Below are 222,700 nucleotides of genomic sequence, written 5' to 3' on the forward strand. Positions count from 1 at the left end.
CCTAGGTTCGGTCGCTTCAGCGCATTTGCGCACGGGCATTCGACCGCCCGGGGCGGCCGAGGGCCTTCACGCACTAAACGCGATTTTCCGATGAGAACTCACCAGAGGACCAAGCAAATTGACCAGCGCTCCTACAATTGAACGCATCGAGAGAGATTCGCTTGGGCAGGTATGCATTCCGGCGGCCGCCTATTATGGACCGCAAACGGCGCGAGGGATTGCCAACTTCCCGATCTCAGGAATTTCGATCAGTCAGTTTCCAAACTTCATTCGGGCTCTGGCTTACGTGAAGATGGCGGCAGCGCGAGCAAACGCTAAACTTGGCGACCTCGATTTCGCCAAAGCCGATGTGATATACGCGGTTTGCGAAGAAATTCTCGCGGGGCACCATATGGGCGAATTCCCTCTCGATGTCTTCCAGGGCGGGGCGGGCACATCGACCAACATGAACGTCAACGAGGTCATCGCAAACCGGGGCCTGGAAATCATGGGGCTGCCACGGGGACAGTATGCCGACCTACACCCAAACAACGATGTGAACCTCGCCCAATCGACTAACGACGTCTACCCCACGGCGATCCGGGTGGCGATCCTGCTCTCACAAGGAACGCTGCAGCGTGCTCTTGGCCAACTCGCGAGCGAGCTAGAAAGCAAGGCAGAGCAGTTTTCGGGCGTGATCAAGCTTGGCAGAACCCAGCTTCAGGACGCCGTCCCAATGACCTTGGGACAAGAATTCCAGGCGTTCGCAACGACGTTGCGTGAGGATGTTGCACGCCTCGGTGAAATCAGTGCGTTCTTCCACGAAGTGAACCTTGGCGGAACGGCAATCGGAACAGGAATAAACACGAGTCCTGAATATCAAGCCGAAGCTGTTGCTCAATTACGATTGGTATGTGGACTGCCAATCGTTGCCGCCGGCAATCTGATCGAGGCTTGTTGGGATACCGGCGCATTTGTCCTCTTCTCAGGAATGTTAAAGCGAACCGCGACCAAGCTCTCGAAGATCTGCAATGATCTGCGATTGCTTTCCAGCGGACCGCGGGGCGGCCTCAACGAGATTAACTTGCCCGCACTCCAGCCGGGCTCGTCAATCATGCCGGGCAAGGTCAATCCCGTCGTTCCGGAGGTCGTCAACCAAGTTGCCTTCCAGATCATCGGCTATGACCTCACTGTTACAATTGCTTCCGAAGCGGGGCAGTTGCAACTCAATGTGATGGAGCCGGTAATTGCGTATAATATCCTGCATTCACTTGAGCTTCTGACCAACGCCGTCGACGTGCTTCGAACAAAGTGTGTGACGGGAATCACCGCTAACATTGGGACATGCCGCAAGCACCTCGAAGCAAGTACTGCCGTTGCCACAGCACTCACGCCGGCGATCGGCTATGAGCGGGCTGCTGAACTGGCCAAGGAGGTGCTGGCTTCCGGGAAGACTATCCGCGAGGTCCTCGCCGGGCATCTGGACCTTTCGGAGGATCTGATAGCGCAAACGGCGGATCCGCACCTTCTCACCAGCCCACGCAGATCCACAGCATCGCGATAACTGGTCGGCTGTCGGACTGGCAGACGCCACATTCAGACACTCTTGAATCCGAAGGACCCTATCGATGAAGAGCAGAGCAGCTGTCGCGTGGGAGGCCAATAAACCTCTTTCCATCGAAACCATCGAGATCGGCGGTCCAAAGGCGGGGGAGGTTTTGGTCGAGGTGATGGCGACCGGCGTATGTCACACGGACGCCTACACGCTTTCCGGCCTTGATTCTGAGGAAAAATTTCCAGCCATTCTTGGTCATGAAGGTGCCGGCATTGTCCGTGAGATTGGCGCGGGGGTCACAACACTGAAGCCGGGTGACCACGTCATTCCGCTCTACACCCCAGAGTGCCGGCAATGCAAAACGTGTCTTTCCCAGCGGTCCAACCTCTGCACCGCAATCCGAGCCACTCAAGGTCAGGGGCTTATGCCTGACCAAACCACGCGTTTTTCCTGCGATAGCGGCGAGATCTTCCACTATATGGGTTGCTCGACCTTTTCGAACTTCACTGTTCTGCCCGAAATCGCGCTCGCGAAGGTTCGCGAAGATGCTCCTTTCGACAAGATTTGCTACATAGGCTGCGGCGTCACCACCGGCATCGGGGCAGTGATCTATACCGCCAAGGTGAGGGCCGGCTCAAATGTTGTCGTTTTCGGCCTGGGCGGCATCGGTCTAAATGTCATTCAAGGCGCGCGCATGGTCGGCGCCGACAAAATCATTGGGGTCGACCTGAATCCGGCGAAAGCCGAAATTGCCAGAAAGTTTGGAATGACGCACTTCGTCAATCCCAATGAGGTCGGCAAAGACAAGGTCGTACAAGCGATTCAAGATTTAACTGACGGCGGTTCAGACTATTCCTTTGACGCGACGGGCAACGTGAATGTCATGCGCCAGGCGCTGGAATGCTGTCATCGAGGATGGGGTGAATCTATTGTAATCGGCGTCGCGGAAGCCGGCAAGGAGATCTCAACCCGCCCCTTCCAGCTCGTGACCGGCCGAGTCTGGAAGGGCACTGCCTTTGGCGGAGCTCGCGGGAGAACAGACGTACCAAAGATCGTTGACTGGTACATGGAGGGCAAAATCAATATCGATGACCTCATCACGCACACAATGCCTCTGCCTGAGATCAACACGGCATTCGATCTGATGCATGAGGGTAAATCGATCCGGTCGGTAATCGTCTACTAAGCAGAACCAAGCCGCGCTCGCGGCAACCAGGAGGAAACTATGAACGTTCGGCTTCTTCATCCGTCTATCGAGAACGACATCCACAGGCATGATAGCGATAATCAGGGTGGCATTCTCGTCTGCAAGTGTTACGAGAGGCCAGTGAAGGTCAAAGTCGTGGGCGGTATTGCGCATAACCACGCCTGCGGATGCACGAAATGTTGGAAACCAGCGGGTGCCGCATTTTCAGTTGTCGCCGTGGCGCCGACCGAGAACGTCTCGGTTGTTGAGAATGGCGACAAACTTGCGGTCGTGGACAAAACGGCCCTGATCCAGCGGTACGCTTGCGATGCGTGCGGCACGCACATGCATGGTCCGGTTGAACGGGAGCACGCCTTTCAGGGATTGTCATTCCTTCACCCCGAACTATTTGAGAACGACAACTGGCCGCAGCCGACATTTGCCGCTTTCGTGTCCTCGGTTATCGAAGGCGGTGTCGACCCCTCGGAAATGAGCGGGATCCGAGGCAGGTTTAACGATCTCGGACTGGAACCGTACGACTGCCTCTCACCGGCGCTCATGGACTACGTTTCCACGTGGGCAGCGAAGAAGAGTGGCGCGTTGGGTCAGTGAACAGACGCAGGGCGATCGGACCTATTCGGGTCTCTCTCCCGCCATAGAAGCACAGTCGCGGCCTTGAATAAACTACTAACGCGGCGGCGCTTTAGATCAATAGTGGATCGACTGTGTCGCCTTGTTCCCGACTTTGGCGGCGTGGCAAGCTGTGCGCCGTGCCGGCTGGTTGAACGGGTATAATGACGACCTCAATGGCAGGGTTTTGCCTTGCTCGATGCCATAGATGGCCGCGTTCACGACCTGAAAGCGATCGGCGAGCGAGCCTAGATCAGGGCAGGGGAATGCCGATCGTGACGTTGAAAGCTATGCGTGTGGGGAAGGAATACGATGCCGGATCATGGACTTAGAGCGCCAATTGTAATCGAATCAGCCGAACTGCGGCTGATAGAACTTCCCTTGCTAAAGCCTTTCACAATTTCCTCTGGAACAATGGTGACGAGGGTGGCGCCCATTGTTGTACTGCGAGGCGGTGGATGTGAGGGTTACGCGGAGGGTGTGGCAGACGTGCTGCCTGATTATTTGCCCGAAACTATTGTCTCGTCGATGATGATGATGCGGGACGTGCTATTGCCGGCTATCGTGGGTAAGCACTTTGCCAACCCGCAAGAGATAGAACGATCGTTTCGTCCTTGGCGCGATCACCAGATGGCAAAGGCGACCGTCGAGTTGGCATTTTGGGATCTATGGTCCAAGGTGCAGGGTCTGCCGCTATGGCAGGTTCTTGGGGGTACGCGCTCCCAAATCGAGGTTGGCGTATCCCTTGGGATCAAAGAAATTTTTGAGACCCTGGAGGAGGTGGCTCTCCACGTGGAGCAAGGCTACCGCCGGATCAAGCTGAAGATCACTACCGGCCACGACTTGAAGCTTCTCGATTGCAGTGCGCGCCAGGTTCCCTGACATCCATCTGACCGTAGATGCGAATTGCTGCTATACGATCGCTGATTTAGCTCTATTGCGAAAGCTGGACAGTTATGGGCTGGACTATATCGAGCAACCGTTGGCATGGAACGATTTGCACGATCATGTGCGCTTGCAATCCATATTAAGCACTCCAATTTGCCTGGATGAGTCTATCCGCACTTTGGCTGATTGCCGTAAAGCGCTTCACTCAGATGCCGGACGGATTATCAACATTAAGGTTGGTCGTGTAGGCGGCCACACCGTAGCGAAGCAGATACATGACTTGTGCCTCGCCTATGATGCGCCGGTCTGGTGCGGAGGCATGACCGAAACCGGAATTGGCCGCGCACATAACATTCATCTCTGCACGCTCGAGCAGTTCTCACGGCCCGGTGACACTTCGTCGTCGTCGCGATACTTCAAACAAGACGTTATCGTCGAACGGCTTGAAACTTCCGACGGCCTGATGCCCATCCCGGCGAACGGCGCAGGAATTGGCTTAACCGTGGATTGGGATTTCCTCGACGCCATCTCCACTTCAGTCGAAACGATCAAAGCTTGAAGTCCACATTTACGGCGGGTCCTGGTTCAACCTTCTCCGAATGGAGGTTCTGATGGCTGACCTTTTTGCCGAGGGAGCATCCGATGGCGCGGCTATCGCCGCACTTTCCGCTTTCTCATTTCGGCCCACAATCAAATGTTTCTTCGCGGTATCACAGACGCGTATGTGTTCATCGCGGATAAATGGCTGTCCGCGCGTCGAAGTGCATCGAGAGCCGCCGCACGATCCTTCCTTGCCAACAAACCACAAAGAACCTCCGAAACAGCCAAGGCTGGTGTGAGGGTATGAAAAAAGGTATGGCTCTCCGTCGGGAAGAAGACAACATCTCCCGGTTCTCCCGCTCAAGAGCCTTCATCTTCTCGGCCATATCGCTCGGAACGCCTGCTCGTTTGCCGCTGTCGACTTCGGCCTTCTTGACCCATTCATGGAGCGTCTGCGCCGTGCAGCCGATCTTGGCGGCGATTGAGGACACTGCCGCCCATCGCGACGCATGCTCGCCTTCGTGATCCAGAACCATGCGCACCGCTCGGGCGCGAACTTCAGGTGAAAACTTGTTCGTTGTTTTGCTCATATCGGCTCCACTTTCTCAGAAGTTGGAGCCTCCGGCAAACCCGGCGCGGTTCATGCACGTCAGGTAAACCAAGCAGGAGCCGCGCCGACGATACCATGGAGGCACAACGATGGTTCGACCACCTCACAAAATACTTTGCCGGCGTCGTACTTCGCGCATGTCCTCTCGCCGGCCGACACCACCTTAAATCGCACCGCTGTTCTACCTGCAGAACACGATTGAAAAGGTGGAAGGCATGCGGCCGTATACGCCGCTCGAGCTGGCCGGCCGGAACATCTACATCCGCGAAGGCTGCTACCTCTGCCACAGCCAGATGATCAGGCCGTTCCGCGACGAGGTCGAACGCTACGGCCATTACTCGCTCGCGGCCGAGTCCATGTACGATCATCCTTTCCAGTGGGGATCCAAGCGAACCGGGCCGGATCTGGCCCGTGTCGGCGCACGCTACTCCAACGAATGGCATGTCCAGCATCTCGCGGATCCACGGGCAGTCGTGCCGGAGTCGATCATGCCGAGTTACGCCTTCCTCAAAGAACAGAGGGTGACGGTCAAGGACGTGGGAATGGACCTGAAGGCCAACGAGGATGTGGGCGTGCCTTATAACGACGACATGCTGGCGAATGCGGAAGCCGACATGAAGGCCCAAGCCGATCCGAACGCAGATACGATGGCCCTGCTTGCCCGCTATCCGAAGGCGAAGACCGGCGATTTCGACGGCGATCCTGCTGCGCTGACCGAAATGGATGCCTTGGTGTCCTACCTGCAGATGCTCGGAAAGTTGGTCGATTTCTCGACCTACGACGATGCGACCGGCTACCGATGAGGTGATCCATGGAAACCTACACTGCAATGAGACACTTCGCCGACAGCTGGGGCCTCCTGGCAATGGCGGCATTCTTCGTCGGCGTCGTTGTGTTCACCCTTCGCCCAGGCAGCAAGCAGACGGCGAAAGAGGCCGCCGATATTCCCCTGAAGGAAGATTGAGATGTCGGAAAAACATATCGACGAATTTAGCGGCGTCGAAACGACCGGACATGAATGGGACGGCATCCGCGAGCTCAACAATCCGATGCCCCGCTGGTGGGTGTGGACCTTCTATGCCACCATTGTCTGGGCTGCGGGCTATGCAATCGCATATCCGGCGATCCCGATGATTACCGACCCCACGAAGGGCATGCTGGGTTTCTCCAGCCGCGCCGAGCTGCAGCAGAACCTGGATCAGGCCAAGGCATCGCAGACGACGCTTCATGATCTGATCGCCGCCAAGACGGTGCACGAGATCGATTCCGATTCTGCCCTTCGCGAATTTGCGGTCGCCGGCGGCGCATCTGCATTCAAGGTGAACTGCGCGACATGCCATGGCTCGGGAGCAAGCGGCGGCCCGGGATTTCCGAACCTCAACGACGACGATTGGCTGTGGGGCGGAGACCTGGATGCCATCCAGGCGACGATCGCGCATGGGATTCGCTTCGACGGGGATACGGACACTCATGCTTCCGAGATGCCGCCCTTTGCCGATGTTCTGGATCCTCTCCAGACAAGGCAGGTCGCGGCTTACGTCTGGGGGCTGACCAATACGCCGTCGGACCCCGGTCTCGCAGAGGCCGGAAAACAGGTCTTCGTCGATAACTGTGCCGCATGTCACGGCGACGACGCCAAAGGAAAAGCCGAAATGGGCGCGCCGGATCTCGCCGATGCGATCTGGCTGAAGTCACGCGGCGAGGATGCGATCATCCGCCAGGTCGCCTCTCCCAAGCATGGCGTCATGCCTGCCTGGGCCGGGCGCCTGGGTGATACGACGGTCAAGGAACTTACCATTTTCGTCCATTCACTTGGCGGCGGGACGTGAGGAGAAAAGCCATGTCAGCTCATGACCACAATCCAATCCTCAGCCTCTACGGCACATCGCGCACCGCCATCCGATCGCGTATATCGGAACGCGCTAAGACGATGCCCCCATCACCCGAGCAGGACGTTCCGCCAAAGATCGCCAATTCGATCGTAAGTTTGACCGGTGTCAAGGACCACCAGCAGACGGGCCGTTAGTCCTTAGCTCGTCGAGGATGTGTCAGCCGTGCCTCTCCTCGGCGGCTCCTGCAGGCCGCGCCCTTCTGTCCAGGGCGTGGCCTGTTCCGGAAGATCACTTTCCGACGAGATTGCATCTGGGCGTTTCTTGATCTGCATCAAGGAACGGATGCGCCACAGGTGGGACAAGGTCGGGTGAAATCGGATAGGTCCCATGAACCTCTACACTGCACCAGATCCCGATAACATCGAGCGGCTCAATGTCGAGCCGGTCAATGCCCGTCGCAACCGGCAGCCTCTCTACGCACCTCGGAAGAAGGTTTTTCCCAAGCGTGCGGAGGGACGATTCCGTCGGTTCAAGTGGATCGTCATGCTGATTACGCTCGGCATCTACTATCTCGCGCCATGGTTTCGCTGGGATCGCGGTCCCTACGCGCCCGACCAGGCAATCCTCATCGACCTTTCTTCACGGCGTTTCTTCTTTTTCTTCATCGAAATCTGGCCTCAGGAATTTTATTATGTAGCGGGTCTCCTCGTCATGGCGGGGTTCGGCCTGTTTCTCGTCACTTCCGCGGTTGGCCGCGCATGGTGCGGCTATGCTTGTCCGCAGACCGTGTGGGTTGATCTTTTTCTCGTCGTCGAACGTGCGATCGAAGGCGATCGAAACGCGCGAATGAAGCTTGATGCTGGTCCCTTAAGCTTTGCCAAGCTGAGGAAGCGTGTCGTCAAACACTCGATCTGGTTGCTGATCGGCGTCGTCACGGGCGGAGCGTGGATCTTTTATTTTGCCGACGCGCCGAGCCTGTTTGCTTCGCTGTTCACCGGCCGCGCTCCTGCAGCCGCCTACACCACCGTCGCCATCCTTACCGCGACGACCTATGTGCTCGGCGGTCTCATGCGAGAGCAGGTGTGCACCTATATGTGCCCATGGCCACGCATCCAGGGTGCGATGCTCGACGAAAATTCTCTCGTCGTCACATACAATGACTGGCGGGGCGAGCAGCGGTCGCGTCACGCCAAGAAGGCTTTGGTCAATGGCCTATCGGTCGGGGATTGCGTGGATTGCAATGCCTGCGTGGCGGTGTGTCCGATGGGAATCGACATTCGCGACGGACAGCAGATGGAGTGCATCACATGCGCGCTCTGCATCGACGCCTGCGACGGTGTCATGGACAAGCTCGGAAAGCCCCGCGGCCTGATCGCCTACGCCACGCTGAGCGAATACTCGAGCAACATGTCGGTTGCCACGGATGAAGGACGAACGGCCGTCCAGCCGTCCAGGGTTCGAAACGAGGATGGGACCTTCGTTCCGGCGATCCGGCACTTCGACTGGCGTATCATCTATCGTCCGAGAACCGTGTTTTACGCAGTCGCCTGGGCGTCGGTCGGCGTGGCCATGCTCGTCCATCTCACCTTTCGGGAGCGCCTTGAACTCAACGTCGTTCACGACCGAAACCCCCAATATGTTCTGGAAAGCGACGGCTCTCTCAGGAATGGCTACACGCTTCGTGTCCTGAACATGGTGCCGACGCCGAGGGATGTGAACATAAGCCTGGTCGGGCTGGAGGGGGCGACGATGCGCATCCCCGAGTTCGGCAAGGAAGACGCTCGCAGCTTTACAGTCCATGCCGAACCCGACGCGGCCACGACGCTCAAGGTCTTCGTTACACGCAAGCCTACCGGAGCCGCGATCAGTGAATTTCTGTTCGTTATCGAAGATACCGATCATGCCGATCGGGCAACCTACCGCGCGGCGTTCAATGCACCGGGAGACATCAAATGAAGACCTCCGCTCAAGGTTTTACAGGCCTGCACATGCTGCTTGCGACCTCGGCATTCTTTGGCGTGGTGATCGCAGTGAACGTCACCATGGCCCTCTATGCCTCCTCCAGCTGGAGCGGTCTGGTCGTGAAAAACACCTATATCGCCAGTCAGGAGTTCAACCGCAAAGCGGCGGCGATGAAGGCAATGGCCGCTTCCGGCATCGAGGGCAACCTCTCCATAAAGGGGCACGAGATCCGCTACGACATTCACGACAAGAGCGGATCGCCTGCGATCGTCGACGACGTCGTTCTGAATTTCAAACGGCCCGTCGGAGACCACGAGGACTTCCTCCTTACGCTCAAGAAGGCAGCCGCGGGGCGGTTCGAAGCGGAACATGATCTAGCCGAAGGTGACTGGATCGTCGAGGCCATCTCGCGAAACAACGGCGTGGTCGTCATGCATGAGGCAAAACGCATCGATACCGCGGAGTTAGGCCAATGACCTGCTGTACCATGGACGCGGAAAGCGTGCTTGCCCTCAGCACGACATCATTCAGTGCCGAAGAGGTCCGCCTTGCCAGCCAGCCGCTCGGCGAAGGATTGCGCCAGTTGGACCTGAGCGTTTCCGACGTCCACTGCGGCGGCTGCATTTCGACCATCGAAAGGGCGTTGTTGACGCTTCCCTTCGTCAAGACAGCGCGAGTCAATCTCACGGCTCGAAGGGTCACCTGCGTCTACCAGGAGGAAATCGAGGCGGGCGCAACCGATCCGTCCAAGATCCTCGCAGCGATCAACTCGGCCGGATATCGCGCGCATCTCTTCACCCCCTCAGCTCCCGAGAACGACAAGACCAGAAATCAGCTTCTCCTCGCGATCGGCGTTTCCGGTTTTGCGGCTGCCAACATCATGTTGCTCTCGGTATCGGTCTAGTCGGGCGCAGATGCCGCGACGCGCGACATGTTTCATTGGATCTCGGCGATGATAGCAGCGCCCGCGCTGGTTTATGCGGGGCGCTTCTTCTTCAAATCGGCCTGGAATGCGCTGCGGCACGGGCGCACCAACATGGACGTTCCGATCTCGCTCGCCGTGTCGCTCTCCTATGCCGTTTCACTGTGGGAGACCGTCCATCACGGCGAGCATGCGTGGTTCGACGCTTCGGTCTCGCTGCTCTTCTTCCTGCTGATCGGCAGAACCCTCGATCATATCATGCGGGAAAAGGCTCGGGCAGCGATCAACGGACTGGCACGGCTGGCCCCGCGCGGAGCATTGCTGATCAATCCGGACGGGTCGCGACGCTACATTGCAGTAGAAGAGATCGCGGCGGGGGATGAAATCTCGATAGCCGCAGGCGAACGGGTTCCCGTCGATGGCATAGTCGTCAGCGGAGAAAGCGACCTGGACCTCTCCATCGTCACCGGCGAGAGCAGCCCCGTCGCCGTCGCCAGCGACAGCGAAGTGAGTTCCGGGGCGATGAATCTGACCGGCTCGCTCGTGTTGCGGGCGACGAGAATTGCCAAGAATTCACTTCTCTCGGAGATCATCGGTCTCATGGAAGCCGCCGAGGGCGGAAGAGCTCGCTATCGCAGGATCGCCGATCGCGCTGCGACACTCTATTCGCCGGTCGTGCATCTGCTGGCGCTGGTCTCCTTCCTTGCCTGGGGCTTCCTGGGCGGAGACTGGAAACAGGCCATGCTGGTCGCCGTAGCGGTCCTGATCATCACCTGCCCATGCGCATTGGGTCTTGCCGTGCCCGTGGTCCAGGTCGTCGCCGCGGGGGAGCTTTTCCGGAAGGGCATCATGGTGAAGGACGGCTCAGCACTCGAAAGACTGGCCGAGACCGACACCGTGGCCTTTGACAAGACGGGCACTTTGACGATGGGCAGTTCGCGCCTTGTCAGAGTGGACGCCATGGACGAGAGCGCCACTGCAATCGCCCGTGGATTGGCAGCGCATTCACGGCATCCTCTTTCTCGGGCTCTGGTGCGGGACACCGAAACTGCCCCCATCTCCTTCGACAGGGTCACGGAAATCCCCGGCGGGGGACTGGAAGCCAGGAACGGAGCGGATATCTATCGCTTGGGCAACGCGGCGTTTGCCTGCGGAACCAGCTTCGTGCCCCGCACCGCCGACAGTCCGTTCTCGGAAGTGGTCCTGTCGAAGAATGGCGTCGATCTTGCCCGCTTCTTCTTCGATGACACGCTTCGTCCGGGTGCGTGCGAGGCCATCGACCGGCTCGATGCAGCCGGCCTTGAAACGCTGATCTTGTCGGGCGACAGGCAGACCGTCGTCGACAATACGGCGCATGCCCTGGGTATCGACAGGGCTTTGGGCTCTCTGACGCCGAAACAGAAGGTCGAGGAATGCCAGAGGCTGAATGGCGAAGGTCGTCGCGTGCTCATGGTTGGCGACGGGATCAACGACGCCCCGGCGCTCGCTGCCGCGCATGTCTCGATGGCGCCCGCCACGGCCTCCGATATCGGCAGACAGGCGGCCGACCTCGTCTTCTTCAACGATCGCCTTGACGCTGTTCCGGAAGCGATCGCCGTTGCGCGACGATCCGCCAGCCTCATCCGGCAGAACTTCGCTCTCGCCATTGGTTACAACGTTCTGGCGGTGCCGATCGCCATCGCCGGATTGGCGACGCCGCTGATAGCGGCGGTGGCAATGTCGACATCTTCGATCATCGTCGTGACCAACGCACTGCGGCTGAACGCCCTCAGCAAGCGTCCGGATATGCACATTCGAGGAGGGATCGGCAGGAGTGCGGAGGTCAAAGCCGCATGAACATGTTGAACTATCTCATACCGATCGCGCTGCTGATGGGAGGAATAGGACTCCTGGCATTCCTTTGGTCGCTGAAGAGCGGCCAGTATGACGACCTTCAAGGCGCCGCCTGGCGAATCCTCGCCGAGGACGAAACCGATCAACGAGAACCCTGACCGCACACTGGGTCCAAACACGAAAGGAAGATGGATGCTTGCGAAAAATTCTGTACTTCTGCAGTCTGACCTGTTTGCTGGCCTGGATCAGGCGACTGTGGAGCAATTCACCGCAACGGCGGAGCTTCGAAGCTTCGCCGCTGACGAGAAGATCATAGCCGAGGGCCAGCAGGCATCGTTCGTCTACTGCGTCATGAACGGGTTTGTCCGACTTTCAAAATCGGAATCCGCCGGGCGCGAGGCGGATATCTGCGTGTGCGAGCCGGGCGACACCTTTGGAGAGTATCTACTCTCGGGAGGCGGCTCCTACGCTTACAGCGCGCGGTCCGCCGACGGGGCTGAGGTCGCGCTGTTTGCGCTTGCGGACTTGCAGGCGTTCGCCGACCAACACCCGGTCGTACACCGCAACGTCATGCGAATCTTGGTCAGGCACCTGCTCGGCGCGATGGAATGTATTGCGGGAGACCGCTTGCTCACAGCCGCGCAACGGGTGGCAAACTACCTTATGAGCCGCTGCCCCGCCTCGGCGGCCACCTCGCGGGTTACGTTCCGCCTTCCTTACCGCAAGCGAATCCTGGCCGGCAAACTGGGACTGGCGCCGGAAGCCCTTTCCCGCGCGTTTGCGGCGCTCGCCCCGTCGGGGGTCGAAGTCAGAGGCAAGGTCGTCCTCGTCGATCGCGTCGACCTGCTGCGGGAGGCATGCTAACCTTCACGTCACCGGCACGAGAGATCCGATATTGCGCGCAAGCAGTAGCGCCTCACGCAGTCGGAACGGCGTAATCTCCAACGTCGCGGTCGTGCTCTGATCGCACTCAGCCCGGCGAGGAGATGATGGCCGATAGTGGCCACAGGAACCCGCATCTGCCTTCGGTCGGCTGGAGCTTATTGTGAGGCGAATAGGGGCGGGGCCTCGTCAAAGGACTGTGAGAAGCAGCTCATGCAGAGATGTCCTCAACCGTCATAGGATCAGCCGCTTTGTTTCTTTTTCGAGCATTGCAGCGATCAAAACAGCTCCCCGCTGCTACTGCTTGCCCGAGTACGGCCCCCGAAAGTCGCCTCCGCTGAGGCATCGTCTTTGCAACAGGTCTTTAGAACGGACTCGTGCAGCGTCGAGTGGATTCGCCTTAGGGCCACAGGTTATGCGATATCACAAGATTCAAGCCGGCCGAGGGAAACCTGTTAATCCACGTTCGTTCACCTCTCGTACGACTCTCGGAACGGCACCCTGTTCTAAATCAAGATGGTGCATCAACTCAGACTCGATGTGGTCCGCTGCCGCGCCTACTTTAGACATCACGCCATCTAATCTCGCGAGGCTTTCAACGAACGCAGGGCGAAGTTCCGACGTAATTATCTCCATTCGCAGAGGATGAGTGCAAAAACAGAATCGGTGAACGATTTTGCAAGCCTCGCAATTCGATGCTTCTTCGGCGATGCTAGTAAATATTGATTCGGCACTCAAGGCGAGCTCGTCGGGGGACAACGTGTCGGTCACCCCGCAGCTCTCTCTTACGCGCGGCCGCATTCGTTTTAAAGCCGAGATCAGGGTCTCACGTCCAACAACATAAAAATCTAACAGCGTGCCCTCCGACATTGGCCTCGTGAAAAATCCTCTTTGAGGGATGTATTGGATCTTCCCTTCCGCTGCGAGCCGCTGAAGTGCTTCGCGAACTGGCGTTCGGCCAAGATCGAGCTTATATGCCAGATCCTGCTCTCTGAGATGTTGTTCCGGCACACGGCCGTAACTGCGGAGTAATCTTAGAATAGCGTCGTAGGCAATATCTGCCTTTGCAGGTTCTGGTTCAGTAGCAAAATTCAAGTCGTCCCCGCGACGTTGGGGCGCGTTCTTGCAACACCGCATTTGATAGTTTCCTCTGTCGATGTCCTTTAGGACCCTACAGCAGCTCATTCGTTCATATCGGGCATCGTTCCGATTTCAAGGTCGAAATTATCTGACCTCCTTATAACCGGCACGAGCTTGACCCGAGCGAGTTCGCTGGCCTGTATTACAGCTGCAGCCCCAGTTGTCTGCTATTGCAATCGTTCGCCGCTTAATTTCAATATTGATGATAAGAGGCCTAGGTCACGCTCCCCAATTAGGAGGGCAACCTTTATTATTGGCCTTTCAATTCTGGGACTGTCTGGGTGCATCTTGTCACATCGGTTCATCTAAGCCTCCCGTCGCTGACCGGGGTAGGCCCCCGTGCCGAGTGTTGACCAGATCTAGACGGGGCCTCGCCATAGATCAACTAAGACAATAATATATTTTTTAATATCTTTTGGTAATCGCGCCGCACTAAGCTTTTGTATTTTAGCTATCGGCAAACGACTGTGTATAACTTTAGCGTATCAGGTATTCGTAAGCGCTTCACGAATATTTCGACAAACATCTCGCAGTTGACCGGTCGCATAGCTTTAAGCGGTTCATTCGCATACGAATTGCTCTATCAGCATGATAAGCGCCCATTCTTGGCAGAGAATCCAACATCTTAGGTCGATGATGAGTTCCTCCACACGCACCCGATGGCCACGGATAGTCAATTCCAATCGAAGAACATGCAAACCGCGATGGAAGTGTATGATGCTGTTTGTTATGGCAGGGAATTAGGCACTCTCGAGCACATGGGTAACGAAGACTTTTATGAGCCTTTAGGTGTATTTACGCCCTAAATCACGAAGCTGGCTCTGGTGATGCTTGATCATTGGTTTCACAATAAACAGCAAGAGGCTCTATCGGGGGGAGAGGCAGGATCGTGAGCAAGCGCGGCGGGCTCGAGCGAGCGCTCGGCGTACGATGGTGAGTTCAAGCTGAACCGCGACCTGCGGGCTTTGAGAGGCTAACCGGTACGCCTGATTTGCGCGAGGAGTTTCTGGCGGAAGACTTCTGCCGGCGTTTTGTAGCCGAGGCATTTGCGTGGCGTTGCGTTCAGGCGGTTGCAGATCTCGGTGAGATCGCGGTCGCTGAGAGACAGTGGATCGACCTCTCTCGAAAGCCATTTCCTGGCCCGTCTATTGGTGTTCTCGACAGTGCCCTTCTGCCACGGGGATTGCGGATCGCAAAACCATGTCTGCGCTCCGATGCTGGCCTGCAGGTAAGGCCAGTCGGTGAACTCCGTGCCACGATCGAAGGTGATCGAGCGACAGGCGAGGTGGGGCAGGGATTGTAGCACCTGGATCAGGCCGTCCATCACCGGCCTCGATTGCCGGTCATTGTTGCGCAGCAAGACGACAAACCGGCTGACCCGTTCGACCAGCGACGTCACGTTGGCCTTTCCGAACTTCTTGCGAAACTGGATGAGATCGCATTCCCAATGCCCGAACTGTTTTCGCTCGGCGACGGCGTCTGGCCGGTAGAGAATGTTGACATCCGGGGTGAACCGCTTGCCATGGCGGCGTCTGGCGTGCCGCGGCCGGCGTCTGGCACGATGCTCCGGCAGGTGTCGCCACAGTTTGATGGCGTGACCGTCCGAGGAATAGGCGAACTTATAGATCGTCTCATGGCTGACGGAGATCGGATGGCGCTCAAGCTGCAATCGGCCGGCGATCTGTTGCGGCGACCAACCATGCATGATGCGCTCGATCACCGATTGGCGGAGCTGCGCGAACCGGGCAAGTTTGCGCAGCTTGGCACGCCGTTCTCGCGCCATGTCATTGGCCATCACGCAGTAGTAACCGTTGAGGTCCGGCATCTCACGATCCTCGAACGTATTGCGGCGCAGCTCACGGAAAATGGTTGAGCGATGTCGGTGCAGCTTCTCGGCGATCACATCAACGCTGACCCCAGCCGTGCGCCAGCGGGCAATCTTGCGGCGTTCATCGATATCGATCTGGGAGTAGGTGCGCTTCATGTCTCGTTCCTTGCAAGGATAAACCGTTGTTATCTATTGCAAGTCGCACTTCATCCTTGAACCCACCCCCCTTACATGTGAAAGTGGCGTAAGCATACTTATGGAACCATAATCAGCTGCCTCCGGTCCAGGCCGCAATGACTGGGCCTAAGATGCCGATGACCAGTTCGCGCCACCCGTTTTGGCTCTCCCGATTGGCGATCACTTTTGCGAATTGTAGCGGCCGACCGCACCGCTAATTATCTTCTTTGCGACATTGACGTCCTGCCAGCTGGCTATCCTCACGCACTTGCCGGCCTCCAGATCTTTGTAGTGCGAAAAGAAGTGCTCGATCTGCTTCGCCAAAATTTCCGGTAGGTCGGTGTAGTTCTCAACCTTGTCGTAGCAGCGCGTCAACTTCGCTACCGGCACGGCGATGATCTTCTCGTCCTTGCCGCCATCGTCTTCCATGACCAGAACACCTATCGGACGCACATTGATGACGCAGCCCGCAACGAGCGGCCAGGTGTTCACAATCAAGACCTTGATCGGGTCGCCATCTTCTGAGAGCGTGCGCGGCACGACGCCATAATTTCCCGGATACGTCATCGAAGTGGAGAGGAAGCGTTTGACTACGAGTGCGCGGGCTTCCTTGTCCATTTCGTACTTGATCGGCCGGCCGTCAACTGGCACCTCGACAATGACATTCACGTCGTCCGGCGGGTTCTTGCCAACGGAAATCGCATCGATAAGCATGGAGGCCCCTTTTGGTGAATGTAGGCAGACAAGCTACACAGGTAGTGATCGCGACGGCGGTCCAACCGTGATCAATCTCATCGTTTCCCACGTCCGTCTGGCGGCGGACTTCCTTCTCTGGCCCGACGTGGGTCCCAGTGCGGCAACGCGCCGGAACCCACCTGTTCATCTTGTGCTGTCGTCACCATCGTTCAGATTCAGTCGGTTGTCGATCAGGTGCTCGAGGACCGAAGGCTCGGTGAGCGTCGAGGTGTCGCCGAGTGCGGTCAACTCGTCCTTGGCGATCTTGCGCAGGAACCGGCGGATGATTTTCCCCGAGGTTGTCTTCGGCAGGCCGAGTGCAAACTGGATCTTGTCGGGCGTGGCGGTCGCGCCGATCTCCCTGCGCACCCAGGAAACGAGTTCCTTGCGCAGGTCGTCAGAGGCAGCCTGGCCGTCGATAAGGGTGACGTAAGCATAGATGCCCTGCCCCTTGATGTCGTGCGGATATCCGACCACCGCGGCCTCCAAAACTCTGGCATGGGCGACTAGGGAGGACTCGACTTCCGCCGTGCCGATGCGGTGGCCGGAGACGTTGATGACATCGTCGACACGGCCGGTGATCGAGTAATAGCCGTCTGCATCGCGCCGGGCGCCGTCGCCGGTAAAATATTTGCCGGAATAGAGGGAGAAATATGCCTGCTCGAAGTGGTCGTGGTCGCGGTACAGGGTGCGCATCTGGCCCGGCCAGCTGTCGGCGATCACCAGGTTTCCGTCTGCAACGCCGCCGAGCACGTCACCGGCCGCATTAACGATCTCAGGCTTGACGCCGAAGAAGGGTTTGCTGGCGGAGCCCGGCTTCAGGTCGGTGGCGCCGGGAAGCGGCGTGATCAGGATGCCGCCGGTCTCGGTCTGCCACCAGGTGTCTACGATCGGGCAGCGACCGTCGCCGACGACGCGGTGATACCATTCCCAGCTTTTCGGGTCGATGGGCTCGCCGACTGAACCAAGGAGGCGGAGCGAGGCACGCGAACACGATTTCACCGCGTCCTCGCCCGATCCCATCAGCGAGCGGATCACCGTTGGGGCGGTGTAGAACAGGCTGACTTTGTGCTTGTCGATAATGTCCCAGTAGCGCGACACGCTCGGATAGGTTGGGATCCCCTCGAAGATGAGGGTCGTCGCACCGTTGGCGAGCGGCCCGTAGACAATGTAGCTATGGCCGGTGATCCAGCTGATTTCGGCGGTGCACCAGTGGATATCGCCGTCGTGGTAGTCGAAGGCATATTGGTGCGTCATGGCGGCATAGACGAGATAGCCGCCTGTGGTATGCACCACGCCCTTCGGTTTGCCCGTCGACCCGGACGTAAAGAGGACGAACAGCGGGTCTTCTGCCTTCATCTCCTCTGGAGGGCATTGATCAGGGACGGTCTCGGAGAGTTCGTCATAATAGTGGTCGCGGCCTTTCAGCATGCCGACCGGCGCGCCGGTGCGCTTGACCACGATGACGCTTGTCACCACCTCGGGAAGCTTGTCCAGCGCAGCGTCCAATTCGACCTTCAGCTCCAACTTGCGCCCGCCGCGCTGGCCTTGGTCGGCGGTGACCACGACGGTGCTCGCCGCATCAGTGATGCGGCTTGCCAGGACTTTGGGCGGGCAACTGGTGGAGAGCGCCGAATGGATCGCGCCGATGCGCGAGCAGGCGAGCATCGCATAGACCGCCTCGGGGATCATCGGCAGGTAAATGGTGACGCTGTGGCCCTTACGAATGCCCTGCGACTTCAGGACGTTGGCCCATTTCATGACATGGGCGTGCAGTTCACGATAGGTGATTCGGGCGTCCTCCTGGTCGTCCCCTTCCCAGATGATGGCAACCCTGTCGCCCCTCTCGGGCAGATGCCGGTCGATGCAATTATAGGAGACGTTGGTGGTGCCGTCCTCGAACCACCTGATCGAGACCTTGCCCGGCTCGAACGAGGTGTTCTTGACGGTGCTGTAAGGCTTGTACCAGTGGATGCGTTTGCCGTGTTCGCCCCAGAACTCTTCGGGGTCGGCAATCGAGGCCGCGTACATCGCCTCGTAGCGCTGCGCATCGATAAACGCTCGTTCGGCCCATTCCTTCGAAACTGGGTAGACGCCTGCCGCCCGCTTGTTGCTGTTCATTGTCGTTATCCCTCCTAGTACGCTCTTCGCAGCTCCCCCATCGCCTCGACGGGTGGAGGATCGTCATGCACGAGTTATGCTTTCCGTTTGGACAGGCCGGCCTCACCTATCCTTTCGGAGTGTCGCGGCTTTGCGAAACTCCTCGAAATTCTCGGTCATCCGCTTGCGGGCGATGGCGAAAGCGTTCTCGCTGGCCGCGGCCGCCATGCTGGTGACCTCGCGCATTAGCGCCATCTCGTAAGCCTGTTTCGCCAGTTCGGCACGCTCCTTGGGGGTAAGGGCCGCATCAGCAAACATCATCAGGAGCAGTGAGGAAGCCGCGCGGAACAATTCCAGCTGCTTTTCGGCGACGTCGTAGGCGCCTTTGTTGGCAACCTGCGTGGCCTGCACGACGGCCTCGATATTCCTGGCCTGTTCCTCAACAAGTGCTGCCGGATCGACGCCTGGCATGTTGAACTTGGCGAGCATCTCATTGATCTGGTTGGTCAGCGTCTGGATATCCGGGGTCTGTGATGTGGACATGGCTGGTTTCTCCTCAGATGATAGGGTTACGAGGCGTCGGATGGAACTTGCTGAAACCCATCGGACTGTCGTTGAATATCGCCGCTGCCATCTGGCGCGGCTTGCGGATGATGGGCGGGAATTTCATATGGGCGAGGATGTCGCGTTCGATATCGATACCCGGCGCGACCTCGGTCAGCTCCAGCCCCTCGGGCGTTAGTGAGAAGACGCAGCGCTCGGTGACAAAGAGCACGGTCTGGTGCCTTTCGCGGGCATGTCTGCCCGAGAAGGTGATCTGGTCGACCTCTTCGACGAATTTCATGATCGAGCCTTCCTGCAGAATGGCGAGCTTGCCATCCTTAACCTCGGTGAGCAGGTCACCGGCGGTGAACATGCCGCAGAAGACGAGCCGGCGGGTGTTCTGTGAGATGTTGATGAAGCCGCCCGCGCCGGGGAAGCCGCCACCGAACTTGCTGGCATTGACGTTGCCATGCGCATCGATCTGCCCGAATCCTAGAAAGGCTACGTCCAGCCCACCGCCGTCGACGAGATCGAACATCTGGTTCTGGTCTAAGATCGATTCGGGATTAACGGCCGCGCCGAAATCCAGCCCGGCCTGCGGGATGCCGCCGATGCTACCGGCTTCAGTGGTGAGCGTGACGGACCTTATGATCTTCTCCTCCGCCGCGACCGCCGCAATCCCTGCCGGTATGCCGATGCCAAGATTGACGACATCGCCCGGCAGCAGTTCGATGGCGGCGCGCCGCGCGATGATCTTGCATGCATCCAGTTTCATGGAGGGGGCGCTGTCCAGTGTCGCCCGGAATTCGCCGCAGAAGGCGCCGTTGTAATGGGTCGCATAGGTCTGCATGTGATCTTCAGGTTGGGCCACGACGACGTAGTCGACCAAGTGGCCTGGGATTTTGACGTCGCGTGACTCAAGCGAGCCGGCGGGGACGATGCGCTCGACCTGCACGATGACGATACCCCCGCAGGCCTTGGCGGCCATGGCGAGCGACAGGTTGTCGAGCGTCGCGGCCTCCTTCTCCATCGTGACATTGCCGGATGGATCGGCAGTCGTGCCGCGCAGGATGACGACATCGATGGGAAACGTTTCGTAAAGGAGCCATTCCTCGCCGTCGATTTCCCTCAGCTTGACGAGGTCTTCCGTCGTGTTGGCATTCATTTTGCCGCCGCCGTTGCGCGGGTCGACGAAGGTCCCAAGCCCGACTTTCGACATCAGCCAGGGCTTGCCCCCGGCGATCTCGCGGTAGAGATGGGATATGACACCGAGCGGCAGATTATAGGCCTCGCACTTGCCGCTGAGCGCCAGTTGCGTCAGCTTCTGCACCAGCCCGAAATGCCCTCCGATGAGGCATTTCACCAGCCCATGATGCGCCAGCCGGTTGAGGCCCTTGTCTTTGCCGTCGCCCGGGGCGGCGGAAAAGACGAGGGTGAGATCGCGCGGTTCGCACCTTTCGAGGAAACGCTTCTCGAGGGCGGCGATCACCGCTTCCGGCGTGCCGTTGCCGACAAAGCCGGAGAAAACGACCGTATTGCCCAAGCGGATCATCGCGACGGCTTCGGCGGCGGACAAAATCTTGGTTTTCATAGCTATTACCTCCGCACGCCTTGGCGCATGATCGCGTTTGCAACCGGATGAACCCAGATCTGTGCGGAGTCAGGCACTTGCTTTATGCAGACCACGATATTCATGCTGTCTTTGGCTCCAACCGAATGTAGTTTTTGTATCTCGGTCGGTCCTAGCACTCGTCGTGCCAAGCCGATTGCAGGGTGATCAGCTCGCGAGTTTCGGGCGGGTCGGGTTGGCTAGTGGTCGACAGTGCGACAGCTTTGTCAGTTTTCCGACACGCGTGTCCGCATGCGTTCGCTAGGTTGCAGCACCGCTTCCGAGATTTTTTAACCGCCGCAAACAACCGAAGATATCCGCCGCAGCCCTGTTGGTTTCGGCGAGCGTGATGCACGATCGTGGTAAACGTCAACGCGAAAGAGTGCCTCTGGGTAAACCATGGCCATCCAATTTCGCTAAGGGACAGCGCGGCTTCTCATTGCCAGCATTTGCAACAAGTGCAGCTCATTCGGTCGACATGTGCTTGCGCCTTGGCGCCTACACTCTGCTGTCTCTTCGTGAACATCACGACATATATGCGACATTGTCGTCAATTTTGTCGGCTTCGTGACACTCCTTATATTTCTTAGGTCCGGTATTTTATCCCTCTAAGTGTTTGCGGCAGCACCAGCTTCCGTTTTGCCCCATCAATCAGCTGAATTGGCACGGCGCTTGAAAATTGTTCCCGGGCTGCGACGGAACCAGCCGCGTCCGATGTCGCGGCATCACCTCGGCCGGTTCGAACACGAAAAGGAAGTGATAATGGCTGCTCTGCGCCGGAAAGAAGCGTTCTTCGTCAAGCGGGTTAGAGGGAACAGGTGGAGGTTCGGGAAGGCCGATTTCGCCAAGTGGGGGGCCGCCTCCACGTCCAAGCGTAACCGTGCGTGCCACCGGTCAGCATCCGGCATTTATGTCTAACGAAAAGGAAAACAGCATGCCCTACTCGGAAAAACGCGCAATCAAGGCATCCGACTGCATCGCGGAGCTTGTGAAAATGGGGGTCCAGCGCATCTACTGCCCCCCCGGCGAGGACCTCCACCTGGGATTTCGTCGACGCCACGGACCAGAGCACTGAATTGGAGAGTGGATATGAAGCGCCAAACGAAAACACCCGGCCTTAAGTGCGGACTGCGCATGAAGGTAAGCGACCTCTCCGTCGCGGAGCTTGTGGAATGGGGGGTCGTGCGCGTCTACGGCGTCCCCGGCGAGGAAATCCTCGACTTTATGGACTCGTTGCGCAATTCGAACATCACGTTCGTGCCGACCCGCACCGAGTGGGGTGCGGCCCTCATGGCCGCCACCGAAGGCCGGCTCACAGGCCGTCCAGGCGTCTGCATCGCCACCTGCGGCCCGGGCGGGCTCAACTTCCCCAACGGCGCTGCGTATGCCTATCTCGGCGGATTTCCGATGGTGATGATCGCCGGCCAGAAGCCGATCAACAGCAGCCTCCATGGGCACTTTCAGAACACCGACCTCGTCTCCGTGATGACACCGCTGACCAAGCTCGCAGTACAAATCGAGTCGCTGCAAATGATCCGGCCAGTCCTCCGTGACGCATTCCGCATCGCGCAGGAGGAAAAGCCGGGGCCAGTGTTTGTTGTGATACCGGAAGACATTGCGGCCGAAGAAGGTGAGGAGAATTAATCATGATTGCGAAACCCCTCGATCGCGCGACGAAAATGATCCTTGCAGCCAAGTGTCCGCTGATCATGGTGGGTGGGGCGGCAAGCCGCCTCGACCAGCACTCGATCGCCCAAATCCGCGACATCGCACGTCGCCTCGGCATCCCCTATTTTGCCACGCAACTGGGCAAGGGCGTCATGGCCGAGGACTCCGACCTCTATATGGGCACGGCGGCGCTTTCCAAAGGTGACCATGTCCACGTCGCCGTCGACAAGGCCGACCTGATCATCGCGGTCGGCTACGACAAGTGCGAAAAGCCTCCGTTCATCATGCTTGAGGGCGGGCCGAAGGTCATTCACATCGCATATCAGCCTGCGTCCTTCACGCAGGCCTATCGGCCGCACCTCGAAGTCATCGGCGACATCGGCTCTTCAGTCACGGCGCTGGCGGATCGCCTCGAGGGCAAGCTGCCAAATGCCGGCGCATTGCTGCCGCTGCGCGAGGGGATCCTCGCCCTTAATTGCGACGGCGCCGATGAAGAAATGGGACTGGTCACGCTGGATGGGCTGGTGCACGCCGTGGAACTTGGGCAGAAAATCCTCACCGCCGACTGCGACCCAAAGACCGAGTTCACGCGATTGATCCTGTTTGCGAAAAAGAAAAAAGCGTCCTTCGCAAAGCTCAAGGACAAGAAATTTGCATTTGGAAAGGCGGATTACGGCAAGCAGAAGGACCGGCCGGATATCATCGTCAAGTCAAAGAAGAAGCCAAAAGGTAAGAAGCCAAAAGCCTAAATCGTATAGTTGGGAACCGCTCCACCGCGTCGCAGCATCAACCAAAAAAATGCCTGGAGGTCAAAATGGCGGCCGATAAAACCAAAATTGATGGCGTACAGCGTATGGTCAAGGGGTCCGACCTCTTGGTCCGGACGCTGGAGGAATTGGGTGTAAAATCGAGCTACGGCGTTCCCGGCGAAGAAAATCTCGACATGAGCCTGCGCCGTATACGCACCAGCGGCAACCAGTTTGTGCAGTCGAACGGCGCAGCTATTCGCCTCAAATCCATCAACTGGTTTGGGGCAGAAGGGGAAAACTATACCCCGCACGGCACGTGGGGGCGGTCATGGCGCGGCATCATCGATCAGATTAAACAATTGGGCTTTAACTGCATCCGTTTGCCGTTCTCCGGGTATATGGCCACCAGCAACCCGGTACCGCCGTCATCCGTCATCAGCGCATCGACTAACCCGGATTTATTGGGCCGGACAGCCCTGCAGATCTTCGATAAAATCATCGACTACTGCCTCGCGAGCGGAATCTATGTTGTCCTCGACCATCACCGGCGCACCGCAGGCGTGGGTGCGGACGGTTCACCAGCGGGTATCGGGTACACGCTGGCGAACTGGCAAGCGTCATGGGCAATCATGGCTAACCGCTATGGTGGCAAAATCAACGTTGTCGGCGCGGACGTGCATAACAAGCCGCATGACCTGAACTGGGCGACGTGGGCCGGGTACGTCGAGGAGTGCGGCAATCAAATCCACACCATCGCCCCTGACTGGATCATCTTCTGCGAAGGCGTTGGTAGTGATGCCAGCCGCGCTTTCTGGTGGGGTGGGGCACTTGGAGGTGTAGTGACACGCCCGGTTGTGCTCACCCGCTCCGGACGGCTGGCCTACAGCCCGCACGAATATGGCCAGAGCGTCGGCGTGCAGTCGTGGCTTGCCTACGATGGCCAGACAGCACCGGCAGGATGGCCAAACAATCTCTACGCCCTCTGGCGGGCTCACTGGGGCTTCACCTTCGAGCGGAATATCGCGCCTATCTGGGTGGGCGAGTTCGGCGGCAAGTACGGGTCGGACGGCACCGGCGCGGTTAATCCGACACTCTCGCCCCACGGCGACCTTGAAAAACAATGGACGGCAAACCTTTGCAAATACCTGAACGGCGATTTCACCGGGGATGGCAGCAATGACCTTTCTGCCGGTAAACTGGGAATCTCATTCGCGTACTGGGCACTCAACCCCAACAGCGGCGATACAGGCGGCATGTTGAAGGATGACTGGCAGACCGTGCAGACGGTCAAGCGCGATCTTCTCAACACGATACTGGCGGGCTAATTATGGCGACGCAGGCTTCAACCAGGAGGAGTAAGACATGTACCAGATCGTATCTATAGATATGCAAGACACGACTGTAAAAGAGGCTGTCGACGCGATTATGAATGGCCGCCAAAATTGCATAAGTAAGCCCACGGGCGAATTCGAACTAATCACCGAGAACAGCGCATCAAAGCAAGGAAACGGCGATTCGCAGAAATTCCTCGTCATCGTTGGGCATGGCGGTCCTGACGGTGTTAGCGGCACCACGACCTGGAAGAATTATTGCAAACAGCTCTCCAAGATGCCCGATGAGCCCGAGACCATATATGTCGTCGCCTGCTCGACCGCGAGCGAGGGGCGGCTTTTCCTCTACGGGAACTTTGCGCGAAGCGTGAAGGAAAGCTTTCAAAACGCAACCGTGTGGGCGTCGGAAGATTTCGTCGAGGTGCCGTCCTTAGATGGCAAGTGGATCGTACTGTAGCTTGATGCCCGGGCGGCGGATCGATGAGGCGGATGGGATGTTTTCCCGTTTTTTGCGGCTGGCGCTTGGGTCGTTGGGCGAAGATATAAGGAATTATCCCGAAGGTAAGCGCGTCGTTTAGTCTGAGACTAGAAGTACTCTAATTATCGAAGTCATGAATTGAGGAGAATGAAAGTGGGACATTCCCCATCTATCGCGGAACTTGCTGCAAAGCAAACTGCCTTCAACGACTACCTGAAGACGCTTGAATCTCAGCTCGATCAGAAAGCCGCCGGAACCGAAATGGAACTACAGAATTTAATCAATAATACCTATAAAACGGATGGGTGGCATCATCAGGTATACATCAAGGGCAAAAAGACTGAATTCATACGGTCTTCTGATTGGTCGTTGGACAATGTTAAGAAGATCATCGGTGCCGTCGGCAAGGCGATGTTTGGCAACTCCAAGGACATGCCCAATGGCATCAACATGGAAGCCGAAACCGAAAAGATGGGTGCGGCAATCAAGGGTATGGCGAACCTCGAACTCTACATGACCTCGAAAGTGTTCGATGTGCTGTCCGGTGTAATCGAAAGCTTCGGCTCATCGAGTTCGCTAACTTACAATACAGAACTAAAAACCGAGCCGCTTGGCAACGGTTTCCGGCTATTCGCAGCAGTTTCGGCAGACTCGTTCAAATCGACCGAATTTTTCAACAGCGATTCGATAAGCGAGTACATCTACACTTTTGAGGTGCATTTCTCCGAGCAGGAAGCTTCACAGCAGGGGTCAATTACGATTACGAAGCTCTATGAAGACCAGATTACGGCCTTCGTTCAGAAGAGCGAGGATTTGCTGAGCCAGCTCGAAAATGACAGGCTAGATCCTGTTCAGTACCAGTCACTTGCTGATGAATATCAGAAGATGATTGAGGCGGCGAGAGCAAAGCTCAAGGCGCTCGAAACATCGCCTCAGAGCCATGCAGTCGTCTCCATGTAAGGACGGTGAGACAATCGATGCATGAATAGCCCCTAGAATTTGAGGCAGGAGGCCTACCTGGGCAAAGGTAATTTCACCTCGTCAGAAAATCGCCGCGCACACATGAGGCCGCCGCTCGGGCTACGCCCTCCCGAAGGTCTCATGCGTGCGCCGCTAGTGACCTGGTTTTACTCCGCCGCCTGGCCGGATTTTACTCCGGTGTTGACACGCTCAGATCGGAAGCGAAGCGTTCAAAGTGAAGGGCCGTGGCTTCGTAGCCTGACACTATCAGGCGTGTGTGTCCCAGTTCAACAAGCGAATCGTGAACAGAGATGGTTCGGTTTGTCTGAACAGATTGCGGCGTTTCGCTAAGTGGATTTCCGCCTCGGTTATGCCGCCACCATCATTGGCGTCAGCGCGTTGAAGTAAGCCTGATCCGGCGTCTGCCGGTCAAGGGGTGAATGTAGGCGTCGAGTATAGCTGATATCCATTGCCCAGACCTGATTGGGTCTGGTGACCGCCAGCTTCCTAAGCAGATATGGATAGACGTTGTGACCAGGTGTCGGTTTAGAGGTGTTGGGACGACGGTAAATCGCCTCAATGCCCATCTTCTTCATCATTGTCACAACGTGAAGCCGCCCTGTCTGAAGCCCTTCTGCCTTCAAAAGCCCTTGCAACATCCGACCCGGCAAACGCGTAAGCGAGATGCAGTTCATCGATCCGCCGCATCGAGGCCAGATCGCCGTCTGACACAGGACGCGGCGAATAATAGAGGCTGCCACGACTGAAGCCGAGAAGCTTCGCCTGGCTGACAACGGACAGTTTGTGCGATTGTGCTCGCGGTTGATCATTTTCTTTCCGCTCAGCAGTCCGGCTTTGCCGAGCGCACTGGATAAAAATTATTCTCCAGCGTCAGCTCCCCAATCTTGGCGTGCAGGGTTTTGACATCGACGGTCGGAGCCGTCGGTTCCGCTTTGGCGTCATCGCCGAAAACGCCTGTCACCCCTTCAAGGAGCTGGTCTTTCCACTGCTTGATTTGATTGGCGTGCACGTCGAGCTGCTGGCATAATTCCACCAGCGTCTGTTCACCCCTGATGGCGGCAGGCGCAGCCTTCGCCTTGAAGGCCGGGCTATGGTTCCCGCGCGGTCGTCTCGTCATGGTATCTCCTGTTCCGGCATCTAAGCCGAAGTCAGGCAGAAATTCCACTTATCCGTGCTGTCCAAATTTCCCGAGCTAGCTCTCTAGGCGAAGGTCCGTTCGACCACCCATCGACGCGGCAGAACCTCGAAGCCTTTCGCCTTGTCTGAACGCTTGATGATCTCGACCGTCCAGCGCCCGATCTTCTTCAGTCGCCGCTTCAACTTACCGCCCGCATAGCCACCAAAGACATGCAGCAACCATGGCCACCTGTGGCGGATGGATTTCAGAAGATCGGGAGCATCGTCGCGATCCTGGATGTCGGCGCTGTGTACCATGAAACCGACCATCAGTCCGAGCTTGCGGCCCTTGGTCTTCTTGCCTGCATCATAGCCCCGGATGTCGCCGCTTTCGGTGGTCTTGAGGCTCTGGCTTGAATAGTCGAATAGGCGCCGCCAGCACCGACGGTCAGGATGGTACTTCCGTGTGTTGCAGTGTCTTCCGCTTGACAGCCGGCGAATCCGGAAACGGAGCCCAGCGCCTGTCACAGGGCGAGACAACACTATCACCCGCGGGCGCTGCGAGACCAGGAGGGCGGGGCACCGCGCCGCCCGGTCCAATGGCTAGATTCGCATACTCGACCTGCCATGTCACATCCGTGCCGAAGCGCACACCATCGAACTTTACGCCGAGCGCGTGCGCCTGGTCTTGGCCGCGAATGACGAGCGTTCCGCTCTCTCCCACGACGTCATGCAAGACGATGTCGCGATAGATGGGGATGCTGCGCCCCTGCGCCTTATCGTCATAGTGCGTATCGAAGTCGATCGGCTTTCGATTGCCGCGCAAACAGACATTTTCATAGCGCACATTGCTAACCGTTCCACCACGGCTGATGTCGCTCTTGATCCTGAGGCCCGAAGTCGTGCCGTCGAGCGTCACATCACGGACGAGAATGTCACTGACACCTGCGACCGTCTCGCTCCCGATCGTCAAGCCGTGTCCCCAATACAGATGAACGTCCACGATCGAAACATGGCTGGTCGGGCCATTCCTTGCCTTGAGCGCGATATTGTCGTCGCCGGTGCGGATGAAGCTGTGAGCGATGGTGATGTCCTGCGACGCGCCGGGATCAATGCCGTCGGTGTTGCGGCTATCTGCGGGCGTGTCGATCTGTACTCCCCAAAAAGTCGCACCTTCAACCCTATTAACACGACGTGAAAATTGGGCGAATCGCGCAGCTTCACCTTGTAGAAGCTGATCTCTTTCGCATGATCGACCTCGATCAGTCTGGGATTGTTCTGCTCGCCCCCTTCGCCTGAGCGCGACGGGCAAGCTGCCACCAAGTTTCACCATGGCCAGACATAGTCGCGCCGCCCTGGCCGTCGATCACTCCGTCGCCAACGATGCCGCCGCCCCGCGTTCCGGCAAATAGGATGAAGGGACGGCAACCATTGCCTTTGTCATCGATCGTCCCGCAACGCCCGTCGCGATCATCGGCACGCGGATCGGCAATCGCCGCGAGCACCACACCGTGCTCAAGCCAGAGGGTGATGCCGGACTTAATGGTCAGCGGTCCGCTGACAAAACGTCCACCCCGATCACCCGCGATCAAATGGACGGCTTCACCCACCGCGCAGTGATCGATAGCGGCCTGAAGACGGCGGGTCCCGGCTTGATCATCTCCGCCAAACGGGGCAATCATCGGCGACAGCGTGGAACACACATGTAATGGCAAGGCCGGTTCAGAGACAGTCCTGCGATCCTGCGCCCAAGCGGGAATGACATTTACCACCAAGAAGAAAAAGAGGACGAAACTTGTTAGAGGGGATGGAAAAAACGATATCAGTTCGTACCTGCGTTCAGTGGTCATCGACGTCCTCAAATTAGTGGCACATGCTGCTTTCGATCGTGTCCCATAGCGTGGTGCAGCTCGGCTGATTATTAGGCTTTTCGGCGGGGCCGGGAACGGATCAGCTTGCGCTAGGCAAGTTGATAAGCGGATCATCGCTCATTGTGGCAATCGTTTACGGCGTCATGGAGCGCGAGGTCGTTGTCACTTTGTCTGCGGCTTAACGGTTGGCGAGTTAGTTGCGGGGGACGAGCATCTCTACCATCAGTGAAAGAACCACTGCTTTCCACCGCAGATTATCGCCCCTTGCGACATCGCCATTCAAGAGCCTCCATGTCAGTTTTGCACTCGTCAGCGCCTCATCTGGCCGCGATGAACGCCAACGCGATAAGGCAGCGAGTACCCCAGTTCCGTACCGACTAACACTCTGAAAGCCACATTGCCACAGGCATGTGGGGAAGCAGCTCGCCGCCCGACCGAAGTTTTGATGTATGCGTCCGGTGAGGGCCGGCTTGCGAGGTTGAGACCGTAGCGACGATTTAACTTCTTGGGATTCCCAAGGGCAAGCAAATCAGATTCAACGCTGACTTTTGGAGGTCAGTGATGGATTGCGATGCCCTTCGGGATGATCAATGGGAACGGATCAGAGGCTTTGTACCGGGAGGGACCAGGGGCAAACGTGGTCCGCGCTCGAACAATCGATTGTTTCTGGACGCGCTATTGTGGATGGCCCGTTCCGGCGGCCGCTGGCGCGACCTGCCCGAGCGACTGGGCGACTACCGCTCGGTGAAACGACGTTACTACCGCTGGATCGAAATGGGTGTGCTCGATGAGATGCTGGCGATGCTTGCCCGAGAAGCAGACCTGGAATGGCTGATGATCGACAGCACCATCGTGCGGGCACACCAGCATGCGGCAGGGGCGCGTAAGGTTAAAGGGGGGCGGATGCCCAGGCCCTGGGCCGGTCTCGGGGCGGATTAAGCACCAAAATCCATGCGGCAACGGAGTCGCTCGGGCTTCCGGTTCGTCTGATCGCGTCTCCCGGACAGCGTAACGACATCGCCTTTGCTCACGATCTCGTCGAGGGCATCCAGGCTGCGGCTACGATTGCCGACAAGGGCTATGATGCCGATCATCTGTGCGACAAGATCACTGAAACCGGTGCTGACGTCGTCATTCCGCCGAAACGCAACCGCAAGCTCCAGCGCCACTATGATGCCGATCTCTACAAGGAGCGAAACCGTATCGAACGCTTCTTCAACAAGCTCAAACAGTTCAGACGCGTCGCAACCCGATACGACAAGCTGCTCGCAAACTTCATGGGCTTCGTTAAACTCGCCGCTATCGCTATTTGGCTCAAATAGTTAAATCGTCACTACGGCCTAGGTCAAAAACGCTAGAACATCCCAATACAGCATCCCAAGCCATAATGCCGGAAACCCGCAGCCCTCCCACATATTTCACCTTGCAATCGTTTGACACGCCAACTTCCGTTGATGTGGATCAAGGTATGCTTTTCGAGCCGGGTTATGGTTTCAGGCAACTTGCCGAGGGAGTCTAAGAGCTTTCCTGCGGCAGGTTTTCCTGGGAGATCAACCAGTCAGGAGATAAGATGATGTCATTAAAGCTGATCAGTGGAATGATGAAGTCTTCCGGCGACGAAGCGTTGCTTGCGATGGATGCGGGCGGCGCAAATCAGATGGTCGTCATTGAAAAAGGAGCCCTCCTCGAGGTCGCAGAGCCACGACGTTGCGACGAGAACCGGCTTCAGGAAAATATCGATCTGTTCAGCCGGATTGCGTCCGCGAAATATGATCGCGGCGACGTCGAACCGGATGGGCGCATCCGAATTGGCGCAGATGATCTCCTTGCATGGCGGCAACATGTCAAAAACAAGCCGGAAAACGTTGGACGGGTTTCGGAGTGAAAACTCTGCAGCTGGAGCGCCGCGACGGCAGCCTCGATAACACGTTCGTGAACGACGCCAGCGACCTAGCTGGCTTGAAAGGCCCATGCTTTGCGCCGGCTGGAAGGCAAGTGCCGGCCCGATGAGATTGGGCCTACAAGCCATCGATCAACGCCGTCGCCATTGAGAATGGGCGCCTGTGGCGAATATCAGGTCTCGCCTCTTTCCGTCTGGAGATTAGCATGAAGCAACACCTCTTCCGCTCCTCACGTATCCGGATGCGACTTCGAAATTCATGATTGCCAACGCCGTCGCAATTGCGCACCACATGCGCTTACGGTCTGTGCGGTGTGGAGGTTGCCATTCCTGACGTTGCCAATACACCGTCGTGGCTGATCATCGATGCGGCGACGTTGCGAGCAGACCTTCTTGTCATGGGCGGTTTCGGCCATTCGCGTCTGCGCGAATTCGCGCTCGGCGGTGCTACCCCAATATCATGCTGTCGCATTGGGCGTTGGCCGACGCTGTCCAAAGATCGAACTCGGAGCGGCCGGCTCCGAACACGCACCGTGAGAACAGCCGAAGGCAGGAAACATATGCATGCTGGGTATAGATTCTCCTGTCTAAGCCTAAAGCGCGTCGCGATCTTTCAGATTCGCTCGTCGCGCTTTCGGTCTTTGTTTTTACGGATGTCGTTATCGCAAAACCGCTGCACAGTTTTGCGCGATATGCTTTAGCGACCGGAAGGACCACGCATCGCCCTCAACCGACGAATCGTCTCGCAGCCGCCAGGCTTTGATGAGACAGTCGTCTTTCTGCCGGCCGCTTCGGCCGCAGCTTCCACCAGTTGAAAAGCATATTCCACCGCTGCTTCCGTATCATCGTGGCAGAGTTTTTCAGCTTGGCAGTGGGTCTCGAGCGACCGTCTGATCCGGCGTTTGATTGCAGGCATAATGGCGCCATCCGCGTGAGCGAAAAGCTGTCCAAGGCAGCTGGTGGCGACCACTTCGGAAACCAGAAGTTTTCCTTCGATTTCACCGAGCGTCGGCACGGCAAATCGGGCTCCTCCAGTCTGGCTGTCACGATCTGTAACCAACATCGTCGTTCTCCTGTTGCTTCGGCTTTCGATCATTCGTCATTGAGCGCTCTTTTCACGCAGCGCAGAACCACCGATCGTCCCTTATGCATCCTAGCCGGCGGGAACATCGCCCGCTTTGCGTTAGATCAACGAGTGGGAGAGCGAGAAAGGCTAGGGTTGCCTATCTCCAGCAAGAAAGGCGATCTGGTCGTGACCATCACTTCGATGAAGACCTGAAGGGTGCCATCGACTTTTGCGAAACTCACGGCGCCCATCTCACCGCAATGCTGATTTCGATGGGCGCAGCACCCCCTATCGGTTCCTACGAGGTCATCTCGACCGTCTGGATCGATGAACGACGGCGCGAAATCGATCGCTTGGCCGGTAAGGGACTTCCGATATCAAAGCGATGCTTGCAAGGAGTGGAACCTCCTTCGAGGTGCAGGAGATCTACACCGAATTCGCCTGGGCGGATGAAGATATCGCCGAGCGAGCACTCTATGCCGATCTCGTCCTGATCGGCTCGCAGGCCGCCCGGGACGAAGAACTTCGGCGCAGGATTATAGACGGTGGATTGTTCCGGTCGCCGACACCCATGCTGATCAACCCCAAAAAGACGAATGTCGGGCTTGCTCCAAAGGCGATCCTGCTAGCTTGGGACTCCAGCGACGAGGCTTCGCCCGCGGCAGATAACAATCGGGCATGCTGCCGGGTCATGCCCCGGCAGCATGTATGAAAGGACCGCCTGAGAAGTAACCGAGTTGGACGGCAATCCGGCACGAGCGCCTTTCCCGTTCTTGTGCATGCCTGCAGCATCCATGCGGTTAGCAACGTAAGTCTTCCGCTTGTAGGCTCGGCTCCTTCCAGCTCGTTCCAAAGCCGCCTTCAGATCCTCCACAGATACATCCGGCTGCATCGGAGCCAATCTCGCATTGTCTAACGGCATGCGCGTCCTCTCTCGCTGACCGTCCCGCGTAAGAGATAGGACGGGTTGGAGACAGGGCAATGACGTAGCGGGAGGTTGGAGAATCAGCGTGGCTGGGCAGGCGGCCAGCCGTTCACGCGGAAAAGCGCGAGGCGCTGATAGCTGACCTCGTTCTTTCCTTGGGTTCGCGTTCGGCGGTCATCCAGCCCCTTCCCCATGGTTAGAGTGCCTCGCTTTGAAAGGATTCGAACCGTTGGTAGTTCGTCTGATTATCTAAAACTTAATAAATCAACGTTCTTGCATCGATCGACGGGGTTTCCAAGGTGCTCACAAGAGGATTGACGAAATTGTTGATCCTGCGACGTCCAATCTTCGGAAGAGCATCCGGCCATTGCTGCGCCCCATGGAGGACTGTCGTCTTGGTCACCGAATAGGCGGCGCCATAAGGCGTACCGGAAACGACCAGTTGCCCGCCGCCGGTATAAATCGCCGGCTGCTGGAAGAAGTAGAAGTTTTGCGTTTGGGATTGGTAATTTTTCACGTTGATGGTCAGCAGTTGCGGCATGGTCGAATCCTCTCAGTTTGCCTCGGTCGGTCCTAGCATTCGTCGTGCCAAGCCGATTGCGCGGTGATTAACTAGCGGATTACGTGCGGGTCCGCGTCGCTGGTGGTCGACAGTGCGACAGCTTTGTGAGACTTGCGACTCGGCTGTCTGCATGTGCTCGGTAGATTGCAACACAGCCTTCCGAGGTTTGTTTATCCGCCATAAACGACCGAAGATCTACTTCGCAGCGCGGTTGGTTCCGGCGGCCGTGATGCACCATCGTCGCCCCCGGAAGCACCGCAGATTTGGGTACCTCTTCATCGTCTGATCCAACCACGGGACTACTCCATTTCAGAACATGGTTGAGAGCCCTTCGGGCACTCAGGAGCGTTCCTGGAACGTCCTTCGCGCTACATATTGGACTTCGAAGGCTAAGGAAAATTACAAATTGGTAGGGCGCTCCACCAGCGGTTCATCCTTGTTTGCTGACTTGCGTTGAGCCGCCGAATGGCTCCATTTAATATCGCCGGTGGCTGCATGCGCTCGGTAGGTCACAACGCTGCTTGCGAGATTTCTAACCGCAAACGATTTGCCAGAGCACCGCGCCGCTTTCTATTGCCCGCATTTGCAACAAGTGCGGCTCATGTCGATCGACATGTGCTTGCGCCTTGGCGCCTACACTTTGCTGTCTCTTCAGGAACATCACGACATATATGCGACATTGTCGTCAACTTTGTCGGCTTCGTGACACTCCTCATAATTCTTTGGTCCGGTATTTTATCCCTCTAAGTGTTTGCGGCAGCGCGAACTTCCGTTCTGCCCCATCAATCAGCTCAACTGGCACGGCGCTTGAAAATTGTTCCCGGGCTGCGACGGAACCAGCCGCGTCCGATGTCGCGGGATCCCTCGGTCGGTTCGAACACGAAAAGGAAGTAATTATGGCTGCTCCAAGTCTGAAGAAAGGCCGTCCAGGCGTCTGCATCGCCACCTGCGGCCCGGGCGGGCTCAACCTCCCCAACGGCGCTGCGTATGCCTATCTCGGCGGATTTCCGATGGTGATGATCGCCGGCCAGAAGCCGATCCTCAGTGACGCATTCCGCGTCGCGCAGGTGGAAATGTTTGTTGTGATACCGGAAGACATTGCGGCCGAAGAAGGTGAGGAGAATTAATCATGATTGCGAAAACCCTCGATCGCGCGACGAAAATGATTCTTGCAGCCAAGTGTCCGCTGATCATGGTGGGTGGGGCGGCAAGCCGCCTCGACCAGCACTCGATTGCCCAAATCCGCGACATCGCACGTCGCCTCGGCATCCCCTACTTTGCCTCGCAACTGGGCAAGGGCGTCATGGCCGAGGACTCCGACCTCTATATGGGCACGGCGGCGCTTTCCAAAGGTGACCATGTCCACGTCGCCGTCGACAAGGCCGACCTGATCATCGCGGTCGGCTACGACAAGTGCGAAAAGCCTCCGTTCATCATGCTTGAGGGCGGGCCGAAGGTCATTCACATCGCATATCAGCCTGCGTCCTTCACGCAGGCCTATCGGCCGCACCTCGAAGTCATCGGCGACATCGGCTCTTCAGTCACGGCGCTGGCGGATCGCCTCGAGCGTAAGCTGCCAAATGCCGGCGCATTGCTGCCGCTGCGCGAGGGGATCCTCGCCCTTAATTGCGACGGCGCCGATGAAGAAATGGGACTGGTCACGCTGGATGGGCTGGTGCACGCCGTGCGCAAGGTCATGGGGGAAAAAGACATCGTGGCGCTCGACAATGGCTTATACAAGATCCCGTTCGGCCGCGGATATCGGACCAATCACCCCAAGACACTGCTGCTCGACAACACGCTCGCGACCATGGGCGCCGGCCTGCCCTCGGCGATAGTGGCCGCGCTGCGCTATCCCCGGCGCCGCGTAATGGCGGTCTGCGGCGACGGCGGTATTCAGATGGCCGGTCAGGAACTGATGACGGCCATCGAACTCAAGCTCAACCTCGTCGTTGTCATCGTGGTCAACGACGGCTGGGGCATGATCGAAGCGAAGCAAAGGGGCAAAGGTTTCCCGAATTATGGCACTAGGTTTGAGAATCCGGATTTTGTGAAGTGGGCCGAAGCCTATGGCGCCAAGGGTACTCTCGTCGAAACGATGGCCGATCTGGTGCCGGCGCTGAAAACCGCTTTCGAGGGCGGTGGGGTGCACGTGGTCGCAGTGCGGGTCGATGATTCGAAGTACAAGCGACTGCTCGCCGGCGAGAGCGACCCGGAATGAACCTCCCGTGGGAGCCCCGGCGGACGGTCGACAGCAAGGATCGCTTCTCGAAGCGGCAGGCCCTGCCGCCCGAGAGAGCCAAACAGAAGGACTAAAGCCTTGAAGGAATTCGCTTTCCATACCCCCCTCAACATCCTTTTCGAGGCAGGCGCATCCAGCAGGATCGCCGGCCTCCTCAAGGACTACAAGGCCTCCCATGTCCTGCTCGTCACCGACAAGAACGTGCGGGCGTTGGGACTGACGCGCGATGCGGAAGCGGCGATTGCCGAAGCCGGCATTGCGCTCACCGTCTTCGACGGCATAGCCGCCGACCCGCCGTCGCATAGCATCGAAGCCGCAACAGAAATTTGCCGCGGACGCGGCTGCGACGCTGTCGTGTCGATCGGCGGCGGCAGCGCACTGGATACGGCAAAGCTCGTCGCCTATCTCGCCAAAACTTCAGACAAGCTCGAAGACATCTATGGTATCGGCTTTGCCACCGGCGAGCGGCTGCCACTGGTTCTGGTGCCAACTACGGCGGGTACCGGATCGGAAGTGACGCCGGTCGCCGTCGTCACGACGCCCACCAACGAGAAAAAGGCGGTAGTCTCACTACGCCTCATCCCCGACTGGGCAGTCCTCGATCCCGTACTGACGCTCGGCCTTCCGCCGGACGTCACCGCGCAGACGGGCATCGACGCAATGGTGCATGCGACCGAGGCCTATACCGGCAAGATCAAGAAGAACCCGATCTCCGACCAACTCGCGTTGAAGGCGCTGGCGCTGCTGGCGGCCAACATCAGGAAGGTGTACGCGGACGGCTCGGACCTCAAAGCGCGCTCGGAAATGCTGCTCGGCTCCATGCTGGCCGGCATGGCGTTTGCCAATTCGCCGGTTGCCGCAGTGCACGCGCTCGCCTATCCGATCGGCGCGCTCTTCCATGTGTCGCACGGCCTCTCTAACGCGCTGATCTTGCCTTATGTGTTGGAGTTCAACCGGCCGGCGGCCGAAGCGCTCTATGCCGAGCTTTCTGAGGTTATCCAGCCCGGCTATCGCCGCCAATCCAAGGACGCGGACGCTGCTGCCTTCATCGCTGAGATCAGGGCGCTCTGCCGCGATTGCGGAGTGCCAAGTTCGCTTTCGGCAGTCGGAATTGGCGAAGGCGATCTTTCCGGCCTGGCGGAGGATGCGATGAAGCAGACGCGCCTACTGGGGAACAATCCGCGTGATCTCGATTACGACCAGGCACGGGCGATCTATGCCAAGGCGCTTGCGGGCCGCGGCCCGGCCGCGGGCGAGTGAGCCGGCCACGGCCCCGAGTTCGGAGGACCGGCCGGAATTCTCTCATAACCTGCTGCGCATCACGGAAATGTGGCGCGGCAACATGGAGCAAGCAGGTGACGTTCGAAAGATTGTGGTTCAACTCAATGATGCCCTTCTTCACCACGCGCGCGGCCGACAGCAGCCTGTTTGCCGTCGCGCAGGGCGACAACCTTAACCGGCAGGTCTACGCGCTGATGGCGGCCTGGGTGGACGTATGCCAACGCACAGCGGCCTACTACGCCATCACCTCCGTGCCGTGGAGCAAGGCATATGAGCGCTACAGCGCGTCGCTCGCTGATCCGAAGGAAGAAGAAGCCAACGATTTCGACTGGCGCAAGGGCTTCAAGGCGTGGTGCGCTATCGCCGACGAGGAACTGATCAGCACCATGCGCTCGCCGGATTTCCTCGCCGTGCAGCGTGAATTGCTGCGCGCCGTGCTGGACCTGCACAATCGCCAGCAGGAAAAGGCCGACAGCGTCTGCAGGCTGTTCGGCGTTCCGACCCAGCACGATTTCGACGAGCTGGCGCGGCAGATCACGGAACTCAGGCGGGAGGTGCGCGCCGGCTGCAAGGCGACACAACGAGATCCGGTCGAAGATGCGGAGGTGGCGCCAGACAACCAGGAAAGGGATAAGTCATGACCGAACCCCGCGACACCACCTTCAAAAGCTTCCTGAAGGATCGCGCCGAGAATGTAGGCAGGTTCCACAAGGCGGCGGACTTGCTCGCCGGCATCCGCGACGAGGATATCGATGTCGGAGCGACGCCGAAGGCGCTCGTCATGCGTCGGGACAAGGTGGAGCTGTTCCGCTACGAGCCGACAGCCGAGCGCGCCGTCGAGACGCCGGTCCTCATCGTCTATGGCCTGATCGGCCGCTACACCATTGCGGACCTCCAGCCCGACCGCTCGCTGATTCGCGGCCTGCTCGGTAAGGGCATCGACCTCTATCTGATCGACTGGGGCCAGCCCGGCCGCGGCGAGCGCTGGCTGACAATGGACGATTATGTCGACGACTATATCCACGAGGCGGTGCAACGAATCTGCCGCGAGACGGGCCATGACAGAGTTACGCTACTCGGGATCTGTGAGGGCGGCGTCCTCGCCACCTGCTTTGCGGCGCTCCATCCGGCGAAGGTCAAGAACCTGGTTCTGATCGTCACGCCGATCGACTTCCACGCCGATATCGACGACGCGGCGGCCCATCCCGGATTGCTCAATACCTGGACGCGCTCGCTTGCGCCCGAGGATATCGACCATATCATCGATACGCTAGGCGTCATCCCCGGCGAATTCATGGGCGCAATCTTCTCGCTCATGGGGCCGATGGACTCGCTAACCAAGTACAATGGCGAACTTTTCGGCAAACTTGACGACAAGGACGGGCTGATGAACTTCCTGCGCATGGAGAAATGGCTGGCCGACCGGCCGGATCACCCTGGCGCAGCCGGCCGGCAATGGCTGAAGGAGCTCTATCAGGAGAACCGCCTGGCCGAGGGCAGGTTCGAGCTGTCGGGCCGCATCGTCGACCTCCGCGCGATCAACATGCCCGTGCTCAACATCTTCGCGCGGAACGACCATATCATTCCGCCGACCTGTTCCAAGGCGCTCGGCGGCAAAATCGGCAGCACCGACTACAAAGAGATTCAGTTTCCGGTCGGGCATATTGGCCTGCTCGTCTCGAGGAAGTCGCAAGGCAGGGTGGCCGAAAGCATAGTTGGATGGCTCCAAACACGCGACGGGTAGGTGATGGCTATGAAAAACAAGATTTTCTCCGCCGCGAAGCCGTCGCGGACGATCCGTTCGGCCGATAGGGATGCCTTTCCGGATATCCCGCTGATCGCGGACGGGGGAATCGGGCCACGGCCGAGGCGTTCAGAAGGCGATCGAGGCGGGAAGGCTCGATTATCTTTCCGGACTACCGGAGTCGCGCGAGATGGCAGTACCGTTTCACCCTGTTGTCGGAAAGGTCAGTGTAAGAGACATGATCTTCCACGCGCGCTGTTGGTATGCACGAAATTCACTGTCACTGATCGAAAGTGAAGGACGATTTCCGGGTTAACAACGCATGGAACGGTATTCCTCTAGAAAGAGGCAATTGGCGATGACCCTGCGCCTCCGTGTGGGATGCGCTATGGGCCAGGTTCTTCATGGGAGCTACCCTATCGGCTACTTCCACATTGACATTGCCGAGGTGCGCACCGAACAGGGCAAGCTGCACATGTTTGTCGCCATCGATCGCACCTCGAAGTTTGCCTTCGTCGAACTGCACGAGAAGGCTACCACTGCCGTCTCGCGCGAGTTCCTCCTACGCTTGATTGCGGGCGTCCCCTACAAGATCCACACCGTGCTCACCGACAACGGCATCCAGTTCACCACACCCGGCGCTGGCGGCTCGGCTGTCCCGCTGATCAAAGAAGCGATCGCCAATGGCGAACGCTTCCGGGCCCATGCCTTCGAATACACCTGCGCCACCAGCGATATCGAGCACCGCACGACCAAGCCGAAGCATCCGTGGACCAACGGTCAAGTCGAGAGGATGACCCGTACCATCAAGGATGCCACCGTCAGACGCTTCTACTGTGAAAGCCACGATCAACTTCGTCAGCACCTCGTCGACTTCGTCGCCGCTTATAACTTTGGCCGCAGGCTCAAGACCCTCAAGGGCCTCACACTCTACGAGTTCATCTGCAAGGCATCGGCTTCACAGCCCTAGCCCGAACGCTTTACCCTCGATCCGCTCCATCAAATGCCGGGACTAAACATCTGGCCTGCCTACAGCGTCAGCCAGCGGTTCGCGGCCTGCTTTCCTGCTGGTATCGAGCTGGGTTTTGCTGAAGGGCGCGGCACAGCCAAATTGTGCTCAATACGACAATAGAGATATCGATGATCCGGCGAGCCAGCTCAGGCAGCAGGATGATGTTGGGCTGACCGCCGAAGAGATAGAAGCAATTGAAGGATGACCATGCGGCGACAGCGAGACAGTGGTGAATACTCAGTTTTTCTGACCTGCTAGCGTCGCGTGAGCGCCACCGGCGGTACAGTTTCTCAAGTCCGCAGCCCAGGCCAAGTGACGATGTGCAGGCGATAGCGAGCGTGAGAGGCGCAGCGCAAATCTTTGGCATGCGCCAAGCCTGACCGAAAAGGTAAAAACCAGGTTGAAGCAGTTTTGACCATATACCCTCTTCATGCGTCCAAACACCAGAAAAGTAATAACCCCAGTTGCCGGCGTAGAGATAATAGTACCCATAAAATCCGATTATGAGACCGAAGAACATATAGTAGACATTCCGGAATTGTGGATCGAGCACGACGTTCCAATACGCTCGCTGCAGGTCGATGTCGCCGCAATTGGCCACACAGCCTACACACGCGCCTATGTCACCTTCCGCATTTGCATTCCGGCACATAGATTGAGGCAGCTTGGGGCGAAAATGATGGGGATGGCTTTCGAGGATACCTCCAGGTGCGGTGTAGATTTTCTGAACGATATTCGCCGGACAGAAATAATTGCACCAAGTCTTACCGCCCCACAGAAAACCGGTCAGCAGCGCAGCGCTGATAATCGACAGCGACGCGATGGCCATGGCCTTACGATCCGTATTAATGACGAGGATCCGGGCCACAATCCCGATGAATAGCAGCCCGAACTGCACATACAAACTGTTGCGGGCAAGCCAACTCTGCCGGCTGATCACTGGCGGCGTCTTGCGAATGTCGCCGGCGCGGCGCTCTACTTTCCTGCTATAAAGCTGCAGGCCAACGAGCCCCGGCATTTGGGAGGCGAGCGACAGGGGACACACGCGGCGCCATGCTTCGTGTCCAAATACCATAAGGAACAACGGCATGATCGGTATCACGATTGTCCAGAAGACCCAAGTGCCGAGTGCATACGGCTCAACACGAAGCTCCACGTCCTGCACGATGACAGCATGATGAGCTACGCTGAATGGGCTACTTCCATTGACACGCTCAGTCAGCCCAGCCGAATAAGGATCCCAAAAAAGAGACATGATCAGGGTGAGCCAAGCCAGGAGCAACAGGCTTCGCACATACAGCATTTTCCGCTCTGGCACTGAGGAGAGCATTGAACACCCCGCTTCTCTAAGATGACCTCTAGCTCGCGGGCGAGGGTATATTCGCGAGTATCGACGACAGTACCTATTCTCAGACTGTGCGCTTTGTAAGATGGGACGATGCAAGCGCGGATGGTTGGGGCACTAAGCGCCCAATTTGTCATTCCGCCTACGCTTCGATGGCGAGGAGGTCGCGATGTGCGTTGCTGAGGCTTGTCAGCGCCGAGCCGATGTCGTTGGGACGATCCGAGCAGAGGCGATTGACATGGCGCGTGCCTGATCGAGATGCTGGACCCATCTTCGCCGATCAGTGATTGTTTGCGGCAGTGGACCGAGCGAAGTTCCACAATCCATAGGCACGCCGGATCGAGACATCCAATCCCGGCACATGTTCCTCACCACACCCCGCTTCCGAGCAGGCGTTAGAGTTTTCGCCGAATGAAGTCCCGCAAGATTTGGTTTTCCATCGTCTGATCTGCGAGGTTCCGTTTCAACACGGCGTTTTCTTCTTCGCACTGGTTCAGCTTCCTGATTGACGGAAGGACATCGCCCGAGTCTCGAGGCGTGCCCGCGTCTGGTGAAGGTTTCACATTTTTGAGGAATTCGAGGATCGCCGCCGGGTTGAAACCTCTGTCTTTTCTGAGCGATGAGATAGTCTTTAACAGGGCAAAGTGGCCATCGTTGTACAGCCGGTGGCCCTTGTCCGAGCGATCCGGTGTGATGAGACCCTGCTTCTCCCAAAGCCGAATCGTCGATGGAGCAACCGCCGCGCGGCGTGCAGCTTCCTTAATGCGATAGCTTTGAATTTTGTGGTCCATCTCGGCACTTTCGTTAATGCGCAATTTGTGGGTACGAACAATTTTAGATCCAAGGTAGCGTCTTGACGGCTGGGGTCACACCGGCAATGGCAGCCGGCCGCTCCATGATCTCCAGGCCTGCCGCTGAGACGCCGCTTTCGGCACGTCGCTCGCAGTGTTTGCAGAGCGCGCAGGCCTCCAGGCTGGTGTCTTCAAGGTCGTGCTCTAAGGGAGAACGAGAAGGTGCGCAAGCTCGCCTTCGCCGGTGCGGACGTTGTCGGCGAGATCCTGATGTTTCAGGGCGCCAACGAGATCATGAAACGCTGCGCTGAGCTTGGCGGCAACGGAGTGTTCATCGTTTTCCATGATGTCTCGTGGCGGATGAGAGTAAAGCGGACCGTCTCGGCTAGCTTGGACTAGCCGGAGGCCACTGATTTCTGATTTATCACCCCGAGCACGGTGGCGTGGCCGAACAGCGTCACGAGGACGGCATCATCGCTGGCTCGCCTTAAGCAAAAGGGCTCTCCCGCCCCCTATTTGACTTCAAGGAATGCTCGAATTCGCTCTCCCGCCTGAGCAATGCTCAACAAGCCGTCCATGTGCCCTCGCGTACCTTCCAGTTCGACCAATTCGACCGGCGTACCGTCGGATCTGATAATCGTTCCTGTCTCTCGCACTGCGTTTCCAGGAAAAATCAGGTCTTCATCGGTATAGATCAGCATCACCGGTACATCGATATCCAGGAGCCCTTTGTACAAGCTGTCTTTGGGCTGTCCAGCGACGAACAACTGATTGGCCCGCGCCAGATAAAGGAAATGGTTCGCATCTGACTGGGCAACGCGTGCTGCGCCCGCCTCGTTCAGCTTCGTGACGACCTTGTAGTCGTTCGCCCAACTCTGCCCGGGATCTGCACCTTCTATGGCCCAGTCCCGCCCAAATGTACCGTCGGTCCATTCTGCCGAATTTGCCTGCAGTGTTAAAGTCTTCAGGGCTTGAGCCAGCCCTGCTTTTGGCGCCTGGCCTGTGTAATAATCTCCACCATTCCAGTTTGGATCCAGTTTGATAGGCGACGCCCAGACGTCCAGCCACGCGATTAGATTCGCATCCGCCCAGCCAGAGGAAATGACTGGAATCACTCGCTCCAGTTTGTCGGGATAGCGTGCCGCCCATTCATAGCTTTGCAGCCCTCCCATGGAGGCGCCCATGACAGCATGCCATTTTTCAATCCCCAGTCGCTCCATTAGCCCTTTCTGCGTATCAACGAAATCGCCGATCGTCATGATTGGAAAATCCATACCCCAAGGCTTCCCTGTTTTGGGATTGATCGTCGCCGGTCCGGTGGTGATGACGTTCGGATCGTTGGCACCGAGATTGACCGGTGTGTCGACCGACACGACAAAGTATTTGTCCGTATCGATGGGCTTGCCGGACCCGATGATCGCATCCCAATAGCCGGCGCTTACATCCGCCTCCCTGTATTTTCCCGCGGCGTGACTGTTTCCACTGAAATAATGCGGAATCAGGATGGCATTATCTTTGGCGTCGCTCAGCGTGCCATAAGTTTCGTACCCCAGCCGCATTTCGGGAACCGTCCTGCCGCCACGTGTCACGAAGTTCTTTAGGGTAAATTCCCGCTTCTCAACTAAAGGCTCGTACGCCAATGCCGGGCCGGCCATCATGGCGACAGTGATAAGTACTTTCAGGCGCATTTACTTCTCCTTGGTCGGGATTACCAACGAAACAAAGCGGTGGCCTCAGCCTTTCAAAGACGTATCCTGGTCACCGGATTTCACATTGATCCAGGTCAAAACTTTTCAGCTTCTAAGGGGCTTATTCGCCCCATTAGGATCATGTCGCGGCCAGACCGCAGCGACTTCTCAAGAGTAATACTCTGGTGCCTTCTTGAAGGTCGACCACGCATCCGGGTCGTGACCGGTGACGACGTTTGCCCCCGTTCTTTCCGCGATTGTGCGCAGCTTCTGTACAGAGCGAACAGTATCCACCGTCGATGCGAGGAAGCCCGGCAGCGCCTTTTCATCCCAATGGTCGAGTGTGTAGGCGGCATCGATCGTCAAAAGCAGCGGCTCACTATTGGGAAGGCGGACGAGAAAGGATTGATGGCCCATCGCATGGCCAGGACTGAAGATCGTCGTCAGCGTTCCGTCGCCATAAACATCATAAAAATCGTCTTGAGTGCCGTTCAAAAACTGCCATTTCAGACCCGGGCGATCGAAATCCTTGCGGATATAGCCGCCATCGGCAAACCAGTCGGGCGTGAAGGCATATTCATATTCGGCCCTCTGCACGATATGCGTGGCATTCGGAAAGCGGCCGATCGCGCCGGTATGGTCGAGATGCAGGTGGGACTGCACGACGTATTTAACATCCGCCGGATCGAAGCCGAGAGCTTTGACCTGATCGACGCAACCTTTGTCCTTGTCAAGCACCGGCCAGTACACATCGCAAATACCACCCCAGTGGCCGCGCGGGTCCGTCGCGACTTCAATGGCGTTTCCACCGTCGATGACGGTGTGGCCGTCGGGATGGGTGATCAGATAAAAAGGAACCGGGATTTCGTAATCCGCCCCATTTCCCTGATTCATTTTGATGTTGTGCACTTTGCATTTCAGGGTGCCGGACTGAAGCATGTAGAGTCGGATATCCGTCACGTTGGATCCTCCCGTAGTGATATGAACGGTGAATTTCTGCGGAATATTTAGAAGGCTTCCCGATACAGCGCCAATGCATCCTCTTCCCGAACCTCGACCGGATTGTTGACGAGCAGGCGCCCCTGGTTTTTTATCGCATCCGTGGCCAGCATGGCGAGGCTGTTGTCGGTTACACCGACATCGCGGAGCCGGCGCGGCGCGCCGCTTTTATCCATCAGCACCTGCATATGGGTAACGAAGTCCTCGGAACGGGCCGCAGTGTCGCCGCTTCCCTTGATTCCAAGCACATTGGCAAGCTCGGCGTAAAGCGGGGCTGCCGCCTGTGCGTTGTAACGAAGGACTGGGCCTAGCATCAGGGCGTTCGAAAGACCATGCGGAATATGATAATGTCCACCCAGCGGATAGGCCAGCGCGTGGACCGCAGCCACCGGAGAGTTGGAGAAAGCCTGGCCCGCAAGCATTGCACCGAGAAGCATGCCTTCGCGAGCATCCCGGTTTGTCGGCTCCTTGCAGGCAGCGATTAGATTGCTGCCGAGAAGCCGCAACGCCTCACGCGCAAGCGCGTCCGAAAGCGGGTTTTTTTTATGCTTACTTGTATAGGCTTCGATGGCATGCACCATCGCATCGATGCCGCTTGCTGCGGTGTGAACCTGCGGCAAACCAACGGTCAATTCCGCATCCAGGAGCACGAAATCCGCATAGAGTTGCGGCGACACGACTCCCATCTTGGTCGTCTCGCCGGTGGTTATGATGGAAATGTTGGTGACTTCGGAACCGGTGCCCGCAGTTGTCGGAACTAGAACCAGTGGAACACGCCCCCCCTGAACTTTGCCGATGCCATACATTTCGGCGAGCGGTTGTGCCGACGAGAGCAGCACCGCCGCGAGCTTTGCTATGTCCAGGGACGAGCCACCACCGAGACCAATGACAATATCGGCTGCGACTTGCCGCGCCTCCTCGACACAACCATACAAAACACTTTCCGGTGGATCTGGCACAACCCTATCGAAAATCGCCACACTGAAACCAACCGCCTCCAGACTGGCGGCAATGGGTGCAACCATGCCGGCCTTCGCAAGGCCACCATCGGTGACCAAAAGCACCTTGCGCGCACCAAAACGCGTAGCGATGATTTCACCTAATCGCTTAGCTCCGCCCCACGCCATTTCAATGGATGGAACAGTTCGAAACTCGAATCGATTGATCGTCATTAACTCCCCCCTTATCGTCGGCTGCTTAAGCGATTGCCGAGCACAGATATTTGATTTCCAGATAGTCATCGATTCCGTAACGGGAGCCTTCCCGTCCGAGGCCGGACTGCTTGACGCCGCCAAATGGCGCTACCTCGTTCGAGATCTGACCGGTGTTGTGACCCACCATGCCGTATTCCAGCGCTTCGGCCACTCGCCATGTCCGACGGACGTTTTCAGTATAGAAATAGGCAGCCAATCCGAATTCCGTATCGTTGGCCATAGCGACCGCCTCTTCCTCTGTCTCAAAGCTAAAGAGAGGCGCGACTGGCCCGAAGGTTTCCTCGCGTGCGATCGTCATCGCCTGTGTCGCTCCCGTCAGGACTGTCGGTTCGAAGAATGTTCCACCAAGGCTGTGTCGCTTGCCACCTGCGACCACTTTCGCTCCCTTCGCGACCGCATCGCTAATATGGTCCTCGATCTTGGCAATGGCGTCAGCATCAATCAGCGGCCCGATCGTTACGCCCATCTTCGTACCTTCACCGACTTTAAGCGCAGAAACCTTCGCGGCAAGCTTTTCAGCGAAGGCAGCGTAAAGACCGGACTGCACGTAGATACGGTTTGTGCAGACGCAGGTCTGACCAGCATTACGGAATTTCGAAGCGACGGCACCATCGACGGCGGCATCGAGGTCCGCGTCGTCAAAAACAATAAAGGGTGCGTTGCCGCCGAGCTCCATGGATAGTTTTTTTATCGTCGACGCCGACTGCGCCATCAGAATTCGCCCCACCTCGGTCGATCCGGTGAAAGAGAGTTTTTTGACTACGTCGCTTTCCGTCAGCACCTTGCCGATCTCGCGTGCTTTTCCTGTCACAACCTGGAAAACGCCGGCGGGAATACCTGCCTGATCGGCCAGAACGCCGAGAGCAAGCGCCGTGAGGGGTGTCTGCTCAGCCGGCTTAACCACCATTGTGCAACCGGCAGCCAGCGCAGGCGCCGCCTTGCGTGTAATCATTGCTGCCGGGAAGTTCCACGGCGTGATCGCAGCGCAGACACCGATCGGCTGCTTGAAAACCAGGATGCGCTTGTCGGTCGTGGGCGCGGGTATGATGTCCCCATAGACTCTCTTTGCCTCCTCGGCAAACCATTGAATGAAGGAGGCAGCATAGAGTATTTCCCCCCTGGCTTCGGAGAGGGGCTTGCCCTGTTCAGCCGTCAACAGCGCGGCGAGATCGTCTGCATTTTCTACTATCAGATCGAACCAGCGAAGCAGGACTGCCGCTCTTTCCTTGGCTGCAAGCGCGCGCCACGATCGGAACGCCATCTCGGCCGCTGCGACCGCCTGCTCAATATCTGCCGTCTCCAGCGCAGGGACGGTGCCGACAATCTCCCCCGTCGCGGGGTTCTTGACGGCTACGTAGTTCTGAGAGCTCGCAACCCACTTGCCATTTATCAGGCATCGATCGCGCAGCAGTTCCTTTTTTTTTAGATTGACCATGACCTCCCCCAAGCGTAGAGTTCAAGTTATTGAACCAATATCGGTGTATTGAACCAGCCTGGCAGGAGGTATCGAAAGTGTCAAGTGCAAGATTCGCCGCAGTGAAAGACACTGCGATCGGCAAATCCGTCGACTCTGTTCCGGCGCTCAGGCGCGCGGTCTCAATCCTCGATCTTATCACCAATTCCAGCGACGCAATGTCGGCCGCCGACATCACCCGGGCGATGTCGTTGCCAAAAAGTACGGCTCACGGTCTACTTGGCGTGATGGTAGAGCTTGGCCTTCTTGTTCGCAAACAGGACGGCACGTTCCGGCTCGGCCCGCATCCTATGCGTTGGGCGCACGGTTTTTTATCCGAGATGGACATGGTGTCAGTTTTCCGGAATTATTTCGCGTCCGAAACCACACTGTCTCCCTACACGGTCACACTGACGACTCTTGACCGTCACGAAGTCGTCTATATTGATTGCCGTAATTCCGACCAGCCCCTGGGGCATACTTTCCGGATTGGAATGCGCCTTCCTGCCACCTTTACCGCGACAGGCAAGATGCTGCTTTCCGAAATGCCGGAGGATAAGCTCGAGGCTCTCTTCAGAGCGAACTTTCCTTTGCCCCTCACCTCTAGAAGCGTCAAAAATCTTGCCGCGCTAAGGCAGGAGCTGGCTGACATACGTATGCGCGGTTTTTCGATCGATAACGGTCAGGTTCGCGAAGGGATGATCTGCATCGGCACCGCTCTGCGAGATCATACGAGATGCGCGGTTGCCGGCATTGCCATCAGCCTTCTGGAAAGCGAAACGACTCCGGCGCTTATCGAGTCACTCGGAGAGACGATGCGCAAATCAGCCGCCATTCTTTCCGAGCAATTGGGGCATAACAGCTCATCACGCATCAGTGTCGAAGGATAGCGTAGCGTTTGGAGAGAGCGGAAATTTACTGCCGACCAAAGGAGACCAGGTGGGGTTGGCTCAGCTTGAGCAACGTGGCTGCTCTTTGACCCTAACGCAGGCCGTCGCAGCGCGTCGAACCGAATGGCTGCGAAAATCGTGCATTTGGGCTCACCGTCAATCCGTTGCAAGTGTCAATGTCGCGGTTCGCTCTCCAGGAGAATGGCTACATAAGCAGCTGACGAAAATCCTCACCACGTCGACTTGTTGATGGAGTTTTGCCAAAAGCGAGCTTCTGGCGGAGTTCAGGAGAAGTCGTACTCGGTGATTCTTTATGAGGCTGACGGCGCCCGTTTCCCTTTTAGGAATAGTTCGCGCCGCTGATTGTACTCGCCTTCTGGCTGAACAGCCGCTCCTCCATCTTGACGTTGGTTGCAATACTCACTATACACAGTAATGAACTGAGTTCAACATAATGAACTAAGTTGCGTGACCGGAGCGTGAGAGGACGCTTCGGCCTACCACGCAAGCGTGTCATTGCACCGGAACAGGCAATTTGCCGTAGAGGAGGAATCTATGAAAAAGTCGTGGTCTCTGACCATTGCAGCCATCTTTCTGTCTGCCACCGCCCCCGATGGCCTCTGGGCTCAGGAGCCAAAGCCCTTCACGATCGGCGTTGTGACATTCCTGTCCGGTGCACCGGCTGGACCCTTCGGCATCCCCGCAAAGATTGCCGCCGAAGTCTTTGCCCAGCAGGTCAATGCCGGTGGCAAGCTGCCGGCGCCTTATGACAAGGTCGGCTTTGGCGGCCGTCCGATCGAACTCGTCATTATCGACGAGGCCGGTGGCACCACCAAGCAGGTGTCCGAACTACGCAATCTCGTAGAACAGCAGAGCGTAGACATGATCGTCGGCTACACGTCCTCGGGAGATTGTCTTGCGGTCGCGCCTGTTGCCGAAGAACTGAAAACGATGACACTTCTCTTCGATTGCGGCACGCCGCGCATCTTCGAGGAAGCTGACTACGAATATGTATTCCGCCCCGTTGCAACCGCGACGATGGACAACGTTGGTGCCGCGCTCTACGTCAACGAGACAGGCAAGAAATTCAATACCTACGCTGGCATCAACCAAAACTACGCCTGGGGTCAGGACGCTTGGAACGACTTCGAGGGCACACTGAAGAGCCTTCGCCCCGAAGTGACGCTGACGACCTCGCAGATGCCGAAGCTCGGTGCTGGCCAATACAATACCGAAATCTCCGCAATTCTCGGCAGCAAGCCCGACATCATTCATTCGAGTTTCTGGGGTGGCGATCTTGAGGGTCTCGTTCTTCAGGGAGCGCCGCGCGATCTGTTCAAGAACGCCACCGTCGTCTTGACGGCAGGTGAAACGGCGATCCATCGCCAGGCCAAACAAATCCCTGATGGCACGATCATCGGCGCCCGCGGTCCAAACGGCATCTTTGCACCGGAAAACGCCTATAACGACTGGTTCAAGACCGCCTACAAAGCCAAGTCCGACACGCCGCCCAGCTATCCCTCCTACCACATGGTGCAGACGCTTTTTGCCGCGAAGTTCGCTTATGAGAAGGCACAGGGAGGCGACACCGCCAAGACGCCGACTACCGAGGAGATCGCCGCTGCTCTCAAGGGCGCCACCTTCCAGAGTCCCTCGGGCGAAGTGAAGATGTCACTGGGCAAGGGCAACCAGGCTGTGCAGGAAATGGTCTATGGCCGCACCAAGATCGTCGATGGCAAGCTGACCTTCGTCGATGTGATTCGCTACGCTCCAGAAAAGGTGAACCCACCGGAAGGCATGACCAGCCACGAGTGGGTCAAGAATAAGTTGAAGTGATCGGGAAATATTCACCGCGGCATCGCTTGCGCGGGGTTTCCCGCGCGTTTGGCGCCGCAATCCCTTTGAAGCGGTTTTCACTCTTCGCGAGCCAACAGGCACCGAAAGATGGATCCGCCCCTCCTTTCGAAACGGTGTGTGGCATGAACGCGTTTCTAGGCGCCGTTATTGACGGCATTTTGTATTCCGCATGGCTCTTTATCATCGCGGTCGGCCTGACGCTGATCTACGGTGTGATGAAGATCCTCAACATGGCCCATGGCACGTTCTATGCCATCGGCGCCTACATGTCGGTTACTCTGCTGGGTTACTGGTTCGCCCAGGGGCTGCCGCCCGCGGGCAGCATTCCGGTCATGATTGTCGCGGCGCTGATCGCCGGTACGATTGTCGGCCTCATCGTCGAGCGGGGCGTCCTGCGCTTCTTCGCGGGCCGCGATCCCGTCGTGCTGCTGCTGGTAACCTACGCACTCTTCCTCATTCTGGAAGACGTGGTGAAGCTGATCTGGGGTGTCGATCCATGGATAGCCTCCGACCCGGTGTGGGCTTTTGGCAACGTCTATCTCGGCCCCCTTGTCTATCCGACCTACAATCTCATTATCGTCGCCGTGGCGATCGTCAGTGGTGGTCTCCTCACGTGGTTTCTGCAATTCACTGCCAAGGGCAAGATGCTGCGCGCCGTCATCCATGATCCGGAAGCATCGCTGGCGATGGGCATCAATGTCAGCCGCTGGAAAGTGTCGGCCTTTGTGGCCGGCTCGATCCTCGCCGCGCTCGGCGGCGCCTTCACAGCTCCGACCATTTCCGTGGCGCCTGGCATGGGCGTCGAAGTGGTCGTCATGATGTTCGCCGCGGTGGTGATCGGGGGGCTCGGATCGATTCCTGGCACCGTCGTCGGCGCACTGATCGTCGGCTTCGTCCGCTCGCTTGCGGTCCACTACTGGCCCGAAGTTGAAGTGTTCAGCATCTATGCAGTGATGGCTATCGTTCTCGCCCTGCGTCCGCAGGGGTTGTTTTCCGGTGTGGAGTTGCGCAAGATATGATGAACAAAGCCCAAACCTTTGTGCCTCTCGCCGTCAGCGCGGCCCTTTTCCTTATCGCCGCAGCCTGGGCGCTGCCCACCTGGAACTTCGTCATCTCGATCGGCCTTGCCAAGGGGCTCACGGTACTCGGCCTCGTGCTGATGATGCGGGCAGGGCTGGTCTCGTTCGGCCAAGGACTTTACTACGCAATCGGCGGCTATTCCGTCGGCCTGATGGTCAATCTTTGGAAAATCAACGAAGCGATCCTCCTGCTCATCGCCCCGGTCGTCATCGCAGCGGCGACTGCTGCAGTCGCCGCTCTCCTTCTGTCGCGTTACCGCGACATCTTCTTCGCTATGCTGACGCTCGCCCTTTCGATGCTTTTATACGGTCTTCTGGTCAAGTCGGTGGAACTTGGCGGCACGGACGGGTTCAACATCCGAGGTGTGACCTTGTTTGGCCTGCCGCTTAGCGGTCCTGCGCGTTTCAACGGCCTGGCTATCCTCATCCTGATCTGCTTTACAGCGGCGATAACCGTTTGGTACTTCGGCAAGACGTCTCTCGGTCGCCTGCTGCCGGGCATCAAGGATAACGAGATCCGCGTTGAGTATCTCGGTGCGTCCGCAAACAAGACGATCTATGTCTCCTACATCCTTGCCGCAGTTCTAGCGGCCCTGGGCGGCGCCATGAGCGGCATTCTCGTCGCGCATGTGGATCCGGAAATGGCGTTCTGGGCAACCTCGGGCGAATTCGTAGTGATTGCGGTCCTTGCCGGGACTGGCAACATCTTCACGCCTTTCATTGCCGCGCTCGCACTCGAATTTGTCCGGACGTTCGCCTATCAGCATGCCCCCAACACTTGGCAACTGGTACTTGGAGTCATCATCCTTTCGATGATCCTGCTCCTGCCGACAGGCCTTGGCGGCATCCGTTTCGGTAAGCGCAAGACAACCACCGTCGAGGCAGGAAAAAAAGCATGAAGCCAATCATCGAAGCAAAGAGCCTCGTCAAGCGGTTCGGCGCGGTAACTGCCGCAAACGACGTGAATGTCGACATCATGTCTGGGACGATCTCGGGCCTGATCGGCACCAACGGCGCCGGCAAAACGACGTTTATCAACATGATTACCGGCTATCTGGGCCCGGACTCCGGTTCGATCCTGCTCGACGGACGGGAAATCGTCGGGCTTTCGCCGCGTCAGATCACCCGCCGCGGCGTTGCCAGGTCATTTCAGATCCCGCAATTGTTCAACTCACTGACAGCAATTGAGAATCTGATGTTCGCCTACAGCGCCACCGACGGCGTTGGCGCTAAGGGCTTTTCGATCCTTGACGACGACGAGCTCACGACGCGTGCTGACGAGACGCTCAAGGTGTTCGGACTTGAAACGTTCGGTGACTCAATTGCCGGCACGATGCCCGAAGGCATCCGGAAGCTTCTCGACATCGCAATTGCCATGGTTGGCAAACCGAAGGTTCTTTTCCTGGATGAGCCGACGAGCGGCGTCGCAAGTGAAGAAAAATTCTCGGTCATGGACCGCGTTATTGACGCGACCCGTGTCGCAGGCGTCAGCGTGCTCTTCGTTGAGCACGACATGGAGATCGTTCGCCGCTACTCCGACCGCGTGCTCGCTTTTTTCGAAGGCCGGGTGTTGATCGACGGAGCTCCTGAAACAGTCCTGGACGACCGGCAAGTGCGCGAACTCATCATCGGTGAAGAACAGGGCACTCCCGCGGAGGACAACTATGCTTGAAGTGAAGTCAATCAACGTCTCCATTGGCGGGGTCTCTATCCTGCGTGACGTCTCCATGAAGGTCGAAGCCCGCTCGATGGTCGGCATCGTCGGCCGCAACGGAGCCGGCAAGACCACGTTGATGCGTGCAATAATGGGGCTCTTGCCACTCCGGGCAGGTTCGATCCATTATCAGAAGAAGGACATTTCCCGTGAACCGCCGCATCTGCGCGTGCATCACGAGATCGGCTTCGCGCCGGAAGACCGGCGCCTCATTCCCGAACTGACGGTTGAGGAAAACCTGCTTATTCCGGCATGGGCAGCCGGCGTTACAGATCCGCAGAGGCGCCTTGACGATGTCTATTCACTCATTCCGGAGGCAGCCGACTTCCGCCATCGCCGTGCCCTGCAGCTTTCAGGCGGCCAGCAAAAACTTGTCGCCATAGGTCGTGCACGCATGACGGGCACCAATCTATTGATGCTGGATGAGCCCTTCGAAGGCGTCGCGCCTGCGCTTTCCAAGCGAATTTCCGAGGTCGTCGCATCACTGCGGCCGCTTGGTCTTTCCATCCTTCTTTCCGGCGCCGATCTCCGTCACGCCGGAAAGGGGCTCGATATGGTTTATCGTATGGACCGTGGTCAGGTCACCTCTGATTGACTGTCACATTGCCGGTGCCTGCGCATCTCGAATGCGCAGGTCCAGCAGAATAGATAACAAATGCCAAAAGCAGTTTCATCTGCTATCCATTGGGATAGCTGTTGCAACCGGCGCCACCCTCGCAAGCGGCGTCGTTTGTCGGCCCGACTGCGATTGATCCGAGGCTTGCTCCCTTCACGAAGGCCGTCATCGAAGTATCATTTTCGACTCCAGTTCTTCGGAAAGAACGCCCGATGCCCCGCATCTAACGGGGGCATTGACCTCCAATGAGTATCTTCAGGCGTCGCCGCGGCTGACCGTCCACTTCGAAGCGGCAGGCCCTTTCTGTTGTTTTAATGTTGAGAGGCCCAAGCTCCCCCGAAGCCTCGATCAATCAGGTGTCAGGTCAGATTGCTCGCAGCACACTGCGAAGCGTATCCGATAACGCTGGAGCGGGAATGGTTCAAGCTGCTCCAGAGCGTCCAGGGCGTCGGCGCCAGGGTGGCGATCGCGGTGCTCTGCTTTGCGGCATTAAGCACCTTAGTGTTAGCCTGAGCTTAAATCAACTCGAGCGCTGTCGCCTTGGCCACCGCTTCACTCGTCGTGGCGACGGTCAACTTCCGTCGCGCCGATGCGAGATAGAGCTGCACCGCGCTCGTCGAAATGCACAAACGAGCACAAATCTGCTTTGCCATAAAGCCGTTGGCGGTCATCTGCAAACATTGCAGCTCGCGACGGGACAATTTCGGAAAGTCCGTATTTCGCGTGCCCGACAGAACCATAGCCCTGTCGTGGAGGTGGTGAGCGAGAAACTGCAGGTCGCGCATGCTCTCCATGCGGAACTGTTTCCAGTAGGCATCGGGATGGTTGGAGGTCACTGTAAACAACGATCGCTCCCCGTGGGGTCCCCGCACCGGCAAGGTAACGCCTTGCCGGCCAATACCGAAGGCCATCGCCTCCTTGAAGAAGCCATACGCCTGCCCCGAATCCCATTTTGACGCGGACCATTCCACGGGCAGGAAGCCGCGCCGGCCGAGGTGTATGACGGGATCGATACTGAAGTAATCCCGGGCAACATACTGCTTGACCCACTCGGGCGGATACGTGAGCATCAGCAATGGATTGATGGTCGCCGCGCCCGAGGAGCGGATCACATGCAGAACCATGTGCGATATCGCGTAGATGTGACGGACTTCGTCCAGCGTCGTCTCCAGGTCCCCCAATGTCGGCGATGCGGAGATACGGTCCAGACTGTAGAAAAAACGAGAACTGCTCAGCATGAGATGGACTCGCGGTGTGTGTTTCCCTGGCTGCCAGCATGGTAACATTTCGCGGGTTCCGAGAACAGCATATTCTGCAGCAACCAGGACGCGATATGAAGAACCGGTTAAAGAGTTTGGCGAGATTGGCCAAACAGCCACTGCAGTTATCGTATGCCGCCGTCGGCAAGGGCTCTGCCAGGACAGTGAGAGGCTTGCTCCAGAAGTCGGGACAGGTTGGTCCGAAGTGTCCGACTAATGTCTGCAGTCACCTCCCACAAGCCGACATACAGTTTGCCCATTTCAGGAAGTGATCGGGCAAGCGGCGTCGGCCTCCAGCCGATCCTGCGATACACCCCGACCATCGCGCCATCATAAACGCCGACGATACTTTCGATACCGGTTTCGAGCGCAAGATCGCAAAGCCCTGAGAGGAGCTCCGTGGCGACTGTGCGCGATTGTTCCATGTGTCCGGCAAACGGGTGAACGCAAAAGCGGGTACATTCCCAAGTTGTTGGACTGTCAACGTCGATAGGCTGATTGAAGAAATGCCGGAACTCGCTTTTGAGCATCGTCCCTCCCGTGGTCGGCAGCAGGCGCAGCGAACCTGTCAGTGTGCCGGAAGGTCGTTGCGTGACAAGATAAACGGGATCTTCCGCCTCATCGTATCGGTCCCTCTCCCACTGGTTCCGAACATCAACCCGCCACCCGAGCCGATCGCAAAAGACGGCGGCGCGTGCCCGAAACATTTCGTCGAAAGCACGTCCATCGGTCTCGAGCATGTCTTTGGTGAGTATCCGCAACATATCCATCCCTCCTGATGTGCTGACGTTTCACAACAGGAAGCCGACCGGGAGCAATCTGGATATTTCACCAGGTTGACCGGTGCTTCGCTTTGCCTTTCATTTTCGCTTAAATCTCCAAAGCTTGACCGATCCCAAGCTCTGTGGCTGCCAATTCAACGCACCCGAAGGAAGAATGGTCATGACCTACGACCCAGCGCGCGGCAAACGTATTCGAGAAGCGATTTCTCGGGGCAACTTTCGGAAAGTACACGCTCTCGCGGCAGAACTGAATGTATCCGTAGCGGCCGTCTCCCGCTGGCAGAATGGCGGCCACACGTCCCTGGAAAGCGCCTGCGCTCTCGCCCGCCTTCTGGACGTGTCCCTCGACTGGCTACTCCTTGGGCGAGGCGCCATAGATGGCCATAAGAACAGCACGATCTCCGCGGCGGAGTTGCTATGGGTCATGGCGCTGCGCGGCCGGTCCGCCGCGGCCCAATCCAATCTCATCGGGCTGCTCGAATCGATCCCTCGGGAGCACGCATTACGCTAAGCACAAATTCGCACGGCGTTTTTACGTTGCGCTCAACAGCGTTAGATTGCACAAGCCACGACCATAAACGATCTTTCTAGTTAGGGTTTCAACGACGGCACCGGTAGCAAAGCTAGCCCACCTGCCCTCGCCGCGGTGAAGACCCTCGTTTTCACTCTCAAACGCAGAAGGGTTGCCGACTATGTCTACGATGCTGACCATCAACGTGAAAAATTACGAATCCCAAACGCAAAACTTCTACTTCTTCCAGCAGCCGGCGATTTATACCGGCGGCGGGCAAGTCTATTCGAACAGCCTGTTCTCGCAATCGCTCGGCAACTACGACAACACCGGTGCGATCCTGACCTTCCAGGTCAACCTGCAATATTATGCCGGCATCCAGCAGGCAAACACACCGCCGCAAATCGGCGCTTCATCCGGCTACTCGTCAGCCAGTCGCGCCATCGATCTTGCTCCGAGTCCGGGTGGCGGTGGTAAACCGAACGACTGGACGACTGCGACGGTCAACCCTCTCGGTCTTTCCTCGCCGGTCTACGGGGAGGGTGTGCAGCCTGGCGCGTTTCGCATCACCACGCCGGTCTTCAACTCGCCGCCCTATTTCAATGTCGGCTCGGCGGTTGCCGTCAATGGCGGCATCGTGCTCTCCAACTTCGTGCAGGCAAACCCGGCCAGCAACACCGATTGCCAGCCGATCCTGAAATACTACGTCCAGACCGGGGCCTACACGCCAGGTGTCGTCATGAACTTCACGCAATCGAGCGTGAACGCGGCGCTTTCGGATTTCACCGGCGGCTATTCCGTCTGCAACGTGAGCCTGAAATCTGACGGGACCTGGACCACGCAGCTCCAGTAAACCCCGGCAGGCACGCAGGTGAGGAATCGCCCCTTCTTCACCTGCATGCGCACCATTCGTTCGGTCGCTACCGCCCGTTCCGGGCGACGGACAGGCTTGGTCTCAAAGGGAATTCTCACACGCCATGACCAGTTCGTCCTACCAGATCATCGTTCGGAACCTTTCGCAGACGACGCAATATTTCTATGTCTTCCAGAAGCAGGCCGCATTTCCGTTGCTGCCGAGCTCTGATCCCATCCTCAGCGGCAGTCTCGGCTGCCAAGGCGTCGGCAATTACGCGACTACGGGAGCGCAGATCAATTTCGGTTTGGACAGTCAGGTCTACGCAGGTGTCCTCAGCACCAAACAGGTGTCGCTCTCCCAGCTGATCGTGCTTCTCTCGCTCAATGCAGCCACGCTATCGGTGGTCGGCAGCACCTCGGCGTTCCGACCGGTTACGCTCACGACGGACTATGGTTCGCCAGACAATTGCACAACCTTGACGCTCGACCCGCTCGGACTTTCGGCGCCGGCCAACCAAGCCGGAATTGCGATCGGAGGGTTTGGCATCAACGTGCCTTCCTATACGCCGTTGCCGCATCCCGAACTCTATTGCGGCGTCGTCGCACTGAACAACAATCAGGCGGTCATACTCTCGAGCTTCGTCGCTCCTGTCCCCAATGCCGTCATGAACTGCATACCAAAGCAAATCTTTTTCGTGAAGATGGGCTACCAGCCGGTCGGAAGCACAGTGGCTTACGACGAGAGCAACGCCGCCTGCTGCGATTTCACTACCGGCTACGCAACGTACATCGTGACCTACAATGCCAACGGGACCTTTTCGGCGACAGGAGGACCATAGACCAAGAATTAGGATCATCACAGACGCTTGAGCAATCCCCTCAATCCCTGCAATTAGGAGAATAGCCATGTCACGAATAACAATGAAGTTCACTGGCCAAACACGTCGCTGCAATATCGCTGCCAAGCTTGCCATCGCCACGGTCACTATCCTCGCAACAGCGCTACCCGCCGCTGCACAACTCGTCTTCTCGTCCGATTGCCGGAACCATCAGCCTATCGCAGTCGCGCCACCACAGAATGCCATCCTGTTCACCAAGCAGCCGGTACCCCATCCGAATGGAACAGCCTCGGTCTTTGCGATCAACGGATTGGACACCTATGTCATTCCGGCGGGGGCAAACTCATGCGTCGTTGCAGCTCCCCATGCCAATGACAATTACTGCTTCATTGCCCGCAACGACAACACAATCGACGGCGTCGGTTTCGCCCCCATTCAAAATCCGGGCGGTCTGACTGCCTGCCAGTAAAGAGGCGAAGCGCCTCGGCCAAACGGTTCACTCCCCGCACTTACGCGACGGTCTAGGCGGGGGTGGACAATGACGCGTTGAGATGCCCGCGCCGCATCAAGAAACCGATTCCGCATGGATCTTTCATCGTTGACGCGAAATTGCGTTCAGGAAGTGCGGATCTATATAGTCTCGACTGCAATTATCCACCTGTTCGCGGCCGGTTAACCTGACGGCACCAATCAGCCGTCCCTGTAGTAATAGCTGTAGCCGTTGATTGCCGGGGCGCCGCCGAGATGGGCGTAGAGCACCTTAGAGCCCTCGGGGAAGAAGCCCTTTCGCGCAAGATCGATCATCCCCTGCATCGACTTTCCCTCATAAACAGGGTCATCATCGCCTCGGTGCGCGCCGCGAGTCGGATCGCCTCATTTGTCTCCTCTGAGGGCACTCCATAAGAGGGATAGGCATAGTCAGGGTTGATGACGATCTCGTCTTCACGCACCGACCGGCCAAGGTTCACGAGTTCTGAGGTCGTGTCGACGATTTTTCGCACCTGATCCCGGGTCTGCCGGAGTGTGCCCGAGGCATCAATGCCAATGACTCTGTCAGCCCTGTCCATTGCAGCGAAGCCGACGATCATTCCGCCCTGGGTCGAACCGGTGACAACGCAGACAATGATGTAGTCGAAGGTGAAGCCTAGGTCCTTCTCCTGTGCCGCGACTTCCTCGGCGAAGCCGACATAGCCGAGGGCTCCGAACTTATGTACCGAAGCGCCAGCCGGGATCGCATAGGGCTTGCCGCCCGCGTCCTCCACCGACTGAATCGCGTCCTCCCAGCTCTTGCGGATGCCGATGTCGAACCCAGCGTCGACTAGCCGGCTGTCGGCGCCCATCAGTCTCGTCATCAATATATTGCCGACACGGTCATAGATCGCATCGTAGTGCGGCACCCATTTCTCCTGGATGACGACACATTTCATGCCAATCTTCGCCGCAGTCGCAGCCACCATCCGCGTATGGTTCGACTGGACTCCGCCGATCGACACCAGCGTATCTGCGCCGGAGGCGATCGCGTCGGGCACGATATATTCGAGCTTCCTGAGCTTATTGCCGCCCATCGCGAGGCCAGAATTGCAGTCGTCGCGCTTGGCATAGATCTCGATTTTGCCGCCCAGCGCCGCAGTAAGCCGTGGCAAGTGCTCGATCGGAGTCGGGCCGAAGGTGAGCGGGTAACGTTCGAACTTTTCCAACAATGACATCAATCAGGGCCTCCGTACCGATTTGTGGCACAAGGCTAGCTGATATCTTTTGAAAGGTGCTCTCTAATTTTCCTGCAAGAACTTTCTCGATTGAGATCAATTTTCGGTATCGTACACCACTTCTTCAATTGTGAGATCCAATATGGAAGTTTCTTCCACAGTGGATTTTGACGGAATAGACCTCAAGATTTTACGCGCTCTTCAATCGGAGGCCGGCTCAGCAATGCCGATCTTGCCGAGCGCGTGAATGTCAGCGCTGCAACTTGCCATAGCTGAAGGAAGTGCTGGACTGCAGTCTGGTAGCCGGAGATTTCGATTACCTCCTGAAAATCCGCGTCGTAACCGCCCGATTGCTACCGCGGCGATTTTGCTTTGATGCGAGCGACGAGCAGCTCGTCGTCAACAAAGCTGTCGAGGAAGTCGTTCCATTCTTGGGATGTGCGGCGGGCATCTTTGAGCATCTGCTCCAATTCGTCCATGCCGTCGTCCGTCAGTGCGGTCACGGATTCGTCGTCTCCGGTGTACACGGAGATGATGCTGCCGTAGCTCAGATTATCATCGTTGGAGACGATTGCCTGAAGAAGTTCCGGGTCCTCTTCGAGAACTTCGGCAACAAATTTGATCGTACGGACGTAGGTGACTGTCGCCATCGGGCTGCCTTCGCGTCGATTGTGGTGATCGTCGACCAGTTCCACGGAAGGAGTTCGTCGAGTCGATTGATCTTGTGATCGTGGATGCGATCGAGCACGTCAGTCAGATAGGCTTGCGGGTCAAGACCATTCATCTTTGCCGTCTCGATGATCGTCATGGCGCGTGCCAAGGTCTCCGCTCCCGTATCGGCTCCCGCGAAGAGCCAGTTCCGTCTTCCCACGCCTATCGGACGCAGTGCCCGCTCGGCGGCATTGTTGTCGATCGCGACACGGCCGTCTTCGAGGAACAGACAGAGTGAAGACCATCGGCTCAAACCGGTGGACGTGCTCTTCTTTCCACTCAGGAGCAAAATAGTAGACTGCACCGGGCGGGGAACTGCCTGCCCATGGACGCTGATCGCGGACATACGTCCAGATCCTGCCCTTCTTCACACCCTTGCCCAACCCCTTGTCTCGCAGCGAGCGATCCAGCACCCTGATCGGGGTGTCGTCCGCATGAAGCAGGTCACTTGCCATGACCGCCGTTTCGATCCGCTCGATGAGAGGCTGCAGAACCTGCATGGCGCGACCACACCAATCAACCATCGTGCTGTCGGGAATGTCGGCGCCCATGCGGGCGAAGATCTCGTTCAGACGGTACAGTGGCAAATGGTCGTCGAACTTCGAGACCAGAATGTACGCCAAGAGGCCAGCGCCGGCCATGCTGCCCGGTATCGGGCGGCTGGGTGCTGCCACCTGAACCATTTTCTCGCAGCAGCGGCAGGACTTCTTCAGTCGAGCAACTTCGATGACTTTCATCTGCGCGGCGATCATGTCGAGGATTTCGCTGACGTCCTCACCGACAAGACGCAATTCACCTCCGCATTCCGGGCAGCAGGAGCCAGGATCGAGCTCTCGGCGCTCGCGAACCGCCTTGTCCGAGACGCGTGGGCGCCGGCGCATGATCTTTTCAGACGTATCCGCCAAGGGAACAACAGACCCCGCCTCATCAGGTTTATCGATTGGCGCCGTACTGCCTTCAGCGGCGGCGATCAACAGATCCTCAAGCGCCAGTTCCAACTGCTCGATTTCACGCTCAATCTTTTCAGACGACTTGCCGAAGACCTGTTTCTTCAGCTTGGCAATGCGCAGCCGCAGCGTTTGGATTAACTGATCATGCGCTTGCAATGTGGCCGACATCTTCGCGTTTTTCGCCTGCAAAGCGGCAATCATTGCCTTGAGAAAGGCTGGATCGTCCGGAAGATTTGTCGTCGCGCTAGACATGATCCTGACTACCACGAGCCAGGATAAATTTCCATAAAAACCAGTGGTTTCAGTGGGATAAAATCACCCGACACGGGCCGGTGGCGCACCCCAATCAGGACGACGCCAATCGATCCCTTCCCACAACATCGCCAGTTGGGCCGACGTCAGCCGGGCAGTCCCGTCGGATGCAGAAGGCCAAGGAAACCGCCCCTTCTGCAAGATCTTGTAATACAGGCAGAAGCCCTGTCCATCAAAATAGAGCAGCTTCAAACGATCGCCACGTTTACCGCGAAAGGCAAAGACCGCGCCGCCAGTCGGCTTCTGACGCAAAACATCCTGCGCGAGCGCGGCAAGGCCCTCCACCCCCTTGCGCATGTCCGTGATGCCGCACGCAAGATACACCCGAACGCCGGTCCCAGGTCCAGTCATGCTGCTTCCACCGCTCGGATAACCTGCGTCAGGATGTCGGGCGCCACCGAACTCTCGAAGCGAAGTGTGCGGCCGCAGCTCAATCGTAGCTCGATCATCCCGCAGCAGCTCTCCCTGAGTTCAGGGACATCGGTCTGCACGGCATTCATATCGACTGGAATGAACAATGCATTCGCAGATGCCGACAAAAGCCCCTCTCTTTGAGCTCGCTACGCCAGGCGTATATCTGCTGCCGCGTTAAATCGTGACGATGAGCAACCTCTGTGATCGTGGCTCCAGCAACCCCAACCGACATGACAATCGCAAGCTTGTCTTCTTCGCGCCACCGCCGTCGACGTTCCTGCCCAAGAATTTCAACACGCATCGCAATCTCGCCTAAGACACGTCGCTAACGACGTCGTTAAACACGTCTCTTAGGCCATCAAGACGTTAGGCGGCAGGCGGTGCCAATCGGGCGGTTACTCCGCGTCCGTGACATGGCCGATTTCAACAAGCTGCACGGCCAGAAGCTGATCGCCCTGCCGGGCGTGCGCCAGACGCGCACTTTCTTCGTGATGAAGGAAGTCAAGGAGAACGCGAGGTTGCCCTTCTAGGCGTCTTCGGCGGCGATCCGTTTGCCGCGCCGTTTTCGTCTGACCGGGATGCCTGGGCCGCGATCATTCCCTCCACGATCGGAGACTGAAGCGGCGCTCCATATCGTGCAGTTGATTGCTTCAGCCGTAGAGCGGTGGACGACAAAGTGGTCTTGACGGTTGCAGCCAAAGAAAGGAAGTGCAATATATGCAATAATATATGCGAACTTATATTCTTATAACCTACTGTTTTACCAGGAGTACGAATTATTGCATTCTATAATTGCGTTATAACAGAAAGTATATCCTATCGAGTACGTTGCTTTATGTATCAACTTCATCAAATGTCCCGCAACTCGGCTTCCGATATCACAACAGGACAGACTTTTTCCTATGAAGCTGAACCCTTGCAGGCGACATCATCGCCGGCAGGTTTACACAAGGAGCACGATGGCATGGAGCGCAACAAGAAATCAGACAAGTACCTTGCCGACTCGCGTTTGCGGGCAGCGACCGTCGACCACCGGCAGAAGGACTCTGCGTCGAAGAAGAAGACCCTTTTTCAACAATTGCTCTTGGATTGGGCTTACGGCTGCGACCTCTTTTATCCAATCCAACGACATGAACATTTCGCAAAGAGCGAGGAGGACGACAAAGGCGCTAAAATCCGTAGGTGAGGGTTACGAGTGTATAGAACTCGGAGAGTTCGGACGGGCCGCCACGTTCCCGATTTAAGAGTCAGTCTTGTTTCCAAATTCCAGGGTGAAATCGCCGACGCAGTCGCCATCGGTTTCAAACTCCAACAACAGCTCGGCGCGCGGGGGTGGAGGTTGTCATCGACGATATCGATGCGATGCAAGCGAAGGACAGCTTGGGCCTAGGCTTCACAGGTGCAGGCCAATAAGGCTAAGAACATCGAAAGGTGGTAAGCAGTCAATCGATAACCTGGCCCTTATCCGGTACACGCAAGGCGCAGTTCAAACCTTGCTGCAGGAAGCAATGCTCGCCTACCAAAATCACAAAATTTGACCCCCACAGTTCGCCCATCAAATCTGCCGCAGAAAAGGAGTTCATTTTCAGTGTTATTATCTTCTTTGAAATGCATTCGCATCGCCGGACTTGCAGCGGTCGGCATGGTGCTGGGCACGCAGATTGCTTTTTCACAAGGATCGTCCACGCGGTCTCAGTGGTTGAACACGCCGGGATCTCGAGTAGAAGCGCTTGCGGTCCTCCAGACCTTGAATGCCGCTCTCCTGAGCAACGCCAGTGCTACGTTGACCCTTGACCGCTGGTGCGCGGCGCATAAGCTCGCGCCGGAAGGTTCCAAGATCGTAGCACAGCGTGTCCGCGGGCAAGACAAGCCGGCCGACGAGCACGTCCGTGAACTTCTGACCGTCGGACCCGGTGAGCTGGTCGCTTATCGCCGCGTCCGCCTGGTCTGCGGCGACCGCGTCTTGTCGGAAGCCGACAATTGGTATGTACCCGCAAAATTAACTGCAGAGATGAATCAGGCTTTGAAGACCAGCGATATCGCGTTTGGCAGAGCCGTTCAGGCTCTTGATTTCACTCGCACAAACCTGTCTGCCACGTTGCTCTGGTCCCCCCTATCCGAAGGCTGGGACATGGACGGCTTAACAGCGCATGAAACAAGTTCCCCTAGCCTGCCGCCGTTCCTGCTCGAACATCGTGCCGTCCTTAAACTTCGAGACGGAACGCCGTTTAGCGCCGTGGTCGAAAGCTACACGGATAATGTGCTAGACTTTCCAGTTCCGCGGTTGCTTTCTCGATAGAGCTTGTGCGACGGCCATCCAATTCATTTTTCGAAAGAGAACGGGTGAACGCGAGTCATCTTGATCAGTGTCAAGCACTGCAACTCCGCGTCGGTGCACGGATCGTTAGCGATCTGAGTTGGGCTCGACGAAATCGCAACAGCCTTGTCTTTTAGCCGTGCCTGCCAAAATACGATTGCACCCGCCACCTTAACATCGAAAAGATGAATTCAGAGTGGCGAAGTGGCCCGAGCACGAAGTAGGACTTCATCGGCGTGACAGGATTATAGCACAGTCCGGTGCTGGAAGGACATGGCTATCCACGGCGGCTATCGAAAGGCTCCGCCCGTCCAGCCGAATACATCAAAGGAGCGCGTAGCTCATCTGACTTCGATTGCGAGAGTCACGCTCCTCAGCATTTTTTCCCCACAGCGCTTGCTGCAGATGAGGTGGAGCGGTTGGGTGGGGCAATGACGATCCGCACGGAGAATGAACGATGCATGCAATCTTATGGAATGGCCGCAGGACCAGTCACATGCTTCGCGACCGTGACCTAGCTGTCACAATGGCACGCGCGTGAGTGTAACCTGCATCCCAAGCCACCGCGGATCGTCGCTTGACAGTACCTCGGCAACCCTCTACCCATTTTCGCATTCACCAGGGGGGTCCCGGCAAGGGGCTGAGATACTGCTATCGCGCGCAGTGACCCGTTGAACCTGATCCAGTTCATACTGGCGTAGGGACGGTGCAAGCGCTCCAAGGCAGTGGATTCACGCGTGGAATCCGTGCCGGCGTCTTTTCATCATTCCGGCTGAGGACTGGGTCTCCAATCGAAAACTTGGAGCCTCAAACCATGAATATCGCAGGCACCCCAACCGTCACCACCGGCCCCTTGCCGGCATCCAAGAAAATCTACATTCGGGGAGAAGTCCATCCCGAAATTTGCGTACCGATGCGCGAAATTAGCCTGCATCCGACATTGGGCGAGCAGCCCGTCGTCGTCTACGACTCCTCCGGCCCCTATACGATCGAGGGCGCCGAGATCCGTATCGAACAGGGGCTGCCCTCACTGCGACGCGACTGGGTTCTCGCCCGCGGCGACGTCGTGGCGTATCAGGGCCGCCATGTCCGTCCCGAAGACAACGGCTTCGCCAGCGGCGAAAGGCTGACGCCCGAATTTCCCACGCTACGCCAGCCGCTGTGCGCGAAGGACGGCAAGGCCGTCACCCAGTTCGCCTATGCGAGGGCTGGTATCATCACGCCGGAAATGGAGTTCATCGCTATACGCGAAAACCTTGGCCGCAAGGTGCACGCGGATGCGATGGTCCGCGACGGCGAAAGCTTCGGCGCGCACATTCCGGACCATGTGACGGCGGATTTCGTCCGGCAGGAAGTGGCGGCGGGTCGGGCAATCATCCCCGCCAACATCAACCATCCCGAAGCCGAGCCGATGATCATCGGCCGGAATTTCCTGGTGAAGATCAACGCCAATATCGGCAACTCGGCTGTCACCTCGTCGATGGCGGAAGAAGTCGAGAAAATGGTCTGGGCGACCCGCTGGGGCGCTGACACGGTCATGGATCTCTCCACCGGCCGCAACATCCACAACATCCGCGAATGGATCATCCGCAATTCGCCGGTGCCGATCGGTACCGTGCCGCTCTATCAGGCGCTGGAGAAGGTCGAGGGCATTGCCGAGAACCTGACCTGGGAGGTCTATCGTGACACGCTGATCGAGCAGGCCGAGCAGGGTGTCGACTACTTCACCATCCACGCCGGCGTGCGGCTCGCCTATATCCCGCTGACTGTCAATCGTGTTACTGGCATCGTCTCGCGCGGCGGTTCGATCATGGCGAAGTGGTGTCTCCATCATCATCGCGAAAGCTTCCTATACGAACATTTCGAGGAGATCTGCGACATCTGCCGCGCCTATGACGTTTCCTTCTCGCTCGGCGACGGCCTGCGCCCTGGCTCCATCGCCGATGCCAACGACGCAGCGCAATTCGCCGAACTGGAAACACTGGGAGAGCTGACCAAGATCGCCTGGGCGAAAGACTGCCAGGTTATGATCGAGGGCCCCGGCCATGTGCCGATGCACAAGATCAAGGAGAACATGGACAAGCAGCTCGAGGTCTGCGGCGAGGCACCTTTCTATACGCTTGGGCCGCTGACGACCGATATCGCACCAGGCTACGATCACATCACCTCTGGAATAGGCGCAGCCATGATCGGCTGGTTCGGCACCGCGATGCTCTGCTACGTCACGCCGAAGGAGCATCTCGGTCTTCCCGATCGCAATGACGTCAAGACCGGCGTTATCACCTACAAGATAGCGGCTCACGCGGCTGATCTCGCCAAGGGGCATCCAGCAGCACAGCTGCGCGATGATGCGCTCTCGCGTGCCCGTTTCGAATTCCGCTGGGAGGATCAGTTCAACCTCTCGCTGGACCCCGAAACTGCCCGCAGCTTCCACGACGAGACGCTGCCGAAGGAAGCCCATAAGGTGGCGCATTTCTGCTCGATGTGCGGCCCGAAATTCTGTTCCATGCGAATTTCCCACGACATTCGTGCCGAAGCCCAGAAAGAAGGGCTGGAAGCCATGGCCGCGAGGTATCGCGATGGCGGCGATCTCTACATGCCGATCACCGAAGCGGCGAAAACGCCAACCGGAGAATGACGATGCACATTCTCGTCAAGGGAGCCGGCGTTGCCGGCCTCACCGTTGCCTGGCAGCTCTACCGGTACGGTCTCCGGGTCAGTGTCACTGAACATGCCGACAAGGTCGGAGCTGGCGCTTCCGGCTTTGCCGGCGGCATGCTGGCGCCATGGTGCGAACGGGAAAGCGCAGAGGAGCCGGTACTGGCGCTCGGCCGTCTTGCCGCCGATTGGTGGGAGGCGGCATTGCCCGGCCATGTCCATCGCCGGGGAACACTTGTCGTGGCGGCCGGGCGCGATGCCGGCGAACTCGACCGCTTTTCCCACCGGACAAGCGGATGGGAATGGCTGGACGAGCAGGCGATCGCGGCTCTTGAACCTGATCTCGCAGGCCGTTTCCGTAGGGCACTGTTCTTTCGACATGAAGCGCATCTCGATCCGCGACAGGCACTCTCGGGGCTGGCCTCCGGACTCGAGGAAGCCCGCATGCGTCTGACACTCGGCGCCACGCACAATGCTGACGTTGCCCATTATGATCGCGTGATCGACTGCACCGGGGCGGCCCAGATCGGCCAGCTGCCCGGATTGCGCGGTGTTCGCGGAGAGATGCTCTGCGTCGAAACGAGCGAGACAACGCTCTCTCGTCCCGTTCGCCTGCTGCATCCGCGCCACCCCATCTATATCGTGCCGCGCGAAAGACATCGCTTCATGATCGGGGCGACGATGATCGAAAATGACGATACCGGCCCGATTACCGCGCGTTCGCTAATGGAGTTGCTGAATGCCGCCTACACGCTCAATCCTGTGTTCGGCGAGGCACGGGTCACGGAAACCGGCGCGGGCGTGCGGCCAGCTTATCCCGACAATCTGCCGCGTGTGACGCAGCAGGGGCGCACCTTCCATGTCAATGGCCTCTACCGCCACGGTTTTCTGCTGGCGCCGGCCATAGCAGGCGAGGTGGCGCGGCTTCTTCTTGAAGAAGGCAAGCAACCGGATAGGAGGGCATCATGACCTATATCATCAATGGTGAGGAACAGGAGGTCGCGGCCACAACGCTCGCAGATCTTCTTCTCGCTCTGGACTGCGAAGGCGAATGGATGGCAACCGCAGTGAACGGCGAGCTGGTGCACCGCGAGGACCACGCCCAATTCAGGCTCGGCGAGCGCGACCGCATCGAAATACTCTCACCCATGCAAGGAGGCTGAGATGCTGAAACTTTATGATGTTGAAGTCCACTCCCGCCTGCTGCTCGGCACAGCCCGCTATCAGTCTCCAGCTGTCCTTGCAGAAGCGGTGAAGCGCTCAAAGACCGAGATTGTCACCGTTTCACTTCGCCGCGAAACTGCCGGCGGCAAAGCGGGCGGCGCCTTCTTCGAGCTGGTCCGCGGGCTTGGGGTGCGCGTGCTGCCGAATACGGCCGGATGTCACAGCGTGCAAGAGGCCGTGCTGACGGCGAAGATGGCGCGCGAAGTCTTCCATACCGATTGGATCAAGCTCGAAGTGATCGGTCATCACGATACGCTGCAGCCTGACGTTTTTGGCCTTGTCGAAGCGGCCCGCATCCTGAACGGCGAGGGCTTTCAGGTGTTCCCCTATACGACCGACGACCTTGTCGTGGCCGAAAGGCTGCTGGAAGCCGGCTGCCAAATCCTGATGCCGTGGTGTGCGCCAATCGGCTCTGCCATGGGACCGGTGAACCCGATGGCGCTGCGGGCATTCCGAGCGCATTTTCCGGATGTGCCGCTTATTGTTGATGCCGGCATTGGTCGCCCGTCTCATGCTGCTGCCGTCATGGAGTACGGTTATGATGCCGTTCTTCTCAACACCGCCGTTGCCGGTGCAGGTGATCCCGCCGCCATCGCCGAGGCCTTCGCGCTTGCGGTCGTTGCAGGTCATATCGCGCATCGCGGCGTGCCTCTCGAGCCTCGCGACATGGCCGTACCCTCCACGCCGGTGCTTGGAAAGGCGGTATTCACATGAAGCTCGATCCGTTTAACCTGATCGTTGACAAAGCCGAGTAGCTTGGCTTTGCCCCTCGGCATTAAGCTACTGCAATTGCGCGTCAAGGATCGCCCGGAGACGAAACCATGCGCCGAAATCCGTCGCACGTACCGAGTGTTTAGCCCCGGCATTTGACGGTCCTGCCAGCTCACAGGCCTAGAGAAACTCAATATGGACAAATACTGATGGGAGGCGATCTGACGAGCAATACAAAATAGTCTAGCAAGCCTGAAGGTTCTTGCGGAGCCGAATGGGATCGACCAGATGATCGTCGCCAAATGTGGAGCCTCAGCAGGTTGTCCCGGTTAAGGGCAAGGCGACTGATGGGCGTTTTTGAATTTAGACTGCCGTGAGGGCGATGCCAATTGTACATACGGGTCCAGTTGGGCAGATGCGATTTTCGGTGCAGGCGCAGGCGTAGGCCATTGGGGCAAGGCCGTCTGGATGAAGCGCTCTGCCTTGCCGTTGGTCTTCGGCGTGTAGGGTTTGGTGCGGATATGCATGAGATCGAGCACTTTGCAGGCTTGGCGAAATCCTTGGCCTTGTAGCAGGAGCCGTTGTCGCTCATCACCCGCGTGACGGTGATGCCGAGGCTGTTGTACTAGGCGACTGCAGCCTTGAGGAAGGCAACCGCGCTGACGGCTTTTTCGTCTGGGAAGATGTCGGTGAAGGCGATACGGGAGGCATCGTCGATGCAGACATGGACGTATTCCCAGCCGACGCCGCGCGAGTTGCTCTGGCCGGTCCTGTCGCCGGTGATGCGGTGGCCGACACGGTCGAAGCGGCCGAGGCGCTTGATGTCGAGGTGAATCAAGCCGCCGGGCTGGGCATATTCATAGCGCACGACCGGTTCTGCCGGCGCCAGGTCCTTTATCCGCGACAGGCCCGCGCGTTTGAGAACGCGGCTGACGGTGGCGGGCGACACGGCAGTTTCCACCGCGATATGCTTCCCGGTCCGGCGTTGCCGGCGCAGCGTGACGATCCGCTCTGCCAAGGCTTGATCCGTCTGTCTTGGGATGATGTTCGGCCGCGACGAGCGATCGACCATCGCACCACCGCCACCGGCCTTGTAACGCTCGACCAAGCGCAAACGATCTTCGACGAGACGCCGTAAACACGGGCGGCCTGGGCTTGGGACAACCGCCAATCGACAACCGCGCAGGCCATTTCCGCTCGACGCACAGGTGTCAGTCGGGCATTCTTGTGGATGTCCATTCGGAGCGATCCTGGAAAACTGTTGTGTGGTAACTCCAGTCTCCTAAATCCGCTCCGAATGGCAACCTCCTGAAAGCTCACATCTAGACTGTCATGGAAGCGTTCCTGTTAAATTCCAAACCGTGCCGCTATCCATGCTTTGATTGAGCACCGAGATGGTGCCGTTGGCCGCTCCCCTTTGATTGGCGGGATCCGTCGTCTGTTGCACGGAATTGAAGATCATTGCAGCAGCGACCGTACCTCCACACATCTGGACTTGGATGTTCGCATCACCCGCTGCGGTTCGTCCCTGCATGTCGACGCGGGCAACGCCCACGGTATGCAATGTGCCAGCCCCACGTCCTAGATCGGCGAAAGTGATTTGTGCAATGACAGCCTTACAGTCATTCCGCTGCCCACTGTTCGGGATAGTTCTTCGCCGGATTGCGTTGTTGGTGTTCGTCTTGGTCAACGGCATGATGAAACTCCTTCGTGCTTCACTGATGATGTATGCCTGAAGGGTGACGTCTTTCCCCAGATCGCCAACGAAACGCTTAGGTTCAGTTTTTGGACATCTTTAATCTCCAGATCGCCTCGAGCTCAGAAAGCCTTGGCCGTGCGTGAAGCATGATACGTCTTCGGCGCCGCTCCGACATCGACATCCTCGTCGCTGATGCCGGCGAGCACGTCCACTCCCTTTTGGAACTTGACGACATTCTCGGCGATTTGCCAGTTCCGCACTTTCCCGTCATAGATAATGTTCCTTCATGAGCTCGAAGCAATGCGGTTACCCCGCCTCCCGACCTGCAGCAGCGGATCGCGCTCGCGGACTTCAGGTGAAAACTTGCTCGTTGTCTTGCTCATGTCGGCTCGACTTTCCTAGAAGTCGGACCCCCGGCAAACCTCGGTCGGCCGGGGGCTCCGCTTGTGTAGGATTTCGGCATGGCTCCCTTGCAAGTACCGACGACTTTCCCATCCTTGAACATTGCAAGGGTCGGAATGGAGCGCACACAGAACTGTGCGGCAAGTTGCGGGTTCTCATCGATGTTCAGCTTGGCGACCTTGACCTTGCCTTCCATCTCGATAGCGATTTCTTCGAGGCTCGGAGCAATCATCTTGCACGGGCCGCACCATTCGGCCCAGAAATCGACGACGACGGGTTCTGCGGATTCCAGAACTTCCGACTGGAAGTTATTGATATCGACTTTCACGGTAGCCACGGCCTGCTCCTTTAGCGGAATTAAGTGTTGAACCAGATGTGATGCCACGCTTTAAACCGAGTCACGAACCGGTTCGGGTGTGGTAATGTTTCTTAGCGTGCGACCTCCTTTTTCTTCGATTCCGAGTGGCTGCTCACGGCCCGGTGACCCTCGATACGAGGATGGGTAAGCCTCGGATGAAAGGGTCCGGCGATATTCACCTCATTAGTACGGTTCTGGAGGTGCGCGAGCGGGAGGCAGATCATGGGTCCCTGGAATTATATTGGCGACTTCGAAGATCATATCGCGAGTTCCTCGATAAAGGATGTTCAGTTTATGCTGGCTGCCTATGCGGTCGAAGACAGGAAAACCAACTCGCATCAGAGGAACTGCGAGGCGTTCTGCGGCCTGTCGGCCGTGGGAGTGCGTGACGAGTAGATCAGCGTCTACGGCGAGTTCTTCCAAGTCACCAAGATCACCGACCTTGACCGTATCGGTTGGTACTATTTGCAGCGCCTTTGAGTGCCCGGTCGTGGTGACCGCAGCTGTAATGACCGCCCCCATGCCGATAAAGAATTGCGCGAACTGCAAGAGCTGGTCCGGTTCGGAGCCGATGGCGACCTTCTTCCCTGCAAAATGAAAATTCCCACTGAGCATCGCCTCCTGCAGCTGCATGCGGCCACGACGGACAGCCGTTGGCGCGTTGTCGCACAAAATCGCTGCAAGGAGCCAGGCGAAACGGTCGGCGTTGTTCAGGCCCGTGAGAGATCCGAACATCACGTATGGCAATCCAGTTAGACCCTGCAATGCTTCAGCCGGTCGGCGCATCTGTTCGCCGATGGCGATGCACAGTGTTGCCGCCCCGAGATCGCGGATAAGCTCTACCTTCGCGCCACCGCGTGCGATCGGAATCCATCGATCGCGGACAGCTTCTTCAGGCCCGCCGGACACGTCAGGCAAAATGAGGGGTGTTAAGCCGAAGCTCTCGACCGTTTCCCGCAAATGCTCTACATCGGCAACTGTGATGTTCGAGCCCGGCAGGATGACGACCTTCGCCGGATCGCGATCCTGTGTCCCGGGCCGGGTGATTGCCTCGATCGTAGCCGTAACGGCCTTCGACCACCCCTCCTCCACCGCCCCTGCAAAGTCGGGAGTGCGTGCGAGGACCACTTCAGTATCAATGAGCTTTCTCGGGCGCGCGCCTTTCGCGTTGATGATATCACCCGCGATATCTTCGTCGCGAGTTTCCGCCACGGCGGTGGTGCAGATCCCGATCAGCCGCGGCCACGTGCGAGCTTTTAGCTTAACGAGAGCTTTCTCGAGAAACTCGGCGCCGCCCACCACCGTCGCCATCTGGTCCATTGCAGTAGTCTGCAGCGGGACCATATGCTTGAAATGCCTCACGAGCAGCACAAGCGCGAAACTGGTACATCCCTGGCTGCCATGAAGGATTGGCAGTGCGCCATCGATGCCCAAAAAGGCCATGGCAGCGCCCATTGGTTGAGACGACTTTAGAGGGTTAACCGCTGTCGCTTTTGTTTGAGTTAGAATACGGGCCATAGTTGTTACCTCAATGGAAGCCACTTGCGGCCTCGGCGGCGGACCTCGATATAAATACCGATCCTTCCGCCGGTCTCGCAGTGGTAACGAATTGCTTCCACGGCGCTGGTTCGCGCAACTGCGCCCAGACGGGGTTGTGGATTGCCAAATCAATCTGGCGTGCCAGCTCCACCATGCCTTCGTAGCCGGCGTAAGCATGCTGGCGCTCCTGATTGACATCGAGCCAGGGAATCTTCGCTTCAAGCGCGACAAACTGAGTGCGTCCGCCCGACAGCATGATGTCAGGCTTGTGTTCACGTAACATCGCATAGAGCTCGCTCGCTGCCATCGATTGGTGAAGGTGGTTTTCGTCCTTAAGCATCTGCTTGATTCTCTCCTTGTCCCTGGCCGTCGATTTCCTGACGGATGTACCGACAATTTCCATGCCGATTTCGATCAGTGCGTGCACGATGGACCAGGATTTTACCCCGCCGGTGTTCAGATGAACGCGCTTCCCCTCAAGCCTGCGCCGATACACTTCCAGCTTTTTCCATGCCCTCTCCTCCTCTTCTGCTAAGAGAGCCTCGACGTGTTGGAGCAACGCGAAACCTGCGCCTTTCTTTACGAGCAGTTGGGCGATCCGCCGCAGCGATTCAGAGGTGCTGGAAATGCCGTAGAAGGAGCCTTCGAAGAATGGAATGTTCCAGCGTTCTTCCATTTTGCGAGCAAGATTGATGAGAGCAGTGGAGCAAACCATCATAGCTGCACGCGAGCGGTGGGCGGAAGCCACCTGCACGAAGCGCGCGTCGCCGGGAATGCAGGCGCGGACACGGATACCAAGTCGGTCCAAAAGCGGTTTCACCAACCAGAATTCCCCCGAGAGGTTGAATTCGCCGAGTATATTAATGTCGTATGGACCTGAATCATCGGCCTCCACCGTGCCTATGACGTGCTCGAGCAGAGCCTCGCCGGCGAGCCGGTTACCGAGGTTCTTCGAACCGCCGAAGCCTGGCGACTTCACCGGCACCACTGGTATTGCGAACTTCTGCGCTGCGTGCCTGCAGACCGCAGCGATGTCGTCACCGATCAGCTCCGTGCCACATGTTCCGTAGACGAAGATTGCCGCCGGCGCATACCCCTCCTTGATCTCCCGGATAGCCTTGAGAAGCTTTCGCTCACTATCTCCCGTCACTATCTCGAGTTCGGTAAGATCAGTGGTGAAACTTGTGCGCCAAAGAACTGGACCTGACGACGCGGCTCCCCGGTTGTCCCAGGAGTTGCCCTCGCACGCGAGCGGCGCGTGAACGAGATGCGCGACATCAGTGATCGGCTGCAGCACGACCTTAGCACCGTCAAAGGCACAGCCACCACCGGCTGCTGGTCCCTGCTGCGGCGCCTCGTGACATACCCGCTTGGTTTCCTTACTGCGGAATATCTCGTCGGTGGCATCTCGCATTTGTTTCTCGGTCGATGACATCGCGCAACCTTCCAATGCAGCGGCGGATGGCCGGCCTGCGCCGGCCAAGCATTTAGCGCGTGAGGTCGTACGAAACGCCCTCCCACATGGTCTCCTGATCAAGCTCGTCGAAGATCTTGTCGAGAATGACCGTCAGAAGACGCAATCCGCCTTGGTAGCCCATGAGAGGAAAGCGATGATGATGATGGCGGTCGAAAATCGGAAACGTAAGCCGAACCAGTGGCGTGTCGGTGTCACGCTCGAGATACTTGCCATAGGAATTGCCGATCAGCAGATCCACTGGTTCCGTCAAAAGAAGCGAGCGCATTGCCCAGAGGTCTTTGCCAGCCCACACCTGCGCACCTCCGCCGAAGGGAGAGGACGCGAGCAATTCCTTCATCTCCGCTTCCCAGGCTGCGGTGCCGTTGGTGGCAAGGCAATGTGTAGGATGGCCACCGGTTTCCATGACGAAGCGCGCCATTGAGTAGACGAAGTCCGGGTCGCCGTAGATTCCGTATTTCTTCCCATGCAACCAGGATTGACTATCGGCTACGGCATCGATCAATCGACCCCGATCACGTTCGATACATTCGGGAATTTCCCTCTTGGAAAGCTCGGATATCTTCATCACGAATTCGTCCGTGCCCCCAATGCCCAGCGGGTAGTGGAACGAGGCAGTCGTCTGACCAAGTTCGCGACAATAGTCCAACGTCTTGCGCGTATTGTAGTGCTGCAGCGATATTGTCGCCTCCGCATGTTTGGCTGCCTTCACGTCCTCGATCGTTGTCCCTCCGTCATACATGCGGTACTCGCCGTCGGAAGGTGTGTCGAACTGGTCCGAGGCGTCTTGGATGAAAACGTAGGTCACTCCCATCGTGTCGAGCAGGCGCTTGATTTCTCGATTATTGCCGACGCAGAAGCCATCGAAGCCTGGAATAATGTTGACGAGTGCTGGCGTCGGCACGCGTTCAGTGCTCTTCCAGAAATTTTCGAGAATGCCTTTGACCATGCTGTCGTAGCCATCGATATGGCTGCCGACGAAGGCTGGGGTATGGGCGAAGGGCACGTCGAAATCGACCGGAACGGAGCCTTCATTTTTGGCATTTTCAATGAAGCCGTGAAGATCATCCCCAATGACCTCGGCCATGCAAGTCGTCGAGACCGCAATCATCTTGGGATCGTAAAGCTTATAGGTGTTGGCGAGCCCGTCGATCATATTCTTCAAGCCGCCAAACACAGCCGCGTCCTCTGTCATCGAAGATGAAACTGCAGACGACGGTTCCTTGAAATGGCGGGACAGGTGCGAGCGGTAGTACGCGACGCAGCCTTGACTGCCGTGGACAAATGACATCGTCCGCTCGAAACCAGCCGCTGCGAAAACGGCGCCCAGCGGCTGGCAAGCCTTCGCGGGGTTTACCACAAGGGCTTCGCGGGCCAGGTTCTTTTCTCGATATTCCCATGTCTCGGTGAATTCGCTTTGAGCAGAGACGACCTTATCCGGATGCGGACATTCGAACTTCAACTTCTTACGGGCGAACATTTTCCTGTATTCCGGCTCGCAGAACAGAGGAGCATGATCGAGAACATTCTCGGCCGATTGCGGCATAGTTTTCATCCTTTTTTTGCCGCGAATGCGGCTGCGTGGACCTTGGGCGGCTTCTTACATCTTCGCTCCGCGAAGACTATTCGTCTTGTCCGCTGCAACTGCAGGCATGGCTGCAGTGCGTTTCTTTCCATGGCGCGTCGTAGAGGCCCCAGATCGGATTGTTGATGGCAAGATCCATGTCTCTGGCAAAGATGGCGAAGCCGTCATAACCGTGATACGGACCCGAATAATCCCAAGAATGCATCTGGCGGAACGGTATGCCCATTTTTTGAACCGGGTATTTTTCCTTAATGCCCGAGCCTACGAGGTCCGGACGAATTGCCTCGATGAAGTTCTCGAGCTCGTAGCCGGTCACATCATCGTAAATAAGCGTACCTTTTTTGACATAGTGGCCGGTGCGCTCGTAATCGTCGCCATGGCCAAACTCGTAGCCCGTACCAACGATCTCCATTCCAAGATCCTCATAGGCGGTGATGACATGGCGGGGACGCAATCCGCCGACGTAGAGCATCACAGTTTTGCCATCAAGGCGCGGACGGTACTTATCCGTCACCGCCTGGACGAGAGGTTGATATCTGGTGATGAGTGCTTCGGCTTTATCTTGGGTCTCCGGCCCGAAAAACGCGGCGATATTGCGTAAAGAGGCTTCGATCTGGGAAGGGCCAAAAAAGTTGTACTCCATCCAGGGAATGCCGTACTTTTCCTCCATATGCCGAGCGATGTAATTCATGGACCGGTAGCAGTGAATAAGGTTGAGCGTGGCTTTTGGCGCTCGCTCCACCTCCGCGAGTGTGGCATCTCCCGACCAGTTGCCGACCACCCGCAACCCCATCTCCTCCAGCAGAATGCGCGAAGCCCACGCATCGCCGCCGATATTGTAGTCACCTATGACGTTCACGTCGAAAAAGCTGGGTTCGAAGTAGGTGTCCTTCTTATCGAAAACCCAGTCGCGTATCGCGTCATTGGCGATATGATGGCCAAGCGATTGCGACACGCCACGAAACCCTTCGCATCGCACCGGCACGATCGTTTTGTTGTGCTCCTTGGCCTTCTTGCGCGCCACAGCTTCAATATCGTCTCCGATCAATCCGATTGGACACTCGGACTGCAAGCTGACACCGTTATTCAGTGGAAACAATTCCTCGACTTCATCGATGAGCTTCTCGAGCTTTTTGTCGCCACCAAAAACAATATCCTTTTCTTGAAAGTCAGACGTGAATTGCATGGTAACAAAGGCGTCGACACCCGTCAGACCGACGTAATAGTTGCGGCGTTGCGACCAGGAATAGTGCCCACAACCGACAGGCCCATGCGATATATGGACCATATCTTTGATCGGCCCCCACACGACACCCTTCGAGCCGGCATAAGCGCAGCCGCGTACGGTCATCACGCCCGGAATAGACTTGATGTTGGATTTCACCCCGGTCTCGCAAAGCCCATCGGACCCCCCCTCGGCCGCCTCTCTGCCCTTCGCGACGCCGAGGTGCTTTTTGCGGCGCTTGGCTGTCTTGTCCGGATATTGCGAGAGTACCGCATCTATAAGCCTTGCGTTGAAATCACCGTCGTTCTCGTAGTCGAGGCTCATAGGGCCTTTCCTCTCTCGAAGGTTCGCATGGAGCCCCGACAAGGAGGCATGGTTTGTCGATCAACGCGGTGCTTACAGCTCCGCCCGTCTTTAGGATGTCGCCTGCCCCTCCTTCGTGAGAAGTTCTTCGAGCATCTGCTCGTCCGACTTCATGATACCGAAGTCGAGCAGCATGTCCTCCAGTTCCTCCATGGTGATAGGAGTAGGGATAGTGCCCTTTCCCGAATTGGAGTGAATCTTCTCAGCCAACCATCGATATTCCGCCGCCTGTTTGGAGCGTGGCGCGTATTGGATCACGGTCATCTTTCTAAGCTCCGCGTGCTGGACAATGTTGTCGCGCGGCACGAAGTGAATAAGCTTCGAATTGAGTTTGGCGGCCAGCGCTTCAGCCAGGTCTAATTCTCGATCGGTCTGCCGCTCATTACAGATCAGGCCGCCCAGCCGCACGCTTCCGGCGCTGGCATATTTGAGGATGCCTCTCGCGATGTTGTTTGCAGCATACAGGGCCATCATCTCACCGGACATGACGATGTAAATTTCCTGAGCCTTGTTCTCGCGGATGGGCATAGCAAAGCCTCCGCACACCACGTCTCCGAGCACGTCATAGGAGACGTAGTCGACATCGTCATAGGCGCCGTTTTCTTCCAGGAAGTTTATCGATGTGATGACGCCTCGCCCGGCGCAGCCGACGCCGGGTTCAGGGCCGCCCGACTCCACACATTTGATGCCGCCGTAGCCAGTTTTGAGCACATCGCCGAGTTCCAGATCTTCGACAGAACCTTTCGTTGCGGCTAGATCGAGAACCGTGCCCTGCGCTTTGGAATTCAGGATCAATCGTGTCGAATCAGCCTTTGGGTCGCAGCCGACGATGAGGATTTTCTGCCCAAGTTCGACAAGGGCGGCGAGCGTATTCTGGGATGTAGTGGATTTGCCAATGCCTCCCTTTCCGTAAAACGCGATCTGACGCAGAGCAGCCATAATTACTTCCTTTTCGTGTTCGAACCGACCGAGGTGATGCCGCGACATCGGACGCGGCTGGTTCCGTCGCAGCCCGGGAACAATTTTCAAGCGCCGTGCCAATTCAGCTGATTGGTGGGGCAAAACGGAAGTTGGTGCTGCCGCAAGCACTTAGAGGGATAAAATACCGAACCAAAGAATTATAAGGAGTGTCACGAAGCCGACAAAGTTGACGACAATGTCGCACGTATGTCGTGATGTTCCTGAAGAGAGAGCAGAGTCTAAGCGCCAAGGCGCACGCACATCTTGGCCGAATGAGCCGCACTTGATGCAAATGCTGGTAATTGGACAGCGGCGCGGCGCTCAAATCTAGCAATTCGTTTGCGGTCAAAGACCCCTGCCAAGCGCATGCATCCACCCGTGTCGCAAACCTGACAAAGCTGTTGCACTGTGAACCACTAGCCAACCCGGCTCGCGCGAAACACGCAAGTTAAACGTCGATCAATGGGCCTGGCACGACGAGTGCTAGGACCGACCGAGATACAAAAGCTACATCCGGTTGGAGCCAAAGACAGCATGAATATCGTGGTCTGCATAAAGCAAGTGCCTGACTCCGCACAGATCCGGGTTCATCCGGTTACGAACACGATCATGCGCCAAGGCGTGCCGACAATCATCAATCCTTACGATCTTTTCGCCTTGGAAGAAGCTCTTGAACTGCGTGATCGGTACGGGGGTAAAGTCACTGTGCTTACCATGGGTCCGCCGATGGCAAAACAAGCGCTGGAGAAAGCTCTGGCATACGGCGCAGATCAAGCGGTACTCCTGAGCGACCGTCACTTTGCGGGGGCAGACACCTTGGCAACTTCATTTGCTATCTCGCGAGCTATAACGAACCTTGGTCTCCGCGATGCGCCTGAAATCGTGTTTACTGGCAAGCAGACGATCGATGGCGATACTGCGCAGGTTGGGCCGGGAATTGCCAGGCGTCTCGAACTGCAACAACTGACCTACGTAACGAAAATTGTTTCAGTCGATCTTCACGCCCGAGAGATCACGGTGGAGCGCCGTTCGGAAGGCGGCACACAAATGCTGAAGAGCCGACTGCCGTGCTTGATCAGTGTCCTTGACGGCGTCAACGCCATCCGTCGCGGCTCCGTCGCTGACGCGTTACGTGCCGCACGCACGAAAATACCGACATGGCGTGCCGCGGACGCCGGTATTGTGGAGATAGCTAACTGCGGCTTGAGAGGATCGCCGACTGTCGTCAAGCGCGTATTCGCCCCCACCCCACGGGCCGAAAAAGCAATCCAAATCGAAGTAAACGATGACGCGTGCGGTCCGCCGTCTGACGAAATAATCGCATCAATTTTCGAGCACCAGCCAGCATTGGAAGCGAGCTTTCGACCGAATGGGCTCACGTGAGAAACAAGGAGCATAAATGGAAGCCCACGAAGCTGAAAGTCAGCCTCCAATCCTCAGTCGCGCCAGCGCGAAGAAGGAATTGCCCAAACACTTCCGCGACAATCGGCACGTTTGGGTTTTCATCGAGCTGGAGCGAGGTCAAGTGCACCCCGTGTCTATTGAACTGCTCGGTGAAGGGCGCAAGCTTGCCGATAAGCTGAGCGTTCAACTGGCGGGAGTGGTCATTGGAACCGAAGGCCTGGGAAGTCGGTCTGCCATTGCAGAGGCGTTCGCTTACGGGGCCGATCTCGCCTATGTGGTCGAGTCACCGCTGCTATCGGACTACCGAAACGAGCCCTTCACCAAAGCTCTCTCAGACCTGGTCATCCTTCACAAGCCGGAAATTCTGCTGCTTGGCGCCACCTCGCTTGGGCGAGACCTCGCCGGTTCTGTGGCAACTACCTTGGAAACAGGGCTTACGGCCGACTGCACCGAATTGGATGTCGATGCAGACGGCTCGCTCGCAGCCACGCGGCCGACATTTGGCGGCTCGCTGCTCTGCACGATCTACACTCTCAACTGTCGCCCGCAAATGGCGACGGTGCGTCCCCGGGTCATGGCGACCCCCAATAGAGTGACCAATACGAGTGGACCTATCGTTCGCCATGACCTGATGATGATTGAGGAAGAGATTGTCACAAAGGTTCTCGGCTTCCTTCCGGATGGGCGATCAGAGAAAATCAACCTCGCCTATGCCGACATCGTGGTAGCCGGCGGGATTGGTATTGGCACCGCCGAGAATCTAGAGCATGTGATGGTTCTAGCGAGGACGATTGGCGGTGAATTCGGCTGCTCCCGACCTTTGGTTCAAAAAGGTTGGATGGAGGTTGATCGGCAGATTGGCCAAACGGGCCAGACTATCCGGCCCAAACTTTATCTTGCGGCTGGAATATCAGGGGCGGTCCAACATAGGGTTGGCGTCGAAGGGGCTGATTTGATCGTTGCCATCAACATCGACGGCAACGCCCCGATCTTCGATTTCGCCCATGTCGCGGTTGTGGCTGATGCGGTCGGTCTTCTGCCGGCACTGACCGCGGCGTTCACCAGGCGACTAGCGCCGCATAACCAATCGATGCAAGTAAACTGAGGTGCGGCTGATGAAGAACGAGAAATTCGATGCGATCGTCGTCGGGGCAGGCATGTCGGGTAACGCGGCTGCTTATGCGATGGCCATGCGTGGTCTGAAAGTTCTGCAGTTGGAACGCGGCGAGTACCCGGGTTCGAAGAACGTCCAAGGAGCGATACTGTACGCCGACGCGCTGGAGAAGATCATTCCGGACTTCCGCGAAGACGCGCCTCTTGAACGGCATCTGGTCGAGCAGCGCTTCTGGATCATGGACGGCGCGTCGCACACCGGAATTCACTATCGGTCGGATGAGTTTAACGAACGGCGGCCAAACAGATACACGATCATCCGTGCTCAATTCGATAGATGGTTCTCGGCCAAGGTGCGTGAGGCAGGATGCACCGTTCTCTGCGAGACATTGGCCACAGGACTTATGCAGGATTCGAGCGGCAACGTGACAGGCGTATGCACCGACCGCCCCGGCGGGTCCATTCTCGCCGACGTCGTGGTGCTTGCTGAGGGGGTGAACGGCTTCCTGGGAAAACGAGGACGTTTGCGCAAAACTCCCACGCCGGACAGCGTCGCACTTGCCGTGAAAGAGATGCATTTCCTACCGGAGGACGTTATCACAGAACGCTTTGGCCTGACTGCAGACGAAGGCTGTGTGATCGAGGCAGGTGGGACAGTTTCGCGGGGAGTCCCGGGGCTTGGTTTTCTGTATACGAACAAGGAGTCCATCTCGATTGGGATAGGCTGCCTCGTTTCCGGTTTGGCTGCAGCCATGGAAAGGCCATACGACATTCTTGAAGCCTTCAAGCACCATCCTTCGATCCGGCCGTTGATCGCCGGGTCTGAAGTGAAGGAATATGCTGCGCATCTCATTCCCGAAGGCGGTTTTACGGCTATCCCACAGCTCTTCGGCAATGGGTGGGTCGTTGTTGGAGACGCGGCCCAGTTGAACAATACCGCACATCGGGAGGGATCAAACCTCGCAATGACGTCAGGTTACCTGGCGGGTCAGGCGATCGCCGACGTAAAGCATCTCGGCGGCTCGATGGTGCAAAGCAACTTGGCTTTGTACAAGAGCATGCTCGACTCATCCTTTGTCATCAAAGATCTGATGAAGCATAAAGAGATGCCAAGGTTTCTCCATGCCAACAGCCAGAGTTTGTTTGTTTCATATCCAAAGTTAATATCTAAAGCTGCGCAAAATTTTGTCCGTGTCGATGGGACTTCAAAAATCGACAAAGGAAAGGCCATGTCTGCCGCCTTCTTGAAAGCACGATCCCGGTGGGGATTAATTTCAGATGCAGTCCGGCTCGCCCGCGCGTGGCGCTAAAAGGAGATCCAGATGAAGGCCATCGTTAAACGGCGAGTTGAGGACAAGCTTTACCAGAACCGATATCTGGTGGACCCGGGCCGCCCACACATATCGGTCAGGAAACACCTGTTTCCAACCCCAAACCTAATCGCCTTGACGCAAGTGTGTCCGGCGAAATGCTACCAGCTGAACGACAGACGTCAAGTGATCATCGTTTCCGATGGCTGCTTGGAATGCGGAACATGCAACGTATTATGCGGACCCGACGGCGACATTGAGTGGACGTATCCACGAGGTGGGTTCGGCGTTCTCTTCAAGTTTGGATGAACAGCTTCTTCTGTAAGTCGATTCGGCCGTTCTGAACCCCACCATAGGTAAGCAAACTATGACGAACTGGCTGGTGGAGCGCCCTACCAATTTGTAATTTTCCTTGGCCTTCGAAGTCCAATATGTAGCGCGGGGGCGTTCCAGGAACGGTCCCGAGCGCCCGAAGCGCTGAAATGGAGTAGTCTCGTGGCTGGATCAGATGATGAGAAGGTGCCCAAAACTGCAGTGCGGTCGGGTGCTGAAATTGTCGGCGAGAGTGCCGCACTCAAGGAGGTTTTTGAAATCGCCCAGATTGTCGCGAGGAGCAACTCGCCTGTGCTGTTGCGAGGTGAGAGCGGCACGGGCAAAGAATTCTTTGCAAAGCTGATACACGATTCCTCGTCGCGCCGCGAAAAGCCCTTCGTAAAGTTGAATTGCGCTGCGCTGTCGGCAGGCGTTTTGGAATCGGAACTGTTCGGTCACGAGAAAGGCGCCTTCACCGGCGCTACCTCTCAGAAAGAAGGTCGGTTCGAGCTGGCGCACGGTGGAACTTTACTGCTCGACGAAATAGGAGAAATCTCGGCCGAGTTTCAGGCCAAGTTGCTGCGCGTCTTGCAGGAAGGCGAACTTGAGCGTGTCGGTGGGACGAGAACATTGAAAGTCAACGTCAGGTTGGTATGCGCGACGAATAAGGATCTTGAAACGGCCGTGGCGGCGGGAGAATTCAGAGCCGACCTATATTACCGGATCAATGTCGTACCGATCACTTTGCCACCACTCAGGCAACGCGAGGGTGACATCCCGCGTTTGGCTCATGAATTCCTGCAGCGTTTCAACAGGGAGAACGGTTGTTCGTTGAGATTCGCACCCTCGGCGCTCGATATCCTGTCGAAATGCGAGTTCCCGGGCAATATTCGTGAGCTGCAAAACTGCGTACAGAGGACCGCAACTCTCGCCCGTTCGGACGTCATCGTTCATCAAGATCTCGCCTGTGAACAGGGCCGATGCTATTCCCCGCTCCTCAAAAAGGCGGTTGCCGAGCGAAGTGGCAAGAGCGCAGTTCATGGGCTCGCTCGAGGTGAAACCGTATCAATGGGACAGCCGCGTGATGCCGCCGTCTTCGCGGCCGAAGCGGTAATGGGACACTCAGGTCTGATCGGCAGAGAACTGTTGGAACAGGCGATGGCGACGGCCGGAGGGAATCAGGCTAAGGCTGCGCGGCTCCTTGGTCGTACGCCGCGACAGGTCGGTTACTCTCTGCGCCGGCACGGGATCGAACGAAAACTCTTTTAGCCAAGGAGAACGTTGGCGCAGACCTGGTCCGCCAGTTCGCGCCCCACAAACGCACAGTTTCCCCCAGCCGACAAGGTCTGCCAAGTGGCCATGTCGTGTCTCCAACGAAAGCCTGTAGCAAAGAGGTCTAAAACGGACAACGAAGAGCGTATCAGGCTGGCAGGGTGACCTTTCTCAGACTGGCATCGCTCTTGCTCGCGGAACTGAGCTTTCAAGTGTCATTGGAGTTCGTAATGTCCAGAGGGATGAGTAAGTGTAGGATCACCAACGCAGCACCTGCCGCACGCGTGTCGGAGGCAACAACGTTCGGTGACTATGCACCTTCGTCCCGTGGCAGTTCAGAGCCGGATGCTATGGATCCAGCGATCCGTGAAAAGATCAAAGACCACCCGTGCTTCTCGCGGGAGGCGCATCTTTATTTCGCGCGGATGCATCTCGCGGTCGCACCAGCCTGCAACATCCAATGCAATTACTGTAATCGAAAATACGACTGCGCAAACGAAAGCAGACCAGGAGTAGCATCACATAGGCTCACTCCCGACCAGGCGCTGCGCAGGACCATTGCGGTGGCAAACGAAGTGCCGCAGCTTTCAGTGGTCGGCATCGCCGGGCCAGGCGATGCCTGCTACGATTGGAGGAAAACAAAGGCGACGCTCATGCCGATCGCCCGGGAAATCCCTGACGTCAAGCTTTGCATCTCGACCAATGGTCTCGCACTTCCTGAACACGTCGACGAGCTTGTCGACATGAATGTCGGGCACGTGACGATCACCATCAACATGGTAGATCCGAAGATCGGGACCAAGATCTACCCCTGGATATTCTATGACGGCCGCCGCTACAACGGCATCGACGCGTCCAGAATCCTTCATGAGAGGCAAATGCTGGGGCTCGAAATGCTGACAGAACGGGGCATCCTCACCAAAGTCAATTCGGTGATGATCCCGGGCGTCAACGACGAGCATCTCATCGAGGTTAACAGGTGGGTCAAGGACAGGGGCGCGTTCATGCACAACGTGATGCCCCTGATCTCAGAGCCTTCACATGGTACTGTCTATGGTCTGAACGGTCAGCGTTGCCCTGCACCTTTCGAGGTAAATGCGCTTCGGGACCGGGTTGAAGGCAACACGAAGGTGATGCGCCATTGCCGCCAGTGCCGTGCGGATGCAGTCGGTTTGCTCAGTGATGATCGCGCACACGAATTCACGATTTCCCAACTCCCAGCTGAAGCGACCTACGACAGCGGCAAGCGCCAAGCCTATCGCAAGTTGATCGAGCGCGAGCGACGCGGCCAAACGTTGGATGCGAGGGACGAGGCCACACCGGTCTCAGCTCCATCTGACGAACTTCTCCTTATAGCTGTAACCACCAAAGGTGGAGGCCGGGTCAATGAACATTTCGGTCATGCGCAGGAAATGCAGATTTTCTCAGTCTGTCAAAAAGGCATCGGATTGATAGGTCACCTGAAGATCGACCCGTACTGCCTTGGTGGATGGTGGGAGAAGGCTACTCTCAACAGTATCATCAATGCGCTCGAAGGCTTAGATTTGCTGATCTGTTCTCAGATCGGCAATAGCCCTAAGAATACGCTTGCACGCCGAGGTATTCGAGCAACAGGCGCATATGGCGGCTCCTACATCGAGCAGGCAATCGACTCGCTCTATAGCGCGATGCTTCACGATGAAGCTTTAGCAGCTGCGACTTGAAACACACTTTAATTAAACCAGAGGAGCTGAATCATGGCCTTCAAAATCATCGCCTCACAATGCACCCAATGCGGCGCATGCGAATTTGAGTGCCCCTCAGGCGCAATCAGTTTCAAAACTGACAGGTTCGTGGTCGATCCAAAAGTATGCACCGAGTGCAGGATTGAGTTTGACGCGCCCAAATGCAGAGCCATTTGTCCCATGCCGAATACCTGCGTTCCTGCCTGAGTAGCCGTACTAAACGAAAGCAAAAAGGGCTCGCCTGCGAAAGCATTTTGGCGCAGGCGGGCATCCTCCCCGACAGCAACCCCTGCAACAATGAGGTGGTTGAGCGTTGTAGCATCGTCGGTTCCAACCGGTGCGAAATGGAGCAAATTTCACGTGTGTAAAACGAGGTACAGTAAATGAAAGCAATGATCCGGAGAAGTGGGGCCGGCTTGTCGATCTATATGTCCAAAAAGGATGTCGAGGAGCCCGTTGTCGCGGTGGAGAATGAAGACTTCTGGGGCGGGTTTGTGTTGGTGAGGAATGGATGGCTGCTCGCCCTCCCCGAATTAGCGCAGAGCACCCGTTTACCGATTACAGTCGAGGCAAAGAGACAATCCGATCAGGACTGACGCGGCACGCCGAACTTAGGGGTTTGCGCGACTGACTTGGTGACGAAATAGGCTGCGCCAAACGTTTAGGTCTGCTCCCCGGCTGGTCGTCGCTAACTCGCATACAGTTTGGAAGAATGAAGTTCCCCGTCGGCCGAGCAGGAGCTGGCATTTCCCGGTGTAACAAACCACTATTCGACATGGTTACACCCAATTTCACCAGCCGCCGACAATGAGCTTCTGAAGTCAAGCATTATGCAATCAGAGCTGGCTCGGGAAATCTGCAGCTAGGATAAGTGGAATTTCTGCCTGACTTCGGCTTAGATGCCGGGAACAGGAGAAATCATGACAAGACGACCGCGCCGGAACCATAGCCCGGCTTTCAAGGCGAAGGTGGCACTTGCCGCCATCCGAGGTGAGCAGACGCTGGTGGAGTTGTCCCAGCAGTTTGACGTGCACGCCAACCAGATCAAGCAATGGAAAGACCAGCTCCTTGAGGGGGCGACAGGCGTTTTTGGCGATGAAACCAAGGCCGAACCGGCCGGTCCAACCGTCGATGTCAAAACGCTTCATGCCAAGATCGGCGAACTGACACTGGAGAACGATTTTTTATCCGGTGCGCTCGGCAAGGCGGGATTGCTGGGCGGAAAGAAATGATCGACCGCGAGCACAAATCGTCGGTCGCACGCCAGGCGAAGCTTCTCGGCTTCAGCCGTGGAAGCGTCTATTATCTACCGCGTCCAGTGTCCGACGGCGATCTGGCCTTGATGCGGCGGATCGACGAGCTGCATCTGGATTACCCATTTGCCGGAAGTCGTATGTTGCAGGGGCTTTTGAGAGGAGAAGGGCTGGAAACCGGCGGCTGCACATCGCCACGCTGATGAAGAAGATGGGCATCGAAGCGATTTGCCGTCGGCCGAACACCTCCAAACCAGCGCCTGGGCACAAAATCTATCCCTATCTTCTGCGCAAGTTGGCGGTCACCCGATCCAACCAGGTGTGGGCAATGGACCTGACATATATTCCGATGGCACGCGGCTTTGTCTATCTCTGCGCCGTCGTCGATTGGTTCAGTCGCCGCGTGCTCTCATGGCGGCTGTCGATCACGATGGAAGCGGCATTCTGTATCGAAGCAGTCGAGGAAGCTCTGGCCCGTTATGGCAAACCCGACATCTTCAATACGGACCAGGGATCGCAGTTTACCTCTGTCGACTTCACGGCGGTGCTGAAGAAGGCGGAAATCGCCATCTCGATGGATGGCAAGGGTGCGTGGCGGGACAACGTGTTCGTCGAACGGCTCTGGCGGTCGATCAAATACGAGGAAGTCTACCTCCACGCCTACAAGACCGTGTCCGAGGCCCGCATCGGCATTGGCCGATATCTGACCTTTTACAATAGCCGACGCCCACATTCATCCCTTGACCGGCAGACCCCGGATCAGGCCTACTTCAACGCGCTGGAACCAATGATGGTGGCGGCATAATCGAGGCGGAAATCCACTTAGCGAAACGCCCCAAACTGTTCAGACAAACCGAGCCATCTCTATCGAACATATTTCTTAAAAGCGTGCCTTTGCTACAGGGCTGTATCCGCCCCCGATGGCACTATTGAGGGCGACATATTCTTTCGCCCACTGCTGTATGGCTGTGGCGAGACTGGCTTGTGCAATCGAGAGGGACCTCTGGTCTTCCAGCAAGTCGAGAAGCGAAGTCGCTCCATCCTTGTAAGACGAGGTTGATAGCTTCAAAGTTTCTTCCGCAGTTTCAACCGCTGCCTTCAAAGCTTGCACAGTACGCGCGTCACGATGCATAGCTACTAGCGCATTTTCAACTTGCTCGACGGCCTTGAGCACAGCGGATTTCCAGTTCAAGTAGGAAATCGTCACTTTGGATTTGGCTACTTCTACATTTGCACGCAGACCTCCCCCGTCTAGAATGGGAAGGTTCAAGCTAGGCCCAAATGACCATGGTGTGAGATTCCCATAGACCCCGCGTTCGTTCTTGCCGAAAGATGGCGAAATAGAGCCGGAAAGCGTAATAGATGGAAACAGTTTCGCTTCCGCCACCCCGATCTGCGCAGTGCTGTCAGCAAGATCGCGCTCGGCTTTTCGAATGTCCGGTCGATTTCGAATGATATCTGCAGGGATGCCAACATTTACATCCTCGCGAAACGCGGGCTGATTTGAACCTTTTGCAATCTCCTCGACCATGGAACCGGCGGGTTTACCAAGCAACGTCGCTATCCGATGGGCTGAGATGCGAAATTTAGCCTCAAGGCTAGGAATTTCAGCCAGCGTCGATTGCACCAGCCCCTCCGCGCGCACAACATCCATGCGAGCCACGGCTCCTGCGTCAAACTTAGACTTCGTGAGCTCAAAAGTCTCCCTTCTTGATTTAAGGTTAGCCTGCGAAAGCGCCAGACGCCGCTGGTAATAACGAGCGTCAACATAACTTGAGATAATATCGTTTATGAAGGCGAGTTTCGCCATATCTACTGACGCGTACTCCGCATCGAGGGCGGCCTCCGCGCTCTCAGTATTCCGCTTGTAGACGCCAAAGAGGTCGAGAAGCCATGATAGCGACAACTCACCAGTCGAGGTATTGCTAGTGTAAGTCTGCTTGCGGAGTTTACCCTTTTGCCCGCTTACCGTATTAGAGCCACTCAACGTGAGATCTGGAAGTGCGCTGGCTCCAGCTATCGTGAGATTAGCAGCCGCCGAATTAATCCTTTCGATCGCCTGCTGGACATCCAAATTTTGGCTTATGCCTTGTTCCACGTAAGAGGTGAGCATTGGATCATTGAATGCGGCCCACCAAGCGGCCACAGTGACGTCGCCGTTTGAGGTGACTCCACCCTCGCTGAATTTCGCAGGTAGCGGCATTTCAGGTGGCACATAATTGGGACCTACCACGCATCCCGAGAGCAGCAGCGAAAAAAATGGTGTCGTGTAGCGGATAAATTGCATCCCTAACCTTATCGAAACTTATCAGCCGTTGCCGGGAGCTACCGCGCCGAGTGAAAGCAAAGGCTTGTCTGACCATACAGACCAAAGCATTGATCTTCCGTCGGGATGCGCTCCACCAATGAGCGTCAGCGCAACAGGCGACGTCGCAGCAAGGCTGTCGATAAAAAGAATGGGATGACGATGTAGCTGCAAAGTGCGCCGACGTGCAGGCAGACATCCACCACGGGGTGACCGAGCATTATCGGACGTATGAGGTCGATCGAATGCGACAGAGGAAGAAATCGCGCCGCCGTCTGGAAGACAATGGGTAGTTGATCGACTGGAAAGACGGCACCTGAGAGGAACAATATAGGTGTGATAACAAGCGTCTGATAAAAGATGAAATAATCATAGCTCGGAGCAAGGGCGGTGACGACCATCCCAAGGCTTGCAAAGGCCAAACCCGTCAGCGCGATGACCGGAAGCGCATACAGCAGCGACAGCCACTGCGTGTATCCTAGAGCGGCGGCGACCACGCCTATGCCGGCACCCGCCAGAGCGGCCTTCGTCGCCGCCCAGGCCATCTCACCGAGAACGATATCGCCTAGCCTCAGCTGTGTGTAGAGCATCGCCTCCCAAGTGCGCTGACCCTCCATCCGGCCGAAAGCTGCGTAAATCGTCTCAAACGTTGCAGCCGTCATCGCACTTGTCGCGACCATTCCAGCTGCCAAGAAAGCAGTATAGGAAACGCCACCAACGCGGCCCACCATCACGCCCAAACCAGCGCCAAGGCCAAACAGGTAGATCAAGGGTTCGGCCAAATGACCCAGAAGCGACGCCAGCGCCGCCTTCTTCCATGCAAGATAATTTCGACGCCAGACAGCAATCCAGTTCAAGCTGCCGCCCGGCAATGCCGTTACGCTATCTCCACTCATTGGTACTTCCCCATCTCGCGTCCGGTTAACCGCAAGAAGACGTCCTCTAGGTTTGGCGGCCGCTCCAGGAGGCGCAGACCCCAGTGTCCGCGGAGTTGCGCCCGAACTTGTTCTGGGTCGGGGGTGTAACAGAACAGTGTCTCGCCGCTGATTTCGATGCGCCGTGCGTTTGGCTTGATCAAAAGGCTAAGCTCCTGCGGGTCTCCGCCATAGATCTCGATGACGGGGCAGCCGATCTGCTCCTTTATCAGGTCAAAGGGGCGGCCTTCGGCTATCTTAACTCCACCTTCGAGCACGCACAGCCGGTCACATAAGCGTTCTGCCTCTTCCATGATGTGGGTCGTCAAAAGGATCGTCTTGCCTTGCGCCAACAGCGATCGCAAGCGCTCCCAGATCAGGTGGCGTGCGTGCGGGTCGAGACCGGTGGTCGGTTCATCTAGTATGAGGATCTGCGGGTCATTGATCAGCGCGCGCGCCAATGATAGGCGCCGCTTCATGCCTCCAGAAAGATCGGCCACCCGAGTATCTGCCTTGCTCTCGAGGCGCGCAAATTCCAGCAGCGAGGGCACGATCGCTTCGATCTCCCTGGCTTTCATGCGGAAGTACCGGCCGTAGACAAACAGGTTTTCCCGAACCGTGAACTCCATGTCGAGATTATCGAACTGAGAAACGACACCGATACGGGCGCGCGCCGAGCGAGCCTGCCGGGGTACTTGCACTCCGAGCACCGAAATGTTGCCCGCATCTGGCGACGTCATTCCTAGAATCATACGGCTGATCGTGCTTTTTCCGGCGCCGTTTGGGCCTAATAGGCCAAAGCACTCTCCTGACCCAATGCTGAAAGACAATCCGTCAACTACGGCCTTCCCACGATATGATTTGCTAACGCCGACGAGCTCGATCGCAATAGAAGATATTGCTCCTACTTGGGGAGCGAGTGCTTCTGAAATCGAAATGCACGGTAGGTTGCTTCGGCGGCGGAGTGTCTCAGCCACAGCTGCCTGTAGATCCGATTGACCGTTCATGTGGTTCCTAAGGTTTGCAAGATGCGGCGACACAGCGATTATTCGCCGCTGAAATTAGCTTCGGGAGCCGCAAGCATTGGAGGTTCGGATGCCTTCTGCTTTCGAACGGCACCTGAAGCGTTGACTCCGGAGCCGCGCGACAGCCAATCACTGTTGGACAACGTACAGAGCGCATAAGCCTTCACCGGAAGTAATAGAAAGACGTTCACGAGCGTGTGCAGCGAGAAGCCAAGAAATCTAAGCTGCTTGGCACGATAAGCAGCTACGCCGCATCGTATCAGTGTCAACAATCCAATCGTTCCTATCGTCCACCAGGGCACTGAACCCGTCAGGACGAACTGTGCAAGACCCGCCAGTACGGATAATGCGAGCAGAAGAGGGCCGGCATTCTGCCCGACGACGTCCAAAGTCAAATACCAGTTCATGCCACGGAGGAGGTGAAGCCCAAGCAGGGTATCTCGGAATGTACTCCGTGCCCAACGCAGTTGCTGGCGCAGATAGGCAGCCAAACCGTCAGGAACGACGGTTGCGGCGATGGCGCTTGGGACATATTCGGTACGGAAGCCGGCGCTTAGCATTAGGATGGTCAGATGACGGTCCTCGCCAAAGTCACTCGGCTTTCCCCGATAAAGCTGCGTCTCGTATTGATCAAGAAGCAAGACGAAGGCGGACCGGCGGTACATGGCACAAGGTCCACAGCAACACATCACGGCACCGAAGCGGCCCTGCGCGGCGCGCTCCTCATTGCAGGCCAGCCAGTACTCCATGTCGATCAATCGGGTCAGCCACGAGTCGCTCTGATTGCTTGCTACAAGCTGCCCCATCACCGCACCGACCGTCGGATCGCGCATTTTCTGACTGAGTTTGGAAACAACATCGCTGGCGAGAGTGGTGTCTGAATCGACGTTCAGGATCAGGTCCCCGGATGATCGGGAAATGGCCGCGATTTGCGCTTTGCGCTTTCCGACATTCCTGGGAAGCATGATGAATTCGAATCTCGCGTCGCCCGCATAGGCAAGCTGCTCGGCCACCACGGCGTCGCGATTTCTGGAACCGTCGTCAACCACATAAACTCGCAACACCCCCGGATAGTCCTGGTTGGCGAGGGATGCCAGGCAATCGGACAGGACGCGCGGGCTCTCGTTAAACGAAGGCACAATGATGTCCACACTTGGCAAAGAGCTCTCTTCGAGGGTGTTTTCCGCTGTTTCCGACTTGAGACTTCGCCGAGCATGAAGGACCTGTACACTCCTATAGGCGGAGGAAAGCAGTCCATAAAGCGAGACGGCGGCGATGCTGGTTGTTTCAAGCAAGGTCATGGTTTCTCGTCGATTTAGTTTTACTGGGGAAGTGAGCGAAGGGAAAATCCACGGCTATGCAGTGCCGGGATAATCGCCAATAGTGCCGAAAGCGTTTGATCACGCAGTCCGGTGAGCTTGCAGTTCCCGACCTCATCAGGTGGGCAACCGTCGTGCAAAAGCACGATTGCACCTGGCCGAGCAGCAGCGAGTACCGCGTCCACGATAGAATCGACTCCAGGACGGGACCAATCTCTCGGATCTATCGACCAGTGAACGGGTCTAAGTCCGGCGTTCATCGATGTTGAAAGGACATCCGCGTTCCAGGCGCCGTATGGCGCTCGTAAATGTTGAACCGCAGCTTGGGGACACGTTGAGAGGATGGCTTTGTTTGCCTCATTTATCTCTCGTTCGATCGCCTCCGAGTCACAGGCCGTAAGATCAGGGTGGGTCATCGTGTGATTGGCGACCAAGTGACCTTCTGCTGCAACACGGCGGACGAGGTCGGGATGCTCTTTGACATAGGCCCCAAGGACGAAGAAGGTGGCTGGTACGCGGTGCTCGGCGAGCACATCCAGGATCTGGCCAGTGCAGTGCGGATTGGGACCGTCGTCGAACGTCAAGTAGATGCTACGATCGTCGCTCCCTGCCTCATCGAACGGCACTTCGCTTATATAAGCGCGCCGCTTCATAGCTCGCACCCGTTTCGTTCGATCAATGATCCAGAAGGCCACTCGCTCATTGGTCGTCCTATCGGAAATACCAGGACGAGCACGTCTTCGGTGCGCGTGGAGGGCATATCCGGCAGCGCATCTGGAAGGGTCGAGCGTACACGAACCCCCGTGACGATATTGGAGATACCGTCTCGGCAGAATCTCTCCACGTGGTTCCGCATAGCATGTCGGACGGTACCGAACGCGAAGGGCACCGCCAGTTCCTGCAAAGCCGGAGCCAAAGCGCGGATCGAGTGAGGGATGCCAAGCCCCTCCAGATCCGGCCGCACGCCGTACAAGCCAAGTTCGGCGACCAGCAAATCGGTATCACCAACTTTTATGAAACGACGCAGCAACCCCATGTGACTTGCTATGCCTTTTGAATCGTAAGCAATTGCCCGGCGTTCCGGCCTCGCACCCGCCCAACTGCGGCCAGTCTCGAAAGGTTTGGCATTGAATGCGCCAGTCGGACCATAGGTTGCTCGGAAAAATTCAGACAGTTCCGCATGATCCGACGGTTCGAGATCATTTTCCCAGGTTATTTTCCACCGCACTCCAGCAGACATGCAAAGCTCCAATTCGTTCCTCAGCCAACAAGCCCAAAGCAGCAGAGATTGGTTCAGGCGCACACGCTGATGGGACAGATGGGACCGCTCGTCGTCTATTTGCGACAGATACGATCCGCCTCCGCTCGCTAGTTTGCTTTGGCGCCTTGATAAGTTCCGGCCTTTCTAATAAGCACTCCGAAAGATTGGTAAAATTGATTGTTTGGATCACAATCATCTACATCATGGATCGAATATGCGTTTTAAAGGCCTGGATCTAAACCTTCTCGTGGCGCTCGATGCTTTGATGACCGAGCGGAAGCTCACCGCGGCAGCGCGCAGCATCAACCTCAGTCAACCGGCTATGAGCGCAGCCATCGGTAGGTTGCGCGCCTACTTCAATGACGAACTATTTGTGATGCAGCAGCGCAGACTTGTCCCGACACCGCGAGCCGAGGCGCTCGCCCCTGCAGTTCGCGAAGCTCTTCTGCACATTCAGCTCTCTGTCATTGCGTGGGATCCATTAGTCCCTGCGGAATCTGACCGGCGCTTCCGAATCGTACTGTCCGATTTCATGACGCTGGTATTCTTCGAAAAGGTGATAAAGCGCGTAGCGCGCGAGGCACCCGGAGTCAGTTTTGAATTGCTCCACGTCAATGATGATCCGGACGAGCGTCTGCGCAGTGGAGACTTGGATTTTTTGATCCTTCCAGATCAGTTCATGTCAGCCACTCATCCCAGTGCGAAGCTGTTTGAAGACAAGCTCGTATGTGTCGCCTGCCCTAACAATCAGCAGCTGCGCGCGAAGCTTTCCCTCGAGCGATTCATGTCGCTCGGACACGTCGCGGCCATGTTTGGACGTACTTTGAAACCATCCATTGAACAATGGCTATTGCTGGAGCACGGTTTTAAGCGGCGTGTCGAAATCGTGGTCCCCGGTTTCAACTCGATCCCAATGTTACTTCAGGGGACGAATCGGATAGCAACCCTTCCCTTGCTGCTTGTCAGACATTTCGAACCGACGATTCCCCTTCAGATCGTAGATCATCCCCTACCTCCTCTCTCGTTCACAGAAGCACTACAGTGGCCGTTGCTTCACAATTCTGACCCCGGGAACATCTGGATGCGTAACATAATACTGGAGGAGGCTTCGCGCATCGAGACATCCTTCGAAAGATGCTCTCAAGAGGCCAGAGCGACCGAATCCTGATAGAGCTGCAGTCGCTTACGGTATCTCACTGCAGGCGTTGGCGACCTGACTGCTTCGCGCGTTGACCAGTCGAACCCTTTTTAGTTTCGCGATTAGTTTTGATAAGGATAGCAAGTGACGCTGCGAAAGCTTCCATCCCTCGCATTCCGCGTTTACACCTAGACGAACTTGGATAAAAATCGTGTGTTTTTGGCCGGCAGCTACGCTCGGCTCCACCAGTCAAAGTAGCTACTCTACGCGAATCTCCGCGTGCCGGATTTCGGGCTTCATATGCGCGCCATATCAACAAAGGCACAAAGCAAATGGTGCGCGTGGATCATTCCATGATCCATACTGCGGATGCTTTCGATCCAATCAATCAATTTTACCAATCCTTCGGCATGTTCCATAGCACAAAACCAGACGTAGGACCGGCCCCTCCCATGGGAGCATCGAACGTGCTTAAGCAATTGCTTAGCCCCGATGTCCGCCGCGTTCATGACTCACTGGAATATGGAAAGGAACACGATGGCCGATCAGCTCACAGTAGAAATTATTGCTGCAATCAAAAATCTCGCCCAATCGGAAAATGGCGGGAGGATTCCTGCAGCAATCGGAGACATCACCGCTGATAGCGAATTGACCTCCCTTGGCATCGATTCACTGGCTTTGGCCGATGTGCTCTGGGACCTGGAGCAGGCCTACGGTATCAGGATCGAGATGAACACGGCCGATGCTTGGTCTAATCTGAAAAATATCGGCGATGTCGTCGAAGCCGTTCGCGGCTTGATCGCGAGGGAGGCGTGATGGACAGGCGCGTCGTAATCACGGGAATCGGCGGACTATGCGGATTAGGAACGAACGCTTCATCTATTTGGAAGGAAATGCGGGAAGGCCGCTCCGCAATCAGCCCGATCATCACCACAGATCTTTATGATATGGAAGGCACCGTTGGTGCCGAAATCAGGGCGATACCGGGACACGACATCCCGCGCAAACAGCTTGTCTCTATGGACCGCTTCAGCCTGCTAGCAGTGATTGCTGCAACCGAAGCCATGCGACATGCCGGGCTTTCCACCAATGAACAAAATGCCCACCGCTACGGCGCCGCGATGGGCGTCGGCGGGCCTGGCTGGGGAACGATTGAAGAAACATACCGCAGTATCCTTCTAGACGGAGTGACCCGCGCGCGCATTTTCACAGCACCGAAGGGAATGCCAAGCGCGGCGGCTGGCCAGGTCAGCATTTATCTCGGCCTGCGCGGCCCCGTCTTCGGCGTCACCTCCGCCTGCGCGGCGGGAAATCATGCAATCGCTTCCGCGGTAGATCAGATCAGGCTGGGCCGTGCAGACGTCATGCTTGCCGGTGGAAGCGATGCGCCGCTCACATGGGGAGTCCTGAAATCATGGGAAGCACTGCGCGTGCTTGCCCCTGATACCTGTCGCCCGTTCTCCGCTGACAGAAAAGGTGTTGTCCTTGGCGAGGGTGCCGGAATGGCTGTCCTGGAAAGCTACGAGCACGCCGCTGCCCGCGGTGCGACTATGCTTGCCGAGGTTGCCGGAATCGGACTCTCCGGCGATGCCTACGACATCGTCATGCCGTCCATCGAGGGACCGGAGGCCGCAATGCGCAGCTGCCTCGCCGATGCCGAGCTAAACCCGGACGATGTAGACTACCTGAACGCGCACGGCACCGGCACCGTTGCCAATGACGAGATGGAGACGGCAGCGATCAAGCGCGTCTTCGGAGACCACGCCTTTCAGATGTCCATCTCCTCCACCAAGTCCATGCACGCCCATTGCCTGGGTGCGGCCAGCGCACTTGAAATGATTGCCTGCGTCATGGCGATCCAAGAAGGTGTCATACCGCCCACCGCCAACTATCGTGAGCCTGACCCCCAGTGCGATCTCGACGTCACGCCCAATGTCCCGCGTGAGCGCAAGGTGCGCGTAGCGATGAGCAATGCGTTCGCCATGGGAGGCACCAACGCCGTCCTGGCATTCAGACAAGTGTGAAGAGGCGGACGATGTGGCCGGAATGGCTCCAGCTGCAACCGCGAGGATGGTACCGCTGGAGAGAAGCTAACTGGCGTGCCGTTACCAATGAGGTCAATTCGCACCAATGGCTAGCCCATAACGGCTCGCCGGGGATTGCTCACAAGGCGGGGTGAGGAAAATATGGTTGCGTTCCGTAGCTATGATCATTCAAGCAACCGGCTGGAAAGAGCGCCCGCTCCGGGTTTGGCACTCGGAGCGGCTCTTCAACTTCACTTGCTATCGATTCCGCTTGCCGGCCGGGCTGGTCACTGCCACTTTCAATCCACTGCTGTCGAACGAGCCTCTGGACCACGCAAACGCCGCGTTGTCGACCGTTTTCCTGCCGGGACTTCTCTTCTGCGCCATGCGATGTTGAGCGTCGAGAAGAGGAGCCTATCTGAACCTCGTTCAAGCCGGGCGTCAGAGGACTAACAACTTCATCGATGAACGCGAACTGAGAACAGACAATGACACGCACTCAAAAAGAAAAAATGCTGGCGGGCGAGATGTACAACCCGGCGGACGCGGAGCTTCAGACGGACCTGTTGGCCACGGGAGCTTGGCTGAAGAGATATAATGATACTCTGGGAAGTACGGCCGAGCATTGGAACGCACTTCTCCTGGAGCGACTAGGAGAGGTCGGAACTGGAGCCGTCATCCGTCCGCCATTTCATTGCGACTACGGCTTCAACATCAGGCTTGGTGCCTACGTTTACATCAATTTCAACTGCGTAATCCTTGACGTAGCAGAAGTGACGATCGGTGCTGGGACGGCAGTCGGACCGGCTGTGCAAATTTACACCGCCGACCATCCGCATGATCCCGAGCAGCGGCAGGCTGGTCTGCAGCTAGGTCGGCCTGTGCGGATTGGTAAAGACGTCTGGATTGGTGGTGGAGCAATTATCCTCCCAGGGGTGACGATCGGCGACAACGCCGTCATCGGCGCCGGAAGCGTAGTCACCCGCGATATACCCGCAGGGGAAAAGGCCATGGGAAATCCGGCTCGGTTGAAGCGCTGAGGCAAGCCGCTGAGAACGCCATAGTCAAGGCGGTGCTTGCGAACCAACACTCCCACTTGCCACCAAGCCGATGTGGTGTGGTTGATTCTTAAATCTTGGATATCAGACCGGCCAACGCGGCAACCACGACGGCTTTCTGACGCATGCACATATGTACGCTTTGCACGTCTCGTCGAACCAGTGGAAACTCAACTCGGCTGAGAAGGCGAGGTGTTTCACCATCAATTCAATGAAGGGTTGGTGCGGCATCTCCACCTGCATTGAGCGGATCTCGTAACGCGATGGGGCGAGTTGCATCCATAATTTGAATGTCCGCGATCACAACAATCGATTTTAAATATCTTACCGGATGCGATTAGAAGGTTCCGCAAATGGGTCGCGGTTCAAAGCATCGTGGCACCTGCGTCCTTTGGCACACCGAACGGAGACAAATCAATGTGTGGGATTGTTGGCATCGTCGGGAGGCACCCGGTGTCGCAGCGACTGCTCGACGCGCTAAAGCGCCTGGAGTACCGCGGATATGACTCCGCTGGCGTTGCCACGATCTCTGAGGGCAGTTTGGAGCGCTGCCGTGCGCAGGGCAAGCTCGTCAATCTTGAAATGAGGCTGGAGCAACAGCCCCTGAACGGAATGATCGGCATTGGCCACACCCGCTGGGCTACTCATGGGGCGCCGACAGAACGAAACGCTCACCCCCATATTGTCGACGGTATTGCTGTTGTTCATAATGGTATCATCGAAAACTTCGCGGAGCTGAAGGCCGAACTGGAGGCGACTGGTGCGGATTTCGCGACGAGCACCGATAGCGAGGTCGTCGCGCATCTCCTCGCAAAATCCTGTCGCGAGGGTATGAATGGCCAAGAGGCTATGCATGCGATGCTGAAGCGTCTGAAGGGGGCCTTCAGCCTTGCGGTACTTTTCCAAGATGACCCATCCATTATCATGGCGGCGCGCAATGGACCTCCGCTGGTGATTGGTCATGGCGATGGGGAAATGTTTCTTGGCTCCGACCCTATTACGCTTGCTCCCTTGACCAACGAAGTTACCTACCTGGTCGACGGCGACTGGGCCGTGATCGAGAAAACAGACTTCAGGATCTTCGACAGTGAGGGCAATGTCGTCACACGCCCTCGACACACCTCGATGGCTTCAGCCGACCGAGTGACCAAGGGTGATTATGACCACTTCATGCAGAAGGAGATCTACGAACAACCCGAGGTCATAGCCGGTGCTCTTGCCCGCTACATCGATATTGCTGGCCTTCGGGCAGTCCCAGTATCAAGGGGAATGGATTTTGCAAACGTCAGTAGCCTCGTGATCTCCGCATGCGGCACCGCCTATCTGGCAGGCCTGATCGGCAAGTACTGGTTTGAACGCTACGCACGCCTTTCAGTAGAAATCGATGTCGCTTCAGAGTTCCGCTATCGCGATACCCCCCTGTCTCCGCATATGGCGGCGCTTTTCATCTCGCAGTCCGGTGAAACCGCCGACACGCTAGCATCAATGCGATATTGCAAGGCACACGGCCTGAAGGTCGGCGCCGTCGTCAATACAAGCGAATCGACCATTGCCCGAGAAGCCGATGTCATCTTCCCGATCCTTGCAGGTCCTGAAATCGGGGTCGCCTCGACCAAGGCGTTCACTTGCCAGCTCGCAGTTCTTGCTGCTCTGGCGATCAGTGCAGGCAAGGCGCGCGGTACTATCACCGAGGACGAGGAGCGGCAACTGGTCATGAGTTTGATTGAACTGCCGCGCATCATGAGGCGGGTGCTGCGGAACATTCGGCCAAAGATTGAACTCCTGTCGAAGGAACTTTCGGGATACTCTCATGCGCTCTTTCTTGGCCGCGGCACTAGTTTCCCTTTGGCGATGGAAGGCGCGCTAAAGCTCAAGGAAATTTCTTATATCCACGCTGAAGGCTATGCCGCCGGCGAACTGAAACACGGCCCGATCGCGCTTGTCGATAAAAGAATGCCCGTCATCATTATCGCGCCACATGATCGATTCTTCGACAAGACCGTCTCCAACATGCAGGAGGTCGCCGCACGCGGCGGTCGCGTCATTTTTCTCACCGATGAGAGCGGAGCTGCGCGTTCGAAGCTCGCTACCATTCACACGCTCGTGCTGCCGGACGTCGAGGAAATAATCGCCCCCATCATCTTTTCTCTACCTCTACAGCTGCTTGCCTACTACGTGGCGGTCACCAAAGGAACCGATGTCGACCAGCCGCGCAATCTCGCAAAATCGGTCACTGTCGAATAATTGCATAGCTCCTGGAGCTAGCACGATGTCGGGCAAATACCGAAACCTTCCCATTGAAATTTAGAATAAGTGAGGTCGTATGAATGAAATTTCGCTCGCGGATGTGTCTGGGCGAGTTGGCCAGGAAGTTGGAAGATCCGAGTGGATCATGATCGATCAATCAACAGTCGATCTCTTCGCGGATGCGACGCATGACCATCAGTTCATTCATGTGAACCCCGAACGCGCTGCGGCGGAAAGCCCGTTCGGCGGAACGATCGCTCATGGTTTCCTGACACTCTCGCTGTTGTCGGTGATGAATTTCAGCGGAATGCCAAAAATTCGCGAGCAGTCAATGGGCCTCAACTACGGCTTCGACAACGTGCGCTTCATGTCGCCCGTTAAGACTGGCAGCCGCGTACGCGGCCGCTTCGTATTGTCTGACTGCCGTTTTCGGGGCTCAAGCATGCTGGTGACGACCTACGAGGTGACGGTCGAGATCGAAAACGAGAACCGGCCCGCACTCACTGCCAATTGGATCACGATTGTCCAGTTTGATCCAAAAGATCGGCCAAAGGCGTCTCATAGTTGATCCAAGTTATAGGTAGTACCCATTGATGTTGTTGACCAACGAGGGCAAACGATCTGACGGGGGATGCCAATGCCGCTCGGGTTTTTATCCGCAGGCGGCATTGGGGCGAAATCAGTCACCACGGCGCAAACCGCTCTCTCCCTCGACGACAGGCCGTCTGATCCTCGAGAAGCGGCAACTGCACCGTCTTGGCTGCAGACAACTAAGCCGTCCACCGCCACACCTGAGTTCTGTTCGCAATACAACGCCGAAAGGTTGCGCGGCATCTGCCGGCTAATGGACATTCATGGGACCATCCAATGAACACTCATCCGGCCACCGGAACAACTTTGACCTGTTAAGGCTCTTTGCCGCCTGCCAAGTGATGTTCAGCCACGCGTGGAATTGGCTTCACCTGGGCGATTCTTTGAACGGCACAGCGGCCTTCAATCTGTTGTTTTCGACACCGGGTGTTGCGATCTTCTTTGTAATCAGCGGCTTTCTAGTAACAGATTCTTATATTCGCTCATCGTCTGCGGCCTCCTTTTTTGTTAAGCGGTCGCTCCGGATCTTTCCTGCACTGTTCGTCAACATCGCCATGATGGAACTTGCCCTGCTGGCAACTGGGGGATTAAATGTCACTGGCATCTTGCAGTATCTGTCTTACTTCACGGTATACATCCTGACCGCTGCACGAATCTGGGCCGTCTACTTCACCTACGAGCCCTACACGATGAGCGGCTTTTACGGCGTCTCTGACCCAAGTGGGGTGCTGTGGACGCTGACGGTGGAACTGACATTCTACCTCACCCTGCCAACGCTGCTGGAATTTTGGCGGCGGTGGAAACGAGCAGGGGCGCTAGTCGTTGCCGTCGCCGCTCTCGGGTCTTGGGTCATGGCGCAGCACTTCAACATAACTGATAGGTACAATCCGTTCCTGTCGGTGACAGTAGGCCCGACTTTCTGGATTTTTTCGATGGGAGTTCTTGCTCGGCTTTACTGGCATCGCGTAAGCAGGATCTTTGCGGGGAAGCTCTTGTGGTGGCTGGCAACTCATCTCGCAATAACGTCGTGGGTAGCAGGGACGTCCGCTGCATTCATCTCTATCAACAATGCGGCGCCTGTCGATGCATTCCGAATCGCTATTCTTGCCGGTCTAGTCCTGTCGGCAGCGTACTCATTTCCGCGCCCTAACCTTTTGCGCGGGCAGGATCTTTCTTACGGGATCTACCTCTACCATATGCTCGTCATGCAAACGCTGATCGGCATCGGATGGGTCGGGCACTGGTGGCTTTGGATCGTCGAGCCCGTCGGGACCGTGGCATTAGCCGCTCTATCATGGGCGCTGATTGAAAAGCCGGCCATGAAGCTTCGCACATCGTTAGTCGCCAGAAGGCTTTCGGTCGCTTAAACGGAACGCTCCCGTAAAAGATCGGAACTCAATCGAAGCTGCCACACTGGACGCGCCCAGGTCGGGAAAATCGTCGTTCGTCCATGCGATTGGGCTGATAGCAATTTGACGGTCATTCGACTGTTCTTCATACCGATTTCCGGGCCGGGCTATTCCCGCTGAGTTGGTCGTAAGGGCGATGGAAGATCAGTTCGCCAGCCGTAAGCTTCAGACGCACCGAGTTGGTGGGGGTTCCCAGATCGGAACCTGGAGTCATGTTGCATGAGACCATCAGCGGATATGTTCAAGGCACCGGCTCCTGTCATTATCTTTGGTTCTGGAGGCTCGCCCGACGAAATGTTTACGATCGAGTCGCAAAGGATCCAAGCATTGCCGCAACGGCGGCTTTTTCCACCGTGATCACAACGACCCCTTCATTCCGCTGCCGAGGTATTCAACCAAGCACGTGATCAGTTGATCGCTCAACTTCCCCTGAAATGAGGGCATGCCTATTCCCGACTCACGCCCGGCCGAGCCTTCCTTGAGCTTTCTGGTCAATGTTTCCACGTCGAGGTTAAGGGCACGGTCCCCAGCAAGCGGAGGGATGGCTGCCTTAACACCTTCACCATGGGTGCCGTGGCAAGTCGAACAATTTAGCTCGTAGAGCAGTTCAGCCTCTGCGATCGGGCAGGAACTTTCATGCGTCGTTGCGCCGGCACCAACAACGATCGGCGGGCTGCAGGCCCGATAGTCCGCATGCCCGAGGGTAGCGACAAGGAGCAGAGCAGTGCTATAGAATTTTGCCATTGGTCAGTTCCTTTCCAACGAGCCAGGTTTGCCGGCATAGTCATTTCTTATGGCGTGCGCGGCCCGCAACGCTAGCGCACCGACGGTCCCTGTCGGGTTGTAACCGGCGTTGTTAGGAAATGCCGATGCGCCTACGATGAAAACGTTATGGCAGTCCCAACTCCGCAAACTGGAATTTACCGCCGAAGTTGTCCGATCTAATCCCATCACAGCGCCACCTGTCGTATGGTTTGACGCGCCAATGGCGGTGGTGAACGGTTTGTCGGCGAAGTTGAATGCTGAGAGATGCGAGGCCCCCATTCGCTTGCCGATTTCCATCGTCCGGCTCACGATGAACCTTGCCATTGCGCGGTCATTTCGCGCGTAGTCGTAAGTCACGCGCAACAGCGGAATTCCAATCGGGTCCTTGTAGGTTGGGTCGAGATCGAGGTATCCGCGCTTGGTTGGCATTGAAGTCCCTTGGTTGAACACTACGCCATAGTTCTGGTAGTATTTGGAATACCCTCTCTTGAAGCTTGAGCCCCATCGTGGGACTCCCGGAGGCAGCTTGTCGGCGTTGGCAATCGGTGGGCCTTCGCGCGAAAGGGCCAGGATTCCCGCACCGCCGATGAAATCGAGCGACGAATGGTCAAAATTGTCGCCGTTGTAATTGTCGATCTGAGAGCCCAGGCCACCCGCCCCAATGAATGGATTAATGTGATCATCCTCAAACCAGAGATCGACGCCAGATATGGTCTGAAAGCTGAAGTTGCGCCCGATGACACCCTCATTCGTGATCGGATCATACGGCCTTCCTATTCCCGACAGAAGCGATAAGCGAACGTTATCCAGCTGGGATGCTGTAAGACAAACGATATCTGCCGGTTGGAAAATTTCGTTACCATGCTCGTCAATATAGGTCACGCCGCGTGCGGACTTCCCGTCGGCAGTTTTGTCGACGTGCGTGACGCGGGCCTCGGAGATCAGCTTGAAATTCTGCCTTTTATTCAGAGCGGGATAAACACACCTCTGCGGGCTTGCCTTGGAATAATTGCCGCATCCGTAGTACTGACAAAAGCCACAATAACTACACGGTGCCATCGTCGCGCCCAGTGGATTCGTATAGGCCTTCGAAGCACTCGCACAAGGAATGGTAAAAGGGTCATAGCCCATTGCCGATGTCGCTTCATTGAAGATCTCCATCATCCGGAGGGTCTTCAGTTTGGGCGTCGGATAGTCCCGCGATCGCGGGCCTTCGAAGGGATTGCCCTTGCCCGTGAGGGTCCCCCCGAGATTTCCTGCCTGACCCGCCACGCCTGCTATCTGCTCCCATCGATCGTAATCGGACTCCAGTTCGTCGTAGGTGATGCCCCAGTCCTGCAACTGCAATTCGCCGTCTTCAGCCCGAGCCTTGCCATATCGCTCGATTGTCTCACTACGAACTTGAAAGTCCCAGCGAGGAAAGCGCCAGGCCATCCCCGCCCACTGAAAGCCCTGGCCTCCGACACCCGCACCGAGCTCGATTACGCCGAAATCTCGCTGCGGCACAGCCGTCTGGTCGAGTGTGTTGCGCATCGTCACAGTATTGTCGCGAGGCGGCGCGAGCAGTTTTTTACGCGATCTCCAGCGCAACTCGTCGGGATCAATGGTGATCGGCGTATGTGTCGACGAATCGCGCAAGGCACCGCGGTCAATGGCGACCACATTCATCTTCGCGCAAGAAAGTTCTTCCGCCATAAGCGATCCGGCCCAACCGAGGCCAACGATAACGACATCTGCTTTGGCGTTTTTAATGGACATCTTGGTTCATCCTTGATGGGTTCCGGAAGCGGGGAAAGCACCAATCCTTTGAAACAAGGCTAATGGGAAGTAGATCGAGCTCCTCTCCTGTCCGGTCGGCGTGAGCCCTGTAATCGTATCGGGCGCCGGGGAAGCCGATCATCTTCCAGCCCGCCATATCTTTGTTCCCGCCATAACAGGGATCGGCGAAATAGCCCTCCCGGACATTCATCAACATCAGTTCAAAAAACGCTTTCGTGTTGAAGTTTTCGTCCAGTTTGATGATGCCCTGCTCCATGCCAACGAGGATTTGATCCTGACGGTTCGACGGCAGTTTGGCGAAAGGCACGCCGTCCGTTATTAGAGCGTACGCGTTGAGCGCTTTTAACCCGCGGTGATATCGCGCACGCGGTGTTGAAATAAATTGGGCCCTCTGAAGCATTTGCTCTTCATGAGCCTGCTCAGGCTCCTGTCGATAGAGCGTCGAACCTTCTCCGTAAGCATCGGCAAGCTGTGCATCGAGGAAATCAACACAGCCGGCATTTGATGCTGAGGGGCCGGGTCCATCCTCCGGAATGAGGCGGTCGAATACGGCCGTTATAGTCGCCTCCTCGTCTTCCGTCAGAACCTTGCGAGAGCTTCCCCGCTCAATCATCTTTGGGAGGGTATTTCTATTGGCATCATTGGACGTGGGGTAAAGGCCAACCTCCTTGCCATAGGAGGCCCTCGAGGCATTCACACCAACGGCAAAAAGCGCCCCGAGGAAAGATAGCAGTTCTCGTCTCTTCATTCTGAGGGTTCCCATGGAAGTAAATCCTCTTTCAGAGCGGGCTCACGAGAAATCTCTTTGAGCTGGTGGGCATTTGCGCCCTCGAAATAAACCCGCCGCACAGATCAGCGTCACTCCGACCGCAGCGACGAGTAGCAAAGCTCGATCGAGTCCTAAGGCTTCGGCCGTAGCGCCAACGAGGGGTGGACCAGCGACAAATCCCGAATAACCACAGACAGAAACAAAAGCGGTGCCGATGCTGCCTGACACATTTTCCATCTGACCCGCATTGCAGAAGATGATGGGCACAAGATTTGCCATGGCTAAGCCAAGCAAGCCGAAACCAAGGAGCTTCGCCGCCAGATTCGGGCTGAACAAGGCAATTGCCATGCTCGCTGACATAAGGCTGCCACCGATTGCGATCATGGCGCGGTCCCCAATGACAGCTGCAACGCGGCCTCCCAAGATCCGGCCGGCGATCATAAAGATCGCAAAAGCCGAGTAGCCTAGGATTGCGGTCGGATGCGATACCGACAAAGACTCGAGATAGAGCGTGCTCCAATCAGCGATTATGCCGTCGGTCATCATTGTAAGGAACGAAAGAATTCCGAACATAAGGAGCCTGCCGTTGCACAATTCTCCTTTCGTGGGCCTGTTCTTGCGCCGATCGCTTGTATCAGCGTCCACAGCAAGGTGTGGAAACAAGCGCCAAGAACTCACGAGCGTAACTCCCAGCAAGGCATAGGCCAGGGTAGCCGGTGGATATTTCTGACCAATACACCAGAACGAAAGAGCTGCGCCTGCAAGGGAACCGATGCTGGAAAAGGCGTGCAGCAGCGACATGACGCTGCCCGATCCCCTCGCGCCGAGCAGCCTGCCCTGGTCATTCATCGACACGTCCATCGAGCCGTTGGCGGCGCCCAGTAGGCTGACGCTGACCAAAAGGACCAAATGGTTCTGGGCGGCAAACGCCAGGCATAAGGCGATCGGGAAGAGCAGACAGGACAGGATCGAGATCCCACGGCTGCCGAAAATGTGTACGAGATAACCTGTGAGCGACATAATGGAGACAGCCGCTACTCCCATTGTCAGCAACACGACGCTAAGCTGCCAATGCGAGAGATGGAACGCATGTGCAATAACCGGTATGTTGACCGCCCACGTCCCAAATACGATGCCGTTTGTGAAGAATAGGGAAGCCACTGCCATCTTACGCTTACGCGAAATAGTTTCAGGGGTGTACATTCGAGGTCCCACTTTCGATGTGAAGATGACCAGGATGCACCTGGCCATCGGGCTTGGATGGTGTCGAAGGATCGCGTGCTCATGCCAGGGCGGAGAAGTGATCGGTCCAGACCTGTCTAAGCTTCGACACAAGTGACGCCATGGTTGCGGGTTCTTGGGCAATCAGCGGATACTTCTCATCGAACACGATGAAAGAGTTTTCGATTGCAAGGTGCCCCGCGGATTTCGTCCAATCGAACGTCCCCGCATATGGCCTGAAAACCTTCTGAAGCGGGAGGATCGGTGCGGTCCAAAGCGTGCTAGCGATCCCCCTCTTGGCAAGACTGTTGCGCAGGCCTTGCCTGAGGTCCGCCATCGGCATTCCGTAATGATCGACTGCCTCGTAGCCGATCCCGACGCGTATCTTATGCCAGACATGCGTTTGATGGGGGGCGGGCTGGGTAATCTGGAGAAAGGGAATCTGTGCCGCAGTCGCAAGCAAAGGCGCCATTGCCGCCTGCAGACTCTCGATCCGCGGCTGGAGGTGCTCAAGTTGATCCTTCACTAATGCAGCCGAAAGCGGGTTCAGTCGATACATGCCGCCGATCTGCTCGCACTCACGATAAACGGCATAGCCATCACGCTGCCCTTCCTCGAAGCGGTAGTTTTGCTTCGGCGTGGGAAGACCGAAGTTGCAGATGTTGCGCGCCTGCTGGGCAAGGACAGGATCCCTCGTCACCAGAAAGCCGCCATCTCCGGCTGAGAAGTGCTTGCTCTTTTGCATGCTGAAGCAGCCCATGTCGGAGAGGAGCCCGACCTGCCTGTTCTTGTAGAGCGCGCCGTGGGCTTGGGCGCAGTCCTCGATGACGGGAACACCCCTTGATCGCGCAATGTCCATGATCGGATCCATGTCGCAGCTCATCCCATGAATATGCACGGCGATCACCGCCTTGACGTCGGGTGCCATCGCTTTTGTCAATGCCTCGGGGTCGATGTTGTAAGAGTTGCGGTCAATGTCCACGAAGCGAGGGGTAGCGCCGATTAGCAACGGCGCCATTGCGGTTGCGCCCCAAGTATAAGAAGGCACAAGAACAACATCGTGCGGCCTGATACCGAGAGCCAAAAGTGCAACCGTCAGCGCGTCAGTGCCGCTGCTTGTCGAGACGACGTGGCCTCCCCCGAACCAGTTCTCAGCGCGCCTTTCAAAAGCGTTTATGACGGCCAGACCCGAACCGGACAGCTCCCCCGACGACATACAAGTGATGACGTCTTTGAAATTTTCACTCGTTAGAAGCGGCCACGCGTTGAGCGTTTGATTTGCGGTTCCTGGAGTAGAAGATGATTGATTGGCAGTCATAGTTCTTTACCCTCGTTTGGCAGCCTGTGCACGCCACGGCGTTTAAAGTCGCCCGCATGACCGTGATCGCATGACAGCATTTCAGGCCTGTGGACGGAGAAGGATTCGCAAGCGTCGTGCCAGGCCGGAACACTTGAAGAATAAGGGAAAAATCGAACTGCGATGTGTCTGATGTTGGACATTGAACATTCATGTCTGGTTTGTGGTTTGGCATTTTTAGCCAGTGGCTCAGGCTCTACGCTCATACGGGGCACAATCCGTTTTTTCTTGAATCGCACTCAGTCTTGCACCCGTCGTGCCAAGTAGACTTCAGGGAAACAAGCGGTCTTGAGATCGTCCCGACGAGGAGACGGCTCGAGCGCTCCGTTTGCTGCAGCTCCCCTCCTTCGGCCGAGATCGATTTGCCCTCGCTGCTAGGGTTAAGCTTCTGCGGAGCAGGAGAAATTAATATCGTCTGGGGCTCACAAATGTGGACCTGAGAAATTGCCCAGAAATGGCTCTGTTGGTCGAACCAATATTATCTAAAGTTCTTTCACTCGCGACTGGACTGCACTCACTCGGGAGAAAAGGGGAACAACAATGAAATCTCTGAAAGCAATGCTTAACAGCATTGCGACAATAGCAGATCGTATCGGTCTTCCGGCCGCAAGCAGATTGCGATTTGCACTCATACTCATCTGCTTTTCAAACGTGGCACCTGCATCTGCGGGAGACGACATTACCATCTACTTCGTCGGCTGTGCTGCGCCGACTGGTTTCCATGGTTATCTGGCCCGGGGCGCTGAAGAAGCCGGAAAGAACCTCGGGGTCACGGTCAACTATATCTATCCCGACCAGCTGACCATTCCCAACCAGGTCCAAAAGATCGAGGAAGCCATGGCAGCTCAGGCAGACGGTATTGCGGTTTGCGCTTTCGCCGACGATTCCGCATATGCCGATGTGGGAGCACGAGCCAAAGAGGCCGGGATCGCGTTCGGGAGCGCTGCGGCACCTCCGCCCGGCTCGCACATTCGAAAGCCGGACGACATTTTTCTCTTCCGCGCCGGCTCTGATGAAGGCGCTGCGGGACAGCTGTCAGCCCGGCGTCTTCTCGACATGGGCGTAAAAGGACGCGTGGTTGTTGCCAATCAGCAGCCAGGCGACGCAACTTGCCAGCTGCGTGCAACCTCCGAGATAGAGGCGCTCAAAGCCGGGGGAGTCACGGCGGACTTCCTGGAAATGTCGATGGATCCAGGCCAGCAGGCTGAAACCCTATCCAACTATTTGCGTCGCAACCCCGACACAGCCGCCGCGACAAGCACCTGTGACGTCGTGGACGGTTTCCTGACGGCGAAAGCCGACAGCGGTCGCAACGACCTGATCTTAACAGGCTATGACATCAATGCTCAGTCGCTTGCAGCAATCAGTGATGGCCGCCAGGCGTTTACGATCGACCAGCAGCAATTCTGGCGCGGCTACATGCCAGTTCTGCTCCTCACCCACTACCTCAAATATGGCTTGATCGAAGGAAACTACTTCCTGACTGGTCCTTCGGTCGTTGACAAAGCCAATGCCGAGAAAGTTCAGGCGCTCGTGAACAAGGGCTATCGTTAAGATCTTGGCCCGCCAGCTTGGCGGGCCAGGTCATTCTTCCAATTAGATGGCGGGAGGCCACAATGTCTGACGAAGCCGCGCAATATCCTGCACGCAGGATCATCTATGCCGAAGCGATCCGCCGTTTCATGCTTCGTCCAGAAGCAACATCCATTGCCGCTGTGGTCATCCTTTTCGTTTTGTTTTCCCTAATGGCTCCACAGCTGTTCCCGACCAAGATCACCTATATCAGCATAATGGCGATCGCCGCCGAACTTGGCGTCGTTTCGATTGGCGCGACGCTCTTGATGATCTGTGGCCATTTCGACCTTTCCGTCGGTGCCGTGCTCGGCCTAACCTCCTATATCTGCGTTGTTCTGATGCGTGATTTCGGATTCAATCCAGTGTCGGCATCCCTCATCGCGGTCGCAGCCGGTGCGGCGCTCGGGGCGATCAATGGGTATATGGTCGTTCGCTTTCGGATCCACTCGTTCGTCGTTACACTCGGTACGATGCTGATCTGGCGTGGCGTGTTGATTGCGCTCACCGGCGGGTTTCCGATGACGGTCGATATCCCCCCAAGTTTTCGTGCGGCCATGGCCGGACCCTTGCTCAGCGGTTTCCGGATGTCGATGCTTTGGTTTCTCCTCATCGGGGTTGCTTGCACGTTTTTGCTCTCTCGCATGAAGCTCGGAAACTGGATCCAGGCGCGAGGCCAAAACGAGAACGCAGCCCGAAACCTTGGTGTTCCCGTGGATAAGGTGACGATCATCGTGTTCTCGATCTGCTCGGCGCTGGCTGCGGTTGCAGGCATCATCCAGGTCGCTCGCTTTGGATCAGTCGACGCGTTGCGGGGCGAAGGATTTGAACTTCAAGCGGTCGCCGTCAGCGTCATTGGCGGAACGCTTCTCTCCGGAGGTTACGGCAGCGTCGTCGGAACGATATTGGGTGCCATCACCTTCGGCATGATCCAGGTGGGTTTGGTTCTGGCGGGGGCTCCTGGCCATCTCTTCAAAACCCTCACCGGGATCATCGTCGTTGGCGCCGTTATTCTCAACACGTTGATCAGCAAGCGCATGTCAAAGTCGCGACCAATGTCTGGCTATCGCCGTGACAGTTCGTCAGCCGATGCAGCAATCAAAGCACAGGTCGTGACCACCGAGACTAGGAAGGGATAATGGAAATGAGCAACAACGTCATCATGAATGATAGCGAGATAGCTGCCGCTGCCCGCGTCCTGCCAGCAGGTAGCGGAACGGATGATATGCGCGGGCTGACACGCGGGATCGAGCCGATCAAGGCGACCGAGATTCCAGTCATTGAAGCAGTCGGATTGTCCAAGGGATTCGGTGCGACAACGGCACTGGTGGACGTGTCCCTCAAGGCATATTCAGGTCGAATTTTAGCTCTTCTCGGCGACAACGGCGCCGGTAAGTCAACCCTAATCAAGATCCTTTCTGGGGTGTTTCCACCGGATCGCGGCGAACTCCGCTTCAACGGAGAGCCTGTTATTTTCCGGAACCCGCGGGACGCGAGAGAAAGAGGCGTAGCGACCGTGTTTCAGGATCTCGCGGTTTGCGAACTTCTTTCTGTTACCCGCAACATTGTTCTAGGGCGGGAACCGCAGAAAGGCTTCGGCCCGATCAAGTGGCTTGATCTCAAACGCGCCAATGAGATGGCGCAATCGGCACTTCATCGGTTGGGCGTGCGCTGGGAACGTGGCTTGGACGAACGGGGGGCCAACATTTCAGGCGGTGAGCGCCAGTCGCTCGCGATCGCGCGGGCGATGCACTTTGGATCTTCTCTTCTCATCCTCGACGAGCCGACCTCCGCGCTTGCCGTTCGGCAAGCAGGCAAGGTTCTTGATCATATCGTCGCGGCGCGGGATCAGGGGCAGGCCGTGATTTTCATTACACATAACTTCCGGCATGCACTCGCGGTGGCCGACGATCTGGCGGTTCTCTCCCAAGGCAAGGTTGTGGGCACCTTCCGAAGGGACGAGGTCGAACTTGATGACCTGACAGACCTCGTGGCGCGTGTCGGCTAACTGATTAGGAGAAATCTATGAACGAAAATTACGCAAAGAAGCGCGTCGTCATTCACGAAGACGACGTCGGAATGAACCATGGCGCCAACCAGGCATATGTTAAGCTTTCGCGTTTCGGCACCTGCAGCTCGGGATCGGTCATGGTCCCCTGCCCTTGGTTCCCAGAGGCAGCCGAGCTCGCCCATCGCGATGGTTCGCTCGATCTGGGTGTTCATCTCACATTGACTAGCGAACAAAAGCCTTACCGTTGGCGGCCGCTAACCGCGCCGCCAAGGTCAGCCGGCCTGACAGACGAATTTGGCTACTTCTGGCCTGATGTGCCGACAGCACGAAAGGCGCATCCCGAAGCAGTCGAAGCCGAACTTCGGGCACAGCTAGACATAGCGAAGGCCGCCGGCTTCGATATCACCCACATCGATGCGCATATGGGCACTGCGCAGATGCCGGAATTCACCGCCATCTACCGGCAAGTTGCAAAGGACTACAACGTCCCGGCGATGTTGATCAAGGACCTCAGCCGCTATAATCCCGCGACTTATGCAGGAAATATAGACGTAGCACGGTACGACGCGGAAATCGCCAAGGCAGGTGAAGCTGGCGAGCTCTTGTTCGATGCCGTGCTTGAAACGCCGTGGTCTCGCTCCACCAACGCCGAAGCGGCATATCATGAGCTGTTTAAGGCGATCCCACGGGGTCTTACTTTCCTCTCAATGCACTTTAGTACCCCCGGCGATTTCGAAGCGATTAATCCTCCCGATGCGCACCATCGAACGGAGGAGTATGAATTGTTCATGACGCCGAAGGTCAAGGAATGGATCACGGAGTTTGATCTTGAAATTGTGGGTATGCGGCAACTTCGGGATGAACTCCGCGCCTAGCCCGTCTCGCCGAGCGGCATCATTGCCGCCGATGTTGGAAGCGAGCTCTGTTCTATAGGCATGGCAAACCGAAAGATAAAAGGTCGCGGAACGTGTTCCGCGACCTCGTACGTTAGAAGGTGTTGTTTGAACACTAGGCGCTAAAAATCGAACGCGTTGGGCTTGAGAAGCACGATAGGAATACGTCACGTCAGCGGCGTTTCCGGCTGCCTGCTAGTTGCCCTTGCGATCAGTTCTTTAGCTGCGCTTTGCAACGGCCTGTGCTGGTTGCACGGCCTGTAGGAGGGTCCTACGCGCCGCTGACTGCTGGCCACATTTCAACGTGTTCGCCATCAGCATGGCGATGGTCATAGGCCCCACGCCACCTGGAACAGGGCTGATCTCTCCGGCAACTTTTTCTGCTTCGTCGAACACGACATCTCCCACCAACCGCGTCTTGCCTTCGCCGATGTCTGGAGCCGGGACGCGGTTGATGCCGACGTCAATGACGGTAGCTCCCGGTTTCAACCAGTCGCCTCGAACTAACTTCGGGCGGCCGACAGCAGCAACTAGAATATCAGCACCGCGGCATAATGCCGGTAGATCATTTGAGCGAGAATGCGCGATTGTTACGGCAGCGTTGGCGTGGAGCAGCAATTGCGCCATGGGTTTTCCAAACAGGTTTGTGCGGCCGATCACAACGGCCTTGTGCCCCGATAAGTCATCGCCTCGCGCGTGCTGGATAAGCATCATTGCTCCTGCTGGCGTACAGGACACAAGACCGCTCGTGAAATCTCCCGTGGCGGCCTTTCCGGCATTGACGACATGGAGGCCGTCGACGTCTTTTCAGGAACAATCGCCTGAACAATTTCTTCCAGCCTTCACATAGGTATGGCTGGCAGGGTCATCGCCAACGATGATTACTGCCAGCCCTATTTCAATGCCGAACGTTCCTTGGAGCAAGGCAGTCCCTGCCCTGACTGTATCGATCACAGTTTCGGCGATTGGCTTCCCAAGCAGGAGGTGGGCCATGCTTCATCCCATCCTTTCCGAGGCAAAGCTCCCGGGGCTTGCCGGGAAGACCACGGTGCGGTTGCCGTTCAGGAAGGTACGGTGATGGATATGGGCATGGATGGCACGCGCCAGCACCTGGCTTTCGACGTCGCGGCCGATCGAGACGTAGTCGTCGGGCGACTGCGCATGGGTGATGCGCGCCGTGTCCTGCTCGATGATCGGGCCTTCGTCGAGATCGGCGGTGACATAATGCGCCGTCGCGCCAATCAGCTTCACGCCGCGTTGATAGGCTTGCTTGTAAGGGTTGGCACCCTTGAAGCTCGGCAGGAAGGAATGGTGGATGTTGATGATCTTCCCGGACATCTTCTGGCACATCGCATCCGAAAGCACCTGCATGTAACGCGCCAGCACGATCAGTTCGGTGCCCGTCTGTTCGACGATCTCCATGATCTGGCCTTCGGCCTGCAGCTTGTTCTCCTTCGTCACCTTGATGTGGTGGAAGGGGATGTCATGGTTGACCACGACCTTCTGGTAGTCGAAATGGTTGGAGACGACACCGACGATATCGATCGGCAGCGCGCCGATCTTCCAGCGGTAGAGCAGGTCGTTCAGACAATGGCCGAAGCGCGACACCATTAGCAGCACCTGCATGCGGGCATTGCCGTCGTGGATTTCAGCGTCCATCTCAAACTTCTCGGCGATCGGCTTGAAACCTTCAACGAGGGCGGGGAGCTTCACGCCCTCTTCGGAAATGAAAGACACGCGCGTGAAGAACTTGCCGGTGTCGAGGTCATCGAACTGCGAGCTGTCGACAATGTTGCAGCCCTTGTCGGCAAGGTAGTTGGAAATCGCCGCAACGATCCCGCGCGTCGATTTGCACGTCACCGTCAAAACATAGTTGGTCATTCTGGATCCCTAATTGACGATCCCACCGGGGCTAAGTCATCTTCCGGCGGAAGCGTCTATTCGCTTTCTATTTTGCTCAGAAAGTTTTCGAGCTCGTCCGGCGTGATGCTCACCAGGTGCCTCTTCTCCGGATAAGCTCCAGAGCGTACATCCTCCGCATACTCCTTGAACGCTCGCACGCGTTCCCCCTGTAGCCGCTCGAATTCAGCGGCGAAATCGCGGTAGACCTTGGCGTGGCGCGGATGATGACTGCGGTTCTGCCCAAGAACGTCCTCGGCAAACAGATATTGCGCATCGCATCCTGTTCCTGCACCCATAGAAAGCATCAGCAATGATGTGCGTTTGGATATGGCTGCGGCGATCTCGCCAGGGACGACTTCAATTTCAGCAGCAAAGGCGCCTGCCTCCTCGAGAGCTTTCACCTGACGCCAGACCTCGAGTGCACTGGCGGCAGTTTTACCGACTGCGCGAAAACCGCCCGTCCATGTTGCCTTGGATGGAATGAGCCCGACATGCCCGCAGACGGGAATACCTTCTTCCCGTAGCCGCCGCACGGTTGACAGTCCGGCGGCGCAGTAAACAGCGTCGCCACCTGCGCGGATCGCCTCAAAGGCTGCCCTAAGATAGTCATCTGCGGTGATCAGGTCATCCAGGCCGGGAAAAGCAAACACCGTGGGGGCCGCCTCGCGAAATGCGGGCCCAAGCAGTTCCGGAGGAACAGAGACGAGGTCAATGCCCGCCCTCTCGGCTGCTTCGGCTTCCTCAAGGGTGACGACCCGCAGCATGCTGAGCTGCCTTTGACCCCTCGTGGACAGTAAATCAGCAACGGTCGGGCGGCGATGTTTCATAGGGCTCTCCAGCTCGTATCAGAGTGAATAGAGGACCGCCTCAGGCGGCCAATAATTTCTTGAGATTGGTTTTAGAGCAGGCAAGTGCCGCTGGATCTAGCCGCCGTCTTGCAGCAATCAGCATCTCGGCGAGGCGAATGTCGCGTGCGACGGCGTTCCCGGGCCCGACGCCACTGGCAGCAATTAACCGGCCTTCGCCATCGAGATGAAAGAGGATGAACGCACGCTCATCAAGGTTGCGTCGAACAGTTGTAGCGGCATCGTCAAAAAGACCGGCGATCTGAAGCGTCAATTCATATTGATCCGACCAAAACCATGGCACGCCGGCGAAACCTTCGCCCCTCCCAAGCAGATTGGCCGCAGCTACCGTTCCCTGATCCTGCGCATTGCGCCACGCTTCAAGCCGGACCCGCCGGTTGCCATAGAGGGAAAGGGGAAAGGAGCAGCAGTCACCGGCGGCAAAGATGTCGGGATCTGATGTTCTGAGGGTGCCATCGACGGCGATGCCATTGTCGATCAACAGTCCTGCAGCCTCGGCGAGTTCCACGTTCGGGACTGCTCCGATACCGACGACAACCAGATCTGCACGTTCCGTCGCTCCGTTTGCGAGCAGAATTTGCGCTTCATCGCTACCGTCAACAACAGATGCGATTTGCTCTCCGCATATAATCTTCACGCCCCCTTGGCGGTGCCGTTCGGCGATGACTTCGGCGATTTCACCCGGTACACCCCGCGAAAGAACGCGCGGTGAACTTTCCAAGAGTATCACCTCAGCGCCGAGATTTCGTGCGGTGGCGGCGATTTCCAGGCCAATGAAGCCGCCGCCGATGACGGCAAGCCTCTTACCTGGCGCCAGCGCTTTTCGGATAGCGCCCGCATCTCCATGGCTGCGGAGCATGCGGATGCGCCCCGAACTCCGATCCGATAGACCGGGTAATGAACGCGGTCGTGCCCCGGTCGCAAGCAGAAGCTTATCGTAAAACAAGGTTCGGCCATCAGATAGCCTGACCTGTTTGGCTTGACGATCGATCGCTTCGGCAGGAACGCCGACAAGAATGTCGATATCTTCCTCCTCATAACGCTCCGGACTTGCCACGTATCGAGGCGGCCCGGCGAGACCCGACTTTGACAGCGGTGGCCGCTCATAGGGAAAATGCGGCTCGGCGCCGATCATGGTGATGACGCCGTCAAATCCCATGTCCCTCAAAGCGAAGGCAGCCCTGGCTCCGCATTCGCCGCCACCGACGATCACGATCTTATCCATTTTCTCCCCCTCTCGCGTTTAGCGCCGCGCGCCCGCTCATGGGATCGCGATGAAGACAATTCCGGCCTCCACCTTTGCCCGGTAGATTTTGAGGTTGACACAGACCGGCGCACCTATTGCCTCGCCAGTCTTGTAGTTGAAGCGGCCGTTGTGCTTTGGGCATTCGATGATGTCGTCCATGACAAGACCATCAGCCAGATGGATTTTTTCATGTGTGCAAAGGCCGTCGGTCGCAAAGAACTCACCGTTGAGGCTGCGGTAGACTGCGTACGTATGCCCGTTGTGGTCGAAGCGGATGACGTCCTCCTCATCGATTTTGTCCGCACCGCACACCTCAATCCAGTTCTTGCTCATGCTTTCCTCCGTCCGCTCGCGCTTTGATGTCGATGGTCAATCACTCGGCAGCTGACGCGCGTTGGGCGCCATGAAGATCTTCGTGGTATGGCTTTGCAGTCGGCGGCAGCTCACGCTTGAGGTAGTAATCCTCGTAACGCAGCTGTCGAATGAAGGCCGGGATCATCTCGCGGTAGCCCTCGATAATGGATGTGTTCGGCGCAGGCAGGTCATGCTTGATAAGCGCGTGGAGCTTCGGCAGTGCATGGTAGGGCACCATTGGAAACATGTGGTGCTCAACATGGTAGTTCATATTCCAATAGATGAAACGGCTGATGGGGTTCATGTAGACCGTGCGGCTGTTCAGGCGATGGTCGGTGACATTGTCTGCTAACCCGCCGTGCTGAAGCAGGCCGGTCATCGCTGCGTGCCAAGCGCCATACAATCGTGGCAAGCCAATCAGAAGGAGCGGCACGATCGAACCCAGCCAGACCGCAAGCGCGATCGTTGCGGCATAGATGGCGACCCAGATCCGTGCGACGCGCACGGCCCTCGGCTGCTCCGATTCCGGAATGAACGTTCTCTCCTCGACCGAGACAATACCGGCGGCATTGCGAAGCATGTCCACGGTCGCATGCCAGACATCGAGTATTCCAAAGAAGTCGAGGATCAGCCTTAAGAGTTCAGGCGGTCGCATTACGGCGATTTCGGGATCACGCCCAACGATCACTGTGTCAGTATGGTGTCGGGTATGGCTCCACCGCCAGGTCACGGGATTTCGCATGATCATGAAACAAGCGATCTGGTAGACGACGTCGTTCATCCAGCGCGTCTTGAAAGCGGTTCCGTGACCGCACTCGTGCCACCGGCTGTCAGAAGCCGAGCCGTAGAGCACGCCGTAGGAAAGGAAAAACGGCAACGCGATCCACGATCCCCAGAAATAAATGCCAAGACCTGCAAAAGCGATCATGCTGCCGAGCCAGATAAACGTGTCGCGGATCGCAGGAGCGTCAGAGCGCTGCATCAGCGCCTTCATTTCCTTACGTGGCACGTCCGTGTGATACCATTCTGCCGCCGCAAGCCCACTTTCGACTGCGGCGCGGGCATTGCGGCCAATCAGGCTGTAATCTCTTTTGCTCGGAACCACTGGATTCCCTCCGTGTTCAACGCTTGAACGTGAATCTAGAGGTTTAGTGGACCCTTCACGAGGGCCACTTCCGCGCCTTTAGTCGGCACCACTTTTGAGCAGGACGGGCGTGTGAGTGTTTCCCTCGACACATGCCTTTATCTAAGTGGGAGCTCGTTTGGCCTCAATTTCAATGAAAGCAGCTCTCAGGCAGGCGATCCCTTCGCGCATCGCCTTTAAGTCGATGCCTGCGTAACCGAGGATGGCGCCATGATCGGGCGGGTTTTTAAAAAATAGCCTCGATAGAGGCGAGAAGTTCACGCCCTGTCTCTGTGCAGCCCTCCAGAGCGTTTCGTCATCAATATCATCGAGGAAGCGCCCCACCAGCTGCATGCCAGCGTCATTTTCTTCGATGGAGAGCCACTCGCCAAGCTGACGCTGACACAAGCCGACAAACACCTTTTGGCGCTCACTGTAAAGACGGCGCATTCGTCGAAGATGGGTGGCAAAATAGCCTTCGCTGAGAAAATCGGCGAGTGCGGCCTGAAGCAGGAGCGATGGGTAATGTCCGGTGTTGCTGGCAACCCGCTTGAACCCTTCCGAAAGATGGGGTGGGACGACGATGAAGCCGATTCTCAGTGAAGGAAAAAGCGTCTTGGCGAAGGTGCCCATATAGATCACTCGTCCTGCCTTATCCAAGCCTTGCATTGCCGGTATTGGCCTGCCACGGAAGCGGTACTCGCTGTCGTAGTCATCCTCGACGATCCAGGCGTCATGATTTTCAGCGACCTGGAGAAGCCGCAGCCGATCTTCCATCCGCATGACGCACCCAAGCGGCCACTGGCAGGAGGGCGTGACGAAGATCAGGCGCGGCGCCAAAAGAGTATCGTCGTCGAGCGTCCACCCTGCCGGCCCGACCCGCAAAGGTTCTAGCCGGGCACCGGCACTGAGCAGCGCATTCTGAGCGCCGATGTAACCCGGCTCCTCCATCCAGCAGACGTCACCCTCATCGACCAGCACCCGCGCGAGAATATCAAGCGCGGCTTGTGTGCCATTGACGACGATTACCTGTTCTGCGTCGCAATCGACACCCCGCGACGCTTGAAGGTATTCCGCAATGGAAGCTTTCAGCCGGGGGTGTCCTGTAACCCAGTGATATCCATAAAGGTCTTCCTGGGAGTATCGCGTATGGCGTTTGAGCAGTCGCGCCCATGTTGAGAACGGAAACCCCTTGATTTCAGGATAGCCCGGATGAAATGGGATGTGGCCCGGGATTGTTCGGTCTCGTGGCTGGTTGACCATGCGGTTGCCGCGGGCTGAGAGAGATGGCGCGTCCGTCCTCCCGACTGCGTTGCGCGCCGTGACGGCGTCCGCGGGAAGCGTGGCGACCCATGTGCCTGAGCCTGACCGAGATTCCAAATACCCCTCGGCCAGAAGCGTGTCGTAAGTCGTGATCACAGTGTTTCGGCTAACACCCAAATCTTCAGCCATCAGGCGCGTCGGAGGCAGGCGTGTGTCAGCCTTCAGGTGACCGGCGAGTATGTCCGCTCGCAGTTTTTCATATAGCTGGCGATGCATGGGAACGCTTGCGTCTCGATCGAGAACAAGCATGTCCGAGGGAAATCGGGTACGTTGCTTGGCCAAATTGGTTCCCTCAAAATCATTAAAAGCTGCTCTTTCCGTTAGGCCAGTATTGTCTCAATCTGTGATCCGTTCAAGTGTTGATGCTTGGACTCAAATCGGGGGAGAGAAATTGAAGAAAGTTGTTTTGACTGGCGCGTTGGCTATCCTGATGGGCACGACCGCACGTGCTGAAACCATCGGAGCTTCGATGGCAGTGTTCGACGACAAATTCGGGACCGTACTGCGCATTGGCATGGACGATTATGCCAAATCTCTGAAGGACGTGGATTTACAGATCGAAGACGCGCTGAATGACGTGGCCAAACAGCAGAGCCAGATCCAGAATTTTATCGCAGCCGGCGTTGATGCCATCATCGTGCAGCCGGTCGACACGGATGCAACGGTCACCTTGTCAAAGCTGGCGGCAGATGCCGGGATTCCGCTGGTCTATGTCAATCGAGAACCAGTGAACATCAATACGCTACCGGTGTCGCAGGCTTTCGTGGCTTCAAACGAGCTCGATTCTGGAACACTACAAACCAAGGAGGTTTGCAGACTCCTAAACGGCAAAGGTAAAGCCGTCGTACTGATGGGTGAACTATCCAACCAGGCTGCCCGTGTACGGACGAAAGATATTCACGATGTCATAGCCACGGAAGCATGCAAGGGGATCGAAATTGTCGAGGAGCAGACTGCAAACTGGCAGCGCACTCAGGGTGCTGACTTGATGGCCAACTGGCTTTCTGCCGGCTTTGAATTCGATGCCGTGATTGCAAACAACGATGAGATGGCAATTGGTGCCATTCAGGCGTTGAAGGCCGCAGGCCGATCCATGGATTCGGTTGTAGTGGGTGGCATCGACGCAACTGATGATGCGGTCTCTGCAATGGCCGCAGGTGACCTGGACGTCAGCGTGTTTCAGGACGCAGTTGGCCAAGGAAAGGGTTCCATCGACGCAGCGCTCAAACTGGCCAGACATGAGCCTGTTGAAAGGAGAATCTATATTCCTTTCGAGCTAGTGACGAAGGAAAACCTTGCCGCCTTTCAGGCGCGGAAATAATCGGGCGGACCTTCCCGGACCTACGACGCTAACTACGGCGTCGGGGTCGTAGATCGCCATTGTGCAGTCCGCCGAGCCCGGCGGGCAGCATGACGTTGTGAAGAACCGACGATAGCGTTGTTGTTTTACAACTCCACTCACTCGGCAATAGCGCTCACGCGGTGTTGCAGGATCCCACGATGCTGCGCCCGCAGCGTCAAAATCCTGAACGACAGTCTTGGTCGTTCATCCAATTAAACATCAGGATAAAATTATGAGCGGATTCCGTCTCGGTCTCATTGGTGCTGGCCGCATGGGCCAGGTTCATCTTCGTGTAACAACTGAGAGTTCATTGGTCGACGTCACCGCGGCGGTTGATTCCGTTGCTGCGACCCGGCTGTCGTTGGAAGAGCAGGGTATCAAGACCTACGAGACAACAGCGGAAATGCTCGGCGCAGGCGGCCTTGATGGAGTTCTTATCGCCACCCCGAGTAAAACCCATGTCGACACGGTGGCACAAATTGCCGCCGCCGGCCTTCCGATACTTTGCGAGAAGCCGTGTGGCGTCACTGCGGCAGAAGCACGAAAGGCCGCCGAGGCGGCGGAACGTTTTGCAGTGCATTTGCAAGTCGGATACTGGCGGCGTTTCGTCCCCGAGCTCAATAGGCTTCGCGATAATATTCGCGATGGGCTGCTGGGCGACCTATACCTTGTTTCCTGCTTCCAGTGGGACGAAGCTCCTCCGGCCGCCTCGTTCCGAGCCACCGGTGGCGGAGCGCTGATTGATATGGGCGTTCACGAATTCGATCAGATGCGCTGGCTTACAGGTCAGGAACCAAGTAACTTCCGGGTGGCTGCATCAAAGACCACGTTCGATGAAAAGATCGATGTCGATCCCGACGCGGTTCAGCTCCTTTGCGACCTGTCGGGGGGCGGCAACGGGCTTGTTTCGCTGGGCCGGAGGTTTCCGCCTGGAGATGCTTGCTGGGCGCAAGTGTTCGGGACTTCGGGTTTCGAAGAATCCCGCTTCTTCTGGCCGCCGAATGGAGAGGCGGTATTCCTCGCCGCGCTCAAAGCTCAACTTGAAGACTTCGTACAAGCAGCGCGCGGCGACATCTCTCAAGGAGCAACAGCAAAAGATGCTGTCGCCGCTCTTGCCATCGCCGAGGCAGCAACTGAAGTGCTGGCAGCGTAAGCACAAAAGGGCGCAGGCGGTCACCAGTCGACTGCGCCTTATTTTCTTTTTGAGCCTTAGGCGCACGAACCGATTAAGGTCATGATCAAACCCTTGCGGCGACCGAGCGTGCAATCACCGGCTCGTGGCGGACGCCACAATGTGAAGAGAATAAGTTGGACGATCAGTCCAAGATCGAGATGCCCACTGCGCGACGCCATCGCTTGGGGCTTGCGGTAAGCTGCGGGGACGGAGTTCCGTGTGAGCATCAGTCTTAGTGGGATCATTCAAATAGCCAGCAGCTGCTTCATCCTCCCAAGCGGCGCGCGGGCCAGGGCGACACGTAAGAAGCGTGTCGCCCTGTAAGGCCGATCTGGTTATGATCAGCCGAACTTTTGTTTGCTAATAGGTGTCGCTTTCGGGTTCTGAGGAGCGCTGCAATCGACTCCTCACGGAGGAGCGACCGCGAGACACACCTTGCGACGTCGCACAGTGTGTGCGCAGAATCCTCTGGGGTCGATAGGGTCGGTGCGTACGTCAGCATCGGTTTTTAGATGGAGCGCTGCTCATCGAGTTGGAGCGCCGGTCGAAAGCTCCCCCTGACCCCCTTCCCGTTTAGCGCCCCGTCCCTATACCGGTTCCGGAGCGCCGCTTTCAACCGAGCGTCGGATTGCGTCAAGAATTTTCATTGTGCCGAGCGACCATTCAAGTTCGATTGGCGCCGAGCCGCCTGAGCGTACCGCAGTGCTAAAGCGCTCAGCTTGGAGGCAATATTGATCGGCTGGCGCAATATTTCGCGTCTCGGCCGCTGCGGCTCCATCGTTCAGAACAATGCGGCACTGGTCATTCGGGGCCGGGTTGAAGGGATTGCTCAAGCTAAGCGACTTGAGCGTACCGAAAACCTCTACGTGATGCCGCGGCGCAAGTTGAGTGGAGACCGCCATGGAGGCGTGCCGCCCTCCTGAAAACAGCAGGATGGCGCTCGTCAGCCTGTCGACACCGAAGGCTGGGTCGAAGGCACTGGCAGCAAAAACCCGCTCAGGCTCCGTCCCGAAGACCATTCTGGCCGCTGTGACTGGATAAACACCAAGATCGAAAAGCGCTCCGCCGCCTATAGCGGCATCATTCACGATGCTATTGGGATCAAGATTAACTTCGGTAAAAACGCCATTGACAGCGTGCACCTCACCGATCTCACCTGAAGAGACAATTCGGCAAACTTCATCCCACTGCGGGTGTGCCCGGATCATCACTGCTTCTTGGATAAGGCGGCCCGTACGGTCTCGGCAGGCGATCAAGCTATTCAGTTTTTCTACATTCAACGCCAACGGCTTTTCGCATAGAACATGCTTCCCAGCTTCGGCGGCGCGAATGGTCCATTCCACATGCAGGTGATTTGGCAGCGGTATATAGACAGCCTCGATCTCGGGATCCGCCAAGATGCCCTCGTATGATCCATAGCTACGTTCAATACCGAAACGGGTTGCCGCAGCCCGCGCCTTGTCGGCATTCCGAGAAGCGAGTGCGACTATGTTAACCCCTTCGGCTCTCAGCATGGATGGAATTACCTTGTCCAGAGCGATTGCGGCTGTACCGATTATTCCCCAGCGCACTGCGTCCATGGGTCTTCCTCCTTTTTGAGCACTATGTCGGTGTTGTACGACTAGCCTCAGCCTGTTTTTGCTGCTGCGTGCAGGCTGAACCGGTGGCGGAGTGGCAGAGCGGGACACTTTGCCACTTCCGCAAGGTAAATGCCGATACATGGGCTCGGCCGCTGGGCCGTCGCATAGCGGCCACCGGCAATTGTGCATGGTGACTGCCGGCGCTCCGTTCCTGGAACGAACTTGAGCTCTGTCCCAACGAACCTTTGAAGCTGTATCTTTTTCGCCTGACCGAAAGAAAATTGCGGGGCGGCACTCTAAAGCGCCGCCCCGCCCGCAGTAGCTGGTGGAGTCAGCGACCGCGGAAATGATTATTCGCCCAATATCAGACGGTAGCGCCGAAACTCGCCGCAACCATCCGGGCGACGTTCTCGTAACCCATCGTTGCATATTTCAGCGGGTTGGCCTTCTTCGGATCTTGCTCTGCTTCCACGACAAGCCAGCCGCGATAATTGTGTTCTGCCAAGGTATTAAGGATGGTCGAAAAATCGACACCACCATCTCCCGGCACCGTGAAAATGCCTTCCAGGACGGCGTCCATGAAGCTGAGATCCGCTTCCCTGGCTTTGTGGAGAATATCCATACGGACATCCTTGCAATGTACATGAACAATTCTGCCTGCATGGCGAGCGCACAAGGCAACAGGATCTCCCCCACTGAAGGCGCTGTGACCACTGTCGAAGAGCAAGCCGACAGGCGCTTGCGTGACCGCCATCAGCCGGTCAACTTCCTCGTCCGTCTCGACGATGGTTCCCATGTGATGGTGATAGGCGAGACCGACGCCAAAATTAGCCATCCGGTCGGCAAGCTGGTTAACCTTGCGGCCATACTCTTCCCATTCTTCGTCTTTCAGACGCGGCCGTTTGGAAATTGGCTGCCAGATGCCGCCATGCCGGCCCATTGAAGTATCGGCGTAAACTGCGTATTTTGCTCCGGCATCGCGAAGCAGCGTCAGGTGTGCGAGAATGGCCTGAAACTCTTCCTCCGCATCGCGCTCGTATAGACGCCCATCCCACCAGCCGCCGGCGAGTTCAAGCTTATGAGCCGCAAGGACCGCCTTCAGTGCAATGCTCTCCCGCGGATATTTCCCGCCTAGCTCCGTCCCGGCATACCCCGCCTTCTGCATCTCAGAGAGGCACTGTTCGAGCGGGGTGTCGCCGCCGAGATAGGGAACATCGTCGTTCGTCCATGTGATTGGGTTGATGGCAATTTTTATTGTCATTCGACTGTTCCTTCGTACCAATTTCCGGGTTCCGGCTAATTTGTCGTAAGGCAATATTGGCTCTCTCGGCAGGGCCAATTAATTATCATTCGATGGGTCCATTATTTCAGAGCGCTGAGAGCTTAACAACCACCGCGGAATTCGGAACGTCCCGGCTAGCTCCGGGGCAATTGTTTTTCCCCGTCTCCGCCCGCCCCGGGTTCATGGGGACGGTGATTGCCGAGTAAAGGTTCGACTGATAAATGATGGTATACCAACATACCATATTATGATATACCTGATGCGAGCCGCGCTGCGGCTGCAGCCGTCGGGAGGCAAAAGGCGGCGTTTAAAACTCTTAGAGTAGGGGAGATAAATCTATGGAAATTGAGCGGCGAACGATTGACTTTATACCTGAGGCAGAACGATACGGAAAAGAACGTGATCTGTTTCCGGTCTGGTTTGGGGCAAATGTTAACTTGACCTCGCTTGTAACGGGAGCGCTTCTGGTCAGCATGGGCTTGAACCTGTTCTGGTCCGTCTTTTCGATTGTTGTCGGGGTTTCCATCGGGACTATCCTCGTGGCATCTCATTCTGTGCAGGGGCCACGCCTTGGCATCCCGCAGATGATCCAATCTCGGGCGCAGTTCGGCGTGTTGGGCGCGATCTTCCCAATGCTTTTCGTCATGTTTATCTATTTCGGCTTCAGCGTCAGCAACACCCTGCTTGCCGCACAGGCGGTGTCAGGCGTCGTAGCGTTTCCACGCTCAGTCTCGATCGTGGTCTTCACTCTGCTGAGCTTCGTCATCGCGCTTTACGGCTATAAGCTGATCCATGACACGCAGCGCTGGCTCACCTGGATCGCTTGCGCGATCTACGCTGTTGTCTTCGTGATTGTGCTGAGCAATCCGCCCAGCCTCGACAATTGGCTGCCAATAACCACAAAGCCAGCGCTTGTCTTTGCCGGTATCGGCGTAACCTGCACCTTTGCCCTGTCGTTTGCGCCATATGTCGCAGACTATTCCCGCTATCTGCCGAGTAATGTTTCTTCAAAGAAGGTCTTTTGGTACACCTTCGCCGGCATCGCTGTTGCGCTCTTCGCGATGATGCTCCTGGGTGCGCTGCTGGCGGTACAGATCCCCACCTTCAGTGACAACTCCGGTGGTAGCCTTGCCGTGCTGTTCGGTAGTTTTTCGCCGATCTTGTATGTGCTGATCGTCTACGCGCTTCTTTGCATCAACGTGTTCAATTTCTACGGCGCGTTCATGGCAGTGGTGACGACCATACAACCGTTTGGAAATATGCGGTTTGGGTCAACGCAGCGAGCAGTTGTTATGATCGCCGTTGCGATCGCCAATGCTGTCCTGTCTTATTTTGGCGACGGCGACTTCTCGACCATGTTCTTGAATTTCATCTTTCTGATGAGCTATGCACTCATCCCCTGGACCGCAATCAACCTCGTTGATTATTACGTGTTGCGGCGTGGACAATACAGCGTAGCGGACATATTCGATCCCGACGGCATCTACGGCCGATATAATCCTATCGCGATCGGCGCGTTCGTGTTTGCTGTTCTGGCCGAAATCCCCTTCATTTCGATGTACTACTATACTGGGCCTGTGGCTGCCTATCTAGGCAACATCGACTTGGCATGGATCGTTGGCGTGCCTGTCGGAGCTTGCCTCTACTACTTCCCGATGCGAGCACGTTTGAGCCGGACGGGTCCTGTGCAGACTGCCACGAGATAGTCAACCTGAGGAGCCGCAGCGATGCGGCTCCATATAGCAAAGGATTGTTCAGTGCAGCTACTCCACAACCTGCCTATGATCGAACGGCCAGCGCTTCTGATTATCGATATGCAGAACGACTTTGTACGCGCCGGCGCGCCGTTTGAGGTCCCCGCCGCGCAAGAAACCATTCCGTCGCAACAGCGCCTAGTCGGAGCCTTCAGGCAACACGGTCTGTTAATTATATTCCTCAAATGGGTCGGAATTGAAAACGATCCGTACCTGCGCATGCAGGATAAGTTCACATGGGCGCGTGGGCTAACGGATGATATCAAGGGATGCCGTCCTGGACATCAGCGCTATTATGCTGACATAGAGGCCTATAGGGATTGTTGTGCCATCATTGATGAACTCGCTCCCATCGCAGATGAGATTCAGCTCCCCAAACGTGGCTACGGCGCTTTCTTGGGAACCGCACTGGATTCCATCCTGCGGGACCGGAATATCGATGGCGTTATTATAACCGGCGTCATGTCCGAATGCTGTGTTGAAGATACCGCGCGACAAGCCTATCAGCTTCATTATCCAGCGGTGGTGATCAATGACGCGGTGGCCACCTACGACTCGCGGGCCACAGCCACAATGCTGGATGTCGTGGATAAGAATTTCGGATGGGTTGCTGACACCATAACGGTGATCGATTGGCTAAAGGCCGCTCGAGGTCAACGTGCTTCCCAATCTATTGACAGGTCGACCAACAGCACGTTGCCTACCTAGGCTGCCACGCGAGTAGGCTTTAAGGACACCGCGGCCGCCGCTGCAGTGGCGACACGGCGATGGCAACTAACGCGCCCAGCTATCGGGGTCATTCCAACTCCGTCAACATCTTCTAAATGTGTGCCTACACGAACACCCTATCCCTCGGATGGGCATGGCTTTTGACTCCTCACGTACAGGCAAGGGATCAACAAGGCATTGCTTGAAGCTTCGGCCCCCACGGAACGATTGCTTCCAACACTGGTTCTAGCCCTCGCCGTCGCCGCCAACACGCGCCAGTCACGCGACTGCGCCCAGCGAAAGCTTTGCAAAAAGCAGCACGAATTTGATAAATAAAAGCCCCCGAAACCGGGATTTAGCGCGACAACCCTGCGGAAATCGGGCGATGTCGCTAAAACAACATCTCAGCAACGCAGCTCGCCACGAAGAGGCATGGCTACGATCTTGGTGCAATAACCGAGAACATGGCAATCCTTCTAATTGCTCGACCTCGGGAGATTTCGACTTGTTCCTGTGAACGTCATCTCTTTTTTCAGGCGCTCTATCACAATCGCTGTATGTCGCATTGCTAGGTACCTTTACCGCCGTCGAAGCTGTGTGTCCGCCCGAAAGGAGTGCTCTCCTTGAGGCTCGTATGTCTCGATGCCGATCGACGCGTAGCGCCTCAATGGAAGGCGCGGCCACACAAACTAGTTCCCGACAATGCGCGGCTCTTTGCTCCCTCTTTTGCACTTATGATCTCGCCTTGTGAAAGAGTATCTCCTGTTTGAGAGCCTACCGATCTGCCCAGTCGTGCCTGGGAAACACCGAGCTTTGATGCGGATGGAACAGGAGCTCACTCAAGAGGCTCGTGTTCGTCTTGGACGCGTATCTTCCGTTTGGCGCGGCGCATTGTGTAAGCGGGGACATCCATAAGACATAGTATACAAAATTGTCACGACATCCCGCGGCGTCAGCCACATGGTTTCATTTTTAGTCTCTTACTTTTCGGCGTCTAAATAGATGAAATAGCAGCGCGTTCGACTTCGTCCGCCATTTTCGGGCGATTTGGCACGACGATTGAAATTTCTTCTCACGCAAGGACGACAGCTCGTGTCGCTGGAGCATCAGTTCAGGAATCAAACGGCTGAAGGAGGTACCATGGCAACGCTCAATGAGACCTGTTTACAGGAATAGCATCCGTGTCGCACCGTCGATCCCAACGTTTCCGAAACGACTCTCAAGAGCAACGCTCTATCAGGTGTTGCCGGAACAGAACTCACTGCATCGGAGAACACGATGATGGTTTCATTCGTAAGCCGTGACGGGTCTAGGTGGCTCCCCCAATATCTTAGCCAGATAGACGCAAGTTGCATTGGCTGCGGCCGCTGCTTCAAAGTCTGCTCGCGTGACGTCATGCACCTTGGCGGCATCACCGACTCAGGCGATATTGTAGACGCCGGGGATGGCGCAGACGATGAGGTAGAGCGATTGCTGATGATTGTCGATCATCCGGGCCGTTGTATCGGCTGCGGCGCATGCGCCCGCGTCTGTCCCAAGAATTGTCAGTGCCACATCACGTCATCCGACTGAAGAACCGTAAACAGTTTATGTTTTGGCACCCGTTCGCTCGCTTTTTTGAAAGCGCCCAGCGGGCAGTGAGGGGTTGCAGGCAGAGAAGACACAGAGCGAGGCTATTCCATTCCAGATCAGTTGGTGAGGAACTTCAAACTGTTCACATCTTCCGGCAGGGTGCCAACGGCGAACGGAGATTCAAACGCAACCGTTACTCGCGTCAATGGAGCTTGACATGTTTATTCCACATGTAACACAGCAGCCGGTTGGCATCCCGGCTGATTGCCCGCGCGTGCGACCAGCCCCGAGGCTGGTGACGGAATTGGAGCGGACTGTCCGTAACTGAACGCTTCAGCGCTCAAAGCGCTGCAGCATCCTCTTTAATTGTGTATTCTGTATTTGAAGCTTACGCGCCAGCTGATCCCGGAGAAGCGCGATCTCTGTATCGAGATTGATTGCATCGTCAGAAGCGGCGGAAACAGTTCGAGACGGTGGTAGAACGACGGCGATCGTTCCCTCTTTCGTGCGTCGCATGCGGCGCTTACGCGTTTGACCATCGCCAACTCGAAAGGTCTTCGGTGCGGCACGCGCGGCTGCATTGGCCTCATCGGGCAAAGCCGGATCAGCCGCTTCCGCCGACTTTGCGCCTTCGATATCTGCGCGACCATCAGCAGCGCTTGCCGATTCTTCGGAATGATCCACGTCGACTGACACCGCCGCAGAATGACTGTCAAGAAATGGCCTTTCGGCCGCTGGACGGTCTGTAGCGGCCGACTCGTTCTTGGCGGCTGTTTCGGTCGGCTTGGTGATGGCTAATGCTTTCGGCTTCTCGTCGTCAGTCGAGCCGTGTTCTTGCCTCTGCTGCCGTCGAGGCGACACCAGCCGGGCAAGAAGCTTCCATGGAGACGCCATTTTATTCGACCTCGGATTCTACTGCGTATGCACATCGTGCGCAAATACGTGGGCGGCAGAACGAACTGCCGCCAAAATCTTCACCTCAATAAGCATGAGAATGCGGCCAGCGCTTGGCCGTCTGCTGCCGATCAACCGAGGTTGAGTCGCTTTCGCAGATCGGCATTTTCTGCACGGAGCTTTTCCGCCAGCAGCTTGCGCAATCTCTGGTTTTCCTCTTCGAGCTGCAGAAGATCCGCGATCTCATCAACTGCAGCCACCGACGGTGCAGCCGCTGCCTGCACCGCCCTCGGAGCACGTTTGACAGGCCCACGTCTGGTACTCGTCGCACCTTCGTCGGACTTTGCCTTGCGTCCTCTCTTCTGCTTTCCAGCTGTGGCATTCGAAGCCGCAGCCGGTTGCGCAGAAACGGCTACTGAGGCGGTTTCAGGCACAGCCTTCTTGGCGCGAGGTTTGCGCGTTTTTTTCGGCGCATCGGGCGCCGCGGCGGCCGGCGTATCAGCACTGATCATCGTAGCGTTTTCGTCGGCCATTGTGGTCTCCTGTAAAGCCGATGCATTTGTCTCCTGCTCGATCGGCACTGTCAATAACGGCCGGGCCTGTTCTTCTCCAGATACAATTATCTCGCGGCTTATTGCCTGAGGAGTTGATGACATAAACGGCATTGCCTCGTCCTCCAGATCTTGAGCAACGGATTTAAGATCCATGTCTCCCCAGATCGAGTTCGGCTTGGAATTGAGTATTCGCCGACCTGATTTGTACTCGACGGCAAAGCTGCGTTGCACTTTTTTCACTATGAGAAGCCTTGTATCTGCGATGTTGCCTCGGCGTGTTTTAGCCAATGCTGCTTGCCTCTGCAAATACCGACTCCCGCGTCGCCGGTCTAGACCCCTTGGCGACGCTCACCCCAACGCCACTCATCACCGAGACGCTGGACCTGAGATGCAACAGAACGCCATTCACCGAGTGTAGGAGGGCTGCTTGATTGGGGAGGTGGTGAAGGGCGATCCGCGATAGTATGACGTCGATCGGTCTGGGCGTGTGGAATGACCTTGTCCCAGAGTTTTCCAATTGGGAATTGCTTCGATGGTTGAGGTGCCTCTATTACATGAATATCCCGGCGATCATGGATACCTCCTTCGACCGTTCCTTGTCGTACAGCCCATGATCCTCCACTTCATCGCCCTAGTGTATCAGGGGGCGAGTTGCGACACGACATGCCCGTAACCCAACAACATAATCGAACATAAGCAACTAAACGATTAAGCAACCTCAAGGGGTTAGCAGCGAAATTTAGTTGGCACAAGCAATGCAGAGTGGAAGCCGAGTCGGTAAAGCTAAATGCGATTAGCCGATTGCATCGAGTTCATCTGTTGGCGTGCCTTTGGACCGCAAGCGCGCATGAGGCCGCCACGAAATAGGAGCAATCCGACATGACGGACGTCAACGAGATAAGGCTCAAAGAACTCGTGGACCGCGTCCTTGGCGACCTTGGCGGAGCGTTCAGCGTGCCGCTGGTCCGGATCGGACATGAGTTGGGGCTATACAGGACGCTGAAGGACATCGGACCAGCGACGACCGAAGAACTTGCAGATGCCTTGGGATGCGCATCTCGAAATCTGCGCGAGTGGCTGGCGGCACAGGCCGCCTCGGGTTACGTGACTCATGAGCGAGGATTGTTCTCGATGACGCCCGAGCAGGCCATTGTGTTTGCTGAGCCCAACAGCCCAGTCAATCTGATCGGAGCGTTCGATACGGCAGCTGCGATGGTCCAAAACCAGCCGAAGGTGCAGTCCGCCTTTAAGACCGGTCGAGGCGTGGCCTGGGGGGATCAGGCCGGCTGCATGTTCTGCGCGGTGGCGAGGCTGTTCCGGCCCGGCTATGTGAACGCCCTCGTGCAGGACTGGCTGCCGGCGCTCGATGGCGTTGTCGACAGATTGAAGGCGGGCGCGACTGTAGCCGACGTGGGCTGCGGACACGGTCTGTCGACGATCCTGATGGCGCAGGCTTTCCCCAATTCGCGGTTCATCGGCTACGACTTCCATGCGGACTCGATCGCGGCAGCGACCGCCCACGCTCGGGCAGATGGCCTGACGAACGTGCGCTTCGAGATCGGCCGGGCGCAGGACTTCGACGGCCGCGACTTCGATTTGATCACGTGCTTCGACTGCTTGCACGACATGGGCGACCCAAAAGCCGCTGCGGCTCATATCCGAAAGGCATTAAAAGAGGGTGGCGTCTGGATGGTGGTCGAACCAATGGCCGGAGATACGCTGGAGGAAAATATCAATCCGGTTGGACGGATTTACTACTCCGCCTCGACGATGATCTGCGTTCCCACCTCCCTGGCGCAGGAGACGGGATTAGCACTTGGCGCTCAGGCGGGAGAGAAGCGATTGGCGGAGGTGATCCGGTCAGGCGGGTTCACACATGTCCGGCGAGCAGCCCAGACCCCGCTCAACATGGTGCTCGAAGCAACCTGATGGGAAGTCGCGGCGCGCTAGTGTCCGACCAGATGGGCAGGCGCGCCGCGCGTAACGTCGGAAGCAAGAAGCCTTGCAACTAGGACAGTCTTTGCGCGCAATTGAGGGCAGATCGGGTCGTCGCCTCGCATGTCCCTGCTCGGCGAGGGAGAAACGAAGGTTACTCTGTCGGCCAAGGCGACCAGCGCGGAGGGCAGCTGGGCGTTCGGGTGTCTTTTGTTGGGGATAGGAAGCCGTCTCCAATGTGATCGGCAGACAATGTTGATCGCGCCTCGGTGGAGGCGGCACGCAAACTGATTCGTCCAGGCGCTTTCAACGAGTAGCTCTGCCCCGCGAACTGAAGATTGAGGCCTTCAATATTGCCTGGCGGCGAGACCGCGGGACGTTCTGAAACATAGACGAAGGCGAAAGCCGCCTACTATCTTCTAAGCGCTGCAAAGCATAATCCGCAAAGCACCGACCACGGGATGCTTTGCGGATCGGAAACCTCAGCTCCAGGCATGGAGAGGTGGGTTCTCGCCATTCAGGAAATACTTACCCAGGATAGCATACTTCCAGCGGACTGGGTCGTGGAGGGTATGGGTGCGGGCATTGCGCCAATGGCGATCAAGCCCGTGCTCCGCAAGGGTTGAGCGCGTTCCCGCCAGCTCGAACAACTTGTTCGTGGCCGCAATCGCAATTTCAGTGGAGAGGATCTTCGCTTCGGCGGTAACGATCTGCGCTTCCGCAACGGTCTCCGCATTCGGATCCAGAATCGCCCGGTCAATGGCATATCCTGCCTTTTCAAGCAGCGCCTGCGCAGCATGCAGTCGTAGCGTCAAATCTCCGATCGCCTGGATCGTGTAGGGATCATCCCAGGCGTTGTCGACGCCGGAATCCACCCAGGCGCGGCTCTTGGTGCGCACAAAGCTAACGGTCTCGTCTATCGCGGCCTGCGCGATACCCGTATCGACCGCCACTTGGATAATCTGGAAGATCGCGCCGTCCGCAGTCGGCACCTCATACCCCTTGTAGCCGGGCACGACATGCGTCTTCGGCACTTTGACATTGTCAAGCAGGACCGTCCCCGACAGCGTGGTACGCTGGCCGAAGGAGGACCAGTCGTCGATGACAGTCAAACCTGGCGCATCGCGCTCGGCAATCGCATACCAGGCTCTGCCCTCGCTATCGAGTGCAACGATCGGCACAAGATGCGCGAGCAACGCGCCTGATGAGTAGAATTTCTGGCCGTTGACAACGACATGATCGCCGGCATCGATGAACTTGGTTTCGAAATCCACCGCGCGCTTGGATCCGAATTCGGAGAAGGCATTGCCGAAGCGCGTGCCCCTCAGCACTTCGGCGAACAACAGCTTTTGCTGGGCTGGGCCCGAAACCGTCCGAATCGCGGCCACGACGCCCAGGTGGTTTTGCGCAACTTGCCCGATCGATGAATCGGCGGCCGAGATGATCTCGATCACCCTTGCAAGCGTCGCGTAGGAGACTTCGGGACCGCCGAACGCCTTCGGCACGTTGATCGACCAGAGACCGCTTTGCGAAAACGCGTCCAGTTCCTTCACCGGCCAGATGCGGTCGCGGTCGCGCACGGCCGAATCCTTGATGAACTCTGCCGCAAGTGTCTTGGCAATGGCAATCGCTTCGGCATCGGTTTTGACGATGTGGGCTGGTTCCGAGGAGCGCGGAACAGGGGGCACAGCTTTTGCGGCATACTCGGTATTAATAGTGGAAAGGGTCATGGTGGTGTCTCCTCTTGAATTGTGGTTAGCCGACAACGGCCGGGATGGGGGGAGCCACGGCTCTCTTGCCGAGGTAGAAAGACTTGATATCGTCGCGCCCGCGCAGATCCTGTGCGTCACCGATCAGCACCGGGGCGCCGTTTTCGAGAATCATGGCCCGATCGGCATGTTTCAGTGCGATTGCGGAGTTCTGCTCCGCGAAAAGGATGGAAAGACCCTCTTCGCGATTGAGGTGGCGCAGCGTCCGGAAAATGTCCTGGACGACGAGCGGCGCCAATCCCATGGATGGCTCGTCGAGAAGTAGAAGGCGCGGCCGCGACATCAGCGCCCGGCCGATCGCCGTCATCTGCTGTTCGCCGCCAGAGGTCAGGCCGGAAAGTGCGCGACGCTTTTCCTTCAACCTGGGAAAACGTGTGTAGACCTTCTCGATATCTTCGGCGATCTCAGCGCGCGTGCTGCCGCGGCCAAGCCCACCGGAGACAAGGTTTTCCTCGACTGTCAGGCTGCGAAAGCAATGGCGACCTTCAAGCACCTGCACGAGACCGGCACGCACCAGTGCAGCAGGACTTGTGCGCAGGACATCGAGCCCGTCGAAGCAGATGCTGCCGGAAACGACCTGCCCACGTTCGGCTGGAAGCAGATTGGACAACGCCTTGAGTGTCGTCGTCTTCCCCGCACCGTTGGCGCCAAGGAGCGCCAGGATTTCACCGCGCGCCAGGTGGAAACCGACGCCGTCGAGCGCGGTGATGGCGTTATTGTACGTCGCCTTCAGACCATCGACCGCAAGCAGGGTGGTTTCCAGAGCCATGATCGTGTTCCTCTTGCCTTAAAAGGCCGGATTGAGAGAAGGCGCGAGGTTGGAGAGGGAGGCACCACCCTCGCGCCCGGTTCTTCAAGCCTCGCCTGTTATCAGGCGCGGCTTGAAGGGATCAGTTGGTCGCCGCCTCGGCGTCCGCCGCCGTGCGCAGCTTGATGCCCTTCTCGGCCGCGTAGGCTTCGGAAGACTTCTCGATGATGGGCCGCAACAGTGCCCAGTCCGGCGCGATCCAGTCAGAGACGACGTTCCACTTCTTCCCGTCCCACTGTTGAAAAGTCACGTAGCCGTTGCCCTCATGGTTATCCCAGGTGACATTGATCGAGTGGAACAGGCCCTTGGCGCCGAGCGCCTCGACACGCGCCGGATCGAGCTGAAGGTGTTCGAAGCCCCAGCGGACCTCGTCGCCGGTCAGCGTCCGCTTGCCGAACTTCTCCTGTGCGGTGCGGATTGCCTCGACATTAAGGATGCCGTTGACGATACCGAGGTTGTGGTAGACCGAGCCAATACGCTTCTTGTCTTCCAGGTTCCCTTTGCCGGCGTCGTAGATCGTTTTGACGATCTCCTGAACGACGGGGTATTCGGCTCCCGAAGCCTGTGTGGTGATCGCCGTATAGCCCTTGGCTGTATCACCAGCGGGGATGACGTCTTCTTCTGAGTTGGACCAGACGTTTCCGATAATGTGATCCGCCGGGAAGCCCACCTTGGCTGCGGTCTTCAGCGCAACCGGGTTCATCACGCCCCAACCGCGCAGGACGACGTAGTCTGGCTTGGCGCGCCGGATCGTCAGCCACTGCGACTGCTGTTCGTTGCCTGGATGCGGCACCTCGATCTGCTGCAGCTCGAATCCGTATTTCTTCGCCAGCAGATCGTAGATGGGGATTGTCTCTTTGCCATAGGGGGAGCCGTGGTAGAGCACGGCGATCTTCTTGCCCTTCAGGCTTTCGAGCCCGCCTTCCTTGGAAGCGATATAGTTCACGATGCCGGAAGTTTCGCTGTAGGGATTGAGCAGCAGCGGGAAAACATAGGGGAAAACGCGGCCATCGGTCGAATCCGTGCGGCCATGGTTGATGGTGATCAACGGTACCTTGTCTGCGGTGATGCGATCGATCATCGCATAGGCAATGCCGACGGAAAGCGGGTTCCAGGCGGCAACGTTCGGGTTGCTCTTCAGGCGCTCGTACGCTTCGACGCCACGTTCGACCTCATACTGCGTTTCAGCTTCCGACCATGTCAGCTTAACGCCGTTGACGCCGCCGTCGCGCGTGTTGATCAGGTTCAGATAATCGATGAAGCCACCGAAGAAGCCGGTGCCGCCGGCAGCGTAGGGGCCGACGCGATAGCTCTGGAGCGGAAAATATTGTTCGTCAGCATGGGCCATAGGCATGGCCACCGAAAAGGCGAGGCCGGCGGCAAGAGCCGCAATCTTGAATTTGGAAAGGATCGTCATTTTTGGACATACTCCGGGTATCGACCGGAGCAAGGCGCCGGTCCGGGTTGATCTGATGAAGGCTGTTGGCATTCGAGAGCCTTGATGGCTCCGTTTCGATTAGGACCGCACGATGGCGGCGCCGATTCGTTTTCGGACCCGATCCCACAGGGCGACGAGCCCATCCGGTTCGAGGATCAGAAAGAGGATGATGAGCGCGCCGAGCACGATGCGCTGGCTCATATCCAGCACGCCCGAATTGAAGATATCGCCGAGCAGGAAGGAGCCAAGCCGTGACAGGACCAACGGAAACACGACGATCAGCGCCGCTCCGAAAAAGGCACCGCGGATCGAGGCAAGTCCGCCGATGATGACGATGAACAGGACCTGGAACGATCGGTCGAGATTGAAACCGGCGGGCTCGACAGTGCGCAAATAGGCGAACGCCCATAGGACGCCGGCGATGCCGATGATGAAGGAGGAGATTGCGAAGGCCAGAAGCTTGGTTTTCAGCACTTGCACGCCAATGATCCGTGCCGCTGTCTCATTGTCGCGCACGGCGATGAAATTGCGGCCGGTCTGCGAATTCACCAACCGATAGGCCAGCAAAGTTATGACGGCGACCACCGTCAGCGCGAAATAATATCGTCCGACCGGCCCATCGAAAACAAGACCGAAAACCGAAAGCTGAGGCGCATCAATGACGCCGGATGCGGAATCATTGGAGAACCAGCTGAATTTGGTCAGCGCCCACTGCACAAAAAACTGAGCGGCAAGCGTCGACACCGCAAGGTAAAAGCCCTTGAGGCGCAAGCTGGGAAGGCCGAATACCAGGCCGATGCCGGCCGCCGCAAAACCAGCTAGAACCATGCTGACGATTAAAGGCAGACCGTCGGCGCGAAGATTGAAGTTAAACGCCGCGAAAGCGCCGACAGCCATGAAGGCAGCACTTCCGAGCGAGACCTGCCCGGCATAGCCCGTCAGGATATTGAGCCCCAAACCGGCGAGGCTGAGCGCCAGGAATGGAAGCAGGATAGCCTCGAACAGATAGTCGGACCCGATAAGCGGCACAACGACATAGGAGATGGCAAGCCAGGCCAATGGCGTCGCCCAGCGCGCGGGGAAGCGGTATACTGGAAGATCGTAGGTGATCGTGGACATCGGTCAGACCCTTTCCACAAGCTTCTGGCCGAATAGGCCGGAAGGGCGCACGAGGAGGAAGGCGAGCGCGATGACATAGGCAAACCAGCCTTCGATACCGCCGCCGAAATATTCGCCGATATAGACCTCCGCCAGCTTCTCGGACGCACCGATCAACAATCCGCCGACGATCGCGCCTAGGATCGAATCAAACCCGCCGAGGACCAGAACCGGCAAGGCCTTTAGAACGATCAGCGACAGGGAGAATTGCACTCCGACGCGGGCTCCCCACAACAGACCAGCGACCAGCGCCACCAGACCTGCAGCGGCCCAGACCGTCGCCCAGATCCATGGCAGCCTCAACCCGACGGCGAGCGCCGCCAACTGATCGTCTGCGACAGCGCGAAAACCAAGCCCGATGCGGGTGTATCGGAAGAAGACAGAGAGTAGCAGCACCATCGAGGAGGCAACAACGGCTGCGAAGATGTCGAATTGACTGATGTAGACACCACCGACATCGAACGGCACATCCTCGATACCAAGATCAAGGCCATGCACCTGCGTGCCCCAGATCAGTTGGGCAGCCCCCTCAATGATGTAGGAGAGGCCGAGCGTCGCCATGAAGAGCGTGATCGGCGGTTTGTTGGTCAGTGGCCGCAATACCGTCCGCTCGACGGCGATTCCGATAACGACCATGATCGCGAATGTGATCGCGAATGCCAGCGGGAAGGAAATGCCGCGTTCCGTCAGACTGACGAAGGTCAGCGCCGCAAACAGAAGCATCGCCCCTTGCGCAAAATTGAGAACGCCGGATGCCTCGTAGATCAGCACGAAACCGATCGCGACCAGCGAATACATGACGCCGGAGAGAAGGCCGCCGACGAGGACCTCAGTGAAGAACAGCCAGTCGAAATCGGCCATCAGATGCCCTCCCCGTTTTCGTTCTCAGGGGCGACACCGAGATAGGCATCGATCACGCGCTGGTCGCGCTGGACCTCGTCGGGTGTTCCATCGGCGATCTTGCGACCGAAGTCGAGCACGGCGACGCGGTCGGAGAGGTCCATGACGACCCCGATATCGTGTTCGATCAACACGACTGTCGTACCGAAACGATCGCGTGCGGCGCGCACGAAATCGGCCATCTCGTTCTTTTCCATCGCCGTCATGCCGGCCATCGGCTCGTCGAGCAGCAGGATATCGGGCTCGGCCACCAGCGCGCGCGCCAATTCCACCCGTTTTTGCAGACCATAAGGCAGTGTACCGACGAGACGATCACCAACATGCGAAAGGTAGAGGAACTCGAGCACTTCCAAAGCCCGACTGCGGGCATCCCTCTGTTCCGTGCGGACTCGACCGAGGCCGACGATCTGTTCGACGAAGCTGGACCGCGTCTTATGCGCTCGTCCAACCACGACATTGTCGAGAACGCTCAAACCCTTGAACAAGGCCAGGTTTTGAAACGTGCGAGCAATGCCGAGACGGGCAAGTTTCTGCGTCGGGACCTGGGCATGGCGCCGCCCAGAGAGCCACACATAACCGCGATCGGGTCGGTATACGCCGCTGATCACATTGATGATCGAGCTCTTGCCAGCACCGTTAGGCCCGATAATGGCGAGGATTTCGCCGCGCCGTACGGACAGATCGATATCCTTCAGGGCGATGACGCCACCGAAGGACAGAGCGATGCCGGCCAGCTCCAGAACGATGCCGTCCGTTGCGCCGGCTTCAATGGGCGACGTCCAGGCCGCGCCTGTTCCTCTGTCCAAGCCTGCCAAGTGCTCCTGAACGTCCGGCGGAAACGGCGCCGCTCCCAAGCCTCCGAAGGCAAATGTCATAGTGTGCACGCCCCTGCTTTCGATGGCGCGCCACGAACCCAGCTGGACTCACCGGCGCACGCTATCCCTCCACGAACCACCCAGTTCTTGGCCTGTCATTGTTTTGAGGCTGCCGGCTTTCCGGCCGACAACATGTTGCGATTACTCGGCGGCGACTGCCGTCGCCGTTTCGGCTTCTTCCAACTCGCGGATCAACGGGATGACGTGCTTGCCGAAATACTCGACCTCTTCCTGGAAATGCAGGAAGCCGAGAAGGATGAGGTCGGCGCCGGCGCGCTTCAGGGCGATAACTCGCTCGGCGACCTGGCGGGGTGTGCCGATGAGATTGGAGCGGAAACCATCATTGTACTGAACCAGGTCCTCGAAAGAGGATTTCGCCCAGTTCCCCTCACCTTCCGGCGAGGATTTTCCGGCATTTTTCACTTCATGGCCGAAGGCGTTGACGGCCTCGGGATTGGCCTTTTCTATGATCTCGGCCAGAACGGCGCGGGCCTCCTCTTCAGTCTCGCGCACGATTGCGAAGGCATTGACGCCGACGCGCACCGAGTGGCCGTTCGCTTTTGCTTTACCTTGAATATCGGCAACCTGCTTGCTGATTTCCTCTGGCGTGTTGCCGTTGGTAAAATACCAGTCGGAAACACGCGATGCCATGTCGCGCGCAGCGCGAGAAGAGCCGCCCTGGAAGATTTCCGGCTGCGGATCAATCGGCTTGGGCTTCAGCGAATAATTGTTGAAGCGATAGAAATCGCCGTGGAACGTAAAATTGTCTTCGGTCCAGATACCGCGCAGTGCCCGGATGAATTCCTCCGATCGGCGGTAGCGCTCATCATGGTCCAGCCAGTGCTCGCCGATCGCGTGGAACTCGCCGCGGAACCAGCCACTGACGACATTGACGGCGACACGGCCATTGGTGAGGTGATTGATCGTCGCAATCTGCTTGGCCGCCAGTGTCGGGTTCCATGGCCCGGGCAGAATTGCAGCGATCACTTTCAGTGTCGTCGTCGATTCCAGCAGCGCATGACTGAAGGAGACAGATTCATGCTGGAATTCGGCGCCATAGCCGGCCGTGAATCGGATCTGGCTCAGCGCGTAGTCGAAACCGCTGGCTTCGGCGATCTGCGCCAGTTTTCTGTTGTAGTCGATTGTCCAGCTCGTACGCTGCTCGATGTTGGATATGACGAGTCCGCCCGAAACATTGGGGACCCAGTAGGCGAATTTGACCGGCTCTCTGCTGGCATAGGACATGATACACTCCCTCTTGAAACGGCTAGGCTGACGCGGCGACGAGCGCTGGACGGATTCCATGAGCGCGAGCGGCAGCGGTGTGATCGGAGACCGGCAGGACCTGCGCCAGTTCTGAAACGGCGCGCTCGATGCGCTCGCGAACTACTGGACTGGTTATCTCATAATCCGCGAAATCGGTTTCGGTGGCGTAGATCGACGTCGGCAGCGTCAGTGCGTTGAAGAAGCCGAACAGCGGGCGCAGCTGATGTTCAGTCATCAAACCGTGCAACGGTGTGCCGCCTGTAGCAGCGAGAATGACCCGCTTTCCGGTAAGTGCCCGGTAGTCGACAAGATCGAAAAGATGCTTGAGGGCGCCTGTATACGACGCCCGGTGGACCGGCGACCCGACAACCAGCACATCAGCCGCCTCAACTGCGTCGATGATCGCCCTACCCTCCGCATCCAGCTGATCGGATCGAAGCGCCTTGAAGAGAATGGGGGCAGCGTCAACCAGTTCTATGGTTCGCCCGTCGAGACCCAGCTTCGATCTGGCTGCCGCCACGGTCGCTTCCACTAGGGAGGCAGTTCGCGATGGTCGTTTTACATTTCCAGCAAGACCCAGGATTTTCATGTCGGCGACACCTCATTTGTCGCCTTAGTCTACCGATTTAGTGAATTTATGATAACGACATGATGCCAATATTTCTTTCAATCATGGATTCTCATCCTGAAATGGGGTCAACTGGACGAAATAAAAACTTTAGTGTGGCGTTCTATGTGGCCTAACAAGCTAGAGGCCATGGCGAGAGCGAAGAACTGCCAATGCCAAATCGGTTGCGCTGGTGCTGGAGCGATAAAGGAGCTCTCGCCACGACCGGGAGGCATATTTTCGCCCCGCCTCCGGCCCTTCGGCGGAATAATCCGAAAGTCAAAAAGGCCGAAATGCCATTGCAGTTACTTGGCGACCGGCCACCATTCCTAGACTAAAGAGGAGCATGCTCGATGGTATGCCCGAAACGCCTATCTATATGTAGCGCTATCCCGAATAAACGCATAAGCGACACAAGCAGCAAACAATCAGGTCAACCATGACACCTTACCTCACGAGACAGAAGCATGCTGAGGAAAGACTCGGTACAGCGCTTCAACAAATGAATGACGCAATCCGCGACGTACACAAATCCGGTATTGACGTCGATATCAGCACCCTCACCATGCACACGCCGCGTGGCCCGATGGTTCAAGTCGACCTCAAGACGTTCAACTCATATGGCGCGCCGCCAGTGTTGCGATTGGTGGAAAAATAATTTCGGTTAGATCGCTCATTGATCACCGTGCTGCGATGATCGCGTGGCTGGTTTCCACCATTGCGGTCAAGCTGACGCGCACGCGACTCTTCAGAGCAAGAGTGGGACGAATGACTTCAGGCGCTAGCCAATTTATTCGCGTCACCCGAGTAGGCGGAAGCGTCCAGCCCGGCTGAGTCTGAAGCCTGGATGGCCCTACAAGCTATAGGAGCGTTGAAGGGTTTCCCATTAAGCGCGTCCCGTACCCCGGCGAGCTGCTGCAGGCACCCTCCTTATGGCAGCTGCGTAACGACTTCAGCGCGACGCGTGTTTCAAATTTTGTCTAAAACTCCCAGGGCGGCCGCGATCCTTCGGATCCTCGACGCGTCAAAATCCTTGTCGCTCTCAAGAGCTGTCACCTCGGCCACAGTCAGACCAGTGGTTTCTGCGAGGTCGTCCAAAGAATAGCCGCGAGCCTGACGAGCCTCTGCAAGCACCGCGCCAATGGATGGGAAAACAGGGGATTTCGCAATCTTCGAGGCCATGTTCATATCTTTGAGCTTCCTTCTGGCGGCCGGAAAACAAACGGGTTTCTAGTTCCACCGCTACCGTCCGCGTCCGGTAGCGGACGATTTCTCCAATTTCCGCGGGCGCTCTTTCTAGCAGTTTGTGCGATGGAGTACAGGTCCGAGGTGGTGAAGGAGTGGACGACCCTTGAGTCCCTTCCCTGCGATCGTGATTGGCGCGCACTAGCAGGTTGACGCGAGGGCCACCCAATTGAGAGCTAACAACTAACCCAGCATCCTGAGAGACATGCGCTCCGGGCGGTTGGGGGAAAAAGCCGGCGCAAGCGCCGACCGCATATTGATCGAGGCGCATGACCGGTAGCAACCGCACATAGTCGTTCGTGTTGAGTTTCCGGCCCGACCTACCGTTCGCGACCAGGCCCCCGCCAATGCGCTTCGACCTCGGTCGCTGCAAGGATCAGCAGGTTGCGGATTTCGTGACCGTAAACACCCAGCGTTTCGGTATGGGGATGGACGGTTTGGCAGATGCGATCGAGATGGTGCGTCAGAGCGCGCGCTTGACCAGCACCTACGGCAATCGTGTCGCGCTCTTCGCCGGCGCCGGGGTTTTTAGGATGGGCGAAGCTGCCATTTATCGGCCTGGAGATGCGACGATAGTAGTGAGCTGGCGGGAGATCGAGGCGACGAAACCGCCCGGTCTCGGGTCCGCCAGGAGTAAAACAAGGAGTGTCTTCTCGAAATGCCGCCCAAATCGAGGCCCGTTTGCCCCTTTTAATATAGGTCCCCGCGCCCTGCTCGGGATTGGAAACACCTAGCCTCACTGCCTCAGAGTCTTTGGATACGCCACACCTGCGTGCCGGACCCATCTTGTCTTGGCGAAGATAGTGCGTCGGCGGCTCCTCTTCTCTCGTTCCGTCGCTCATCCCAGGCCACCCTCGCATCGTTCCAATTCATGTCTCTACACCACGCCGAAGCGCTTGCGCATTTCAGCGGTGCGTAACCACGGGCCACCGGGCAAGCGTTCGATGAATGCCGCAAAAACGCTGGTAAATGACTGGAGGGTCGTTTGGCCAGTCAGCGCTTCGGCCTGCTGCGTCGGAAGCAATGGCTGCATGTCGGTCAGAAAGCGCGGCCGGGCAAGCTTCGCGAACATCCGTTGCTCAGCCTGTGCCCGCGTGATGACTTGGCCCGAAAGTGCGACGTAGCGGCCAAAAAAATCGGCCACTTTCTCCACATTCAGGTCCTCGAACGTCTCCAGGCCATGCGCCAGGTCATAGAGATCGCGACCCTTCTCCCGCTGCAGCAGCGCGCGCAGCTTGGTGGCCAACATTTCCTCACGGGAGAATGTCGGGACGGACGCATTCCTGGTGAACCATGGATTGGCCACGCCGAACGGCAAGTCGATCGGCGGATCATACGCTTCGATCTCGCTGATGTTGGTTTCGACCTTGAGGCGGATGGGGACGCCGCCGCCGTCCTCGGCCTCAATCCGGAATTTCAACTTGGGTGCGACCGGACTTGACTCGTACTGACCGTGTCCAAGCCACGGCTCGAGGACGACACGCAAGGCGTCCAGGACCGGGCCGATCGGCCCGGCCTCTGTGCGCACGAGATCAATGTCTTCCGAGTAGCGCAGCGGAGCCGGGAAGTGCAGTTTGTTGAGGGCTGTGCCGCCGCGAAACCTCAAGGCTTCGCGCAAGAAGGGGTCGGTGAATATCGCGACCACCGCCCGGCTGATAATCAGATCCTGTTCGATCTGACGCTGATCGGCCCAAGGCGCGACATTGCCCCACGCGACAATATTCTGAGCTGGTATCATTCATCGGCCTCTGGATAGCGGCGGACGTTGACCCGCCAACGCGGGTCGCGCTCGAGCACTTCAGTAGAAAAGTCGGGATCGCCGGCTTCTTTGCGGTCCAGCTCCGTCCAGGGCAGGTTGCCGCGGTCTTCCAAGGCGGTACGCATCGACGCCAGGCGTGGGCCGTGACCCAGCCTGTCGAGAAGGTAGCCGAGGCGCTGCACGACCGGCCGTTCGGTGACGCGCGACAGGTTGGTCAGGCTTTCGAAATCAATCTGCGGCGCGATATCCCTGAGGACAGTGAAGATGTTATCAAGACCGCCGGCGCCACGAGAATACCGCAGAATGTCGAGCGCTGTGAGAGCTGGTGACGACACTCTCATCGAACCTGTCTCGGTTTTCTTGTCGACAACGCCCGCGGCGACGGTCTCCATATCCTTTCGGTAGTAGAAGACGACGCGATTGCGGCCGGCCCTGATCTTGGGGAGCCGTTTGGCCGCCACGACTTGAAACTCCATCACGGCCTGATGCGTGGCACCGTGCAGTTCGGCAGCCTTAAGCAGACCGACATAATAGGAATTCCCCTCATGGCGCATCAGCGCGTCAATGTACCAGGTTGGTGGCGGAGCGCCCAATGACATGAATTGTGGAGGGACCACGATATAGAAGTCGTGGCGCGGGTTGAGGAGTAGTTTTCGACGCTGCAAACGCTCGGCTGAGTCCAGGAACGCGCCACGATTGATGCCAAGCGCTTCGATCGCCTCTCGGCCATCAAAAACCACCCGCCCCTGGGAGAGCAAGTTTGATGTATAGGCGGAAAGCGCGGCTCGTTTATCGTGAATCATGTCCAATTATCCGCTCTATGTGCAGAAATTGCAACACGCTTTGTTTTGCTGATTAATTCATGTTCAAATATCCGCGCTACATGCGGATTTTCCAACGTGATTTTTCTCCATAGCTTGCAAATCCAGCCTTGCGCGGACCTTCGCTTTGCGCGCCGGAAGGGACTCCTCGCCAAAGCGAAGGGCGACGCTACGTCTTCACGGACGCCCGCGTTTTTCCTTAGAAGACACGCGGCGATGCAACCAGCGGTAGCTCTTGAAGTCTGCGGCATGCCCGCAGCGAAAGCGTGATCCAAAAAGCCTGATCGTGTTCTGAACCGGAGATATTAGTTTGCGGTAGCAGGCCCGGGTTCGATCAAGCTGCGATACTGAACGGACGACACCGGCGGCCGTTTTGGTGATCTACCCAACGTGGAATACCTGGTTTTCATTTTGGCGGCGATCGAATTGACTTCGCAATGATCCCAGCTCTTTTCGACCAACAGACGATGTCTTCACGGAAAGGGTGCAACGGATGCATATCAGAATGTGTTCGGCGTAGGCGGATTTTCGCTTACGGTTCGCCGGAGATGTCGGCCACGTTTTCTTTTGCCGAATCGGATATTAGCAAAGGTTATGAAGAGCGAACAACGACGCCTTGCCGCGCAAAAAGCCTTTGATCGTCTCCGTCGCGCGGGATTGCCGACGGAGGAGGATCCCCGTTTCCTCGTATGGATCGAACAATGGATCGCCGGCGAAATTGAAATGCAAGAGGTTCGGGAACGGTATCTTGGGTTCCTGCGAGAACAAGCTTCCGAACTCAAGCGGCGTGCGCTTGCCAGGGGCGCCAAGTTGCCTTCCGATCCCGGACCGCAGCCGATCGACGAAATTGACAATTTCTTAAGCGACTTCACCAAAGGTTAGCCAGTCCGTTATAATCCCTGAACGTACTGTGCTGGGCGCAGCTGCTTGATTGTGGCCCGATGTCCTCCGACGTGAAGTGCGTCGGCTTAGACTTCGGCGACAGGATTGTCCCGCCGCCGAACACCCTCCAACTTATAGAAGCCGCGGCCATCGCCAATTCGTAGCAGAGGTCGAGGTGCGGTATTAAACGTGGGATCTAGCGGTATGACAAGCCTCGTCACCGCGACCCGTCGCCAGTTTGAACTCCCCATCACGATCCGCCAAGGCGGATAGGTCGCCCGACAAATCGAAGAGCTGTTGGGCTATGATGTGCACGACCTCCCCTTCCCGTTGGATTCGGCCATTGATAGCCGTCATGCTCGATCCAAGTACAATGCGCCGGCGTCGCTCGAAGAGCTTCGGCCAGGCGAGGTTCGCCGGACCTGTCTCATCCTCGATCGTCAGAAACATCACGCCTTTTGCCGATCCGGGCATTTGACAGACCAGAACAAGACCAGCGGTCATCAACCAACGGCCATCTCGAGCCGACATGGCTTCTCCGCAGGTGACGATGCTTCGGGCGGCAAGATCCTTGCGCAAAAACGCGATCGGGTGCTCGCGTCGAGTCAAGCCGATAGGGGTGTAGTCCTGGATCACGTTGCGCTCATCTGTCATCTGCCGGAGTTTAACATCAGGCCTCTGCTGCTCGGCGATCGTCTTCATCTCGCTCTCGGCCGCGGCAACAAAGAGCGGCAGCGGCTCGTCGCGCAAAGCTTTGATCGCCCACAGCGCATCCCGTCGCTGAACGTCGAACGATGGCAGGAAAGGATCGGCCTCCGCCAGATCGACCAACGATGCTGCCGAAACGCTCGTGCGCGCCCACGTGTCATCGATGCTGTCGAAGGGGTGATCGGCAAGGGCAGCCACTATGCGTGCTGCGTCGACCGCCGCTAGTCCACGCAGCAAGCGCATGCCCAAGCGGACAGCATGGCGGCGCTCTCCCTCCAGAGCGAAATTACGTCGAGAGACCAAAGGGAAGACCTCCAAAACTACGAATTCTCGCAGCTATCCGTCTTCGATTTTTTTAACGCGCGGCGCGGCGGCCATCAACTGGCCGACCCGATTTGACTCCAACCTTGGATCGAACCGGCTAAACGCTGCTTTTCCTTGATTTTCTCCGGAAGAAAAGGAAGGCCACCAAGGTAATAGCCTCATCAAGAAGCCGAGGCGGGGGACATCCCTTTTCCTTGGAAGGGTCTCAATCAAGAGCAACGCCAGCTTGGTCAGCGCAACGGTAACCTCACCCTCCTCCAGTTGAGGACGTGCGTCCGTCGCGAGGGGTCGAACGGCGTCATGGAGCGCGATACGGCTCCCCTGAAACCCGATGAGAAGATGATCGCCGCAGTTTTGTAAGGGACGAAGCTATTGATTGATCCTTCAGACCACTCTCGCCCAGCATAGCGAAAAGCTCGTCCCTGGTGATTGGCAGCTCCAGAAAGCTAAGATACGCGTTTACCTTAACATCGTCCATGCTCTCGAACATCGCTCGCAGGATAATTTCTTGCGCCGTTTCCCTGTCATTGGTTCGTTTCTCGATAGCGTCGCAGAAGGCCAATACATCAGCGGCGAATTCATGAGCGGCGATCGCCGCGGCATTTTGAACATATAGCGGGAGCCCGCCGGTTAGCCCTCGCACGCGAATGGCGTTCTCGATGGAGGTCGGGATTCCGCCGTCCTTGAACTCCGCCGCAATCTCATCAGTTGACCAGCCACCAAGGCGCTCTGCTTCCATCGAGTAAGTGGCCTCGATTTCGCTCGCGCCGTCCCACGGCTGGGCAAGGCAAAGAAATCGAAGCTCCGGGGCCGCATCGATGAGCGAGCGTAGAGCCGCGGCTTCTAGCTTGTGCGCATTGTCGATGATGACCTGGAAGAGCATCAAGAGCACGCTCAGCTGACGGTGCAGCCAAAGACACTCAGATTCGCACACATCCGACGCCGAAGCCGCAGCATTGAAACGCGGCGCCATAAGATCCTGCAGAGCGGCGGGTTGAATGCTCGGGCACCATGAGCTGCAACCTCGCACAGACCTGCGATTGATCGGAGCATGCTCGTGCACCGGCGACAACGGAGGCCACCAAGCAGTCTGGCATGCACTTCACCGATAGAGACGGAAGCGCTTCTGGCTCGCGCAGCTGGTGCACTGGACGTGGCTACTTCAAAAAGGTCGTCCTTCACGCCAGCTGATGTCAATCCTTCCCGACCTGCCTTTCACTGAGGGTCCGGTTGTGTACCAGGCTGATCTGTGCGGAAAAGTACAGGAAGGAACCGGCCGGTCAAATGTTTGTTGTCGCCACGAAAGGAGGGTCTAATGAGCACCTTAGTCATCGAAAGCGACTTCACTGTTGCCTGGAAAGTAGTTCAAGTCAGAGTCGGCAGAGGCTTCGTCGAATCCGTCCGAGGCCCTGAAGAGGGCCTTCAATATCTTTCCTACAGGTGGCCGGTGACCTCCGGCACCTGTTACGACGAAGCCCGGCTAAAGTGTCTGCGTGCATTGCAGAAACGATTTCCTTGCGAGGCCGCTCGCGACGCATTTATCTTGGCAGCCCAGGAAGCACGAATGCTGGCTTCGTGATCACTCCGCAGGTCGTATTGGTTTCCAGCCGCGGCGAAGCGCTTAGGACCGAACAAGCCATCGAACTGTACTGCGCCGAAATCACAACGCCATCATCCAGAGGGAGCCACCAGCACATGCAGGACCTTCGAGGAGCATCAGTCGTCATCACCGGCGCATCAAGCGGCATTGGACGAGCGACCGCACTCGCATTCGCCAGGCGTTAGATTCTTGTTCCCGGCAATCTTCGAGTTGTCGGAAAGGGGCACGCGGTCAGTCTCAAGGCTCTCTTATCCCGAGCGCTTGGGCCGAATGACTTCTGATGGGCAGGGCACATCGTCCTGCAACAGGGGCCAGAGTAACAGTGGCACCCCAATCCAATGCTCTGGAGACGGCCGCTGCGCACAACAACGGTCGCCGCCGATGTCAGGGACGACGCACATCAAATTCGTGCCGTGATCAAGCCCGATATTTTGGTGCTCAACGCGGGGTCGCGGCCACGAACGAGCTGGCCGCCACACGCGGCGGCCGCCCTCAGAGGACGGCCCGGTCGGGAAGAAACATCGAGAACCAGCCGACCGCGCTAGCAACGATCACCACTCTATTCGTGAGCCCTGCAGTCGTATCAGCAGCAGCCGTTTGTAGGGTCACCAACTTATCATCGATCAACTCATTTCGCGAAACGTGATCGAATAGCGCAGTTCGTCGACCGGCGGAATGGAATGCTCCCAGTCGCTTCGCGCCGGCCCAGACAGCAGATATGCTGATCCTGGCTCGACGGTGAGCGAGACGCGCTGCCGCTTGGAACCAGCCCGCCGTCTCAGCCTGAATGTGCATGGAGATAGTAGCGAGACGCCGACGATCCTGCCAAATACCCTTTTGTCCTTGTGCCATCCGATCGGCGCGCCTTCGCCATACTCGCTGACTAGCGCTTGCTCCAGCAGGCCGGCCTCGATTCCGGCAAAGGCGGCGGCAAGCTCACGCACGGGAAGAAGGAAATCTGGGATCCTCTCGGCGGGCTTCATTCTTTCTGTCTCGAAGTCGTATTTCCACCCAAAGGAGACTACCCTTCTCTTTCCCTCGAAGCCGTGAAAATCGAAAGGTTTGAGCGGCAACAAAGGTATTTGCTCGAGGAGACGGGACTGCTCGGCTTCCGGAACAACGGTTGCTCCGTAGCGGAAGCCTTCAGGCAGTTCCGCTTCGGCTTGGGAAAACAGGTCTCCTTGGTGCGTTCGGTTCATCGCGATGTCGCTGATCTCGCGTTCTATCCCGTACCGTGCCAGGTCACAAAGCCTTCGCGGTCATATCCATCCACGCCCGATGCCGTTCCTCGTCCTGGTGCGCCTTGATGAAGAACGCTTTCGAGGCCGGTATAGCGTCTTGGTGACGCGAGGCCCGCTCGTAGGCGGTCACGGTATCATCTTCATTCGTTTTCATTGCTTTGAGGATCGCGGCATCCCCCATTAGGTCGGCGAGGGCGACCTTGCCGGTCGTCAGTATCTGTTTCATGTCGCCCCTCGTCGGGGCCTCGATCGCAAGCTCGCGCGCCATCTCGTTTAGTACCTCAAGATGCTGCAGGTGATCCTGCTTGAAGCTGGCGATCTGGCTCGCAAACTTCTTGTTGTCGAGGCGAGCAATACAGGAATCATACGCAGCGATCGCGTCATGCTCAAGATAGATCAGATCCTTGACCAAACCTTTGATGTCGGACTCGTTGCCTACCATCGTTACCATGTGATCCTCCTGTCGGTTGAGGAGGACAAACCTTTTACGCGAAATCTGGTTCCCTTCCGACGACGGTTGAGAACGACAGCGGCCAGCAGGGTCGCCGTCGGCCGCCGTGCCCAACCTGCGTCTGCGAGTGAGTTCGCAAAGGTTAGTCTACTTGTTGGCGAAGTCATACCCCGCTTTGACCAGGTCTTTAAACCATGGGCTCTCAATCTGATTGAGCGATTTTACGACTACGTGGTGATTCCACCGTGTCGGGCTGGTCTGCTTCACGTAGTGAAAATGCGGATCCTTCACCTCACGATCCAAGCAGACCGTGAGGTACAATGTGCCATCGCCCGTGCCACCGTAAGTCCACATCCAAAGAAATTTGCGCTTCCTGCAAAGGTCATTTGGCCCTTTATCTCATGGCGGCTCGGCCCGAGCCCCTTCGTAAAGGTGATGATCTTTTCAGCCATCTCCATGGTTTTTGGCTTGCTTCTGAAATCACCCGTCATCTTGTTTTCTATAGTCATGATGTTTCAATATCTCTGGTTTTTCGAAGCGATTGAGAGCGAATAATCCCGCTATAGGATTCCGGAGCATCTCGCTAACCCGAGCCGCCACGGCAGGTTCCACCCGAAATTGCCAGTCTCATGGACCGGCGGGCCCACAAGCGCATGTGACGAACTGGCTCACCGGTGACGGCTTGGCACATCAAACTTCAATCGTTGAGAATGGACCGCCGATATGAGACACTTAGGGCTAAGCCGGCTGTCAGCTTTCAGGAACTCGTTGGGCCTGTGCGAACGGCCGGAATGGTCCTCAGTCCTTCCCGAGAGAAGGGTGACAGTTCATACCGGAGACATGGGTTACACTTTTGGCCTTTGCGAGGAGAGCGAAGGTGCCTTGGCAGGAGTGCAACCGTATGGACGAGCGTCTTAAATTCGTTGCGCGGGTTCTTGATGGCGACAAGATAGCGGCGCTCTCGATACTGGTGATGCCGAGAATGTAGCAGACGGCGCTGTTGGCGGCGGAGCCCCTCCCCTGGCAAAGAATGCCCTCAGACCCCGCATAGCGCACGATCGAGAAAACGGTCAGAAAATAAGGAGCGTATTTCATGGTGCGGATGAGGTCGAGCTCGTGCCGCACGATCGGCTCCTCTGTCACTGCTGCAATCGTGCTTGGGCCTGGACTTCGACCCGCATGGTCGGCAGGTCAGTTTTGGCGAGCCTACCCTGCCATCTTTCCTGGAGGATGTCATGCTGCGGAACCTGCGGCTTTCGAATTGCTCGGTTGACGTCGCACTGTGCCGATCGGGGCGGCATGTGGTCGTCGACGTCATCGATCGCCGGGGCGATATCAAGGTGGTGTCAACCTCATGAGCAGGCTGCAATGAGAGCAATAGGCCAGACTAGCCTGCGGGCGCATCATGACCAAAGTTCGCACCCGGATGTACTCACTTCCGCCTTCGCCGCAAGAGACGTGTATGCTTAGTATTGTCTGTGTCCTGCTTGTGATATCCGCTTTCATCGCAGCGGTGGCCGCCGGCGCGATCGGTGGCCTGCTGCTCTCACTTGCGGCCTCCGTCACTGGAGCGCTCGTCGGAGCGTTTTTGGATTGGTAGGAGCCGGTGATTTGGTTTGCCCTCTGGCTGCTCCGCTCTTGCTGTTGATCGGGCTAACGATTGCACGGCTCCTGGATCGCTTGAGTAGAATAGCCGAGTTCTGCCGACGGCGACGGCCCGTGGAGGATTTTTGACCAAACGCATGAGCGGCGTGACCAAGAAGTGAGATAACGCCGGTCTTGAACCGGTTCGAACCGCCGACCTACCTCTCTTTCGCCAGCTGCGGCTGGAAAGCTTGTCAAAGCTGGTTAGAGCCGCGACGGTTCCAGCCAATTGGAAACGCGACACTTGCGCTTCGGATCAGCCCCCGATCCGACCGGCTGGGCCGGGTTGCAAGGGAGGAGCGGGGGCGGATGAGATGCCTTCGGCTTTAGCTTTGAGATATGCTCGCCACCATTCATTCTGCAGCCTCCATACGAGCCAGAGCTTTCTGTCGCCTAGCAATCACGTCCGGATCGCTCATGAAATCCTTCCTTTTACCCGGCTTGCGCCCGCGCTTCTGATATCCGTTGCTCGTGCTGCCGTCGCGAATGCCAAACATATGATCTGTCTGTCCAGTGCGACGAGGGCCGCTTTTGCTGCGCTGCTGGTCCCGCCCTGCCTGCTGTTCTATGATGACCGAGAGCACGTCATCCAGACGCTTGTTCTCGACAACAACTGACCGATGAACCGACCGCAAGGTGTCAAAGGTTCTGTAAGGTAGGACGTAACTCTCATGCATGATCTCGAGGCGTCCATCCGGATAGTCGCAAACCACGACCTTCTTGCCTGCCAAGGGTCTGGAGACAGCACTGGGTTCGAGAACGAAGAGGACTTTGTCATAGCGCAGCGTCAGGGATTGCGACAGCGTGCGAGCTTCTTTCCTACACATGGCGCCATCAAGGTTCTCATGATCGGCCAGCGGCCGGTGCATGTCCTTCGGATTGCGCGGTTGCTTGCCGAACCGCGAATTGAAAATCCGCAATGAATTCTGATGCATAGGCGTTGGCAGCCTCGATCGTATCGATACTGCGAAGCCGCAACTCCTTCACCAGCCGATCCTGCAGCGTCTGGTTGGCGCGCTCCACACGGCCTTTGGCTTGCGGAGTGTTGGCGCAGATAATGTCGATGTTCAGCTCATAGAGCGCACGTCCAAACTGCGTTAGCCCGCTCGTCCGGTCTTTCTCCGATGCATTAGTCGAGCGAAAGACGCTGTGCTTGTCGCTGTAGAACGCCAGTGGTTTGCCCCATTGCTGCAGATAAGCCTTTGTCGCATGCAGATAGTCGAACGTGTTCTCTGATCCAGCGAACCGCAGATGCAGCAGCTTGCCGGTCGCATCATCGGTATAGACCAGCAGGGCGCATTTGGGGCCGCGGTTCTCGAACCACCAATGATGCGAGCCATCGATCTGAACCAACTCACCGAAACAGTCGCGCCGGCCGCGCGGCTGGAAAACCCGCTTCTTGCGCTCACGCCGCGAGACCCAGATACCGGCCTCGGTCATCCATTGACGCAGCGTTTCCTTGGCCACCGAGATCCGGTGCAGCTCGATCAGCTTCTCGCGAGCCAGCGTCGGACCGAAATCCAGATAGCGCTCCCGGATCAGATCCAGCGCCGCATTGCGAAACTCCTCGCTATGGCGCCGGTTGCTCGGCTGCGATCGCTTCTTGGAAACGAGCCCGGCTGGACCATCCCGGTCATAGGCCTGTAGCAGCCTGTGCATCTGACTTCGGCTAAGGCCCAGCAGTTCGGCGGCCCGGACAACGCTCAGGCGTTCGTCATGGATCTTCTGGATGACTTCGAGGCGATGCAATTCTTTCTGCGACATGGTGATCATAAAGGACATGACGGCTCCGACCGCTCCTGGTCTCGACCAGGCTGAAGATCGTCATCCTTGCTCCCAACGTTGGCTTTGACCAGCGCGTCGAGAGGCGAGACTGTCGCATCTCTAACTGGCCCAACTGTCGCATTACTAAATAGCCGCTACAAAGCTTTGCGGCGTAACACCGATTTATGGAACTTCCGGAATCCGTTGTAGCGCGCGACTTTGTCGCTGGGCACTAAGTCTTGCCTAAACCCACATGTATTCGCCCATTCGGGCTTTTGGTTTCGCCCTGGTGCTCAGCGCGAGGGAAACAACTCGTCACTACTCACACGAGGCAAACCGGATCGGCGACGCTGCACATTTGCTGCTCAAGGACTGGCCTTTGGATGATGGCGAAGAATATGTCACTGCGGTGACGGCTTGCGTCGATGCGATCATCGGTCAGATCGCTCCGGAGCAATTTCGGGATGCGTGTCTGCATACGGCCGATGAAGCGGGCACCGCAGCGATAACTATAGTCACCAAGACAACAATGAAAACCGACTCGCAACTACATGCTAGTGCGTAACTTTTGCATGGCACGCACACGCAGGCAGATCGACATCCCGGAATCAGGTCATTGTCCGCATGCGAGCTGAATGGAGGTTGCCGCTCGCCCACGGTAACCGGAGGTTCACCATCTAACCAAAGTATCTATGAAGCAGCATTCCCTCCCTGTTGATTTCAAAGAGATTTCAGGCTGATATAGGCGCATCCAACTCTATGGCTTGAGAATGCAGCGCTACCAGATACAAGCACTCGAGAACGGGTCGTGGGCGATCATAGATCACCAGACCGGCAAGCCAATAGTTGACCAGCAATGGTCAAGCGAGAGAACGAGGCTGGAGGCTCAGGCCTTGGCTGATTTTCGCAATGGAATATCTGCCCCTCCACCGCAGCAGATTTCCTCGCGGCTTCAGAAGATACGTCGTGCTTGGGCACTCCTCTCTGCGAAGCGGTAGACGAGATAAGCCGCCTCGCGCTCCCGCCAAACTATGAATTTGAAATGTCATCGAACGTCGCATGACGCACTAAAGGGGACGCCGCATCCGATCCGGGACAAGAACGCTGCCTGCGATGTCGGGAGTGTTGGCGTGAACTGATGACGCCATGCCCGAAAGACGGAACCGGCGCATGCGTTAAAGAAGTGCCGGGCCTCAGTTACCCTCGCCACTCCGTATCGATCTTTCCTTCTTCCGCTTTGTGGAAATATTGGGAGCAAACCAGCCAACCCTTCAGGGGTCTAAGCAACGCGACGCATGCCACCACCGTCAGTGGCAGCGTCACAAGGAGATGTACCCAAAGCGGAATGTCGAAAGTGAACTGGAGCCATAGCGCGAATCCGAGCGCAGGAACGGCGACAATGCTCATCGAAAAAAATGCTGGTCCATCAGCGGGGTCTGCGAAGGAATAGTCCAGGCCACAAACCTCACAGGCCGGAGCCAGCGAAAGGAAACCATTGAAGAGATGGCCGCGCTGACAACGCGGGCAGCGCCCTTTAATCCCCGTGAGGGCGGGGAACGTCGTCTCGTTGTAGTCGTTTGTCATCCTCGACCTTCGTGAACGTTGATGAATCAAATCCCGTCCGTTTTCGCCGGCAGCATCGAAGCGAACTCGTCACGGGACGTCGGGTTCCCGTCGATCATCTCGTACACGGCCTTCGATCTGCCGAGGGTTGCCATCAATGAGGGTGGGCCGGAGAAGGGTTCGCCGCCTATGTGCCAGCCATCCGTGTGCAGTTCCTCGATCAGAACCCATGTGACTGACCTGAAGGCCTCCGAGCCTTCGAACTTCACCATCACGTCTGTGATCGCCTTCGCTAGCGCGTGTTTTTGGGTGCTGGTAAAGACGCCGTCTACGAGTTTGATGTTGACGAAGGGCATGGATATCTCCTCTGTGATGTGAAAACGTTGCCACGGATCAGACAATTGCGTCCGTCAGTGGACCTCGATGACGAGCTTGCCGTTGGCCTTTCGGTTCTCCATCAGCTCATGCGCGCTCGCTGCATCGTCCAACGTGAATCTTCTTGGATCGACCCTTGGCGAGACCTTCCCCGCTTCCACGAGCTTCGTCGCCTCGCGCATGATATCGCCGTGATGCTCCCGTCCCTCGCCTGTCAGCAGGGGGATCAAGGTGAACACACCGGAGTAGGTTGCCGACTTAAATGATAACGGGGCCAGTGCGTGTGTTCCCCAGCCAAGACAGCTCACGACATGACCGAACCGGCCAACGGCTTTAAAAGCGGTGTCCAGTCCCGCACCGCCGACCGTGTCGTAGACCACATCGAAGCCCTTGCCGGCGGAATGCTTCGCCACATAGCTATCGACGTCCGCCGCACCGTAGTCGATCGGTGTTGCTCCGAGACCGCGGAGATATTCAGTCTTGGCAGCGGAGTCGACCGCATAGACTTTTGCCCCTAGAGCAATGCCGATCTGTACGGCGATATGCCCAACGCCGCCGCCCGCGCCTAGCACCAGAAGACTTTGACCTGCCTGGAGGTTGACACGGTCAACGAGACCCTCCCATGCGGTGATGAAAATCAAGGGAAGCGCGGCCGCGTCGCGCATCGTCAGATTTGACGGTTTTACCGCCAATAGCCGCTCGTCGACCGAGGCGTATTCAGCGAGTGACCCCTGGTTGCCGCCGACGCCGCCGGTCATTCCGTAAACCTCGTCACCCGCCGAAAAGCGGGTTACGCCCTCTCCCACTTCTGCCACCACACCAGCCAAGTCGATACCGAGTACCGCGGGAAAGCCGTGCTTCGCATGGGCTGCGGCTCCCGCCCTGATTTTCGTGTCGAGAGGATTGACCCCGCTTGCTTTCACACGGACCAGAACCTGGCTGCGCCCGGGTCGTGGGTGCGGGATGTCTGCTATCCTGAAGGGCCCATTGGCGGCCTCGACGACCGCAGCTTTCATCGTCGGCATCTTCTGTCTCCTGATGATTGTGTTCCGGGACAGTGCGCCAACTTCCGCAGACTGGAAATCATATATACCTTTAGGGGCGAGCGGCTTTCACGCGAGATTGCGATCCGCGCCTGCGCTTCGCGCACTAATGGAACGTATTATTTCGATCTTGCTGGAAAGGAGTACCCTCTTTCTGGCGGCATCTTCGGTCAGGCGGAGCGGCCGCGGTTATGGGGGCTGAAAGTGGACAGACTGCTCGACAAGGTCATCGCCGCGCATGGAGGTCTGACGAACTGGAACAGGTGTCGAGTTGCCAATGCAATGGCGAGCATCAAAGGTCCGTTCTGTCCGGCCGGCTCGACCGAAACATCCAGGCAAGTGACGGTCATCATTCACCGGAACAGGGTCACAGTCGAGCCACTGGGATGTATCGATTGCCTAAGCGACCTCGATTGCAACCGACTGTCCGTTACTCGAAAAGACGGCGCGGCAGTCATGCGGCTCGAGGATGCCCACCTCGCGCACCCGCAGTTCGGGCCACCCATTGCCCCCCTGTCGGGTGTCCTGATGACGTGCTCCACCGTGCGATCACTGCTGACCTCGCCCTTCATGCTGGGGACCGAAGGAGTGGAGATAAGCGAACTCGTCCCATGGAACGAAGCGGGTGGTCAATGGCGCGTCTTGAGGGCGGAATTCCCTCCCGAGCTTTCCACCCCCGCTCGTGTTCAGGATTTCTTCTTCGACGCCAACTTCCTCCTGCGGCGGCACGACTATGACGTCGATCGCGGCTCGGGCATGACGGTGTGCGAGCTTGTCACGGACTACGTCGATGTGAGCGGCTTGAGGATGCCAACGTCACTTACAGGCTATCCCCGACGCCCAGACCTAACGCCCGACACCGCGCGTGAACTGATATCTGTCGAGCTCACCAATCTCGTTTTTTCGTAGCTCGGCGTTCCCCGACCAAACGCACCTGTGTATGAGGCCGATGAGGCCGTAGCTGAACCCATCTGGCGAAGAAAGAAGCATCGATGAAAGACCTCACCCGCTGCGTCATGACACCCGAAGTCAAGATTGAAGGCTTCAAGTCGCTAGCCGTCGGCGTCCACCGGGCGTCGACAATCGTGTTCGACAACGCCGAGGACTATTCGAACCGCGGAGATCGCGGTCCAGACGGATACAGTTACGGCCTCTACGGCACGCCGACCACGAGAACTCTGGAGGCAAAGCTGACGGCGCTTGAGCAAGGTGCGAGAACCTTTCTCGTGCCCTCGGGACAAGCCGCCAATACGATCGCGGTCCTGCCGTTCCTCAAGGCTGGCGACGGCATCCTGATAACCGACTCCACCTACCCGCCGATGCGCGATTTCGCTAATACCGACCTCGCGCGTTTCGGCGTGGAAGTGAGCTACTACAATCCTGTCGATCTCGCCGACCTTGAAACCAAGATCGATAATCGAACGAAGATCGTCTGGTGCGAGTCACCAGGTTCCACGACGATGGAAGTGCAGGACCTGCCGAAGATTGCCGCGATCGCACATCGCCACGGCGCACTGGTCGGCTGCGATAATACCTGGGCGACGCCGCTTAACTACAAGCCCCTCACTCACGGAGCCGACATCGTCACCGAAGGCCTAACCAAATACATCTCAGGCCACTCTGACCTGTTATTGGGATCGCTGACTGTTCGCGAGGAGCAGCTCGTCGCTCCGATCCGGTCCACGCTCGGTCGATTGGGTATCTCTGTTTCGCCGGACGACGCCTCGATGGTATTGAGAGGCATGGAGACCCTGGGCGTCCGGATGCGGCACGCTTACGAAGTGGCGATGTCTCTTATCGGAAGACTTCAAGAGTCAGAAATCGTTCAACGGGTGATACATCCCGCATTACCATCCGATCCCGGAAATCCGATCTGGAGGCGCGACTTCCTTGGTGCATCTGCGGTTTTCGGTGTGGTTTTCGCACCTGGAATAGCCGGCCATGTTCCGCCATCGCTAGACGTCCTGAAGACTTTTGCGATCGGAGCGTCATGGGGCGGCACGAGGAGCCTCGTCGCGCCGATGTCGGTCAAAGCGCACCGATCTGCGACAAGCTGGCCAGGAGACGATCTGATCCTGCGGATGAGTGTCGGCTTGGAAGACCAACGCGACCTCCTGGACGACATCGATGCGCTCCTAGCGGAAATTGCGTCCCGCGCACGTGGCTATCGATGACGCATCGTCTAGCCCGGAACAGTTTGCAACCGTTTCTGTGATCGAAGGAAACCAAGGGTCACGCCCATGGCCAGCCATGCGAGGAAGCCCGCTGTAAGGGTCCCTAGCACAAATAGCCGATGCAGGTCATCGGGAACGAGCGATGCGGCGTCGGGAGCGACAGGCGCTCCGTACAGAAAGGGTGCTGCTAGAAGCAAGGCGGAAACGAGATACGCGGGAGCACGCTGAAACCTCGCAATCAAGAGCAATGCGACTGCGGTGCAGGCCGCACAGGAGAGCCACCAGAGCCGCCGTTGAACGAGATCGGCAGCTGGCATTCCCGGAAGCTCAGGTGGCAGGCCAAGTGCAGGTACGAGGCCGACTGCCAGGAAGCTACCCGCACCCCACAACAGCCCCGACCACCAGCTTTGCAACCCGCCGCTCACTTCCGCGACGACGGTGACGAGAAACGCGTATCCGACGAATGCGAGTATCATTGCCGCCAAGGTGGGGAAGTTCCTTCCGAGGGCCGCGCTCTCGCCGTGCTCATGAAGAGCTTGGTACCCCGCCGCCGCGTGTTCGGAGCCATGCTCGAAAACCTCGGCTTGTAGGATGATCGGCACGTTGACCGCGATGTTGAGGGCGGAGGCAAGCACGCCTCCGATTACACCGGCGAGCAACGCCAGAAAGAACAATCGCTGAAAATGGCTCACAGCCGCACCTCAGTGGCAGGGAAAACTCAGGGTATGACGGACGTCGTGCGCGGCGTCGTGGAGCGCCGGGATGTTTGCAAATCCCACGCCACCTACGAGAAGCCCGCCCAGGACCGCCATGGCGCAAAGGGAAAGAACCCTTGCGGTAAATCCGACTGCGATCGGTTTTTTCTTTGTAATGGCTGTCATCTTCGTTCCTTTCGTTGATCGACAACGTTTCGGTTGATCATTACAGTCCGGACGGATCGCGGGCCCGCTCCCCGGCTAGGCCCTGGGATCGGTTATCCTGCGCCGGGGCACCCCCGAAAGCTATCCGGGTCACCAGCAGCGCGGCGACCAGGCCGAGCAGTTGGGCGACAGCGAAAGTGGCGGCCGTTGGCAAGCTCAGAGACACAGGGCCTTCTGCGAAAGTCGCCGCGATCGTGACGGCGGGGTTCGCGTAGGACGTCGACGGTGTCGCCAGGATCGCCGCCGTTAGCCAGGCCCCGACCGCGAAGGGACCAGTGTCCCATTTACTGCTTCGCGCACAGCTTATGACAATGATCAGAAGCCCTGCCGCGGCCACCAACTCGCTGACTGCAAGCCCCATTGACGGGGTTTCCCCAAACGAAGGCCTGACCGTTTCCTGGAACATGAATGTGGCGATCAATGAGCCGCATATGCCTCCGGCAATCTGACTCAGGACGTAGGATATGGTGCACGCCGTGGCCCGCTCCCCGCGGAGCCATTGTCCGATTGTAATCAGCGGATTGTAATGTCCGCCGGAAACTTTCCCCAGGGCAACGATTAGACCAACCAATGACCCAGCGATCGAGACCGCAATGATGATCGACGCGACCAAAGGCTCGTCGGCCTGCTTTTGCTGCACGGCCAGACCCGATCCTACCATCGCGACGGTAAGAAGACATGTTCCGACCGCTTCTACAAACGAGCGCCGCAATATCGGCAGCGACCCATCGATTTCGAAAAAGCAGGATGCCTCCCGGGCGTTGTCAGGCATTGGGGTGCGGCCGAGTTATTTCGTGCGTGTGCCGAGCTTCCAGTTCCGCCATTTTGACGGCGAGGTCACCTGGCGTGAGAATGCCCTTCTGGAAGAGAATGTTCGCGAAGGCTACGATCCAGCGCTCGTAATACGACAGTTTCCCGATCATCTCCGAACCGAGCGCTTCGACGCCTCGGCGCTTCTCTTCAGTGTTGATGATCTTGTGAAAATCAAGGACGTCGGCGAGTGCGTGGCAGCGCTTTTCCCACGGGAGCAGTTCGTGCTCCACCCGTTCGATCTTGCCGCTGGCTTCGCCTCCGATGTCGTTTGGAAGCTTCTTGACGAGGAGTTCACTGGACATCACGCCGCCTCCTTTTGATATTCGACAGGGATCACGCCGATCATTGCGTCGCGGGTCACCAAAGCCGCGAGGTCCTCTTCAGACATCGTTTCCGTTCCGGGCGGTCTCATCGGCAGCACCAGGTAGCGCACCATGGCGGTCGAATCGCTGACGATGATCTCGACCCCGTCTGGGATATGCGTCCCGAATTCCTCGAGAACGGCTCGCGGTTCGTACACGGCGCGGGCCCTATATGGCTTCAGCTTGTACCAGTCGGGCGGAAGACCCAAGACGGGCCGCGGGTAGCATGAACACAGCGTGCATACGATGAGGTTGTGGACCTTCGGCGTGTTTTCGAGGACGATCAACTGCGTGTCGTCGTAGAAGGTGATCCCCAGCTCCTCGCACCCCTTGCGCCCGTCATCGAGCAACCGCCGCCGGAACCCCTCGTCTACCCATGCGCGAGCCACGACTTTGGCACCCAGTGCCGGCGTGCGGGAGTCCAGCACCTCGATCTGTCTTCGTATCTCGCCCGCGCCGAAGAGCCGGCGCTCGATCAACAGCTCCCGCACTGCGGTTTCCATCAAGTCGTAGTAGCCGGGAGCATCCGCGATCGTTATTTCCTGGTGCGGATGAGAATGCCCTGCATCGCCATGGCCATGATCATGGCCATCGTGATCGTTGTCTTCCGTCTCCATGGTCAAATCCTTTCCAGCCAATTTTCAAAGACCTCGACCCTGAGTCCGTCCGAAGCCGGGCCTCTGTAGTCGGCCCAAATCTGTGACAGAGGAATAGCGATGCGGTAGTAATGGCCTTTGGAGCCAGCGTTGCGTCCGAACCCCTCTTCCTCGTTGTCGACACCCATCGTCGCGATAACGCGTTCAACGACAGCTGATTTCCCACGGAGATACATCGGAAGCCGATAGTGCCCGACTGGAAACCGCGTGCCGGTCCGTACCAAGTCGCCAACTTTGAAAGTCGGCGTCTCGCCGAACGCGGCGACAACTGCCTGTGCGATCGATTGCGCTGTCATTTCGATGTCCTTTCAGAAGCTACTCGCTCCCCGTTGTCAGACTTCGCGTTTGTCCTGTGTCTTGGCTTTGAAGGCATCCATCACGCGTGTGGAGTAGACAAGACCTGCCCCTGCGTTGACACCAATCGCTGTGCCGAGCGCCTCGGCGATTTCCTCTCGTGTCGCGCCTGCTTTGAGCGCAGCCTCTGTATGGACAACGATGCAGCCGTCGCAGCGCAGGGAAACCGCGACAGCCAAAGCTATCAACTCGTTGACCTTCGACCCGAGGAGGTCGGTCTTTCTGGCTGCTCCCCCGATCGCTTGATAACCGCGGATGACGTCCGGGCTCAGCGCCGCCAGCTCGCCAACTCCGGCAAGCACCTGACTGTGGTAGGCATTCCAGTCGATCATCGACATAGGATGGCTCCGCGTTGCGGCATCAAACGCCGTGGTAGACAAGACGTGCGAAAAAGTCGGGCGAGATGACGAATTGCCCCCACTTCGTGTCGAACGCCGCGGTTGGCTTGGCGGCGATCACCGCATCGACGGGCTTGCCCTCCGACTTGAGCTTGGCGACGTTACCGCGGATATCGACGAGCATCGTTCGATAGTCGCTAAGCTCCGACTTCTTGCTGAGCGGCTGGCCGTGACCGGGGATGACGATTGTCTTCTCGCCGACGCTCGAGAGGATTTCCTCCACGGCCTTGATTTTCCCGTCGATGCCACCGCCCGTAGAGTAGTCGATGAACGGGTAGATGCCGTTCCAGTAGAGGTCTCCGGTGTGAACGATGTCGGCTTCGCCGAACGCGACCGAGATGTCGCCGTCGGTGTGGGCGTTCGGATGGTGCTTGAGCATCAGCGTCGACTTGTTCAACTCCAGAGACATCTCGTCACCGACGGTCTCGGAAGGCACAGCGGCGAGCGGCGGCCTGGGGAATTCGAAGTCCCAGTCGTCAACCCTTTGAACGGCCATCAAATGGGTTTTTGTGTTTTCATGGGCGAGGATCGCCGCTCCTTCGCCGTTCAGCCATTCGTTTCCGTCGGTGTGATCGAAGTGCCAGTGGGTGTTGATCAGATGCCGGACAGGCTGTTTGCCCAATCCGGCAAGGGCGTCGCGTATTCTGGGACGAGAGGCGGTTATCCCCCCGTCGATCAGCACCTTGCCGTCGCCTCCGGTCAGCACGGCTATGTTGCCGCCCGATCCTTCCAGGATCGAAACGCCGGCTCTTGCCTTGTGGACCTTGATCGGTGCCTTCGCAGCTTCATCGCGGATCATGTCGACGATGCCCTGTGCCTTTGCGAAGACCTCAGGAGGGCTAAGCCAGCCTCCCGTGGCGGCAAAGGTAGAGGCGGCCATACAGCATAGGCAAAATCCGCGGCGTGAAATCCTGAAATCCTGTGCCATGGCATGTCCTCTTCGAAAAAGCGGAGCGGCTCCAGGAAGCTTGGGGTTCACCTGAAGCCGCCTGTCCGCCGAGCGATCATGCCTGGAAAAACGCCAGCAGATCGGGGTTGATGATATCCGGATGGGTGCTGCACATTCCGTGCGGCAGGCCTTTGTAGACTTTCAGCGTGCCGTTCTTGAGCAGCTTGATCGACAGGAGTGCGGCGTCCGCGATCGGAACGATCTGGTCGTCGTCACCGTGCATCACGAGAACGGGGACTTCGATTTTCTTGAGGTCGTCTGTGAAGTCCGTTTCGGAAAAGACCTTGATGCATTCGTAATGTGCGACAGCGCCACCGATCATTCCCTGCCGCCACCAGTTCTGGATCAGGCCCGGATAGACCTTGGCGTCCTTCCTGTTGAAGCCGTAGAAGGGGCCGCTTGGCACGTCGAGATAGAATTGCGCGCGGTTGGCAGCGAGCTGGGCGCGGAGATCGTCGAACACCGAGATCGGCAGGCCACCCGGATTGCTGTCGGATTTCAACATTACCGGCGGGATCGCCGATATGATTACGGCCTTGGCGACTCTGCCCTTCCCATGCCGGGCGACATAGCGGGTAACCTCACCGCCTCCCGTAGAGTGACCGACATGGATCGCGTCCCTCAGATCGAGTGCCTCCGCCAGTTCCGCGACGTCGGCGGCGTAGGTGTCCATATCGTTGCCGATCGCGGTCTGCGTCGAGCGACCGTGTCCACGTCTGTCGTGCGCGATCACTCTGTATCCCTTGCTCAGGAAGAATAGCATCTGGTTGTCCCAGTCATCGCCGCTGAGCGGCCAGCCATGGTGAAAAACCACAGGCTGCCCCTTGCCCCAGTCCTTGTAGAAAATCTGTGTCCCGTCTTTCGTTGTGATCATGCCCATTTTCTTTTCCTCGGCTGATGATTGGGTTGCCTGCGCGGCAGCGTGATGGACCGGAACCAATTCGGGAAATCCGAACATCGATGCTCCTAAAGCCCCGGCAGCCGTGCCGAGCACGGTGCGGCGGGATATCGGAAGGTTTGTCGGATTACCGGATGTCATGTGTCTCGATCCTTTTGCCAGCCTTCGGGCGGCGGCTTGTCAGGACGAGGCCATTGACCCGTCCGTCCATCCGTTTCGATGTCGGGGAGGATATGCAGCGAGGCCGGGGCAGCCAATCATATGTTTCCGTTAGTCTCGCGGGTTCATCTAGTCTGATCTTCGGTACCGAAGTATAGTCCCGGCAACTCCATTGGCGGTGACCGGGAGAATGTCGTGAGGGGGCTTGAAATACGACAATACGCGCCCGCGTTAGCTACGGGTTTCGCGGGAACTGCTTTAGGAATGTCCGAACAGGAGCCTTATGGCGCACTGTTCATCGTGCTGGCCGCGCTTATGTTCATTGAACGGCGGCGGACTGCTGCAACGGCTGCCTTGCTTTTGATCGCCGGTTGCGCCGTGATCCTGTTCATTTACGAGCCTCGCACAGCGTCGCTCACGCGCCCCTTTGCCTTTCTTCTGTCGGCTCTGGGGGCTTTCTGGCTGGTGAACATCTGGCGGAAGCAGGCCGACCTTCACCACAACCTGGTTGACGCGAGGCTGATCGTCGAGAGCATGCCCGGACTTGGCTGGGCCACCGACGCGCAGGGCAATTTCGTCTACATCAATCCAAGCGTCGTGGATTACGTCGGCAAGAGCACGGACGAGTTCAACGCCATCGGGCGGACCGGGCTCGAGGCCGTGCATCCTGACGATGCCGATCGTGTAACCGAAGCCTGGCTCACCAGCATGCGGACTGGCACGCCATTTGAATCCGTTCATCGCATCCGGCGGGCCGATGGCGACTACAGCTGGTTTCACGCCTACGGACGCCCTCATCGCAACCAAAGAGGCGAAATCCAGGGATGGTACGGCACCACAATTGATGTCGACGAGAAACAGAAGGCACAGCAGCGGCTGGCCGACAGCGAGCGCCAGCTTCAAATCCTGATCGACACCATGCCAGTGATGATATGGTGCGCAGCCCCGACCGGAGAGCCGATTTACCAGAACCCCAAGTTGCTGGAGTATCTCGGCGCGAGCTTCGAGGAGATCAGGGACAACAACTTCGGGGTGGTTCATTCCGACGACATGGCGGACTTCCAGGCAGTGTGGGCAGATTGCGTCAAGCAAAAGACGCCGCTCTCGATAATCTGCCGCCTGCGGTTCAACGACGGGACATATCGCTGGAACAGGGTGACCGCCGCCCCTCTCCTCGGCGAGAACGGCGAGATAATCCAGTGGTACGGGACCAACGTCGACATCGAGGAACTTCACCAGACGCAGGACGAACTGCGCTCGAATGCTGATCGACTGCGATTAATGCTGGACACCCTGCCCGCATTCGTCTGGTGCGCCAGCCCCGACGGCCAGCCAACGTATTTCAACGAGCCGTTGATGAGGTACTCCGGCGTGACGCTGGAAGAGCTTCGGGGGGCCAATGGGTCAGGGTTCGCCCCGATGATCAGCAGCCTCGTCCATCCAGCCGACGCGCCTGTCTTGCGGGATCGTTTCGAACAGTCGTTCAGGTCCGGCGAGCCGATCGCGCTGAAATACCGCCACCGGCTGGCCGACGGTGGATACCATCTCGTAGACTGCAGAGCCAGGGTTCTCCGTGACAGCCAGAGCCGGCTTTTTCAATGGTATGGGGTCATCGTCGATGTCGAGGATGAAACGCAGGCGCAGGCGCAGTTACAGAAGGCACAGCACCAACTAGAGTTGGCCACACGCGCCGCTAGTCTGTCCGAGCTATCCGCGTCGATTGCCCATGAAATCAGCCAGCCCTTGGTTGCGGTGCTCACGAACAGCCTCGCGACCGAGCGGTGGCTGGAGGCAACGCCGCCAAATTTCGAACGCGCCAGGAACAGCGCCAGGAAGGCCGCGGAGGCGGCGAACGACGCGTCAGAAGTCATCAGCAGGATCAAGGCGTTGTTTCGGCAGTCAGGCGCTGCAAAATCGCCCGGGAACCTCAACGGTATCATCGAAGAGGCCTGCATCCTGCTCCGGGAACGGATTGCGGCTTCGAAGTGCGATCTGCACACCGACCTCCAGCGAGACTTGCCCGATGCCGTATTCGACAAGGGCCTCATGCTCCAGGTACTCGTCAATCTCATCCAGAACGCCATGGATGCGATGGCGACGATGAACGGAGCAGCCAGGCTCCTGGAAATCCGATCGAAGCGAGAAGACGGGAACATCGTCGTGCATGTGCGCGACAGCGGCATCGGATTGAACGACACAGAGAAGATATTCGAACCCTTCTACACCACGAAACACAATGGGATGGGCATCGGCCTGTCCGTCTGCCGAAGCATTGTCCGAGCACATGAGGGAGCGCTGTGGGCGGCACCGTCTGAGCCTTCAGGCACAATATTCAGTTTTTCCCTTCCAATGGCCGGAGGAGAACCCGATGTACAGTGAAGATCATGCAGTCTTCGTTATTGACGATGATAAGCGGGTCCGGGATGGACTTCGTGAATACCTGGAATCATGGCGAATGAAGGTCGCAACGTTTGCGACCGGACGGGAATACCTCGATGCCCCGAAGCCCGATACCCCATCGTGCCTCGTTTTGGACGTGCGGCTTCCCGATTTTGACGGATTCGAACTGCATGCCGAGATGGCCGACCAGCCCCACCCTCCGATCATTTTTATAACAGGGCACGGGGATATTCCCATGACAGTGCGCGCCATGAAACTGGGCGCTGTCGATTTCCTTCAGAAACCATTCCGGGAGCACGACCTGCTCGCGGCGATAGGCACAGCGCTTGAGCGGGATGAGCTGGCTCGGCAAGACCGCGCGGCGCTACGTGAATTGCAGAGGAGGCTTGATTGCCTCTCTGCGCGGGAACGCGACGTTCTCCCGCTCGTTGTGAGTGGGCTGATGAATAAGCAAGGCGCGGCCAAACTCGGCATCAGCGAGATCACGTTCCAAATCCACAGGGGTAACATGATGCGCAAAATGCACGCGGATTCCTTGGCCGACCTGGTAAGGATCGCCGGCAAACTCAGCATACCGATTACCCATTCCCGATATGGAACCCAGTGAATGATAGCGCATGCGAGCCGGACCTTTGCAATCGTGGACGATGACAAGCGGGTTTTGGATGGTTTGCGTGAGCTTCTGGAATCCTTGGGCTATGCCGCCCGCACCTATCGGTCCCCGGCCGCCTTTTTGTCCAGCGGAGACCTTGCCGCATGCGATTGCGTGATTACCGACATCAAAATGGATTCGATGGACGGGTTCGAGCTGGAGAAGGCGGTGCGCGTCCACGAACCCGGAATGCCCATGATTCTGATGACAGGGCGCTCAGACATCGAGGACCAGGGCTACGCGGGCGCTGACGACCAGCGAGTATTCATGCGAAAGCCACTGAACAGCCAGGTTCTCTTGCCGGCTATCACGCGGCTTCTTGCTTTTCGCCGGTAGGAGCAGAAGCAGGAGCGACCGGAGCAATCACCAAGTTTCTTCTGTATTCGCTTGGAACGCACCCCATGAACTTCCTGAAGGTCTTGGTAAATGCCGCTTCGGACTGATACCCCATCCTCCGCGCAATCACCGATATTTTCTCGCCGTTCGCCTCGATCTGCCGAGCAGCCTGATAAATCCGACACTCAGTGAGATAACCAAGCGGAGCCTGACCTACCATGGCTCTGAACCGAGCTGCAAAAGCGGATCGCGACATGCCGGCTTTACGCGCCAGCCGGTCAACCGTCCAGCTCATCTGGGGCTCCGGGTGGATGGCCTCTATTGCCAGCGACAGGTTCTTGTCTGCTACCGCAGCGAGCCATCCGGTTTTGGCGGTTGCCCGTTGCTCCGAATAAGCGCGAACCGCGTGAACGAAAAGAAGCTCGAACAGGCGTCTCACCACGGCATCCGATCCAAGTCCGGGCGCATCTACTTCCGCGGCCAGCAGCTCAAGCACGGCCTGGAATGCCCGGCTCCGGTTCTGCTCGGATTTCAGGTGAAGGAGCTTCGGCAACACTTGGAGCAACGGCCGGGCGTCCAGCCTGTCGATTTCGAAAAAGCCGCTGATGAAGGTCGTCGTCGTGCCGCCGCCGCCGAATTGAATCCGGTTGCCTAGCCTCAGTGCCTCGACATCGAGACAGTCCTCGATGCGCGAGCGCTCATGATCGTAGACGCGGTACGACTCGTCCCCAAACATGATGAAGACGTCGCCTGCTCGCAATGCCACAGGGTCTGGGTTGCCTCGCGTCGTCAGTATCCCCGATCCTCGCACTACGAGCACAAATTTTATCGAAGGGTCGCCGTTCGACACGACGCCCCATGGCGCTGTCGCGTCCAAGGTCGTGAACTTCGCCTTCCTGATCCGCATGGAGGAAAAGATGTCGCTCAATGGGTCCAACTAAATGTTCCTATGATGGACGATCGAGCCAAAACTTGGGACGATCGAGACTGAAGGCTCTTGGTATCCGTCGCTATATGGTGGGACGAAAAGGAGATTCCAATTGCAGAACCGTCTCGCTCTAGCTGAAACCATCCGGACACTCAAAGCCAGGTACTGCCGTTACGTAGACACCCATATGTGGGTCGACCTCGCGGCGCTATTCGCCCGCAAACCAACTATGCGTTTCGTCGGAGAGGATGGTGTCCTACTGGCGCAATTCGACGCCGTCGACGAATTCGTTGCTGTCACGAAGGCGTATCTCTCGGGCGTGAAGTCGATCCATCAGGTCCATAACGACGAGATCGACATCGTATCGGAAAGCGAGATCAGCGCCGTCTGGTCTATGGAAGACTACCTGGTCTTCCCGGGCGGAAACGACGGGCGGCCCGCATCCATGCACGGTTACGGCCACTATCACGAAACATGGCGGCTGGAAGACGGACAGTGGCGGTTGGCGCACCTGGAGCTTCGCCGGACAATTCTTGAAATCAAGCCGAAGGAGAACGCGGCATGACAAGCAATCCTATCAAAGTCGGCATCATCGGCGTCCACCCGGACAAGGGCTGGGCGACAACGGCCCATGTTCCGGCCCTGAAGGCTTTGCCGCAATTTCGCATCACGGCCATCAGCCACAACAAGCAGGAAATAGCGGATGCTTCGGCCCTGAAATTCGGGGCTGATCGCGGCTACGTCACTACCGACGAGTTGGTGAACGATCCGAACGTCGATCTCGTGGTTGTGACGGTAAAGGTCCCACATCACCTCGAGCTGGTGACGAAGGCGTTAGGGGCAGGCAAATCCATTTTCTCCGAATGGCCGCTCGGGATGAACCTGCGCGACGCCGAGGCGATGAATGCCCTCGCAAAGCAGAAAAACAAGTTCACCGCGATCGGACTTCAGACCCGCTCCGTGCCGGCCATTAGCTTCATCCGGGACTTGGTGAAAGACGGCTATGTCGGTGACGTCCTCTCTGTTTCGATCATAGGCTCTGGCATCATATGGGGAGAGGAGATCAACGAGAGTTACCTCTATACTTTGGATATGACGAACGGTGCCTCGATGCTGCACGTTCCGTTTGCGCATACTCTGGACGCCACGCTCTTCGCTCTCGGGTCCAGATTAGCGTCCGTACGGGGAACGCTATCCAACAGTCGATCAATGGTCCGCGTAGCGGAGACCGGGAAACAGGTCCCGTTCACGGCACCCGACCAGATCGTGGTCGGCGGCCTGCTGGAGAACGGCGCTGCCTTGAGCGCTCACTTCCGCGGTGGGCTCTCGCGGGGAACCAACTTTCATATAGAGATCAACGGCACCGCGGGAGACCTGATCCTGACGAGCCCCGTCGGCTACGTCGGCTTGGGCGGGTTTACTGTGCGGGGTGCCCGGGGAGATGAGCAGATGCACGAGCTGCAGGTGCCGCAGACCTACGATAGGCTCGGCATCGAGGACGGATTCAGCCAGAGCGTCGGCATCGCGTATTCACGCATCGCATCGGACATGCTGGCTGGCACCCACCTCTCCCCCACATTTGAAGACGCCGTGAATTTGCACCGAGTGCTGGACGTCATCGGATCGGGCAACGGAGAGCGTTGCGATGTCTGAGAAAATGCGGGCTCTCGTGGTCACGCGGCCAGGCGGACCGGAGGTCCTTGAGGTTCGAAATGTGGCCCGCCCCGGCCTTCGCGACGAGTATGACGTGATCATTCAGGTAAAGGCGGCGGGCATCAATCCCGCCGACTGGCAAAACCGGAAAAACGGCGCGGTCTACGACCTTGAAGATGATGATCCTGCTTTACCGACGATCCTTGGGATCGACGGCGTCGGCATCGTGATGGAAGTCGGCGGGGAAGTGACCAATGTCCGGGTCGGCGATGAAGTCTGGTATGTGGACGGGGGCTATGCCGGCAACCCCGGCAGCTACGCCGAATATAAGGTGGTCCGGGGCGATTACGTGACGTTCAAGCCGGCCGGCATGGGCTTCGCAGAGGCGGCGGCATTGCCTGTTGTCGGGCTCACAGCATGCGAGGCCGTGTTCGACAAAGGGCAGGTCAGCAGTGGCGACCACGTCCTCGTCCACGGCGGCGCGGGCGGTCTCGGCCACATCGCGATACAGTATCTGGCCTCGATTGGAGCGAAGGTCGCGACAACCGTATCGAGCGAAGCCAAGGCGGAGCTCGTTCGAAAGCTCGGCGCTGAACTCGTCATCAACTATCGAACGCAGAACATCGAGGAAGCACTAGAGCACTGGAAAGGCGAGCCAGGCGCTGATGTCGTCTTCGACTTTGTCGGGCACGACAACTTCGCCAGAAGCTTCGCGCACACGGCAGCGTACGGCACGCTCGTAAACACCGTCGTCTCCGAGTGGCCTGCCGAAGGTAACGGCCCTGCCGAATGGAAAAACCTCAATATCAGCTTCGTCAATATCGGACTGCCGCAGATCGGCCAGAACCATGGCCATCGACTTCGGCAGACGGCGATCTTGAAGGAAATCGCTGAACTTGCCGATCGCGGTCGCCTGAAACCGCACATCGACCGGTTGGTGTCCTTCGACGGCGTCGCCGAGGCGCAACGCGCGCTGGAAGCGGGCGAAACCCTCGGCCGCCCCGTATTGGTTCTGTGATGACAGATAGGACCTTCCCAGCCCGAACCCATGCCCATCTATGACAACTAGATTCACGGAAAGACCAACCATGACCACAATGCTCCCATTTGGCGTTTCATCGACCGCAGCGGAAGTCCTCTCCGGTGTCGATCTGGTGGGAAAGAACATGATCGTGACTGGCGGTGCCAGCGGGATCGGGATCGAAACCGTGAAAAGCCTTGCATCCGCGGGCGCAGCGGTGACCATTGCTGCGCGCAGACCAGAGGCGGCTGAGGATGTCGCCCGATCGCTTCGGGCGCAGATGGGCAACCCCCAAATCGATGTGCGACAGCTCGACCTGGCGGATTTGCGATCTGTTCGAAACTTCGTCGCCGATTGGGAAAAGCCGCTTCATGCCCTCGTTAACAACGCGGGCATCATGGCCCTCCCCGAACTCGAGCGGACCTCCGAGGGTTGCGAAATGCAGTTCGCGACCAATTTTCTCGGGCACTTCGCCCTGACCACGGGCCTCCGCCGTCATCTCGCCGATGCCCAGGGTGCGCGCGTGGTTTCTGTAAGCTCGACGGGAAGCCTGTTCGGGCCGGTCTTCTGGGACGACCCGCATTTCCGTTTCATCCCCTACACACCACTCCTCGGGTACGCCCAATCAAAGACGGCCTGCATTCTTCTGTCCGTGGGCATCGCCAACCGCTGGAAATCGGACGGAATTGTCTCGAACGCGCTCAACCCGGGAGCCATAGCGACGAACCTCCAACGACACACAGGCGGACTCAGAACACCTGAACATCTGCGCAAAACGCCCGAACAGGGTGCATCGACGTCCGTGATGCTCGCCGGGTCGCCCCTCGTCGAGGGTGTAAGCGGTCGGTACTTCGACGATTGTCAGGTCGCCCCTGTTCTCCCTGGACGACCTGATGGCAAACTGGAAGGTGTGGCAGCTTACGCGCTGGACATGGAGAACGCGGATCGGCTGTGGCGTATGGCAACCGAACTGATCGGGGCATAAACAAGCGAATGTGAGTCAATGTGAATATGCGGGCGAGTGAGTTGGAAACTGCAACCCCAGATGCGCTTCCAGACTTCGTTCGCAGCCCTCACGTGCTCTGAGACGAACCCAGGGAAACTGCTCGTCTCCGAAGTTATCATCCATCCCTCGAATTCATCGCCGGGCAGCCAACCGCGCGTATAGCCGTTGCTGATGCATGCCGGGGCGGTTGCAAGCTGTTCGCACAGCCGTTTACGATCCTTGAGCAGAGCATCGACGGTCGCGCGCGGATCTCCTTCATGCCAGGCCATAGCTGCGTCGACGGGGTTGGATCCCGGTGTCGTATGACGTCCGGAAAGCATGTCGAATCCTCGTCAGTTTAGGGGGAGCTCGGAGACAATGTTGGGGCAGCGAAGCGGCCCATGCAACGGCGCGACAGCGCGCGCACCGAAAAGCTAGACACCAGAACGAGTCGTAGCAAAGGTTCGTTGAACGCTTAGCAGGTCACAAGCTGTAGGGCTAGAATTCACGGACCGCCCTCGACATCAGTAGGCGGACTCCAACGTAAGATCAAAACGGCTCGGCCGGCTCGATGTCCGCCCTGCCCGAGATCACGACGATTCCTATATGCGGACTGATGCTCGCGACCATTGTTGCAAGATCGATACCGTTGAGACCGCCGGGCATGTCGACGCCGGTGAAAACCGCTTCAACGTCGGTTCGGGAGCCAATAATGCCCACTGCTGCAAAACCGACGCAGCCTCAAGAACCTCAAAAACGACGTCCTTCAGCGCTTCCGCTTGTCTTCGTCGAGCCGCGCGGATGTCTATCGATGACGGCGAGCGTAGCGGTGAGATAGGCAAGAGGATCTAGGGAGGCATTGATTGACAGTGTCACCTCGGCACTGACACCGACGCATTATTGAGGGTGAGTCGGACTTCGGTCCGATGGTAGACAGCAATCTCTCTGTTAATTTCCATTCCGCTGAAACCTTAAAACTCAGCACGAAAAGGGTGTCTGTCCCTGATCCGGAGCACCCTTTTCAAACCTGGTTTCGGAGTCCGCAGGTGCGCGCCGACCGGGCGGCGTCATATCGACCGTAGCGATCTTTGCGCGGTTTCTTCGTCCGTGTCTCAAATCAAAATCCCAAACTCAGGTCGATGTGGAACGAATCAATCTGCTCCCAACTCGAGTCGCGAATCACTGGTTCCCTGTCAATTCTCCTGGGAAAGGCGGACATCGGCATGAACAGAGGGCTGCACCGAGTGCTTTGAAAGCAGAAAACCCGCCGCGGAAGCTCCAATTTTTTCGGCTGCAGAACGCCGGCCTCTAAGTACCACACTTCTCTGATCGCTGCCGTCCGGTTCGATCATCATGCCGCGCAAAACGAGCTCGCTTCCATGACATGTGGCATAAGCCCCGATTGGCGTACGACAGGATCCGTCAAGGGAACGGAGAAAGGATCGCTCGCAACGCACCGCGTCAGCGGTGGCGGCGTCGTCGAGAACTGACACCAGTTCCGTGACAACAGCGTTGCGCACACAGCTCTCGATGCATATGGCCCCTTGAGCTGGAGCCGGAGGGAAGTCGCGCAGGTTGAGAACCTCCGTCACGACGTCTCCAAGCCCCAGCCTGTTGAGGCCCGCCTGTGCGAGCAGCGTGGCGTCGACGACCCCGTCCTCAAGCTTCTGCAGCCTTGTTCCCACGAGGCCACGGAAAGGCACGACGACGAGGTCCGGCCGGTGCAATGCCATGAGTGCGGCCCTTCTTACCGAGGACGTTCCGACGACGGCGCCGGGTGGCAGTTCCCATAGGCGGAATCCGCTCCGTGATATAAAGGCGTCCCGCGCGTCCTCCCTGGACAGACATGCGCTGAGATGGAGTCCTTCAGGAAGGTCCGTAGCGACGTCCTTGCAGGAGTGAACCGCCATGTCGAGTTCTCCCGCCAGCAGGCGCTCCTCCAGCTCTAAGGTGAAGAGACCCTTCACACCGATGTCCGGAAGCGGCTGCTCGCTGAGCCGGTCGCCCTTCGTCGTCAGCGGCACGATGACAAAGGATTCAGCGGGCAGTCCATGGAAGGCGCATAGGCGCGCGGCCACCTCCGACGCCTGGGCGATGGCAAGCGGGCTTGCGCGGGTGCCTATCCTGAAAGGTTTGCTGAATCCTTGACGTGCGCTCATCACGCCGCATTCCTTTCGACTGGAAGCGACGCCGTAGCATCAAACTGCAGCTCCGCAAGCCTTGCGTATGCGCCGCCCTGGCGAACGAGCGACGCATGCGTCCCTTCTTCGACTATCCGGCCTTCTTCCATGACGAGGATGCGATCAGCCTTGAGAACGGTGGCAAGCCGGTGCGCAATGACGATCGTCGTGCGATTCTCCATAAGCTCGTCGAGTCCCTTCTGCACCAGCATCTCGCTTTCGGCGTCGAGCGATGACGTGGCTTCGTCGAGAAGAAGGATCGGAGCGTCCTTCAGGACAGCTCTTGCGATCGCGATTCTCTGGCGCTGCCCGCCAGACAATGTAAGACCGCGCTCGCCTACGACGGTGTCGTATCCGTTGGGAAGAGCGGAGACAAAGTCATGCGCCTGCGCCCTGGCAGCGGCGGCTTCTATTTCTTCCGAGATGGCCTCCGGCCGGCCGATCGCTATGTTCTCCTTGATGGAGGAGGCGAAAATCGTGACGTCCTGGGGGACGATGGCCATCTGTTGCCGCACTTCTTCCGGAGAGAGCGTTGCGAGGTCGCGACCGTCGATTGCGATCTTTCCGTCGCCTGCCCCGTAGAAACCTAGAAGAACCGAAAAGAGCGTGCTTTTACCAGAGCCCGATGCTCCGACCACGGCCACGGTTTCGCCCGGAGAGACCCGCATTGACAGTCCCCGCAAGACTTCGCGGTCTGGCGCGCCCGCATAGGCGAAGCGTACGTCCTCGAATTCGATCCGACCCGCGACGGGCGTTCGCAACGGCAGCGTCGCGCCTGCTTCTGGCCGCCCGTCCTCTTCGTCCATCAGTTCGAATAGCCTGCCGGCCGCACCTGCCGCCTGTGCGAGCTCGCCCCAGACCTCCGAAAGCGAACCCAGCGATCCTGCCGCGATCACCGCGTAAAGAAGGAATTGCCCAAGATCTCCTGCGGTCATCGCGCCGGACAGCAGGTTCTGCGCTCCGATCCAAAGCACGCCGACGACGCTCGCAAAAACGAGGGCGATCGCGAAAGCCGTGAGGAAGGCTCTCGAGCGCGCGGCGCTCACCGAACTGGCATACGACGCCTCGATTTCGCGGACGTATTTGCGTTGAGCGGCGTCCTCACCGTTGAAGGCTTGTGTAGTCCGGCTTCCTGCAATGATCTCGCTTGCAAAGGCCGACGCCTCGGCGAGCGCGTCCTGTGCGGACCTGGATTTTTGCCGAACTGACCGACCGAACACCACAAGGGGCACGACGATGAGCGGGATTGCTCCGACCGTGATTGAGGACAGGCCGGGACTTGTCACGAACATCATGGCAAGGGCGCCGACGCAGAGAATGGAGTTCCGAAGCGCGACGGAGGCAGCAAGGCTCACGGCGGACTTGATCTGGGCCGCATCGGCGGTGAGCCGCGACGAGACTTCGCCGGAGCGGTTCGCATCGAAGAAGCTTGCAGGAAGACGAACGACCGTCTGAAAGACCCGGAGACGAAGATCGCAGACCAGCCGCTCGCCAAGCGCGGTGACGAAATAGTATCTACAGGCACTTGCGACGGCGAGAGCGATCGCCAGCACGACGAGCATCACGAAGTAGCGGTCGACGAATACGCCGTCGGTCCGGGCGAAACCCTGATCTATCAGACGCCGGACCGCTGTCGGCAGCGCGAGGGAGATAAGAGCCGCGGCCGTAAGGGAGACGACGGCGCCGGCCGCCAGCCACAGGTGGGCGCGCAAAAGAGGCGTCAGCTTTCCAAGTCCCGCCAGCGACCTGCGGGAGCGGTCTTTTCTCGCTGCGTCGGAGTCCGTAGCCCCCGTGGAAAATGCCGGCGTATCAGCGACGCGGTCGTGCTTGGCAATCATCAATGCCGTGAACTCCTGGTTTGCATCGATTGGTCTTTTCGCCCCAATTCAGTGGTCAGTCTTTGATCGCGATCAAAACCGGATCGATCTTGAGCAACCGGACTTCCCGCGTCGACCGCACTGTGGCACCGATGAAATGGGCCTAGAAACACGCCGGAGCCTGAAGACGAAACATGGAACTACCGCTACTGCAGGCGTCGGACGCCGAGCGAGTGCTGTAGGTAATGCATCTCTCGAAAACTCCCTTATTGGTCGTATCCTCACCGCCATCGAGAACTTCTGTGCGGTTCCGGATGATCAGCTTTTCGAAATCGTCTGTCAGCATCACCGCATCTTCATCGATCCGGCGAAAGCGCCTCGCAGGAATACTACATTTCTGGGTCGTCTTGCGCGCGAAGCGGTCCTCACCATTTCGGTTCGCGGCGGCATCTCACGGCCGCGATCTTCGCCTATCTCAGGTCGATATGCAGAGACGTTGAGTTCGATTGTTGGGACGCAGAGGAACGATCGTTTAGGCGACGTGCCTTGCAAGCGCGCAGCGCGACCAGAGCGAATGCAGCGCCTCGACCAGATGGGCGATATCGGCGTCGGAATGCAGCGGCGTCGGCGTGATGCGCAGGCGCTCGGTCTTCTTCGGCACTGTCGGATAGTTGATCGGTTGGACATAGACGCCGCAATTGTCGAGCAGCAGATCGGAGATCCACTTGCATTTCGCCGCATCGCCGACCAGCACCGGCACGATATGGCTCGGATTGGGCATATGCGGAATGCCGCGCTGGTCGAGCAGTGCTCTCAGCTTGCGCACACGGTCCTGATGGCGGGCGCGCTCGAACTGGCTGACCTTCAGGTGCTGGATCGAGGCGACGGCGCCGGCAGCAAGTGCCGGCGGCAGCGCCGTGGTGAAAATGAAGCCGGAGGCAAACGAGCGGATGAAATCGCAAAGCGCCGTCGACGCGGCGATGTAGCCGCCCATCACTCCAAAAGCCTTGCCGAGCGTGCCTTCGATCACGGTCAGCCGGTCCATCAGCCCTTCGCGCTCGGCGATGCCGCCGCCGCGCGGGCCGTACATGCCGACGCCATGCACTTCGTCGAGATAGGTCATCGCGCCATATTTGTCGGCGAGGTCGCAGATCTCCTGGATCGGGGCGATATCGCCATCCATCGAATAGACGCTTTCGAAGGCGATCAGCTTCGGCGCCTTCGGATCGGCGGCCTTGAGCTTGGCTTCGAGATCGGCCACGTCATTGTGCTTCCAGATCACCTTGTCGCACTTGGCATAACGGATGCCCTCGATCATCGAGGCATGGTTCAACGCGTCGGAGAAGATGATCAGGCCGGGGATCTTGGCGCCGAGCGTGCCAAGTGCCGCCCAGTTGGAAACATAACCCGACGTGAAGATCAGCGCTGCTTCCTTGCCGTGCAGGTCGGCAAGCTCCCGTTCGAGCATGACGTGATGGTGGTTGGTGCCAGAAATATTCCGGGTGCCTCCCGCACCCGCGCCACAGTGGTCGATGGCGTTCTTCATCGCCTCGATCACCTTCGGATGCTGGCCCATGCCGAGATAGTCGTTGGAGCACCAGACCGTGACTTCCTTTTGGCCATCCGCGGTGTAACGCGTCGCGCGGGGAAAATTGCCGCGGTGACGCTCGAGATCGGCAAACACGCGGTAACGGCCCTCGGTATGAAGCCCGTCCAGCTCGTTTTTGAAAAACGCTTCGAAATCCATGCATATGCTCCTTCTGCATGGGAGATCACTAGCGGTCAGCCAACCGCCTGTATTTGATCTCCGTCAAGTTTGGACGAACTTTGGGCAGTTGCAAGTCTGAAAAAGACCAGTTGGAGAACACTCGTGACGAGATAGATCGCCACCCGAGGTGACTTCGTGAAATCATGTTTTCGGCGCATCCAAAGCGGATTCGGTTCAACTGGAGGGATCATCTTCACGCCCTGGACTGGCGGACAGCGCCGCAGAAGAAGAGCGGATTAAGGGCGCTGTTAAGCGTCGGACAGGCGGAGAGCGATCGCCACGCGGTCTCCTTTTCCTCCGGCCGCTCAGGAACAGCGTATATCTGGCCCCGCCGCCCAAACATGGGTTGTTTGATCCGGATCAATTATCTCGCGCTCGGTCCGCGCTACTCCTCCGTCCATGATCTCTGTCTCAAAGTTCTCGAAGGGCCTCGTCGCCCTCGCACAGCCGTCCCGCTTCGTCGAACTGGCGAACAGGACAATTCCGATCCTCGCGGCCGCGACGCTGATCACGTTCGCCACCGGGCTCTGGTTGAGTTTCAACTCCGACGGAGACTACCAGCAGGGCGAGACTGTTCGGATCATGTACGTCCACGTCCCAGCGGCTTGGATGGCGATGCTCTGTTACAGCGTGATGACTGCGAACGCGATCGGGTCGCTGGTCTGGAAGCATCCGCTCGCCGACGTCGCGGCCCGTGTCGCCGCCCCGCTCGGCGCCGCCTTCACGTTCGTCTCCCTCATCACCGGAGCGATCTGGGGGAAGCCGATGTGGGGGACGTGGTGGGTTTGGGACGCACGTCTGACCTCGATGTTCGTGCTGTTCATCATGTATCTCGGACTTCTCGCGATCAATCGCGCCATCGACGAGCCCACCCGCGCGGCAAGGGTCACCGCCGTGCTGATCATCGTAGGATTCGTGAACATACCGATCATCAAGTTTTCGGTGGAATGGTGGAACACGCTGCACCAGCCGGCCAGCGTGATCCGCCTCGCCGGACCGGCTCTGGACATCGAGTTTCTGCGGCCATTGCTGGTCATGGGGCTCGCCTTCGCGTGTCTTTTCGCCACCCTCTACGTCGCCTCGATCAGAAACGAGATCTGGCGCAGAAAGCTGATCTCGCACTACAGGCTGGCCGCGAGGGCGGCGGCTCACCGGGAGACCTGAAATGAACCACGAACACTATGTTCTTGCGGCGTATTTGCTCACCTTCGCGGTCATGGCCACGGCGACGTTGAAGGTCTGGCTCTCAGGAAGACGCTACCGCCGTCAGGTCGAGGCGCTCGCTGTCGCGCGCCGTCTGCAGCCTCGCGGAGACCGCTAGGATGCGACGCTACGCCCTGGCCGCGATTCCGCTTGTCGCATTCCTCGGGATTGCGGGCGCCGTCGCAAACACGTTGTATCGTGAATCCGTGGACGGATACTCCCCTGCCGCCATTCCTTCGGCGTTGGCGGGACGCCGGCATCCAGCGGTCCATCTCGCGCCGCTTACCGGTCTTCAAACACCAGGCGTAGACGATCAGACACTTGATGGTCACATCGCCGTCGTCAACATCTTCGCGTCCTGGTGCGTTCCCTGTCGGCTCGAACACCCGGCGCTGATGGAACTCGCCAAAGATTCTCGCATAAAGCTCGTCGGCATCAACTACAAGGACGCCCCGGAGAAGGCGCTGGCCTTCCTTCAGGAAAACGGCAATCCGTTCGCGGCGATCGGAATCGACACCACGGGAAGAAGCTCGATCGACTGGGGAGTCTACGGCGTCCCGGAAACATTCGTTGTCGATCGCGCGGGACGAATCCTCTTGAGGCATGTCGGACCGATCGACGAGGAAAGCCTCACGACGGACATTCTGCCCGCTCTGGAAGAGATCATCGCCACCGAATGAGCATGCCTCTTCCAGCCGTGTTTGATCTCAATCAAAGAAACGGCCCGCCTATTGAGTATGTCGGTTTGGCGGGTCGGGATTTTCCCGTGTCAAGGGGGGAAGCTTGACAGAGGCCCGCTCGGTTTTGGGGCGCAACATCGAGCGAGCCTCCTCGCGTCAAATTCCTCACCGATCCGGATATCCCCAGGCGCGCTGGATGAACTGTTTTCCGTGCCATGGCAAAAGCCGCAGCATGGAGCGCTGTCTCAGGCCATTTCGGTCCCGGACAGCCGAGAGATCTGTAGCCGGTCACGATAGGCGCCGACGCCCAGGCTTTCGACCAGGGCGCGAACAGCCTTTTGCTTCAGCTCCGACTCCACGTTGCCATCGAGTGTCACCTGGCCGTTCTTGACGGTCACCTGGACCTTCTGGGGCGTTATCCCCAAGTCTGACCTCAGGCGCGTTCGGACCGCCAGCTTGATCGATTCATCTTCTTTTGGCAGCGGCGCCGTCTGGGCGTCGATGATCAGGCCGAGGATGTCTCTGCGGCTGACAACCCCCACAAGGCGCCCGTCCTCGACGATCGGCAGCCGTTTGATCCGGTGCGCCTGGAGGCTTTCGGCGATATCCGATACCTCGCTGTCGGGGCTCGCCACGATTACATCTTGAGACATGACATCGGCGACACACCAGCCATTGCTGGAAATATATCGCTCGAGATCGATCTCGGAGATGATTTCGGGTGCGCGGGCAGCGCGGGGAGCGAACCTGATCTCTCTCCGCAGCAGCAGGTCGCCCTCCGTCAGCATTCCACAGACGCGGCCTTCGTCGTCAACCACGGGAAGGCCGCTGACCTTATTTTGCATCATGACAGCGACGGCGTGGCGTATACCAACCGCTGGACTGATGGACACCACATGAGTGGTCATTATGTCCTTCGCTTGCATCTTCCTGCCTCGTCTATAAGAATTGTTGCTGCGACGACCATAGGACGACATCGTCGAGCCGCCATTGATCTCCGTCAAACAGAGCGGTCTCCCTGGAGCAGTTCGCTGAGCTTAGCCTGCTCGTCTGCCGTCAGCTTGCTGCCGGTCGGCTTGCCGGCCCTTTTGCGCGCAAAGACCAGCAGTGACAGTCCGCCGGCGAGCACCAGCAGCACCGGTGCGCCCCAGAGCAGCACCGTCTTCATGCTGACACGCGGCTTCAGCAGCACGAACTCGCCGTAGCGCGAGACGATATAGGTCAGCACCACCTCGTCGCTGTCGCCATCGGCGATGCGCTCGCGCACCAGCAGGCGCAAGTCCTTGGCCAGATCGGCATTGGAATCATCGATCGACTGGTTCTGGCAGACCATGCAGCGCAGTTCCGCCGAAAGGGCGCGGGCGCGCGCTTCGAGCGCCGGATCGGCCAGCACCTCGTCAGGATTGACGGCAAAGGCGGGGGCTGCCATCAGCACCACAACGACAGCCAGGAGCAGACGCCGCATCATTCCGCCGGCTCCATTGCCGGAGTTGCCGGCTTCGCCTTGCGGCGCGGGGCGCCGACACGCAGGCGCCGGTCGCTGAGCGAGACGAGGCCGCCGAAGGCCATGAACACCGCTCCGCCCCAGATGCAAAGAATGAACGGCTTCCACCAGATACGGACGACGATACCGCCGTCCTTGGTGGCGTCACCGAGCGATACATAGAGCTGGCTGAGCCCGAAGGTCAGGATGCCGGCCTCCGTCGTCGGCATCTGGCGGGCAGTGTAGAGGCGCTTGGCCGACCAGGTATCGGCAACCGCGACACCGGCGCGCCGGACGGTGAAGTGGCCGCGGTCCTCGGTATAGTTCGGCCCGGTCGCCGGCTGCATGCCGTCGAAATGCAGACTGTAACCGCCGGCCTCGGTCACCTCACCGGGCTTCATCTCGATGACATACTCGCTCTCGAACGTTGTGACCGCGACGATGCCGAGCACGGTGACGCCGAGCCCGGCATGGGCAAGGGCCGTGCCGAAGGCCGAACGCGGCAGGCCGGAAAGCCGGCGCCAGGCGAGACTGGCCGCGACTTTGCCGATGCCGGCGCGGTACCACAGATCGGCTACCGCACCGAGGATCAGAAACAGCCCGGCAGCGAGGCCGAGCACCGAAAGCACCGGCCCGCCATGTTCGATGTAGAAGAAGACCACCGCGGCAAGGAAGGCGAGACCTGCGATGACATAGAGCCGCTGCAGAGCACCGAGCAGATCGCCGCGCTTCCAGGCCAGCATCGGCCCGAAGGGCACGATGACGATGAGCGGCGCCATCAGCAGGCCGAAGGTCAGGTTGAAGAAAGGCGCTCCGACGGAAATCTTATCGCCGGTCAGCGTTTCCAAAAGCAGCGGATAGAGCGTGCCTGTGAGCACCGTGCCGCAGGCGACCGTCAGGATCAGATTGTTGACGACGAGCGCGCCCTCGCGCGAGATCGGCGCAAACAGCCCGCCTGCCGACAGCTTCGGCGCGCGGAAGGCGAAGAGCGACAGCGCCCCGCCGATGAAGATCAGCAGGATGCAGAGAATGAAGACGCCGCGGGAGGGGTCGCTGGCAAAGGCGTGCACCGAGGTCAGCACACCGGAGCGCACCAGGAAGGTGCCCATCAGCGACAGCGAGAAGGTGAGGATGGCGAGCAGCACCGTCCAGATCTTCAGCGCCTCGCGCTTCTCCATGACGAGCGCCGAATGCAGCAGTGCGGTGCCGGCGAGCCACGGCATGAAGGAGGCGTTTTCCACCGGGTCCCAGAACCACCAGCCGCCCCAGCCGAGCTCGTAGTAGGCCCAGTAGGAGCCCATGGCGATGCCAAGCGTCAGAAAGGTCCAGGCGGCCAGCGTCCAGGGCCGCACCCAGCGTGCCCAGGCGGCGTCGATGCGCGCTTCCAGGAGGGCCGCAACGGCAAAGGAGAAGCAGACGGAGAAGCCGACATAACCGAGATAGAGCAGCGGCGGGTGGATCGCGAGGCCGATATCCTGAAGAACCGGGTTGAGATCGCGGCCTTCGGCCGGCGCCGGATCGAGGCGCAGGAAGGGATTGGAGGTCAGCAGGATGAACAGCGTGAAGGCGACCGAAATCCAGGCCTGCACGGCCAGCACATTGGCCTTCAGCGTCTCCGGCAGATTGCGGCCGAAGACGGCGACCAGCGCGCTGAACAGCGTCAGGATCAACAGCCAGAGCATCATCGATCCCTCGTGATTGCCCCAGACGCCGGAATATTTATAGAGCAGCGGCACCAGCGAATGCGAATTCTCCCAGACGTTCTCGACCGAGAAGTCCGAGACGACATGGGCGTAGGTCAGCGCGGCGAAGGAGAAGGTGACAAGCGAAAACATCGCCAGCGAGCCGATCGTCGCCACATCCATCATCGCCCGGTCGTGACGACGGGCTCCGATCACCGGCACGATGGAGAGGATGAGCGCCGTGGCGAGCGCCAGCACCAGCGCGTAATGGCCGATCTCGATGATCATTGCTTAGGCTCCCCGTGCTGCCACAGACCCTGCTCCTTGAGCTTGTCCGCCACTTCCTTCGGAACATAACGCTCGTCATGCTTGGCTAGAACCGTATCGGCCGAGAAGATCTGGCTCCCGGCCTCGAACGTTCCTTCCGTCACCACTCCCTGTCCCTCCCGGAAGAGGTCTGGAAGGATTCCCGCATATCTAACGTGCACGACCGCCCCGCCCGGATCGGTCACGGAGAACTCGACGAACGTCCCGGAGCCTCGGACGATGCTGCGCTCTCCTACCAGACCACCCAGTCGAATTCTTGCTCCCGGACGAACGTCGCCGGAGGCCAAGTCAGATGGCATGTAGAAATAGGCGATGGACTGGCTGAAGGCGAACATCACAAGCAGCACTGCGGCCAAGATGAACCCCATGCCGACGCCAATCACCGCCAGGCGCTTCTGTTTGCGTGTCATTCCGTCTTTCCCTTGCCGATACCGTACTCGCGTGCCACCGCAATCAATTTCCTGACGCTTTCGCCGTCCGTTGAGAAGGCTGCCAACGCGCGATCCAGCGCATCGGCTGCACGATCCATTTCGTTCAACACCGCATAGGAGCGCACGAGCCGCATCCAGCCGTCGAGATCATCGGGGTCCGTCTTGAGCCTCGCGTCCAGACTTTCGACCATATCGCGGATCGTCTGCTGCTGTTCGGCGGGGGCAAGGCTCTGCGCACCGGCCAGGCTTTCACCATTCCTCGCGATGTGCTCGTTGACGAGCGGCAGCCACGGCGCGCCGGGCGGCGAATCCTTGACGATGGCTTCGAAGGCGGCCTTCGCCTCGGCGGTGTCGCCTGCCTGCTCGCTGGCGAGCGCCACATAGTATTTTGCACGCGGATTGCGCGGCTGGAGCTCCAGTAACGCTTCAAGCACCCGACGAGCCTCTGCGGTGACCGTGCCATTGGAGGACGCCAGCACTGCTTCGGCAAGCCCATCCAGTCTGATCGCGCTCGGCCCAAGGAGCCGGATGGCATTTCGATAGGCCTTGTCCGCATCCGCGACGCGATTGGTGCGAAGATAGATCGGAGCGATGACGTCCCATCCCCGGCCGTCGTTCGGAACCCGCACAAGATGCTCTTCGGTCTTACGAATCAGGATGGCGAGGTCCTGTCCCGGCTCGTCAAGCCTTTGTTGCAGAGCCTTAGACGGGAGTTCTGGAGAGCCGAACGCGACGTAGGTGGAGATGCTGGCGATAGATAGAAACGCGGCGACGCTCAGCTTCAATGCGACCGGCGACCGGGAGGAGGACCACTCGACGCGAACGGCGTCGGCCTCGCGAAACAGCCTTCTGGCGGTTTCCGCTCTTGCTACTTGATGGTCGTCCGGAGCGATGCGTCCCGCCGCCAACTCCCTGTCGAGTTCCTCGAGCTGGTCGCGATAGACTCGGGCGCCATCCTTTCCGCCGTCCGAGACCGCCGTTCGTATCGGGGACAGCGGATGAAGGAGCGCGGCCGTGACGACCGCCGTCATGACGGCGAATGTAATCCAGATGATCATGGTTCAGGTTGCTCTGTTGCGAGGGCAACATAGCGTCCGCGTGGCACGGAACATTGACGCCGATCAATTACGCGCGCGTTAGGCGAAGCGCCCCGTGAACACGTAGCCGACACTCCTCACGGACTGGATCAGGGCCGGAGTTTTGGGATCCGGCTCGATCTTCTTGCGAAGCCGCACGATCTGGGCGTCGATCGTCCTGTCGAATGCTTCCAGGTTCCGGTTCCGCGTCAAATCCATGAGAGTGTCTCTGGTCAGGACACGGCCGGCATTCCGCAGAAAGACGACGAGCATGTCGAATTCGCCCGAGGTCAAGGGAATGTCGTCCCCCCCCGGAGACGTCAGTTTCCGCCGGGGGACGTCCAGAACGAAGCCCTCAAACCGAAACGTCTCGTCGGGAACTGCGGCCTGCGTCTTGGGCTGAGCGGCGCCGGCTCGACGCCGGAGGACGGTTCGCAGGCGTGCGAGCAGCTCCCGAAGGTGGAACGGCTTGGCGACATAGTCGTCCGCCCCGAATTCGAGGCCGATGACCTTGTCAGTCACGTCGTCCTGCCCTGTCAGCATGAGCACCGGGACGTCGGAGCCGCTTCGAAGCTCCTTCAGCAGGTCGAAGCCGTTCTCGCCGCCCGGCAGCACGAGGTCCAGAAAGATCGCGGCGAACGAGCCTCTGGAGAGTTCGGACCGCATTCCGGCGCCGTTTGCGACCGCAGTGACGCGGTAGCCGTTATCCTCGAAGTATCGGGCGAGCATCTGCCTTATCCGGGCGTCGTCGTCGACCACGAGAATGCGATCCGATTCCATCTACCAAGCCTCACTGCATGCCTGCGTCAGACATAACGCAGGATTTCGCGGCACGCCACCGTCGAAGTTGCGCCTTCTTTCACAAGAACCGTCGATTAGGACAACAGCACGGGCAGAGAGGCGGGGCGACTCAGAAGTCCTCCTGGTCGTCTGACATGCCGTCATGCAATGGCCGCTAAGAGATCTCGTTGCCGATGTAACAACCGCAAATTTAAAGTGCGTCCAGCTTCCATTGACATCTGCACACCAATTCTGGGGAGTCCGTCAGCAAAGCGTCCTGAGACGGTTGACGTCGTCCACGGTCACCGTCCGCCCCCTGACGTCGATTCCGCATCCCCCCAAGGTTGCGAAAGCGCGTGACAGCGCTTCCGGCGCGAGCCCCAGCTTTCCCGCCAGGATCCTCTTCTGGTAGGGGAGCCGGAAAGTGAAGCAGTTCGCTTCCGCAGGGCACCGACTCAAAAAGTAGTTGGCGACTCTTTGGGATGCGGTTTGCAGGCGGTCGGCCGCGACGCAGTCCAGCGCGGCAAGGAAGTGCTCGGACACGATGAGGGCCAAATTGGCAAGCAGCGGAGGGTGTCGAAGCGCAAGCTCGCGCAGGCCGGCCAGATCGAACGCTGCGACTTCGGTCGCCTCCGCGGCGAGAGCCGTATGGGGATGGACGCCGCCGCCGACAACGAGATGGTCGGCGAACATCTCTCCCGGTTCCAGCACGCAGATATCGGCTTCGCGACCGCTCGATTCCCTCTTCACGAGACGCACGAGACCGTGCATCAGGTAGAAGGCGTCCTCCGCCGCCTGGCCTTCGCGGAATATCGCTTCACCGGCCTGGAACGCCCGAACGTCCACCAGCTCCTGCAGAAGTCCTGCCACCACCTGGTCGAGCCCTCGAAAAATCCTCGCATCCCGGACAATCTCATTTCTGGTAAGCATCACGCTTCCTTCCCTCGTTCGGGCTCGTCGTCCGCGATCGCCCGCCATGCAGCCCCCTCAAGATCCTCGTACTGGCCGCTCTTCAGCGACCAGAGAAAGGCGGCGAGACCGACGCCTCCCATGAAAAGCGCGATAGGTATCAGGTAGATCAACATGTTCATGCGGATCGAGCCTCCGTCCGCGGAACACGGACACGGGCGTCCGGTGCCGGAGCGCGTCTCATCAGGACGTTGAGGCGCAAGGCGTTGGTGACGACGATGATCGACGACGTCGACATCGCGACCGCCGCGACGAGAGGCGTCGCCAGCCCGGCGATGGCTATCGGCACGGCCAGGACGTTGTAACCGATGGCAAGCGCGAAATTCTGTCGGACGAGCGTCGCAGAACGCCGCGCGATTTCGACGGCCTGGGGAACGGCGTCAAGCCGATCGCTGAAGAACACGAGGTCCGCCGCGTGGCGTCCGATATCGGAGGCCGTGGCCGGAGCGATCGACACGTGGGCTGCCGCTAGCGCCGGGGCGTCGTTGATGCCGTCGCCGACCATGAGCACCCGGTGGCCGCCCATGCTCAGCGTCTGGCAGGTCTCGACCTTCTGCCTCGGGGTCAATTCCGCGAGAGCGCTGTCGATGCCCAGCTTACGGGCCGTTGCCGCCACCACGTTCTCGCGGTCGCCTGAGAGCATTATCGTCTGGAAGCCGTCGCCGCGAAGGCGTTTCACGGCCTCGGCCGCTCCAGGCCTGATCGTGTCCTCGAAGAAGAAGCGTGCGACGGCCCGGCCGTCCCTCGATAGTACGACTTCCGAGAGGGCGCCGTCGACCTTCGTCGCCTCGCCGCCGCATGCAAAGGCCGAGCTGCCAAGACGATACGCCGCCTCGTCACGCGTTGCCTCGAGCCCCCCGCCCGGCACCTCCACCACCCTCTCGAATTGAGCGGGAGCGGGAGCGGCGCTTCGGACGAGGGCCTGTGAGAGAGGATGCCTTGAGTGAACCGCCAGCCCGGCCGCGCAGGCAACGTCGGCGTCGTTCTCGGCCTCGAAGGAAACGAGGCGGGGAGTTCCCATCGTCAGCGTGCCGGTCTTGTCGAACGCGACGAGGTCGATTTCCGACAGCCTCTCCAGTGCCGAACCGTCCTTGACCATGACACCTCGGCGGAATAGTTCCCCGGCGGCGACGACCTGCACGACCGGGACGGCCAGCCCGAGCGCGCAGGGGCACGTGATGATCAGCACGGCAACGGCGACGAGCATCGCCTGTTTCCAGTCGCCGCCCAGGAAGCCCCATCCGAGGAACGAAACGAGCGCCAGGAGATGGACGACCGGAGAATAGAGCGAAGCCGCGCGGTCGGCTATTCTGCGGTAGCGGGCTCTTCCTCCCTCCGCAGCCTCCATGAGCGCGATGATCTCAGAAAGAAGAGAATTCCTCGCGAGCTTCGTGGCGCGGACCACGAGCGATCCTGTCAGGTTCATTGCGCCGGAGCTTACGCAAGTCCCCCCGTGAACCGAGGCCGGGCTGCTTTCGCCGGTGACGATCGAGAGGTCGACTTCGCTTTCTCCCCTGACGACCACGCCGTCGACGGGGATGCGTTCGCCCGCCGGGATCGCAACGTCGTCGCCTACCACGATATCCTCGACGGCGACGAAACGGCGGGAGCCGTCCGGCTGAACAAGCAGCGCGCCGCGGGGCGCGATACGAGCAAGACCATTGATGGCCGCTCTGGCCTTCTCACGCATCATATGATCCAGCGCCCGGCCGATCAACAGGAAGAACAGCAACGAGACGGTCGCATCGAACCAGGCGTGCTCGCCGTGATGCATGGTCTCCCAGAGGGATACCGCGTAGGAGAGCGTCACCGCGAGTGAAATCGGCACGTCCATGTTGGTCCGGCCATGCTTGAGCGCATTCCACGCCGACTGGAAGAAAAACCGCCCGGCATAGATCAAGGTGGGAGCCGCGATCAGGGCCGAAATCCAGTGGAACATGTCACGCGTCGCAGCATCTGCTCCGGACCAGACGGAAACCGACAGCAGCATGATGTTTGCGGCGGCGAAGCCGGCCACGCCGACCGCGAGGAGTAGCTGGTTGCGGGTACTGTCGTTCTCCGTCGCGACGGGCGTGAACAGATGGGCGCGATAACCCGCGCCGTCGATCGCTTCGAGTATACGCGCCGGGTTCGTGGGCTCATCCTTTTCGCGCTCCGAGTAGACGCAGGTGACGCGCCGGGAGGTAAGATTCACCCTGGCCTTCTTCACGAAAGGCAGCGCCTTCAGCGCCTTCTCGATCGTCTGGATGCAGGCGCCGCAATGGACATCCGGAACGCTGAGATCGAGCTGGTGCAGTCCTTCTCCGAGCGGGTGGCTCGCCAGCGCGACTTCCTCGGCACTGAAGGCCTTGGCACTCATCGCGAGCACCGCCTCGGCGTTCATCATGCAGCACGTCATCGGACGAACTCCGCCGTGTCGAATCGCAGGGCTTCATGCATCACGGTCATCCCGTCTCGCTTAGAAATCAGTTCGACGATCCAGTCGCCCGAAGGCACGTGGTGGTCGACCTCGAAGCGACCTTCGGCGACCTTCTTCAAAGCGGCGGTGAAGTCCTCATGGTCGCCCACCGGCCTACGGAAAGCAGCGGTCACCTCTTCGGCAGGAGCGGGCGAACCGTCTCGATTATGGAGGTTGTAGGTGAAAACGTTGCCGCGTAGCGAAATGTCGCCCGAGACTCCGGTCGCCGCCATGGCCTTGATCGCGGATGCTTTCTGGTTGAACTGCTGGCTCGCTACGTAGGTGTTCTCGACCACCAGACCACTCCAGCTCGCGGAGGCGAACCAGGCCATCGTCACGTTGACGGAGATTACCACGGCGAAGAAGGCGCATGTCGTCAGCAGCATGTGCCGGCCCGTGAATCCTTTGTCGGTTCTGCTCATTTTATGTCTCCGGGTGAATTGAAGGCCGCGCGGTAGGTGGCGCGGTCGGAGTTATCTTCGTCTCCGATCGCGAAAAGGAACTCGTCCACCGAAGCGCCGGAGGGCCGGCTGGTCACGAAGACCTTGACGGTCGTCGCGACGTCGGGCGCTGCGTCCAGCACGAAGCTGCGCGCGTCCTCCTTGCCCAGTTCAGGAATGCGCATCGTCGCGCCCTCGAGTCCCGATATGGTCAATTCGATCTTTCTGGGCTTGGGCACCATATTGAGGATGCGCAGCGTATAGCCGTTGCGGATCGACCCGTCGCTTTCCAGAACGAACTGCGGATTGCGGTCGTGGACGACGTTGAGCTCAAGCCTGTCCCGCATGGCGAGGTGGACGATCATGCCCGCGCCGATCATGCACCACACCGCCGCATAGAAGACCACGCGCGCTCTGAAGATGATCCTCCAGTCGAAGTGCCTGATGCCGTCGACGAACGACCCGTCCGGCCCGCGCACCCTGGAGGGCTGGACCGGCGTCCGCCCCCCGTCGGTCGCAATCGCCATGTTGTCCGCATACTCGCTGAGGGTGGCGTAGGCGATGAGACCTCGGGGCTTGCCGATCTTGTTCATGACGCCGTCGCAGGCGTCGATGCAGAGCGCGCAGGTGATGCACTCCATCTGCTGGCCATCGCGAATGTCGATTCCCATGGGACAGACGGCGACGCAGGCGTTGCAGTCTACACAGTCGCCCACAGGCTGTCCCAAGGCCTGAGCCTTTTTGGAATGCCGGGAGCGCTGCTCGCCGCGCCAGTCGTTGTAGGTGACGACGAGGGAATTCTCGTCTAGCATGGCACCCTGGATGCGCGGCCACGGGCACATGTACGTGCAGACCTGCTCGCGCATCAGCCCGCCGAGCACGTAGGTCGTCGCAGTGAGCGTCGCCACCGTCGCATAGGCGACCATCGGCGCGTCCCCGGTGAAGAGCGACACGGCAAGGCCGGGAGCGTCTGAGAAATAGAAGATCCAGGCGCCGCCGGTCACCACGCCGATCGCCAGCCAGATGGCATGTTTCACAACACGTTTCCGAGCCTTGTCGAACGTCCACTGGGCCGCGTCGAGCTTCATCCTGGCGTTGCGGTCGCCCTCGACCCAACGTTCGACGACCAGAAAGAGATCGACCCAGACGGTCTGCGGACAGGCGTAGCCGCACCAGGCGCGACCGACGGCGGAAGTCACCAGAAACAGCCCGGAGCCGGCCATGACGAGAAGACCGGCCACGTAATAGAATTCCTGTGGCCATATCTCGATGAAGAAGAAGTAGAAGCGGCGGGACGCCAAATCGACGAGGATCGCCTGGTCGGGAGCGTATTCGCCCCGGCCCCATCGGAGCCAGGGAGCGATATAGTAGATGCCTAGCGTGACCAGCATCACCAGCCACTTGAATCGGCGGAAGCGGCCTTCCGCACGCTTGGGGAAGATCTTCTTACGTGCAGCGTAGAGCGGCTCGCGGTTCCGGCGCGCGTTGACGGGCTCCGCGTTCACGCGCTCGACGTTGTTGGGATCCGGGGCAGTGTAAAGGTTCATTTGCCGCTTCCTTTCCACCGAGTTCTCCCAGCTCTCCGTCAGCTCGTCCTTGATTCAAATCAAGAACGGCGTCTTCGAAAAACGGCCACGCCAGAAAGGCCGCGGCCGAGCAGGAACTGCTGAACTGAGAGCGGCCACGCCTCGGAGGGTTCGAGACGTGGCCGGGAGGAACTGCGGGGGAGATATCCGCTGGGACGTCCTCGATCGACTACCGGCTGGTCGTCCGATGGTCTTTGAGCGCAGTCAAACTCACCATCGAATTTCCGATTTTCTCGGGTTCTTCTCGCTCGCATTCCGGGGCTACGGGCTTCGCCCGAACGGAGACGCGCGAATGGACCACCGAGCGTGGCAGCCCGTAGAGTGCAAGCAGTGGATCATGATCATGGGCGCTCATGTCGCACTCCTCACGTTCCACCGCCGAGCGAGTGCACGAACACCGTCAGCTCCTTCACGGTCGCCTCTCCGAGGCGGGACGCCCATGCAGGCATGACACCGTGCTTCGGCGCAGCGATCTGGCGGGCGATCGCCTCCTCGCCCTTCGACTTCAGCCAGATCGCGTCGGCAAGGTCGGGCGCTCCCATGTCCACCTTCCCCTTTCCGTCCTCGCCATGACACGCCGCGCAGTTGTCGAGGAAGAGCTGCCTGCCGGCTTCGGCGAGGGCCGGATCGGAAGGTTTGTTGGTCAGGCCCCAGACATACGCGGCCACCTGCTTCGTCTGCGTTGGGTCAAGCATGTCCGCGAAGGCGGGCATCTCGGAAACGTGGCTGTCCCCGTCGCCGTCGAAGCGGATGCCGTGGGCGATCGTCGTCTGGATCGACTGCAGGTCGCCGCCCCACAGCCAGTCGTCGTCGTTGAGGTTCGGAAAGCCGGGACCGCCGCTCGCGCCCGAGCCGTGGCACGGCGCGCAGTTGACCTTGAACGACGAAGCGCCGCCGGCGATGGCGAACTCGCGCAGGGTCGGATCGGCGTCGATTTCCTCGACTGTCTTCGAGGCGATCATGTCATGGAACTTCATCTGGCCGGCCTTCGCTTGATCGAGATCCTGCTGGAACTCGGCGCGGGTCGAATAGCCCAGGTGGCCCTTTGTCGCGGAAGTGATCATCGGTATGGCGGGATAGGCGATAGCGTATCCGATCGCCCAGAGGATCGTGACGTAGAAGGTCCACACCCACCAGCGCGGCATCGGATTATTCAGTTCGCGGATGCCGTCCCACTCGTGTCCGGTGGTCTCGACGCCGCTGATTTCGTCAATATGCTTATCCGACATCTCAATCGTCCTTCAGGGGAATGGCAGCGGCCTCGTTGGCCGCCTGCCTGCTGCCGGGGCGGAGCGTGAAGACGACGACGCCAAGGAAGAATGCCGTCATCGCCAGAAGACCCCAACTGTCGGCGAAGTGCCGCATTGCCGTGTACGTTTCCATGTTTCACCTCATCGGTAGCCGGTTGCGTCGTCATAGGTCGAGAAGTCGACCAGCGTGCCGACCATCTGCAGGTAGGCGACCAGAGCGTCCATCTCGGTGAGCTTCTGCGGGTCACCGTCGAAATCGCCGACCTTCGCCTTCGGATAGCGGGCCAGAAGAGCGGTGGTATCGGCGTTCGGGTCGGCCTGCGCCTTGATGTCGGCTTCGGCATTGGCGAGCATGTCGTCGCTGTAGGGCACGCCGACGTCTTCGTTGGCCTTCAGATCCATGCCGACGTCCTTGACGGTGACGTCCTGCGTTTTGAGAAAGGCGTATTTCGGCATGATCGATTCCGGCACCACTGCCCGCGGGTCGGAGAGGTGCTGGACGTGCCACTCGTTCGAATAGCGACCGCCGACGCGGGCAAGATCCGGACCCGTGCGCTTCGAGCCCCATTGGAACGGGTGATCGTACATAGATTCGGCGGCCAGCGAATAATGGCCGTAGCGCTCCACTTCGTCGCGGAACGGACGGATCATCTGGCTGTGGCAGAGATAGCAGCCTTCGCGAATGTAGATGTTGCGGCCGACCAGCTCGAGAGGCGTGTAAGGCCGCATCCCCTCCACCTTCTCGATAGTGTTCTGTAGATAGAAGAGCGGTGCGATTTCAACGATGCCGCCTATGGAAACGACCAATAGCGAGCCGACAAGAAGCAACGTCGCGTTCTTCTCGAGGATCTTATGTTTGTCCAGTATCGATGCCATGGTTCACCTCACTCGGCGGGTTGTGCCTGGGGCACGTAAGCGGTCGGAATTGCGGCTTCGTTCCGCTCGCGACCGCGGATGGTCATGAAGACGTTCCAGGCCATCACGAGGCCGCCCATCAGGTACAGCCCACCACCCACGACACGCAGGACGTAATAGGGGATCATGGCGGAGACGGTTTCGGCGAAGGAGTAGACGAGGAAGCCCTGCGAATTATACTCGCGCCACATCAGGCCTTGCTGGATACCGGCGACCCAGAGAACGGCGGCGTAGACGACGATGCCGAGAGTGGCGAGCCAGAAGTGCCAGTTGACCATCCTGAGGCTGTAGAGCCGCTCGCGGCCCCAGAGCTTCGGCGTCAGGTAGTAGATCGCACCGAAGGTGATCATCCCGACCCAGCCGAGCGCACCCGAATGCACGTGACCAATGGTCCACTCGGTATAGTGGCTGAGCGAATTGACCGTCTTCACCGACATCATCGGGCCCTCGAAGGTCGACATGCCATAGAAGGCGATGGCGATGATCATCATGCGGATGATGGGATCGGTGCGGATCTTGTCCCAGGCGCCCGAAAGGGTCATGAGGCCGTTGATCATGCCGCCCCAGGAGGGCATCCAAAGCATGATCGAGAAGACCATGCCGAGCGTCTGGGCCCAGTCGGGCAGTGCCGTGTAGTGCAGATGATGAGGGCCGGCCCAGATATACATGAAGATCAGCGCCCAGAAGTGGATGATCGACAGGCGGTATGAATAGACCGGCCGGTTGGCCTGCTTCGGCACGAAGTAGTACATCATTCCCAGGAAGCCCGCCGTCAGGAAGAAACCGACGGCGTTATGGCCGTACCACCACTGCGTCAGCGCGTCCTGGACTCCCGAGAAGGCCGAATAGCTCTTGCTGCCGAGAAACGACGCAGGAACGGCTAGGTTGTTGACGACGTGCAGCATCGCGATCGTGACGATGAAGCCGAGATAGAACCAGTTCGCCACGTAGATGTGGGGTTCCTTGCGCTTGAGGATCGTGCCGAGGTAGACGACGAGATAGGCGACCCAGACGATGGTCAGCCAGATGTCGACGTACCACTCCGGCTCGGCATATTCGCGCGCCTGGGTGATGCCGAGAACATAACCGGTCGCCGCCATCACGATGAAGAGCTGGTAGCCCCAGAAGACGAACCAGGCGAGACTGCCGCCGAAGAGCCGCGCATGACAGGTGCGCTGCACGACGTAAAGGGAGGTCATGATCAGGGCGTTGCCGCCGAAGGCGAAGATAACTGCCGAAGTATGGACGGGCCTGAGCCTGCCGAAGTTCAGATAGGGGGCAAAGTTCAGATCCGGGAAGGCGAGCTGCGCCGCGACCACGACTCCGACCAGAAAGCCGACCACGCCCCAGAAGACGGTGGCGATCAATCCGTATCGGATGACCTCGTCGAAGTAGCCCGAGGGATCGGCCTTGGGCACCTGGCCCGCCGGCGAGAAGTCGACCCGCCGCAGCAGGATCACAGTTCCGGCAAACAGGCAGAAACTGAGGATGCCCATGTGGACGGCGAAGAGGTGATCGTGGGCGAGTCCCGCGCCCACTAGAGCTAGGAACGCGGCGACAGCGACCACGATGGTTTCCGTTGTATAGTTCATGACGTCTTCCCCAGTGCGCAGCCGGCCACGTCAGGGCCAGCTTTCTCGAACCTTGAAGTACGACTGTCACGAGGACGTCAGCAGCTCCTTGATCTACGTCAATGAACGCCACAAACCTCGTCGGGAGGCTCGCCTGTTACAAACCGTCACAACATCGCACCAATTGGCACGATCCGATCATCCTCGTGTGACTCGGCCGCTGTTTATTGAGCCCACTCAACGAGGGGAAATGACGATGCTGATGCAGGGCAAGAACGCTTTTGAAAACGCCGAACTCGCAGTCGAGGTAGCTCGCGGTCCTTGTCTGGCTTCGGTCTTCCGCACCAGCTCCACGGAGCTCGTCGAGGCCGGACAGGCGATATGCTGGGAAGGCGACGACGCCAAGCATCTGTTCCAGATCGTCGAAGGCGTCGTGCGACTGCATCGGATCATCGGAGAAGGACGCAGGGTCATCACCGCCTTCCATTTCGCCGGCGACGTCGTCGGCGCCTCGCTGCTCGGTGAATTTCTCTTCACCGCCGAGGCCGTCACCGATTGCAAGATCCGGCGCATCTCCCGCAAGAGCTTCCACCAGGAAGTCGCGCGCTGCGATGAACTGCGCCCTGCCTACATCGACCTCTTGTGCCGCGAGAACGCCGCGGCACACGACCAGATGGTGCTGCTGTCGAAGAAGAACGCCGAGGAGCGCCTCTGCACCTTCATCCTTCGGCTGGCTTCGAGACCTGGCGCGAGGCGCCGCGACGTCCTGCGCGTGCCGATGAACCGCCAGGACATCGCCGACTATCTCGGTCTGACGATCGAGACGGTTTCCCGTACCATCACCAAGCTCGCCGCGCGCAACGTCGTCGTCGCGCAGGGCCGGCACGATCTGAAGATCCTCAGCATGGAAAAGCTTGCTCGTTTGTCAGGCAGCGCGGATGATTTTTCTGAAAAAACCTGCCATAGGGTCAGCATCCACTGATCAACAGGAGCAGGTATGCCCCACCGCCTCATATCGCCACGCACGGCGTCGCCGCAGGAACTGGACGTGCTGGTGCATGTGCTCGACGGGGCGGACATCATAATCCATCGCCTGGAAGGCACCATCACCCATTGGTCGATCGGGTGCGAGAACATGTACGGGTGGACGCGGGAGGAAGCTGTCGGAGAGAAAGTGTACGAGCTTCTCGCCACGCGGGCCCCCGAACCTTTCGAAGACATTCAGGCGCAACTCCGGTCACGCGGCTTCTGGCAGGGCGAAATCGTCCACCGGCACAAGAGCGGTCACGACATCGTCGTCGCGACCAGATGCGTCCTTGTAAACCTGTCCGACGGTGACCTCGCCGTCATACAGGCGAACAGCGACGTCACGGCGCTCAGGAGGGCCGAGGAGACCGTCAGGTCGCGCGAGGCGCATCTGTCCTCCATTCTGGAAACCGTTCCCGACGCCATGGTCGTCATAGACCAGAAGGGCATTGTTATGTCGTTCAGCAAGGCCGCGGAAAAGCTGTTCGGGCTAAGCTCAGACCAGATCTGCGGCCGCAACGTCAGCGAACTGATGCCGAATCCTTACCGCGACGCCCACGACGGCTACATCGGACATTATCTGGAAACCGGTGAGAAGCGGATCATCGGCTATGGACGCGTGGTTACCGGCCGACGGGCCGACGGCACGCACTTCCCGATGGAACTGCACGTCGGCGAGGCTACCGCCAACGGCGAACGCATCTTCACCGGCTTCGTACGCGATTTGACGAGCCGAATGAAGATCGAGGAAGACCTGCGTCAGGCGCAGAAGATGGAGGCCGTCGGACAGCTAACCGGCGGCCTTGCCCATGACTTCAACAACCTCCTGACCGTCATTAGTGGCAATCTCGAGATGATCGAAGACAAGCTGCAGCCGGGGCCGCTGCGCGACATGCTTCGCGAAGCCCAGGAGGCCGCGGCCGATGGCGCGAAGCTGACTGGCCAATTGCTGGCCTTCGGCAGGCGACAGCCGCTTTCTCCCAAGCAGGTGGACCTCGGGCGCCTCATCACCAGCTTTTCAGATCTTCTTCGACGGACATTGGGCGAGAGCATCAAGCTGTCGACGGTGTTGTCTGGCTCGCACTTCGACGCCCTCGTCGATGGCTCGCAGCTTCAGAACGCCATCCTGAACATCGCCCTCAACGCGCGTGACGCGATGCCGAAGGGCGGCGCCCTGACCATCGAGGTGTCGCGGGTCAGCCTCGATGCCGACTACGCCAAGATGTATCCGGAAGTGCGCAGCGGGAACTTCGTGCTGATCTCCATGACCGATACCGGCGCCGGGATGGCCGACGAGGTGAAGAAGCGCGCGATCGAACCGTTCTTCACGACCAAGGACGTAGGCTCAGGAACCGGTCTCGGTCTGAGCATGGTGTACGGCTTTGTCAAACAGTCCGGCGGCCACCTTCAAATTTATAGCGAAGTCGGAAGGGGCACGACGATCCGCATTTACCTGCCCGCCCTTGATGCCGTCAGAGCAGATCCCTTCGTACAACAAGCGGGACCAACGGAATCTCCCCTTCCCAAGGGAACCGAACTTGTTCTCGTCGTCGAGGACGACGCGCGGGTGCGTCGCGTTGCGGTAGCGCGGCTCGTCACCATGGGCTATTCAGTGCTGGAAGCTGAGAACGGACGTCGCGCGCTGGAGATTCTCGAGCAAAACGAGAACATTGCCCTTCTGTTCACCGACATCGTGATGCCGGGAGGCCTTTCTGGAGACGAAGTCGCAGGCGAAGCGCGCAAGATCCGTCCCGAACTTGCGGTACTCTTCACATCCGGATATTCGGAACCTTCTCTCGCGACGCATGAAGTGATCGCCGGAGCGCAGTGGCTGCGAAAGCCGTACACCGCGAGAGAACTCGCAACGAAGATCCGAGAACTGCTAGACGAGCGATGAGTCGGCCGGGACGTTTGCGTCACCGGGGATCGTGACGATCTCGGGCCCCGATTGTGTTGCGACTTGCCCGGCAATGTTTCGAAGATTCAATTTGCAACAGTTCAGCTAGACTGACGTCCCCTCGTCTATCGGCGGATCGCCGGGCCGAAACGCCAGAACTTCAATCGTCTTACGATTCCGACCCTTTTGGAGAACATCGCTCGGCCGCTGTCGCGAGCGATAGAAGCCTCGCTAGATCCTGCTGGCCTCTCAGCTCATTCTTTGCGCCGCGCCGAGCCTGTAACGAAGGGCCGAAGTCTCCGTGCTTCGCACGCTCCATAGACGACCCGCATGCAGCGCGGCGACCATTCAGGTCGCAGCCCTATCATTTTTCCAGCTCTATCGCACTGTGCTGCGCGTCGGTGACGTACTTCAACGGGTGCCGGGGGCTCCCACCGAGATTCAAGATCGCGAAGCCCAAAGGACGAATGCGAGGCGCGGAGGCCGGATTTGATCTACCAAATTTGACCAGGGTCAAAGAGGGCCGCTTTCGGATCGCATAGAAAGACTCCCGAGGCCGACCATCGGTCCCGTTTCAAATGGAGATAATCAATGCGCTTCAATATTGTCCCGGCCGCGGTGGCTGCGGTTCTCGTTGCGTCTGCCGCGCCGTCGATGGCCGCCGATCATCAGATTCAGATGCTCAACAAGGGCGCCGAGGGCGTCATGGTCTTCGAGCCTGGGTTCGTCAAGATCGCTCCCGGCGACACCGTCACCTTCGTACCAACCGACAAGAGCCACAACGTCGAAACGTACAAGGGCCTCATTCCGGACGGCGCGGCGCAATTCAAATCGAAGCCGAACGAGGAATTCCAGACCAAGTTCGACGTCCCCGGCGCCTACGTCGTCAAATGCACGCCACATGCCGGCATGGGCATGGTCGCACTGATCCAGGTCGGGGACGCGCCGGCAAATCTCGATGCCATCAAAACGGCAAAGGTGCCGAACCCGGCGCGCAAGCGCCTCGACGCCGACCTAACCCAGGTCACCCCGTAACCTAAATCAGCCGCAAGCTGGCGCTTCAAAGCGCTAGCCCGCAGGGAGTCGATCTATGATCAAGCAAGTCACCTCTGCCCTGTTCGCAGTCCTCTGCGCCGCCGGAGCGGCGCACGGACATGCAACGCTTGAACAAGCGCAGGCGGCGCCCGGCAAGGCCTATAAGGCCGTCGTCCGGATCGGTCACGGCTGCGAAGGAAAGCCTACCATCAGAGTCCGCGTGAAGGTTCCAGAAGGACTTATTTCCGCCAAGCCGATGCCAAAGTCGGGCTGGACCGTCGACAAGATCAAGGGCGCCTATGAAAAAAGCTACAATCTCTATGGCGCGGCGGTGAAAGAGGGAACGACAGAAATCGCCTGGAGCGGAGGCAATCTCGCCGACGACGAGTATGACGAGTTCGTGTTCCGTGGAACGGTCGCCAAGGAAACGCCGACCGGGACCCGCATATACGTCCCGATCGTGCAGGAGTGCACCGACGGAGCTTTCGAACGGTGGATCGAAATTCCAACGGTGGGCAAGTCATCCGACGATTATGAAAATCCGGCGCCGTTTTTCGACGTCGTAGAACAACCTCGTTCTTGAGAAGGACCACCGCCCATGTGGCTGATCATCCCCACATGGGCGGCCGCCAACCGGCGGGCAGCCTTGCTTCTCTTGCTCGTCCTGGCGGCTCTCGGGTTTCTTTCGCCAGTGGGTGCGCAAGCTCACGCCGTGTTGAGAAGTTCCTCCCCCGCGAGCAACGAAACTCTGGATCAGCCGCCCAGCCGCGTCGAGCTTCGCTTTAACGAAGCAGTCAGGCTTGTCGCTGCGAGCGCTACCGATTCCACCGGCGCCCGGACAGTCGTGCAGGGGAATACTCTTGGCTCCGCTGTCATATTGAACCTCCCAAGTTCGATCGCTCGTGGCACTACCATCGTGAGTTATCGAGTGGCATCGGAGGACGGGCATCCGGTGGGCGGCTCCGTCGTCTTCCACGCTGGCACGCAGACGGCGACGATCAGCGATGCCCCGCAAGGATTCGTCTCGCCCCTGATGATCACAATCTGGCTTGTGCATGCCGGCTCGGTCGTCCTCCTTGCGGTCGTCGTCGGGGGTGCATTCTTCGCCCATCTGTTCGACGCCGGGGCGCTCCTCACATCGCGACAAAGCCTCACCGCATACCTCGCCATCCTGCTGCTTACCGCGAACGTCTACCTCCAAGGGCTTGACGAGATTGGGGGCGAGCTGAGGTTCGCCGGAATGCGGCCGTTTCTCGTCGCGACCCAGAGCGGCGCGGCGATCGCCGCATCTCTTGCAATGTTCTCCCTCGTGCTCGTTTCGATACCGATCAACGGCCGCAGGGCTTCCTTGGCGGCCGTGGTACTTGCGATGATCGCCGCCTCCGTCTCCTTCACGTTCACCGGCCACTGCAACGTGGCGGAGCCTCGCTGGCTCGCCAGGACGTGCATGTTCCTTCATGGAGGAGTGTTGATCTTCTGGATCGGAAGCCTGATCCCCCTGTGGCGAATTGGCGAAACGCAAGCGCGCTCGGATCCGCTGCTCGGCTTCTCGCGAGCAATACCCTTGCCGTTCGCTGGGATGCTGCTGGCGGGCGGTGCGCTCGCCTGGATTGAATTGCCAGCGCTCGATACCGTTTTGCTATCGATCTATGGGCGGGTGCTGCTTCTGAAAGTCTTACTGGTCTCATTGCTCTGCTTGCTCGCAGTCTACAACCGATTCTGGCTCACGCAGCCTGCGCTGGCCGGAAGTTCGATCGCCAGATGGCGCCTGCGACGCAGCATCTCCGCCGAGATAGTCCTGGCCGTGGCCATCGTTGCCTCTGCCTCGCTCTGGCGCTTCGCAGGCCCCGATCAACTTGAGTTCGCGACAGCGGTGCCAATGCTTTCCGTTCACCTGCATTCCGAGACCGCAATGGCGCAGCTCGAGCTTCAGCTCCAGCCCGACGGAACCTCCACGGCACGACTGAGCGTCATGACGCTCGACTTCGAGCCACTCGAGCCGCGCACTGTCGTACTTCGCGTGAGAAAGCCGAATGCCGGTGTTGAGCCCATAAAATACGATCTGTTGAAATCACCGGACGGCGCCTGGGAGACCGGCGGCCTTCCCATCAGTAATCCCGACGGCTGGGAGGCCGATGTCCAGATCCTGATCGATGATTTCACGACGGCTCATATCCAAGGCGACCTGGCTCCATCGAGCGACGCCTCCGCCACCTCGGTTACGAAAAGGTCCGGTGTCGGTTCCTGACCGCCGGCATGGCCCGAGTGAGAGAAGTCTCCGCGGATCCATAAATTTCACGATCAAAGAAATTGTCGAAACCGCTACGAGCCTCTTAATGTGGAATTAAAATGCGACGGTTAGCCTTATCGGTCTGAACAATGGGTGGTCGTAATGTTCGTTCTTTCAGTTCTTGACGATGGCGGCGAGCGAAACTTTGTGACGACCAGCGTCAGGGTCGAGGACGGTCGGATCTTTGCCGTCGTGGGCGACGCCACGCGCCGATTCCAGATCGAAGACGTCATCGATTTAGTGCTGGTGGCGCGTACCGATTGTCCGCAACGGCGAGATGGTGCTCGAACCGGGGGAATCTGCTGAGCTCGCTCCTGAGCCCTGGGAGCCATCCCTCTTTGACAATGATCGCAAGCGCAGCCGTCGCCAAGTGATCGCCGGCCAATTCGACTTCGCAGCGCCGTCGGGGGTACGCCTGCCCGAGCAATCGACGACGTCGGACACCGTCCAGAACGACATTCGCCGACCCTTGGGTGCGAGAGAAAACGATGCTTATCAAAGAAGGCGAGAGCCGCACTCTGAAGACGGACATTCTGCTCGCATCGTCGCTGGCGTTCGTTGCGGGGGGCGTCAACAGCGCCGGGTATCTGGGATTCGGCTACTTTTCGGCCAACATGACCGGCAACGTTTCATTGATCTCTGACCATATCTCGGCCGGAGACCTCTACCTCGGGGTCGCGTTCTTAGGTATTGTTGCGATGTTCATGGCGGGAGCGTTCTCTGCGTCGTTGTTCATCCAAATTGGCAAACGCTACGGGTTGCCGGCTATATTTGCCCTGACCCTTTTGGCAGAGGGGGCCTTGCTCATGGGCATCGGCCTCTACTCCCTCATCGCAGGTTCAAGTGTCAGCGGACTCGGAACCGTCGGTGTGATAAGCTTCTCGATGGGCATCCAGAATGCCGCATCCACGCGAATATCCGGCAGCAGGGTACGAACGACTCATGTATCTGGCGTCGCAACAGATATCGGAGTTGGACTGGCGCAACTGATCGAGCCGTCTGATGCCCATGCGGGCCGGCATACTCGGGATCGCCTTCTGCTGCACAGCGCGACCGTGGCGTCGTTCCTCATCGGTGGCACGGTCAGCGTGCTGTGTTATAAAGCTGCCGGCGGTGCGGTATTCTGCGCGTTTTCAATCGTTTTGCTGCTCCTTTGCGTCAGGCACCTGATTGGCGTCTCGCATGACTGAGGATGCGTGCACTGCATAGACGGTCGGCGATAGCTGCCTCAGAAAGCAGTCAGTCATCTAGGGCGACCGTGCCGGCCTTGCTCAGATAGGAGGCGAGTTTGGCCCGATCATGCCATTCATGATAGGCAGTCTTACCCAACAGATCCGCCGGCACCTTCCAGCCGGGGTCGACGCCCTCCATATTCGGAAGATCATGCGCGATGCCCTTATGGCAATCGATGCAGGTCGCCTTGCCCGGCAGCAGGTATCGGGTGTGAATTTCGGCGGCGCGCTCTGTCTGCTTCGTCAGATCCATGGCTCCCATCGAGTGGCAGTTTCGGCATTCCAGGCTGTCGTTGGCCTTCAGCCGCCCCCATTCGTGCTGGGCGAGTTCCAGCCGTTTGTCGAGGAACTTCTCGCGCGTATTGATCGTCCCGAATATCTTGCCCCAGACTTCCTTCGATGCCTGCATCTTGCGAGCGATCTTGTCGGTCCATTGGTGTGGCACATGGCAGTCGGGGCATGTGGCGCGAACGCCCGAGCGGTTCGAAAAATGAACCGTGCGGCTCAGCTCCTCGTAGACATTCGTTCGCATTTCATGGCAGCCGGTGCAGAAAGCCTCGGTGTTGGTCGTCTCGAGCGCAGTGTTGAATGCGCCCCAGAACATGACGCCGCCCACGAAGCCGCCAAGCGTCAGGAAACCCAGGCTCAATGTCGCTGCCGGCGAGCTCAGCAAGCGCCAGCACCAAAGGATTGTCGCCTTTATCCTGCCGATCATTGCTCGCTTCCCGCAGGTTTGAACCCCAGCTCGCTCATGTCCTTGAAGATGTTAGGCACCAAAGGCTTCGCATCCGCCTGAGGCACGTGGCAGGCCGTGCAGAAGTATCGCCGGGGCGAAACGTCTGCCAGCATCTGCCCTTCGCGGGTCATGTAGTGCGTGACGCTGATCATCGGCGCGCCGGAGCCTTCGGTAAGCTCGCGCCGATGGCAGGAAAGACAGCGATTGGCGTTCACCGTCAGTTGGTAGCCTTCGATCGAATGCGGGATGATGGGCGGCTGGTCTGGATAATTTCGCATCTTGCGGACGTCATCGACCACCCACTTGGGAACCGGCTTCGGATCCTTGCTCTCCATCGGATTCTCGTTGCCCGACAACGACGGCACCATCTGCGCCAGGGTGACGGTGCCGGTGAGCATGAGGACGGCCACGGCCGCGATCGCCCAGACGCGCCTCGAAATCAGACGACGGGAAGAATCTTGACTGCGCATTTTTTGAAATCCGTCTGCTTGGAGATGGGGTCGGTGGCGTCGAGCGTGACCTTGTTGATCAACTGGCTGGCGTCGAACCATGGGACAAAGATCACGCCGTGCGGCATTCGGTTGCGCCCGCGAATTTCCACGCGGCTAATGATCTCGCCGCGCCGCGATTGTATCCGCACCTCAGCGCCCTGATTGAGGCCCATTTTCCTGGCGTCGTCTCCGTTCATGAAACACCGCGCGCCGGGAAACGCCCGATAAAGTTCGGGAACACGCATCGTCATCGAGCCGGAATGCCAGTGTTCGAGGACGCGGCCCGTCACGAGCCAGAAGTTGAACTCGTCATCGGGCGACTCGGCCGGCGGCTCATAGGGGACTGCTAGGATGACCGCTCGACCGTCCTTCTGCCCGTAGAACTTCAGCCCCTCGCCCGGCTTGACGTAGGGATCGTAGCCTTCGCGGTACCGCCACCGCGTCTCCTTGCCGTCGACCACGGGCCAGCGCAGGCCACGCACCTGATGGTACATGTCGTAGGGTGCCAGATCGTGTCCATGCCCGCGCCCGAAATGGGCATATTCCTCGAAGAGCCCCTTCTGGATGTAGAAGCCGAAGGCCTTTGCCTCCCGGTTCTCGTATTCGGGCGAGACATCCGACAGCGGGAATTCGTCGACATTACCGTTCTGATAGAGCACCTGGTAAAGCGTCTTTCCCTTGTATTCGGGGGTCTTCTCGAGGATGTCGGCGGGCCAGACCTCGTCGGTGGTGAAGCGCTTGGAGAATTCCACCAACTGCCAGAGGTCCGAGCGGGCTTCGCCGGGAGCATCGACCAACTGGTGCCAGACATGCGTGCGCCGTTCGGCATTGCCATAGGCGCCCTCCTTCTCCACCCACATTGCCGCCGGCAATATCAGATCCGCGCTCATGGCGGTGACTGTCGGATAGGCGTCGGAGACGACGATGAAGTTGTCCGGGTTTCGATATCCCTTATAGGTCTCGTTGCTGGTGTTCGGCGCGGCCTGGACGTTGTTGTTGACCTGCACCCAGTAGAAATTCAGCTTTCCGTCGTTGAGCATGCGGTCCTGCTCGACGGCATGATAACCTGGCTTGTCCGGAAGGAGCCCGTCCGGAAGCTTCCATATCTCCTCCGCGTGCTTGCGATGGTCCGGATTGGTGACGACCATGTCGGCCGGCAGGCGGTGGGCGAAGGTGCCGACCTCGCGGGCCGTACCGCAGGCCGACGGCTGCCCCGTCAGCGAGAACGGACTATTGCCCGGCTCGGAAATCTTGCCCGTGAGCAGATGCAGGTTATAGACCATCTGGTTGGCCCACACGCCCCGAACATGCTGGTTGAAGCCCATCGTCCATAGCGACATGACCTTGACCTTCGGATCCGCGTATAGTTCCGCAAGTTGTTCGAGGAAGGCGCTATCGACGCCCGAAAGCTCGACGGTTTTCTCGAGCGTATATTCGGAGACCATCGCCTTGAAGGCTTCGAAGTCGATCGGCTCCATCTTGGCGGCGTCGGCCACGCCCTTGGCGTTCATTTCCAACGGGTTGTCGGGACGCAGGCCGTAGCCGATGTCGGTCGTGCCCTTCATGAACTTCGCGTGCTTGTCGACGAAGTCCTGGTTGACGCGGCCGGTCTGGATGATGTGGTTGGCGATGTAATTCAGGATCGCGAGGTCCGTTCCCGGCTTGAAGATCAGCGGGATGTCGGCGAGGTCCATGCTGCGATGCGTGAAGGTCGACAAGACCGCGACCTTGACATGCTCGTGCCCGAGCCGCCTGTCGGCGACCCGCGTCCAGAGGATTGGATGCATTTCGGCCATATTGGAGCCCCAGAGCACAAAGGCGTCCGCGTTCTCGAAATCGTCGTAGCAACCCATCGGCTCGTCCATGCCGAAGGTGCGCATGAAAGCCACCGCTGCCGAAGCCATACAGTGACGCGCGTTAGGATCGAGGTTGTTGGAACGGAAGCCCGCCCGCATCAGCTTCGTCGCGGCGTAGCCTTCGAAGATGGTCCATTGGCCGGAGCCGAACATGCCGACCGCCGTCGGCCCCTTTTCCTTCAGCACGCGCTTGGCCTGCGCCGCCATGACGTCGAAGGCCTCTTCCCAGGTGACGGGCTCGAACTCACCGTCCTTGGCATAGACGCCGTCCCGCTTGCGCAGAAGCGGGCTCGTCAGCCTGTCCTTGCCGTACATGATCTTGGAGAGGAAGTAGCCCTTGACGCAGTTGAGGCCCCGATTGACCTCCGCCTCCATGTCGCCATGGGTCGCGACGACCTGGTTCTCCTTCACGCCCACCAAGACGCCGCAGCCGGTGCCGCAGAAGCGGCAAGGCGCCTTAGACCATTTTATCTCCAGTGCCGCCACCCCTCCAGGCACCGACTGCGCTGAAGCGGGGGCGGCAAGGCCGGCGGTCGCCGCCGCGATCGCCGCCGCCTGCGCCTTCAGGAGATCACGCCGCGTGAGTTCGGTCGTCATCGATCGTCTCCTCGATTTCCAGTGCCTGTTCGAAAACCATGTGGGCGGCGAGCACGCCGTCCATCCCCGAAATGCCGATGAGCGTTTCCCCGAGCACGCCCGAATGCGGTCCCTCGATCACGACGACAATCTTGCCCGATCCCGTCGCGTGAACCTCGACCCCTTCGATCGCTGCGAGACGCGCTGCGACGTCTTCGGTCAATTCCGGCCGGGTGACGACGACGGCGCTCGAGACGTGATGTCGGCGGTTAGACATGACCTGCCTCCCGATGGCGGGGTTTCATCGTGATTGAATCGACCGGACAGACCGCGATGCAAGCGCCGCATCCCGTACATGCCTGCACATCGAGCTCAGGAACGAAGGGGCCGCCGACCCGCGGCCGAAAACGGATCGCGCCGGCCGGACAACCGTCGCGGCAGGCCTGACAGTCGACGTAGTTGTTGGCGAGGCATCCATCGCCAATCGCTGCAAAATGGGCAAAGCCGCCAGCAGAGCCGTCCGGAAAAACGCTCTCGGGGCATCGCTCAGCGCATTTGCCGCAGAACGTGCATTCCCCGTGCCTGAAATCCACGACCGGAATGCCCGAACGGATTGAAATGATCCCCGTCGGACAGGCGTCGACGCAGGCACCGCAGCCCGAACAGTTTTTGATGGATGCTTCGGTCACTCCCGGAGGGAAGATTGTAGCCGGATCCTCGGATGACCTGCCGGTGAGAAAACCGCGCCGGGTGCGAGCTGGGAGAGCCATGATGGATCGATCCTCACTCTGCCGAGCCGGGAGGCGCAGCCTTGACTTCATGAGGTCCCGGCGGTCCATACACGATCTGATACATCCAGACCATGAAACCATAACCGCCGACAACGCCGACAGCGACCACAGGCCAAATCCCGAAAGCGAGTACAGCGAACGTCAACAGTTCGCGCCTGCGCTTCCTCCTGAACTCTCCCACTGAATCCGAGATTTGGGTCACAACATCCTCCCAGAGTTGTTGCCGAAAGCCTGCCATACCCCTTCAGATGTGTCCAGCATGAACATTCGCTGCATTCTCCATCAGGGGCAGCTCTCCGAAGGCGGCGGCCAACGCACCACTTTGAGAGCGATTTTCGCTCACGCCGGACGAATACGAGGCCGTTTCGACCGTCATTGCCGAGTCAATTAATCTCAACCGCATCGCGCCTCGCTCCCCACCAAGGGAGACGCGACGCGCGATATATTCCACGGTCAGGCGGCGTAGATGGAATTGCTGCATTTTTGCGCATTTTGCGAGGTTAATGGCGGCGTGCTTCGCTTAGTGCCGCGTTGAAGACCTGCAGCGCGTAATCTGCGGCTGCTATTTCGTCCTCACTCGTCAGCTTCATCGAGGAGCACTCTTCCCTGAGCGTACGAAGGACTTTCCGACGCAGCTTGGCGATCGCCATCTCGTCTTTCGAGCGAATCACCTCGCGCAGGCAGGCTATTGATACTATTTCCATGACGGCTAGCTTGCCTTCCACTTCTCCTTGCGAAGGGATCGCGAAGCGTTCGCCACCGCGCTTGAAGTCACGATCAATGAGTAGCATCTGCAAGATCCTTTCCTCGACCAGTGTCGCTCCCGGAGATCATTCCGGCGCATCGAATGCGGGTCCGCGGGACTTTTCCGCTCCGCGCGACGGATGACAGCCTATACAAGAAAGGAGTTCGGACATTGCGGAAGGTCAAAGACCGCCGACAGAACGGCCGGTAGCGTGACTGGGAAACTCGCCGATGTTATGGCTGACGTGTTCGGACTGCAAACGAAACTCGGACAGAGCCCTTCACTCATTGCCCGGTGGATGCGCTCCCCAACGCGGCGATGACCGAAACCGCCCAGCGCAGGAGGAGCCGAACATGAACACCGCCGTCCCATCGAGATACTTCTTCAACGTGCGTAGGAGTGTGAGATACGAGCGGGACCCGCTGGGTCTCCTGCTTCCGGACATCGACGCCGCCGTTACGGCCGCACTATACGCTGGCCATGTTTCCCTTCGCCAGGGAACCTCGTTCCGGCGACGGCCACGGCTTTGCGAGATTACTGACGCCGCTGGCCAAGTCCTTGCCGTGGTGCCCGCCGAGTGAAGCTTGTCGTGCGTCTTCCAGCGTCGCCGCAGCGACCGCACGGGTCCGATCTCCCAGGTCTAAAAAGAATTGGGTAGCCTTCGACCGTCAATCGTCCCTTCCCGCGCTACGACCCGATAGAGCCCTGATTGAAATTCCGTAGAAGACGTGCGGCGGCTCCGAAAGCACCGGGAGCTCAGCCGGCTTTAGCGATCCGATTTCCCACCAGTCGGAATGCCGCTGTAGCAATGACCAAGCGTGCACTCTTTCATCATGCCACAAACCGTTGTCCGGAAACTCTTGAAAACGGCCTTCGATGACGATGCTTGTCCACCCGCCCCCGCTCGGCAGGTGCTCGACATGGAGGCAAACCTTGTCGTTCGCCCTCATCCAATCCAGCTTCCGCCCCGGCATGGAGAAACTGTAAGCAACGTCTCCCGCAAAGGAGAAGTAGATTGCAGCGATATAGGGTTGCCCGTCACGACAGCACGCTAGATGTCCGAAGCGCGCATGTTCGAGGATTCCGTAGCATTCCCCCTGGCTCAACTCCCGCAACCTGAGCGCCATGAAGCATCCTCCTCTTTATGGTTGGCCCTGACCAAGAATACTCTTCAGGAAGGAGGCGTCTTTGATCGAGCGCAATACCGGGCGGTCGGGGTCGCTCATGCTGAAGCGATTGATGGCTATCTCCCGCGAAAATCCACGCAGCGACCGCATGGTCTGGACATCGGATCTGAGGGGATGGCAGAGCAGCATCGTGTCCGTGCAATGGTCTCATTGCGGACCACCTCTCTAGCCGTGTTCCGACAATCAGCGATGCCAGGCCAGTTGCGCTAGCTCGCACACGATTTGAGGCGGAAATGAAAGATCCATTGTGGCGCATCATGGATCAACCTGCTGAACTCGTCCTTTGGAGCGAATTGATCCCACGCGATCCTTCCACCAACCACAACGTCGCCGGCGGTCCATGGCCGGCGTAGCCCGCCGTTGAAAGCGACCAAGCTACTCGCCGGCCGGGTACGGCGGCGGCTTGGTTGCAAAAGTCATTCTGCGGGGAGCCAGACACGGCATCGGATTGGCCGGGCCCTCCGATTGGCCGGTCACCTGGCCTCGGATCGCAGGCGCCAACGCGCAGCGGACCAGCCGTCTCTAATCAAGCTCGATTCAGGGAATTCGGCGACTCTGCGCGACGATCGTGGCCTGGTCGGCGACGAAGATGGCGGCAAGCTCGTCTCGTCGCAAGCTTTGGCGAGGCTGCAGCGCTGGTCGAAGCGGCGGAGTCCCCCGAGCGACTACCGTGTTGACAGGATGCGCAGCCTTCTAGCGGGCGATCGGCTGGACTTCCGGCCACGTAATATGCCGTCGAAATGTCGTTGAGAACCCTGCGCACGCCGCGCACGCACTCCGCAGTGACCTTCGCTGCTTCCCTTTTCAACGGACACGCCATCCTTCCGCGCAAGGTCACCTCGCCATTGAGAACCGTAACCTTCACGACGTCGTGCGTCAGTCCGAGTTCAAGTTCCAAGCGCCTTCTTACCGCAGTGGAAAGGTCGACGTCGCCGATAGGAATGACGGTGTTTGCGGGCATGGACTCTTCTCCGTTGCGACGGCGAGAACTTACGGGCGATTTGCCCTTGCAGCGTTGATGCAGATCAACTGGCGGCCAGCCCGCAAGCCAAGCTCCGCAGCGGGAGGCAACCAAGGCGCACCTCGGCGTTGCGCGCGGCGCCGTACGCTGCGTCATTCAGGAGCAGGTGCCACGAGGGATCAATTTTAAGCAATTATGTAGCAACTGCCACCGAGTAGTTGATGACAGTCTCATCGACCCGATCAGCCTGTTGCGTATTGAGCAACGATAGGGGGAAGATTGTCTTCAAGAGGAGCGAGGGTCGCGAACCTAGACGCGTTTAGACTCTTTCAGTGTCCCTAGATGGGATTCCGCTTCGCCGAAGTGTCGCCACGACATTGTCAAACATCGTCGCCCGACAAGTAGGACGGTGGAAGGCTTCGCAGCATTCTCAGGCAGTCGATTAGCTGCCCCGCAAACGAGTTGGACCGGTTGGCCTCCTCATCGCTGGTAGCCGTCGCGCCGATATCCAGATAGCACTCGGCGAGTGTCTCACACAACGGCATGAGCCGTTCGATGGCGGACGAGGACGATCTCAGCGACAGCGAAGCACTTACGAAGGGCGATTTGCGCAAGGATTCAGCGCGCTCGCTACATTGTTGCGCCAGGGATTGCAGCTCTCTACTTTCTCCACCGCTCGCATCTGCAGCTATCGACTGGACGTGCAGCGCCAGCCTTTGCTCTAGCGGGGCGATGTCGACCGCGCCGATGGTCAGCATCTTGTCTCGTTCGCTGTGGAATGCCAGCCTCCGCTCTCGTCTCAGTTTCGCGACGTGTCCCAACTCCTCGCGCGCCATCCGCTCGGACGCGCTTTTGATCTCGTCCGACTGCGCATGGGCGGAGACATAGGTCCAGAACACGAAAGCCCGTTCCTCGTTTCGCACCGCCATTGAGAATGCTCGATATGCGCTAAGCATGTCGGGAGCGACCGTGCCCGCCCCCTCGTCGTCAAAGAGTTCCTCTCGGTTTCCGCCGACGACCTGACGGTTTGGGCGTGGACCCGCTTCTTGCCAGTCGACGACCTTGGCCAAATGGCTTTTCTCCTCGATGACAAGTGCTTCGAAAATTTCAGCGAGATCCGGACGCTTCATCTCCCGCATCCTGTCGGCCAGTGCGACGTAGCCGTCGATCGCCTCCTGTTCCATTTGCGCGGCAAGCGACAGCAGATCTTCCAGGGTGCTGAGTTCCCACGGTTCGCGGTTAACAGACGGCATTTCATACCCCTTTGATCGGTCGTTGCAGCGGCAGTTTTCCCGCGTCGCTTGCGCGTATCTTCACAAAAGTTAGCGCGCCCAAGATTGATCCTCGTCAAAGACCCGCTAGCTTTTCGACCTATACCTGTGCCGGCCCTCGTGGGAAACTTATGGAAGTCCAGTAGAATGGTATCACAAACGCTAAGCAGCGCCACGTGGCGCACTTTGGTGCTGTTGCTAACAGCGATCGGCGTCGCGATTGTCCTGCTGTCAACTCCGTCTTCCGCAGGCGATCTCCCGGCCTATCTACAGAAAGTTCAACCCAGCGAACTGTTCGATGGCGCCGAGCGATTCGGTGAACCGGTGGGCGAGCCGCCGATCGCACCGGTCTACCGGGGCACGGAGATGGTCGGCTACGCCTATCTGACGTCGGACTTCACCAGTTCCACCGGCTACTCAGGCAAGCCGATCCATATCGCCGTCGGCATCGACGCCTCGGGCGTGGTGCGTGGCATCAAGCTTATCGACCATCATGAGCCGATTGTCTTGATCGGCATCCCGCAGGCAAAAGTGGTTGCGGCGTTGAACTCGATTATCGGCAAAAATCTTGGACGGGTAGCGGCGGGCGAAGATCGGCCTCCGCAGGTCGAGATCGTCAGTGGCGCTACCGTAACCGTGCTGGTCATGGGCGACAGCGTAATCCGCTCCGCAGTCAAGCTCATCCGCAGCAACAGGTTGCATCCAGACGGCGCCGCAGACGCCAAACCTCTGGCCGATGTGAAAGCTCTGGACCTCGCGAAGACGAATGTCAGCGACTGGCAGACCCTGTTGGGTGACGGTTCGGTCCGCAGCCTCCGGCTCTCGGTCGGAGAGGTTTCGAAAGCCTTTCAGGATGCCGGGCATGAGGACGCCGCGTCCCATCCGGAAACATCAAATCCGGAGGACCGCTTCATCGATCTCTACGTCGCGCCGGTCAACGTCCCCTCCATCGGAAAGACCCTTCTTGGGGACGCCGGCTACCAGCGTCTTCAGACCCGCCTGCAGCCGGGGCAGTCCGCAATCATCGTAGCCGGCGACGGGGCCTACTCCTTCAAAGGATCCGGTTACGTCAGAGGAGGCATATTCGACCGCATCGAGTTGCTGCAGGACGGACAAGGATTGAGGTTTCGGGATCGCTACCACACCCGAATCTCCGCGCTTGCAGCCGCCGACGCCCCGGATCTGAAGGAAATCGCGCTCTTCGTGGTACCACCTGAATTCGCATTCGACGTCACGGAGCCGTGGGAACTCCAACTGCTGGCGCAGCGAAGCAGCACTGGCGCCCGCGACAAGTCGGTCATCCCGTTCAATGTCGGATATACGCTGCCTTCGCAATATTACAACGTGACCAAAGCCGCCGCTCCGTCGCCACCGGTCGTGGTGCCGGGCGAAGCGGCGAACGAAACGGACGAACCGCCGTTGTGGATGCGCATTTGGAGCCTCAACCGCGTCAACATCGGCGTCACCGCAGGCGCGCTTCTCGTTTTGACGGCAATCTTCTTTATCCAGGACTGGCTCGTCAAGCGGCCGGCGCTCTTCGCCTGGGTGAGAAACGGCTATCTGGTATTCACCCTGGTCTGGCTAGGCTGGTATGCCAACGCACAGCTATCCGTCGTAAACGTCCTGACATTCACGAACGCGCTGATCACCAATTTCAGTTGGGAGTTCTTCCTCGCGGCGCCGTTGATCTTCATCCTCTGGGCAGCGGTCGCGGCGGGGCTGCTGTTCTGGGGGCGCGGCCCGTTTTGTGGCTGGCTATGTCCTTTCGGCGCGCTGCAGGAGCTGCTGAGCAATATAGCCAAGCGCCTCAAAGTGCCCCAGATCAAGCTGCCATGGGGTCTTCATGAGCGCCTTTGGCCAATCAAATATATGATCTTCCTCGGGCTGTTCGGATTGTCGTTCTATTCGATTTCCTACGCCGAGATGGCGGCCGAGGTCGAGCCTTTCAAGACCGCCATCATTCTGAAGTTCGTCAGGGACTGGCCTTTCGTCGTCTTCGCGGCCGCGCTGCTTTTTGCAAGCCTCTTTATCGAGCGCTTCTATTGCCGGTACCTGTGCCCGCTTGGAGCCGCCCTCGCGATACCAGGTAGAATTCGCATGTTCGAATGGCTGAAACGCTACCCGGAATGCGGCTCGCCCTGCCAGCGCTGCGCGAAGGAATGTCCTGTCCAGTCTATCCATCCCGAGGGCCAGATCAATGTCAACGAATGCATCTACTGCATGCATTGCCAGGAACTCTACCATGACGATCACCGCTGCCCGCACATGATCCAGGTCCGGCTGAAGCGCGAGAAATTCATGGCGCTTTCCACGCCGGAGTCACGCGGCGAAAAACCACCAAGAACGGTCGTCACCCACAACGGCAAACCGATCGAACGAGCTTAATCGGCAATGCGACGCTCCGTCGCAACCACAACGAAGGAAAAGAAGCATGTCAACGGAAGACAATCAGCGGCGCTTCAACAGACGCCAGCTACTCGGGACGACGGCGATGGCCGCTGCCGCCGGAGCGGCAGCGGCCGGCGGCGCCCTCAACTTTTCAGGCGGGATCGCCTCTCCGGCGATGGCAGCGGAAGGGCGTCGCCAGACCTCGGAGGTCAAGCCCGGAGAACTTGACGAATATTACACGTTCTTCTCCAGCGGCCAAAGCGGGGAAGTCCGCATCGTCGGCGTCCCCTCGATGCGTGAAATGATGCGCATCCCGGTCTTCAATCGCTGCAGTGCGACGGGATGGGGCCAGACCAACGAAAGCCGGAAAGTCCTGACCGAAGGACTTCTTCCGCAGACGGTAGAATTTCTCAAGGACCAGGGCGGCGTCTACCACAACGGCGATCTGCACCATCCGCATCCCTCGCAGACCGACGGCACCTACGACGGACGTTACCTCTATGCCAACGACAAGGCCAACACCCGCGTCTGCCGCATCCGTCTCGACGTCATGAAATGCGACAAGATCATCGAACTCCCCAACCAGCATACCGTCCACGGTCTGCGCGTCCAAAAATACCCCAAGACCGGCTACGTATTCTGCAACGGCGAGGATGGGGTTCCGATCCCCAACGACGGAAAGATCCTGGACGATCCCAAGAGCTATCAGGCTGTTTTCACTGCAGTCGATGGGGAGACGATGAAAGTCGCCTGGCAAGTGATAGTCGACGGAAATCTCGACAACGTCGACGCCGACTATCAAGGCAAGTACTGCTATTCGACCTGCTATAATTCCGAAGGCGGCGTCAATCTCGAGCAGATGATGGGTAAAGACCAGGACTGGGTCGTGGTCTTCAACTTGAAGCGCATCGAGGAGGCGGTCAAAAGCGGCGACTACAAGGAAATCAACGGCGTCCCCGTCATCAACGGGCGTCATGGGTCGCGGTACACGCGATACATCCCTGTCTCGAACGGACCGCACGGCATGAACACCGCGCCCGATGGAATTCATGCGGTCGCCGCGGGCAAGCTCTCTCCGACGGTCACCGTTTTCGACGTTCGCAAATTCGACGATCTTTTCGACGACAAGATCCAGCCGCGAGACACGGTGGTCGCAGAACCTGAACTTGGCCTCGGTCCGTTGCACACGGCCTACGACGGTCGAGGCAACGCCTACACCACCCTCTTCATCGACAGCCAGATCTGCAAATGGAACATAGAGGATGCCAAGCGCGCATTCGCCGGTGAGAAAGTCAATCCGATCCGTCAGAAGCTCGATGTCCACTATCAGCCGGGGCATAATCACACCTCCATGGGCCAGACTAAGGAGGCCGATGGCAAATGGCTGATTTCTCTAAACAAATTCTCGAAGGACCGATATCTGAACGTCGGCCCGCTGAAGCCGGAGAGCGACCAGCTCATCGACATCTCTGGCGAGGAGATGGTTCTTGTCCACGACAATCCGACCTTCGCCGAGCCGCATGACGCGACGATCGTACATGCCTCGAAGATCAACCCAGTCAATCTCTGGAGCCGCGACGATCCATTCTTTGCTGATGCGGTAGCTCAAGCGAAGAAGGACAATATCGATCTGATGACGGACTCCGAAGTGATCCGCGATGGTGACAAGGTCCGGGTCTACATGACGTCTTCCGCGCCTGCCTTCGGCCTGGAAACTTTCACCGTCAAGGAAGGCGACGAGGTGACCGTCTTTGTCACGAACATCGACGAAGTCGAGGACCTGACGCACGGCTTTGCGATCGTCAACTACGGCATCAATATGGAGATCGGGCCACAGGCGACCTCTTCCGTCACCTTCAAGGCAAGAAAGGCTGGCGTCTATTGGTATTACTGCTCGTGGTTCTGCCATGCCATGCACATGGAGATGAAGGGTAGAATGCTCGTCGAACCGAAGTCGGCATGATGCGGCAAGCTGCAATCGCTACCATGGCGGCCCTCTGGGCCGCCATCAGTTCAGACGCCTCTGCCGGGGATCGGATCGTCACGCCTTCCGAAGGACTGAGCCTGGCGGCGATCGTCGATCAGGCCGCTGCGGGTGACCGAATCATCCTGCGTGCCGGCAGTTATGTCGGGCCGCTGACAATCAATAAGCCGGTGACCTTACAAGGTGACCTTGGCGCTGCCATAGTCGGAACGGGCCGGGGAACGGTCGTAACGATTAACGCGGCGGACGTCACGTTGCGCGGCCTCGAAATCCGGGGATCGGGCACAGATCTTGAAACGATGGACTCCGGCATCTTCGCAACTGAAATCGCGAAGGGGGCGGTCATTGAGGACAACGTCGTAGCGGAGAACCTCTACGGCGTTTACATCCATGGCGCGGAGGACTCGATGACACGCGGAAACCGGATCGTCGGCATCAGGGAGGGCCGACTCAGCGAAGCGGGAAACGGCGTGACGGTGTGGAATGCTCCGGGAGCGAAAGTCGTCGGAAACGACATCAGCTTCGGTCGCGACGGCATCGCCACTAACGCCAGCAAGCGCAACGTCTTCAGCGAAAACCGCTTCCACGACCTTCGTTTCGCCATTCACTACATGTACACCAACGACAGTGAAATCCGCGGCAACGTCTCGGTTGGAAACGTGGTGGGCTACGCCATAATGTTCTCGAGCCGGCTGAAGATCGTCGACAACGTCTCAGACGGCGACCGTGATCATGGAATCCTCCTGAACTCCGCCAACAGCTCGTTAGTCCGAGGAAACACCGTGCGCGGGCGGCTGCAGCCGGAAACCCGGTGGGCGTCGGCCGGATCGCGCGCCTCGACACACGAGCTGCCTACGGGCGACGGCCAACCCCAGGCCAAGGGAGACGTGGCCGGCTTCGGCCTCGGTCCGGAAAAGTGCGTCTTCATCTACAACGCCAACAAGAACCAGTTCATTGAAAACGAGTTCAACGGCTGCGCGATCGGCATCCATTTCACCGCCGGGTCGGAAGGAAACACCATGAGCAGAAACTCCTTCATCAGCAACCGCAACCAGGTGAAATATGTGGGATCCCGCTATCTGGACTGGTCGGAGAAAGGCCGCGGCAACTACTGGAGCGACAATCCCGCCTTCGACCTTGACGGCGACGGCATTGGCGACAGTCCGTACCGACCCAACGATCTCGTGGACAAGGTTTTGTGGACGTCGCCGCAGGCGAAGATCCTTACGACAAGCCCTGCCGTCCAGCTCATCCGCTGGGCCCAGGCCCAGTTCCCCGCCCTGCTTCCTGGCGGCGTGGTCGATAGTCATCCATTGATGGAACGGCCTATTCCACCGGGAGTTCGCCAATGAGGAAACCTACGGTCGTCCTATCGGGCATAGCCAAGCGCTACGGCAACGTCGAAGCGGTCAAGAATGTCTCCTTCACGCTCAACGAGGGCGAAACGGTGGCGCTCGTCGGCCACAACGGGGCAGGCAAGACCACGCTGATCAAATTGATGCTCGGCCTCATCCGCCCGTCGGGCGGCAGCATCAACGTCATGGGAGAGGATCCGGCGGCGGGCGACGTCGCCGTTCGCAAGAAACTCGGATACCTGCCCGAAAGCGTCGCCTTCCACGCCGCCTTGACCGGCCGCGAAACAATCGCCTTTTACGCTCGGCTGAAGCACGTCGGTCCCTCAAATCCGCTGGAGCTTCTGGAACGTGTCGGACTCGGCGCCGACGCCGCCGACAGACCTGTCCGTACCTATTCGAAGGGAATGCGCCAAAGGCTCGGGCTGGCGCAGGCCCTCCTTGGGGAGCCGCGCCTCCTCCTCCTCGACGAGCCGACGAGCGGCCTCGATCCGGCGTTGCGGCGCAGGTTCTATAATCTCTTGAGCGAACTCCGTTCGAAGGGCACCACGATACTCGTGTCGTCGCACGCCCTGACCGAACTCGAAGACCGGGCCGACCGTTTGCTGATCGTCAACAAGGGCGTGGTCGTCGCCGATGGGACGATGGACCATTTGCGCGGTCTTGCGCGATTGCTGACCCGCGTCAGTGTGAAATTCGCCGCTGGGGCGACAGTTCGGAGCTTCACGAACGGACGTGCCGCCTGGAGGGCAACGGAGGACGGCAGACTGGAGGCTGATGTGGCGATGGAAGACAAGATCGCCCTCCTCAAGGAAGTTACCACCTGTCCCGATGACATCGCGGATCTTCAGGTCACCGAACCTACTTTGGATGATCTCTACGCACACTTCCTCGGCGCCGGAAAGATAACTTCATGAAGAACGTGATCATCATCGCCTCGAAGGAAATTCGCGAGGGCCTTCGAAACAGGTGGGTCCTCGCGACAACGCTTCTCCTGGGAGCGCTCGCCTTGACCCTTTCTTTTCTCGGCAGCGCGCCGACCGGAAATGTCGGAACAGATCAGCTCGACGTAGTGATCGTCAGCCTTTCCAGCCTAACCATCTTCCTGGTGCCGCTGATCGCACTCCTTTTGTCCCATGACGCGATCGTAGGCGAAATGGAACGGGGCACCATGCTTCTGCTCCTCAGCTACCCCGTAGGGCGAAACCAAGTGATCCTGGGCAAGTTTCTCGGACACATTGCGATTCTTTCCTTCGCGACGCTTCTTGGCTATGGGGCTGCCGCCGTCGCACTGGCGGCAACCGGAGCGAAGATCGATGCGACGAGCTGGACGGCTTTCGCAGCTATGCTGGCGTCATCGATCCTTCTGGGCGGCGTGTTCGTCGCGATCGGCTATCTCGTCAGCGCGCTTGCAGGTGAACGCAGCACCGCGGGAGGCATCGCCATCGGGGTGTGGCTGTTCTTCGTTCTCATCTACGACATGGCGTTGCTTGGCACGTTGGTCGCCGCAGGTGGACATGCTCTTCCAGCGGGGCTGCTCGACGCTCTTCTTCTCATCAATCCGACAGACGCCTACCGCTTGCTCAACCTCGGATCTGGAAGCGCAGGAGCTCTTTCCGGCATGGGAGGCGTGGCGGAGCACACCATGCTTGGCACCACGACCTTGCTGACTGCGCTTGCTCTCTGGACCGCTGGTCCGCTTGCACTTGCCGCCATGACATTCTCCAGGAGGGAACTATGAGGACCGCGTTCTTGGCTTTGGTTTTCCTGTGCACGCTGTTGCTTGGCGGATGCGAAGAAAAGGGGGAGGCTGTCCCTCCCGCTCCGTTCGCGCTCACGACGGAAGCGATCGGCAGGTACTGCGGGATGAACGTCCTCGAGCATGCCGGACCAAAGGGTCAGGTCATCCTCGACGCACAGATTGGAGAGCCTATCTGGTTCTCTTCGGCGCGCGATACATTGGCCTTCACGATGCTACCAGAGGAACCGAAGGACCTCGCGGCGATCTACGTTTCCGACATGAGCAAGGCTCCAAACTGGGAGAAGCCCGGCGCGGACAACTGGATAGACGCTAGAAAAGCCTTCTACGTCATCGGCAGCTCGCTTCGCGGGGGCATGGGCGCCGAGGAGACGGTGCCGTTTTCGACGAAGGAGGCGGCAACGCTGTTCGCGGGCGAGCACGGCGGCAGCGTCGTTGCATTCGCCGACGTTCCCCGCGAATACGTGTTGGGAGCCGGTGCGGAGATCGGCACGGAAGCCCCGGCCGGTGAAGACAAAAAAGTGGAGGCACATGAACATGGCTAGGACCTTCAGTCGTCGTCGCGCCATCGCCATCTTTGCCGCGGCGGCCGGACTGCCCTTGTTGACGCGCGCTGAGGCCGCCGCTCGTCCTCTGACTTGGAGCGGACAGGCTCTTGGTGCGCCGGCGACGATGATCCTGAACCATCAAGATCCAGTCGAGTCTACACGTCTTGTCGCCCTGGTCGTCGCGGAAGTTTCCAGGCTGGAGAAAGTGTTCAGCCTCTACCGCGACGATTCCGCCCTGACCGAATTGAACAAGGTGGGCGCCTTGGTCGCCCCTCCCCAGGACCTGGTGTCCTTGCTCCAAAGGAGCCGTGGTTTCTGGGAGGCGACAGGCGGCGCCTTCGATCCCACGGTGCAGCCTCTTTGGAAGCTCTATTACCGACATTTCTCCGCGATCGATCCGGACCCGGCCGGTCCCGCGCAAGCGGAGGTCGCCTCCGTGCTGAAACGGGTCGACTTCGAAGGCGTCAAGTTCAACCGTGACCGGATCGTCATGCGCCCCAACATGGCGCTCACGCTCAATGGAATCGCGCAGGGCTACATCACCGATCGCGTCGTCGACATGCTTCGCAACGCTGGAGTGACGAGCTGCCTCGTCGACATGGGAGAGGATCGGGCGATTGGCTCCCGACCGGATGGAACCCCGTGGCGCATCGGCCTGGCCGAAGGAGAGGACGATCGTCCCGATCAAATCCTGAACATCGTCAACAAGGCCGTGGCGACATCAAGCGCCGCCGGTTTTCACTTCGACGAGGCGGCTCGTTTCGGCCATATCCTTGATCCGCGAAGCGGCGGCACGCCTCGGCTCTATCAGCGCGTAAGCGTCGTTGCCGGCGACGCCACCACCGCCGACGCCTTTTCGACCTCCTTCAACGTGCTGGACGAGATCGCCATCCGAAGGATCGCGCGGTCCTCCATTGACCTGACCATCCACGTCGTCGACGAGGCCGGAAACCCCTCGCGCATCGAAAGCAAGGCATGAACGAGTGTCGTAAACAGAGGCTGCGGCGTTGATGCGCGCATGGGCCGTCGTCTCTAATCCCACGGGAACGACGAAGGAGAAGCCGATTAAATCGATTGCAACTCTTGCTCTGGCAGCATCCGCCGCAGTCATCGCTGGTTCGGCGGCTGCGGCCGATTTCGAAGTCCACATGCTGAACAAGGGCGCGGACGGCGTCATGGTGTTCGACCCCCTTTTGACGAAGGTGAAGCCGGGTGACACGGTCACTTTCGTCCCAATCGATAAAGCTCATAACGCCGAGACGGTGAAGGATATGATTCCGGACGGCGCCGCGGCCTTCCGGGGTAAGATCAACGAGACCGTCAAGCAGACGTTCTGCCGGGCGCCTACGTGATCAAGTGTCTGCCCCATTTCCCCATGGGCACGGAGGCCGTCGTCGTCGTGGGTGACGCTCCCGCGAACCTTGATAAGATCAAGTCCGCAAAGCTGCCCAATAAGGCCAGGGAGCGCGTCGACAAGGCGCTGTCGGAGCTCTGACCCATATCCTCATGCGCCAGGTAGTCGGGAGGCCGTCAGCTCATCGTTCTCGTTCGATAAAATCCGGAACTTCAATCTTCACTAATGTTTTCGACATAGGGTTTCTGCAACAGCAGGTGGTGGGTTGATGACATCAGATGATATCGAATGCGAAGTCGGGGCTGGCCGCGCGGCCCTTTCGAGTGTCGCGGTGGCAGCCCCGCCGACCTCGTTGGCGTCACCGGCCATTCCGGGGTTCGACATGGCCGTCGCCGCCAACTTTGCCGACGCAACGAAGCTCGCGCTGATTTCGGTCGATCCGCGCGGCCGTATTCGATTTGTGAACCGGGCGGCCGCCAGTCTTTTCGGCTACGCGCGGGATGAAATGATCGACCAGCCCGTTGAAATCATCATCCCAGAACGCCTGCGCAGCTCGCACGCGCGGGGTTTCGCCCGTGCAATGGCTGGAGAAGAACTGAACCTCGGCGGCAAAGCGGTCGAAGTGTACGCAGTGCGCCGGAATGGCAGCGAGTTTCCAATCGAATTGACACTCTGCGCCTGGCATGACGGCCGCGAAATGGGTGCTGGTGCGGTGATAAGAGACATCACCGAACGGCGCGAGAGGGACAGCCGTCTCCTGCGCCTCGCAAGTCAGGATCAATTGACGGGGCTTCACAATCGAAGCCGTTTTACGGAGATCCTCGAGGGCGAGATGATGGCGGGCGGGCGCTCGACTGTCGTGATGATCGACATCGACGGCTTCAGGGACGTGAACGACGTGCACGGTCATGTGACGGGGGATTCCCTTTTGCAGTCGGTGGCAGTGAGACTGCCGCATAGTCTTCCTGCAAATGCCGAGGTGGCGCGCTTCGGCGGTGACGAATTCGCGGTGCTGCTGCCCGGCGTGAACGACCGGCGGGCCGCCATGGCGTTTGCCCAGGCGATATTGGAATCTTTTGCAAGACCATTTGAAATCGACGGACAGGTGCTGGACCTTGGAGCTAGCATCGGGATTGCGATCGCCGCCGTGGACGGCGGCGACGCCGACGAGGTCGTGGCAAGCGCAGATCTCGCGCTTGCCAATGCCAAGTCGGGCGGCAGGTCGGCCCGTATGTACGAGCCGGAAATGAGGAGCGAGACTAATGAGCGTCGCGCCTTGAGGGATCAACTGCTTCAGGCTCTCCGCGCTCGCCAGCTAGTCCTCCATTTCCAGCCACAAGTCGACATCAGATCCAGAACCATCTTCGGAGTGGAAGCACTGATCCGTTGGCAGCATCCAGAAAAAGGCATGCTGATGCCAGGGACGTTTCTGCCCGCGCTCGCGCAGAGCGCGCTCGCACTTGAGATCGGCTGGTGGACGTTGGACGAAGCCTGCAGGGTCGCCTCGCTTCTTAACGCGTCAAGCAGCCGCTCCATAAGAATGGGCGTCAACCTCTTCCCTGAGCAACTGCAGGCGCCAATTCTTTGCAAAAAGGTCTCGCAGGCTCTGGACAGGCACGGTCTGGCCGCGGAGCTGCTCGAGCTCGAGATAACGGAGACGATTGCCTTGCACAACGACGACAAGTCGCTCGATGCCATGAACATGCTGCGCGACATCGGCGTCGGCATCGCGTTCGATGATTTTGGAACCGGCTACGCGTCGCTCAGTTCGTTGCAACGTTATCCACTTACGAAGCTTAAGATCGACCGCGGTTTCGTTTCAGAACTTGCGACAAAGCCGCGAGACGCGGCGATCACCCGTGCCTTAATCGCCATGAGTCTCGAGATGGGGCTCGAAACGATTGCGGAGGGAATCGAGACGCAGGAGCAGGAGGAATTTCTTCTCTCGCTCGGATGTCCCTCCGCACAAGGCTATCGCTACGGAAAGCCAATGGCTTTCGAAGCTCTTAAAGATTATCTACGCGAGATTTGAAACGCGCCACGGTCCGTTACCACCCTCCGAAGATTCGACCTAGGGTTGGCGACCAAGCAGTCACGGGAAAAGCGCCATCGCGTTTGGTTCCTTCGCGGCGTCCGGCTTTCAAACGATGATCTTATCGATGCTTGACCAAAGTCAAAGAGCGACTTGTAGGGATGTCTTAGGGTCGTCCGCGAGGCCAGATCCGGCCTGCAAAAAGGAGATATGAAAAATGCGTTCGAAATTCGGTCTGATCGCCGTTGCTGCGGTTCTCGTTGCGTCTGCCGCGCCGTCGATGGCCGCCGATCATCAGATTCAGATGCTCAACAAGGGCGCCGAGGGCGTCATGGTCTTCGAGCCTGGGTTCGTCAAGATCGCTCCCGGCGACACCGTCACCTTCGTACCAACCGACAAGAGCCACAACGTCGAAACGTACAAGGGCCTCATTCCGGACGGCGCGGCGCAATTCAAATCGAAGCCGAACGAGGAATTCCAGACCAAGTTCGACGTCCCCGGCGCCTACGTCGTCAAATGCACGCCACATGCCGGCATGGGCATGGTCGCACTGATCCAGGTCGGGGACGCGCCGGCAAATCTCGATGCCATCAAAACGGCAAAGGTGCCGAACCCGGCGCGCAAGCGCCTCGACGCCGACCT

At 58.2% G+C, this 222,700-nt stretch carries 208 protein-coding genes, 22 pseudogenes and 1 riboswitch (1 of these 231 cut by a window edge); of the genes and pseudogenes, 111 read left to right on the plus strand and 119 right to left on the minus strand.

Annotated features, from left to right (window positions below; all coding sequences use genetic code 11):
- From A7X77_RS10665 to A7X77_RS33875, 6 genes are all read left to right on the plus strand, one after another.
- Nucleotides 1-5, plus strand: the 3' end of a protein-coding gene (locus tag A7X77_RS10665; protein ID WP_064682901.1) for an aminotransferase class V-fold PLP-dependent enzyme. The gene continues 1,162 nt to the left of window position 1, outside the view; 5 of the gene's 1,167 nt are visible here — the last part of the coding sequence; the start codon falls outside the window, past its left edge; its stop codon occupies nt 3-5.
- Nucleotides 6-118: 113 nt separating this feature from the next.
- Nucleotides 119-1,543 carry an aspartate ammonia-lyase gene (locus A7X77_RS10670; protein WP_064682902.1) on the plus strand — a complete coding sequence of 475 codons (1,425 nt, stop codon included), beginning with the start codon at nt 119-121 and terminating at the stop codon, nt 1,541-1,543.
- Between the two features lie 64 nt (nt 1,544-1,607).
- A complete protein-coding gene (locus tag A7X77_RS10675) occupies nt 1,608-2,720 on the plus strand; it encodes an S-(hydroxymethyl)glutathione dehydrogenase/class III alcohol dehydrogenase (protein ID WP_064682903.1) in 1,113 nt (370 codons plus the stop codon).
- Between the two features lie 39 nt (nt 2,721-2,759).
- Nucleotides 2,760-3,332, plus strand: coding sequence for an S-(hydroxymethyl)glutathione synthase (gene gfa / locus A7X77_RS10680; protein WP_064682904.1), 573 nt, complete (start codon nt 2,760-2,762; stop codon nt 3,330-3,332).
- 432 nt (nt 3,333-3,764) lie between these two features.
- Nucleotides 3,765-4,232, plus strand: coding sequence for a hypothetical protein (locus A7X77_RS33870; RefSeq protein ID WP_245293743.1), 468 nt, complete (start codon nt 3,765-3,767; stop codon nt 4,230-4,232).
- Complete coding sequence (locus tag A7X77_RS33875; protein WP_245293731.1) at nt 4,213-4,797, plus strand: enolase C-terminal domain-like protein; 585 nt, start codon at nt 4,213-4,215, stop codon at nt 4,795-4,797. The genes A7X77_RS33870 and A7X77_RS33875 overlap by 20 nt, the downstream gene beginning before the upstream one ends.
- A gap of 280 nt (nt 4,798-5,077) precedes the next feature.
- Here A7X77_RS33875 and A7X77_RS10690 read toward each other — a convergent pair.
- Nucleotides 5,078-5,368: pseudogene (locus tag A7X77_RS10690) on the minus strand (transposase); the annotation flags it as partial.
- A 187-nt stretch (nt 5,369-5,555) separates the two neighbouring features.
- Here A7X77_RS10690 and ccoO (A7X77_RS10695) point away from each other — a divergent pair.
- From ccoO (A7X77_RS10695) to A7X77_RS10735, 9 genes and pseudogenes are all read left to right on the plus strand, one after another.
- Nucleotides 5,556-6,191 (plus strand): annotated as a pseudogene (gene ccoO, locus A7X77_RS10695) (cytochrome-c oxidase, cbb3-type subunit II); the annotation flags it as partial.
- A gap of 8 nt (nt 6,192-6,199) precedes the next feature.
- Entirely contained in the window at nt 6,200-6,352 is a 153-nt protein-coding gene (locus A7X77_RS10700) for a CcoQ/FixQ family Cbb3-type cytochrome c oxidase assembly chaperone (protein ID WP_003549664.1), read from the plus strand.
- A gap of 1 nt (nt 6,353) precedes the next feature.
- Nucleotides 6,354-7,217, plus strand: coding sequence for a cytochrome-c oxidase, cbb3-type subunit III (gene ccoP / locus A7X77_RS10705; protein ID WP_064682905.1), 864 nt, complete (start codon nt 6,354-6,356; stop codon nt 7,215-7,217).
- Between the two features lie 11 nt (nt 7,218-7,228).
- Nucleotides 7,229-7,414, plus strand: a complete 186-nt coding sequence (locus A7X77_RS10710) for a hypothetical protein (protein ID WP_064682906.1) — start codon at nt 7,229-7,231, stop codon at nt 7,412-7,414.
- Between the two features lie 193 nt (nt 7,415-7,607).
- Nucleotides 7,608-9,176 carry a cytochrome c oxidase accessory protein CcoG gene (ccoG, locus tag A7X77_RS10715; protein ID WP_064682907.1) on the plus strand — a complete coding sequence of 523 codons (1,569 nt, stop codon included), beginning with the start codon at nt 7,608-7,610 and terminating at the stop codon, nt 9,174-9,176.
- Complete coding sequence (locus A7X77_RS10720) at nt 9,173-9,658, plus strand: FixH family protein (protein WP_064682908.1); 486 nt, start codon at nt 9,173-9,175, stop codon at nt 9,656-9,658. Before ccoG (A7X77_RS10715) ends, A7X77_RS10720 begins: the two co-directional genes overlap by 4 nt.
- Nucleotides 9,655-11,940 (plus strand): annotated as a pseudogene (locus A7X77_RS10725) (cation-translocating P-type ATPase). The gene A7X77_RS10720 and the pseudogene A7X77_RS10725 overlap by 4 nt, the downstream one beginning before the upstream one ends.
- Nucleotides 11,937-12,095, plus strand: a complete 159-nt coding sequence (ccoS, locus tag A7X77_RS10730; RefSeq protein ID WP_064682909.1) for a cbb3-type cytochrome oxidase assembly protein CcoS — start codon at nt 11,937-11,939, stop codon at nt 12,093-12,095. The pseudogene A7X77_RS10725 and the gene ccoS (A7X77_RS10730) overlap by 4 nt, the downstream one beginning before the upstream one ends.
- 34 nt (nt 12,096-12,129) lie before the next feature.
- The gene (locus tag A7X77_RS10735) at nt 12,130-12,801 is read left to right on the plus strand and encodes a Crp/Fnr family transcriptional regulator (RefSeq protein ID WP_064682910.1); all 672 of its coding nucleotides are present in this window, start codon (nt 12,130-12,132) and stop codon (nt 12,799-12,801) included.
- A gap of 450 nt (nt 12,802-13,251) precedes the next feature.
- Here A7X77_RS10735 and A7X77_RS10740 read toward each other — a convergent pair whose 3' ends face one another.
- The 7 genes and pseudogenes from A7X77_RS10740 to A7X77_RS33020 all read right to left on the minus strand — a co-directional run.
- Entirely contained in the window at nt 13,252-13,956 is a 705-nt protein-coding gene (locus A7X77_RS10740; protein ID WP_064682911.1) for a GntR family transcriptional regulator, read from the minus strand.
- A 976-nt stretch (nt 13,957-14,932) separates the two neighbouring features.
- A complete protein-coding gene (locus tag A7X77_RS10745; protein ID WP_064682912.1) occupies nt 14,933-15,943 on the minus strand; it encodes an IS30 family transposase in 1,011 nt (336 codons plus the stop codon).
- A 201-nt stretch (nt 15,944-16,144) separates the two neighbouring features.
- On the minus strand, nt 16,145-16,678 hold the full coding sequence (gene ppa / locus A7X77_RS10750; protein WP_064682913.1) for an inorganic diphosphatase: 534 nt from the start codon (nt 16,676-16,678) through the stop codon (nt 16,145-16,147).
- A 165-nt stretch (nt 16,679-16,843) separates the two neighbouring features.
- Complete coding sequence (gene acs, locus A7X77_RS10755; RefSeq protein WP_064682914.1) at nt 16,844-18,820, minus strand: acetate--CoA ligase; 1,977 nt, start codon at nt 18,818-18,820, stop codon at nt 16,844-16,846.
- A gap of 102 nt (nt 18,821-18,922) precedes the next feature.
- Nucleotides 18,923-19,342 (minus strand): hypothetical protein, encoded by a 420-nt coding sequence (locus A7X77_RS10760; protein ID WP_064682915.1) that lies wholly within the window; start codon nt 19,340-19,342, stop codon nt 18,923-18,925.
- A 13-nt stretch (nt 19,343-19,355) separates the two neighbouring features.
- Complete coding sequence (locus A7X77_RS10765; RefSeq protein WP_064682916.1) at nt 19,356-20,933, minus strand: acyl CoA:acetate/3-ketoacid CoA transferase; 1,578 nt, start codon at nt 20,931-20,933, stop codon at nt 19,356-19,358.
- Nucleotides 20,934-20,947: 14 nt separating this feature from the next.
- Nucleotides 20,948-21,037, minus strand: a pseudogene (locus A7X77_RS33020) (nitrogen fixation protein FixA); the annotation flags it as partial.
- 1,003 nt (nt 21,038-22,040) lie between these two features.
- On the opposite strand from A7X77_RS33020, the gene A7X77_RS34385 reads away from it, so the two are divergent.
- From A7X77_RS34385 to A7X77_RS10795, 5 genes are all read left to right on the plus strand, one after another.
- On the plus strand, nt 22,041-22,595 hold the full coding sequence (locus tag A7X77_RS34385) for a thiamine pyrophosphate-binding protein (protein ID WP_064682918.1): 555 nt from the start codon (nt 22,041-22,043) through the stop codon (nt 22,593-22,595).
- 2 nt (nt 22,596-22,597) lie between these two features.
- The gene (locus A7X77_RS34390; protein WP_064682919.1) at nt 22,598-23,368 is read left to right on the plus strand and encodes a hypothetical protein; all 771 of its coding nucleotides are present in this window, start codon (nt 22,598-22,600) and stop codon (nt 23,366-23,368) included.
- Nucleotides 23,369-23,433: 65 nt separating this feature from the next.
- Nucleotides 23,434-24,693 (plus strand): glycoside hydrolase family 5 protein, encoded by a 1,260-nt coding sequence (locus A7X77_RS10785; RefSeq protein WP_064682920.1) that lies wholly within the window; start codon nt 23,434-23,436, stop codon nt 24,691-24,693.
- A gap of 37 nt (nt 24,694-24,730) precedes the next feature.
- Nucleotides 24,731-25,156: a hypothetical protein gene (locus tag A7X77_RS10790; RefSeq protein WP_064682921.1), complete on the plus strand. Its 426-nt coding sequence runs from the start codon at nt 24,731-24,733 to the stop codon at nt 25,154-25,156.
- Nucleotides 25,157-25,330: 174 nt separating this feature from the next.
- Complete coding sequence (locus A7X77_RS10795) at nt 25,331-26,137, plus strand: hypothetical protein (RefSeq protein WP_064682922.1); 807 nt, start codon at nt 25,331-25,333, stop codon at nt 26,135-26,137.
- 455 nt (nt 26,138-26,592) lie between these two features.
- Here the strand turns inward: A7X77_RS10795 and A7X77_RS33025 are convergent.
- From A7X77_RS33025 to A7X77_RS33895, 4 genes and pseudogenes are all read right to left on the minus strand, one after another.
- A pseudogene (locus A7X77_RS33025) lies at nt 26,593-27,275 on the minus strand (transposase); the annotation flags it as partial.
- Between the two features lie 86 nt (nt 27,276-27,361).
- Nucleotides 27,362-27,688: pseudogene (locus A7X77_RS10810) on the minus strand (transposase); the annotation flags it as partial.
- Nucleotides 27,689-27,722: 34 nt separating this feature from the next.
- On the minus strand, nt 27,723-28,586 hold the full coding sequence (locus tag A7X77_RS33890; protein ID WP_245293732.1) for a glycoside hydrolase family 28 protein: 864 nt from the start codon (nt 28,584-28,586) through the stop codon (nt 27,723-27,725).
- Nucleotides 28,537-29,124 (minus strand): hypothetical protein, encoded by a 588-nt coding sequence (locus A7X77_RS33895; RefSeq protein ID WP_245293733.1) that lies wholly within the window; start codon nt 29,122-29,124, stop codon nt 28,537-28,539. The genes A7X77_RS33890 and A7X77_RS33895 overlap by 50 nt, the downstream gene beginning before the upstream one ends.
- Before the next feature lie 582 nt (nt 29,125-29,706).
- Here A7X77_RS33895 and A7X77_RS32185 point away from each other — a divergent pair.
- The 3 genes and pseudogenes from A7X77_RS32185 to A7X77_RS33900 form a co-directional block, all read left to right on the plus strand.
- A protein-coding gene (locus tag A7X77_RS32185; RefSeq protein ID WP_156665854.1) for an IS5 family transposase occupies nt 29,707-30,467 on the plus strand; the annotation gives its coding sequence in 2 pieces (ribosomal slippage) (nt 29,707-30,046 and nt 30,046-30,467; 762 coding nt in all).
- Between the two features lie 251 nt (nt 30,468-30,718).
- Nucleotides 30,719-31,030: a hypothetical protein gene (locus A7X77_RS33030; RefSeq protein ID WP_156665855.1), complete on the plus strand. Its 312-nt coding sequence runs from the start codon at nt 30,719-30,721 to the stop codon at nt 31,028-31,030.
- Between the two features lie 383 nt (nt 31,031-31,413).
- Nucleotides 31,414-31,497: pseudogene (locus A7X77_RS33900) on the plus strand (universal stress protein); the annotation flags it as partial.
- Between the two features lie 245 nt (nt 31,498-31,742).
- Here A7X77_RS33900 and A7X77_RS10835 read toward each other — a convergent pair.
- Entirely contained in the window at nt 31,743-32,108 is a 366-nt protein-coding gene (locus A7X77_RS10835; protein WP_064682926.1) for a hypothetical protein, read from the minus strand.
- A gap of 275 nt (nt 32,109-32,383) precedes the next feature.
- On the opposite strand from A7X77_RS10835, the pseudogene A7X77_RS10840 reads away from it, so the two are divergent.
- Nucleotides 32,384-32,775: pseudogene (locus tag A7X77_RS10840) on the plus strand (universal stress protein); the annotation flags it as partial.
- 517 nt (nt 32,776-33,292) lie between these two features.
- Here the strand turns inward: A7X77_RS10840 and A7X77_RS33465 are convergent.
- A complete protein-coding gene (locus tag A7X77_RS33465) occupies nt 33,293-33,577 on the minus strand; it encodes a hypothetical protein (protein ID WP_064682927.1) in 285 nt (94 codons plus the stop codon).
- 692 nt (nt 33,578-34,269) lie between these two features.
- Between A7X77_RS33465 and A7X77_RS34205 the strand changes: the two genes are divergently transcribed.
- The 6 genes and pseudogenes from A7X77_RS34205 to A7X77_RS10875 form a co-directional block, all read left to right on the plus strand.
- Nucleotides 34,270-34,725, plus strand: a complete 456-nt coding sequence (locus tag A7X77_RS34205) for a thiamine pyrophosphate-binding protein (protein WP_082928195.1) — start codon at nt 34,270-34,272, stop codon at nt 34,723-34,725.
- Nucleotides 34,726-34,727: 2 nt separating this feature from the next.
- Nucleotides 34,728-35,819, plus strand: coding sequence for a thiamine pyrophosphate-dependent enzyme (locus A7X77_RS10855; RefSeq protein ID WP_064682929.1), 1,092 nt, complete (start codon nt 34,728-34,730; stop codon nt 35,817-35,819).
- Between the two features lie 99 nt (nt 35,820-35,918).
- On the plus strand, nt 35,919-37,100 hold the full coding sequence (locus tag A7X77_RS10860) for an iron-containing alcohol dehydrogenase (protein WP_064682930.1): 1,182 nt from the start codon (nt 35,919-35,921) through the stop codon (nt 37,098-37,100).
- A 125-nt stretch (nt 37,101-37,225) separates the two neighbouring features.
- On the plus strand, nt 37,226-37,762 hold the full coding sequence (locus A7X77_RS10865; RefSeq protein WP_245293734.1) for a poly(R)-hydroxyalkanoic acid synthase subunit PhaE: 537 nt from the start codon (nt 37,226-37,228) through the stop codon (nt 37,760-37,762).
- Nucleotides 37,759-38,865: a class III poly(R)-hydroxyalkanoic acid synthase subunit PhaC gene (phaC, locus tag A7X77_RS10870; protein ID WP_064682931.1), complete on the plus strand. Its 1,107-nt coding sequence runs from the start codon at nt 37,759-37,761 to the stop codon at nt 38,863-38,865. The genes A7X77_RS10865 and phaC overlap by 4 nt, the downstream gene beginning before the upstream one ends.
- A 409-nt stretch (nt 38,866-39,274) precedes the next feature.
- Nucleotides 39,275-39,835 (plus strand): annotated as a pseudogene (locus A7X77_RS10875) (DDE-type integrase/transposase/recombinase); the annotation flags it as partial.
- A 67-nt stretch (nt 39,836-39,902) separates the two neighbouring features.
- On the opposite strand, the gene A7X77_RS10880 reads toward A7X77_RS10875, so the two are convergent.
- Both A7X77_RS10880 and A7X77_RS10885 read right to left on the minus strand, forming a co-directional pair.
- A complete protein-coding gene (locus A7X77_RS10880) occupies nt 39,903-41,180 on the minus strand; it encodes a 4Fe-4S binding protein (RefSeq protein WP_064713791.1) in 1,278 nt (425 codons plus the stop codon).
- 437 nt (nt 41,181-41,617) lie between these two features.
- Nucleotides 41,618-42,013 carry a MerR family transcriptional regulator gene (locus A7X77_RS10885; protein WP_064682933.1) on the minus strand — a complete coding sequence of 132 codons (396 nt, stop codon included), beginning with the start codon at nt 42,011-42,013 and terminating at the stop codon, nt 41,618-41,620.
- 222 nt (nt 42,014-42,235) lie between these two features.
- Here A7X77_RS10885 and A7X77_RS33910 point away from each other — a divergent pair, with 222 nt between their 5' ends.
- The gene (locus tag A7X77_RS33910; protein ID WP_245293735.1) at nt 42,236-42,412 is read left to right on the plus strand and encodes an aldehyde dehydrogenase family protein; all 177 of its coding nucleotides are present in this window, start codon (nt 42,236-42,238) and stop codon (nt 42,410-42,412) included.
- Between the two features lie 113 nt (nt 42,413-42,525).
- Here A7X77_RS33910 and A7X77_RS10890 read toward each other — a convergent pair whose 3' ends face one another.
- From A7X77_RS10890 to A7X77_RS10905, 4 genes are all read right to left on the minus strand, one after another.
- Nucleotides 42,526-43,701, minus strand: a complete 1,176-nt coding sequence (locus A7X77_RS10890) for an E22 family MetX-like putative esterase (protein WP_064682934.1) — start codon at nt 43,699-43,701, stop codon at nt 42,526-42,528.
- Nucleotides 43,702-43,869: 168 nt separating this feature from the next.
- The gene (gene attM / locus A7X77_RS10895) at nt 43,870-44,661 is read right to left on the minus strand and encodes an AttM family quorum-quenching N-acyl homoserine lactonase (RefSeq protein ID WP_064682935.1); all 792 of its coding nucleotides are present in this window, start codon (nt 44,659-44,661) and stop codon (nt 43,870-43,872) included.
- A 47-nt stretch (nt 44,662-44,708) separates the two neighbouring features.
- Nucleotides 44,709-45,872, minus strand: coding sequence for an iron-containing alcohol dehydrogenase (locus tag A7X77_RS10900; protein WP_064682936.1), 1,164 nt, complete (start codon nt 45,870-45,872; stop codon nt 44,709-44,711).
- A gap of 25 nt (nt 45,873-45,897) precedes the next feature.
- On the minus strand, nt 45,898-47,349 hold the full coding sequence (locus A7X77_RS10905; protein ID WP_064682937.1) for an NAD-dependent succinate-semialdehyde dehydrogenase: 1,452 nt from the start codon (nt 47,347-47,349) through the stop codon (nt 45,898-45,900).
- A gap of 77 nt (nt 47,350-47,426) precedes the next feature.
- Between A7X77_RS10905 and A7X77_RS10910 the strand changes: the two genes are divergently transcribed.
- From A7X77_RS10910 to A7X77_RS33045, 7 genes and pseudogenes are all read left to right on the plus strand, one after another.
- Nucleotides 47,427-48,257, plus strand: coding sequence for an IclR family transcriptional regulator (locus A7X77_RS10910; protein WP_082928199.1), 831 nt, complete (start codon nt 47,427-47,429; stop codon nt 48,255-48,257).
- A 555-nt stretch (nt 48,258-48,812) separates the two neighbouring features.
- Complete coding sequence (locus A7X77_RS10915; protein WP_064682939.1) at nt 48,813-50,093, plus strand: ABC transporter substrate-binding protein; 1,281 nt, start codon at nt 48,813-48,815, stop codon at nt 50,091-50,093.
- Nucleotides 50,090-51,133, plus strand: a complete 1,044-nt coding sequence (locus tag A7X77_RS10920; protein ID WP_245293736.1) for a branched-chain amino acid ABC transporter permease — start codon at nt 50,090-50,092, stop codon at nt 51,131-51,133. Before A7X77_RS10915 ends, A7X77_RS10920 begins: the two co-directional genes overlap by 4 nt.
- Complete coding sequence (locus A7X77_RS10925; RefSeq protein WP_245293737.1) at nt 51,133-52,092, plus strand: branched-chain amino acid ABC transporter permease; 960 nt, start codon at nt 51,133-51,135, stop codon at nt 52,090-52,092. Before A7X77_RS10920 ends, A7X77_RS10925 begins: the two co-directional genes overlap by 1 nt.
- On the plus strand, nt 52,089-52,865 hold the full coding sequence (locus A7X77_RS10930) for an ABC transporter ATP-binding protein (RefSeq protein WP_064682941.1): 777 nt from the start codon (nt 52,089-52,091) through the stop codon (nt 52,863-52,865). The genes A7X77_RS10925 and A7X77_RS10930 overlap by 4 nt, the downstream gene beginning before the upstream one ends.
- A complete protein-coding gene (locus tag A7X77_RS10935) occupies nt 52,858-53,502 on the plus strand; it encodes an ATP-binding cassette domain-containing protein (RefSeq protein ID WP_064682942.1) in 645 nt (214 codons plus the stop codon). Before A7X77_RS10930 ends, A7X77_RS10935 begins: the two co-directional genes overlap by 8 nt.
- A 426-nt stretch (nt 53,503-53,928) precedes the next feature.
- Nucleotides 53,929-54,000 (plus strand): annotated as a pseudogene (locus A7X77_RS33045) (Holliday junction branch migration protein RuvA); the annotation flags it as partial.
- Nucleotides 54,001-54,038: 38 nt separating this feature from the next.
- On the opposite strand, the gene A7X77_RS10940 reads toward A7X77_RS33045, so the two are convergent.
- Together A7X77_RS10940 and A7X77_RS10945 are read right to left on the minus strand one after the other, a co-directional pair.
- Nucleotides 54,039-54,761, minus strand: coding sequence for a helix-turn-helix transcriptional regulator (locus tag A7X77_RS10940; protein ID WP_064682943.1), 723 nt, complete (start codon nt 54,759-54,761; stop codon nt 54,039-54,041).
- Nucleotides 54,762-54,907: 146 nt separating this feature from the next.
- Nucleotides 54,908-55,546, minus strand: coding sequence for an acyl-homoserine-lactone synthase (locus A7X77_RS10945; protein WP_064682944.1), 639 nt, complete (start codon nt 55,544-55,546; stop codon nt 54,908-54,910).
- A 178-nt stretch (nt 55,547-55,724) separates the two neighbouring features.
- Between A7X77_RS10945 and A7X77_RS10950 the strand changes: the two genes are divergently transcribed.
- From A7X77_RS10950 to A7X77_RS10965, 4 genes are all read left to right on the plus strand, one after another.
- The gene (locus tag A7X77_RS10950) at nt 55,725-56,075 is read left to right on the plus strand and encodes a helix-turn-helix domain-containing protein (RefSeq protein ID WP_064682945.1); all 351 of its coding nucleotides are present in this window, start codon (nt 55,725-55,727) and stop codon (nt 56,073-56,075) included.
- Nucleotides 56,076-56,256: 181 nt separating this feature from the next.
- The gene (locus tag A7X77_RS10955; RefSeq protein WP_020486299.1) at nt 56,257-56,928 is read left to right on the plus strand and encodes a hypothetical protein; all 672 of its coding nucleotides are present in this window, start codon (nt 56,257-56,259) and stop codon (nt 56,926-56,928) included.
- Between the two features lie 124 nt (nt 56,929-57,052).
- Nucleotides 57,053-57,769 carry a hypothetical protein gene (locus tag A7X77_RS10960; protein ID WP_064682946.1) on the plus strand — a complete coding sequence of 239 codons (717 nt, stop codon included), beginning with the start codon at nt 57,053-57,055 and terminating at the stop codon, nt 57,767-57,769.
- A gap of 67 nt (nt 57,770-57,836) precedes the next feature.
- Nucleotides 57,837-58,238: a hypothetical protein gene (locus A7X77_RS10965; protein WP_156665868.1), complete on the plus strand. Its 402-nt coding sequence runs from the start codon at nt 57,837-57,839 to the stop codon at nt 58,236-58,238.
- Between the two features lie 221 nt (nt 58,239-58,459).
- Here the strand turns inward: A7X77_RS10965 and A7X77_RS10970 are convergent.
- Nucleotides 58,460-59,475 (minus strand): annotated as a pseudogene (locus A7X77_RS10970) (1-aminocyclopropane-1-carboxylate deaminase).
- A gap of 142 nt (nt 59,476-59,617) precedes the next feature.
- Here A7X77_RS10970 and A7X77_RS32195 point away from each other — a divergent pair.
- Nucleotides 59,618-59,813 (plus strand): annotated as a pseudogene (locus A7X77_RS32195) (Lrp/AsnC family transcriptional regulator); the annotation flags it as partial.
- A gap of 15 nt (nt 59,814-59,828) precedes the next feature.
- Here A7X77_RS32195 and A7X77_RS10975 read toward each other — a convergent pair.
- The 4 genes and pseudogenes from A7X77_RS10975 to A7X77_RS34395 all read right to left on the minus strand — a co-directional run bounded on the left by A7X77_RS10975 (nt 59,829) and on the right by A7X77_RS34395 (nt 62,163).
- Nucleotides 59,829-60,125, minus strand: coding sequence for a hypothetical protein (locus A7X77_RS10975; protein ID WP_064682948.1), 297 nt, complete (start codon nt 60,123-60,125; stop codon nt 59,829-59,831).
- 2 nt (nt 60,126-60,127) lie between these two features.
- Nucleotides 60,128-61,388, minus strand: a pseudogene (gene tnpC, locus A7X77_RS10980) (IS66 family transposase); the annotation flags it as partial.
- A gap of 63 nt (nt 61,389-61,451) precedes the next feature.
- Nucleotides 61,452-61,799, minus strand: a complete 348-nt coding sequence (gene tnpB, locus A7X77_RS10985) for an IS66 family insertion sequence element accessory protein TnpB (protein WP_064682949.1) — start codon at nt 61,797-61,799, stop codon at nt 61,452-61,454.
- 145 nt (nt 61,800-61,944) lie between these two features.
- Nucleotides 61,945-62,163 carry a helix-turn-helix domain-containing protein gene (locus tag A7X77_RS34395; RefSeq protein ID WP_156665869.1) on the minus strand — a complete coding sequence of 73 codons (219 nt, stop codon included), beginning with the start codon at nt 62,161-62,163 and terminating at the stop codon, nt 61,945-61,947.
- A gap of 97 nt (nt 62,164-62,260) precedes the next feature.
- On the opposite strand from A7X77_RS34395, the pseudogene A7X77_RS32200 reads away from it, so the two are divergent.
- The 7 genes and pseudogenes from A7X77_RS32200 to A7X77_RS11020 form a co-directional block, all read left to right on the plus strand.
- Nucleotides 62,261-62,392, plus strand: a pseudogene (locus A7X77_RS32200) (Lrp/AsnC ligand binding domain-containing protein); the annotation flags it as partial.
- Between the two features lie 305 nt (nt 62,393-62,697).
- Entirely contained in the window at nt 62,698-63,048 is a 351-nt protein-coding gene (locus A7X77_RS33915; RefSeq protein WP_245293738.1) for a hypothetical protein, read from the plus strand.
- 456 nt (nt 63,049-63,504) lie between these two features.
- Nucleotides 63,505-64,161 (plus strand): hypothetical protein, encoded by a 657-nt coding sequence (locus tag A7X77_RS11000; protein ID WP_064682951.1) that lies wholly within the window; start codon nt 63,505-63,507, stop codon nt 64,159-64,161.
- A gap of 628 nt (nt 64,162-64,789) precedes the next feature.
- Nucleotides 64,790-64,901, plus strand: a riboswitch (TPP riboswitch).
- Between the two features lie 92 nt (nt 64,902-64,993).
- Nucleotides 64,994-66,817: a phosphomethylpyrimidine synthase ThiC gene (thiC, locus tag A7X77_RS11005; protein ID WP_064682952.1), complete on the plus strand. Its 1,824-nt coding sequence runs from the start codon at nt 64,994-64,996 to the stop codon at nt 66,815-66,817.
- Between the two features lie 2 nt (nt 66,818-66,819).
- Complete coding sequence (gene thiO / locus A7X77_RS11010; protein ID WP_170255917.1) at nt 66,820-67,806, plus strand: glycine oxidase ThiO; 987 nt, start codon at nt 66,820-66,822, stop codon at nt 67,804-67,806.
- Complete coding sequence (thiS, locus tag A7X77_RS11015; RefSeq protein ID WP_064682954.1) at nt 67,803-68,000, plus strand: sulfur carrier protein ThiS; 198 nt, start codon at nt 67,803-67,805, stop codon at nt 67,998-68,000. Before thiO ends, thiS begins: the two co-directional genes overlap by 4 nt.
- A gap of 1 nt (nt 68,001) precedes the next feature.
- Entirely contained in the window at nt 68,002-68,775 is a 774-nt protein-coding gene (locus tag A7X77_RS11020; protein WP_064682955.1) for a thiazole synthase, read from the plus strand.
- A 301-nt stretch (nt 68,776-69,076) separates the two neighbouring features.
- On the opposite strand, the pseudogene A7X77_RS11025 reads toward A7X77_RS11020, so the two are convergent.
- The 9 genes and pseudogenes from A7X77_RS11025 to nifH all read right to left on the minus strand — a co-directional run.
- Nucleotides 69,077-70,011, minus strand: a pseudogene (locus tag A7X77_RS11025) (IS481 family transposase); the annotation flags it as partial.
- 91 nt (nt 70,012-70,102) lie between these two features.
- Entirely contained in the window at nt 70,103-70,468 is a 366-nt protein-coding gene (locus tag A7X77_RS11030) for a hypothetical protein (protein ID WP_064682956.1), read from the minus strand.
- Between the two features lie 122 nt (nt 70,469-70,590).
- The gene (locus A7X77_RS33055; protein WP_156665870.1) at nt 70,591-70,731 is read right to left on the minus strand and encodes a hypothetical protein; all 141 of its coding nucleotides are present in this window, start codon (nt 70,729-70,731) and stop codon (nt 70,591-70,593) included.
- A gap of 119 nt (nt 70,732-70,850) precedes the next feature.
- Nucleotides 70,851-71,210, minus strand: a complete 360-nt coding sequence (trxA, locus tag A7X77_RS11035) for a thioredoxin (RefSeq protein WP_064682957.1) — start codon at nt 71,208-71,210, stop codon at nt 70,851-70,853.
- Nucleotides 71,211-71,414: 204 nt separating this feature from the next.
- Nucleotides 71,415-72,749 carry a nitrogenase iron-molybdenum cofactor biosynthesis protein NifN gene (gene nifN / locus A7X77_RS11040; RefSeq protein ID WP_064682958.1) on the minus strand — a complete coding sequence of 445 codons (1,335 nt, stop codon included), beginning with the start codon at nt 72,747-72,749 and terminating at the stop codon, nt 71,415-71,417.
- Between the two features lie 10 nt (nt 72,750-72,759).
- Nucleotides 72,760-74,205 carry a nitrogenase iron-molybdenum cofactor biosynthesis protein NifE gene (gene nifE / locus A7X77_RS11045; RefSeq protein ID WP_064682959.1) on the minus strand — a complete coding sequence of 482 codons (1,446 nt, stop codon included), beginning with the start codon at nt 74,203-74,205 and terminating at the stop codon, nt 72,760-72,762.
- A 52-nt stretch (nt 74,206-74,257) separates the two neighbouring features.
- Nucleotides 74,258-75,790, minus strand: a complete 1,533-nt coding sequence (gene nifK, locus A7X77_RS11050; protein ID WP_064682960.1) for a nitrogenase molybdenum-iron protein subunit beta — start codon at nt 75,788-75,790, stop codon at nt 74,258-74,260.
- A 76-nt stretch (nt 75,791-75,866) separates the two neighbouring features.
- Nucleotides 75,867-77,378 (minus strand): nitrogenase molybdenum-iron protein alpha chain, encoded by a 1,512-nt coding sequence (gene nifD / locus A7X77_RS11055; protein WP_064682961.1) that lies wholly within the window; start codon nt 77,376-77,378, stop codon nt 75,867-75,869.
- Between the two features lie 90 nt (nt 77,379-77,468).
- Nucleotides 77,469-78,356 carry a nitrogenase iron protein gene (nifH, locus tag A7X77_RS11060; RefSeq protein ID WP_064682962.1) on the minus strand — a complete coding sequence of 296 codons (888 nt, stop codon included), beginning with the start codon at nt 78,354-78,356 and terminating at the stop codon, nt 77,469-77,471.
- Between the two features lie 555 nt (nt 78,357-78,911).
- Here nifH and A7X77_RS11065 point away from each other — a divergent pair.
- The 9 genes and pseudogenes from A7X77_RS11065 (at nt 78,912) to A7X77_RS11110 (ending at nt 87,570) form a co-directional block, all read left to right on the plus strand.
- The gene (locus tag A7X77_RS11065; protein WP_064682963.1) at nt 78,912-79,760 is read left to right on the plus strand and encodes an electron transfer flavoprotein subunit beta/FixA family protein; all 849 of its coding nucleotides are present in this window, start codon (nt 78,912-78,914) and stop codon (nt 79,758-79,760) included.
- A 16-nt stretch (nt 79,761-79,776) separates the two neighbouring features.
- Complete coding sequence (locus tag A7X77_RS11070; RefSeq protein WP_064682964.1) at nt 79,777-80,886, plus strand: electron transfer flavoprotein subunit alpha/FixB family protein; 1,110 nt, start codon at nt 79,777-79,779, stop codon at nt 80,884-80,886.
- A 10-nt stretch (nt 80,887-80,896) separates the two neighbouring features.
- Nucleotides 80,897-82,204, plus strand: coding sequence for an FAD-binding protein (locus tag A7X77_RS11075; RefSeq protein ID WP_064682965.1), 1,308 nt, complete (start codon nt 80,897-80,899; stop codon nt 82,202-82,204).
- A 12-nt stretch (nt 82,205-82,216) separates the two neighbouring features.
- The gene (locus tag A7X77_RS11080) at nt 82,217-82,513 is read left to right on the plus strand and encodes a ferredoxin family protein (protein ID WP_003563205.1); all 297 of its coding nucleotides are present in this window, start codon (nt 82,217-82,219) and stop codon (nt 82,511-82,513) included.
- 186 nt (nt 82,514-82,699) lie between these two features.
- Complete coding sequence (nifA, locus tag A7X77_RS11085; protein ID WP_064682966.1) at nt 82,700-83,785, plus strand: nif-specific transcriptional activator NifA; 1,086 nt, start codon at nt 82,700-82,702, stop codon at nt 83,783-83,785.
- 233 nt (nt 83,786-84,018) lie between these two features.
- Entirely contained in the window at nt 84,019-85,491 is a 1,473-nt protein-coding gene (nifB, locus tag A7X77_RS11090; protein WP_064683089.1) for a nitrogenase cofactor biosynthesis protein NifB, read from the plus strand.
- Nucleotides 85,492-85,524: 33 nt separating this feature from the next.
- On the plus strand, nt 85,525-85,719 hold the full coding sequence (locus A7X77_RS32205) for a 4Fe-4S binding protein (protein ID WP_082928173.1): 195 nt from the start codon (nt 85,525-85,527) through the stop codon (nt 85,717-85,719).
- A 176-nt stretch (nt 85,720-85,895) separates the two neighbouring features.
- Entirely contained in the window at nt 85,896-86,108 is a 213-nt protein-coding gene (gene nifT / locus A7X77_RS11100; protein ID WP_064682968.1) for a putative nitrogen fixation protein NifT, read from the plus strand.
- A gap of 324 nt (nt 86,109-86,432) precedes the next feature.
- Nucleotides 86,433-87,570, plus strand: a pseudogene (locus A7X77_RS11110) (IS3 family transposase).
- A 75-nt stretch (nt 87,571-87,645) separates the two neighbouring features.
- Here the strand turns inward: A7X77_RS11110 and A7X77_RS11115 are convergent.
- From A7X77_RS11115 to A7X77_RS32210, 6 genes are all read right to left on the minus strand, one after another.
- Entirely contained in the window at nt 87,646-89,052 is a 1,407-nt protein-coding gene (locus A7X77_RS11115) for an AdeC/AdeK/OprM family multidrug efflux complex outer membrane factor (protein WP_064682969.1), read from the minus strand.
- Nucleotides 89,053-89,177: 125 nt separating this feature from the next.
- Entirely contained in the window at nt 89,178-89,966 is a 789-nt protein-coding gene (locus A7X77_RS11120) for an ABC transporter permease (RefSeq protein WP_064682970.1), read from the minus strand.
- Nucleotides 89,963-90,991, minus strand: a complete 1,029-nt coding sequence (gene nodI / locus A7X77_RS11125; protein ID WP_082928174.1) for a nodulation factor ABC transporter ATP-binding protein NodI — start codon at nt 90,989-90,991, stop codon at nt 89,963-89,965. The genes A7X77_RS11120 and nodI overlap by 4 nt, the downstream gene beginning before the upstream one ends.
- A gap of 38 nt (nt 90,992-91,029) precedes the next feature.
- Nucleotides 91,030-92,310, minus strand: coding sequence for a chitooligosaccharide synthase NodC (gene nodC, locus A7X77_RS11130; RefSeq protein ID WP_064682971.1), 1,281 nt, complete (start codon nt 92,308-92,310; stop codon nt 91,030-91,032).
- A gap of 20 nt (nt 92,311-92,330) precedes the next feature.
- Nucleotides 92,331-92,981: a chitooligosaccharide deacetylase NodB gene (nodB, locus tag A7X77_RS11135; RefSeq protein WP_064682972.1), complete on the minus strand. Its 651-nt coding sequence runs from the start codon at nt 92,979-92,981 to the stop codon at nt 92,331-92,333.
- The gene (locus A7X77_RS32210) at nt 92,978-93,568 is read right to left on the minus strand and encodes a NodA family N-acyltransferase (RefSeq protein WP_017968968.1); all 591 of its coding nucleotides are present in this window, start codon (nt 93,566-93,568) and stop codon (nt 92,978-92,980) included. Before A7X77_RS32210 ends, nodB begins: the two co-directional genes overlap by 4 nt.
- A 235-nt stretch (nt 93,569-93,803) precedes the next feature.
- Here A7X77_RS32210 and A7X77_RS11145 point away from each other — a divergent pair, with 235 nt between their 5' ends.
- The 7 genes from A7X77_RS11145 to nodX all read left to right on the plus strand — a co-directional run bounded on the left by A7X77_RS11145 (nt 93,804) and on the right by nodX (nt 102,014).
- Complete coding sequence (locus tag A7X77_RS11145) at nt 93,804-94,757, plus strand: LysR family transcriptional regulator (protein WP_064682974.1); 954 nt, start codon at nt 93,804-93,806, stop codon at nt 94,755-94,757.
- Between the two features lie 507 nt (nt 94,758-95,264).
- Entirely contained in the window at nt 95,265-95,543 is a 279-nt protein-coding gene (locus A7X77_RS11150; protein ID WP_064682975.1) for a phosphopantetheine-binding protein, read from the plus strand.
- Nucleotides 95,543-96,751 (plus strand): beta-ketoacyl-[acyl-carrier-protein] synthase family protein, encoded by a 1,209-nt coding sequence (locus A7X77_RS11155; protein WP_064682976.1) that lies wholly within the window; start codon nt 95,543-95,545, stop codon nt 96,749-96,751. The genes A7X77_RS11150 and A7X77_RS11155 overlap by 1 nt, the downstream gene beginning before the upstream one ends.
- A gap of 488 nt (nt 96,752-97,239) precedes the next feature.
- Nucleotides 97,240-97,791 (plus strand): sugar O-acetyltransferase, encoded by a 552-nt coding sequence (locus A7X77_RS11165; protein WP_064682978.1) that lies wholly within the window; start codon nt 97,240-97,242, stop codon nt 97,789-97,791.
- Between the two features lie 435 nt (nt 97,792-98,226).
- Nucleotides 98,227-100,053 (plus strand): glutamine--fructose-6-phosphate transaminase (isomerizing), encoded by a 1,827-nt coding sequence (gene glmS / locus A7X77_RS11170; RefSeq protein WP_064682979.1) that lies wholly within the window; start codon nt 98,227-98,229, stop codon nt 100,051-100,053.
- 79 nt (nt 100,054-100,132) lie between these two features.
- Nucleotides 100,133-100,624, plus strand: a complete 492-nt coding sequence (locus A7X77_RS11175) for a MaoC family dehydratase (RefSeq protein ID WP_064682980.1) — start codon at nt 100,133-100,135, stop codon at nt 100,622-100,624.
- A gap of 286 nt (nt 100,625-100,910) precedes the next feature.
- Entirely contained in the window at nt 100,911-102,014 is a 1,104-nt protein-coding gene (gene nodX, locus A7X77_RS11180; RefSeq protein ID WP_064682981.1) for a nodulation protein NodX, read from the plus strand.
- 399 nt (nt 102,015-102,413) lie between these two features.
- Here nodX and A7X77_RS11185 read toward each other — a convergent pair whose 3' ends face one another.
- The 5 genes from A7X77_RS11185 to A7X77_RS11205 all read right to left on the minus strand — a co-directional run bounded on the left by A7X77_RS11185 (nt 102,414) and on the right by A7X77_RS11205 (nt 107,908).
- On the minus strand, nt 102,414-102,800 hold the full coding sequence (locus A7X77_RS11185) for a c-type cytochrome (RefSeq protein WP_064682982.1): 387 nt from the start codon (nt 102,798-102,800) through the stop codon (nt 102,414-102,416).
- Nucleotides 102,801-102,803: 3 nt separating this feature from the next.
- Nucleotides 102,804-104,579: a GMC family oxidoreductase gene (locus A7X77_RS11190; RefSeq protein WP_064682983.1), complete on the minus strand. Its 1,776-nt coding sequence runs from the start codon at nt 104,577-104,579 to the stop codon at nt 102,804-102,806.
- Nucleotides 104,569-105,348, minus strand: a complete 780-nt coding sequence (locus A7X77_RS11195; protein ID WP_064682984.1) for a gluconate 2-dehydrogenase subunit 3 family protein — start codon at nt 105,346-105,348, stop codon at nt 104,569-104,571. The genes A7X77_RS11190 and A7X77_RS11195 overlap by 11 nt, the downstream gene beginning before the upstream one ends.
- 42 nt (nt 105,349-105,390) lie before the next feature.
- A complete protein-coding gene (locus tag A7X77_RS11200) occupies nt 105,391-106,572 on the minus strand; it encodes an MFS transporter (RefSeq protein WP_064683091.1) in 1,182 nt (393 codons plus the stop codon).
- A gap of 79 nt (nt 106,573-106,651) precedes the next feature.
- Nucleotides 106,652-107,908: a DegT/DnrJ/EryC1/StrS family aminotransferase gene (locus tag A7X77_RS11205; RefSeq protein ID WP_082928175.1), complete on the minus strand. Its 1,257-nt coding sequence runs from the start codon at nt 107,906-107,908 to the stop codon at nt 106,652-106,654.
- A gap of 579 nt (nt 107,909-108,487) precedes the next feature.
- On the opposite strand from A7X77_RS11205, the gene A7X77_RS11210 reads away from it, so the two are divergent.
- The 4 genes from A7X77_RS11210 (at nt 108,488) to A7X77_RS11225 (ending at nt 112,405) form a co-directional block, all read left to right on the plus strand.
- Nucleotides 108,488-109,501 (plus strand): substrate-binding domain-containing protein, encoded by a 1,014-nt coding sequence (locus A7X77_RS11210; protein ID WP_064682985.1) that lies wholly within the window; start codon nt 108,488-108,490, stop codon nt 109,499-109,501.
- Nucleotides 109,502-109,563: 62 nt separating this feature from the next.
- Entirely contained in the window at nt 109,564-110,658 is a 1,095-nt protein-coding gene (locus A7X77_RS11215; RefSeq protein WP_064682986.1) for an ABC transporter permease, read from the plus strand.
- Nucleotides 110,659-110,744: 86 nt separating this feature from the next.
- Nucleotides 110,745-111,527: a sugar ABC transporter ATP-binding protein gene (locus A7X77_RS11220; RefSeq protein ID WP_064683092.1), complete on the plus strand. Its 783-nt coding sequence runs from the start codon at nt 110,745-110,747 to the stop codon at nt 111,525-111,527.
- Between the two features lie 17 nt (nt 111,528-111,544).
- Entirely contained in the window at nt 111,545-112,405 is an 861-nt protein-coding gene (locus tag A7X77_RS11225) for a polysaccharide deacetylase family protein (RefSeq protein ID WP_064682987.1), read from the plus strand.
- Between the two features lie 237 nt (nt 112,406-112,642).
- Here the strand turns inward: A7X77_RS11225 and A7X77_RS11230 are convergent.
- From A7X77_RS11230 to A7X77_RS11260, 7 genes and pseudogenes are all read right to left on the minus strand, one after another.
- Nucleotides 112,643-113,416 (minus strand): annotated as a pseudogene (locus A7X77_RS11230) (bifunctional methylenetetrahydrofolate dehydrogenase/methenyltetrahydrofolate cyclohydrolase).
- A 3-nt stretch (nt 113,417-113,419) separates the two neighbouring features.
- The gene (gene purU / locus A7X77_RS11235; protein WP_064682988.1) at nt 113,420-114,304 is read right to left on the minus strand and encodes a formyltetrahydrofolate deformylase; all 885 of its coding nucleotides are present in this window, start codon (nt 114,302-114,304) and stop codon (nt 113,420-113,422) included.
- Nucleotides 114,305-114,360: 56 nt separating this feature from the next.
- On the minus strand, nt 114,361-115,152 hold the full coding sequence (locus A7X77_RS11240) for a 3-methyl-2-oxobutanoate hydroxymethyltransferase (RefSeq protein ID WP_064682989.1): 792 nt from the start codon (nt 115,150-115,152) through the stop codon (nt 114,361-114,363).
- A 40-nt stretch (nt 115,153-115,192) separates the two neighbouring features.
- Nucleotides 115,193-116,416, minus strand: a complete 1,224-nt coding sequence (locus A7X77_RS11245) for an NAD(P)/FAD-dependent oxidoreductase (protein WP_064682990.1) — start codon at nt 116,414-116,416, stop codon at nt 115,193-115,195.
- Nucleotides 116,417-116,452: 36 nt separating this feature from the next.
- Nucleotides 116,453-116,770, minus strand: a complete 318-nt coding sequence (locus tag A7X77_RS11250) for a MocE family 2Fe-2S type ferredoxin (RefSeq protein ID WP_064682991.1) — start codon at nt 116,768-116,770, stop codon at nt 116,453-116,455.
- 40 nt (nt 116,771-116,810) lie between these two features.
- Nucleotides 116,811-117,896, minus strand: a complete 1,086-nt coding sequence (locus tag A7X77_RS11255; protein WP_064682992.1) for a fatty acid desaturase family protein — start codon at nt 117,894-117,896, stop codon at nt 116,811-116,813.
- 141 nt (nt 117,897-118,037) lie between these two features.
- The gene (locus A7X77_RS11260; RefSeq protein WP_245293739.1) at nt 118,038-119,519 is read right to left on the minus strand and encodes a PLP-dependent aminotransferase family protein; all 1,482 of its coding nucleotides are present in this window, start codon (nt 119,517-119,519) and stop codon (nt 118,038-118,040) included.
- A 109-nt stretch (nt 119,520-119,628) separates the two neighbouring features.
- On the opposite strand from A7X77_RS11260, the gene A7X77_RS11265 reads away from it, so the two are divergent.
- Nucleotides 119,629-120,558 (plus strand): sugar ABC transporter substrate-binding protein, encoded by a 930-nt coding sequence (locus A7X77_RS11265; protein WP_064682993.1) that lies wholly within the window; start codon nt 119,629-119,631, stop codon nt 120,556-120,558.
- Between the two features lie 253 nt (nt 120,559-120,811).
- On the plus strand, nt 120,812-121,732 hold the full coding sequence (locus A7X77_RS11270) for a Gfo/Idh/MocA family protein (RefSeq protein ID WP_064682994.1): 921 nt from the start codon (nt 120,812-120,814) through the stop codon (nt 121,730-121,732).
- A gap of 608 nt (nt 121,733-122,340) precedes the next feature.
- Here A7X77_RS11270 and A7X77_RS11275 read toward each other — a convergent pair.
- Both A7X77_RS11275 and iolE read right to left on the minus strand, forming a co-directional pair.
- Nucleotides 122,341-123,333 (minus strand): Gfo/Idh/MocA family protein, encoded by a 993-nt coding sequence (locus tag A7X77_RS11275; protein ID WP_064682995.1) that lies wholly within the window; start codon nt 123,331-123,333, stop codon nt 122,341-122,343.
- 364 nt (nt 123,334-123,697) lie between these two features.
- On the minus strand, nt 123,698-124,594 hold the full coding sequence (gene iolE / locus A7X77_RS11280) for a myo-inosose-2 dehydratase (RefSeq protein ID WP_064682996.1): 897 nt from the start codon (nt 124,592-124,594) through the stop codon (nt 123,698-123,700).
- A gap of 359 nt (nt 124,595-124,953) precedes the next feature.
- Between iolE and A7X77_RS11285 the strand changes: the two genes are divergently transcribed.
- The 3 genes from A7X77_RS11285 to fdxB all read left to right on the plus strand — a co-directional run bounded on the left by A7X77_RS11285 (nt 124,954) and on the right by fdxB (nt 128,649).
- The gene (locus A7X77_RS11285) at nt 124,954-126,321 is read left to right on the plus strand and encodes a purine-cytosine permease family protein (RefSeq protein ID WP_064682997.1); all 1,368 of its coding nucleotides are present in this window, start codon (nt 124,954-124,956) and stop codon (nt 126,319-126,321) included.
- A 21-nt stretch (nt 126,322-126,342) separates the two neighbouring features.
- Nucleotides 126,343-127,077, plus strand: a complete 735-nt coding sequence (locus A7X77_RS11290) for a cysteine hydrolase family protein (RefSeq protein WP_064682998.1) — start codon at nt 126,343-126,345, stop codon at nt 127,075-127,077.
- 1,278 nt (nt 127,078-128,355) lie between these two features.
- A complete protein-coding gene (gene fdxB / locus A7X77_RS32215) occupies nt 128,356-128,649 on the plus strand; it encodes a ferredoxin III, nif-specific (RefSeq protein ID WP_082928176.1) in 294 nt (97 codons plus the stop codon).
- A 333-nt stretch (nt 128,650-128,982) separates the two neighbouring features.
- Here fdxB and A7X77_RS11295 read toward each other — a convergent pair whose 3' ends face one another.
- On the minus strand, nt 128,983-129,543 hold the full coding sequence (locus tag A7X77_RS11295; RefSeq protein ID WP_064682999.1) for a hypothetical protein: 561 nt from the start codon (nt 129,541-129,543) through the stop codon (nt 128,983-128,985).
- Between the two features lie 131 nt (nt 129,544-129,674).
- Nucleotides 129,675-130,337, minus strand: coding sequence for a hypothetical protein (locus A7X77_RS11300; RefSeq protein WP_064683094.1), 663 nt, complete (start codon nt 130,335-130,337; stop codon nt 129,675-129,677).
- Between the two features lie 639 nt (nt 130,338-130,976).
- Here A7X77_RS11300 and A7X77_RS11305 point away from each other — a divergent pair.
- On the plus strand, nt 130,977-132,026 hold the full coding sequence (locus tag A7X77_RS11305; protein ID WP_064683000.1) for a class I SAM-dependent methyltransferase: 1,050 nt from the start codon (nt 130,977-130,979) through the stop codon (nt 132,024-132,026).
- A 488-nt stretch (nt 132,027-132,514) separates the two neighbouring features.
- Here A7X77_RS11305 and A7X77_RS11310 read toward each other — a convergent pair whose 3' ends face one another.
- From A7X77_RS11310 to msuE, 8 genes are all read right to left on the minus strand, one after another.
- Nucleotides 132,515-133,762: an SfnB family sulfur acquisition oxidoreductase gene (locus A7X77_RS11310; protein ID WP_064683001.1), complete on the minus strand. Its 1,248-nt coding sequence runs from the start codon at nt 133,760-133,762 to the stop codon at nt 132,515-132,517.
- Nucleotides 133,763-133,787: 25 nt separating this feature from the next.
- Nucleotides 133,788-134,570 (minus strand): ABC transporter ATP-binding protein, encoded by a 783-nt coding sequence (locus tag A7X77_RS11315; protein WP_064683002.1) that lies wholly within the window; start codon nt 134,568-134,570, stop codon nt 133,788-133,790.
- Nucleotides 134,571-134,691: 121 nt separating this feature from the next.
- Complete coding sequence (locus tag A7X77_RS11320; RefSeq protein ID WP_064683003.1) at nt 134,692-136,026, minus strand: ABC transporter substrate-binding protein; 1,335 nt, start codon at nt 136,024-136,026, stop codon at nt 134,692-134,694.
- A 99-nt stretch (nt 136,027-136,125) separates the two neighbouring features.
- Nucleotides 136,126-137,166 carry a branched-chain amino acid ABC transporter permease gene (locus tag A7X77_RS11325; protein WP_064683004.1) on the minus strand — a complete coding sequence of 347 codons (1,041 nt, stop codon included), beginning with the start codon at nt 137,164-137,166 and terminating at the stop codon, nt 136,126-136,128.
- Between the two features lie 3 nt (nt 137,167-137,169).
- Nucleotides 137,170-138,066 (minus strand): branched-chain amino acid ABC transporter permease, encoded by an 897-nt coding sequence (locus A7X77_RS11330; RefSeq protein WP_064683005.1) that lies wholly within the window; start codon nt 138,064-138,066, stop codon nt 137,170-137,172.
- Nucleotides 138,066-138,980, minus strand: coding sequence for an ABC transporter ATP-binding protein (locus A7X77_RS11335; RefSeq protein WP_064683006.1), 915 nt, complete (start codon nt 138,978-138,980; stop codon nt 138,066-138,068). Before A7X77_RS11335 ends, A7X77_RS11330 begins: the two co-directional genes overlap by 1 nt.
- 141 nt (nt 138,981-139,121) lie before the next feature.
- The gene (gene sfnG / locus A7X77_RS11340) at nt 139,122-140,225 is read right to left on the minus strand and encodes a dimethylsulfone monooxygenase SfnG (protein ID WP_064683007.1); all 1,104 of its coding nucleotides are present in this window, start codon (nt 140,223-140,225) and stop codon (nt 139,122-139,124) included.
- Nucleotides 140,226-140,247: 22 nt separating this feature from the next.
- Nucleotides 140,248-140,835, minus strand: coding sequence for an FMN reductase (gene msuE / locus A7X77_RS11345; RefSeq protein WP_064683008.1), 588 nt, complete (start codon nt 140,833-140,835; stop codon nt 140,248-140,250).
- 457 nt (nt 140,836-141,292) lie between these two features.
- Between msuE and A7X77_RS11350 the strand changes: the two genes are divergently transcribed.
- On the plus strand, nt 141,293-141,511 hold the full coding sequence (locus tag A7X77_RS11350) for a hypothetical protein (protein ID WP_064683009.1): 219 nt from the start codon (nt 141,293-141,295) through the stop codon (nt 141,509-141,511).
- 311 nt (nt 141,512-141,822) lie between these two features.
- On the opposite strand, the gene A7X77_RS11355 is transcribed toward A7X77_RS11350, so the two are convergent.
- The 4 genes from A7X77_RS11355 to A7X77_RS11370 form a co-directional block, all read right to left on the minus strand.
- Complete coding sequence (locus tag A7X77_RS11355; protein ID WP_064683010.1) at nt 141,823-142,041, minus strand: helix-turn-helix domain-containing protein; 219 nt, start codon at nt 142,039-142,041, stop codon at nt 141,823-141,825.
- Nucleotides 142,042-142,418: 377 nt separating this feature from the next.
- A complete protein-coding gene (locus A7X77_RS32220) occupies nt 142,419-142,940 on the minus strand; it encodes a hypothetical protein (RefSeq protein ID WP_245293741.1) in 522 nt (173 codons plus the stop codon).
- A gap of 35 nt (nt 142,941-142,975) precedes the next feature.
- Nucleotides 142,976-143,836: a nucleotidyl transferase AbiEii/AbiGii toxin family protein gene (locus A7X77_RS11365; protein ID WP_064683012.1), complete on the minus strand. Its 861-nt coding sequence runs from the start codon at nt 143,834-143,836 to the stop codon at nt 142,976-142,978.
- Nucleotides 143,833-144,660 carry a type IV toxin-antitoxin system AbiEi family antitoxin domain-containing protein gene (locus tag A7X77_RS11370; RefSeq protein WP_064683013.1) on the minus strand — a complete coding sequence of 276 codons (828 nt, stop codon included), beginning with the start codon at nt 144,658-144,660 and terminating at the stop codon, nt 143,833-143,835. Before A7X77_RS11370 ends, A7X77_RS11365 begins: the two co-directional genes overlap by 4 nt.
- A 612-nt stretch (nt 144,661-145,272) precedes the next feature.
- On the opposite strand from A7X77_RS11370, the gene A7X77_RS11375 reads away from it, so the two are divergent.
- A complete protein-coding gene (locus tag A7X77_RS11375; protein ID WP_064683014.1) occupies nt 145,273-145,560 on the plus strand; it encodes a hypothetical protein in 288 nt (95 codons plus the stop codon).
- Between the two features lie 204 nt (nt 145,561-145,764).
- On the opposite strand, the pseudogene dnaE2 reads toward A7X77_RS11375, so the two are convergent.
- Both dnaE2 and A7X77_RS11385 read right to left on the minus strand, forming a co-directional pair.
- Nucleotides 145,765-146,604: pseudogene (gene dnaE2, locus A7X77_RS11380) on the minus strand (error-prone DNA polymerase); the annotation flags it as partial.
- 286 nt (nt 146,605-146,890) lie between these two features.
- Nucleotides 146,891-147,565 (minus strand): hypothetical protein, encoded by a 675-nt coding sequence (locus A7X77_RS11385; protein ID WP_064683016.1) that lies wholly within the window; start codon nt 147,563-147,565, stop codon nt 146,891-146,893.
- 342 nt (nt 147,566-147,907) lie between these two features.
- On the opposite strand from A7X77_RS11385, the gene A7X77_RS11390 reads away from it, so the two are divergent.
- On the plus strand, nt 147,908-148,171 hold the full coding sequence (locus A7X77_RS11390) for a DUF982 domain-containing protein (protein ID WP_064683017.1): 264 nt from the start codon (nt 147,908-147,910) through the stop codon (nt 148,169-148,171).
- 644 nt (nt 148,172-148,815) lie between these two features.
- Here the strand turns inward: A7X77_RS11390 and A7X77_RS11395 are convergent.
- From A7X77_RS11395 to A7X77_RS32230, 4 genes and pseudogenes are all read right to left on the minus strand, one after another.
- Nucleotides 148,816-149,391, minus strand: a complete 576-nt coding sequence (locus tag A7X77_RS11395) for an alpha-ketoglutarate-dependent dioxygenase AlkB (protein WP_064683018.1) — start codon at nt 149,389-149,391, stop codon at nt 148,816-148,818.
- A 43-nt stretch (nt 149,392-149,434) separates the two neighbouring features.
- A complete protein-coding gene (locus tag A7X77_RS11400) occupies nt 149,435-149,884 on the minus strand; it encodes a ferritin-like domain-containing protein (protein WP_064683019.1) in 450 nt (149 codons plus the stop codon).
- A gap of 147 nt (nt 149,885-150,031) precedes the next feature.
- Nucleotides 150,032-150,238, minus strand: coding sequence for a DUF5655 domain-containing protein (locus A7X77_RS34400; protein WP_082928178.1), 207 nt, complete (start codon nt 150,236-150,238; stop codon nt 150,032-150,034).
- A 606-nt stretch (nt 150,239-150,844) separates the two neighbouring features.
- Nucleotides 150,845-151,009: pseudogene (locus A7X77_RS32230) on the minus strand (PHP domain-containing protein); the annotation flags it as partial.
- On the opposite strand from A7X77_RS32230, the pseudogene A7X77_RS33920 reads away from it, so the two are divergent.
- Nucleotides 151,006-151,242 (plus strand): annotated as a pseudogene (locus tag A7X77_RS33920) (amylo-alpha-1,6-glucosidase); the annotation flags it as partial. The pseudogenes A7X77_RS32230 and A7X77_RS33920 overlap by 4 nt on opposite strands.
- A gap of 639 nt (nt 151,243-151,881) precedes the next feature.
- Here the strand turns inward: A7X77_RS33920 and A7X77_RS11410 are convergent.
- A pseudogene (locus A7X77_RS11410) lies at nt 151,882-153,310 on the minus strand (ISNCY family transposase).
- A 235-nt stretch (nt 153,311-153,545) separates the two neighbouring features.
- Here A7X77_RS11410 and A7X77_RS11415 point away from each other — a divergent pair.
- The gene (locus A7X77_RS11415; RefSeq protein ID WP_082928078.1) at nt 153,546-153,857 is read left to right on the plus strand and encodes a DUF982 domain-containing protein; all 312 of its coding nucleotides are present in this window, start codon (nt 153,546-153,548) and stop codon (nt 153,855-153,857) included.
- Nucleotides 153,858-154,489: 632 nt separating this feature from the next.
- Here A7X77_RS11415 and A7X77_RS11420 read toward each other — a convergent pair.
- Genes A7X77_RS11420 through A7X77_RS11430 form a run of 3 tightly spaced genes read right to left on the minus strand, consistent with a single transcriptional unit; the run spans nt 154,490 to nt 156,255 of the window.
- A complete protein-coding gene (locus A7X77_RS11420; protein ID WP_064683021.1) occupies nt 154,490-154,876 on the minus strand; it encodes a DUF983 domain-containing protein in 387 nt (128 codons plus the stop codon).
- 26 nt (nt 154,877-154,902) lie between these two features.
- Entirely contained in the window at nt 154,903-155,211 is a 309-nt protein-coding gene (locus A7X77_RS11425; protein ID WP_064683022.1) for a tautomerase family protein, read from the minus strand.
- 54 nt (nt 155,212-155,265) lie between these two features.
- A complete protein-coding gene (locus A7X77_RS11430; RefSeq protein WP_064683023.1) occupies nt 155,266-156,255 on the minus strand; it encodes a zinc-dependent alcohol dehydrogenase family protein in 990 nt (329 codons plus the stop codon).
- Between the two features lie 222 nt (nt 156,256-156,477).
- On the opposite strand from A7X77_RS11430, the gene A7X77_RS11435 reads away from it, so the two are divergent.
- Nucleotides 156,478-157,182 carry a hypothetical protein gene (locus A7X77_RS11435; RefSeq protein WP_064683024.1) on the plus strand — a complete coding sequence of 235 codons (705 nt, stop codon included), beginning with the start codon at nt 156,478-156,480 and terminating at the stop codon, nt 157,180-157,182.
- Between the two features lie 83 nt (nt 157,183-157,265).
- Entirely contained in the window at nt 157,266-158,447 is a 1,182-nt protein-coding gene (locus A7X77_RS11440; RefSeq protein WP_064683025.1) for a trans-sulfuration enzyme family protein, read from the plus strand.
- Between the two features lie 8 nt (nt 158,448-158,455).
- Here the strand turns inward: A7X77_RS11440 and A7X77_RS11445 are convergent, their stop codons facing one another.
- The 9 genes from A7X77_RS11445 to A7X77_RS11480 form a co-directional block, all read right to left on the minus strand.
- The gene (locus tag A7X77_RS11445) at nt 158,456-159,139 is read right to left on the minus strand and encodes a CbtA family protein (protein ID WP_064683026.1); all 684 of its coding nucleotides are present in this window, start codon (nt 159,137-159,139) and stop codon (nt 158,456-158,458) included.
- A gap of 9 nt (nt 159,140-159,148) precedes the next feature.
- On the minus strand, nt 159,149-159,328 hold the full coding sequence (locus A7X77_RS32245; protein WP_064711981.1) for a CbtB domain-containing protein: 180 nt from the start codon (nt 159,326-159,328) through the stop codon (nt 159,149-159,151).
- A gap of 40 nt (nt 159,329-159,368) precedes the next feature.
- Nucleotides 159,369-160,139: an aquaporin gene (locus A7X77_RS11450; protein WP_082928077.1), complete on the minus strand. Its 771-nt coding sequence runs from the start codon at nt 160,137-160,139 to the stop codon at nt 159,369-159,371.
- Nucleotides 160,132-160,482 (minus strand): SH3-like domain-containing protein, encoded by a 351-nt coding sequence (locus A7X77_RS11455; RefSeq protein ID WP_064683027.1) that lies wholly within the window; start codon nt 160,480-160,482, stop codon nt 160,132-160,134. The genes A7X77_RS11450 and A7X77_RS11455 overlap by 8 nt, the downstream gene beginning before the upstream one ends.
- Entirely contained in the window at nt 160,482-161,159 is a 678-nt protein-coding gene (locus tag A7X77_RS11460) for a nitrile hydratase subunit alpha (RefSeq protein WP_064683028.1), read from the minus strand. The genes A7X77_RS11455 and A7X77_RS11460 overlap by 1 nt, the downstream gene beginning before the upstream one ends.
- A 2-nt stretch (nt 161,160-161,161) precedes the next feature.
- Complete coding sequence (locus tag A7X77_RS11465) at nt 161,162-161,494, minus strand: SH3-like domain-containing protein (protein WP_064683029.1); 333 nt, start codon at nt 161,492-161,494, stop codon at nt 161,162-161,164.
- Between the two features lie 36 nt (nt 161,495-161,530).
- Nucleotides 161,531-161,890, minus strand: coding sequence for a carboxymuconolactone decarboxylase family protein (locus A7X77_RS11470; RefSeq protein ID WP_064683030.1), 360 nt, complete (start codon nt 161,888-161,890; stop codon nt 161,531-161,533).
- Between the two features lie 22 nt (nt 161,891-161,912).
- Nucleotides 161,913-162,830 (minus strand): MBL fold metallo-hydrolase, encoded by a 918-nt coding sequence (locus tag A7X77_RS11475; RefSeq protein ID WP_064683031.1) that lies wholly within the window; start codon nt 162,828-162,830, stop codon nt 161,913-161,915.
- Nucleotides 162,831-162,954: 124 nt separating this feature from the next.
- The gene (locus A7X77_RS11480) at nt 162,955-163,779 is read right to left on the minus strand and encodes an alpha/beta fold hydrolase (protein WP_064683096.1); all 825 of its coding nucleotides are present in this window, start codon (nt 163,777-163,779) and stop codon (nt 162,955-162,957) included.
- Nucleotides 163,780-164,271: 492 nt separating this feature from the next.
- Here A7X77_RS11480 and A7X77_RS11485 point away from each other — a divergent pair, with 492 nt between their 5' ends.
- The 3 genes from A7X77_RS11485 to A7X77_RS11495 are packed head-to-tail and all read left to right on the plus strand — an operon-like array spanning nt 164,272 to nt 167,344.
- Entirely contained in the window at nt 164,272-166,335 is a 2,064-nt protein-coding gene (locus tag A7X77_RS11485) for a PAS domain-containing protein (RefSeq protein ID WP_064683097.1), read from the plus strand.
- A complete protein-coding gene (locus A7X77_RS11490; protein WP_064683032.1) occupies nt 166,325-166,963 on the plus strand; it encodes a response regulator transcription factor in 639 nt (212 codons plus the stop codon). The genes A7X77_RS11485 and A7X77_RS11490 overlap by 11 nt, the downstream gene beginning before the upstream one ends.
- Nucleotides 166,964-166,996: 33 nt before the next feature.
- Nucleotides 166,997-167,344, plus strand: coding sequence for a response regulator transcription factor (locus A7X77_RS11495; protein WP_376776704.1), 348 nt, complete (start codon nt 166,997-166,999; stop codon nt 167,342-167,344).
- Here the strand turns inward: A7X77_RS11495 and A7X77_RS32250 are convergent.
- Nucleotides 167,316-168,281: an AraC family transcriptional regulator gene (locus A7X77_RS32250; RefSeq protein ID WP_082928076.1), complete on the minus strand. Its 966-nt coding sequence runs from the start codon at nt 168,279-168,281 to the stop codon at nt 167,316-167,318. The two genes, A7X77_RS11495 and A7X77_RS32250, sit on opposite strands and share 29 nt — an antisense overlap.
- 103 nt (nt 168,282-168,384) lie before the next feature.
- On the opposite strand from A7X77_RS32250, the gene A7X77_RS11505 reads away from it, so the two are divergent.
- From A7X77_RS11505 to A7X77_RS11520, 4 genes are all read left to right on the plus strand, one after another.
- A complete protein-coding gene (locus A7X77_RS11505) occupies nt 168,385-168,837 on the plus strand; it encodes a nuclear transport factor 2 family protein (RefSeq protein WP_082928075.1) in 453 nt (150 codons plus the stop codon).
- On the plus strand, nt 168,834-169,925 hold the full coding sequence (locus A7X77_RS11510) for a Gfo/Idh/MocA family protein (protein ID WP_064683034.1): 1,092 nt from the start codon (nt 168,834-168,836) through the stop codon (nt 169,923-169,925). Before A7X77_RS11505 ends, A7X77_RS11510 begins: the two co-directional genes overlap by 4 nt.
- A complete protein-coding gene (locus A7X77_RS11515; RefSeq protein WP_064683035.1) occupies nt 169,918-170,943 on the plus strand; it encodes a zinc-binding dehydrogenase in 1,026 nt (341 codons plus the stop codon). Before A7X77_RS11510 ends, A7X77_RS11515 begins: the two co-directional genes overlap by 8 nt.
- A 70-nt stretch (nt 170,944-171,013) precedes the next feature.
- The gene (locus A7X77_RS11520) at nt 171,014-171,931 is read left to right on the plus strand and encodes an SDR family NAD(P)-dependent oxidoreductase (protein ID WP_082928074.1); all 918 of its coding nucleotides are present in this window, start codon (nt 171,014-171,016) and stop codon (nt 171,929-171,931) included.
- A 1,193-nt stretch (nt 171,932-173,124) separates the two neighbouring features.
- On the opposite strand, the gene hemC is transcribed toward A7X77_RS11520, so the two are convergent.
- The 3 genes from hemC to hemA all read right to left on the minus strand — a co-directional run bounded on the left by hemC (nt 173,125) and on the right by hemA (nt 177,675).
- The gene (hemC, locus tag A7X77_RS11525; RefSeq protein WP_064683036.1) at nt 173,125-174,090 is read right to left on the minus strand and encodes a hydroxymethylbilane synthase; all 966 of its coding nucleotides are present in this window, start codon (nt 174,088-174,090) and stop codon (nt 173,125-173,127) included.
- Entirely contained in the window at nt 174,090-175,949 is a 1,860-nt protein-coding gene (locus tag A7X77_RS11530) for an ABC transporter transmembrane domain-containing protein (protein ID WP_082928073.1), read from the minus strand. Before A7X77_RS11530 ends, hemC begins: the two co-directional genes overlap by 1 nt.
- 511 nt (nt 175,950-176,460) lie before the next feature.
- Nucleotides 176,461-177,675, minus strand: coding sequence for a 5-aminolevulinate synthase (gene hemA, locus A7X77_RS11540; protein WP_064683038.1), 1,215 nt, complete (start codon nt 177,673-177,675; stop codon nt 176,461-176,463).
- A 420-nt stretch (nt 177,676-178,095) separates the two neighbouring features.
- Here hemA and A7X77_RS11545 point away from each other — a divergent pair, with 420 nt between their 5' ends.
- Genes A7X77_RS11545 through A7X77_RS11555 form a run of 3 tightly spaced genes read left to right on the plus strand, consistent with a single transcriptional unit; the run spans nt 178,096 to nt 179,579 of the window.
- Entirely contained in the window at nt 178,096-178,860 is a 765-nt protein-coding gene (locus A7X77_RS11545) for a heme ABC transporter permease (RefSeq protein WP_064683039.1), read from the plus strand.
- A 1-nt stretch (nt 178,861) separates the two neighbouring features.
- Nucleotides 178,862-179,017, plus strand: coding sequence for a heme exporter protein CcmD (ccmD, locus tag A7X77_RS11550; protein ID WP_064683040.1), 156 nt, complete (start codon nt 178,862-178,864; stop codon nt 179,015-179,017).
- Nucleotide 179,018: 1 nt separating this feature from the next.
- On the plus strand, nt 179,019-179,579 hold the full coding sequence (locus A7X77_RS11555; protein WP_064683041.1) for a DsbE family thiol:disulfide interchange protein: 561 nt from the start codon (nt 179,019-179,021) through the stop codon (nt 179,577-179,579).
- A gap of 245 nt (nt 179,580-179,824) precedes the next feature.
- Here A7X77_RS11555 and A7X77_RS11560 read toward each other — a convergent pair whose 3' ends face one another.
- From A7X77_RS11560 to ccoN, 15 genes are all read right to left on the minus strand, one after another.
- Complete coding sequence (locus tag A7X77_RS11560; protein WP_064683102.1) at nt 179,825-180,505, minus strand: CBS domain-containing protein; 681 nt, start codon at nt 180,503-180,505, stop codon at nt 179,825-179,827.
- A gap of 74 nt (nt 180,506-180,579) precedes the next feature.
- Entirely contained in the window at nt 180,580-181,047 is a 468-nt protein-coding gene (locus A7X77_RS11565; protein ID WP_064683042.1) for a cytochrome c-type biogenesis protein, read from the minus strand.
- Nucleotides 181,044-183,032: a heme lyase CcmF/NrfE family subunit gene (locus tag A7X77_RS11570; RefSeq protein ID WP_064683043.1), complete on the minus strand. Its 1,989-nt coding sequence runs from the start codon at nt 183,030-183,032 to the stop codon at nt 181,044-181,046. The genes A7X77_RS11565 and A7X77_RS11570 overlap by 4 nt, the downstream gene beginning before the upstream one ends.
- Entirely contained in the window at nt 183,029-183,481 is a 453-nt protein-coding gene (gene ccmE / locus A7X77_RS11575) for a cytochrome c maturation protein CcmE (protein ID WP_064683044.1), read from the minus strand. Before ccmE ends, A7X77_RS11570 begins: the two co-directional genes overlap by 4 nt.
- Nucleotides 183,478-184,560 (minus strand): c-type cytochrome biogenesis protein CcmI, encoded by a 1,083-nt coding sequence (ccmI, locus tag A7X77_RS11580; protein ID WP_064683045.1) that lies wholly within the window; start codon nt 184,558-184,560, stop codon nt 183,478-183,480. Before ccmI ends, ccmE begins: the two co-directional genes overlap by 4 nt.
- 78 nt (nt 184,561-184,638) lie before the next feature.
- Entirely contained in the window at nt 184,639-185,358 is a 720-nt protein-coding gene (locus tag A7X77_RS11585; RefSeq protein ID WP_064683046.1) for a response regulator, read from the minus strand.
- 264 nt (nt 185,359-185,622) lie between these two features.
- Nucleotides 185,623-186,288: a Crp/Fnr family transcriptional regulator gene (locus A7X77_RS11590; RefSeq protein WP_064683047.1), complete on the minus strand. Its 666-nt coding sequence runs from the start codon at nt 186,286-186,288 to the stop codon at nt 185,623-185,625.
- Nucleotides 186,288-186,449: a cbb3-type cytochrome oxidase assembly protein CcoS gene (gene ccoS / locus A7X77_RS11595; RefSeq protein ID WP_064683048.1), complete on the minus strand. Its 162-nt coding sequence runs from the start codon at nt 186,447-186,449 to the stop codon at nt 186,288-186,290. The genes A7X77_RS11590 and ccoS (A7X77_RS11595) overlap by 1 nt, the downstream gene beginning before the upstream one ends.
- Nucleotides 186,446-188,725: a cation-translocating P-type ATPase gene (locus A7X77_RS11600; protein WP_064683049.1), complete on the minus strand. Its 2,280-nt coding sequence runs from the start codon at nt 188,723-188,725 to the stop codon at nt 186,446-186,448. The genes ccoS (A7X77_RS11595) and A7X77_RS11600 overlap by 4 nt, the downstream gene beginning before the upstream one ends.
- Nucleotides 188,722-189,207 (minus strand): FixH family protein, encoded by a 486-nt coding sequence (locus A7X77_RS11605; RefSeq protein WP_064683050.1) that lies wholly within the window; start codon nt 189,205-189,207, stop codon nt 188,722-188,724. Before A7X77_RS11605 ends, A7X77_RS11600 begins: the two co-directional genes overlap by 4 nt.
- Nucleotides 189,204-190,772 carry a cytochrome c oxidase accessory protein CcoG gene (ccoG, locus tag A7X77_RS11610; protein WP_064683051.1) on the minus strand — a complete coding sequence of 523 codons (1,569 nt, stop codon included), beginning with the start codon at nt 190,770-190,772 and terminating at the stop codon, nt 189,204-189,206. The genes A7X77_RS11605 and ccoG (A7X77_RS11610) overlap by 4 nt, the downstream gene beginning before the upstream one ends.
- Nucleotides 190,773-191,176: 404 nt before the next feature.
- Entirely contained in the window at nt 191,177-192,040 is an 864-nt protein-coding gene (gene ccoP / locus A7X77_RS11615) for a cytochrome-c oxidase, cbb3-type subunit III (protein WP_064683052.1), read from the minus strand.
- Between the two features lies 1 nt (nt 192,041).
- Nucleotides 192,042-192,194: a CcoQ/FixQ family Cbb3-type cytochrome c oxidase assembly chaperone gene (locus A7X77_RS11620; protein WP_064683053.1), complete on the minus strand. Its 153-nt coding sequence runs from the start codon at nt 192,192-192,194 to the stop codon at nt 192,042-192,044.
- An 8-nt stretch (nt 192,195-192,202) separates the two neighbouring features.
- Nucleotides 192,203-192,937, minus strand: a complete 735-nt coding sequence (gene ccoO / locus A7X77_RS11625) for a cytochrome-c oxidase, cbb3-type subunit II (RefSeq protein WP_064683054.1) — start codon at nt 192,935-192,937, stop codon at nt 192,203-192,205.
- Nucleotides 192,938-192,945: 8 nt separating this feature from the next.
- Nucleotides 192,946-194,568, minus strand: a complete 1,623-nt coding sequence (gene ccoN, locus A7X77_RS11630; RefSeq protein WP_064683055.1) for a cytochrome-c oxidase, cbb3-type subunit I — start codon at nt 194,566-194,568, stop codon at nt 192,946-192,948.
- A 235-nt stretch (nt 194,569-194,803) separates the two neighbouring features.
- Here ccoN and A7X77_RS11635 point away from each other — a divergent pair, with 235 nt between their 5' ends.
- From A7X77_RS11635 to A7X77_RS11665, 7 genes are all read left to right on the plus strand, one after another.
- Nucleotides 194,804-195,529 (plus strand): Crp/Fnr family transcriptional regulator, encoded by a 726-nt coding sequence (locus A7X77_RS11635; RefSeq protein ID WP_064683056.1) that lies wholly within the window; start codon nt 194,804-194,806, stop codon nt 195,527-195,529.
- 15 nt (nt 195,530-195,544) lie between these two features.
- The gene (locus A7X77_RS11640; protein WP_064683057.1) at nt 195,545-197,470 is read left to right on the plus strand and encodes a hybrid sensor histidine kinase/response regulator; all 1,926 of its coding nucleotides are present in this window, start codon (nt 195,545-195,547) and stop codon (nt 197,468-197,470) included.
- 591 nt (nt 197,471-198,061) lie between these two features.
- Entirely contained in the window at nt 198,062-198,505 is a 444-nt protein-coding gene (locus A7X77_RS11645) for a pseudoazurin (RefSeq protein WP_064683058.1), read from the plus strand.
- Nucleotides 198,506-198,560: 55 nt separating this feature from the next.
- Nucleotides 198,561-199,088, plus strand: coding sequence for a YcnI family protein (locus A7X77_RS11650; RefSeq protein WP_064683059.1), 528 nt, complete (start codon nt 198,561-198,563; stop codon nt 199,086-199,088).
- Nucleotides 199,089-199,103: 15 nt separating this feature from the next.
- Entirely contained in the window at nt 199,104-200,753 is a 1,650-nt protein-coding gene (locus A7X77_RS11655; protein ID WP_064683060.1) for a copper resistance protein CopC, read from the plus strand.
- Between the two features lie 144 nt (nt 200,754-200,897).
- The gene (locus A7X77_RS11660) at nt 200,898-201,101 is read left to right on the plus strand and encodes a hypothetical protein (protein WP_064683061.1); all 204 of its coding nucleotides are present in this window, start codon (nt 200,898-200,900) and stop codon (nt 201,099-201,101) included.
- A 182-nt stretch (nt 201,102-201,283) separates the two neighbouring features.
- On the plus strand, nt 201,284-201,985 hold the full coding sequence (locus A7X77_RS11665; RefSeq protein WP_064683062.1) for a YoaK family protein: 702 nt from the start codon (nt 201,284-201,286) through the stop codon (nt 201,983-201,985).
- Between the two features lie 49 nt (nt 201,986-202,034).
- Here the strand turns inward: A7X77_RS11665 and A7X77_RS11670 are convergent, their stop codons facing one another.
- Genes A7X77_RS11670 through A7X77_RS11705 form a run of 8 tightly spaced genes read right to left on the minus strand, consistent with a single transcriptional unit; the run spans nt 202,035 to nt 207,268 of the window.
- On the minus strand, nt 202,035-202,742 hold the full coding sequence (locus tag A7X77_RS11670; protein ID WP_064683063.1) for a NapC/NirT family cytochrome c: 708 nt from the start codon (nt 202,740-202,742) through the stop codon (nt 202,035-202,037).
- Nucleotides 202,739-203,161: a nitrate reductase cytochrome c-type subunit gene (locus tag A7X77_RS11675; RefSeq protein ID WP_156665780.1), complete on the minus strand. Its 423-nt coding sequence runs from the start codon at nt 203,159-203,161 to the stop codon at nt 202,739-202,741. The genes A7X77_RS11670 and A7X77_RS11675 overlap by 4 nt, the downstream gene beginning before the upstream one ends.
- A gap of 41 nt (nt 203,162-203,202) precedes the next feature.
- Nucleotides 203,203-205,707: a periplasmic nitrate reductase subunit alpha gene (gene napA, locus A7X77_RS11680; protein ID WP_064683065.1), complete on the minus strand. Its 2,505-nt coding sequence runs from the start codon at nt 205,705-205,707 to the stop codon at nt 203,203-203,205.
- Entirely contained in the window at nt 205,682-205,963 is a 282-nt protein-coding gene (locus A7X77_RS11685) for a chaperone NapD (protein WP_064683066.1), read from the minus strand. The genes napA and A7X77_RS11685 overlap by 26 nt, the downstream gene beginning before the upstream one ends.
- Nucleotides 205,956-206,456: a ferredoxin-type protein NapF gene (gene napF / locus A7X77_RS11690; RefSeq protein ID WP_064683067.1), complete on the minus strand. Its 501-nt coding sequence runs from the start codon at nt 206,454-206,456 to the stop codon at nt 205,956-205,958. The genes A7X77_RS11685 and napF overlap by 8 nt, the downstream gene beginning before the upstream one ends.
- 13 nt (nt 206,457-206,469) lie before the next feature.
- Entirely contained in the window at nt 206,470-206,679 is a 210-nt protein-coding gene (gene napE, locus A7X77_RS11695) for a periplasmic nitrate reductase, NapE protein (RefSeq protein WP_064683103.1), read from the minus strand.
- Nucleotides 206,680-206,721: 42 nt separating this feature from the next.
- Nucleotides 206,722-206,958, minus strand: coding sequence for a hypothetical protein (locus A7X77_RS11700; RefSeq protein ID WP_064683068.1), 237 nt, complete (start codon nt 206,956-206,958; stop codon nt 206,722-206,724).
- Between the two features lie 19 nt (nt 206,959-206,977).
- A complete protein-coding gene (locus A7X77_RS11705) occupies nt 206,978-207,268 on the minus strand; it encodes a hypothetical protein (RefSeq protein WP_064683104.1) in 291 nt (96 codons plus the stop codon).
- Between the two features lie 307 nt (nt 207,269-207,575).
- On the opposite strand from A7X77_RS11705, the gene A7X77_RS11710 reads away from it, so the two are divergent.
- On the plus strand, nt 207,576-207,803 hold the full coding sequence (locus tag A7X77_RS11710; protein WP_064683069.1) for a DUF6894 family protein: 228 nt from the start codon (nt 207,576-207,578) through the stop codon (nt 207,801-207,803).
- Nucleotides 207,804-207,890: 87 nt separating this feature from the next.
- On the opposite strand, the gene A7X77_RS11715 is transcribed toward A7X77_RS11710, so the two are convergent.
- The 3 genes from A7X77_RS11715 to A7X77_RS11720 all read right to left on the minus strand — a co-directional run bounded on the left by A7X77_RS11715 (nt 207,891) and on the right by A7X77_RS11720 (nt 210,623).
- Complete coding sequence (locus tag A7X77_RS11715; protein WP_064683070.1) at nt 207,891-208,349, minus strand: pyridoxamine 5'-phosphate oxidase family protein; 459 nt, start codon at nt 208,347-208,349, stop codon at nt 207,891-207,893.
- A gap of 586 nt (nt 208,350-208,935) precedes the next feature.
- Nucleotides 208,936-209,526: a BON domain-containing protein gene (locus A7X77_RS32270; RefSeq protein WP_348626292.1), complete on the minus strand. Its 591-nt coding sequence runs from the start codon at nt 209,524-209,526 to the stop codon at nt 208,936-208,938.
- A 224-nt stretch (nt 209,527-209,750) separates the two neighbouring features.
- Entirely contained in the window at nt 209,751-210,623 is an 873-nt protein-coding gene (locus A7X77_RS11720; protein WP_064683071.1) for a ferritin-like domain-containing protein, read from the minus strand.
- A gap of 165 nt (nt 210,624-210,788) precedes the next feature.
- Here A7X77_RS11720 and A7X77_RS11725 point away from each other — a divergent pair, with 165 nt between their 5' ends.
- From A7X77_RS11725 to A7X77_RS11770, 10 genes and pseudogenes are all read left to right on the plus strand, one after another.
- The gene (locus A7X77_RS11725) at nt 210,789-213,026 is read left to right on the plus strand and encodes a NosR/NirI family protein (RefSeq protein WP_064683072.1); all 2,238 of its coding nucleotides are present in this window, start codon (nt 210,789-210,791) and stop codon (nt 213,024-213,026) included.
- Nucleotides 213,027-213,072: 46 nt separating this feature from the next.
- A complete protein-coding gene (gene nosZ / locus A7X77_RS11730; RefSeq protein ID WP_064683073.1) occupies nt 213,073-214,992 on the plus strand; it encodes a TAT-dependent nitrous-oxide reductase in 1,920 nt (639 codons plus the stop codon).
- A complete protein-coding gene (locus tag A7X77_RS11735) occupies nt 214,992-216,365 on the plus strand; it encodes a nitrous oxide reductase family maturation protein NosD (RefSeq protein ID WP_064683105.1) in 1,374 nt (457 codons plus the stop codon). Before nosZ ends, A7X77_RS11735 begins: the two co-directional genes overlap by 1 nt.
- Complete coding sequence (locus A7X77_RS11740; protein WP_064683074.1) at nt 216,362-217,282, plus strand: ABC transporter ATP-binding protein; 921 nt, start codon at nt 216,362-216,364, stop codon at nt 217,280-217,282. Before A7X77_RS11735 ends, A7X77_RS11740 begins: the two co-directional genes overlap by 4 nt.
- Entirely contained in the window at nt 217,279-218,106 is an 828-nt protein-coding gene (locus tag A7X77_RS11745) for an ABC transporter permease (RefSeq protein WP_064683075.1), read from the plus strand. The genes A7X77_RS11740 and A7X77_RS11745 overlap by 4 nt, the downstream gene beginning before the upstream one ends.
- Complete coding sequence (locus tag A7X77_RS11750) at nt 218,103-218,669, plus strand: nitrous oxide reductase accessory protein NosL (protein WP_064683076.1); 567 nt, start codon at nt 218,103-218,105, stop codon at nt 218,667-218,669. The genes A7X77_RS11745 and A7X77_RS11750 overlap by 4 nt, the downstream gene beginning before the upstream one ends.
- Nucleotides 218,662-219,651 (plus strand): FAD:protein FMN transferase, encoded by a 990-nt coding sequence (locus A7X77_RS11755; RefSeq protein WP_064683077.1) that lies wholly within the window; start codon nt 218,662-218,664, stop codon nt 219,649-219,651. The genes A7X77_RS11750 and A7X77_RS11755 overlap by 8 nt, the downstream gene beginning before the upstream one ends.
- A 31-nt stretch (nt 219,652-219,682) precedes the next feature.
- Nucleotides 219,683-220,167, plus strand: a pseudogene (locus A7X77_RS11760) (pseudoazurin).
- Between the two features lie 127 nt (nt 220,168-220,294).
- Nucleotides 220,295-222,058, plus strand: coding sequence for a putative bifunctional diguanylate cyclase/phosphodiesterase (locus A7X77_RS11765; protein WP_064683078.1), 1,764 nt, complete (start codon nt 220,295-220,297; stop codon nt 222,056-222,058).
- A gap of 217 nt (nt 222,059-222,275) precedes the next feature.
- A partial coding sequence (locus tag A7X77_RS11770; protein WP_064683079.1) for a pseudoazurin occupies nt 222,276-222,700 on the plus strand: 425 nt, incomplete at its 3' end.

The sequence above is a fragment of the Rhizobium bangladeshense genome, assembly GCF_001662075.1.
Classification (GTDB): domain Bacteria; phylum Pseudomonadota; class Alphaproteobacteria; order Rhizobiales; family Rhizobiaceae; genus Rhizobium; species Rhizobium bangladeshense_B.

Coding starts and splice junctions, on each gene's coding strand:
- A7X77_RS10675 (WP_064682903.1), top strand. CDS start 1,608: ATGAAGAGCAGAGCAGCTGTCGCGTGGGAGGCCAATAAACCTCTTTCC.
- gfa (WP_064682904.1), top strand. CDS start 2,760: ATGAACGTTCGGCTTCTTCATCCGTCTATCGAGAACGACATCCACAGG.
- A7X77_RS33870 (WP_245293743.1), top strand. CDS start 3,765: ATGGTGACGAGGGTGGCGCCCATTGTTGTACTGCGAGGCGGTGGATGT.
- A7X77_RS10700 (WP_003549664.1), top strand. CDS start 6,200: ATGGAAACCTACACTGCAATGAGACACTTCGCCGACAGCTGGGGCCTC.
- ccoP (WP_064682905.1), top strand. CDS start 6,354: ATGTCGGAAAAACATATCGACGAATTTAGCGGCGTCGAAACGACCGGA.
- A7X77_RS10710 (WP_064682906.1), top strand. CDS start 7,229: ATGTCAGCTCATGACCACAATCCAATCCTCAGCCTCTACGGCACATCG.
- ccoG (WP_064682907.1), top strand. CDS start 7,608: ATGAACCTCTACACTGCACCAGATCCCGATAACATCGAGCGGCTCAAT.
- A7X77_RS10720 (WP_064682908.1), top strand. CDS start 9,173: ATGAAGACCTCCGCTCAAGGTTTTACAGGCCTGCACATGCTGCTTGCG.
- ccoS (WP_064682909.1), top strand. CDS start 11,937: ATGAACATGTTGAACTATCTCATACCGATCGCGCTGCTGATGGGAGGA.
- A7X77_RS10735 (WP_064682910.1), top strand. CDS start 12,130: ATGCTTGCGAAAAATTCTGTACTTCTGCAGTCTGACCTGTTTGCTGGC.
- A7X77_RS10740 (WP_064682911.1), bottom strand. CDS start 13,956: ATGCGGTGTTGCAAGAACGCGCCCCAACGTCGCGGGGACGACTTGAAT.
- A7X77_RS10745 (WP_064682912.1), bottom strand. CDS start 15,943: ATGAAGCGCACCTACTCCCAGATCGATATCGATGAACGCCGCAAGATT.
- ppa (WP_064682913.1), bottom strand. CDS start 16,678: ATGCTTATCGATGCGATTTCCGTTGGCAAGAACCCGCCGGACGACGTG.
- acs (WP_064682914.1), bottom strand. CDS start 18,820: ATGAACAGCAACAAGCGGGCGGCAGGCGTCTACCCAGTTTCGAAGGAA.
- A7X77_RS10760 (WP_064682915.1), bottom strand. CDS start 19,342: ATGTCCACATCACAGACCCCGGATATCCAGACGCTGACCAACCAGATC.
- A7X77_RS10765 (WP_064682916.1), bottom strand. CDS start 20,933: ATGAAAACCAAGATTTTGTCCGCCGCCGAAGCCGTCGCGATGATCCGC.
- A7X77_RS34385 (WP_064682918.1), top strand. CDS start 22,041: ATGAAGCGCCAAACGAAAACACCCGGCCTTAAGTGCGGACTGCGCATG.
- A7X77_RS34390 (WP_064682919.1), top strand. CDS start 22,598: ATGATTGCGAAACCCCTCGATCGCGCGACGAAAATGATCCTTGCAGCC.
- A7X77_RS10785 (WP_064682920.1), top strand. CDS start 23,434: ATGGCGGCCGATAAAACCAAAATTGATGGCGTACAGCGTATGGTCAAG.
- A7X77_RS10790 (WP_064682921.1), top strand. CDS start 24,731: ATGTACCAGATCGTATCTATAGATATGCAAGACACGACTGTAAAAGAG.
- A7X77_RS33895 (WP_245293733.1), bottom strand. CDS start 29,124: ATGACCACTGAACGCAGGTACGAACTGATATCGTTTTTTCCATCCCCT.
- A7X77_RS33030 (WP_156665855.1), top strand. CDS start 30,719: ATGTCATTAAAGCTGATCAGTGGAATGATGAAGTCTTCCGGCGACGAA.
- A7X77_RS10835 (WP_064682926.1), bottom strand. CDS start 32,108: ATGTTGGTTACAGATCGTGACAGCCAGACTGGAGGAGCCCGATTTGCC.
- A7X77_RS33465 (WP_064682927.1), bottom strand. CDS start 33,577: ATGCCGCAACTGCTGACCATCAACGTGAAAAATTACCAATCCCAAACG.
- A7X77_RS34205 (WP_082928195.1), top strand. CDS start 34,270: ATGCGACATTGTCGTCAACTTTGTCGGCTTCGTGACACTCCTCATAAT.
- A7X77_RS10855 (WP_064682929.1), top strand. CDS start 34,728: ATGATTGCGAAAACCCTCGATCGCGCGACGAAAATGATTCTTGCAGCC.
- A7X77_RS10865 (WP_245293734.1), top strand. CDS start 37,226: ATGATGCCCTTCTTCACCACGCGCGCGGCCGACAGCAGCCTGTTTGCC.
- phaC (WP_064682931.1), top strand. CDS start 37,759: ATGACCGAACCCCGCGACACCACCTTCAAAAGCTTCCTGAAGGATCGC.
- A7X77_RS10880 (WP_064713791.1), bottom strand. CDS start 41,180: ATGCTGTATGTGCGAAGCCTGTTGCTCCTGGCTTGGCTCACCCTGATC.
- A7X77_RS10885 (WP_064682933.1), bottom strand. CDS start 42,013: ATGGACCACAAAATTCAAAGCTATCGCATTAAGGAAGCTGCACGCCGC.
- A7X77_RS10890 (WP_064682934.1), bottom strand. CDS start 43,701: ATGCGCCTGAAAGTACTTATCACTGTCGCCATGATGGCCGGCCCGGCA.
- A7X77_RS10900 (WP_064682936.1), bottom strand. CDS start 45,872: ATGACGATCAATCGATTCGAGTTTCGAACTGTTCCATCCATTGAAATG.
- A7X77_RS10905 (WP_064682937.1), bottom strand. CDS start 47,349: ATGGTCAATCTAAAAAAAAAGGAACTGCTGCGCGATCGATGCCTGATA.
- A7X77_RS10915 (WP_064682939.1), top strand. CDS start 48,813: ATGAAAAAGTCGTGGTCTCTGACCATTGCAGCCATCTTTCTGTCTGCC.
- A7X77_RS10925 (WP_245293737.1), top strand. CDS start 51,133: ATGAACAAAGCCCAAACCTTTGTGCCTCTCGCCGTCAGCGCGGCCCTT.
- A7X77_RS10930 (WP_064682941.1), top strand. CDS start 52,089: ATGAAGCCAATCATCGAAGCAAAGAGCCTCGTCAAGCGGTTCGGCGCG.
- A7X77_RS10935 (WP_064682942.1), top strand. CDS start 52,858: ATGCTTGAAGTGAAGTCAATCAACGTCTCCATTGGCGGGGTCTCTATC.
- A7X77_RS10940 (WP_064682943.1), bottom strand. CDS start 54,761: ATGCTGAGCAGTTCTCGTTTTTTCTACAGTCTGGACCGTATCTCCGCA.
- A7X77_RS10945 (WP_064682944.1), bottom strand. CDS start 55,546: ATGTTGCGGATACTCACCAAAGACATGCTCGAGACCGATGGACGTGCT.
- A7X77_RS10950 (WP_064682945.1), top strand. CDS start 55,725: ATGACCTACGACCCAGCGCGCGGCAAACGTATTCGAGAAGCGATTTCT.
- A7X77_RS10955 (WP_020486299.1), top strand. CDS start 56,257: ATGTCTACGATGCTGACCATCAACGTGAAAAATTACGAATCCCAAACG.
- A7X77_RS10960 (WP_064682946.1), top strand. CDS start 57,053: ATGACCAGTTCGTCCTACCAGATCATCGTTCGGAACCTTTCGCAGACG.
- A7X77_RS10965 (WP_156665868.1), top strand. CDS start 57,837: ATGTCACGAATAACAATGAAGTTCACTGGCCAAACACGTCGCTGCAAT.
- A7X77_RS10975 (WP_064682948.1), bottom strand. CDS start 60,125: ATGGCGACAGTCACCTACGTCCGTACGATCAAATTTGTTGCCGAAGTT.
- tnpB (WP_064682949.1), bottom strand. CDS start 61,799: ATGACTGGACCTGGGACCGGCGTTCGGGTGTATCTTGCGTGCGGCATC.
- A7X77_RS34395 (WP_156665869.1), bottom strand. CDS start 62,163: ATGCGTGTTGAAATTCTTGGGCAGGAACGTCGACGGCGGTGGCGCGAA.
- A7X77_RS33915 (WP_245293738.1), top strand. CDS start 62,698: ATGTATCAACTTCATCAAATGTCCCGCAACTCGGCTTCCGATATCACA.
- A7X77_RS11000 (WP_064682951.1), top strand. CDS start 63,505: ATGGTGCTGGGCACGCAGATTGCTTTTTCACAAGGATCGTCCACGCGG.
- thiC (WP_064682952.1), top strand. CDS start 64,994: ATGAATATCGCAGGCACCCCAACCGTCACCACCGGCCCCTTGCCGGCA.
- thiO (WP_170255917.1), top strand. CDS start 66,820: ATGCACATTCTCGTCAAGGGAGCCGGCGTTGCCGGCCTCACCGTTGCC.
- thiS (WP_064682954.1), top strand. CDS start 67,803: ATGACCTATATCATCAATGGTGAGGAACAGGAGGTCGCGGCCACAACG.
- A7X77_RS11020 (WP_064682955.1), top strand. CDS start 68,002: ATGCTGAAACTTTATGATGTTGAAGTCCACTCCCGCCTGCTGCTCGGC.
- A7X77_RS11030 (WP_064682956.1), bottom strand. CDS start 70,468: ATGCCGTTGACCAAGACGAACACCAACAACGCAATCCGGCGAAGAACT.
- nifN (WP_064682958.1), bottom strand. CDS start 72,749: ATGGCCCGTATTCTAACTCAAACAAAAGCGACAGCGGTTAACCCTCTA.
- nifE (WP_064682959.1), bottom strand. CDS start 74,205: ATGTCATCGACCGAGAAACAAATGCGAGATGCCACCGACGAGATATTC.
- nifK (WP_064682960.1), bottom strand. CDS start 75,790: ATGCCGCAATCGGCCGAGAATGTTCTCGATCATGCTCCTCTGTTCTGC.
- nifD (WP_064682961.1), bottom strand. CDS start 77,378: ATGAGCCTCGACTACGAGAACGACGGTGATTTCAACGCAAGGCTTATA.
- nifH (WP_064682962.1), bottom strand. CDS start 78,356: ATGGCTGCTCTGCGTCAGATCGCGTTTTACGGAAAGGGAGGCATTGGC.
- A7X77_RS11065 (WP_064682963.1), top strand. CDS start 78,912: ATGAATATCGTGGTCTGCATAAAGCAAGTGCCTGACTCCGCACAGATC.
- A7X77_RS11070 (WP_064682964.1), top strand. CDS start 79,777: ATGGAAGCCCACGAAGCTGAAAGTCAGCCTCCAATCCTCAGTCGCGCC.
- A7X77_RS11075 (WP_064682965.1), top strand. CDS start 80,897: ATGAAGAACGAGAAATTCGATGCGATCGTCGTCGGGGCAGGCATGTCG.
- A7X77_RS11080 (WP_003563205.1), top strand. CDS start 82,217: ATGAAGGCCATCGTTAAACGGCGAGTTGAGGACAAGCTTTACCAGAAC.
- nifB (WP_064683089.1), top strand. CDS start 84,019: ATGTCCAGAGGGATGAGTAAGTGTAGGATCACCAACGCAGCACCTGCC.
- A7X77_RS32205 (WP_082928173.1), top strand. CDS start 85,525: ATGGCCTTCAAAATCATCGCCTCACAATGCACCCAATGCGGCGCATGC.
- nifT (WP_064682968.1), top strand. CDS start 85,896: ATGAAAGCAATGATCCGGAGAAGTGGGGCCGGCTTGTCGATCTATATG.
- A7X77_RS11115 (WP_064682969.1), bottom strand. CDS start 89,052: ATGCAATTTATCCGCTACACGACACCATTTTTTTCGCTGCTGCTCTCG.
- A7X77_RS11120 (WP_064682970.1), bottom strand. CDS start 89,966: ATGAGTGGAGATAGCGTAACGGCATTGCCGGGCGGCAGCTTGAACTGG.
- nodI (WP_082928174.1), bottom strand. CDS start 90,991: ATGAACGGTCAATCGGATCTACAGGCAGCTGTGGCTGAGACACTCCGC.
- nodC (WP_064682971.1), bottom strand. CDS start 92,310: ATGACCTTGCTTGAAACAACCAGCATCGCCGCCGTCTCGCTTTATGGA.
- nodB (WP_064682972.1), bottom strand. CDS start 92,981: ATGAAGCGGCGCGCTTATATAAGCGAAGTGCCGTTCGATGAGGCAGGG.
- A7X77_RS32210 (WP_017968968.1), bottom strand. CDS start 93,568: ATGTCTGCTGGAGTGCGGTGGAAAATAACCTGGGAAAATGATCTCGAA.
- A7X77_RS11145 (WP_064682974.1), top strand. CDS start 93,804: ATGCGTTTTAAAGGCCTGGATCTAAACCTTCTCGTGGCGCTCGATGCT.
- A7X77_RS11150 (WP_064682975.1), top strand. CDS start 95,265: ATGGCCGATCAGCTCACAGTAGAAATTATTGCTGCAATCAAAAATCTC.
- A7X77_RS11155 (WP_064682976.1), top strand. CDS start 95,543: ATGGACAGGCGCGTCGTAATCACGGGAATCGGCGGACTATGCGGATTA.
- A7X77_RS11165 (WP_064682978.1), top strand. CDS start 97,240: ATGACACGCACTCAAAAAGAAAAAATGCTGGCGGGCGAGATGTACAAC.
- glmS (WP_064682979.1), top strand. CDS start 98,227: ATGTGTGGGATTGTTGGCATCGTCGGGAGGCACCCGGTGTCGCAGCGA.
- A7X77_RS11175 (WP_064682980.1), top strand. CDS start 100,133: ATGAATGAAATTTCGCTCGCGGATGTGTCTGGGCGAGTTGGCCAGGAA.
- nodX (WP_064682981.1), top strand. CDS start 100,911: ATGGGACCATCCAATGAACACTCATCCGGCCACCGGAACAACTTTGAC.
- A7X77_RS11185 (WP_064682982.1), bottom strand. CDS start 102,800: ATGGCAAAATTCTATAGCACTGCTCTGCTCCTTGTCGCTACCCTCGGG.
- A7X77_RS11190 (WP_064682983.1), bottom strand. CDS start 104,579: ATGTCCATTAAAAACGCCAAAGCAGATGTCGTTATCGTTGGCCTCGGT.
- A7X77_RS11195 (WP_064682984.1), bottom strand. CDS start 105,348: ATGAAGAGACGAGAACTGCTATCTTTCCTCGGGGCGCTTTTTGCCGTT.
- A7X77_RS11200 (WP_064683091.1), bottom strand. CDS start 106,572: ATGTACACCCCTGAAACTATTTCGCGTAAGCGTAAGATGGCAGTGGCT.
- A7X77_RS11205 (WP_082928175.1), bottom strand. CDS start 107,908: ATGACTGCCAATCAATCATCTTCTACTCCAGGAACCGCAAATCAAACG.
- A7X77_RS11210 (WP_064682985.1), top strand. CDS start 108,488: ATGAAATCTCTGAAAGCAATGCTTAACAGCATTGCGACAATAGCAGAT.
- A7X77_RS11215 (WP_064682986.1), top strand. CDS start 109,564: ATGTCTGACGAAGCCGCGCAATATCCTGCACGCAGGATCATCTATGCC.
- A7X77_RS11220 (WP_064683092.1), top strand. CDS start 110,745: ATGCGCGGGCTGACACGCGGGATCGAGCCGATCAAGGCGACCGAGATT.
- A7X77_RS11225 (WP_064682987.1), top strand. CDS start 111,545: ATGAACGAAAATTACGCAAAGAAGCGCGTCGTCATTCACGAAGACGAC.
- purU (WP_064682988.1), bottom strand. CDS start 114,304: ATGACCAACTATGTTTTGACGGTGACGTGCAAATCGACGCGCGGGATC.
- A7X77_RS11240 (WP_064682989.1), bottom strand. CDS start 115,152: ATGAAACATCGCCGCCCGACCGTTGCTGATTTACTGTCCACGAGGGGT.
- A7X77_RS11245 (WP_064682990.1), bottom strand. CDS start 116,416: ATGGATAAGATCGTGATCGTCGGTGGCGGCGAATGCGGAGCCAGGGCT.
- A7X77_RS11250 (WP_064682991.1), bottom strand. CDS start 116,770: ATGAGCAAGAACTGGATTGAGGTGTGCGGTGCGGACAAAATCGATGAG.
- A7X77_RS11270 (WP_064682994.1), top strand. CDS start 120,812: ATGAGCGGATTCCGTCTCGGTCTCATTGGTGCTGGCCGCATGGGCCAG.
- A7X77_RS11275 (WP_064682995.1), bottom strand. CDS start 123,333: ATGGACGCAGTGCGCTGGGGAATAATCGGTACAGCCGCAATCGCTCTG.
- iolE (WP_064682996.1), bottom strand. CDS start 124,594: ATGACAATAAAAATTGCCATCAACCCAATCACATGGACGAACGACGAT.
- A7X77_RS11285 (WP_064682997.1), top strand. CDS start 124,954: ATGGAAATTGAGCGGCGAACGATTGACTTTATACCTGAGGCAGAACGA.
- A7X77_RS11290 (WP_064682998.1), top strand. CDS start 126,343: ATGCGGCTCCATATAGCAAAGGATTGTTCAGTGCAGCTACTCCACAAC.
- fdxB (WP_082928176.1), top strand. CDS start 128,356: ATGATGGTTTCATTCGTAAGCCGTGACGGGTCTAGGTGGCTCCCCCAA.
- A7X77_RS11295 (WP_064682999.1), bottom strand. CDS start 129,543: ATGGCGTCTCCATGGAAGCTTCTTGCCCGGCTGGTGTCGCCTCGACGG.
- A7X77_RS11305 (WP_064683000.1), top strand. CDS start 130,977: ATGACGGACGTCAACGAGATAAGGCTCAAAGAACTCGTGGACCGCGTC.
- A7X77_RS11310 (WP_064683001.1), bottom strand. CDS start 133,762: ATGACCCTTTCCACTATTAATACCGAGTATGCCGCAAAAGCTGTGCCC.
- A7X77_RS11315 (WP_064683002.1), bottom strand. CDS start 134,570: ATGGCTCTGGAAACCACCCTGCTTGCGGTCGATGGTCTGAAGGCGACG.
- A7X77_RS11320 (WP_064683003.1), bottom strand. CDS start 136,026: ATGACGATCCTTTCCAAATTCAAGATTGCGGCTCTTGCCGCCGGCCTC.
- A7X77_RS11325 (WP_064683004.1), bottom strand. CDS start 137,166: ATGTCCACGATCACCTACGATCTTCCAGTATACCGCTTCCCCGCGCGC.
- A7X77_RS11330 (WP_064683005.1), bottom strand. CDS start 138,066: ATGGCCGATTTCGACTGGCTGTTCTTCACTGAGGTCCTCGTCGGCGGC.
- A7X77_RS11335 (WP_064683006.1), bottom strand. CDS start 138,980: ATGACATTTGCCTTCGGAGGCTTGGGAGCGGCGCCGTTTCCGCCGGAC.
- sfnG (WP_064683007.1), bottom strand. CDS start 140,225: ATGTCCTATGCCAGCAGAGAGCCGGTCAAATTCGCCTACTGGGTCCCC.
- msuE (WP_064683008.1), bottom strand. CDS start 140,835: ATGAAAATCCTGGGTCTTGCTGGAAATGTAAAACGACCATCGCGAACT.
- A7X77_RS11350 (WP_064683009.1), top strand. CDS start 141,293: ATGACACCTTACCTCACGAGACAGAAGCATGCTGAGGAAAGACTCGGT.
- A7X77_RS11355 (WP_064683010.1), bottom strand. CDS start 142,041: ATGAACATGGCCTCGAAGATTGCGAAATCCCCTGTTTTCCCATCCATT.
- A7X77_RS32220 (WP_245293741.1), bottom strand. CDS start 142,940: ATGAGCGACGGAACGAGAGAAGAGGAGCCGCCGACGCACTATCTTCGC.
- A7X77_RS11365 (WP_064683012.1), bottom strand. CDS start 143,836: ATGATACCAGCTCAGAATATTGTCGCGTGGGGCAATGTCGCGCCTTGG.
- A7X77_RS11370 (WP_064683013.1), bottom strand. CDS start 144,660: ATGATTCACGATAAACGAGCCGCGCTTTCCGCCTATACATCAAACTTG.
- A7X77_RS11375 (WP_064683014.1), top strand. CDS start 145,273: ATGAAGAGCGAACAACGACGCCTTGCCGCGCAAAAAGCCTTTGATCGT.
- A7X77_RS11385 (WP_064683016.1), bottom strand. CDS start 147,565: ATGGCGCCGCGTTTCAATGCTGCGGCTTCGGCGTCGGATGTGTGCGAA.
- A7X77_RS11390 (WP_064683017.1), top strand. CDS start 147,908: ATGAGCACCTTAGTCATCGAAAGCGACTTCACTGTTGCCTGGAAAGTA.
- A7X77_RS11395 (WP_064683018.1), bottom strand. CDS start 149,391: ATGAACCGAACGCACCAAGGAGACCTGTTTTCCCAAGCCGAAGCGGAA.
- A7X77_RS11400 (WP_064683019.1), bottom strand. CDS start 149,884: ATGGTAACGATGGTAGGCAACGAGTCCGACATCAAAGGTTTGGTCAAG.
- A7X77_RS34400 (WP_082928178.1), bottom strand. CDS start 150,238: ATGTGGACTTACGGTGGCACGGGCGATGGCACATTGTACCTCACGGTC.
- A7X77_RS11415 (WP_082928078.1), top strand. CDS start 153,546: ATGTATTCGCCCATTCGGGCTTTTGGTTTCGCCCTGGTGCTCAGCGCG.
- A7X77_RS11420 (WP_064683021.1), bottom strand. CDS start 154,876: ATGACAAACGACTACAACGAGACGACGTTCCCCGCCCTCACGGGGATT.
- A7X77_RS11425 (WP_064683022.1), bottom strand. CDS start 155,211: ATGCCCTTCGTCAACATCAAACTCGTAGACGGCGTCTTTACCAGCACC.
- A7X77_RS11430 (WP_064683023.1), bottom strand. CDS start 156,255: ATGCCGACGATGAAAGCTGCGGTCGTCGAGGCCGCCAATGGGCCCTTC.
- A7X77_RS11440 (WP_064683025.1), top strand. CDS start 157,266: ATGAAAGACCTCACCCGCTGCGTCATGACACCCGAAGTCAAGATTGAA.
- A7X77_RS32245 (WP_064711981.1), bottom strand. CDS start 159,328: ATGACAGCCATTACAAAGAAAAAACCGATCGCAGTCGGATTTACCGCA.
- A7X77_RS11450 (WP_082928077.1), bottom strand. CDS start 160,139: ATGCCTGACAACGCCCGGGAGGCATCCTGCTTTTTCGAAATCGATGGG.
- A7X77_RS11455 (WP_064683027.1), bottom strand. CDS start 160,482: ATGTCCAGTGAACTCCTCGTCAAGAAGCTTCCAAACGACATCGGAGGC.
- A7X77_RS11460 (WP_064683028.1), bottom strand. CDS start 161,159: ATGGAGACGGAAGACAACGATCACGATGGCCATGATCATGGCCATGGC.
- A7X77_RS11465 (WP_064683029.1), bottom strand. CDS start 161,494: ATGACAGCGCAATCGATCGCACAGGCAGTTGTCGCCGCGTTCGGCGAG.
- A7X77_RS11470 (WP_064683030.1), bottom strand. CDS start 161,890: ATGTCGATGATCGACTGGAATGCCTACCACAGTCAGGTGCTTGCCGGA.
- A7X77_RS11475 (WP_064683031.1), bottom strand. CDS start 162,830: ATGGCCGCCTCTACCTTTGCCGCCACGGGAGGCTGGCTTAGCCCTCCT.
- A7X77_RS11480 (WP_064683096.1), bottom strand. CDS start 163,779: ATGGGCATGATCACAACGAAAGACGGGACACAGATTTTCTACAAGGAC.
- A7X77_RS11485 (WP_064683097.1), top strand. CDS start 164,272: ATGTTCATTGAACGGCGGCGGACTGCTGCAACGGCTGCCTTGCTTTTG.
- A7X77_RS11490 (WP_064683032.1), top strand. CDS start 166,325: ATGTACAGTGAAGATCATGCAGTCTTCGTTATTGACGATGATAAGCGG.
- A7X77_RS11510 (WP_064683034.1), top strand. CDS start 168,834: ATGACAAGCAATCCTATCAAAGTCGGCATCATCGGCGTCCACCCGGAC.
- A7X77_RS11515 (WP_064683035.1), top strand. CDS start 169,918: ATGTCTGAGAAAATGCGGGCTCTCGTGGTCACGCGGCCAGGCGGACCG.
- A7X77_RS11520 (WP_082928074.1), top strand. CDS start 171,014: ATGACCACAATGCTCCCATTTGGCGTTTCATCGACCGCAGCGGAAGTC.
- hemC (WP_064683036.1), bottom strand. CDS start 174,090: ATGAGCGCACGTCAAGGATTCAGCAAACCTTTCAGGATAGGCACCCGC.
- A7X77_RS11530 (WP_082928073.1), bottom strand. CDS start 175,949: ATGATTGCCAAGCACGACCGCGTCGCTGATACGCCGGCATTTTCCACG.
- hemA (WP_064683038.1), bottom strand. CDS start 177,675: ATGGATTTCGAAGCGTTTTTCAAAAACGAGCTGGACGGGCTTCATACC.
- A7X77_RS11545 (WP_064683039.1), top strand. CDS start 178,096: ATGATCTCTGTCTCAAAGTTCTCGAAGGGCCTCGTCGCCCTCGCACAG.
- ccmD (WP_064683040.1), top strand. CDS start 178,862: ATGAACCACGAACACTATGTTCTTGCGGCGTATTTGCTCACCTTCGCG.
- A7X77_RS11555 (WP_064683041.1), top strand. CDS start 179,019: ATGCGACGCTACGCCCTGGCCGCGATTCCGCTTGTCGCATTCCTCGGG.
- A7X77_RS11560 (WP_064683102.1), bottom strand. CDS start 180,505: ATGCAAGCGAAGGACATAATGACCACTCATGTGGTGTCCATCAGTCCA.
- A7X77_RS11565 (WP_064683042.1), bottom strand. CDS start 181,047: ATGATGCGGCGTCTGCTCCTGGCTGTCGTTGTGGTGCTGATGGCAGCC.
- A7X77_RS11570 (WP_064683043.1), bottom strand. CDS start 183,032: ATGATCATCGAGATCGGCCATTACGCGCTGGTGCTGGCGCTCGCCACG.
- ccmE (WP_064683044.1), bottom strand. CDS start 183,481: ATGACACGCAAACAGAAGCGCCTGGCGGTGATTGGCGTCGGCATGGGG.
- ccmI (WP_064683045.1), bottom strand. CDS start 184,560: ATGATCATCTGGATTACATTCGCCGTCATGACGGCGGTCGTCACGGCC.
- A7X77_RS11585 (WP_064683046.1), bottom strand. CDS start 185,358: ATGGAATCGGATCGCATTCTCGTGGTCGACGACGACGCCCGGATAAGG.
- A7X77_RS11590 (WP_064683047.1), bottom strand. CDS start 186,288: ATGCTTACCAGAAATGAGATTGTCCGGGATGCGAGGATTTTTCGAGGG.
- ccoS (WP_064683048.1), bottom strand. CDS start 186,449: ATGAACATGTTGATCTACCTGATACCTATCGCGCTTTTCATGGGAGGC.
- A7X77_RS11600 (WP_064683049.1), bottom strand. CDS start 188,725: ATGACGTGCTGCATGATGAACGCCGAGGCGGTGCTCGCGATGAGTGCC.
- A7X77_RS11605 (WP_064683050.1), bottom strand. CDS start 189,207: ATGAGCAGAACCGACAAAGGATTCACGGGCCGGCACATGCTGCTGACG.
- ccoG (WP_064683051.1), bottom strand. CDS start 190,772: ATGAACCTTTACACTGCCCCGGATCCCAACAACGTCGAGCGCGTGAAC.
- ccoP (WP_064683052.1), bottom strand. CDS start 192,040: ATGTCGGATAAGCATATTGACGAAATCAGCGGCGTCGAGACCACCGGA.
- A7X77_RS11620 (WP_064683053.1), bottom strand. CDS start 192,194: ATGGAAACGTACACGGCAATGCGGCACTTCGCCGACAGTTGGGGTCTT.
- ccoO (WP_064683054.1), bottom strand. CDS start 192,937: ATGGCATCGATACTGGACAAACATAAGATCCTCGAGAAGAACGCGACG.
- ccoN (WP_064683055.1), bottom strand. CDS start 194,568: ATGAACTATACAACGGAAACCATCGTGGTCGCTGTCGCCGCGTTCCTA.
- A7X77_RS11635 (WP_064683056.1), top strand. CDS start 194,804: ATGCTGATGCAGGGCAAGAACGCTTTTGAAAACGCCGAACTCGCAGTC.
- A7X77_RS11640 (WP_064683057.1), top strand. CDS start 195,545: ATGCCCCACCGCCTCATATCGCCACGCACGGCGTCGCCGCAGGAACTG.
- A7X77_RS11645 (WP_064683058.1), top strand. CDS start 198,062: ATGCGCTTCAATATTGTCCCGGCCGCGGTGGCTGCGGTTCTCGTTGCG.
- A7X77_RS11650 (WP_064683059.1), top strand. CDS start 198,561: ATGATCAAGCAAGTCACCTCTGCCCTGTTCGCAGTCCTCTGCGCCGCC.
- A7X77_RS11655 (WP_064683060.1), top strand. CDS start 199,104: ATGTGGCTGATCATCCCCACATGGGCGGCCGCCAACCGGCGGGCAGCC.
- A7X77_RS11660 (WP_064683061.1), top strand. CDS start 200,898: ATGTTCGTTCTTTCAGTTCTTGACGATGGCGGCGAGCGAAACTTTGTG.
- A7X77_RS11665 (WP_064683062.1), top strand. CDS start 201,284: ATGCTTATCAAAGAAGGCGAGAGCCGCACTCTGAAGACGGACATTCTG.
- A7X77_RS11670 (WP_064683063.1), bottom strand. CDS start 202,742: ATGATCGGCAGGATAAAGGCGACAATCCTTTGGTGCTGGCGCTTGCTG.
- A7X77_RS11675 (WP_156665780.1), bottom strand. CDS start 203,161: ATGCTCACCGGCACCGTCACCCTGGCGCAGATGGTGCCGTCGTTGTCG.
- napA (WP_064683065.1), bottom strand. CDS start 205,707: ATGACGACCGAACTCACGCGGCGTGATCTCCTGAAGGCGCAGGCGGCG.
- A7X77_RS11685 (WP_064683066.1), bottom strand. CDS start 205,963: ATGTCTAACCGCCGACATCACGTCTCGAGCGCCGTCGTCGTCACCCGG.
- napF (WP_064683067.1), bottom strand. CDS start 206,456: ATGGCTCTCCCAGCTCGCACCCGGCGCGGTTTTCTCACCGGCAGGTCA.
- A7X77_RS11700 (WP_064683068.1), bottom strand. CDS start 206,958: ATGCAGCAATTCCATCTACGCCGCCTGACCGTGGAATATATCGCGCGT.
- A7X77_RS11705 (WP_064683104.1), bottom strand. CDS start 207,268: ATGCTACTCATTGATCGTGACTTCAAGCGCGGTGGCGAACGCTTCGCG.
- A7X77_RS11710 (WP_064683069.1), top strand. CDS start 207,576: ATGAACACCGCCGTCCCATCGAGATACTTCTTCAACGTGCGTAGGAGT.
- A7X77_RS11715 (WP_064683070.1), bottom strand. CDS start 208,349: ATGGCGCTCAGGTTGCGGGAGTTGAGCCAGGGGGAATGCTACGGAATC.
- A7X77_RS32270 (WP_348626292.1), bottom strand. CDS start 209,526: ATGACGCAGCGTACGGCGCCGCGCGCAACGCCGAGGTGCGCCTTGGTT.
- A7X77_RS11720 (WP_064683071.1), bottom strand. CDS start 210,623: ATGCCGTCTGTTAACCGCGAACCGTGGGAACTCAGCACCCTGGAAGAT.
- A7X77_RS11725 (WP_064683072.1), top strand. CDS start 210,789: ATGGTATCACAAACGCTAAGCAGCGCCACGTGGCGCACTTTGGTGCTG.
- nosZ (WP_064683073.1), top strand. CDS start 213,073: ATGTCAACGGAAGACAATCAGCGGCGCTTCAACAGACGCCAGCTACTC.
- A7X77_RS11735 (WP_064683105.1), top strand. CDS start 214,992: ATGCGGCAAGCTGCAATCGCTACCATGGCGGCCCTCTGGGCCGCCATC.
- A7X77_RS11740 (WP_064683074.1), top strand. CDS start 216,362: ATGAGGAAACCTACGGTCGTCCTATCGGGCATAGCCAAGCGCTACGGC.
- A7X77_RS11745 (WP_064683075.1), top strand. CDS start 217,279: ATGAAGAACGTGATCATCATCGCCTCGAAGGAAATTCGCGAGGGCCTT.
- A7X77_RS11750 (WP_064683076.1), top strand. CDS start 218,103: ATGAGGACCGCGTTCTTGGCTTTGGTTTTCCTGTGCACGCTGTTGCTT.
- A7X77_RS11755 (WP_064683077.1), top strand. CDS start 218,662: ATGGCTAGGACCTTCAGTCGTCGTCGCGCCATCGCCATCTTTGCCGCG.
- A7X77_RS11765 (WP_064683078.1), top strand. CDS start 220,295: ATGACATCAGATGATATCGAATGCGAAGTCGGGGCTGGCCGCGCGGCC.